Source organism: Gabonibacter massiliensis, assembly GCA_001487125.1.
Classification (GTDB): domain Bacteria; phylum Bacteroidota; class Bacteroidia; order Bacteroidales; family Marinifilaceae; genus Gabonibacter; species Gabonibacter massiliensis.
This window is the reverse complement of sequence record LN913013.1, coordinates 1,919,824-2,150,509: the sequence shown is the minus strand read 5'-3', so window position 1 is coordinate 2,150,509 and position 230,686 is coordinate 1,919,824. Positions and strand designations below refer to the sequence as shown.

General features: G+C 41.2%; 200 protein-coding genes, 4 tRNA genes and 1 riboswitch (2 of these 205 running past the window's edge). Of the genes, 105 read left to right on the top strand and 99 right to left on the bottom strand.

The features are described from left to right. The 5 genes from ileS to BN3283_RS13425 form a co-directional block, all read left to right on the top strand. On the top strand, positions 1-2,227 hold the 3' portion of the coding sequence (gene ileS, locus BN3283_RS13445; protein ID WP_059026985.1) for an isoleucine--tRNA ligase. Its footprint begins 1,202 nt before the window's first position; only the last 2,227 of its 3,429 coding nucleotides appear in the window; its start codon lies off the left edge, out of view; its stop codon occupies positions 2,225-2,227. A 94-nt stretch (positions 2,228-2,321) separates the two neighbouring features. Beyond that, positions 2,322-2,702 (top strand): TraR/DksA family transcriptional regulator, encoded by a 381-nt coding sequence (locus BN3283_RS13440; protein ID WP_041503329.1) that lies wholly within the window; start codon positions 2,322-2,324, stop codon positions 2,700-2,702. Positions 2,703-2,796: 94 nt separating this feature from the next. Beyond that, a complete protein-coding gene (locus BN3283_RS13435) occupies positions 2,797-3,405 on the top strand; it encodes a lipoprotein signal peptidase (RefSeq protein WP_041503328.1) in 609 nt (202 codons plus the stop codon). A gap of 199 nt (positions 3,406-3,604) precedes the next feature. Further along, positions 3,605-5,977: a type I DNA topoisomerase gene (gene topA, locus BN3283_RS13430; RefSeq protein ID WP_041503327.1), complete on the top strand. Its 2,373-nt coding sequence runs from the start codon at positions 3,605-3,607 to the stop codon at positions 5,975-5,977. Positions 5,978-6,090: 113 nt separating this feature from the next. Further along, a complete protein-coding gene (locus tag BN3283_RS13425) occupies positions 6,091-8,223 on the top strand; it encodes a peptidylprolyl isomerase (RefSeq protein WP_059026983.1) in 2,133 nt (710 codons plus the stop codon). Between the two features lie 108 nt (positions 8,224-8,331). On the opposite strand, the gene BN3283_RS13420 is transcribed toward BN3283_RS13425, so the two are convergent. Next, entirely contained in the window at positions 8,332-10,017 is a 1,686-nt protein-coding gene (locus BN3283_RS13420) for a phosphoethanolamine transferase (RefSeq protein WP_059026981.1), read from the bottom strand. 102 nt (positions 10,018-10,119) lie between these two features. On the opposite strand from BN3283_RS13420, the gene BN3283_RS13415 reads away from it, so the two are divergent. From BN3283_RS13415 to BN3283_RS13395, 5 genes are all read left to right on the top strand, one after another. Then, complete coding sequence (locus BN3283_RS13415) at positions 10,120-11,406, top strand: glycosyltransferase (protein WP_286137678.1); 1,287 nt, start codon at positions 10,120-10,122, stop codon at positions 11,404-11,406. Positions 11,407-11,431: 25 nt separating this feature from the next. Continuing rightward, entirely contained in the window at positions 11,432-12,412 is a 981-nt protein-coding gene (locus BN3283_RS13410) for a D-glucuronyl C5-epimerase family protein (protein WP_059026977.1), read from the top strand. A 116-nt stretch (positions 12,413-12,528) separates the two neighbouring features. Further along, a complete protein-coding gene (gene asnB, locus BN3283_RS13405; protein ID WP_059026975.1) occupies positions 12,529-14,457 on the top strand; it encodes an asparagine synthase (glutamine-hydrolyzing) in 1,929 nt (642 codons plus the stop codon). 25 nt (positions 14,458-14,482) lie between these two features. After that, complete coding sequence (locus BN3283_RS13400; RefSeq protein ID WP_059026973.1) at positions 14,483-15,532, top strand: glycosyltransferase family 2 protein; 1,050 nt, start codon at positions 14,483-14,485, stop codon at positions 15,530-15,532. 3 nt (positions 15,533-15,535) lie between these two features. Next, positions 15,536-16,735, top strand: coding sequence for a glycosyltransferase (locus tag BN3283_RS13395; protein ID WP_041503321.1), 1,200 nt, complete (start codon positions 15,536-15,538; stop codon positions 16,733-16,735). Here the strand turns inward: BN3283_RS13395 and BN3283_RS13390 are convergent. The 3 genes from BN3283_RS13390 to BN3283_RS13380 are packed head-to-tail and all read right to left on the bottom strand — an operon-like array spanning position 16,702 to position 20,182. Further along, a complete protein-coding gene (locus BN3283_RS13390) occupies positions 16,702-17,811 on the bottom strand; it encodes a glycosyltransferase family 4 protein (RefSeq protein WP_059026971.1) in 1,110 nt (369 codons plus the stop codon). The genes BN3283_RS13395 and BN3283_RS13390 overlap by 34 nt on opposite strands. Beyond that, positions 17,808-18,692, bottom strand: coding sequence for a glycosyltransferase family 2 protein (locus BN3283_RS13385; RefSeq protein WP_070807481.1), 885 nt, complete (start codon positions 18,690-18,692; stop codon positions 17,808-17,810). The genes BN3283_RS13390 and BN3283_RS13385 overlap by 4 nt, the downstream gene beginning before the upstream one ends. Then, complete coding sequence (locus BN3283_RS13380; RefSeq protein ID WP_059026969.1) at positions 18,689-20,182, bottom strand: lipopolysaccharide biosynthesis protein; 1,494 nt, start codon at positions 20,180-20,182, stop codon at positions 18,689-18,691. The genes BN3283_RS13385 and BN3283_RS13380 overlap by 4 nt, the downstream gene beginning before the upstream one ends. 130 nt (positions 20,183-20,312) lie before the next feature. Between BN3283_RS13380 and BN3283_RS13375 the strand changes: the two genes are divergently transcribed. The 3 genes from BN3283_RS13375 to BN3283_RS13365 all read left to right on the top strand — a co-directional run bounded on the left by BN3283_RS13375 (position 20,313) and on the right by BN3283_RS13365 (position 25,122). After that, positions 20,313-22,796 carry a YfhO family protein gene (locus BN3283_RS13375; RefSeq protein ID WP_052634565.1) on the top strand — a complete coding sequence of 828 codons (2,484 nt, stop codon included), beginning with the start codon at positions 20,313-20,315 and terminating at the stop codon, positions 22,794-22,796. 133 nt (positions 22,797-22,929) lie between these two features. After that, entirely contained in the window at positions 22,930-24,285 is a 1,356-nt protein-coding gene (locus BN3283_RS13370) for a PCMD domain-containing protein (RefSeq protein ID WP_059026967.1), read from the top strand. Positions 24,286-24,291: 6 nt separating this feature from the next. Further along, the gene (locus BN3283_RS13365; RefSeq protein ID WP_041503317.1) at positions 24,292-25,122 is read left to right on the top strand and encodes an outer membrane beta-barrel protein; all 831 of its coding nucleotides are present in this window, start codon (positions 24,292-24,294) and stop codon (positions 25,120-25,122) included. Between the two features lie 166 nt (positions 25,123-25,288). On the opposite strand, the gene BN3283_RS13360 is transcribed toward BN3283_RS13365, so the two are convergent. The 3 genes from BN3283_RS13360 to BN3283_RS13355 are packed head-to-tail and all read right to left on the bottom strand — an operon-like array spanning position 25,289 to position 26,441. Then, positions 25,289-25,726: a response regulator gene (locus BN3283_RS13360; protein WP_059026965.1), complete on the bottom strand. Its 438-nt coding sequence runs from the start codon at positions 25,724-25,726 to the stop codon at positions 25,289-25,291. Positions 25,727-25,731: 5 nt separating this feature from the next. Further along, positions 25,732-25,941 carry an ATP-binding protein gene (locus BN3283_RS14795; protein WP_350308238.1) on the bottom strand — a complete coding sequence of 70 codons (210 nt, stop codon included), beginning with the start codon at positions 25,939-25,941 and terminating at the stop codon, positions 25,732-25,734. Then, positions 25,938-26,441 carry a histidine kinase gene (locus BN3283_RS13355; protein WP_059026963.1) on the bottom strand — a complete coding sequence of 168 codons (504 nt, stop codon included), beginning with the start codon at positions 26,439-26,441 and terminating at the stop codon, positions 25,938-25,940. The genes BN3283_RS14795 and BN3283_RS13355 overlap by 4 nt, the downstream gene beginning before the upstream one ends. Positions 26,442-27,068: 627 nt before the next feature. Here BN3283_RS13355 and BN3283_RS13345 point away from each other — a divergent pair. From BN3283_RS13345 to BN3283_RS13325, 5 genes are all read left to right on the top strand, one after another. Continuing rightward, positions 27,069-27,392, top strand: a complete 324-nt coding sequence (locus tag BN3283_RS13345; protein WP_059026959.1) for a hypothetical protein — start codon at positions 27,069-27,071, stop codon at positions 27,390-27,392. After that, positions 27,370-27,648 (top strand): hypothetical protein, encoded by a 279-nt coding sequence (locus tag BN3283_RS13340; protein ID WP_059026957.1) that lies wholly within the window; start codon positions 27,370-27,372, stop codon positions 27,646-27,648. The genes BN3283_RS13345 and BN3283_RS13340 overlap by 23 nt, the downstream gene beginning before the upstream one ends. A 26-nt stretch (positions 27,649-27,674) precedes the next feature. Next, complete coding sequence (locus tag BN3283_RS13335) at positions 27,675-28,961, top strand: hypothetical protein (protein ID WP_059026955.1); 1,287 nt, start codon at positions 27,675-27,677, stop codon at positions 28,959-28,961. 21 nt (positions 28,962-28,982) lie between these two features. After that, a complete protein-coding gene (locus BN3283_RS13330; protein ID WP_059026952.1) occupies positions 28,983-29,567 on the top strand; it encodes a hypothetical protein in 585 nt (194 codons plus the stop codon). A gap of 106 nt (positions 29,568-29,673) precedes the next feature. Further along, entirely contained in the window at positions 29,674-30,258 is a 585-nt protein-coding gene (locus BN3283_RS13325) for a hypothetical protein (RefSeq protein WP_059026950.1), read from the top strand. A 415-nt stretch (positions 30,259-30,673) separates the two neighbouring features. On the opposite strand, the gene BN3283_RS13320 is transcribed toward BN3283_RS13325, so the two are convergent. Then, positions 30,674-31,915 (bottom strand): peptidase U32 family protein, encoded by a 1,242-nt coding sequence (locus BN3283_RS13320; RefSeq protein WP_041503316.1) that lies wholly within the window; start codon positions 31,913-31,915, stop codon positions 30,674-30,676. A 142-nt stretch (positions 31,916-32,057) separates the two neighbouring features. On the opposite strand from BN3283_RS13320, the gene nhaC reads away from it, so the two are divergent. From nhaC to BN3283_RS13295, 5 genes are all read left to right on the top strand, one after another. Next, positions 32,058-33,488, top strand: coding sequence for a Na+/H+ antiporter NhaC (gene nhaC, locus BN3283_RS13315; RefSeq protein ID WP_059026946.1), 1,431 nt, complete (start codon positions 32,058-32,060; stop codon positions 33,486-33,488). Between the two features lie 121 nt (positions 33,489-33,609). Then, entirely contained in the window at positions 33,610-33,987 is a 378-nt protein-coding gene (locus BN3283_RS13310) for a BlaI/MecI/CopY family transcriptional regulator (RefSeq protein ID WP_041503314.1), read from the top strand. Between the two features lie 4 nt (positions 33,988-33,991). Further along, positions 33,992-35,230 (top strand): M56 family metallopeptidase, encoded by a 1,239-nt coding sequence (locus BN3283_RS13305; RefSeq protein WP_041503313.1) that lies wholly within the window; start codon positions 33,992-33,994, stop codon positions 35,228-35,230. 153 nt (positions 35,231-35,383) lie between these two features. Next, positions 35,384-35,947: a ribosome recycling factor gene (gene frr / locus BN3283_RS13300; protein WP_041503312.1), complete on the top strand. Its 564-nt coding sequence runs from the start codon at positions 35,384-35,386 to the stop codon at positions 35,945-35,947. A gap of 135 nt (positions 35,948-36,082) precedes the next feature. Then, complete coding sequence (locus tag BN3283_RS13295) at positions 36,083-36,868, top strand: DUF5672 family protein (protein ID WP_041503495.1); 786 nt, start codon at positions 36,083-36,085, stop codon at positions 36,866-36,868. On the opposite strand, the gene BN3283_RS13290 is transcribed toward BN3283_RS13295, so the two are convergent. The 17 genes from BN3283_RS13290 to rsgA all read right to left on the bottom strand — a co-directional run bounded on the left by BN3283_RS13290 (position 36,852) and on the right by rsgA (position 53,537). Continuing rightward, positions 36,852-37,808 carry a glycosyltransferase family 9 protein gene (locus BN3283_RS13290; protein ID WP_082027537.1) on the bottom strand — a complete coding sequence of 319 codons (957 nt, stop codon included), beginning with the start codon at positions 37,806-37,808 and terminating at the stop codon, positions 36,852-36,854. The two genes, BN3283_RS13295 and BN3283_RS13290, sit on opposite strands and share 17 nt — an antisense overlap. A 10-nt stretch (positions 37,809-37,818) precedes the next feature. Beyond that, positions 37,819-38,757: a glycosyltransferase family 2 protein gene (locus BN3283_RS13285; protein WP_059026944.1), complete on the bottom strand. Its 939-nt coding sequence runs from the start codon at positions 38,755-38,757 to the stop codon at positions 37,819-37,821. Positions 38,758-38,769: 12 nt separating this feature from the next. Further along, complete coding sequence (locus BN3283_RS13280; protein ID WP_059026943.1) at positions 38,770-39,561, bottom strand: HAD-IIA family hydrolase; 792 nt, start codon at positions 39,559-39,561, stop codon at positions 38,770-38,772. After that, complete coding sequence (locus BN3283_RS13275; protein ID WP_041505221.1) at positions 39,548-40,360, bottom strand: aldolase/citrate lyase family protein; 813 nt, start codon at positions 40,358-40,360, stop codon at positions 39,548-39,550. Before BN3283_RS13275 ends, BN3283_RS13280 begins: the two co-directional genes overlap by 14 nt. Before the next feature lie 2 nt (positions 40,361-40,362). Then, complete coding sequence (locus BN3283_RS13270; protein ID WP_286137677.1) at positions 40,363-42,147, bottom strand: thiamine pyrophosphate-binding protein; 1,785 nt, start codon at positions 42,145-42,147, stop codon at positions 40,363-40,365. After that, a complete protein-coding gene (locus BN3283_RS13265; RefSeq protein WP_286137676.1) occupies positions 42,147-43,040 on the bottom strand; it encodes an NAD-dependent epimerase/dehydratase family protein in 894 nt (297 codons plus the stop codon). Before BN3283_RS13265 ends, BN3283_RS13270 begins: the two co-directional genes overlap by 1 nt. Then, entirely contained in the window at positions 43,027-44,364 is a 1,338-nt protein-coding gene (gene rfbH, locus BN3283_RS13260; RefSeq protein ID WP_059026936.1) for a lipopolysaccharide biosynthesis protein RfbH, read from the bottom strand. The genes BN3283_RS13265 and rfbH overlap by 14 nt, the downstream gene beginning before the upstream one ends. Continuing rightward, positions 44,361-45,440, bottom strand: a complete 1,080-nt coding sequence (rfbG, locus tag BN3283_RS13255; protein ID WP_059026934.1) for a CDP-glucose 4,6-dehydratase — start codon at positions 45,438-45,440, stop codon at positions 44,361-44,363. Before rfbG ends, rfbH begins: the two co-directional genes overlap by 4 nt. A 15-nt stretch (positions 45,441-45,455) precedes the next feature. After that, positions 45,456-46,226: a glucose-1-phosphate cytidylyltransferase gene (gene rfbF / locus BN3283_RS13250; RefSeq protein WP_041503304.1), complete on the bottom strand. Its 771-nt coding sequence runs from the start codon at positions 46,224-46,226 to the stop codon at positions 45,456-45,458. A gap of 181 nt (positions 46,227-46,407) precedes the next feature. Continuing rightward, positions 46,408-47,157 carry a 3-deoxy-manno-octulosonate cytidylyltransferase gene (gene kdsB / locus BN3283_RS13245; RefSeq protein ID WP_041503303.1) on the bottom strand — a complete coding sequence of 250 codons (750 nt, stop codon included), beginning with the start codon at positions 47,155-47,157 and terminating at the stop codon, positions 46,408-46,410. 4 nt (positions 47,158-47,161) lie between these two features. Further along, positions 47,162-49,690 (bottom strand): M1 family metallopeptidase, encoded by a 2,529-nt coding sequence (locus BN3283_RS13240; RefSeq protein ID WP_059026932.1) that lies wholly within the window; start codon positions 49,688-49,690, stop codon positions 47,162-47,164. A gap of 8 nt (positions 49,691-49,698) precedes the next feature. Continuing rightward, positions 49,699-50,052, bottom strand: coding sequence for a bactofilin family protein (locus BN3283_RS13235; RefSeq protein ID WP_041503302.1), 354 nt, complete (start codon positions 50,050-50,052; stop codon positions 49,699-49,701). Positions 50,053-50,066: 14 nt separating this feature from the next. Beyond that, the gene (locus BN3283_RS13230) at positions 50,067-50,408 is read right to left on the bottom strand and encodes a bactofilin family protein (protein ID WP_041503301.1); all 342 of its coding nucleotides are present in this window, start codon (positions 50,406-50,408) and stop codon (positions 50,067-50,069) included. 236 nt (positions 50,409-50,644) lie between these two features. Beyond that, positions 50,645-51,664 (bottom strand): beta-ketoacyl-ACP synthase III, encoded by a 1,020-nt coding sequence (locus BN3283_RS13225; protein ID WP_059026930.1) that lies wholly within the window; start codon positions 51,662-51,664, stop codon positions 50,645-50,647. 111 nt (positions 51,665-51,775) lie between these two features. Further along, on the bottom strand, positions 51,776-51,961 hold the full coding sequence (gene rpmF, locus BN3283_RS14365; protein ID WP_041505225.1) for a 50S ribosomal protein L32: 186 nt from the start codon (positions 51,959-51,961) through the stop codon (positions 51,776-51,778). A gap of 17 nt (positions 51,962-51,978) precedes the next feature. Beyond that, complete coding sequence (locus BN3283_RS13220) at positions 51,979-52,503, bottom strand: YceD family protein (protein WP_286137675.1); 525 nt, start codon at positions 52,501-52,503, stop codon at positions 51,979-51,981. Between the two features lie 110 nt (positions 52,504-52,613). After that, complete coding sequence (gene rsgA, locus BN3283_RS13215; RefSeq protein WP_059026926.1) at positions 52,614-53,537, bottom strand: ribosome small subunit-dependent GTPase A; 924 nt, start codon at positions 53,535-53,537, stop codon at positions 52,614-52,616. A gap of 222 nt (positions 53,538-53,759) precedes the next feature. On the opposite strand from rsgA, the gene BN3283_RS13210 reads away from it, so the two are divergent. From BN3283_RS13210 to BN3283_RS13165, 10 genes are all read left to right on the top strand, one after another. Continuing rightward, positions 53,760-54,356 carry a non-canonical purine NTP diphosphatase gene (locus BN3283_RS13210; RefSeq protein WP_041503298.1) on the top strand — a complete coding sequence of 199 codons (597 nt, stop codon included), beginning with the start codon at positions 53,760-53,762 and terminating at the stop codon, positions 54,354-54,356. Next, positions 54,343-55,059, top strand: a complete 717-nt coding sequence (gene recO / locus BN3283_RS13205) for a DNA repair protein RecO (protein ID WP_041503297.1) — start codon at positions 54,343-54,345, stop codon at positions 55,057-55,059. Before BN3283_RS13210 ends, recO begins: the two co-directional genes overlap by 14 nt. A gap of 156 nt (positions 55,060-55,215) precedes the next feature. Continuing rightward, positions 55,216-55,608 carry a hypothetical protein gene (locus BN3283_RS13200; protein WP_041505227.1) on the top strand — a complete coding sequence of 131 codons (393 nt, stop codon included), beginning with the start codon at positions 55,216-55,218 and terminating at the stop codon, positions 55,606-55,608. Between the two features lie 20 nt (positions 55,609-55,628). Then, positions 55,629-58,979 (top strand): golvesin C-terminal-like domain-containing protein, encoded by a 3,351-nt coding sequence (locus BN3283_RS13195; RefSeq protein ID WP_059026924.1) that lies wholly within the window; start codon positions 55,629-55,631, stop codon positions 58,977-58,979. A gap of 19 nt (positions 58,980-58,998) precedes the next feature. Next, on the top strand, positions 58,999-60,477 hold the full coding sequence (locus BN3283_RS13190; RefSeq protein ID WP_041505229.1) for a TolC family protein: 1,479 nt from the start codon (positions 58,999-59,001) through the stop codon (positions 60,475-60,477). Positions 60,478-60,503: 26 nt separating this feature from the next. Next, a complete protein-coding gene (locus BN3283_RS13185; RefSeq protein WP_059026922.1) occupies positions 60,504-61,562 on the top strand; it encodes an efflux RND transporter periplasmic adaptor subunit in 1,059 nt (352 codons plus the stop codon). 81 nt (positions 61,563-61,643) lie between these two features. Beyond that, positions 61,644-64,745 carry an efflux RND transporter permease subunit gene (locus tag BN3283_RS13180; RefSeq protein WP_059026920.1) on the top strand — a complete coding sequence of 1,034 codons (3,102 nt, stop codon included), beginning with the start codon at positions 61,644-61,646 and terminating at the stop codon, positions 64,743-64,745. After that, positions 64,742-69,481 carry an efflux RND transporter permease subunit gene (locus BN3283_RS13175; protein ID WP_059026918.1) on the top strand — a complete coding sequence of 1,580 codons (4,740 nt, stop codon included), beginning with the start codon at positions 64,742-64,744 and terminating at the stop codon, positions 69,479-69,481. Before BN3283_RS13180 ends, BN3283_RS13175 begins: the two co-directional genes overlap by 4 nt. Positions 69,482-69,553: 72 nt before the next feature. Next, positions 69,554-70,285: a hypothetical protein gene (locus tag BN3283_RS13170; protein ID WP_059026916.1), complete on the top strand. Its 732-nt coding sequence runs from the start codon at positions 69,554-69,556 to the stop codon at positions 70,283-70,285. Positions 70,286-70,533: 248 nt separating this feature from the next. Then, positions 70,534-72,354: a hypothetical protein gene (locus tag BN3283_RS13165; protein ID WP_147625621.1), complete on the top strand. Its 1,821-nt coding sequence runs from the start codon at positions 70,534-70,536 to the stop codon at positions 72,352-72,354. Positions 72,355-72,999: 645 nt separating this feature from the next. On the opposite strand, the gene BN3283_RS13155 is transcribed toward BN3283_RS13165, so the two are convergent. The 7 genes from BN3283_RS13155 to BN3283_RS13125 all read right to left on the bottom strand — a co-directional run bounded on the left by BN3283_RS13155 (position 73,000) and on the right by BN3283_RS13125 (position 77,607). Further along, positions 73,000-73,299 (bottom strand): hypothetical protein, encoded by a 300-nt coding sequence (locus BN3283_RS13155; RefSeq protein ID WP_059026909.1) that lies wholly within the window; start codon positions 73,297-73,299, stop codon positions 73,000-73,002. A gap of 90 nt (positions 73,300-73,389) precedes the next feature. Next, positions 73,390-73,833, bottom strand: a complete 444-nt coding sequence (locus tag BN3283_RS13150; RefSeq protein ID WP_147625619.1) for a hypothetical protein — start codon at positions 73,831-73,833, stop codon at positions 73,390-73,392. 111 nt (positions 73,834-73,944) lie between these two features. Next, complete coding sequence (locus BN3283_RS13145; protein WP_286137674.1) at positions 73,945-75,453, bottom strand: hypothetical protein; 1,509 nt, start codon at positions 75,451-75,453, stop codon at positions 73,945-73,947. Positions 75,454-75,565: 112 nt separating this feature from the next. After that, a complete protein-coding gene (locus BN3283_RS13140; RefSeq protein WP_147625615.1) occupies positions 75,566-76,000 on the bottom strand; it encodes a hypothetical protein in 435 nt (144 codons plus the stop codon). A 104-nt stretch (positions 76,001-76,104) separates the two neighbouring features. Continuing rightward, a complete protein-coding gene (locus BN3283_RS13135; RefSeq protein ID WP_147625613.1) occupies positions 76,105-76,542 on the bottom strand; it encodes a hypothetical protein in 438 nt (145 codons plus the stop codon). Between the two features lie 103 nt (positions 76,543-76,645). Further along, complete coding sequence (locus BN3283_RS13130; RefSeq protein WP_147625611.1) at positions 76,646-77,083, bottom strand: hypothetical protein; 438 nt, start codon at positions 77,081-77,083, stop codon at positions 76,646-76,648. Positions 77,084-77,094: 11 nt separating this feature from the next. After that, on the bottom strand, positions 77,095-77,607 hold the full coding sequence (locus tag BN3283_RS13125; RefSeq protein ID WP_059026898.1) for a bacteriocin fulvocin C-related protein: 513 nt from the start codon (positions 77,605-77,607) through the stop codon (positions 77,095-77,097). 111 nt (positions 77,608-77,718) lie between these two features. On the opposite strand from BN3283_RS13125, the gene BN3283_RS13120 reads away from it, so the two are divergent. The 8 genes from BN3283_RS13120 to BN3283_RS13085 all read left to right on the top strand — a co-directional run bounded on the left by BN3283_RS13120 (position 77,719) and on the right by BN3283_RS13085 (position 88,813). Continuing rightward, positions 77,719-79,098 (top strand): sensor histidine kinase, encoded by a 1,380-nt coding sequence (locus BN3283_RS13120; RefSeq protein WP_082667109.1) that lies wholly within the window; start codon positions 77,719-77,721, stop codon positions 79,096-79,098. Beyond that, on the top strand, positions 79,088-79,777 hold the full coding sequence (locus BN3283_RS13115; protein WP_059026893.1) for a response regulator transcription factor: 690 nt from the start codon (positions 79,088-79,090) through the stop codon (positions 79,775-79,777). The genes BN3283_RS13120 and BN3283_RS13115 overlap by 11 nt, the downstream gene beginning before the upstream one ends. A 193-nt stretch (positions 79,778-79,970) precedes the next feature. Beyond that, positions 79,971-81,902 carry a DNA primase gene (gene dnaG, locus BN3283_RS13110; RefSeq protein ID WP_059027268.1) on the top strand — a complete coding sequence of 644 codons (1,932 nt, stop codon included), beginning with the start codon at positions 79,971-79,973 and terminating at the stop codon, positions 81,900-81,902. A gap of 210 nt (positions 81,903-82,112) precedes the next feature. Continuing rightward, a complete protein-coding gene (locus BN3283_RS13105) occupies positions 82,113-82,733 on the top strand; it encodes a TetR/AcrR family transcriptional regulator (protein WP_041503282.1) in 621 nt (206 codons plus the stop codon). A gap of 108 nt (positions 82,734-82,841) precedes the next feature. After that, entirely contained in the window at positions 82,842-84,128 is a 1,287-nt protein-coding gene (locus BN3283_RS13100; protein WP_041503281.1) for a TolC family protein, read from the top strand. 28 nt (positions 84,129-84,156) lie between these two features. After that, positions 84,157-85,200, top strand: a complete 1,044-nt coding sequence (locus BN3283_RS13095) for an efflux RND transporter periplasmic adaptor subunit (RefSeq protein ID WP_041503280.1) — start codon at positions 84,157-84,159, stop codon at positions 85,198-85,200. A gap of 93 nt (positions 85,201-85,293) precedes the next feature. After that, complete coding sequence (locus BN3283_RS13090; protein WP_041503279.1) at positions 85,294-88,458, top strand: efflux RND transporter permease subunit; 3,165 nt, start codon at positions 85,294-85,296, stop codon at positions 88,456-88,458. 61 nt (positions 88,459-88,519) lie between these two features. After that, positions 88,520-88,813 carry a PG0541 family transporter-associated protein gene (locus tag BN3283_RS13085; protein ID WP_041503278.1) on the top strand — a complete coding sequence of 98 codons (294 nt, stop codon included), beginning with the start codon at positions 88,520-88,522 and terminating at the stop codon, positions 88,811-88,813. 263 nt (positions 88,814-89,076) lie between these two features. Here BN3283_RS13085 and BN3283_RS13080 read toward each other — a convergent pair whose 3' ends face one another. The 6 genes from BN3283_RS13080 to BN3283_RS13055 all read right to left on the bottom strand — a co-directional run bounded on the left by BN3283_RS13080 (position 89,077) and on the right by BN3283_RS13055 (position 94,385). Beyond that, positions 89,077-89,988 (bottom strand): YitT family protein, encoded by a 912-nt coding sequence (locus tag BN3283_RS13080; protein ID WP_041503277.1) that lies wholly within the window; start codon positions 89,986-89,988, stop codon positions 89,077-89,079. 273 nt (positions 89,989-90,261) lie between these two features. Beyond that, positions 90,262-90,452: riboswitch (cobalamin riboswitch) on the top strand. 159 nt (positions 90,453-90,611) lie between these two features. After that, positions 90,612-91,214, bottom strand: coding sequence for a nicotinate (nicotinamide) nucleotide adenylyltransferase (gene nadD / locus BN3283_RS13075; protein WP_059026891.1), 603 nt, complete (start codon positions 91,212-91,214; stop codon positions 90,612-90,614). Between the two features lie 173 nt (positions 91,215-91,387). Further along, positions 91,388-92,266: a YicC/YloC family endoribonuclease gene (locus BN3283_RS13070; RefSeq protein ID WP_059026889.1), complete on the bottom strand. Its 879-nt coding sequence runs from the start codon at positions 92,264-92,266 to the stop codon at positions 91,388-91,390. A 106-nt stretch (positions 92,267-92,372) separates the two neighbouring features. Continuing rightward, positions 92,373-93,134 (bottom strand): hypothetical protein, encoded by a 762-nt coding sequence (locus BN3283_RS13065; protein ID WP_059026887.1) that lies wholly within the window; start codon positions 93,132-93,134, stop codon positions 92,373-92,375. Between the two features lie 151 nt (positions 93,135-93,285). Further along, entirely contained in the window at positions 93,286-93,888 is a 603-nt protein-coding gene (locus BN3283_RS13060; protein ID WP_059026885.1) for a hypothetical protein, read from the bottom strand. Between the two features lie 11 nt (positions 93,889-93,899). Next, complete coding sequence (locus BN3283_RS13055) at positions 93,900-94,385, bottom strand: RNA polymerase sigma factor (RefSeq protein WP_059026884.1); 486 nt, start codon at positions 94,383-94,385, stop codon at positions 93,900-93,902. Between the two features lie 168 nt (positions 94,386-94,553). Here BN3283_RS13055 and lepA point away from each other — a divergent pair, with 168 nt between their 5' ends. The 5 genes from lepA (at position 94,554) to dinB (ending at position 101,204) form a co-directional block, all read left to right on the top strand. Further along, the gene (gene lepA / locus BN3283_RS13050) at positions 94,554-96,341 is read left to right on the top strand and encodes a translation elongation factor 4 (protein WP_041503271.1); all 1,788 of its coding nucleotides are present in this window, start codon (positions 94,554-94,556) and stop codon (positions 96,339-96,341) included. Positions 96,342-96,367: 26 nt separating this feature from the next. Then, positions 96,368-97,675: an amidohydrolase family protein gene (locus tag BN3283_RS13045; RefSeq protein ID WP_059026882.1), complete on the top strand. Its 1,308-nt coding sequence runs from the start codon at positions 96,368-96,370 to the stop codon at positions 97,673-97,675. A gap of 179 nt (positions 97,676-97,854) precedes the next feature. Further along, on the top strand, positions 97,855-98,718 hold the full coding sequence (gene speB / locus BN3283_RS13035) for an agmatinase (RefSeq protein ID WP_059026878.1): 864 nt from the start codon (positions 97,855-97,857) through the stop codon (positions 98,716-98,718). A gap of 133 nt (positions 98,719-98,851) precedes the next feature. Further along, positions 98,852-99,874, top strand: coding sequence for a 1,9-bis(guanidino)-5-aza-nonane synthase (locus BN3283_RS13030; protein WP_041503267.1), 1,023 nt, complete (start codon positions 98,852-98,854; stop codon positions 99,872-99,874). Positions 99,875-100,127: 253 nt separating this feature from the next. Further along, entirely contained in the window at positions 100,128-101,204 is a 1,077-nt protein-coding gene (gene dinB / locus BN3283_RS13025; protein ID WP_041503266.1) for a DNA polymerase IV, read from the top strand. 214 nt (positions 101,205-101,418) lie between these two features. Here dinB and speA read toward each other — a convergent pair whose 3' ends face one another. Together speA and BN3283_RS13015 are read right to left on the bottom strand one after the other, a co-directional pair. Continuing rightward, entirely contained in the window at positions 101,419-103,311 is a 1,893-nt protein-coding gene (speA, locus tag BN3283_RS13020) for a biosynthetic arginine decarboxylase (protein WP_041503265.1), read from the bottom strand. Between the two features lie 269 nt (positions 103,312-103,580). Continuing rightward, positions 103,581-103,653 (bottom strand) — tRNA-Pro (locus tag BN3283_RS13015). 91 nt (positions 103,654-103,744) lie between these two features. Here BN3283_RS13015 and rbfA point away from each other — a divergent pair. From rbfA to BN3283_RS12965, 10 genes are all read left to right on the top strand, one after another. Continuing rightward, on the top strand, positions 103,745-104,080 hold the full coding sequence (gene rbfA, locus BN3283_RS13010; RefSeq protein WP_041503264.1) for a 30S ribosome-binding factor RbfA: 336 nt from the start codon (positions 103,745-103,747) through the stop codon (positions 104,078-104,080). A gap of 60 nt (positions 104,081-104,140) precedes the next feature. Next, positions 104,141-105,349 (top strand): ABC transporter permease, encoded by a 1,209-nt coding sequence (locus BN3283_RS13005; RefSeq protein WP_059026874.1) that lies wholly within the window; start codon positions 104,141-104,143, stop codon positions 105,347-105,349. A 4-nt stretch (positions 105,350-105,353) separates the two neighbouring features. Beyond that, positions 105,354-106,178 carry a peptidylprolyl isomerase gene (locus BN3283_RS13000; RefSeq protein ID WP_059026872.1) on the top strand — a complete coding sequence of 275 codons (825 nt, stop codon included), beginning with the start codon at positions 105,354-105,356 and terminating at the stop codon, positions 106,176-106,178. Next, on the top strand, positions 106,178-106,585 hold the full coding sequence (locus BN3283_RS12995) for a VanZ family protein (protein ID WP_059026870.1): 408 nt from the start codon (positions 106,178-106,180) through the stop codon (positions 106,583-106,585). Before BN3283_RS13000 ends, BN3283_RS12995 begins: the two co-directional genes overlap by 1 nt. Positions 106,586-106,663: 78 nt before the next feature. Continuing rightward, the gene (locus BN3283_RS12990; protein ID WP_059027267.1) at positions 106,664-106,978 is read left to right on the top strand and encodes an MGMT family protein; all 315 of its coding nucleotides are present in this window, start codon (positions 106,664-106,666) and stop codon (positions 106,976-106,978) included. Between the two features lie 11 nt (positions 106,979-106,989). Continuing rightward, positions 106,990-107,574 (top strand): sugar O-acetyltransferase, encoded by a 585-nt coding sequence (locus BN3283_RS12985; RefSeq protein ID WP_059026868.1) that lies wholly within the window; start codon positions 106,990-106,992, stop codon positions 107,572-107,574. A gap of 96 nt (positions 107,575-107,670) precedes the next feature. Further along, positions 107,671-108,693, top strand: a complete 1,023-nt coding sequence (gene pheS / locus BN3283_RS12980; protein ID WP_059026867.1) for a phenylalanine--tRNA ligase subunit alpha — start codon at positions 107,671-107,673, stop codon at positions 108,691-108,693. An 87-nt stretch (positions 108,694-108,780) separates the two neighbouring features. After that, positions 108,781-109,629, top strand: a complete 849-nt coding sequence (locus tag BN3283_RS12975) for an N-acetylmuramoyl-L-alanine amidase-like domain-containing protein (protein ID WP_059026866.1) — start codon at positions 108,781-108,783, stop codon at positions 109,627-109,629. Between the two features lie 150 nt (positions 109,630-109,779). Beyond that, positions 109,780-110,376, top strand: coding sequence for a penicillin-binding protein activator LpoB (locus BN3283_RS12970; RefSeq protein WP_041503258.1), 597 nt, complete (start codon positions 109,780-109,782; stop codon positions 110,374-110,376). Positions 110,377-110,407: 31 nt separating this feature from the next. Continuing rightward, positions 110,408-111,865 (top strand): COG3014 family protein, encoded by a 1,458-nt coding sequence (locus BN3283_RS12965; RefSeq protein WP_286137673.1) that lies wholly within the window; start codon positions 110,408-110,410, stop codon positions 111,863-111,865. 173 nt (positions 111,866-112,038) lie between these two features. Here BN3283_RS12965 and BN3283_RS12960 read toward each other — a convergent pair whose 3' ends face one another. Continuing rightward, positions 112,039-113,412, bottom strand: a complete 1,374-nt coding sequence (locus BN3283_RS12960; RefSeq protein WP_059026865.1) for a dipeptidase — start codon at positions 113,410-113,412, stop codon at positions 112,039-112,041. Between the two features lie 163 nt (positions 113,413-113,575). On the opposite strand from BN3283_RS12960, the gene BN3283_RS12955 reads away from it, so the two are divergent. Continuing rightward, positions 113,576-114,514 carry a ribose-phosphate pyrophosphokinase gene (locus BN3283_RS12955; RefSeq protein WP_041503250.1) on the top strand — a complete coding sequence of 313 codons (939 nt, stop codon included), beginning with the start codon at positions 113,576-113,578 and terminating at the stop codon, positions 114,512-114,514. 72 nt (positions 114,515-114,586) lie between these two features. On the opposite strand, the gene BN3283_RS12950 is transcribed toward BN3283_RS12955, so the two are convergent. The 3 genes from BN3283_RS12950 to BN3283_RS12940 form a co-directional block, all read right to left on the bottom strand. Continuing rightward, positions 114,587-115,594, bottom strand: a complete 1,008-nt coding sequence (locus BN3283_RS12950; RefSeq protein ID WP_147625609.1) for a Kelch repeat-containing protein — start codon at positions 115,592-115,594, stop codon at positions 114,587-114,589. A gap of 9 nt (positions 115,595-115,603) precedes the next feature. Then, a complete protein-coding gene (locus BN3283_RS12945) occupies positions 115,604-116,770 on the bottom strand; it encodes a hypothetical protein (RefSeq protein WP_059026863.1) in 1,167 nt (388 codons plus the stop codon). Positions 116,771-116,998: 228 nt separating this feature from the next. Continuing rightward, positions 116,999-117,640 (bottom strand): SanA/YdcF family protein, encoded by a 642-nt coding sequence (locus tag BN3283_RS12940; RefSeq protein ID WP_394341850.1) that lies wholly within the window; start codon positions 117,638-117,640, stop codon positions 116,999-117,001. A 124-nt stretch (positions 117,641-117,764) separates the two neighbouring features. Here BN3283_RS12940 and BN3283_RS12935 point away from each other — a divergent pair, with 124 nt between their 5' ends. Beyond that, positions 117,765-118,484, top strand: coding sequence for a pirin family protein (locus BN3283_RS12935; protein ID WP_059026862.1), 720 nt, complete (start codon positions 117,765-117,767; stop codon positions 118,482-118,484). 199 nt (positions 118,485-118,683) lie between these two features. Then, entirely contained in the window at positions 118,684-119,547 is an 864-nt protein-coding gene (locus BN3283_RS12930; RefSeq protein WP_041503247.1) for a VIT1/CCC1 transporter family protein, read from the top strand. Here BN3283_RS12930 and BN3283_RS12925 read toward each other — a convergent pair. Further along, the gene (locus tag BN3283_RS12925) at positions 119,511-120,977 is read right to left on the bottom strand and encodes a sodium:solute symporter (RefSeq protein WP_286137672.1); all 1,467 of its coding nucleotides are present in this window, start codon (positions 120,975-120,977) and stop codon (positions 119,511-119,513) included. The two genes, BN3283_RS12930 and BN3283_RS12925, sit on opposite strands and share 37 nt — an antisense overlap. Before the next feature lie 148 nt (positions 120,978-121,125). Between BN3283_RS12925 and leuS the strand changes: the two genes are divergently transcribed. Beyond that, a complete protein-coding gene (leuS, locus tag BN3283_RS12920; protein ID WP_041503245.1) occupies positions 121,126-123,897 on the top strand; it encodes a leucine--tRNA ligase in 2,772 nt (923 codons plus the stop codon). A gap of 143 nt (positions 123,898-124,040) precedes the next feature. On the opposite strand, the gene BN3283_RS12915 is transcribed toward leuS, so the two are convergent. Both BN3283_RS12915 and BN3283_RS12910 read right to left on the bottom strand, forming a co-directional pair. Beyond that, on the bottom strand, positions 124,041-124,418 hold the full coding sequence (locus tag BN3283_RS12915) for a YbaN family protein (RefSeq protein WP_070807480.1): 378 nt from the start codon (positions 124,416-124,418) through the stop codon (positions 124,041-124,043). Positions 124,419-124,420: 2 nt separating this feature from the next. Further along, complete coding sequence (locus tag BN3283_RS12910) at positions 124,421-125,365, bottom strand: tRNA-dihydrouridine synthase family protein (protein ID WP_041505327.1); 945 nt, start codon at positions 125,363-125,365, stop codon at positions 124,421-124,423. A gap of 99 nt (positions 125,366-125,464) precedes the next feature. On the opposite strand from BN3283_RS12910, the gene BN3283_RS12905 reads away from it, so the two are divergent. Beyond that, positions 125,465-125,671: a hypothetical protein gene (locus BN3283_RS12905; protein WP_041503244.1), complete on the top strand. Its 207-nt coding sequence runs from the start codon at positions 125,465-125,467 to the stop codon at positions 125,669-125,671. A gap of 23 nt (positions 125,672-125,694) precedes the next feature. Next, on the top strand, positions 125,695-126,243 hold the full coding sequence (locus BN3283_RS12900) for a TlpA family protein disulfide reductase (RefSeq protein WP_041503243.1): 549 nt from the start codon (positions 125,695-125,697) through the stop codon (positions 126,241-126,243). 165 nt (positions 126,244-126,408) lie between these two features. On the opposite strand, the gene BN3283_RS12895 is transcribed toward BN3283_RS12900, so the two are convergent. The 5 genes from BN3283_RS12895 to BN3283_RS12875 form a co-directional block, all read right to left on the bottom strand. After that, positions 126,409-127,281: a DNA/RNA non-specific endonuclease gene (locus tag BN3283_RS12895; RefSeq protein WP_286137671.1), complete on the bottom strand. Its 873-nt coding sequence runs from the start codon at positions 127,279-127,281 to the stop codon at positions 126,409-126,411. Between the two features lie 10 nt (positions 127,282-127,291). Continuing rightward, entirely contained in the window at positions 127,292-128,890 is a 1,599-nt protein-coding gene (locus BN3283_RS12890) for a S41 family peptidase (RefSeq protein ID WP_041505254.1), read from the bottom strand. A 15-nt stretch (positions 128,891-128,905) separates the two neighbouring features. After that, positions 128,906-129,331 carry a deoxycytidylate deaminase gene (locus tag BN3283_RS12885; RefSeq protein ID WP_041505329.1) on the bottom strand — a complete coding sequence of 142 codons (426 nt, stop codon included), beginning with the start codon at positions 129,329-129,331 and terminating at the stop codon, positions 128,906-128,908. A 4-nt stretch (positions 129,332-129,335) separates the two neighbouring features. After that, entirely contained in the window at positions 129,336-130,310 is a 975-nt protein-coding gene (locus tag BN3283_RS12880) for a polyprenyl synthetase family protein (protein ID WP_041503240.1), read from the bottom strand. A gap of 330 nt (positions 130,311-130,640) precedes the next feature. Further along, positions 130,641-130,712 (bottom strand) — tRNA-Arg (locus BN3283_RS12875). A gap of 364 nt (positions 130,713-131,076) precedes the next feature. Here BN3283_RS12875 and BN3283_RS12870 point away from each other — a divergent pair. The 4 genes from BN3283_RS12870 (at position 131,077) to BN3283_RS12855 (ending at position 135,702) form a co-directional block, all read left to right on the top strand. Next, positions 131,077-132,297, top strand: coding sequence for an aminotransferase-like domain-containing protein (locus BN3283_RS12870; protein ID WP_041505255.1), 1,221 nt, complete (start codon positions 131,077-131,079; stop codon positions 132,295-132,297). Positions 132,298-132,393: 96 nt separating this feature from the next. Continuing rightward, positions 132,394-132,846, top strand: a complete 453-nt coding sequence (gene dtd, locus BN3283_RS12865) for a D-aminoacyl-tRNA deacylase (protein WP_041503238.1) — start codon at positions 132,394-132,396, stop codon at positions 132,844-132,846. A 110-nt stretch (positions 132,847-132,956) separates the two neighbouring features. After that, positions 132,957-133,286 carry a nucleotide pyrophosphohydrolase gene (locus BN3283_RS12860; RefSeq protein WP_041503237.1) on the top strand — a complete coding sequence of 110 codons (330 nt, stop codon included), beginning with the start codon at positions 132,957-132,959 and terminating at the stop codon, positions 133,284-133,286. A 49-nt stretch (positions 133,287-133,335) separates the two neighbouring features. Beyond that, a complete protein-coding gene (locus tag BN3283_RS12855) occupies positions 133,336-135,702 on the top strand; it encodes an efflux RND transporter permease subunit (protein WP_059026859.1) in 2,367 nt (788 codons plus the stop codon). An 81-nt stretch (positions 135,703-135,783) separates the two neighbouring features. Here the strand turns inward: BN3283_RS12855 and deoC are convergent, their stop codons facing one another. Then, the gene (deoC, locus tag BN3283_RS12850; RefSeq protein WP_059027265.1) at positions 135,784-136,644 is read right to left on the bottom strand and encodes a deoxyribose-phosphate aldolase; all 861 of its coding nucleotides are present in this window, start codon (positions 136,642-136,644) and stop codon (positions 135,784-135,786) included. A gap of 227 nt (positions 136,645-136,871) precedes the next feature. On the opposite strand from deoC, the gene mutS reads away from it, so the two are divergent. Continuing rightward, positions 136,872-139,487, top strand: coding sequence for a DNA mismatch repair protein MutS (mutS, locus tag BN3283_RS12845; RefSeq protein ID WP_059026858.1), 2,616 nt, complete (start codon positions 136,872-136,874; stop codon positions 139,485-139,487). A gap of 54 nt (positions 139,488-139,541) precedes the next feature. Here the strand turns inward: mutS and BN3283_RS12840 are convergent, their stop codons facing one another. Beyond that, a complete protein-coding gene (locus BN3283_RS12840; RefSeq protein WP_041505257.1) occupies positions 139,542-140,345 on the bottom strand; it encodes a peptidylprolyl isomerase in 804 nt (267 codons plus the stop codon). A gap of 111 nt (positions 140,346-140,456) precedes the next feature. Between BN3283_RS12840 and BN3283_RS12835 the strand changes: the two genes are divergently transcribed. Further along, a complete protein-coding gene (locus tag BN3283_RS12835; RefSeq protein WP_041505258.1) occupies positions 140,457-140,864 on the top strand; it encodes an SPOR domain-containing protein in 408 nt (135 codons plus the stop codon). 10 nt (positions 140,865-140,874) lie between these two features. After that, a complete protein-coding gene (locus BN3283_RS12830) occupies positions 140,875-141,336 on the top strand; it encodes an SPOR domain-containing protein (RefSeq protein ID WP_059026857.1) in 462 nt (153 codons plus the stop codon). Here BN3283_RS12830 and BN3283_RS12825 read toward each other — a convergent pair. From BN3283_RS12825 to hemW, 4 genes are all read right to left on the bottom strand, one after another. After that, the gene (locus BN3283_RS12825) at positions 141,333-141,932 is read right to left on the bottom strand and encodes a hypothetical protein (protein WP_070807478.1); all 600 of its coding nucleotides are present in this window, start codon (positions 141,930-141,932) and stop codon (positions 141,333-141,335) included. The two genes, BN3283_RS12830 and BN3283_RS12825, sit on opposite strands and share 4 nt — an antisense overlap. Before the next feature lie 18 nt (positions 141,933-141,950). Beyond that, positions 141,951-143,441 (bottom strand): RNA polymerase factor sigma-54, encoded by a 1,491-nt coding sequence (gene rpoN / locus BN3283_RS12820; protein WP_059026856.1) that lies wholly within the window; start codon positions 143,439-143,441, stop codon positions 141,951-141,953. Between the two features lie 59 nt (positions 143,442-143,500). Beyond that, positions 143,501-144,949 carry an asparagine--tRNA ligase gene (asnS, locus tag BN3283_RS12815; protein WP_059026855.1) on the bottom strand — a complete coding sequence of 483 codons (1,449 nt, stop codon included), beginning with the start codon at positions 144,947-144,949 and terminating at the stop codon, positions 143,501-143,503. Positions 144,950-145,135: 186 nt separating this feature from the next. Next, positions 145,136-146,254: a radical SAM family heme chaperone HemW gene (gene hemW / locus BN3283_RS12810; RefSeq protein ID WP_059026854.1), complete on the bottom strand. Its 1,119-nt coding sequence runs from the start codon at positions 146,252-146,254 to the stop codon at positions 145,136-145,138. A gap of 120 nt (positions 146,255-146,374) precedes the next feature. Between hemW and BN3283_RS12805 the strand changes: the two genes are divergently transcribed. From BN3283_RS12805 to BN3283_RS12770, 8 genes are all read left to right on the top strand, one after another. Next, positions 146,375-148,612 carry a TonB-dependent receptor gene (locus tag BN3283_RS12805; RefSeq protein WP_059026853.1) on the top strand — a complete coding sequence of 746 codons (2,238 nt, stop codon included), beginning with the start codon at positions 146,375-146,377 and terminating at the stop codon, positions 148,610-148,612. A 1-nt stretch (position 148,613) separates the two neighbouring features. Then, positions 148,614-149,405: a DUF4249 family protein gene (locus BN3283_RS12800; RefSeq protein ID WP_059026852.1), complete on the top strand. Its 792-nt coding sequence runs from the start codon at positions 148,614-148,616 to the stop codon at positions 149,403-149,405. A 260-nt stretch (positions 149,406-149,665) separates the two neighbouring features. Then, entirely contained in the window at positions 149,666-150,121 is a 456-nt protein-coding gene (gene rplM, locus BN3283_RS12795) for a 50S ribosomal protein L13 (RefSeq protein WP_041503224.1), read from the top strand. Between the two features lie 6 nt (positions 150,122-150,127). Then, complete coding sequence (gene rpsI / locus BN3283_RS12790; protein WP_041503223.1) at positions 150,128-150,514, top strand: 30S ribosomal protein S9; 387 nt, start codon at positions 150,128-150,130, stop codon at positions 150,512-150,514. 93 nt (positions 150,515-150,607) lie between these two features. Beyond that, complete coding sequence (gene rpsB, locus BN3283_RS12785; protein WP_041503222.1) at positions 150,608-151,408, top strand: 30S ribosomal protein S2; 801 nt, start codon at positions 150,608-150,610, stop codon at positions 151,406-151,408. Between the two features lie 79 nt (positions 151,409-151,487). Continuing rightward, on the top strand, positions 151,488-152,306 hold the full coding sequence (gene tsf / locus BN3283_RS12780) for a translation elongation factor Ts (protein WP_041503481.1): 819 nt from the start codon (positions 151,488-151,490) through the stop codon (positions 152,304-152,306). A gap of 65 nt (positions 152,307-152,371) precedes the next feature. Next, complete coding sequence (locus BN3283_RS12775) at positions 152,372-153,037, top strand: HAD family hydrolase (RefSeq protein WP_262509255.1); 666 nt, start codon at positions 152,372-152,374, stop codon at positions 153,035-153,037. A gap of 86 nt (positions 153,038-153,123) precedes the next feature. Continuing rightward, complete coding sequence (locus BN3283_RS12770; RefSeq protein WP_052634551.1) at positions 153,124-153,744, top strand: HAD family hydrolase; 621 nt, start codon at positions 153,124-153,126, stop codon at positions 153,742-153,744. 2 nt (positions 153,745-153,746) lie between these two features. Here the strand turns inward: BN3283_RS12770 and BN3283_RS12765 are convergent, their stop codons facing one another. Further along, positions 153,747-155,384: an ArnT family glycosyltransferase gene (locus tag BN3283_RS12765; RefSeq protein WP_041505261.1), complete on the bottom strand. Its 1,638-nt coding sequence runs from the start codon at positions 155,382-155,384 to the stop codon at positions 153,747-153,749. A 185-nt stretch (positions 155,385-155,569) separates the two neighbouring features. Between BN3283_RS12765 and BN3283_RS12760 the strand changes: the two genes are divergently transcribed. Beyond that, positions 155,570-157,111, top strand: a complete 1,542-nt coding sequence (locus BN3283_RS12760; RefSeq protein WP_041503219.1) for an ArnT family glycosyltransferase — start codon at positions 155,570-155,572, stop codon at positions 157,109-157,111. A gap of 4 nt (positions 157,112-157,115) precedes the next feature. On the opposite strand, the gene BN3283_RS12755 is transcribed toward BN3283_RS12760, so the two are convergent. Both BN3283_RS12755 and BN3283_RS12750 read right to left on the bottom strand, forming a co-directional pair. Next, a complete protein-coding gene (locus tag BN3283_RS12755) occupies positions 157,116-157,730 on the bottom strand; it encodes a lipid-A-disaccharide synthase N-terminal domain-containing protein (protein ID WP_041503218.1) in 615 nt (204 codons plus the stop codon). Positions 157,731-157,765: 35 nt separating this feature from the next. Continuing rightward, positions 157,766-158,497: a glycosyltransferase gene (locus tag BN3283_RS12750; RefSeq protein ID WP_041503217.1), complete on the bottom strand. Its 732-nt coding sequence runs from the start codon at positions 158,495-158,497 to the stop codon at positions 157,766-157,768. A 144-nt stretch (positions 158,498-158,641) separates the two neighbouring features. Here BN3283_RS12750 and pyrH point away from each other — a divergent pair, with 144 nt between their 5' ends. The 8 genes from pyrH (at position 158,642) to gltX (ending at position 166,744) form a co-directional block, all read left to right on the top strand. Next, positions 158,642-159,346, top strand: coding sequence for a UMP kinase (pyrH, locus tag BN3283_RS12745; RefSeq protein ID WP_041503216.1), 705 nt, complete (start codon positions 158,642-158,644; stop codon positions 159,344-159,346). Positions 159,347-159,405: 59 nt separating this feature from the next. Beyond that, positions 159,406-161,283 carry a 1-deoxy-D-xylulose-5-phosphate synthase gene (gene dxs / locus BN3283_RS12740; RefSeq protein ID WP_394341849.1) on the top strand — a complete coding sequence of 626 codons (1,878 nt, stop codon included), beginning with the start codon at positions 159,406-159,408 and terminating at the stop codon, positions 161,281-161,283. Positions 161,284-161,301: 18 nt separating this feature from the next. Next, on the top strand, positions 161,302-162,000 hold the full coding sequence (locus BN3283_RS12735) for a Crp/Fnr family transcriptional regulator (RefSeq protein ID WP_041505263.1): 699 nt from the start codon (positions 161,302-161,304) through the stop codon (positions 161,998-162,000). 221 nt (positions 162,001-162,221) lie between these two features. Further along, positions 162,222-163,421 (top strand): pyridoxal phosphate-dependent aminotransferase, encoded by a 1,200-nt coding sequence (locus tag BN3283_RS12730; protein ID WP_041503213.1) that lies wholly within the window; start codon positions 162,222-162,224, stop codon positions 163,419-163,421. 179 nt (positions 163,422-163,600) lie between these two features. Beyond that, the gene (locus BN3283_RS12725; protein WP_059026851.1) at positions 163,601-164,740 is read left to right on the top strand and encodes a 1-acyl-sn-glycerol-3-phosphate acyltransferase; all 1,140 of its coding nucleotides are present in this window, start codon (positions 163,601-163,603) and stop codon (positions 164,738-164,740) included. Positions 164,741-164,795: 55 nt separating this feature from the next. Then, positions 164,796-164,930: a hypothetical protein gene (locus BN3283_RS14360; protein ID WP_262509239.1), complete on the top strand. Its 135-nt coding sequence runs from the start codon at positions 164,796-164,798 to the stop codon at positions 164,928-164,930. Beyond that, entirely contained in the window at positions 164,930-165,211 is a 282-nt protein-coding gene (locus tag BN3283_RS12720; RefSeq protein ID WP_041503210.1) for a hypothetical protein, read from the top strand. The genes BN3283_RS14360 and BN3283_RS12720 overlap by 1 nt, the downstream gene beginning before the upstream one ends. A 12-nt stretch (positions 165,212-165,223) precedes the next feature. After that, positions 165,224-166,744, top strand: coding sequence for a glutamate--tRNA ligase (gene gltX, locus BN3283_RS12715; protein ID WP_059026850.1), 1,521 nt, complete (start codon positions 165,224-165,226; stop codon positions 166,742-166,744). 54 nt (positions 166,745-166,798) lie between these two features. Here the strand turns inward: gltX and BN3283_RS12710 are convergent, their stop codons facing one another. Then, positions 166,799-167,407, bottom strand: a complete 609-nt coding sequence (locus BN3283_RS12710; protein WP_041503208.1) for a nitroreductase family protein — start codon at positions 167,405-167,407, stop codon at positions 166,799-166,801. 155 nt (positions 167,408-167,562) lie between these two features. Between BN3283_RS12710 and glpK the strand changes: the two genes are divergently transcribed. Then, positions 167,563-169,059 (top strand): glycerol kinase GlpK, encoded by a 1,497-nt coding sequence (glpK, locus tag BN3283_RS12705; protein ID WP_059026849.1) that lies wholly within the window; start codon positions 167,563-167,565, stop codon positions 169,057-169,059. Between the two features lie 135 nt (positions 169,060-169,194). Next, a complete protein-coding gene (locus BN3283_RS12700; RefSeq protein ID WP_059026848.1) occupies positions 169,195-169,935 on the top strand; it encodes an MIP/aquaporin family protein in 741 nt (246 codons plus the stop codon). On the opposite strand, the gene dusB is transcribed toward BN3283_RS12700, so the two are convergent. Beyond that, entirely contained in the window at positions 169,885-170,916 is a 1,032-nt protein-coding gene (dusB, locus tag BN3283_RS12695; protein ID WP_059026847.1) for a tRNA dihydrouridine synthase DusB, read from the bottom strand. The two genes, BN3283_RS12700 and dusB, sit on opposite strands and share 51 nt — an antisense overlap. A 92-nt stretch (positions 170,917-171,008) precedes the next feature. Here dusB and BN3283_RS12690 point away from each other — a divergent pair, with 92 nt between their 5' ends. The 5 genes from BN3283_RS12690 to BN3283_RS12665 all read left to right on the top strand — a co-directional run bounded on the left by BN3283_RS12690 (position 171,009) and on the right by BN3283_RS12665 (position 176,245). Beyond that, positions 171,009-171,527, top strand: a complete 519-nt coding sequence (locus BN3283_RS12690) for a hypothetical protein (RefSeq protein WP_059027263.1) — start codon at positions 171,009-171,011, stop codon at positions 171,525-171,527. A gap of 53 nt (positions 171,528-171,580) precedes the next feature. Further along, positions 171,581-172,405 (top strand): outer membrane beta-barrel protein, encoded by an 825-nt coding sequence (locus tag BN3283_RS12685; RefSeq protein WP_059026846.1) that lies wholly within the window; start codon positions 171,581-171,583, stop codon positions 172,403-172,405. 246 nt (positions 172,406-172,651) lie between these two features. Next, positions 172,652-174,283, top strand: a complete 1,632-nt coding sequence (locus BN3283_RS12675) for a DUF8614 domain-containing protein (RefSeq protein WP_059026844.1) — start codon at positions 172,652-172,654, stop codon at positions 174,281-174,283. Between the two features lie 211 nt (positions 174,284-174,494). Next, positions 174,495-175,799 (top strand): C10 family peptidase, encoded by a 1,305-nt coding sequence (locus BN3283_RS12670; protein WP_059026843.1) that lies wholly within the window; start codon positions 174,495-174,497, stop codon positions 175,797-175,799. A 17-nt stretch (positions 175,800-175,816) separates the two neighbouring features. Continuing rightward, positions 175,817-176,245: a hypothetical protein gene (locus tag BN3283_RS12665; RefSeq protein WP_059026842.1), complete on the top strand. Its 429-nt coding sequence runs from the start codon at positions 175,817-175,819 to the stop codon at positions 176,243-176,245. Between the two features lie 73 nt (positions 176,246-176,318). Here the strand turns inward: BN3283_RS12665 and BN3283_RS12660 are convergent. The 7 genes from BN3283_RS12660 to polA all read right to left on the bottom strand — a co-directional run bounded on the left by BN3283_RS12660 (position 176,319) and on the right by polA (position 183,131). Further along, positions 176,319-176,389: transfer RNA gene (locus BN3283_RS12660), tRNA-Gln, on the bottom strand. 52 nt (positions 176,390-176,441) lie between these two features. Next, positions 176,442-178,091 (bottom strand): S41 family peptidase, encoded by a 1,650-nt coding sequence (locus BN3283_RS12655; RefSeq protein ID WP_059026841.1) that lies wholly within the window; start codon positions 178,089-178,091, stop codon positions 176,442-176,444. 56 nt (positions 178,092-178,147) lie between these two features. Beyond that, positions 178,148-178,372, bottom strand: coding sequence for a membrane protein insertion efficiency factor YidD (gene yidD / locus BN3283_RS14355; RefSeq protein ID WP_082667138.1), 225 nt, complete (start codon positions 178,370-178,372; stop codon positions 178,148-178,150). Beyond that, positions 178,329-178,784, bottom strand: a complete 456-nt coding sequence (gene rnpA, locus BN3283_RS12650) for a ribonuclease P protein component (protein ID WP_059026840.1) — start codon at positions 178,782-178,784, stop codon at positions 178,329-178,331. Before rnpA ends, yidD begins: the two co-directional genes overlap by 44 nt. An 18-nt stretch (positions 178,785-178,802) precedes the next feature. Then, the gene (locus tag BN3283_RS12645; RefSeq protein ID WP_041503201.1) at positions 178,803-179,564 is read right to left on the bottom strand and encodes a uroporphyrinogen-III synthase; all 762 of its coding nucleotides are present in this window, start codon (positions 179,562-179,564) and stop codon (positions 178,803-178,805) included. Positions 179,565-179,576: 12 nt separating this feature from the next. Beyond that, positions 179,577-180,407, bottom strand: a complete 831-nt coding sequence (locus BN3283_RS12640) for a DUF4271 domain-containing protein (RefSeq protein WP_059026839.1) — start codon at positions 180,405-180,407, stop codon at positions 179,577-179,579. A gap of 24 nt (positions 180,408-180,431) precedes the next feature. Next, on the bottom strand, positions 180,432-183,131 hold the full coding sequence (gene polA, locus BN3283_RS12635; RefSeq protein ID WP_059026838.1) for a DNA polymerase I: 2,700 nt from the start codon (positions 183,129-183,131) through the stop codon (positions 180,432-180,434). Between the two features lie 156 nt (positions 183,132-183,287). Between polA and BN3283_RS12630 the strand changes: the two genes are divergently transcribed. Further along, positions 183,288-184,379: a bifunctional 3-deoxy-7-phosphoheptulonate synthase/chorismate mutase type II gene (locus tag BN3283_RS12630; protein WP_059026837.1), complete on the top strand. Its 1,092-nt coding sequence runs from the start codon at positions 183,288-183,290 to the stop codon at positions 184,377-184,379. Between the two features lie 18 nt (positions 184,380-184,397). After that, complete coding sequence (locus tag BN3283_RS12625) at positions 184,398-185,045, top strand: response regulator transcription factor (RefSeq protein ID WP_041503199.1); 648 nt, start codon at positions 184,398-184,400, stop codon at positions 185,043-185,045. Here BN3283_RS12625 and BN3283_RS12620 read toward each other — a convergent pair. From BN3283_RS12620 to argR, 15 genes are all read right to left on the bottom strand, one after another. Further along, positions 185,042-185,947 (bottom strand): serine O-acetyltransferase, encoded by a 906-nt coding sequence (locus BN3283_RS12620; RefSeq protein ID WP_059026836.1) that lies wholly within the window; start codon positions 185,945-185,947, stop codon positions 185,042-185,044. The two genes, BN3283_RS12625 and BN3283_RS12620, sit on opposite strands and share 4 nt — an antisense overlap. A 2-nt stretch (positions 185,948-185,949) precedes the next feature. Next, the gene (gene cysK, locus BN3283_RS12615; protein WP_059026835.1) at positions 185,950-186,885 is read right to left on the bottom strand and encodes a cysteine synthase A; all 936 of its coding nucleotides are present in this window, start codon (positions 186,883-186,885) and stop codon (positions 185,950-185,952) included. A 170-nt stretch (positions 186,886-187,055) separates the two neighbouring features. After that, positions 187,056-188,855: an excinuclease ABC subunit UvrC gene (gene uvrC / locus BN3283_RS12610; protein ID WP_059027262.1), complete on the bottom strand. Its 1,800-nt coding sequence runs from the start codon at positions 188,853-188,855 to the stop codon at positions 187,056-187,058. A gap of 5 nt (positions 188,856-188,860) precedes the next feature. After that, entirely contained in the window at positions 188,861-190,471 is a 1,611-nt protein-coding gene (gene ade, locus BN3283_RS12605; protein ID WP_059026834.1) for an adenine deaminase, read from the bottom strand. 71 nt (positions 190,472-190,542) lie between these two features. Further along, positions 190,543-192,429 (bottom strand): tRNA uridine-5-carboxymethylaminomethyl(34) synthesis enzyme MnmG, encoded by a 1,887-nt coding sequence (gene mnmG, locus BN3283_RS12600; protein ID WP_059026833.1) that lies wholly within the window; start codon positions 192,427-192,429, stop codon positions 190,543-190,545. Between the two features lies 1 nt (position 192,430). Continuing rightward, positions 192,431-192,859, bottom strand: coding sequence for an rRNA maturation RNase YbeY (ybeY, locus tag BN3283_RS12595; protein ID WP_059026832.1), 429 nt, complete (start codon positions 192,857-192,859; stop codon positions 192,431-192,433). A 6-nt stretch (positions 192,860-192,865) separates the two neighbouring features. Further along, positions 192,866-193,264 carry an ATP-binding protein gene (locus tag BN3283_RS12590; RefSeq protein WP_041503192.1) on the bottom strand — a complete coding sequence of 133 codons (399 nt, stop codon included), beginning with the start codon at positions 193,262-193,264 and terminating at the stop codon, positions 192,866-192,868. Positions 193,265-193,443: 179 nt separating this feature from the next. Beyond that, positions 193,444-194,634: a murein hydrolase activator EnvC family protein gene (locus tag BN3283_RS12585; RefSeq protein ID WP_041503191.1), complete on the bottom strand. Its 1,191-nt coding sequence runs from the start codon at positions 194,632-194,634 to the stop codon at positions 193,444-193,446. Next, complete coding sequence (lolB1, locus tag BN3283_RS12580) at positions 194,634-195,488, bottom strand: lipoprotein insertase outer membrane protein LolB1 (protein WP_059026831.1); 855 nt, start codon at positions 195,486-195,488, stop codon at positions 194,634-194,636. The genes BN3283_RS12585 and lolB1 overlap by 1 nt, the downstream gene beginning before the upstream one ends. After that, positions 195,478-197,019, bottom strand: a complete 1,542-nt coding sequence (locus tag BN3283_RS12575; RefSeq protein ID WP_286137670.1) for a tetratricopeptide repeat protein — start codon at positions 197,017-197,019, stop codon at positions 195,478-195,480. The genes lolB1 and BN3283_RS12575 overlap by 11 nt, the downstream gene beginning before the upstream one ends. Positions 197,020-197,225: 206 nt before the next feature. Next, positions 197,226-197,660 carry a dUTP diphosphatase gene (dut, locus tag BN3283_RS12570; protein ID WP_041503188.1) on the bottom strand — a complete coding sequence of 145 codons (435 nt, stop codon included), beginning with the start codon at positions 197,658-197,660 and terminating at the stop codon, positions 197,226-197,228. Between the two features lie 612 nt (positions 197,661-198,272). Beyond that, on the bottom strand, positions 198,273-198,758 hold the full coding sequence (gene rfaE2 / locus BN3283_RS12565; RefSeq protein ID WP_059026829.1) for a D-glycero-beta-D-manno-heptose 1-phosphate adenylyltransferase: 486 nt from the start codon (positions 198,756-198,758) through the stop codon (positions 198,273-198,275). A 4-nt stretch (positions 198,759-198,762) separates the two neighbouring features. Continuing rightward, positions 198,763-199,113, bottom strand: a complete 351-nt coding sequence (gene panD / locus BN3283_RS12560; protein ID WP_041503186.1) for an aspartate 1-decarboxylase — start codon at positions 199,111-199,113, stop codon at positions 198,763-198,765. 24 nt (positions 199,114-199,137) lie between these two features. Then, a complete protein-coding gene (gene panC / locus BN3283_RS12555; RefSeq protein WP_059026828.1) occupies positions 199,138-199,977 on the bottom strand; it encodes a pantoate--beta-alanine ligase in 840 nt (279 codons plus the stop codon). A 139-nt stretch (positions 199,978-200,116) separates the two neighbouring features. Then, the gene (argR, locus tag BN3283_RS12550; protein WP_041503184.1) at positions 200,117-200,596 is read right to left on the bottom strand and encodes an arginine repressor; all 480 of its coding nucleotides are present in this window, start codon (positions 200,594-200,596) and stop codon (positions 200,117-200,119) included. A gap of 172 nt (positions 200,597-200,768) precedes the next feature. Here argR and carA point away from each other — a divergent pair, with 172 nt between their 5' ends. The 5 genes from carA (at position 200,769) to radA (ending at position 209,576) form a co-directional block, all read left to right on the top strand. Further along, positions 200,769-201,851, top strand: coding sequence for a glutamine-hydrolyzing carbamoyl-phosphate synthase small subunit (gene carA / locus BN3283_RS12545; protein WP_041503183.1), 1,083 nt, complete (start codon positions 200,769-200,771; stop codon positions 201,849-201,851). A 28-nt stretch (positions 201,852-201,879) separates the two neighbouring features. Further along, positions 201,880-205,095 carry a carbamoyl-phosphate synthase (glutamine-hydrolyzing) large subunit gene (gene carB / locus BN3283_RS12540; RefSeq protein ID WP_059027261.1) on the top strand — a complete coding sequence of 1,072 codons (3,216 nt, stop codon included), beginning with the start codon at positions 201,880-201,882 and terminating at the stop codon, positions 205,093-205,095. A gap of 166 nt (positions 205,096-205,261) precedes the next feature. Further along, positions 205,262-205,660 (top strand): hypothetical protein, encoded by a 399-nt coding sequence (locus BN3283_RS12535; protein ID WP_059026827.1) that lies wholly within the window; start codon positions 205,262-205,264, stop codon positions 205,658-205,660. Between the two features lie 110 nt (positions 205,661-205,770). Beyond that, positions 205,771-208,101 (top strand): transglycosylase domain-containing protein, encoded by a 2,331-nt coding sequence (locus tag BN3283_RS12530; protein ID WP_059026826.1) that lies wholly within the window; start codon positions 205,771-205,773, stop codon positions 208,099-208,101. A 110-nt stretch (positions 208,102-208,211) separates the two neighbouring features. Then, complete coding sequence (gene radA / locus BN3283_RS12525) at positions 208,212-209,576, top strand: DNA repair protein RadA (protein ID WP_041503180.1); 1,365 nt, start codon at positions 208,212-208,214, stop codon at positions 209,574-209,576. A gap of 44 nt (positions 209,577-209,620) precedes the next feature. On the opposite strand, the gene BN3283_RS12520 is transcribed toward radA, so the two are convergent. Both BN3283_RS12520 and BN3283_RS12515 read right to left on the bottom strand, forming a co-directional pair. After that, positions 209,621-212,296 (bottom strand): S9 family peptidase, encoded by a 2,676-nt coding sequence (locus BN3283_RS12520; RefSeq protein WP_059026825.1) that lies wholly within the window; start codon positions 212,294-212,296, stop codon positions 209,621-209,623. Positions 212,297-212,385: 89 nt separating this feature from the next. After that, positions 212,386-212,835 carry a lipocalin family protein gene (locus BN3283_RS12515; RefSeq protein WP_059026824.1) on the bottom strand — a complete coding sequence of 150 codons (450 nt, stop codon included), beginning with the start codon at positions 212,833-212,835 and terminating at the stop codon, positions 212,386-212,388. A gap of 412 nt (positions 212,836-213,247) precedes the next feature. On the opposite strand from BN3283_RS12515, the gene BN3283_RS12505 reads away from it, so the two are divergent. From BN3283_RS12505 to BN3283_RS14790, 4 genes are all read left to right on the top strand, one after another. Beyond that, entirely contained in the window at positions 213,248-214,186 is a 939-nt protein-coding gene (locus tag BN3283_RS12505) for a DMT family transporter (protein WP_041503472.1), read from the top strand. 178 nt (positions 214,187-214,364) lie between these two features. Further along, a complete protein-coding gene (locus tag BN3283_RS12500) occupies positions 214,365-215,519 on the top strand; it encodes an AAA family ATPase (RefSeq protein WP_059026822.1) in 1,155 nt (384 codons plus the stop codon). Positions 215,520-215,611: 92 nt separating this feature from the next. Next, complete coding sequence (locus tag BN3283_RS12495; RefSeq protein ID WP_059026821.1) at positions 215,612-216,073, top strand: GNAT family N-acetyltransferase; 462 nt, start codon at positions 215,612-215,614, stop codon at positions 216,071-216,073. 176 nt (positions 216,074-216,249) lie between these two features. Continuing rightward, positions 216,250-216,594: a fibronectin type III domain-containing protein gene (locus BN3283_RS14790; RefSeq protein WP_350308237.1), complete on the top strand. Its 345-nt coding sequence runs from the start codon at positions 216,250-216,252 to the stop codon at positions 216,592-216,594. Between the two features lie 77 nt (positions 216,595-216,671). Here BN3283_RS14790 and BN3283_RS12485 read toward each other — a convergent pair whose 3' ends face one another. The 9 genes from BN3283_RS12485 to BN3283_RS12440 form a co-directional block, all read right to left on the bottom strand. Beyond that, complete coding sequence (locus BN3283_RS12485) at positions 216,672-219,905, bottom strand: golvesin C-terminal-like domain-containing protein (RefSeq protein WP_286137668.1); 3,234 nt, start codon at positions 219,903-219,905, stop codon at positions 216,672-216,674. Between the two features lie 313 nt (positions 219,906-220,218). After that, positions 220,219-220,326, bottom strand: a tRNA-Lys gene (locus BN3283_RS12480). 383 nt (positions 220,327-220,709) lie between these two features. Continuing rightward, positions 220,710-221,057, bottom strand: a complete 348-nt coding sequence (locus BN3283_RS12475; protein ID WP_059026818.1) for a HepT-like ribonuclease domain-containing protein — start codon at positions 221,055-221,057, stop codon at positions 220,710-220,712. Continuing rightward, positions 221,041-221,337, bottom strand: a complete 297-nt coding sequence (locus BN3283_RS12470; RefSeq protein WP_059026817.1) for a nucleotidyltransferase family protein — start codon at positions 221,335-221,337, stop codon at positions 221,041-221,043. Before BN3283_RS12470 ends, BN3283_RS12475 begins: the two co-directional genes overlap by 17 nt. Positions 221,338-222,051: 714 nt before the next feature. After that, entirely contained in the window at positions 222,052-222,687 is a 636-nt protein-coding gene (locus BN3283_RS12460) for a hypothetical protein (protein WP_059026815.1), read from the bottom strand. 28 nt (positions 222,688-222,715) lie between these two features. Then, positions 222,716-223,417, bottom strand: a complete 702-nt coding sequence (locus tag BN3283_RS12455; protein ID WP_059026814.1) for a hypothetical protein — start codon at positions 223,415-223,417, stop codon at positions 222,716-222,718. Positions 223,418-224,138: 721 nt separating this feature from the next. Then, positions 224,139-225,194 carry a DUF3871 family protein gene (locus BN3283_RS12450; RefSeq protein WP_147625607.1) on the bottom strand — a complete coding sequence of 352 codons (1,056 nt, stop codon included), beginning with the start codon at positions 225,192-225,194 and terminating at the stop codon, positions 224,139-224,141. Between the two features lie 251 nt (positions 225,195-225,445). Then, positions 225,446-225,898 (bottom strand): JAB domain-containing protein, encoded by a 453-nt coding sequence (locus tag BN3283_RS12445; protein ID WP_059026813.1) that lies wholly within the window; start codon positions 225,896-225,898, stop codon positions 225,446-225,448. Between the two features lie 253 nt (positions 225,899-226,151). Beyond that, complete coding sequence (locus tag BN3283_RS12440) at positions 226,152-226,622, bottom strand: hypothetical protein (RefSeq protein WP_059026812.1); 471 nt, start codon at positions 226,620-226,622, stop codon at positions 226,152-226,154. 247 nt (positions 226,623-226,869) lie between these two features. Between BN3283_RS12440 and BN3283_RS12435 the strand changes: the two genes are divergently transcribed. Further along, complete coding sequence (locus tag BN3283_RS12435) at positions 226,870-227,400, top strand: hypothetical protein (protein ID WP_059026811.1); 531 nt, start codon at positions 226,870-226,872, stop codon at positions 227,398-227,400. A 120-nt stretch (positions 227,401-227,520) separates the two neighbouring features. On the opposite strand, the gene BN3283_RS12430 is transcribed toward BN3283_RS12435, so the two are convergent. The 3 genes from BN3283_RS12430 to BN3283_RS12415 form a co-directional block, all read right to left on the bottom strand. After that, on the bottom strand, positions 227,521-228,459 hold the full coding sequence (locus tag BN3283_RS12430) for a response regulator transcription factor (protein ID WP_059026810.1): 939 nt from the start codon (positions 228,457-228,459) through the stop codon (positions 227,521-227,523). Between the two features lie 777 nt (positions 228,460-229,236). Continuing rightward, on the bottom strand, positions 229,237-230,241 hold the full coding sequence (locus BN3283_RS12420) for a GNAT family N-acetyltransferase (RefSeq protein WP_059026808.1): 1,005 nt from the start codon (positions 230,239-230,241) through the stop codon (positions 229,237-229,239). A gap of 112 nt (positions 230,242-230,353) precedes the next feature. Next, positions 230,354-230,686, bottom strand: the 3' portion of a protein-coding gene (locus BN3283_RS12415) for a hypothetical protein (RefSeq protein WP_059026807.1). It continues 1,455 nt past the right edge of the window; 333 of the gene's 1,788 nt are visible here — the last part of the coding sequence; its start codon lies beyond the right edge, outside the window; the stop codon is at positions 230,354-230,356.

The following is a 230,686-nucleotide window of genomic DNA, read 5'->3' as shown; positions in this document are numbered from 1 at the left end:
TCCTGACTTTATCAAAAATAACATTGATGTTACATCATACAGCAATTACGCCGGACGTTTTGTAAAAAATGCCTATGATCCCAATCTTTCGGAAGACGATACCACATTAGACATCGATCTATCCGTCATGCTCAAACGGGAGAACAAAGCATTTAAAGTTGAAAAGCACGAGCATAATTATCCGCACTGCTGGCGTACGGATAAACCGGTACTCTACTATCCTTTGGATTCATGGTTTATCAAAACGACAGCTGTAAAAGAACGGATGATCGAATTGAATAAAACCATCAATTGGAAACCCGCCAGCACAGGAGAAGGAAGATTCGGGAAATGGTTGGAGAACCTCGTAGACTGGAATTTATCCAGATCTCGTTATTGGGGAACTCCCCTTCCCATATGGATTAGCGAAGACGGAACAGAGCAGATATGCATCGGCTCCGTGAAAGAGTTAATAGAGGAGATCGAACGCGCTATCCAAGCCGGTTTTATGAAAGAAAATCCATTTAAGGATTTTATTCCCGGTGATTACTCCGATGCTAATTACGATAAAATTGATCTTCATCGTCCTTACGTAGATGAGATTATACTGGTTTCTCCGACAGGACAACGAATGTTCCGGGAAAAAGACCTGATCGACGTCTGGTTTGATTCCGGAGCCATGCCTTATGCCCAATTGCATTACCCTTTTGAAAATCGGGAGGCCATCGATAACCGCTATCGGTTTCCGGCAGATTTTATTGCCGAAGGGGTAGATCAAACGCGGGGCTGGTTTTTCACATTACATGCCATTGCCACGATGGTATTTGACTCCGTGGCCTTTAAGAATATCATTTCAAACGGACTGGTACTGGATGCCAAGGGCAACAAGATGTCCAAACGTTTGGGCAACGCAGTCGACCCGTTCGCAACCATTGAAAAACAGGGATCAGATGCTTTACGTTGGTATATGATCACCAACTCCCAGCCGTGGGATAATCTGAAATTCGATATTACCGGAGTAGAGGAAGTGAAACGGAAATTCTTCGGGACTTTATACAACACGTACAGCTTTTTTGCCTTGTACGCCAACATTGATGAATTCACTTACGCGGAAACGGATATAGATCTTAACGAACGTCCCGAAATCGATCGCTGGATTTTATCTCTATTGAACACGTTAATCCAGGAGGTGACGGAGGCATACGAGAAATACGAGCCGACGCGAGCCGGACGGGCCATACAGGATTTTGTGATTGAAAATCTTTCCAATTGGTATGTCCGTTTATCCCGGAAACGCTATTGGGGAGGCGATTATACGAAAGATAAGATTTCCGCTTACCAGACGCTTTATACCTGTCTCGAAACGGTAGCCTTGCTGTCGGCCCCGATAGCTCCATTTTACATGGACCGTCTTTTTGCCGATCTGAATCAAGCTACAGGCCGTTATCAAACGAACGTACATTTGGCAACCTTCCCGATCGCTGATCCGAGTATGATCGACAAACAACTGGAAGAGCGAATGGAGATGGCACAGCAAATTTCCTCCATGGTCTTGGGTTTAAGAAGAAAAGTCCAAATCCGGGTAAGACAACCGTTAGGTAAATTATTGATTCCCATCTTAAATGGAGAGATGACAACCCAGCTGGAGGCCGTAAAAAATATCATACTCTCGGAAGTGAACGTAAAAGAGATCGAATACATCACGGATACGGCCGGTATCTTAATCAAGAAAATCAAACCGAATTTTAAAACCCTGGGACCGAAATACGGGAAGTACATGAAACAAATTTCGGCTTTAGTAGGGGCCATGACACAAAGTGACATCTACAATTTCGAAAAACAGGGCTCTTTTTCTTTACAAGTGGGAGAAACAGCCGTTGAATTAACATTGGAAGATGTAGAAATTCTTTCAGAAGATATTCCGGGATGGTTAGTAGCCAACGAGGGTCGTCTGACTGTTGCTTTGGACGTAAATCTGACGCAAGAGCTGAAGGAAGAGGGAATTGCCCGCGAACTGATCAACCGGATTCAAAACCTCCGGAAAGACAGTAATTTTAATGTAACAGACAAAATCGACTTGCAAATCGGGAAACACGAACAAATCAACGATGCCGTATTGCATTTCAAAGATTATATTTCCAGTCAGGTACTGGCAGAAAACATAACATTAACGGAATCAGCCGGAGAAGACGTTCAGGCAATCGAAATTGACGATATCCGTACATTCATAAAAATTCAACGGATGTAACCTCTCGCTCGTAAATAGAGTAAAAGTGGATATTTTACCGCAATGGAGAGCCATCAGGGAATTTTTTATTAACTTAGACAAAAACTTTATTACTATGTCAGAAAAGACAAGATATTCGGATGAAGAGTTACAGGAATTTAAAGAATTAATTCTCGAGAAACTCGAAAAGGCTAAAAAAGATTACGACGTTCTAAAGGCCGTAATCTCTGGCAGCGATGGAAACGATATAGCCGATACCTCTCCGACCTTCAAGGTTTTGGAAGAAGGGGCCTCCGTACTCTCCAAGGAGGAAGCCGGGCGTTTAGCTCAAAGACAAGCAAAATTTATTGCTCATCTGGAGGCTGCATTGGTACGCATAGAAAATAAAACTTACGGTATCTGCCGGGTAACAGGAAAGTTGATTTCAAAGGAAAGATTACGCGCTGTTCCTCATGCGACACTTAGTATGGATGCGAAAATGGGACAAGACTCCTAAGCACACCGGAAATTCATATTGAAAAATAAAAAGTGAAGGGACCTGGTTTCTTCACTTGGTTTTTTCAATTTCAATATCAAATTCAAATGAAAAAATGACAAGTCAGAAGAAATTAATACTGTTTATTATCCTATTGCTGATCATCGATCAAGTTGTCAAAATCTGGGTTAAAACACATATGCAGCTCGGTGACTCGTTCAACGTTTTCGGAAACTGGTTCAAGATTCTTTTCGTCGAGAACAATGGGATGGCTTTCGGAATGGAGTTGGGAGGAGGTAAATGGGGAAAAACCGTATTAAGTATCTTTCGTATCGTTGCCGTAATCGGTATCGGTTGGTATATTCGTCATCTAATGAAACAAAAAGCCCCTCAAGGGGTCGTTTTTTCTTTTGCTTTGATCTTTTGCGGAGCCATAGGCAACATCATCGACAGCATGTTTTACGGTATGATCTTTAATGAAAGTTTTTCCCAAGTGGCAACCCTTTTCCCGAGCGAAGGAGGCTACTCCTCTTTCCTGCACGGACGAGTGGTAGACATGTTGTACTTCCCTCTGTATCGCGGTTGGTTACCCGAGTGGATTCCCTTCTGGGGCAACACCTATTTTGAATTTTTCCGCCCGGTTTTCAATCTGGCCGATTCTTACATTACGATCGGCGTACTTATATTAATTATTTTTTACCGCAAATTTTTCTCGACGAAATAAGAAACGGCTTGAATAAAACCGGTTAAAACAGAGCGTTAAGATCAGGCATTCAATCTCTTCAGGGGATTTTCACGGAAAATATTCATTTTCATTTTTCAACTTTCAATTGTTTTACGTAAGTTTGCAGCCTAAATTCAGAGTGAACCGCTTGAGAAAGCGATAATTCTGTGCCTCAAGGCCAGAGATAAAGGAATCATCTATGATTGAAAATTTAGTAATAGTGGAGTCTCCGGCGAAAGCCAAGACCATCGAACGTTTTTTAGGAAATAATTATATAGTAAAATCCAGTTTCGGCCACATTCGAGATTTGGAAAAAAAAGATTTAGGTATCGATATTGAAAACAATTTTCAGCCTAAATACGAGATATCCGCAGACAAAAAAGCTATTGTTAAAGAATTAAAGCAATTAGCAAAAGAAGCCAAAACTGTATGGTTAGCTTCCGATGAGGACCGGGAAGGAGAAGCCATCGCCTGGCATTTGTTTGAAGTATTAGATCTAAAAAGCGAAAACACGAAACGCATCGTTTTTCATGAGATTACCAAAGATGCCATTTTACATGCTATCGAAAATCCAAGAAACATAGATAAAAACTTAGTCGATGCTCAACAAGCTCGTCGGGTATTGGATCGGCTTGTGGGGTTCGAAGTTTCCCCCGTACTTTGGAAAAAGGTTAAACCTTCGCTCTCTGCCGGACGCGTTCAATCCGTCGCCGTAAAACTTATCGTGGAGAGAGAACGAGAAATCAATCATTTTACCGAACAAAAATACTATAAGGTTTCCGGACAGTTTAACACGAAAGACTCCGAAGGTAAACAGATTTCTCTAAAAGCCGAATTATCCGAACGTTTTTCAACGGAAGAAACTACCCTTCGATTTTTAGAAGCTTGTAAATCTTCTGATTTTACCGTAGGAGAAGTAGAAACCAAACCGACAACCCGGAAACCGGCTCCTCCTTTTACAACCTCCACCCTGCAACAGGAGGCTTCCCGGAAATTAGGTTTTTCCGTTTCACAAACGATGGCCGTCGCTCAAAAATTATACGAACACGGACATATCACCTATATGAGAACAGATTCCGTGAATCTTTCCCAATTGGCTATTCATTCAGCTAAAAGCGTCATTATAAGCTCTCTGGGCGAAAAATATTCAAAGCCCAGAAATTACGCGACAAAAACCAAAGGCGCACAAGAGGCACATGAAGCCATCCGGCCGACTTACATTGACAAAGAAGAAATTGACGGAGATCGTAACGAACAGCAACTCTATACTCTGATTCGCAAACGCATGCTGGCTTCCCAAATGGCAGATGCCGAATTGGAAAAAACGACCATCCCCATTCATATCTCTTCGCTCCCGCAAATCTTTACTGCAACGGGAGAAGTCATTCAATTCGACGGATTTTTAAAAGTATACATGGAGTCGCAAGATGACGAGAAAGAAGACGAGAAAAACGATTTGCTTCCGCCGCTTCACAAAGGAGACCGCTTAGAAAGAACAAAAATAGAAGCCATAGAACAATACACGATGCACCCGCCCCGTTATACGGAAGCCAGCCTCGTTAAAAAGATGGAAACTCTGGGAATCGGACGTCCTTCCACTTATGCCCCGACTATTACGACTATCCAAAACCGGGGTTATATCATTAAAGAGAGCAGGGAAGGTATCGAACGTCAAATTCAAAACTTCGAATTAAAAGGTAACGACATAAAGAAGCATACGTTAACCCGTCTTTTCGGTAGCGAAAAGAAAAAATTATTTCCTTCGGATATCGGGATGGTTGTCACCGACTTCCTATCCAATTATTTTACCAACATCATGGACTACAATTTCACGGCTAAAGCAGAGGAGGCACTTGACCATATTGCAGAGGGAGAAGTGGGATGGCAATCTATGATCGGGACATTTTACACACCTTTCCACACGAACGTGGAAAAGACATTGAAAGAATCGGAGCGTAATACCGGAGCCCGTACGCTCGGGACAGATCCTCAAACAGGAGAAAACGTATCGGTTCGTATCGGCCGCTTCGGGCCGGTGGCACAAATCGGAGAGGGTGAACATGTGCGTTATGCCAGTCTATTAAAAGGGCAGCTCATGGAGACCATTACGTTAGAAGAAGCATTAGCTCTTTTCAAATTTCCGAGAATACTCGGCACCTATGAAGAGAAACCCGTTTCCGTTGCCATGGGTCGTTTTGGTCCTTACATCAAACATGACCAACTATTCGTATCTCTGAAAAAGAGTATTGACGATCCCGGAACCATCACGTTGGATACAGCCATCGAACGCATTAACGAGAAAAGAGAGGTTGAAAAAAATCGGCAAATCAACGTGTTTGAAAACGGAGTACAGATTTTAAACGGCCGCTTCGGACCCTATATCGCTTACAACAAAATCAATTACAAAATACCCAAAGGGAAAGACGCAGCTCTACTGACGCAGGAGGAGTGTATGGAAATCATCGAAAAGAGCGGAGATTCCAAAAAGAAGACAACAAAAAAAGCAACGACGAAAACTAATAGTAAAGCAGCGTCAAAAACACCTAAAAAATCAACAAAAAAGAAGGAATAGCAATAGACGAGCGACAACATAAAATTTATTTGCAAAAAAGCGATCCATTTTATATATTCGTACGCTCGAAAAAATAGATTAATCGTGTGTAAAAACATTAAAATTTAATATAAATGGCAACGTTACAAAAAATTAGAAATCGCGGTGGAATACTTGTTAGTATCGTGATTGGTTTAGCCCTCGTGGCTTTCATTGTTGGAGATGCTTTAAGCTCTGGTGCCAGCATTATGAATCGCTCCAGAAACAAGGTAGGAGAAATAGCGGGAGAATCCATCAGCATTCAGGAATACCAGCAAAAAATCACTAAAAATGAGGAAATGGTAAAATCCATGAATGGCATTTCCGCCTTATCGGAAGACCAACAACAGATGATCCGTGAAAATACGTGGCAACAGATTGTTACCAACGCCATCATGGAAAAAGAATATGAAAATATCGGGATGGGCCTGAGCGGAGACGAACTATACGACCTTCTTCTCGGAGACAATATGAACCCGGCCGTCCAACAATTATTTGCAGATCCTCAAACAGGACAGGTAGATAAAGATCGGGCTCGCTTGGTTATCAAACAATTGATCGAAGCTCCGGCGGGTACTCCACAAAAAGCCTACTGGTTGAATATGGAAGAGCAGATAGCAACCGCCAGAAAACAAAGTAAATACAATATATTATTAACAAGAGGGTTATACGTTACAGACGCTTTTGCTAAAAACTTTTTGGAGAATGCGGCAACGACGGTCGATATCAGCTACATTTTGAAAAGCTACAATACCATCAGTGATTCTTCCATAACCGTTACTTCCAACGAAATCAAAGATTATTACAACTCGCATCAATACCTGTTCCAAGTACCGGAAAGCAGACGAATCGCGTATGTCAGCTTCGATATTACCGCCTCGCCTGAAGACATCAAAGAGACAGAAGAGTGGGTAAACTCATTAAAAGACGAATTTGCTTCGGCTCCAAACGTTATTGAATTCGCCACTCTCTCTTCCGAAAAAAGATTTCCGACCGCTTACCTGAAAAAAGGAGAGCTCGGATACAGTGAATTGGATGATTTTATCTTTGTCGAAAAAAACAACGGCGTATTCGGTCCTTATCTAAAAGATCAAGCCTATAACATCGCACGGGTAGCCGATCGCAGAATGTTACCGGATTCGGTTAAAGCCCGTCATATCCTGATCGTACCGGAGAACGGAAGATCTGTTCAGGCAGCTGAGAAATTAGCAGATAGCTTAGCCGGAGCTTTACGTAAAGGAGCCGATTTCGAAGCTATTGCCAAACGCTACTCGGCAGATCAAAATTCCGCCATCAATGGTGGGGATTTGGGATGGTTCACCCAAAATGCCATGATCCAACCGTTTAGTGATACCGTGTTCTTTGCCAATAAAAACGAAATCAAAACAGTTAAAACACAATATGGTTACCATATCGTACAAGTAACCGACAGATCAAAACCGGAAGAAAAGGTATTAGTAGGAATTATAAGCAAAGAAATCACTCCGTCTCAGCAGACCATCAATAACATCTATAACGATGCCCGCGTATTCGTTAATAATGTAACCACGATAACAGACTTCGAAACTGCCGTTACCGATCACAAACAAACAAAAAGGATTGCCAATCTGGGTAAAAACGATAAAACAATCCCGGGTATGGATAATGCCAGAGAGATTATCCGCGAGGCTTATCTAACGGATAAAACCGGTAACGTATTGCTGACAAAAGAAAAATCACCGATCTTCGAAAGTGGCAATAAGTTTACGGTAGCCGTTTTGACAGAGATACAAAAAGAAGGCATCGCCCCGCTGAATAGCGTTGCAAGCCTCATTAAAAGAGAGTTGATTCGCCAAAAGAAAGGTGAAATCATCGCTAAAGAATTGGAAAAAGACATGAGCGGAAGCCAAAGCTTACTCTCCATAGCCCAAAAAGCTAAAGCCGAAGTAGTAGACGCAAACGATGTTAACTTCAATTCCGTTCAATTACCGGGAGCCGGAATCGAACCCAAGGTCATTGCCGAAGCTGTAGCTATGAACGAGGGGGAAATATCCAAACCGATCATCGGCAATCAGGGGGTCTATATTGTCACGGTTAATACAAAACATGTAAACGAAGTGACTCCTGAACAGATTGCTCAGGCTAAAGCAAGTATGTTACAAACTAATTTCTATCGGGTAAATTATCAATTACTTCCTTCATTAGTGAAAAAGGCTGGAGTTGTTGATTCAAGATACAAATTCTATTAGTAACCCAAACAAACAAACTTAAAGTGAAAAAAACTGCCTGAAACCAGGCAGTTTTTTTTATAGCATGTCTCTCGGAAGATCTTGAATCGGCCAACCATTCACCCGGAACTACTCTCTTACCGCTTTTAACCTATCATAATCAATCCGACTGACTATTCGCTTCCTTTTTATATTAAAAGCCGGATTAACTACGCTTCTGGTACTATCGAAATCCGTGGTCCCGATATTCGCCAAATCCAAAATCGTATGAATCAAATCATCTGTCATATAAGGTCTTTTAACCGAAGCGGCGATCTGTCCTACTTTTTGAGATTCCATCTCCTTATAAAGGGGAGAACACCAAATCAAAAAAGGAATCTCAACCATATATCTGCTCGGATCAGTCTCTGTATGCCCCGAAAAATCCCGACGTTCAAATAACTCTTCTCCATGATCGGAAAGGTAAACGATCACCGCTTTTCTCTCCCTGAAACGCTCTAATATTTCGTAAACGACATGGTCATTATAAAGAATCGTGTTCAAATAGGACGCCAATACCTCTTTCTTTTCTTCTTCTTCTAACCAAGTCACATCGTCGGCTTTAAACCGGGCATACTCTTCCGGATAACGATGCCGATAATTACCATGAGACCCCATCAGGTGGATAACCCAAAAATTCCGATTCGGGTTTTTCTGCAATTGATCGTCTATAATAGGCAGCAGCTCTTCGTCAAAATCCCCGTAACAATGTTCAAAGGAACTCCTGGTATGATTAAAAATAGTCACATCGCTACGCTTAGCTATCACCGCAGGCAAATTTCCATAAGCACCAAAAGATTCCTGATTGGATATCCATATGGTTTCATACCCTGCTTTTTTCATTACATCGACCAACAGATTATATTTATTCCATGCTTTAACAGATTCGTAATGATAGAAAGAAAACAAAGACTGAATACATAAAATCGTTGAGACATAAGGACTGATCACGTCCCGGTACAAATAAATCTCACCCCGTTCCTTCAATTCTCGCAACAAAGGTGTCGTCGGATATATAGAATCATAAACTCCCATGTATTTTCTTCCTAAAGATTCTCCTAAAATAAGAACGATATCTTCTATATCGGGTTCGTTTCGGGTAATTACCGGATTACTACTTACCTGTTTCATTAAACTGTTACAAACCTTCATCTCGTCACGTACCATTCGCTGAGAAACCCATAAACGCTGAATCGGAACCATTGTCTTAAACAACGGGGTCTTGTTCTGACGATATATCATCGCCAGAATGCCCGCCAATAAAAGTAATGCAACGAATTTACCTATCCGGGAAAGAGAACGGGAAGAGATGCTTTTCAAAGAAAACGTCGATATCCAACAGGCCATGACAAGAACAATACTCCCACCAGCCAGCCACTTCACACCCCCATACATTTGAAAAAACTCGTTCGCCTCTTCCGGGTTCGTGGCTAATAACGGTAAAACGATTGAAGGAACAAATCCACTTTTATAATAATAAAGCGTAAAGCACTCGCACACGAACAATAGGCCGGATAAAAAAATTACGACACCCGTATATACTCTCTTTAACCAAACAGAAGAGACGAATTCCCGAAAAGCACCCAATAGATAACAAACAAGAAAGGCATTGATAAATCCATGCACCCATTTGGTATATATGGATATTCCTATCTCCCGTTCCGCATTCATCCAAGCCCCTGTAGAAAAATTAAACAACAGAAGTACTACTATAAAATAGAAATTACGAACAAAAATTCCCCCTATTGGTTTCCACGCAAAACCGAATCTTTTCATTATTTCTCATTTTTCAAATCTCTATTGCCGTCTTATCTTCTCTCCAATTCACTCTGTTTCCGAAAAAACACTATTTTTGTAAAAAAGTTAATGCAGATCCTCATGACGCAACAGCATACAAAAATAAAAAAAGTATTGGTAATTACTTACTATTGGCCTCCCGCGGGAGGGCCCGGCGTTCAACGCTGGCTGAAATTTGCAAAATATCTGCCGACTTCGGAAGTCATACCCGTCATCTTAACTGTTGATCCGCACAAAGCAGAATACCCCATACAAGACCCTACTTTACAGAAAGATGTTGATCCTAACATATTGGTATACAAGACAACGGCAAAAGGATTATATTCATTATACAAAAAAATCACACGCGCTAAAACAGCTCCTTACAGCGGTTTTGTCAACGAGGGGAAACCGCGTTTTAGACAAAAAGTAGCCCGCTTTATCAGAGGAAATTTTTTTTTACCCGACGCCCGAAAGGGGTGGAATAAATATGCCTATGCTAAAGCCGTAGAGCTGATCGAAAAATACAACATCCAAACGGTCATCACAACCGGTCCCCCGATGTCCACCCACCTGATCGGCCTGAAATTAAAGAAAAACAAAAACATAAAATGGATAGCCGACTTCAGGGATCCATGGACAGATATCTACTACTATCATGACCTATACCCCACCCGTATAGCACAAGCCATTGACAAGGCTTACGAAAGGGAGGTATTAGAAAAAAGCGATATTGTATTAACCGCCAATTTCATCAAAGAGAAACTCGTCTGTAAAAGCTCTAAAATCATTCCCGAAAAGATACACGTATTAACCAACGGCTTTGACGAAGAAGATTTTAAAACAGAGGGAGCCAATAAAAAAGAGGAGTTCACGATTACTTATGCCGGAACATTGGCTTCCTCTTATCCAGTTCAACCCTTTATCGATGCCGTTGCGGAACTCTATCCGGAAAAAAAAATCGTTTTACAATTCGTAGGTAAAGTAAGTGAAGAACACAAGGCATACATTACTTCAAAAAAGAATATAAAAGCCGTATTTACCGGATTTATACCCCACGAAAGAGCCGTAAGAGAGTTGATCGAATCACAACTTCTATTATTAATCTTCCATCATACGAATCAAAACGAGGGACATATGCCGGGAAAACTGTTTGAATACCTGGCGGCCCGAACGCCGATTCTCTGTATAGAAGATAGGGAGAGTATGGCGGGCAAGATCATCCGGGATTGTCGTTCCGGAATAACCCTCTCTTTCCATGATAAAGAAGGTATCAAAAAATTCATATCGACGGCATACACACAACCGGAATTCCAAGGAGACTCGGAAAAAATCTCTCGATATTCAAGACAAACATTAACCGCCCGACTAAGCCAATTCATTGATTAATATGCAACTAAAGAAAATTACATTCATGTTTCGCAAATTCCTTCGGGACCTGAACGGTAACAAACACCTGAAGATAAACCAAGAGAATACTACCCCTTTGTTGTCCGGTTACTATTTCAAATTCGAAGAGAATCTCTCCAGACTGAATCGGCTCATTCACTCGTTCGATGAAAAAGGAGTACCCATCAATACCAGTTATATCGATGTCGAAAAACGACAACTGCATTATTACCCGATTACCATCGGACAATACGGATTAGCCGTCTTCCACTCGTGGCTTTCGACCCGGCAAGAAGTGAAGAAACAACTGTTCCTGAATATTGCCGATTGGTTTCAAACTCACGCCGTAACGGACAACGACCTCGGTACCTATTGGCTGACCGAGGTTCCCAAACCGGAATTTCAAGTATTCAAACCCTGGAAATCGGCTTTTGCCCAAAGCCGGGGCATCTCCATCCTCCTGAGAGCATGGCAAATCACCGGAGAAGAAAAATACCTCGCAACCGCCTCCAAAGCATTGATACCTTTCACGAAAGATATTTCAGAGGGAGGCGTGGCGGTAGACCGGAATATACAAGAGACATTTTATGAAGAGTACGTGGCGGCCCGTCCTACCCGGGTACTGGACGGGCACGGCTTTTCATTGTTCGGTTTATACGACTTCGTCCGGGCGACGGGCGACGGGCGGTTGGCGGAATACAACCGTTTAGCTCTTCGCCTTTTTAACGAGGGAGTAGAGGGATTAATTCGTCAACTTCCCTCGTTTGACATGGGATTTTGGTTGCGTTTCAATCGTTGCGAAGTACCCGGTTATCCGAAAGACGACCCCTGCACCATCAGTTATCTTCGCTTAGTCCTTTTGCAAATAGAAGTGCTCTACCGGATCACGAAACGAGAAGAGCTGTTGGAATACCGGAAAAAATTCGAAAAATACGACGCTCTCTTTCCTATTTTGAAGATGTACCGGTTTAAATTCAGAGCCCTGAAAAAATTAAACCGACTCTAATTTTAGTATCCGCCAATATTTACCGCAAAAGGGATGAACAATTTGTACAAGCTCCCGAAAAATAGTAACTTTGTAAACGAAGATCATAACATCGTTTTATCGGAATAAGGGTAATTATGTGCGGGATAGCCGGGATATTTGAAAAAGAAAAAGACAATCGGCCGTTGATGTCGAAAATGTTGGACGCAATCGCCCATAGAGGTCCGGATGCCAAATCCATCTATACCCATCAAAATTTCACCTTAGGTCATCGCCGTCTCTCCATCATCGATTTATGCACGGGAGATCAACCCGTGTTTAACGAAGATCAGTCCGTTTGCGTTATCTTCAACGGAGAGATATATAATTTCGAAGAGCTAAAGGAGGAACTGCAAACCAAAGGACACCGATTTCGTACCCATACAGATACCGAGGTGCTGGTACACCTTTACGAAGAGTACGGGACAAATTTTTTTAACCGGTTAAACGGAATATTCGCTTTCGCGTTATTAGACAAGAACCGCGACCGGCTCCTTCTCGCCAGGGATCATTTCGGAGTAAAGCCCCTTCATTATTACCTGAAGGACGGAATCCTATTATTCGGATCGGAACAAAAATCCATCATCCTCCACCCGAAATACGAACGGGAACTCAATCTAAAGGCACTGCATATTCATTTGAATCTAAGATATACCCAAGGAAACGAAACATTGTTCAAAGGGATAAAACGGCTTCCGGCTGCCCATTTCGCCTTATTCGAAAACGGACTTTTTACGGTCAGGCGATATTGGGAGATGCCCGTGGGCACAGACCGCTCCATCACGGAAAAAGAGGCCAAAGAGAGAATCAATGTTTTGATCAAAGCCGCCGTAAAGCGACAGCTGATCAGCGACGTCCCGGTGGGAGTCTACTTGTCCGGAGGATTGGATTCTTCCGCAATCGTACAAAAAATGCACGAATTGGGAGTCGCGGAGATAAACACGTTTACCCTCGGCTTCAACGAACCCACAGATGAATTTCCGGATGCTCAACAGATAGCGGATTACTTCCACACGAAACACCATACCCTGAGCCTCTCGATGAACCCCATGCAACAGATGCCCAAAGTCATCTGGCATGCCGAAGAGCCCAAGATCAATTTGTTACAAGGTTACAATATGTCCGCTTTCGTACATCCGAAAGTAAAAGTAATTTTAGGAGGACTGGGAGGCGACGAACTCTTTGCCGGATACGATATTCATAAATTCATCTATCCGTTCAATCGCTGGCATCATTATACCCCGTACTGGATGCAACGTCTGTTACGCTGGAAATCTGACTTTATCTTTAAGCTCCAAAATAATTCTCATGCTCTGCGTTACGACGAATACCGGCGAGGAGTGCAAATGTTGCTTGCCATCGGAAACATAGAACGTTTCTACCTGATTATTCGAAATGTTTGGGATTACGATACTCCATTTTATAAAAACATATATAACGAATCGTTTCTGAAGCAACGACGCATGGAGAGTATTCGGGTTCACAGGGAGTTCGACAGCCTATTTCACCGTGTCCGGCACGAAAAAGCCCTGGATCAGGTTCTTTATGCCGAATTTCAAACCAAAATGGTCAATGACTATCTATTGACCGACGACCGGATGTCCATGGCCCACTCGGTAGAAGAACGAGTTCCTTTACTCGACAAAGAGTTAGTTGAATTCGCTTTCCGATTGCCGGTGGAATTAAAAATAAAGAATAACCAGACAAAATATCTTTTCCGAAAAGCGTTAGAACCCTATCTGCCGCCCAAAATCATCACGAAGAAAAAATGGGGATTTACCGTTAACCCGTACCTCCAGTTCAAAAAAGATTTAAAGGAGACCGCGGAAAAGATATTGACCCAAAAATACATCGATCGACAAGGCATATTCAATTACGATTACATCAAACGCATATTGGACTATCCGGCCCATCCGAAACTCCGGTGGCACTACAATTACATCTGGATTTTAGTCGGATTAGCCATATGGGAAGATCAATTCATTCACCACAGAACGGACGACCGTATTGAATCTTATTATAAATAGAATAAAAAACGATATCAGGATAAGCATGGGAGAAAAAAACACCAGTACGACATATTCCATCATCATAGCCGTTTACAACCGGTTGGAGGAGGTCAAAGAACTGCTTGTCAGTGCCGAGGCCTTAGAAGGAGATCGCTCCCTTTTCGAACTTCTGTTCGTGGACGACGGTTCAAAAGACGGTTTTAAAGATTTCATCCGACACTATTCTTCTCCCAGCGGCCTGCAGATACGAGCTGTTTTCCAACAAAATCAAGGCCCTGGAGCAGCCCGCAATTTCGGCATGAGTCAAGCCAAAGGGGATTATTTCATTTTCGTAGACTCGGACTGCATGTTTCCCCCGCACTGGCTAACGGAAATCGAAAAAACACAACAAATACGCTCTTACGATGCTTTCGGCGGTCCGGACACCTGCCATCCCTCATTTTCCCCTTTGCTGAAAGCCATCAATTATTCGATGACCTCCTTCATCGGTACGGGAGGAACCCGCGGCAGCAAAAGACATATCGGAAGATTCTACCCCCGCAGTTTTAACATGGGCATATCCCGGATAATTTATGAAACGATCGGAGGCATGGGAGGTTTACGTCACGGACAGGACATGGATTACTCCATGAGAATATACAACGCAGGCTTTAAGGTGGGATTGATTCCCGGAGCTTACGTGTATCACAAACGGCGTACCAGTATCCCTAAATTCTTCCGACAGATCTTCAACTGGGGTGTCGCCCGGATTAACCTGACCCGAAGACATCCGCATACATTAAAAGCGGTACATCTACTACCGGCATTATTACTTTTGGGATTAATCCTTGTCGGGATACTTTCTTTTCTATTACCCGCCCATGCCCCTCTGATTTGGATCGTCATCGGGTGCGGATTCATCGGTATCTGCTTGTTTGCTTTCGTGCAATCCTATTGTAAATACAAAAGCGGCCAAACGGCTTTACTCTCTATACTGACACTGAATATTCAAGTATTCGCCTACGGGGCAGGATTGCTTTGGGGAGCATGGAATACCCTGAAAGGAAAAGAAGTAAAAGGTTTCTCCAAAAATTACTACGGTAAAAACAAATAACCCATGAAACGACTGTTATTTTTCACCCAGAGTTTTCCTTACAGTTACAAAGAACCTTTTATCGAAAACGAAATCGGTTACCTGTCAAAAGCTTTCGATGAGATCACGATTCTTCCCTGGATAGGCGAAGGGGAGATCACCCGAAAGGTTCCGGCCAACTGCAAGGTACTAAAACCCATGCTTAGAAACGACCGGGATACGATTCTGTCGGGAATCTTTTGCCGTGCCCCCTTTTTTTATTTCATCCGCCGATTCTTTTCGGATAAAGCTTATACCGGCCTAAGCAAAATTATAAAATACATTTCGGTATCTACCTTCTGTCGGGCCATCCTCTCTAATAAAGATTTTAAAAAAGTCAACGACGAATTTAAGAATGATACCGTTTATTTTTATTGGGGTATCGGTACGGCCTACGTACTCCCCTTCATTAAAAACAAGCGCAAAAAAATCGTCCGTTTCCACGGGGCCGACCTATACCTGGAAAGAAGAGCCAATCGATATATTCCATTCCGCAAAGAAGTTTACACTCACCTGACGCAAGCCGTCTATATCTCCAAACAAGGTTTGGAGTACGCCTCGGAACGATACGGAAGTTACCGTTTCAATGCCTGTTGCAGTTACCTGGGTACACTGGACCATGGGGTTAAAAAAAACTTCCCTCCAGATGGTATCATCCGTCTCCTGAGCTGCTCCAACGTGATTCCCGTCAAACGGGTAGCTTTAATTTTAGAAACCTTACAAACCATCCGCGATCAAAAAATCGAATGGACCCACATCGGAGACGGTAACCTATGGGAGGAATTAAAAGAGAAAAGTCTGCTTCTTCCCGATAACATAAAGGTAAACTTTACCGGCAGGCGGAGTAACAAACAAGTCATCGAATACTATCAATCACAACCGATCGACATCTTTATCAATGTCAGTTCCAGCGAGGGATTACCCGTGGCGATTATGGAAGCGATCTCTTTCGACATTCCGATTATCGCGACAAATGTAGGAGGGACAAGTGAAATCGTCACACCGGAAACCGGTATTCTGATCGCTCCCGATTCTTCTCCCGAATTGATCGCTGCCCGAATCCGGGAACTATACAAAGTCAAAGAGACTCTCCATCCCCGTAAATTATGGCTGGAAAAATTCTCCGCGGAGAAGAACTATCCCGATTTCATTCAACACGTTTTATTGCCAACGCCTGATAAATGAGTATACAGCCTGTTCAAGGCCTCCATATGCTTTTCTATCCCGTATTTTTCTTTAATATAGAAGGCCGCTTTCCGCGCTTTCTCTCTATATTTTTCGGGATGAGCATAAAAATCTAAAAAAGAGGATAGCAATTGTTCCACCTCTTTTGTTTTATACATCACGGCCAACCGGCCCTCTTCCGTCACCTCCCGCATCACCTCCCAATCGTTCACAAAAACAGGAATACCGGCAGCGATCGCTTCTATAACCGCAATACCGAAAGAATCATGTTCCGTAGAATAGATAAAAGCATCCCATTGGGTCAAAAGAGAGGGTACATCCGATCTTGTTCCCAAAAAACATACCTCATCCTGTAAACCCGCAGTCTCACAGAAACGAACACATTCGTCATACAAGCGAGGGTAACGGGAATCTTTCCTGCCGACAAATAAAAATCGAAATGGGATACCCGCTTTTTTCAATAAAACCAGAAATCGGCAAATGGTTATCTGATCTCTTCCGGGAACAAAATTACCGACGCTCCCCATCAGCAATCCGGGCGATTCAAAAGACTCTCCTTTCTCCCGTTGTTCGAATTTGGCGAAATCGATCCCGTTGTAAACGACCCGGCTCCGGTTCCGGGGGAAACGATACTTTTTCTCGTAATAGGACTTTTGTACCTCACTCACGAAAATATTCAAATCCGCATGCCGGATCATCCATTTCATAAAAAAACGCCCCTTTGCCGTCTGATGATAATCATAACCATGAAACGTTTGAACGATCTTTATCCCGCACCCCCTCGTTGCCAACCAGGCGTAACAAGCCTCTAACGAATGCTGGGCATGAACGATATTTACTTTTTCCCTGCAGAGCAATTTCCTCAAACGAAAAACGTAAGATAAGTCCATTCCTTTCCGGGGTGTCATCTTAAACATGGGAACCCCCGTGGCTTTAAATAGATCCGAAATAACTCCCTCTTCCCGATAAATACATATGATTTGATAAGAAGTCAGGTCTGCTCGGGATAAAATATCCAATAAAAGAGTCTCCATGCCTCCCCGATTCAATGCTCCAAGGAAATAAGCCACTTTCATACTTTCTTATTTTTATATCTCCGCTTTAAAAATAAAAGATATCCCAATGGATAACAGCAGAAGGTCCTTACCTTATCCGATGAATCTTCCAGAAGACGCCTCTTTTTACCGGCCAAGGCATAGCTGACATAATTAATCGTATTCTTCCACCTCTCTTTAAAGGATTCGGCATACATCGCTTTTTGATCGCAGTATAAAGCATATCCTATCGGGTTATCTTTTCTTAATTTCGCTTGATTACGCGTATATCCATCTTCCAAATAATTGCACACGATGATAATCCGAGGCAAAACCAACAGTTGAAATTGCCGATCTATCTGATTATACACATAGGCCTCGGTAATAAACTTCTCCCCTTCAATTTCGGGAAATAAAAACGAACGAAGCACCTCCGTTCTGTATACCAAGGTCGAATCTCCCCGGAAACCGTTTTTATACAACTCTTTCAAGGTCGAATTACGTTCATAAGGAAACTTGCCGTCCGACAAAGTCTCTTCGGTATTTTTCCCCCGGTATCCCACGAGTCCGGCAATCGCCGCATCTCCCCCCTTCTCTTTCCAAAAAGATAAAATTTTCTCTATCCCGTCGTCTACCAAGTAATCATCCGAATCCACACATACGAACAATTCGGTCTCCGTACTTTTTACTCCCCGGTTATGAGCCCTCATCTTTCCGCCGTTTTCCTGATAAATATATCTTATGGAAATTTTTTCTTCCGATTGCCAGCTTTTTATAAGCTCTTCCGTTCCATCCTTCGAGCCGTCATCCACGACCAACCATTCGAAATTTTTATTACTCTGCCGGCATAAACTTTCGTAAAGGCGTCCCAATGTATAAGCCCGGTTATAGGTCGGGGTAAATACAGTTAATTCTTTCATCATCTTCTCCATTTTAGCCACTTAAAAATCAGATCATCCGCCAATTGATTTACCTCGACCGAAAGATGCAGGAAATAAGTGAGTACACTTCCCGCGATACACATAATGGAACTCCGGAAAATCCCATCCAACCAAGGGTTGTCCATATCCGGTAAAATGGCATTCAAACCGTATAACAACAAGAAGATACCTAACAACTTAAGTGTATTCCATGTATAGGGATTTCCTTTCACTTTTGCAAATACAAGCCATTGTTGAACGGTATGGGAAAGGATACAGGTCAGCAACGTCGCCACGGCAGCCCCGGTCATCCCCAATATGGGAATCAACCAACTGTTCGTAAGAATGGTAATAGCCGTAATAAAAAAGGTAAAATAAAGACCCCAATAATAGTATCTGGAAAAACTAATCAATGTATATCCAAAACCCAAAAACATCACGATCAAACGAGAAAGACCGATGAAAAAAACGACCCATTTACCAGCCCGATAATCCGCTCCGTTAGGAATAATATCGAATATATTGTCTATGTTTATCCATAAAAGCAGGAACAGAAATCCTCCGATCAACAATTGATGCAAAGATACTTTTTTATACAAGGCATTTGCCTTCTCGAAATCGCCGGCTCTCAAGGCTTCCGCCGCTACCGGGGAAGAAATGGCGGTGATCGAACGGGAAGGGATATCGATAATGGCAACCATATAAAAGGCGATGGTATAGATTCCACCGTAATTCAATCCCATCTCCGCACTTACCATAAAAAGATCCAATTTACTCGTGATACTTCCCCCGATAACCCCCACCATTAAAAAAGCGGTATACTTCAAAATATCTTTACGAAGATCTTTGTTTATAAAAGAGAAATCATGTTTTAAAGAGACGGAACCGATCCGGGAAGCATACCATAGATTTAAAAACATCGCAATACCATACACGGCAATGTAAGTAGCAACCAAACCGGTCATTCCCGTCACGTGAACGGCATACAAAATGTAAACCCCGATCAACAACAACCGGATCACTACTTCCCGTATCAATTTTGGGACAGCGATTCTCATCAGCAAATTGGAATACGTTTCGAATACTCCGAGGTAAACGATAAAAAACATCAAAGGAAACAACCAATTATAGTAATCCACGAAAAGAGCCGAGTTCTGCTCGAAATAAGCACATACAGGCTGCTTCAGCAACCAGGCCACAGGAATAAAAAGACAGCACCCGACTAAAGGCAAAGCGACAAGATAAAAAAAGAAACCGTTATTACGGCCGTCTTTACTTTTAAAAAAAGGGAAAAAACGAATAGCGGAAGAGGTCGTCCCCAACTGAACAAAGGTTCCTAATAACGTGGCAGCCTCAAATAATACCCGAGTTAAACCGATCTCCTCTGAAGTTAAAAAACGAGTCACGATAAACATCGTGGAAAGGAAACCGATAAAAGCCCCCACGTAATTCACAACAGTGCCCTTTATGCTTTGCCGGATAATAACCCCCATGAACCTTTGTACTTATAGATTTATCGCGCAAATAGTAAACAAAAATAGGAATTATTTATCGATAATGGGGGTTTGACGATTATATTTTTTATTTTTGTCCCTGTTTGATCATAAGTTAAAGAATTTATCCATGAAAAAAATCAACTTCAAACCGTTATATCCGCATTTCATTGCACTAATTCTTTTTATTATCATTTCATATGCTTATTTCCCCGCCCTTTTCGAAGGCAAAATCGTGCACCAGTCGGATATCTCTTCCTGGAGAGGAGCCGCCAACGAGATTCTTGAATTTCAAAAGAAGACCGGAGAGGAGACACTATGGACTAACTCCATGTTCAGCGGTATGCCCACCACTATGATCCTCACGAAATATAAAGGGAATTACTTGGAATATATATATAAACAATTATTTATCGGCTCTCGTCCGGCAAGCTACCTTATTATCGCACTCTTCAGCTTTTATTTGCTGATGTTAGCGTTTGGCGTAAATACCTGGTTAGCGATTGCAGGCGCTTTAGCTTTCGGCTTTTGTTCCTACAACTTCCAGATCCTGTTAGTGGGACACAATGCTAAAATGATGGCTATCGCTTTTATGCCGCTTGTCCTGGCAGGAGTCGTCTACGCCTTCCGAAAAAAACGGTTGTTAGGCGCTCTGTTATTCGGTTTGGCCCTTTCGTTCGAGATCACGGCAAATCATCCTCAGATTACCTTCTACCTGGCATTTATCATTATTGCCTATGGTATAGGACAACTCTATACAGCCATTAAAAACAAAACATTACCCGCTTTCCTTAAAACGGCACTTCTATTAGTGGTTGCGGCCGGATTGGCAGCCGGAACCAATGTCAATCATCTATGGCCCACCTGGGAATACGGGAAATATACCATGCGGGGAGGTTCCGAATTAACCTCCGACGATCCATCCGCCAAAACGAAAGGCTTGGACAAAGAGTACGCCACCGCTTGGAGCTACGGGATAGACGAAACATTGAATTTATTGATACCCAATTTCAAAGGAGGCAGCTCTCAAGGAGGATTGGGCACCGGCTCGGAAACTTACAAATATTTGAAACAACAAGGAGTAAAAGAAGTCGATCAAGTGATCCGACAGTTAGGAACCTATTGGGGACAACAACCCTTTACGGCCGGTCCGATGTATATGGGGGCCATTGCCGTCTTTCTTTTCGTATTGGGGATCGTTCTGATCAAGGGGCCGATGAAATGGTGGATCGTAGGAGTCTCTTTATTAGCTCTATTCTTGGGTTGGGGACGACATTTCATGTTCTTCTCCAATATCTTTTACGATTATGTACCTCTATACAATAAATTCAGGGTACCTTCCATGATCCTGATCATTCTGCAACTAACGATTCCCTTGTTGGGCATTTATACCTTAAACCAAATATTCAATCAAAAATTCGACAAAAAAACCTTAGTCAAAGGATTAAAAATTGCTATTGGTATTACCGGAGGTATTTGTGCCGTCTTCGCCCTGATTCCCGGTCTGGCCGGTAATTTTACCGCTCCCGTAGATCAACAGTACTATGACTGGTTACGGGCATTGGTGATTCAGGACAGAATATCCATGTTACGGGCCGACGCATTCCGCTCTTTAATCTTTATTCTTTTAGCAGGAACCGTTATCTGGGCGGGAGTGATCCAAAAATTAAAATTCTCTCAAATGGCCATTATCCTCAGTCTTCTGATATTGACGGACATGTGGACCATCGACAAACGTTACCTGAACAACAGTCATTTCGTTACTCAAAAAGAATTTAATAATCAATTCCGGGCTCGCCCGGTCGATCTGGAAATCTTAAAAGACAATGACCCGAATTACCGGGTACTGGATTTAGCCGTAAACGTGTTCAACGATTCCCATTCCAGCTATTTCCACAAAACCATCGGCGGTTATAGTGCGGCAAAATTACAACGCTATCAGGATATCATCGATTACTTTATTATTCCCGAGATTCAATCTTTCCAAAAAGACGCAAACGCAACTCAGACCCTCACGGGAATGGAGGAGAGCTTGAAGAGGCAAAAAGTGTTGAATATGCTTAACACGAAATACATTATATTGAATACCAATGCCTCTATTGAAAACAGATCCGCCCTTGGGAATGCTTGGTTTGTACAAGATTATAAATTAGTGAACACGCCGAAAGAGGAGTTGGTCACCTTACAGGCGATAGATCCGGCTGAAATAGCCGTTATCAACGAAGAATTCAAACCGATTATTCAAGACAAAGGTTTCAACTACGACGAAAACGGAGAGATCGTGTTAACCGAATATGCACCCAACCGACTGGAGTACAAGAGTAAAGCCAACAATGAACAACTGGCCTTATTCAGTGAGGTCTACTACCCTAAAGGGTGGAAAGCGTATATCGACGGAGAGGAAACCGACCTTTTCAGAGCCAATTACATCCTAAGAGGAATGATTATTCCGGCAGGAGAACATACTATCGTATTCGAATATAAACCGGAATCTTATTATACGGGAGCCAAAATTTCAGCTATATGTTCCGGCATATTATTACTGTTACTGCTCGGGTATATCATCGTAGGTATAAAAAAGATTCTAATATCTCCTAAAACCACTATGAATTAAAGAGACAAAATACAAATAAGAAAATTCTGGTACGTTTTTTGCTCGAAAATGTCCCATAATGTTAATACATCTATAAATAATTTACTTTACATTTTCAAATACGTAAAGTATGGTTTAACCAGAAAAATAAACTATGAGAAATTACTTTATCCTTCTTTTTTTAACAGGCATACTGATATTAAATGCCTGTACTAAAGTAGATAAACTTAGTGACGAGGCCAATATTACTTCACTTGCCGTTACCGGAATAACTCCTCAAGGCATCAACATCGATCAGAACAATATAACCATCGAGAACAATATTGTTTCCATACCTTTGAACTACGGAAGAAAATTATTCCCGTTAACTTTATCTACTGAAATAAAATTTTCATCAACAACTGACGGAACAATGAGCACGAACGCCCAGCCGTTAAATCTGAAAGAATTTACATTCAACGATGTGTATACACCGCAAACTTTTTACCTGATTTCCGAAAGCGGTGTTCCTCATTTAGCCCAAATCATACTCATAGATCAACCGAACGCTGAAATTTCCGACTTTAAAATTACCAATTTCCCGGAAGATAAGGTAAGTACAAGAATCCGTGACAATTACGTTAGAATCGTCTTTAAGGACGCCATTGAAAAATGGCCTATCGATATCGAAGCACAAATCACCCGCATCGGAGAGTGGAAGGAGGGTTCCGATATTACTTCTTTCCATTTCACCCAACCGGGAGAAACTAAACACCTGACCCTGGTAGCCGACAACGGAGACGAAAGGGTATGGAACATCCAGATCGTACCTCCCATTGAAAATTCGGACTTCGAATTATGGATCAACGAGGGAACGATAGACGTAAATATTAATCCCATTCCGGGTAAAGGATTCGGCTGGGCGACCGCTAATAACATGTTCGTACAAGGGACTTTGCCCGTATCGAATAACGGGGGCAAAGCCGCCCAGATATCCACGGACATCCAAAGTATAGGTTTTATCGGAGACCTCGTTACAGCCGGAACCCTGTTCACCGGTTACTTCAAGATGAATATATCCAAATTAGACGATCCGAGAGCCATGACCTACTTCGGTATTCCTTTTATCAATAGACCGGCTTCTCTCTCCATAGATGCAAAATATAAACCGGGAAACACGTTACAGCAATCCGTTAAAAATAAAGACGGAAAATATGTTTTGACAGAAGCAAAAGGAGTAGACGAGGGACGTATATGGGTTAAATTATTACACTGGAACGGGGAAGGTGAATTGGAGTATCACGATAGAGACATACCGGATCTGACCGTCATTGGAGAAGGAGATTATGTTCTTAAAGGATCGGATCTCTCCCTACGCGACTGGAAGAATATAGTCATTCCTATCAAATATACTTCCGATCTGGAACCCACTCACATCAGTATTGTCATGACTTCCAGCAACAAAGGAGACCTTTTTATCGGTGCCAAAGGAAGTACATTAACTGTTGATAACCTTACATTCAAATACTAATCTACCATGATGAAATATATATTTTTACCCGTTTTATTCATTTTTTGCTCCGTTACCCTTTTCGCGCGAAAAACGGAACAAACGCTCCCATCCGCTAAACAGGATAGTATCGATCGTAAAAATGTCGAATACAGGTTTGCCTTAGGAGTCCAATTGGGAACCGATATCGGGGGAGCCATCCCTTTTCCCTTCAGTAATGTTCCCGAACCATTCAATCCTTATCCGAAACTTTCTCCCTCTTTAGGTGCGAAATTCACCTTCCCCGTAGATCGTTACTGGACCGTCGGAGCTGAAATAACCTACAAAAAAGTTGCCATCGATGCGGACGCAAGAATAGAAAACCAACGTTTCAACGATGCCAAAAACGATGTTATCGCCCGTTTCACGGGATCGGCTGAAATGAATATGGACTTTACCATGATGGAAGTACCTCTCTACTTCAAATACACGTTCCGGAATCAAAAAGACCGCATCCTTGCAGGAGGTTATTTTGCCTGGGTCATTAAAGGTAAGTTCAATGTAACGGTAAACAAAGGTTTTATGATGGACGACAACGGAGTCTACACGGGAGCCATCGACGACGAACCGCTAAAAATTAACTTTAGCGACATTCTGGATACTTGGGATGCGGGACTGATTGCAGGATACGAGCGCAAATTATTTTCCAGAGTAGAGATCGGATTACGTGTATCCTGGGGATTCAAGGATATTTTCAAACCGAGCAATCAATATTTCGATTACAAAATGCTCCAGATACGAGGAGCTTTAGTCGTAAGTTATAACCTGTTCGATATAAAACCTCCCCGTCTCAATCCTTTCCGGCATAAAAACATATAATAACCCACGGGGACGGGTACAATGCTATTTTAATTGTAGATTTTAGATCGACGATTGTAAATTAAAAAACAACGAAATCAGGGGATTAAGTGTGATTAAAAGATTCTGTGATTGGGGATTGACGATTTAAAGAGAGCGGAACCAAGAACTTAATCTAAACCGCAAACTATAAATCGAAAATGAAGTTATGATCCGGGGAGAGTCGGTAGACATGAGAAAAAACCATATTTTTCATGATTTTTTCACCGATCCGGTTCAAGTGGGCGATGAGGACTTCCAAAGGACGCTCCTTACAAATGAACTCGTCTGCTCCCGCATCGAGAATTGCAATCTCTCTCTCCGCCTCTCCGTGTGAGGTATACACGATAATGTGGGTTTGCTTATCCTGTTCCCGGATCAACCGGGTCACCTCGAGCCCGTTTTTCTGAGGCATATCAAGGTCGAGCAAAAGTATATCCGGCTTTTTTCTTTTATAGCTTTCCCACGCCTTTTCCCCGTCGGAGGCGATGTCGACGAGAAAATGGTTCCGTTCGAGAATTGCTTTTATCAATTCGGCTCCCAAGGCATCATCCTCCGCATAAAGTATACTGAGCTTGTTTTCCATCTCGTTTAACCGTGATAATATGTCTTTTTGACTTTAGCTTTCCGGGGTAAAACGATGATGACAGAGCTCCCTTCTCCTTCGGTACTCTTCATATTGATCTTTCCCCCGTGTGCCGAAACAACCATTCGGGCATAATACAATCCTTGTCCGTGTCCCCTGACATCCCTGTTTTTCTGATGATCTCCCCGGTAATAGCGTTCAAATACCTGTTTCAGATTCCGGGAAGAGATACCGAAACCGTTGTCTGCAATTTCAGTCGTAACCCGTGTTCGTCAGTAAATTGGAGTAACATGCGGTGAATGGTTTGTGACATTTCGTTTAATTGTTGCTCACCCCGATCAAGAAGGGGTATTTGTTCCGAAGGGAGCGAACCACGAAACAGATAACAAAGTTTAAGCTGATTGGCAACCGGAAGCTTCAGATCGTGCACGATATTGTCGATAAACAGTTCCCGGTATTTACCGCTCCTTTTCTCCTTGCGAGCGGTTTGATAGAGAGCAATGATACACAAAACAAGCAATACGGTAACAAAAAGAACGAGCGTGATTTGCCACGAGGACGATTGCAGAAAAAGCCCGACCGGATAATAATACGTGACAAATAAAATATTTTTGGAGAGAAAACCAAGCGTGTCTTTGTACTCGTACGACAAGGGAAATTCCACCTCTTTTCCCGGGTAGGAGTCTATTCTTTTCCCGTATCGTCCAAAATACAAAATTGTATCGAAAGATTTTCTATTGTCATGGAGTCCCGCTTTTCCAGCAAATAGGCATAAAAGTGTTCCAACGTCCAAAGTTCAGGATCCCGAATATCGTAAAAACATCGTTCTATGGTCCGTTTGATATTATCTTTAACATGTAACCGGTAGTTGATTTTCGATCGTCGATCCTGTATGCCAAATTATTGCTTTTCGCGTCAAAGCCAACCAAGCAACCTGATTTTTCAAATTGGCGGATTTCATGTTGAACTCGTGAACACCACCTTTGATAAACTCATTCTGGTAATGTATATACGAATTCCTTTCCAATTTATATAAATGATACAAATGAATGAATTGACTACACAGGAGAATGCATCCCGAGAAAATTGTAACACACCAAATAAAACGCATCTTCTGATCCATTTTTATCATATTTTACGTCAAAATTACAAAAAAGCAACCTATTCGCAACCTTTTTGGTTGATTGGAAAGAAATATATACGGATTTTTACTGCAATGAAGAAATATCGCGTGTTACTCTATAATTTTTCTCCAACGGGGATAGGGGAAAAGTAGGTACAGAAAAGAAACATAGGATTTATTCCTTTATCATTATCGATCTAAAATGAGATGAAAATATTAATGAGAAAGATAGGCTTAAGCGATCCCGGAGTTATTCTCGGGGGAATAATCGTATTTTCTCCTCTGGTCGGAAATTGTTTTCGAGGATTAGACGGTACGATACCCATCTTTTTAGCCACGATTCTTTGTTGTGGCTTATTGATTAACGACACGATAAAAAGGAAGGATATCCATGTCAGTAACATGGATCTTTGTTTTGCTTTGTATATCGGTTATGTTTTTTTCCGGCAATGGCTTGTAAAGGATTTACCTTATTGGAATATACAGATAGTCGATTACTTTAATTTAAATGACGCAATGTATGAGAAAAGGATTATTACTTAGTTTCGTTTTGGCCATTTCTTTTATGATGTTTTTTTGGGTCGGTTGTGTACACGACGAAATCGACTTGGTTAATCACACGGAAGAATTTATGAAAGAAGCCAGATTTTATTTTGAAGAGAACGCACCGGGAATACAACTTGTCCGGTTAGGAGAGGATAAAAAGGAAGGAGCCAAAAGCACCAGCTTTTCCTCCCGCATCATTATTCCGGACTGGGAAAAGCAGGAGGTTTCAAGTTCGGAGCTATTTCAACCTTAGAGATCCCTTTAACGGGAGATGTCTTTATGAAAAGTTCTTATTCCCGGAGACTCGGGAATGGGATATTCCGGCATTCGTTGGCGGACGTAAGTACGAAGTTGATCATTCAGAAGCATGACGAACTGAAAGCGTTACGTTTTTTTATTGTGACGATCATCGGGGAAGAGACGGAAGAGTATATCGATGCTTCCCGGGAGTACGGTTATGTGCAAAGTCGGGATTTCTCGGGTTTAATGATTTTTTCGGATCTGGAAGGGAACTATTTTGAAGCATATCAGTTTGACCGGGGAGAAAAGAAACGTGTCCGTTTGGCAAAAACAGGAGAGGATTCCAAGGTACAGCCGGAAGATATTGTCAATAGTTTTAACCTTATGGACAACGGCAGCGCGGGAGTTTATTCCAGATCGGGAGAGTCGGGAGGTGGCGGCAGCGGTGGTGTTTATTGCGCCTTATGTAATAAATTGAATTGTAACGGTAGTTGCGAGGTTACGGTTATTTATTGCAGGAACTGCAACAGACCCGCCGACAATTGTATTTGTTGTCCTATCTGCCGGGACTATCCCTGTCGTTGTTACACTCCACCCTCACCGCCTCCCCAATGGCCTTGCTCCTATTGCGGAAGTACGGTATGTCCGGGAAATTGTCAGACTGGCGGCGGTGGTGGTGGCACAACTCCTCCCTCTCCTCAAGATCCGTGTCCTTACGCCACGCCCGGTTGTCCCGGGGGAAGTAGCTGTAGTTGCTGTTCCACGTGTAGGGGTGTATGTAAATGCACGGGATGCCACGCAACTCCCTGTGAATGTATCCGGGAGGTACGTTCGGTGATAACAAGTACGACGACAGGAGAACAGGCCGTGGTAACAATAGGGATGACATCAGAAGAATACTATGTACCTTTATATAGAATAATGTTTTCTGGTACAGATTCAACGGGAGCGGCTGTAACAGCAAACTATGACGCAATTAGGTTTGGAGTAAAATTTGAAAATGGAGAAGCTGTGGCAAAAGGTTTACAGGATGAAGCGACTTATACAGTAAGTCAGTTTATTCCGGGTTATTGCGGTGCAAGTCCTTCAGGAGATGCTTGGCGAGTTTATGGAGGCCATTTATTACATGCTGGTCCCAAAGATTTGGAGAGAGGATGTAATATGTACGGGTGTATTGGAATTTGTAAGAATAAAATGACAGAACTAAATCAAAAATTACTACAATATTCCAATGCCAAAACAGAACAAGCATTAGCCAATTCAGGAAAATTTAAAGTACACGTGCAGGCGGCGACCAAACCTCCCTTAGTACCGAAAACTAATTAAATAACTATAAAATAAGATATTATGAAAAAAATTATTTATAATCTATTATTGCTTAACGTGCTGTTTATATTTAGTCTGCGTGTTTTGGCACAAGAGCAAAGATACGTGACGGCCGAGTATTCAATTCCTAAAGAGCAATGCGAGATCTACGCCTACGATTTGGAAGATTTTCTAAAATCAAAAGGTTTATACGGGGGACAAAAAACAAATTACAAAGGGGTAGGTAAAATCAAATGGATGAAGAAAAAGGTATATATCGGGGGAATTGACTTTACAAAAGATTGTACTTTTATTTTGGAGCTTTTAGGAGATAGGCTTCCCAAGGATGAAGATCCATACGAATTCCATGGAAATTTCGGCATTATCGAGATCGGTTTTAAAACCGAGAGTAAAGCAAAAGAAATTTACGAGAAGGCAAAATTAGCAAGTAAAAAATATCCTATGAATATATCCCTTTATTATCCTATATTTCGATGTAAAATGATAGGAAGAAATGTAATTTTTGTTTACTCCATGTACAGAAATGATGATAAGTATCGTGATATGATCAAGACTTGGTCTCCGAAGAAAAAAGAGGAAGATAAGGAAAAGAAAAAAGAGGAATAATTTGAACTGTTCGTTGCCGGAAATACAAATCCGGCAACGAACTAAACAGTACAAGTAACGGAAAATAGTATTGTCTGATAAATAAATTACTATAAAATAAGATATTATGAAAAAAAATATTTATAAACTATTATTGCTTAACGTGTTGTTGATATTTAGTCTGCCTGCTTTGGCACAAGAACAAAAATACGTGACGGCCGAGTATTCGATTCCCAAGGAGCAATGCGAGATCTACGCCTACGATTTGGAAGATTTCTTAAAATCAAAGGGTTTATACGGGGGACAAAAGACAAATTACAAGGGAGTTGGTAAAATCAAATGGATGAAGAAAAAGGTATATATCGGGGGAATTGACTTTACAAAAGATTGTACTTTTATTTTGGAACTTTTAGGAGATAGGCTTCCCAAGGATGAAGATCCTTACGAGTTTTTAGGAAGTTTCGGTATTATCGAGATCGGTTTTAAAACCGAGAGTAAAGCAAAAGAGGTTTACGAAAAGGCAAATTTAGCAAGTAAAAAATATCCCATGAATATTCCTATTTATCATTCTATTTTTCGATGTGTGCAAGTGAGGAAAAGTGTTATTTTTGTTTATGCAATCAATACGAAAATGTATAAATATCGTGATATGATCGAAACTTGGTCCCCAAAGAAAAAAGAGGAAGATAAGGAAAAGAAAAACGAGGAATAATAGTGAACGGCGAGTGTTGTATGCGATTTTCGGAACGACCGGACAACGGATTGTCCGAGCGAAACGGGTCCCGGAGGACACTGAACGAAAAGCGTTACACGACCGATGGGAAGGTCCCTGCCCCCGAGGATTAGTCGTAACGATTGTAGATCGACGATTGTAAATTAAAAAACAACGAAATCAGGGGATTAAGTGTGATTAAAAGAATTTGCGATTTATGATTTAAAGACAGGAAAATTGGAATTGAAGCAAGTATCAATTTACAATCTACAATTTAAAATCTACAATTAGACGGATTTCGTCATTGAGATTTCGAATTGTAGATTGACGATTCAAAGAGGGCAGGAGCAAAAATTCAATCGCAAATCAAAATCTTTCAGACTCGTACACTACCCTATTCATCTACCATGGCCCATTAATCAGCTTCTATCAGTTTATATAACTTATCACCTCTGCGCAAAAACGGTTCGACAGGCATAGAAAAAAGAGAACCTTTACCGACTTGTCGAACCGGTTGTAAATCAACCCGAATTTCCGGGACATGCATTTGCACGACTCCTGTTGTCGGTCCCATAATCAAAATTTCATCCCCGACTCTCAGATCATAAGACTCTAACTTAAATTCACCCACGTGCAGCTTCGTAAAATAATTGGTCACTTTCCCGATACACACCTTTTTTTTCGTGGCTTTCGAACCGTATACCTCACTCCACTCACCCAAACGTTGCCCCAGATAATATCCATTCCAGAATCCCCGGTTAAACACGGTTGAAAGCCGTTCTTTCCAATGTTCGATCTTTTCGGCGGAATAACTACCGTCCGCATAAGCATCTATTGCTTCGTTGTAACACTCGCAAACCGTTTTCACGTATTCGGCGGAGCGGGCCCGTCCCTCAATTTTAAATACCCGTACTCCGGCATCTATCAGTTTATTAATAAAACCTATCGTACACAAATCTTTAGGCGACATGATGTACTTTCCGTCTACTTCCAATTCCACCTCGCTATCCGTATCTTTCACCGTATACGAACGGCGGCATATCTGATAGCAGGCTCCCCGGTTGGCAGAAGCATTCATCTCATGCAAACTCAAATAACACTTGCCGGAAACGGCCATACACAATGCCCCATGCGCAAACATTTCGATTTGCATGAGCTCTCCTTTGGGACCTCTTAAATCCTGTGCCACAATCTGGCGATGAATCGTCATGACCTGATCCAAATCCAATTCCCGGGCCAATACAACCACATCCGCAAATTGAGAATAAAATTTAACCGCCTCAAAATTAGTAATATTGCACTGCGTGCTGATATGCACCTCCACACCGATGGAACGGGCGTAAAGAATAGCTGCCATATCCGAAGCAATGATAGCCGTCAAACCGGACTCTTTCACGCAATCGATAATCCGGCGCATCTTCTCCAATTCATTATTATAGATAATCGTATTAACGGTCAGATAAGTCTTCACTCCCTTTTCCCTGCATTTTTCAACGATACACTTTAGATCCTCCAACGTGAAATTGGCCGAAGAACGGGAACGCATATTCAATCCCTCCACGCCGAAATAAACGGAATTCGCTCCTGCCTGCAAGGCAGCCTCCAAAGATTCATAAGAGCCAACGGGAGCCATTATCTCAAAATCTGTTCTTTTCATACGCAACATTTAGAACGACAAAAGTACATTTGTTCATCGAAAATAAAAACTGAAATTGAAAATTAGTGTATTGGAGAAGCCAAACCATTGAATCTATCTCTTGAAGAAATCGTATATCTCAATAAAACGAAAGAACACGCTTATGACACATCCGCAACCTCCCACACTCGTTCAAGCCGTTATCCCCATCCTCTTTTTAATTGGATTACTGTTTTTAAACGTCCTTTATTTTGAAGATCCATTGGGAGGAGCCAACCAAATCGCACTTATGATCACCGCGACTCTCAGCGGCCTGATCGCTTGGCATAATCACGTGGACTGGAATCACCTGCAAGGTAAAATTCTCAGTACCATTCATTCAGCCATGCCGGCTATTCTGATCCTCCTCCTGATAGGAGCCTTAAGTGGAACTTGGATGTTAAGCGGAGTTATTCCCACGATGATCTACTACGGAATAGACCTGATGTCCCCCTCTTATTTTCTTGTTGCTTCCGTGGTCATATCCGGGATTGTTTCCCTGGCAACCGGAAGCTCTTGGTCCACGATTGCCACCGTGGGGGTCGCAATCATCGGAATAGGACACGCTTTCGATATGAATTCGGGGATTGTTGCCGGCGCAATCATTTCCGGTGCTTATTTCGGCGATAAAATGTCTCCCCTTTCCGACACGACCAATCTGGCCCCGGCAATTGCCGGCACCGATCTGTTTACCCACATTCGCTACATGATTTACACGACAGTACCGACTTTAATCATTACTTTGATCATTTTTGTCATCATCGGATTAACCCACACCAATGAAATAAATTTAACCAGTACAGACGACATCAAAACCGGCATCGCCGAAACTTTCCGGATTACTCCCTGGCTACTGTCCGTCCCCCTCCTATTAGCGTTCATTATCATCAAAAAAATTCCTCCCATCCCGGCAATGTTAATTGGTATTGCTTTAGGCGTTCTATTTGCTTTGCTTTTTCAAACCGAATTACTCGAGAACTTAATAAAAGGAGAAACGTTCACCAACAAATATCAACTTATCCTGCAAGTGATTTCCAGTAAAATGGAGTTATCAACGGGCTCTCCCGGCATCGACCGTTTACTCTCTACCCGAGGAATGGAAGGAATGCTCAGTACGGTATGGTTGATCCTGATGGCGATGATTTTCAGCGGAGTGATGGAAGCCGGAGGATCCCTGAAAAGAATAAGCGAAGCCATGGTTAACTATATTAAGAACGACACTTCGCTCGTGGCGACAACCATCGGTTCTTGTATCCTTTTCAATATCTCAGCTTGCGATCAATATCTGTCTATTGTCGTACCGGGAAAAATGATGCAAAAGATTTATAAAGAACATAGGCTTAAACCTGAAGTTCTAAGCCGGGCGTTGGAAGACTCGGCCACCGTTACCTCTGTCTTAATCCCGTGGAACACTTGCGGAGCAACCCAATCACGCGTATTAGGGGTCGCTACTTTCGATTATCTTCCCTATTGCTTCTTCAATTTAATCAGCCCGTTTATGAATATCTTTATTACCGCTATCCACTATAAAATCCGAAAAATATCGAAACGATAAACCACGAATACACATCATATTAATAATTAAAAAACTATCCATACGATAAAATAACTATATTTTTAGTTTGGAAACTAAAATATTAGTTCTATATTCGTTTGCACATACAAAATATAAAACAATGAGAGAATTAACAAGAGCAGAAGAACAAGTCATGCAGATCCTTTGGGATCTGGACAAAGCCTTTGTCAAAGAGATCGTAGAGAAATTTGCCGACCCTAAACCGGCCTATAATACGGTCTCTACTATTATCCGAATTTTGCAGGAAAAAGGATTCGTAGACCATGAAACTTTTGGAAAAAGTCACCGATATTTCCCTCTTGTGGACAAAGAGACATACACCCGAAAATTCCTGAGGAATTTTGTAGGGAACTATTTTGAAAACTCTTATTCGCAAATGGTTTCTTTTCTCACCCGCTCGGAAAATATCGATTTGAAGGAGTTGGAAGACATCCTGCAAAAAGTAAAAGAAGCTCAACAGGCCGAACGAAAAAAATAGAGTCATGATACCCTTCTTACCTTATATCGTTAAGTCGACAATCATATTGATTGTTTTATTGGGATACTATCAACTGGTGTTGCAAAAACAAACTTTTTACAATACCAACCGTTTTTACCTACTCGGCATCCTGCTAATGGCTCAACTTATTCCGTTCATTCAAATAACAACTCCTTTCCGCTCCTTTATGGAGAGTCAGGGAATCATAGACAATCCGTTCGCTGCCATTTTCTTAACCGATACAAATGTTGAAGCTTCTGTTTCGACTCCCAATTACTGGATTTGGATCTATTTTTCCGGAGTAATCGTCGTATCCGTTAAATTCGCTTTAGCCATTTTGCAATTAAGGCATTTAGTAAATACAAATCCATCTAAAAAAATACGAGGGATACGAATCGTTTTTCTTCCCCGATCCTATCCGAATTTTTCGTTTTTCCATTTACTCTTTGTCAATCAATCCGTAGAAGACGCTGAAACCCGGCAAAATACTTTCGCCCACGAAAAAATACACATACGCCAACTACACAGCTTGGATTTACTATTCATCCATCTTTTCTGCCTGATCAATTGGTTCAATCCTTTTGCATGGCTACTGAAAAGAGCCATAATCCAAAATCACGAATTCATCGCCGATCACCGGGTGATCCAAAAATATCAAACGGAAAGTTATCTTCGACTCATACTGAGCCAATCATTTAAAACCCATTTTTCTTTCACGAATCACTTTGCATGTTCCAACCTAAAGAAAAGAATAATTATGATGACAAAACAACAAACCCAAAAGTACAAAGTATGGAATTACGTACCAGCCACATTACTCTGTGGATTTCTCTTTATTACTTTTTCCTGTCAAACGGAAGAATCAAACTCCCAGGAGCAGAATGTCACACAAACACTTAATTTAAGTAACGTTACCGCAGATACGACAGATACTTTCGTTGCGGTACAAGATATGCCCGTTTTTCCTGAAGGGGATATCGTCAAATGGATCAATCAAAAGACCAAATACCCGGCCGAAGCCCAGAGAAAAGGAGTAGAAGGCAAAGTAGCTATCCAATTTATAGTAGCGAAAGACGGTAGTGTTAAGGATATAAAAATTGTTAGAGGAGTAGAAGAAACATTAGATGCAGAGGCCGTTAGAGTTATCCAGTCCATGCCAAAATGGAAACCGGGGAAAGTAAACGGAAAAGCGGTGAACGTCTCTTTCACCGTGCCGATTAATTTCCAAATTAAGGATTTATAAACACGACAAAAAACAAAATTCCGGACGGAGAGCCTCCTTCTTTATCGACTACTAAAAATATATCGTAAAGGAAAACTCGAAAAGAATAGATTGAAATAAAGTTTTTTATACCTTTGTAATCAATAGGCAAAATAACATTAAATCACAATTTATATGAACGAGGAAGTACAATTTTATCTTGACGAAGCCAAAGAAAGAATGGAAGCTGCTCTGAATCATTTAGAAACAGAATTAAGTAAAATCAGAGCGGGAAGAGCTAACCCGAAAATCTTACAAGATGTCATGGTAGATTATTACGGAAGTCTTACCCCGTTAAATCAAGTTGCCAACATTTCCAGTCCGGACCCTCGGACGATCTCCGTACAACCGTGGGAAAAAAGCATGATTGCTCCCATCGAAAGAGCCATCATGGCAGCCAACTTGGGATTAAACCCGGATAACAACGGAGAAACCATACGAATCAATATTCCGTCTTTAACGGAAGAGCGTCGTCGTGATTTGGTAAAGCAAAGTAAGGGAGAAACAGAAACCGCCAAAGTCAGTATACGGAATGCACGGCGCGATGCCATAGAACAGGTAAAGAAAATGGTTAAAGACGGACTTCCCGAGGATGAGGCCAAAGATGCCGAAGCTGTCGCTCAGAAGCTAACCGACGAATACGGTAAAAAAGTAGACGAGTATTTCGCTAAAAAAGAGAAAGACATTATGACTATCTAACTCGGCTATCCCCGACAGGCTTTACGTTCCAATGGGAATATTTTGCTCGAATGAATAACGCCGTCCGTCATTTGCCGGGCGGCCCCTTTAGTTTATAATACGATACATATTGCCCCACCTTCAATTATCGTGAAGATGAATCAACTCGTAAAAATCATAATACCTGTCTATAAAACGGATCTGAATCGTACGGATATTATTTCATTAAATCAAGCAGTTAAGGTATTAAACCATTATCCTAAAGTCATCATCAAACCGAACAGCTTAGATGTGACGGAAGTGTTAGACTTGTATCCCGATACTTTCGAAATTGAAAGTTTCGACGATCACTATTTTGCCAATATTGCAGGCTATAACCGTTTAATGCTTTCAGCTGAATTTTACGAACGATTTCTTCACGTGAAATACATTTTGATTTATCAATTGGATGCTTTTGTTTTCCGAGATGAGCTCACCCAATGGTGTCAACGGGGTTACGATTATATCGGAGCCCCCTGGTTATGTAAATTGAAGTACCGGAGGTTCCCCTTGAACTTTTTTCTAAAACTTCGGGGAGCAGTCTATTCCCTTACGGGAATAAAACACAGGCAGCAATGTTTTTTCAAAGTCGGGAACGGTGGATTCTCTTTACGCAAGGTTGATACGTGTTATCGCAAAACAATAGAGATGCAATCACGCATTCACACCTATCTTTCCCGTGTCGGCGAAAGCAGCCAATTCAATGAAGATGTCTTTTGGGCTTTGGAAGCAACGAAAAACAACGACTTCTCCATACCGACCTGGCAGGAAGCAATACATTTCTCATTCGACCTATTCCCGAAAATCTGTTTTCAATTCGCTCAAAAGCAACTCCCTTTCGGTTGCCACCGCTGGAACAAAGAGTTGAATTTTTGGAAAGACTATATCAATCTCCCCGATTAAGTAATAACTCGACATGATCCACAATCATTCGCGGTGTTATATTCCGAATATAATCCTCCTCATTGATCATATTGTTCTCCACTTTCAAGGCGATACCGAAATCGACCTTGGGAAGGATCGTAGAGGTCGGACTCGTGGAGAGTCCCAAAAGAGCCACAAATTTCGTGTGAACCGCTGCAGCGATATGCATGGCAGAAGAATCGATGGTAATCAACGCATCTAAATTGGCTATCGTCGTTACAAATTCCCCCACGGAAGTTTTTCCGGTCAGGTTGATAACACTATCCAATTTCACCCGTTTCAAATAGGAAGCATGAATCCCCGCATCGTTACGGTCTCCTATCAAAACAAGATTATAGCCGTTTAACAATTTCAACAATTCAAGCGACAAACTTTCCGGATATCTTCTATATTTCTTATTTATACCTCCCAAATACAAACCGATTACCTGTTTATTATCCGGGAAATAAAACGTCTTCTCTTGTTTATAGAATAATCTCAAAGGCGGAAGGTAAATATATTTATTATTGAAATACTTATTCACGAGCATAGCATACCGATTGATATAATGCACGTTACGATTTAATGGCATCTTAAAATCCAATAAAAAACCCCTTCCTTCATTTTTGTATCCGATAAGGCATTTTACCAAAGCCAGTTTAAATATAAAAACAGAAATAAATGTATTCGTAAATAGGATACCCAAATCGTATTTACCCTGATAAATCCGTTTGACGAAAGTAAGGTAATTTTTTCTTCCTTTCTCAAAACAAATAAAATCATCGATTCGAGGATCATGTTCAAATATATCTTTTATAAAAGAAAGGCCCAACAAGGTTATCCTCGAATCCGGATACTCCTGTTTTAATAAGTCTATCGCAGGAAGTGTATTTATTGAATCACCAATAAAATTAGGCATTCTAATAATAATGTTTTTCATATACAATTCTTTATCCCTTCTTTTTCACAAACATCCTTTTAAAAGGATATACTAATCCATATAGAAATAGTTTCACAAAGTTAATATATAAATAAGGGCAACTCCAATAATGTTTAAAAATAATGCGAAAAGTTCCTTCCGTTTCGAAACAATACATCTCTCTATCTTTGATATAGATACGTTTAAGCCAAAGATAAAGATGCCCTTTAAAAAGTTTGCGCTTCTCCTGTTTAAACACATTGAAAGAGAGGGCGCCGCTCCGGAGATACTCCTGATAGATACCTATATAGTTCTCTACAAATATTTTAAAAAAATTATATCCTCCTTTCTTACTGGGTGGAAGCGTTTCATAAAGATCTTCCCGGTAGACTACGGTAGGGCTCTTTTCATTCACGATTCTCAGCGTCCAATCCATTTGGCTCAACTGTAAAGATCGGCAACGTTCCTTATCGGGTAGGGCCTCAAAACATTCTCTCCATGTACCGAAATGCCCAATCCAAGTAGACCAGAAAGAGACTTTCTCCACAAAATCGTCCAATGAATAACATACGGCCTCGTTAAACTCCGGTTTTGATACCCTCGTATAAAAGAACAAATTCTCACCGGACTCCTTATGCTTTTCTATCCTCTCCAACAAATAACCGAGTGTACCTGCTTTCAATATGGAATAGTCATTCAATAACTTCACGTACCTACCCGTCCCTAAAGACAAAACCAACTCGAAATTGGCATCGCGAATATTCTCCGGGTTCCTGTGATACACAACATTCGGGTAAGACGAGGAGTATTTTTTTACCACTTCAGGCGTTGCGTCCGTAGAACAATTATCCGAAACGACTACCTCAACCCGCTCGTCGAACTCCTTATCGCACACAATGCGAGAGAGTACCGCATCCAAGATCTCACACCTGTTATAAGTAGGAATACAAAGAGATAATAATTTTTCCATCTCTATCCGTGTCTAAAAAAACAATAACAACTCTTCTATATTCGCCAATACATTCGTACGACTCTTCTCTAAATCGGTCGAAAGCAAGAAAGAGGAACAACCGAAATTTTGAGCCATCCGGATATCAGATTCATACGAATCTCCTATCAAAGCAATCTCCCGAGGGTTTAATCGAAATCTATCGGACACCATAGATAACATATAGGTATTAGGTTTGCCTATCACCACGTCCACCTCCCGTTCACAAGCCACCTCCATCGCACGTACAATAGCCCCGCACCCCGGATACCTTATGCCTCCGCCGACAGGATAATTCTTATCCAAATTACAAGCTATTAGCTTAGCTTCCGGATACCTGTCTATCATTTTCAATGCCTCCGCGAGCCTGTTATAATCGATACTCGTATCGAGTCCCAGCACGATGGCCTCTACCTTGCAATTTTCCTTCTCGGAGTACTCGACCACGTTACACGCTTTTCCTATCTCGCGTTTCAACCCGGCCGTTCCCAAGCAATAGACATTCTTATATCCTTCTCTACATACAAAATCTACGGTTACCGTCAAAGAGGAGAAAATCTCCTCTTCTTCAGCCTCATATCCCAACCGTACTAATTTATTTTTTAACTCGATTTCGTTCTTGGAAGAATTATTGGTAAGATATAATAACCGATATCCTTTGTTCTTCAACTGTTTCAAAACCTCCGGTGCCCCGTCAACAGCCTTATCACCATTGTATAAGGTGCCATCCAGATCAAAAGCGAGTGTTGTTACCTTCAATTCATTTTCTCTTTTAATAATTTCCACCGGCTTCTTCGATTAATTTTTTGTAACGAGCCTCAAGCATCACGATGCGATTAGCATCTTCCTCGTATATACTTTGGTAGAAATGACGTTTATTTTTCAACCACATCAATTCAAAGCCCACGGCTTTCAATATTCCTTTATCCGACTCTTTTCCCAAGGCTTCGGGACAAGCAAAAATAACCTTACGGGTTTCATATCCATGAAGAGTCCCTTGGGGTAAACGATTGAAGAACGGTATGGATGCCGCAGAAACTCCTCCGCCTATAACACACTCCAATCCAGCTTTTTCAGCCCTTTTACACAGATCATCGGCAATTTTAAAAATCTCTTCCGAATTGATATCTTCCCGGGTCATCCCCATAGATCCTGTCATGTCTACCCGTCCCAATACAATACCTTTCAAATCCCCGATACAAGGCAATTCCAACATCCTATCAAAATTCCTATACCCATCGATCGTTTCGATATTTACCAAAAAATCCACATCGTTCCACTCCTCGTCGGGGAATACCAAGCGAGTAGCATGAAGAAATTTCTTCAAGGCATAAGGGGTCTCGATCATAGGCGCCACAATACGCTTTACTCCGATAGAACGCGCATCATACATATCCTTAATGGCCTCTCCTCCTCCAATCTTTATCGTCAGGTCCAATCCGGCCTTCGTTACCACTTCTTTCAATCGCAGAGCCTCTTCCATACGCGTCCCTTCAGCCTCAAACTCTGCCTTAATGCCAATCACATGATAATTTTCTTTTAAGTCGATCAAAGTTTCGACCATCTTATGTTCAAGAGCATTCATAACTATTCATTTAATGGTTTTATAATCATATTTTCTAAAAATTCTTCCCGGGAAAGAAAAGGATACAGGTCTTCCAACGGTTTGGAAACCATCCGGCCGTCCTCTTTCCTCACGGATGAGGTTTTCGGTATAAACTTGTAATCATCCAACAGATCAACGACACACACCATCGGCGTATTGTCCCGCAATAATTCGGGTAACACCCGCTCCATCTCCTCGTGAGAAGAAATGGAAAGTGTTTTAATACCGAAAGCCGTTCCGAGTTTGACAAAATCAGGAAAACCGACTCCACTATCCTCATTGCAACCGATATATTGTCCCGCAAAAAAATTATCCTGAGTCTGTTTAATAGAGATATACCCGTGATTATCCAATACAATCAGCTTAATAGGTAATTTATAATAGGCCATCGTCGCCATCTCCTGTAAGTTCATCATCAGACTGCCGTCCCCTGCCAGACAGATGATCTGCCGTTCGGGATGAGCAACGGCAGCCCCTATGGCGGCAGGCAAATCATATCCCATGGAAGCGCAGCCGGAATTCCATATATATTGCTGCCCTTTCTTCACTTCTCCAGCCTGAAAAAGCACCACGCACGCGGTTCCGTTTCCGGCGACAACAGTCGATTTATCAGATAAGCGACGGGTTAATTCCCTCATGAAATAATAAGGTTGAACTCTCTCCTTTGTATACTTATACTCTTCCGATACCGTAGGGTAACGTTGTTTCCTTACCTGACACCAGGCTAACCAGTCCGGCCAGGACCGCCTGGGAGTATAGGCTCGCAGGCGGTCAATAAACCACCCGGCATCGGCGCATATACCCATATCCACCCGAACCGTCGGTTTTCGAAGCTCTTCAGGATCGATATCCACGACCACGTGCTTACCCGCGCGTACATAGTATTCCCAATTATAACTTACCTGACGTATATTGTTTCTGGAACCTATCGTGATAACCAAATCAGCATTTTGAAGGGCAAAATTACCGGCTCTCGAACCTAATGTTCCTATTCGACCGATATAATTAGGATTCTCCTCTTCCAGAATATCCATTCCGTTAAACGTCGTAAGGACGGGTATATGAAATTTCTCCGCCAAAGCCCGAAAACGATCCGCAGCCTTAGCTATTTTTATTCCGTGTCCGGCCACAAATACGGGACGTTCGGCCTTTTCCAGCCACTCGAAAAAAAGAGTAAGATCCGGCTCCTCTTTTTTTATCGAAGAAGGACTATACTCTTTTTGAATCTTTTCATCCATAATCATCCCCTGAATATCCATGGGCACATCTATCCACACCGGACCGGGACGACCAGAGAGAGCCCGATCCACGGCTTCGTCCAAAACACTCTTCACCTCATCCAACGAGGTTATCTGTTTGGCAAACTTGGTGAGCGGTTTTACCACCTCGATAATATCCACCTCCTGATCTCCCAATTGACGAAGTCTGAGCCGAGGGTAACGGGTAACAGTCGTCTGTTGTTTTACCTGACCGGAAATATATAAAACGGGTACGGAATCCGTCCACTGCCCCATAAGTCCGGTCAACGTATTTAATCCGCCAGGACCAGTCGTCACATTAACCACCGCCAACCTGCCCGTCGAACGGGCATAAGCTTCAGCCGCAATAGCACAAGCCTGTTCATGATGATTACAGGTATATTGTAATCCTGCACAACGTCCGATAGCGTCGTTCAGGTGCATCGCACCACCCCCCGTAATCATAAATACATGTTCAACACGGTATTTCTCAACCAATCGCTTAAAAATATAATCACTTACTCTCATTATTTATCCACTAACAATAAATCTCTGTTTATATGAGCCTTATTATCGACATACCAACGGTATAACCGTGCAACGGCTTGTTCCAAAGGTGTGAATTTCAATCCGGGCATCTCTTCCGACAACCGGGTATTGGAACCACTATACTCTAACCCCTTTCCCTCTTTAGCGATAATGACAGGCAAATCTTTTCCGGATATACGCCTCACCATCAAAGCCAATTCATATAGAGAAACCGAAGAGGCCGGGGTAATATTATAAGCCTTGTATTTAGGCCGGGCTTCGATAAAATACTCTAACACCGTCATCAAATCCTCTACAAAAATATAATCAAAATTCCGGTCCTGCTTTATCGTAATCGGCAAATCAAACAACGTCTTACAAATCGCATTCGAAATAAAACGAATCGCATAATCTTCATATTTTCCGAAAATTCCGAAGATTCGTAAATCGTATATATTCGAACTTTTTTCAATACACTTTTCACAGACATACTTGGAAAAACCGTGCTCATCTGCCGGAATATTTTGTCCATACTCCTCTTCCTTCATCTTGGGATGATAGTACCTCATATCATAAATCGCACCGGAGCCCAATACAATCATTTTTTCATACTCCTTCACGTGTCGTTCCAGATTAAAAAACATCCGGGTATTGTTATAAAACAATCCTTCACACGAAGCCGCATTCCGATGTCCCGGCTGACCGGCAGCATGTATCACCACATCCACCGAATGACGATGGAAATAGTCGTCAACCTCCTTCTCGTTGACAAGATTCAATTCCTTACTCGAAGGAGTCAACAGACGATACCGTTCGGAAAGGAAACTCTCCTTTATATTCTTACCGATAAAACCATTCGAACCTGTTAATAAAATCGTTTTATTCATGCTCATGGCAGAACGCTTTAATTTCTTTTATCATATAGTCGAGCATAGGTTTCTTCATGCCGGGATAAACACCTATCCACAAAGAGTTCGTCATCACCAGATCCGTATTTTTCAACTCTCCGACCACACGGAAACCTTCTCCGCTTTTACGCATCTCATCGAAACAAGGATGTTTGATCAAATTCCCGGCAAACAACATTCGGGTTTGAATATGATGTCTCTCAAGATGGTGAACCAGATCATTACGGGTAAAACCGGCATTTTCTTTTACAAAGATTAAAAATCCGAACCAACTGGGATCAGCATTTCCGGTAGGCTCTGCAAAAATCAACCGATCCTCCAAACCTCTTAACCCCTCCCTCAAATAAGTCCAGTTTTGTTTTCTGGCCTCCACGATAGCCGGAATTTTTCTCAACTGCGCACATCCTATTGCAGCCTGCATATCCGTGACCTTCAGGTTATATCCGAAATGCGAATAGACGTATTTATGGTCATAACCGAGAGGAAGTTCTCCGAATTGCTGGGTAAAACGTATTCCGCAGGTATTATCTTTTCCTGAATCGCACCAACAATCCCTTCCCCAATCCCGGAACGAATTTACTATCCGGTGCAGTAACAAATTATTGGTATAAACGGCTCCGCCCTCCCCCATCGTGATATGATGAGGCGGATAAAAGCTGGAAGTACCTATATCACCTATGGTCCCCGTGTATTTCCACTCTCCGTCCAGTCGGTATTTGGAACCCAATGCATCGCAATTATCCTCGATTAGCCACAATTGATGGCGATCACAAAAATCTCTTACCGCCTTTAAATCAAAGGGATTACCCAACGTATGAGCTACCATCACCGCTTTCGTCCTCGGCGAATAAGCCCGCTCCAACAAGGTCACGTCAATATTATACGTGGGTAACATGATATCCACGAAAACAGGCACGGCCCCATAAATGATAAAAGGGGTCACCGTTGTCGGAAAACCGGCCGCAACCGTTATCACCTCATCCCCTCTTTTTACTTGTCTCTCCTTTAACTTCGGAGAGGTCAAGGTCATAAAAGCCAACAAATTGGCAGACGATCCGGAATTGGTTAAAGAACAAAATTTCACACCTAAAAACTTGGCAAATTCCCGCTCGAATTCCGAAGCATAACGTCCGGTCGTCAACCAGAAATCCAAAGAAGCATTCACTAAATTTTCCAATTCATCCTGATCGAAAAAACGTCCCCCGTAACCGATCCTGTCTCCTTCCTTAAATTCAGTCTCTTTCTCCTTAAATTCCTCTATGTAATACTCCCTTACGAGCTTCAAGATTTGTTCTCTTTTCGTATTCATGATCTTTCAAAAAAATTTTTTATCTGCTTTTCCGTGTACTCCCGTATATTTCCGGGATCCTCATTATAGTTTTTATACCATTCCAAGGTCCATTTCAACGCTTCGGAAGCATTCAACCGGGGATACCATTTCAATTCTTTATTAGCCAACGATATATCCAATCTCAACATATTCGCCTCATGCAACACTCGCGTATCCTGCCGTACGACATACTCCCCTTCTCCCCAAATTTCAATGGCCGACTTTGTCATCTCCTCTACCGTCAACGTGTCGTGAGACCAAGGCCCGAAATTATAGGCGTTGGACATTTCCCCGTACCTCTCGGATGCCATGGCCCCCAATAACAAATAGCCATATAACGGTTCCAAGACATGTTGCCACGGACGAACAGCTCCCGGGTTTCTCAGAACAATCTCTTTCTTTTCCCGGAGAGCCCGGATGATATCCGGAACCAAACGATCCTTGGCCCAATCTCCTCCGCCGATAACATTACCCGCCCGGGCTACGACCAAAGCTTTATGATGTTCCCCGTAACTTTCGGTATTAAAAAACGAATTCCGATAAGAATCGATTACCAACTCGGCACAAGCCTTACTCGCGCTATACGGATCATACCCTCCCAACCTGTCATTCTCCCGGTAGGCATAGGGCCATTCGTAATTATAATACACTTTATCCGTGGTAATCAACACGACGGTACACTTGTGTTGCCATCTCCTTAAGACATCCAACAAATGAGCCGTCCCGATACTGTTTACGGCAAAAGTCTCCACCGGGAATTCATAAGACAAACGAACAATAGGCTGAGCCGCCAGATGAAAGATAAAATCAGGTTCAAACGTTGTAATTTCCCGGGACAGACGCTTAGCATCCATCAAATCCCCGATCACGGAGGTAGCTATCTCCTCTACCTTTAAAACGTCGTATAAGTTGGGAGATGTTTCCGGAGCCAAAGCATATCCCTTTACCCGAGCTCCTAACATTGAGAGTATCTTGATCAACCATGCGCCTTTAAAGCCGGTATGGCCCGTCACCAAAACCTTTTTCCCGTTATAAGGGTTCTCTTTCCAATCCATACGTCAACAATTACGTTACCAAACTTTCCAAACAGCCTCTCCCGATTCCCACATCTTATTCAAATCTTCCTTATCTTTCAACGTATCCATAGGTTTCCAAAAACCGGCATGTTTGAAAGCCATCATCTGATGTTGTTGTGCAATTCGCTCCATGGGCTCTCTCTCCCAGGTAATATGATCTCCTTCGATAAAATCAAACACTCCCGGCTCGCACACAAAATACCCCCCGTTAATCCAGGCTCCGTCTCCCTTAGGCTTTTCAATAAAAGATTTAACACTATTCTCCTTCTCTATCGTGATAGCACCGAAACGACCAGTCGGCTGAATGGTCGTTACCGTGCATAACTTCTTATGGTTTTTATGAAAACGGAGCAGTTCCCCGATATTTACGTCTGATACACCATCTCCATAAGTCAGCATGAAGGTCTCGTCACCTATGTATTTTTGAATCCGTTTGATACGACCTCCCGTCATCGTGTTCAACCCCGTATCGATCAACGTTACCTTCCACGGTTCCACATCCGTATCCAATATCTCCAAAGAATTCCGTTGCAGATCGATCATCAGATTGGAACGATACATACAATAATTTGCAAAAAACTCCTTGATTATATGACCTTTATAACCTAAACAAATAATAAATTCATTCACTCCGTAGTGAGAATAAGTCTTCATGATATGCCACAAAATAGGCATTCCTCCGATCTCAACCATAGGTTTCGGTTTGATTCCCGTCTCTTCACTCAACCGGGTTCCTAATCCCCCTGCCAATATAACTGCTTTCATCTATTAATAAATTTAGAACACCAAATTTTGTTCAAAGATAACGCTTAATAATCAGAATTACCTTCATTCCGTTAAACAAAAAAATGACAATTGACGATTGTAGATTAAGAACTTCGGCGCTTGAATGACGAAACGATCCATTTCCAATCACCGAATTATCAAATCATAGCATATAAATCCCTTAATCTTGGAGGATTTTCTTCAAATCTTCCGGCGTATCGATTCCGATAGATTCATGATGAGTGATGCTCACGGCTATCTTATAACCGTTCTCCAACCAACGTAATTGCTCTAAAGATTCGGCTTTCTCCAGTATCCCCTGCGGAATTCGGGTGATACTTTCCAATACTACCGGACGATAGGCATACATTCCCACGTGTTTATAATAAGGAGTGCGCGTCAGCCATTCACCTTGGTCTACTCCTCGACAAAACGGAATAGGGCAGCGACTAAAATAAAGGGCCATATGTTGTTGGGAAAAAACGATCTTCACCTTATTGGGATCAAATATTTCTTCATTCTTTTCAAAAGGTTTGGCCAAAGTCGCAATCTGAATGTCTGGCTCCTCGAACCTCGATATCAAGGCCTCTATCTGTTCCGGCAGAATAAAAGGTTCATCTCCCTGAACATTTACAATAACCTCGAAATCCTGTTGCAAAAGTTCTTTCACTTTTTGATAGGCCTCATAACAACGATCGGTCCCGCTTTTATGAGTAGTTGCCGTCATCACGGCTCGACCTCCGAACCGGATCACGGTATCGTAAATCCGTTCATCGTCCGTAGCCACATAAACATGTTCCGACACGGCCGTCGCTTTTTCATACACATGCTGTATCATCGGCTTCCCCGCTATTTCGACCAAAGGTTTCCCCGGAAATCGGGTAGAAGCATACCTGGCTGGAATTAATATTAAATTAGATTTGAGAATCATTATGCTATTCTAATTTGAGATTATTACTCTCGGCATGAAGTCGTCGTAAATGATCGGAATTGGACAATATTTTTAATTTCAGATTGTGCGGATAGTTGGGATGTTTCTCCAAAAAATGAGTAACGACGGAATAAACATACTTGCTCGTGTGGCCGGATAAACCGGCATTCAACCAGTCGGAAGGGAAAAAGATATCCCCCGTCTCCTGTATTTCCTGCAATTTCTCCAACACTTGAGGTATGTATTCTTCGGACTCTTGACGGCGCAAGGGATGATTCAACCACCTCAGACTCTCTCCCGCCCAAACCTCATTTACTCTATTCTTTTCCAACAACAAAGCGTTAAAAACGCTATCCCGGACCTGTTTTTTTCCGGATACGGAAGGCAATACATAGGCAAAACGATTCAACAAGTCCTTATTCTTTACCGTTCTGAGGATGTATTTCTTCATATTCTGATATTGATTGGAATCTCTCAATATCATATTATAAGCTATCAGTATCCTGTCGTCATCCGCGATCGTCATCCCGCCCGTCTCTTCCGTACCGTATAATATTTTCGCTATATATCCTTTGGCTTCCGACGAGGTATATATACCCAACAATGTTTTAAAATAGGTTTTCTTGTTCACTCCCGTCTGTTCTTTTGACAACATATCCATGCAGAAACGCTCCAGATCCTCCTGCAATAACTGACGGCTCCCCTCATCCAGGTAAGTATTATATACGGTAGTTAAAAACGAAAGCGTCCGATTAATAACCAAATTATTCGTTTCCGCGGGCAGATGCTTGATACAAAAACGAACAAACAGCTCCCCCTTTAACTTTTTATTCAAAACTCCTTCATATAGCAATTGCCAGCTGACTGCCCGGTACAAAGGTTCAGGCAATTCACTCAAATACTCGTTCAAGGCACGAACAGAATACTCCGTAGGTAAGAAACAACCGTATCCCAAAACATCTCCGTCCGGCAACACCACCTTAGCATTACGGTAGCGCGTTAACGTATCTTTCAAAAAGAGAATATTTTCCCGCAAACGTCTGTTGCTTTCCCAAATAACCGATATCCGTTGAGGCCATACCCGGTTTTTTCCGGACTCATCGACCATTTCGACTCCATTTTCACCGAATTCGATCAATGGGGCTCCCGCCTCTTTCACCCATATTTCGTTCCACGCCTGTAAACCGACTCCGGATGTCTCTTCGAGCAGGGTGATCAAATCATTCCAATCCGCATTGGAATAAGCCCATCTCCTCAGGTAATGACGCAATCCTCTACGCAACTCCCCTTCCGTAATCAAATTCTCCAACATATTCATCACAATAGGCGCTTTATGATAAATAATATCCCCGTACAAAGTTCCCGCATCTTTCAGGTTATCCAATTGTTGCAAGATCGGATGAGTACCCTCGGTTCGATCCGTACGTAAAGCAGCTTCATAGTGACTTAAATAAAAATTCAACTTATGATCGACCGTCGGATACAGGCCGGCTAAAATTTTACCTGCCATAAAATTTGCAAAAACCTCCTTCAGCCATACATCGTCAAACCACTTCATCGTCACCAGATCTCCAAACCACATATGGGCTGTTTCATGAGCGATAACCTCACTTCGTCTCAAGCGTGCCGTCATATCGGCATCCGGATCGAGAAATAACCGTGAAGCATGGTAATACGTTGCCCCCGGATGTTCCATTCCTCCGAATTGAAAAGCCGGAATAGCAACCACATTGTATACATCGAAGGGATAAGGCCTTCCCGTGTATTTCTCCATCCAATTTAACGAATAGGCCACCTCCCGGGCTATTTCGGATAGGCTGCCATTAATTTTAGAGGTATCTGTCTCCCGGTAATAAATACCGATCCAACGCCTGTCTACATACCATTCCGCGTAATCAAAAACTCCCGCCACAAATGAAAATAAATAAGTACTCAACGGCTTCGTCTCCTCAAATTCATACAGTTTATAGTCATCGAACTGCTCCATTCGTAACAAATCCCCGTTGGCAACGGCTCTCCATGTCGAAGGAATTTTCAATCTCAATTTAAAACGCCCTTTGATATCCGGTTGGTCGAAACAAGGCATCAACGTCCGGCAACGGTCCGGAACCAATAAGGTGTAAAGAAAATCATCATTCCGATTCAAAGAGGTCTCTCCGGCTCGAAATTTAATATTCAGCGAATTCCGCCCCTCTTTTAAATTTTTTTCTTCAATAATAATATGTTCATTCTTAAATATATACGGGACTCTTTCTCCATCGGAAGTAATCGAGATAATACTTTCTTCGTCCGCCTTAAAATCCAAAACGACCGGAGCCAACTGTAACAACTCGAAAGAGATTTCCGAATCGGCAATGATGGCAGCCCCTTTATCGGAGGGAATCGCAAAGTACAAGCTATAACTTACTCCCCCGATATTCGATTTCCGCTCTTGTGCCAGTTCTTTTGAAACCCCTTTTTCAATACCACCATTTCCCCTCTCGCAAGCGGCAAATAATAAACAGAATTGTATAACGGCTAAAAAACAACGCACGTCCTGATTTATTTCTGGTGAACTTCTCTTTCTATACGGCACTCCCCATTAAAAACAGCTCCTGATTCTATCATTATATAAGCGGCCTTTATCGTACCCACGAAGGTCGATTTAGCTCTCAAGGAAACCGTTCCAAGCGAAAGTATATTACCCTGAACATTGCCTAAGATATCTACACTCGGTGAATTTATCTCTCCTTCTACCTTTGCCGTCGGTCCAATAACCAAACGCCCCGTAGTATTAATCTTACCTTTAATGGTTCCATCGACACGTATATCATTTTTCGCATGAAGATCCCCTTCGATAGAAGTCCCCTCACTTAATAAATTTAACGCTACCTGTTGTTGTACTTCTTTTCCCATAAAAGTCCTTTAGATTATATTTTTACCAAACACAACTCGTTAATACCTATTCTATTCCCCACAATCCGCAAACGGCAGGTTTCAACACGTCCTCCGACACGCCCTTCTTCACGTATAGTCAAATCCCCCGTATTCACGCTCCCCTTTACCAGGCCATCCACATCCAACACCTTGCAATTCACATTACCTTCCACAACTGCACCTCTTTTAATCACCAACACTCCGCCACAATCCACATTACCCGCAACAATACCTCCCAGGAACAAATCATTCGGCACTCTTATATCCCCTTGAATAACGGATGTACTAAGAATAACTGTTCTCTTCGCATTAGGTTGATGTACATTTTTCGTCATATTGCAAGAAAATAAGTGACCAAATATACAACAAGTAATCTAAAATAAAAAATCAAATCTAACGAAATCTGAGCATCTGTCCTCCAATATTTCTTGCGACAAAACGGGATAACAGACGTAACGCCATAAACAACAAAAAAAATGCTATCCTACCAGATAGCATTTTATAATATCGTAAATTGCAGATTAACCACCGAACCCTTCGATTACCGGACACCTGATCTCATTCCGCTTTTTTATCCACGACTGCCAATTGCATTTTTCCCGTCATACCCCCATTTGAGGTAGATCGCTCCCCAGGTAAACCCGGCCCCGAAAGCAGCTAAAATCAGATTATCCCCTTTCTTAAGCTGATCTTCCCACTCGTAAAGACAAAGAGGAATCGTCGCAGAAGTCGTATTTCCGTATTTATGAATATTTACCATAACTTTGGACCGATCCAGTCCCATACGGTCTCCCGTTGCGGCAATGATTCGCAAATTAGCCTGATGAGGCACAAGCCAAGCCACATCTTCGGAAGTCAGATTGTTTTTTTTCATGATCTCTACCGATACGTCGGCCATATTAGAAACGGCATGTTTAAATACAGGCTGCCCCTCCTGATATATGTAATGCTCCCGGGCCATGACCGTCTCCATGGCAGGAGGTTTTAACGAACCACCGGCTTTCATATGCAAATGCACCCTTCCCATTCCGTCAGAACGCAAAATATGATCCATCACCCCTATGTTCTCAAAGGTAGGCTCTAATAATACGGCAGCAGCACCATCACCGAAAATCGGACAAGTGGCACGATCCGTGTAATCGGCAATAGCAGACATCTTTTCCGCTCCCACCAAAACGACTTTCTTGTAACGTCCGCTCTCGACGAATTGTGTAGCCGTCGTTAATCCATACAGGAATCCGGAACACCCGGCATTCAGATCAAAACTAAACGCCTTTTTTATTCCTACCATATCGGAAATTACATTTCCATTGGCCGGAAAATGCATATCCGCCGTAACGGTACAACAAATCAAAAGGTCGACCTCTTCAGGTGTAAGTCCCGTCTTGCGAAAAAGATCCTCAACAGCTTTCGCTCCAAGGTATGCACTTCCTTTATCCTTATCCCGTAAAATACGTCTCTCTTTGATACCAATCCGGGTCATAATCCACTCATCCGTGGTGTCCACCATACGACTCAACTCTTCGTTTGTCAAAATATAGTCGGGACAATATGCACCGACCCCCGTAATTACAGCCTTTGGCCTTTCCATAAAGTTTTTTTTGATAATTTTCGTTCACTCGAAATAAATACCCCTATACAACCATAGCCCCCTTATTACAGGGGGCTGTATTATTTAAGGCAACTTATCGTCACATCAAAATTATGCGACAACAGCTTTCTCAATAGCCAATTTACCCCTGTAATATCCGCATTCCGGACATACAGTATGATACTGTACTGCAGCACCACAATTTGAACACTTTGCTATTGCAGGAACTGTCGCCTTGTCATGTGTTCTTCTCTTATTCCTTCTCTGCTTAGAGGTTCGGTGTTTAGGATGTGCCATTTTTTTCTATTTTTAATTTAGTTATTAATTAATTTCTTCAATTCATCCCATCGGGGATCACTTTTTTTATTCTCGTTTATTACCAAATTGTCCAGCACTTTTTCCATCTCCTCATTACACTCTCCATCCGGATGTACAACCCGAAGAGGGTAATTCAACATATACATTTCATATAGCGGTGCACTCAAATCTAAAAAATCTTCCTCTTGCGACAACACGATAAAATCATCCTCGTTCCCCTCTTCACGTTCTCCGTATTTCACATAAAGATTCCACTCTCCGCAAACAGGTAATTCCATCTCTTCCAGACAACGATCACATACAGCTTTCACCACTCCCGTAATCTTCATCCTCACCTCCATCAAAAGAGAAGACTTCACGATATCCACACAAGCCCTGACTTCTCCTTTCGTCCCTTTTGTCGTCTCAAAGCAATCGAAAAAAGAGTCGTCCAACATGAATTCGAAGGAGTGTTTCCCCTCTCCCAAGCCCCTGTGAGCAATCTTATATTCTTTCAACCTATCCACTACTATACGAAACAAAAACGGCGCAAATGTACAAAAAATAATTCATCTGCGACAACTATTTCTCTCTTTTTTATTTTCATCCCTCTCCAAAACGAATATTACAATTTTGTACCCCGATCGTACACTTACCCCTTTCTATATTTTTCTGTCTCTTCTTCAAACATACTGACATAACTGAAATAACGGGTCTCACTGATCTTACCCTCTTTAACAGCCTCCAATACCGCACAACCGGGTTCATGAATATGAGTACAGTTATAATAGCGGCAATCTTCGGCATACTTAAATATTTCCGGGAAATAATGAGATATTTCGTTTTTTTCCATATGGACAAGTCCAAAAGCCCGAATCCCCGGTGTATCCACGATATACCCTCCGAAACTCAATTCGAACATCTCGGCAAAAGTAGTCGTATGCTTACCGGTATCGTGCATTTCGGATATTTTTGCCGTTTTCAGAGTCAGCTCCGGCTCTATCCGGTTGATCAAAGAGGATTTTCCCACACCCGATTGTCCTGAAAACACGGAAACTTTATCTTGCAACAATTGTTTTACTTCCTCTACACCCTCTCCCGTTTCCGCGGAAACGGCCAAACAGGTATACCCCACGTTCTGATAAACATCCACCAACGCCCGCAAAAGCCATCGATCTTCCTCGTCGCACAAATCTATCTTATTAAAAATCAAGACAGCAGGAATATTATATGCTTCCACGGAGACTAAAAAACGATCGATAAAGACGGTAGAAACTTCAGGATGTTTCAAAGTCGTGACCAGTATCGCCTGATCTACATTCGCGGCAATAATATGGGCTTGCCTGGAGAGATTGGTAGACTTCCGTATAATGTAATTTTTACGGTCTAATATATCATAAATAACTCCTTCTCCCGCTTGTCGTTCAACCGCCACTCTATCACCGACCGCCACCGGATTAGTGGTCTTTATGCCTTTCGTCCTAAATTTTCCTTTTATCCGGCACGACCAGATCTCCCCGTCTTCCATCCGTACGGAATACCAACTCCCGGTCGACTTTACAACAACACCCCTCATCTTAGATTAGCCATTTAAATTAAAAATCGGTTCGCGACGAAAACTCATTCCCAAACAAGTACATCAAACTGATATCGAACATTCAAGAAGATACCCCAATGGACATTTTGAGACCTTTATTCTCAATTTCTATCTTTTCTTTTCGTTTTTAACTTCACAAAGATAATCTATTTCACTAATTTTGTCGCATGCAATACGCATAAAAACCGAAATCTCATTAAGATGAAATTAGTTTTTGCCACCAATAACGTTCACAAGTTAGAAGAAATCAAACAAATGTTAGGAGACCCCTACACGCTTGTTTCTTTGAAAGAAATCCAATGTTTTGACGATATCCCGGAAGAGCAGGACACTCTCGAAGGCAACGCGTTACAAAAAGCTCGCTACATTCACGAAAGGTATGGGATCGACTGTTTTGCCGATGACACGGGACTCGAAATCGAAGCCCTTGACATGGCCCCCGGGGTTTATTCCGCCCGCTATGCCGGAACAGATCATAATTCCGAAGCCAATATGAAAAAAGTACTGTCTCAAATGAACGGCGTAACCAACCGGAAAGCTCGATTCAGAACTGTTATCGCCCTCATAATAAACCGGAAGGAATATCTTTTCGAAGGGATAGTGAACGGCCATATCCTGCCCTCGCCCAAAGGAGACAGCGGCTTTGGTTATGATCCCATCTTTCAACCGGAAGGCTTCGCCCAAAGTTTTGCCGAAATGAATCTTGCGGACAAGAACAAAATCAGCCACAGGGGACGAGCCGTCGAAAAGCTCTGCATCTTCCTAAAAAATCGAGAAGATAAACATGGAAGTAACTAACGCCATCGTATTAAAAAACATACCTTACACGGAAAATCAACGCATACTCTCCGTTTTCTCCGCAGAACGGGGATTTCTTTCGCTGATCACTCCCGTCAATACGATCAAGCGCCGGAACAATCACGCTACTCAATGCATGCAGATTGTCGAAATAGAGTACATTTTCAATGAAAAAAACAACATCCACAAACTAACGACAATCGTCAATACCCGTAACACCACGGCAATCTATCTTGATGTATATAAAATGAATATCGCTTTACTATGGGGCGAGATCTTAAACCTGACTTTACGAAACGAAGGCAAAAACGAAACCCTGTACGAATACATAGAAAACTCCATCGAGTATTTAAATTCGGCACAACGGGACATCGCTAACTTTAATTTATTTTTTCTGTTCCATTTAGCCTCCCTGCTTGGATTCGACATCAATTCATCGACCTACCGCCCCGGTTATATACTTAATCTCAATGACGGGAATTTCTATCCGACAGCCGGGAACGACTCCTACTCGACAGGCCCGCACGCGGCACAAGCCATATACAAGCTATGCAACTCTCCTTTAGCAGACATTGGAAATATCCCGTTAAACCGCCAAAGCAGAAGCATTATTTTAGATATACTTCTTCTCTTCCTCAGCTTCCACCTGAACATCAATTTCAACATCAAAAGCATTAAAGTCATTCGTGAAATCTTCTCTTAAAATTTGACATCATTCATCTTTAGTTAATATTTTCTTAAAAAATAAACTTTTCAAGCAGGAAAATGTCATATAACAAATGGTATTTTTCACTTTTTATTAACACACTTTGTGAATTACAAAAAATAAATTTAACCAATCAATTAAACCGCTAAGATTATGCGTATAAAAATTGACGACCTCAATAGAATCTATTCAGGTGACAAAAGGGTTTTTAGTGATTTGAATGTAAACATTGAACCGGGTTTTTTTTGCTTTTCAGTATTTCGTAATATTGAAAACGTTATCTTTGCGTGCATGCAATCTCCGCTTCAAGGTCATTCTTTCGAAAAGATTTTTTTTGACAATGACACCGTTGCCAAAGGAGATAAAACGATATGTTTTTTTGAAGAAGATCCTCTCGGGGAAACTCAAAAAACGGGTTTTCAACAAATGACGGAAAAAAGAGAAGCAGCAATCCGTCCCGATTTGAAACATACCCCTGTTTATCACATCGACAACCTGCCCGAGAAGCAGCATCGAAGTAATAGTAAATACGAATTATTTCACTAAAAACACAAAATTAAAAAACGATGAATCTACATAATATACATACCGTTTCCCGTTACGAAGCCAAACTCTTACGAAGAAGTTGGTTGTTTCGTATTTTCGCCATCCTCTCCTTATTAGTAATCACGTTTTTCCATTTGACTACTCAAGCCAATCTTTTTTGGTACCAATGGAATATGGTGGCGATGTCCTCCTCTATCCCTTTCGTCAATATTTATATTTTCAATATCGCACAATCGGTCATTGCCATTTTTTTAGCCGGTAGTTTTTTAAAAAGAGACCAAAAATTAGACACGGCGGAAGTCATCTATGTCCGCCCGATGAGCAACGCGGATTACGTTATCGGGAAAAGCTGGGGAATCATTAAAGTCTTCATCTCTCTAAACATTCTCGCTTTACTGGTTGCAGCATTCATCAACCTCTATGTAAGTGAATCTCCGTTCAATTTACTTCCTTACGTCTTCTACCTTTTAACGCTGTCCATTCCGTCTCTCGTATTCATCCTGGGACTCTCGTTCATGGTCATGTGTTTCGTAAAGAATCAGGCGGTAACTTTCGTCATTCTGTTAGGCTATATCGGAGTAACCCTGTTCTATTTAGGAAATATCGAACACGGTGCATTCGATTTCTTCGCACTCACGCTGCCCAATATTTTTTCCGACATTTCGGGACATCCCGTTCTATCGGATTATTTGTTGCAAAGAAGTTCTTTCCTGCTTTTAGGCATTAGCCTGCTCTCTTTCACCATCGCTTTGGTAAAACGTCTTCCCCATCATCCCAAAAAGAGAATCTTATTAAACACACTGGGGATCATTATCCTATTATTAGGTATAGGAGCGAACTTGTCCTATCTATGGCAATTCCGTCATAACGACACGTTAAGAAGCCGTTATATCGAAAAATACCAGGCTTACAACTCCCACGACAAAGTAAACCTTCTGTCCGAAGAGCTGATTTATTCCCAAAAAGGTAATCAAATCTTCGTCGACGCTCATCTAACCGTTCAAAACAGAAACCACCGGAAAATCAATTCTGTCCTGATCTATCTGAATCCTACCCTGCAGGTGACGGAGGTCTCTCACGAGGGTACCAAACTACCGTTTAAAAGAGACGAGCAGATACTCGTTATAGACAAGGAATTAACCCCTTATCAAATAGTAGATTTACAAATCCGGTACGAGGGCAAGGTGAGTGAAAACATTGGTTACTTAGAAGTACAAGACGAGGAATACTACGATACACAAACCGGTAGCAGCATCCTGCGGTTCGGGAAGAGATACGCTTTCGTTCAAAACGACTTTACCCTATTGACCCCCGAAGTTTTATGGTATCCGGTCACATTCCCGCCAATGAACCCGGAAGCTCCTTATAATATTCAAAAGAATTTTACCCATTTTTCATTGAAAGTCATCCCCACCGAAAAACAAACGATACTTTCTCAGGGAACGTCCTCCCAATCAGGAGATACCATCATTTTCCATAATACACATAGACTACCTTCCATCAGTCTGGCTATCGGAAATTACGAAAAAAAGTCCATCACGGTGGATTCCGTCCTATTTGAATTATATCATTTTAAAGGGCATGACTACTTCTCGAAAGAATTTACGAATTTGAAAGATACCTTAGGCAGTATTATCTCAGACATCAAAAATCAATACGAAAGCCGGAAAAACAGGGTCTATCCGTTCGAAAAACTGATTCTGGCAGAAACTCCGGTGTCATTCGCTTCATACGTTCGAAATTGGAAAGGTTACAGTGAATTCATCCAACCGGAGATAGCTTTTATTCCCGAAAGAGGAACAACTCTTCCCAGCGGGAACTTCAAGCTTGCCAAAAAAATGCAAAGACAACGGGGAGGAGGGCCGAACCGGGGAACGATAGACGAAACGGAAATAGAAACCAGAGTTCTCAGAGATTTCATTACCTGGTGTTTTTTGAATGAAAGTAAATATGAAGAGACAGGAAATCTATTTGTAAATAGCATCTTCTCGTCCGGCTGGAACGGGACATCCAAATTAAATCCTTTTGATTTTTCCGGATTCTATTTCAATCATGCTAATTTTATCTATTCACACAACTTCCCTGTCATGGATATTCTTTTGAATACGATGTTCAAGCAAGAAGAAAATGATCCGTGGTCAAGGTGGAGAAGGAGATTTTCCGGTATGAGCGATGCTCAGAAAGCATCCGCATTCTTAAAGGAAAAGAGTTTCGAACAAGCTGTTCTGGACCGTTCGCTCTCCCCGGAAGTATTTTACGAGATGCTTAAGCTCAAAGGAAATTACCTGCGTAATTACCTCACCTCTCAAATACCTTTGGCAGATTATAATAAGTTCATGACACAATTCATGAAAGATTACCAGTTTAAAGAGATCAATTTCACGGTATTGAATAACTCTTTTATGAGAAAATTCAATATCAATCTGATGGATTTTATCCCCCAATGGTATACGATCAACCAAACCCCTTTATTCATTGTGAAAGGAATCAATGCGGATAAAGTCGTGGTCGACGACTACACGAAATACGTTGTTCAATTTAAGATTCACAATCCGACGGAAGTAGAAGGTATCGTTTCCGTAAATATTGAAGAAGGAGAATGGGGCAGAAGAGGGAGAGGCCGACAACAGGAAAAACCGTTACAGCATTATATTATTCCGGCTAAATCCTATAAAGAGATTAAAACGCTGTGTGACGAGCGACCCCGTAATATCGACATTAACACCAATATCGCCCAAAACATACCAAGCGATATCGTCTATAATTTTTCCAAAATAAACACGGAGACCAAAGAGATGACCACCGGTATGTTTAACACGGATGCAACCCTTTTTGAATACAATCCCAAAGATATTATCGTGGACAACGAGGATCAAAATTTCCATTTGATCGAGTCCAACCAGAAGACAACCCTCCAATCCATATTTAAGAAACCGCAAGAAGACAAATACAAAAACCTGACGACTTGGATGCCTCCTACCCGTTGGACGGCTACCGTGGGTACCAATTTCTACGGGGAATATATCAACAGCGGCTATTATAAAAAAACCGGAAACGGGAACAATAAAGCCGAATGGGTAGCCCAGATAGAGACTCCCGGTTTTTACGAGGTTTTTGTCTATAACGCAAGAATCGTGTGGGGATGGAGACGCGAAGAATCAAACATGCAATATTATACCGTAAAACATGATGACGGGGAGGAAGAGGTTTCTATCGAGACCAATGAAAATACCCAGGATTGGGTTTCATTAGGCAGCTTCCATTTCTCTCCCGGAGAGGCTAAAGTTATTCTGAGCGACAAAGGATCGAATCCCAATCAAGTGATTTACGCGGATGCTGTTCGGTGGGTATTTCAAAACAAAGAAAAATAACAAATAAACCAGCACTTTTATGAAAAAAATCACAGCACTACTTTTATTAACCATCGGCTTAACCGGATGGCTTTCCCAACGTGTTTCCGCACAGGAAGTTCAGGTCCTGACTTTGGAAAAAGCGCTCGAGATTGCCTACAAAAACAGTCCGACCTTAATTAAAAGCAAAATCAAATTACAACAAGACGAATTAAGTCTTGTCCGACAGAAAGCCATGCTCAAATCAAAATTCAGTCTGAATCTATCCCCTTTTAGTTATAGTCGGCAAAACCTTTATGACAATTACAATTCCTCATATTATACACAGAAAACGATGAGCTCCAATGGTAGTTTTAGCATAGATCAACCCATCATATGGACAGGTGGTACCATCTCGTTGACTGAAAGATTGAACTGGCAAGATGCAAATAACCAATCACGAGGAGGGAAAAATACCTCGTTCAACAATGACCTTTCCCTTACTCTTACACAACCCATTTTTAAATACAATGAATTGAAAATGCAACTGAAAGAAATAGAATATCAACTCGAAGAGTCTAAAATTTCTGATGCAATAACACAATTAAATATTGAAACATCCGTTACTAACGACTTTTATAGTGTATATAAAAGTTATAAAAGCTTGCTCAATCAACAGGAAAGCTACAAAAAGGTAAAAGAAAGTTATGAATTAACGAAAGCATTAGTAGAACAGGACAATCGTCCCAAGGTCGAATTATTAGAAGCTGAAACCGCTTTAGATGAAGCCGAAATAAATTTGGCGAATGCTGAAATTGATTACGCCAATACAAAAGACAATTTTAAAAAACTATTAGGCCTGCCTTTGGACGAAGATATCTCCGTTCTTCCTAAAACAGAATTCGACTCCGTACACGTAAACACGGATTTAGCCATAAAATATGCCTTGGACCAACGAATGGAAATACGTCAACGTAATATCGCAATTGAAAAAGGTTTACTTAATCTTATAAAAATAAAAGCAGAAGATAAATTCAGCGGAGAGATTTCCGCCACTGTCGGATTATGGAATAACAGCAGTAATTTCACGGGAGCTTTCCAAAACCTTCAGGATAAGCAAGATATTAATCTCAATGTTTCCATACCTATTTTCGATTGGGGAGCCCGTAAAGCAAGTATCAGGAGTACGGAGTTGTCTAACGAAAGTAGCGAAATAGAGCTTGATGAAGAGAAAAAAGGAATTATCATTCAAATTCGTCAAATTTGCAGAAGCCTTCCTCAATTATACAAAGAAATTTCCATTGCTAAAAAAAGAGCAGACAATGCTGCAATCATTTATGATATTAATTATGAGAAATATCAATCTGGACAGATTAGCAATAAAGACCTCCAAGATTATCAAAATAAATTGACAAGTGCTAAAGAATCGTATACGAATACGATTATACAATACAAACAAAAATTGTTGGAGTTAAAAATAAATACCCTATGGGATTTTGAAAACAACTCCTCTTATTTACCCGTGGATCTGCTAAAATAATCTACTAATCTTAAAAAATAGAAATCATGATCAATAAAAATATGAAATACATCGGCTTTATACTATTAGCATTTGCTTTAAACGGATGTAATAGTCCGAGAATGGGTTCGGGAAACGAAAACCCCACTCCGGTATGGTTATCGGAAGTAGGCAAACGTACGATCCGGCAACTGACCACCACCACCGGAACGGCCAAGGCAAGCCAAAAGGCAGAAGTCAAAGCCGAAGTCACGGGAAAATATATCTTACAAACCAATCCCAAAACCGGGCGTCCCTATAAATTAGGCGATATCGTCGAAAAAGGAGCCGTTATCATCCGTCTCGAAAATAAGGAACAGGAAAATACCGTTTCTTTGGAAACCAAAGAGATGGATCTCGGAATCGCTGAAAAGGATGTAAAAGCGAAAGAGATCTTATTAGGAAAAGGAGGAGCTACGGAGACAGAATTATTAAATGCAAAAAAAAGTCTGCTTTCCGCTCAATTAGGATTGGAAAAAGCCAAGATGGACCTCGATAAATTGAATATCAGAGCCCCCTTTAAAGGAGTCATTGTCAATCTTCCCTATTATACGCCCAATGTAGACGTTGCTTCCAATGAGGTACTATTAGGTATTATGGATTACAGCAAGATGTATATGGAGATCGAACTTCCGGAAAATGCCATCGAAAAGGTAAAGGTAGGCCAAAATGTTTTGGTTACCAATTACAATATCAAATCGGACACCCTATCGGGACATGTAACCCAACTCTCTCCGGCCATCAACGAAGAGACTCGGACCTTTTCCGGTTTTATTACCATCGATAATCCCAATTTAAAACTCCGTCCGGGAATGTTTGCCAAAGGAGACATCATCACCCTGCAAAAAGACTCGGTAGTCGCCATTCCGAAAGAGCTGATCAGCTCGCGGAGAATGATCTCCGTCTTTACCGTGGAACGAAACATGGCCGAAGAAAAAATGGTTAAAACCGGAATCAGCGACGATCGGTTCATTGAAATCGAAAGCGGTTTGAATGCCGGAGACAAGATCGTCACCAAAGGATATGAGTACCTGAGAAACAGAAGCAGAGTTAAAATCATGAAATAATTTTTAGAGTTTAGCATTTTAAGCATGCAAAGACCATGACACAGTATGTAATCTAAAATCTAAAATCTAAAATTCATATATATGAACAGCATTACAAAATTTGCAGTCAAATACCCGGTAAGCGTACTCATGCTTACCTTAGCGGTGTGTCTGCTCGGAACAATATCCTATAATAAATTGGGAACGGACTTGTTTCCGGATTTAAAAAATCCGTCCCTATACGTTGAGATAAAATGCGGTCAGCGTCCGCCGGAAGAAGTTGAAAAACTATTCGCTTCCAAAGCCGAATCCCAGATCGCCCGCTCGGAAGGAGTTAGCAGCGTGTACAGTGTTTCCAAAGTCGGAAACGCCAAAATCACCGTCGAATACGCCTGGGACCAAGACATGGATGCCGCCTTCCTGGATCTGCAACGGAACCTGTCTCAGATGTCTCAAGAAGACGGTGTCGATGAGTTGAATGTTACGCGCTACGATGCCAACGCTACTCCCATATTGACCATCGCTTTGACGCATAATGAAATCAATGACATGAACGAGCTCCGTAAGATAGCGGAGAACTATATGCGCAACGAATTAGTGAGAGTGGAAGGCATTGCCGATATCCAGCTCAACGGACAGGAAACGGCCATCGTAGAGATCAATACCGACAGCTATATGTTGGATGCTTTCAATCTGGATGCCAATACTATCGCCAGTAAAATCGAAGGTTTAAACACCAATGTTTCGGGCGGGACCATCGAAGAGGGAGATATTACCTATACCGTAAAAGGGGTTAACCTCATCAAAACCGTCGAGGATATTGAAAATATCATCGTTGCTTTCAAAGAAACAACATCTTCCGGCAATAGCGGAGAAAGCTCTGGGGCAACAAGCAGCTCTTCCAGTAAAGCCAAAGCCCCGATCTTCCTGAAAGACGTGGCCACCGTTACGATCCGGAACCAGGAGCCGGAAAATATAGTCCGGTATAACGGGGAACGTTGCCTCGGTATCAGTATTTTCAAAGAGAATAAATACAATACCGTCAATGCCGTCGATAATCTTTTAACCAAATTACAGGAATTTCAAAAAAGCATGCCGGCTTATAATTTCCATATCATCAGCAATCAAGGAGATTTTATCGGAAGTTCCATTAACGAAGTGAAAGACTCCGCTCTTTTGGGAATTTTATTGGCGGTTATAATTTTGTATGTCTTCTTAAGACGTATAAACATGACCTTAATCGTAAGTGTCTCTATTCCTATCTCCATTATCGCCACATTCAACCTGATGTACTTTAACGGATTATCCATCAATATCATGACATTGGGGGGGCTTGCCTTGGGAGCCGGAATGCTGGTAGACAATGCCATCGTGGTCATGGAAAATATTTTCCGGAACTTAGATGAAAACAAACTCTCTCCGGCGCAGGCCGCCGTCACGGGAACCTCCGAAGTTGCCGGAGCCATCACGGCCTCTACTTTGACAACAATCGTGGTATTTCTACCTATCGTCTATTTACAGGGAGCCGCGGGAGAACTTTTTAAAGAACAGGCTTGGACCGTTAGCTTTTCGCTTCTCTCCTCGCTATTCGTTTCCATCCTATTTATTCCCATGCTGGCTTCCCGATTCGTGAAAAAAAATCAGGACGTAAAAAGCCGTGCTATCTCCATCAAAGGATTCGGTAATTTCGTGGGACGAGTATTAAAAAGAAAATACGCGGTCATTTTAGTTGCCTTTATCCTTATGGTTGTCTCTTACCTTATGTTACCCTTTATCGGGATGGAATTTATGCCGAAAGCCGATTCCAAGGAATTTGCCATCACCCTTTCCATGGAACCCGGATTGCGCCTTAGAAGTACGGATGCAGCAGCAGGAGGAATCGAAGAAACGATAAAAGCCTTGGGAGGAGATGACATCGAATGGATTTACTCCATCATAGGCCCATCGAATATCAACGATCCCAACGGAGAAAAATTAGAGGGAGAACATCAAGCCCAAATAAAGGTAAAGTTAAAAAAAGAGTCTAAATTGAATGCCGACTACTTTATTTCCAACATCAGTGAAACTTATCCGCTCCAGAATGGCATGGAAATCTCCTATCAACAGGGAGAATCAACGTTACAAAGTATCCTGGGTACGGAGGGTGCACCCTTAGTTGTAGAGGTAAAGGGCGAAGAGCTGGAAACCATTGACGAACTGTGTAAGGAAATCAAACAAAAAATAACGGGTATTGCCGGTTTATACGATATCAAAACCTCCATGGAAAACGGAGCTCCTGAGGTCAATATACAAATAGACCGCATAAAAAGCGGTATATACGGGATCAATATCAGTGATGTCACCGGTCAGATAAAAAACAAACTACAAGGAAAAGAGGCCGGGACTTTCGATAACAAAGGAGAAAGCATCGACATCAATATTAAGGTTCCTGAAGTCTCCTTAGCCGAATTAGGAAGTATCGAAATCAGCCAAAGCGATAAAAAATACCGCTTGGACGAGATTGCCGATATTTCGATCGTGACGGCTCCCAAGGAGATCACCCGGAATAACCAGAGCCGGATCGGAAGAGTAACGGCCATGTTGGAAAAAGGATACACGTTAGGCCACATCGCCCCACAAGTAAAAAAACAAATAGCGGAGGTAGAGTTCCCTGCAAAATACACGGCAAAGATTACCGGAGAGGAGGAGATGCGTCAGGAATCATTCGGAGGATTGGGATTTGCCCTGTTCCTCTCCATTCTTCTGGTCTATATGGTGATGGCTGCCCAATTCGAATCGTTACGACATCCGTTCACCATCCTGCTTACCATTCCTTTAGCGGGAGTAGGATGTATTTGGGCTTTCCTGCTCACAGGAGATACTCTCAATATGATGGCTTTTATCGGTATCATCATGTTAGCGGGTATAGCCGTAAACAGTTCCATCATTTTAGTGGATGCCATCAACCGCCTGAAGGCCGAAGGCCACCCGCTGGAAGAGGCGATCATGATGGCGGCTCAATTCAGAATACGCCCAATCATTATGACCAGTGCCACTACTATTTTGGCCTTACTGCCCATGTGTTTCGGTTTCGGGGAGGGAGCTTCCCTGCGTTCCCCGATGGCTCTCGCGGTAATCGGTGGATTGGCGACCTCCACCGTCATGACACTGATTGTCATCCCGTGCGTGTATTATATTATTGATAAGAAAAAGAAAGTGGAATGAACACGATCATAAAAAGAAGGGTTCTTATATCGATGTTATTCATCGGATTAGTTCTCATGGGCGTATTTTCCTACAAATACATTCCCATGGAATTATATCCCAATGCCGATCTTCCGGTATTGTACGTGAGTATCAACGCCCAAAATGAACTCGATTTGGATTACGTTGAAAAATATGCGGTTATTCCGGTGGAAGGAGCTATCCGCTCCCAGCAAGGGATTGAAAAAATCGAATCGCAATACTACTCGAGAGGTGCCGATATTAAGGTTTCTTTAAACCAAGATGTGGACCTAAAATATGCTTTCCTGCAAATGGAGCAAAAAATAAAATCCACCCAGTCCTCCGTTCCGGAAATCTTCAAACTATCCGTCAGTAAAGGTTACTCGGGGTCTTCCAACGACCAATTTATGCACTTACTGATTCTCGGGGAAGGCGATATCGATTATGTACGCAATATCACGGACGAGGATATCGTCCCCTACCTGAACAGCGTGGAGGGAATGGCCTCCGTAAAAGCAAGGGGAGGACGGCAAAAAACCATCGAGATTATCGTCGATCCGGATAAATGCAAGGCTTTAAATATTACCAAATCCACCATCAGTAACCTGATTTCAAATAATCAAACAGGAAAAAACTTTATCGGTCTTACCTACGATGGAAACAAACGCTATTTTGCCAATATAACGGCAGAATATCTTAACACGGAAGACCTCGGCAACATCGTTGTGGCCAAAGGACCGATTTTATTGAAAGACATCGCGGAGATCCGATTCGGGGTAAAAGAAGAGGAAACTTATTCCAGAACCAAAGGAAAAGAGGTGGTCTCTTGTGTTCTTTCCAAATCCCCGACAGTTAATGTTATCGAACTCTCCAAAAGAACTCGTGCGGAAATCGACCGCCTGAACGAGGAACTTAAATCCAAGGGAATTTCCATTGAGATCGACTCCGATACGGCCGAAATCATGAATAAAAATATCAATTCCATCATTGATTTGGCGATTAGCGGAGCATTTCTGGCAATCATCGTACTATTCCTGTTTTTACGGAAAATAAAAATCGTCAGCATCGTGGCCTTTGCCATCCCGATCTCCGTATTCTCCTCTTTCTATTTCTTCTACCTTTCGGGTATCACGATCAACACCCTGACGCTTACAGGACTTGCTCTTGCTGTCGGGATGTTATTGGACAATTCCATCGTGGTCATGGAAAACATCTATAGACTAAAAGCTACAGGTATGCCCACGGAAGAAGCTTGCGTACGAGGGACTACCGAGGTATGGAAAGCCATTCTGGCAGCCACGGTAACCACCGTTACCGTTTTTCTTCCCTTCCTGTTCACCAATGACTACATCATAAAAATGATCGGAGAGCATATCGGAATCTCCATTATTACGACTTTGATCATCTCCTTAGTCGTGGCGCTATTGCTTATTCCGATGGCAATCAACTACCTTTTAAGAAAAGAGACCGGCAATGTCAATTTCAGTAACATTTCCATACACAACCGTTTGGTTCAAATGTATATAGCTATTTTAAAAATGGCATTACGAAAACCCACGGAGGTTATTTTATTCTCCCTCGTCATTCTCTTCGTTACGGTAGTCCTCTCCCTCACGCTATCTCTGAATACCCTGAAAGAGATACAAAATGACAGTTTCCAGGTAGAGATCACCACCCCTTCCGGTTCGACGTTAGAAAAAACGGATGAACTGATCCGGCGTTTCGAAGAGGAATTGCCCGGCATTCCGGAAATAAAAACCTTCTCTTCCACCGTAGAGAAGGAAAAAGCCAACCTAATTATCAAGTTAGAAGACCAATTCGAAAAGATAAACGGTAAAAATCTCCAGAAACTCAAAGCCGATATCTTAGAGTTAGCTAAAAAAGTAAATATTACGGATATCAGTTTGGATGCCAGCGAGAGCCGCAATAATTTCAGTGGCGGTAGCAGTCTGCTCGGGAATAGCGACCTGCTCAGGTATATGGGAAGAGGAAGTCAATCCGAAAAAATTGTCATCAAAGGGGAGGATTTCGAAAAAATGACCAGCTATGCCAATCTGATCGACTATCAATTGAAAGAATTGGAGGATGTAATAGCCTACTCCAACATAAATGTCTTACCCGGAGATCCAGAGGCACGTATCTATTTCGATCCCTACCTGATGGAAGTAAATGAAGTCACTCCCTCCGAAGTAAGCCAAGAGCTCACCGGCCTACAACCGGAAAGTCCGGTATCGAATGCAAAATTCAAAACAAAAGATCAGGAATATGACATCACGATCCGGGATATCAACTACGACAAGGAAAAAGTGGAAAAACAACAATACCCCTCTTTGGAAGATCTGCGTAACTTAGATGTCACCACCAGCAAAAAAGCCCTGATACAATTGAATAACTTTAGCCGGATCCGGTTAGAACAGGGGCAGGGAAGAGTCAAACGAGTCAACCAGGAAAAGCAATTGGAGATAAACTACATGTTTAAATCCGATATCAACGAATCCAAGGATTTGCTGGAAGCCTCCCGTTTACAGATCGACGAATTGGTACAAGGAACAGACGTTCCGAGCGGCGTTTTCGTAGAGATCGTACACGAAGAAAAACAACCGGAAGACTATACCTTCCTGATCATTGCGGCTTTCGTCCTTATCTATATGATCCTTGCCGCCGTTTTCGAATCTCTCACCGCTCCCATCGTGTTGATGTTCACCATCCCGTTGGCAGCGATCGGTTCGTTGCTGTTTTTACTGTTTACCAATAATTCCGTGGCGAACAATGCCCAGGTATATGTCGGCTTTATCATCCTGATAGGTATCGTAGTGAATAACAGTATTATTCTGATCGATTACACGACCATGTTGCGGAAAAACGGTTTCCGCAAGCAACGGGCAATCATTACGGCAGGACTTTCCCGCCTGCGTCCGATACTGATCACCGCTATAACGACTATCGTCGCCATGATTCCGTTAGCTATGGGAAAAGACGAATCCGCTTCCGGATTGGGAGCTCCTTTTGCCATTACCGTTATCGGGGGATTGACCATGAGTACCCTATTGACTCTTGTGATCATCCCTACCCTTTATTCCGGATTGGAAGATGCTTTGAAGAGACTACGCACGCAAAGTCTCTTTATGAAAGTCCTGCAACTGTCGCTATTTGTTATCTGCGTCGTTTGTACCTTCATTTTCTCGTCGGAAATATTGAATCGTATTTTCTACCTGATTATCGCAGTCGTGTTGGTTCCGGGAATTACTTGGTTCCTCGAGAATAGTCTGCGCAGAGCAAAAAGCAATATTATTCCCCCGCACGAGGAGTTAGTGATTACGATCCGTAACTTAGTGAAGATATACGGACGGCCTTCGCGCTTCACCAGGGAATGGACCTCCGGACTAAAAGTCAAGGAACGTTTAGGATTAAAAACCTACTACTACTCTTGGAAAGATCTCCAAGCTTTAGTTTGGCTCGTTCCTATTACAGTCTTCCTGTTCTATTTTACTTTTATCTATCAGGTACTATTTTTCTGGGCTATCGTTTTCGCCCTATGTTCTTGGTTCATGACCCTGAATACTATAAAAATCTTCTATGAATTGAGTATCAACAGGGAATGGCATCTTGCAAAAAAGATACTGGAATATACGGTCATGGTCATCTACTATATCGGCCCGTTAATCATTCTGAACTGGGGAAGCAGCAAATTCAACAATAGCGGAGGAGCCGTTTTTATCGGGCTTTTCTGGTATTTGGCGATTGGAGCCCGCTTCCTTTCCAATAAAATCAATAACGAAAATATCAATATCGATCTGATTGACGGACGTTTCCGGATGCTGCGTAAAACCATCTTCCGGATGGCAGCTCAAACCCCGATTATCGGAGCAAAAAAGAAGCCTTTCAAAGCATTAAGCTCCGTCTCTCTTGAGATTCGTACCGGAATGTTCGGATTATTGGGACCGAACGGGGCCGGAAAAACCACGCTTATGCGTATCATCTGCGGTATTTTCGAGCAAAGTTACGGCAAGATTTTCATCAACGGTATCGACACTCAAAAGAAACGGGAAGAGTTACAGGGACTGATCGGTTATTTACCGCAGGAATTCGGAACATACGAAAACCTGACCGCCTGGGAATTCTTAGAGTATCAATCCCTTTTGAAGGGTATTTACGACAAACGAACCCGTTTCAATCGTATCAGCGAGGTCCTATCGGCCGTCCACATGTATGAAAACAAGGACAAAAAGATCGGAGGATTTTCGGGAGGAATGAAACAGCGTATCGGTATTGCCCAAACGCTTCTGAATTTACCGCGCATCCTCGTTGTTGACGAACCCACCGCGGGATTAGACCCCAGAGAGAGAATTCGTTTCCGTAACTTGCTGGTGGAGCTTTCCCGTAACCGGATCGTGATCTTCTCGACTCACATCATCGAGGATATCGCCAGTTCCTGTAACCAGGTAGGTGTTATCAACAAAGGAATACTGAAATACTTAGGAACCCCGAACGATATGGCAAATATAGCAAAAGACGTAACCTGGAGTTTCGAACTCCCGGCCCGCGACTTCACGAAGTTGCCGTCCGACTTGTTGATCGTACACCACATCAGGCAGGGAGACGTCATCCGGGTACGTTGCTTGAGCGAAGAAAAACCGGCAGAAAACGCGGAAAGAATACTTCCGGCATTGGAAGACTCTTACCTGTGGTTACTACGAACGGTTAAGATTCAAAACAAAGAAGAGATTATTACTTAACACGGGACCATACTTCGTCTTCAACCGAAGTTGAAGACGAAGTCATAGCCCTCTTAAAAGGAGGAATATACAATGAGCGTTATCAATTCAAAACCACACATCCTGATACAGATTTGGACAACGATTCAAAAACTGGTCCAATACAATATTAAAATTATTTTTGGAAATAAGTTTCTCTATTTCATGTTAGCCGCTCTGTTTTTTTTCATCATCATTGTTACCGTAAAACTTTTCGGAGATGACGAAATTACCCAAGCGACTGCCTATTCCATGCTGATGATGCCTTGTATTCTGCTCGTTTTCTATCCCATGTGTTTCGGGATTCAAAATGACCAGGATGCCAAAATCGTAGAGATCATATTCGGTATTCCGAATTACAGTTATAAGGTCTGGCTGTTCCGTCTGCTTATCGCTTATGTCATCTGCCTACTGATCACCCTTCTGTTATCCACTCTCACCTGGTGGGTAATCGTGGATGTTCCTGTATTCAAATTGACATTTCAAACGATGGTTCCCGCTCTTTTTATCGGAACTCTCTCCTTTATGCTGAGTACCGTGATTAAAAACGGAAACGGGACTTCCGTGGTAATTATTATCATCGGTCTCATTCTTAACTTAGTGGACGGACAGCTGGGAAACAGTCAATGGAACATATTTATCAATCCGTTCAATGTCCCGTTAGATAAAAATCCGGAGATCTTTTTCAACACGGTAGCCCACAATCGGGTTATCATGCTGGTAGCCTCTACCCTTTTTATCATCTTCGGCCTAAATAACACCCGCAACCGGGAAAAATTCATATAGAAACACCCGACAACGGATGCTATCTACCATCAAAAACAGGAGTTCGAGATTACATCGAACTCCTGTTTTTTTAATCTACGACCATCTCCTAATTGTAAATTGGACGCTGCATTTTGTAATTTACAATTTAAAATCTACAACCTACAATTAAACACCCTGCATTATCCCGCTATTCGCAACCCATTCGCAACCATTTCAGCATCGATCACTCTTTATATTTTGTATGTTTACATGCTAATTTTAGAACCATGAGAACGATGTACTTTTGTGTGATGTTGTGTATATTTTTTTCTTCCTGCGGACAAAAGAACGACAAATTGGAAAACGCTTTAAAACTGGCTAAGGAAAACCAGAAGGAGCTGGAAAAAGTGCTTGCACACTATGCCCAACATCCGGCAGACGCCCTCAAGCTGAAAGCCGCCGAATTTCTAATCGAAAATATGCCGGGCCATTACACCATACAAGGAACGTTAATCAACGAGTACCGGGAAAAGATTTACGCGGACACAACAGCCTCCTATTTTGCCAAAAAAGCCTTGGATATCTCTTTAAGCAAAATCGACTGGCTACGAGATGCATCCCGAAAAGAGGAAGACATCGAACACATTAAAGCAGATTTTCTGATTCGGCACATCGATCTTTCGTTCGAACGGCTAAATCAATACCCTTGGCTCGAAGATTATCCCTTCGACCTATTTTTGGAATACCTTCTGCCCTACCGCTTTGAAAACGAACGATTGGATTTATGGATCGATTCGCTCCACATCTCTTCTGAAGATTTAAAAGCTTATTCTCTTGGAAACGGCATCCAATACATGATGAATTTCACAGAACCGCAAACATCGTTCGTGCCTTTTTTTATACAAAAACTTTTCCGTTATCATATCTACGTGGAGTGTTCTCATTCGACTCTTGAAGAAAATTTCAGATCTAGAGCTTTAGGTTTACCCTCGGCTGTCAAACACATTTTTCATTATGTCAACCGGAACGGTTTTCACCACTGGAACGAACTTGTCTCTGCCGAATTCAAAGACGATGAAAAAGTCCATGTCTCAGGTAAAAAAATGGCAAGAGTATATCTAAAAACCTATTCCCACAACCCAATTTACTCTCCTCATAAAAATGAATACATCCCTGAGTTATTCCGAAACCCTTTTATCAAAGACATCAGTAACCGCTATTTACACACAACAAATATCCGAATTCGAATAAACGATAAGTTAACGAATACCCCTCATCACGCCTACTTGGGTATATTCAATAACTTAAACTGGCAACCCGCAATCATAGGAAAGGTAAAACGAAAAAAAATCGAATTTAAGAATATCGCCAAAAATCTCGTTTATCTACCTCTTTGTTTCGAGAACAAAGAAGCAACGAGTATAAACTATCCATTCATATTAAACTTGAAAGGAGAAGTAGAATACCTTATCCCAGATACATCTACACGTCAAGTCATTCGTATAAAACGAAAATATCCTCTCAACGAAAATTTACTCTCCTATGCCCGAGAACTCGAACGTATCACTTTTGAAGGAAGCAATGACCCTGAACTCCAAGAATCAGATACACTCCTGACAAATTTAGAAACATCCGAGATCACTTATTTGTTCGGAGAAATTAAAACCCGCAAATTATACCGACACTACCGAATCACATCACCCATTTCGACAAATATCGGTGAGATCATATTGATCAGTTCCAGAGGAGAACGATTAAAAGGAACCACAGATTCAATCTTTACTAAAGGTTTCGATCACAATCCTCTTACAAATACACGAGTAAAAAAAGACGAAGCAGTTAACATCCGTTTTGATTCTCCCGTCGAAATAGCTAAAATAATATGCCTCCCCCGAAGCGACGGGAACGGAATATACCCTGAAAACGAATACGAACTTTTCTACCACGATCTGAACGGCTGGCAATCTTTAGGTCGGAAAACAGCCACGGATTACTACCTCGAGTACGACAACATTCCCAAAGACGCACTTCTCTGGCTCCGTAACCGTACGACCGACATCGAAGAACGAATCTTTACCTACCAAGACCAGAAAATTAAGTTTTGGTAATACAACCAATAGTAATTGGGATACACTTCAAACAGGGCTAACGCGCGATTTTAAACACCTACCTATAAATCTAAAATCCGAAATCATAAATCATTAAATCACCTATCTTTTAATCCCAGAATCCTTTACCTCCGTTCCCAAATGCTACCGATAGTCGAACAACAGATCATTTTACAAGAAAATTACGACCGATTCACAAATATATCGACTAAAATAACATCAATGGAATACAATATAGATATAAAGAATATCGGTATAGTCCCATCTTGATCAATAAATCGATTTGATATAAAAGGCAATACCGTAAATAATCCCCCGAGCATAAACAGGGATATGTTATCAAAAATAGTATTAGGTTTCATTTAAAAAGTACTTAGAGATTTCAATAAATACACGGGGAAATATGCTAATTTTAGATTTATTCTAAATCTTATAATATTAGTATATTTTAAATTCTTTATTTTACGATCCCTCCGAATAATTTCAATTTTAGTAACTTTTTTAATTTGGTTTCCAGTTGAAATAATCTGTCCGAATCCAACTTTGATAAAACAGTACTTTCTACAAAAATGACAAACCCCAATTCCAGGGCATTCCTCGCTTTGTCAGCAACAACTTTTACCTGAAAAAAACTTCTTACCCCTTTCAATGGTTTAATTCTTCCGTGGTGAGTACGTCTTTGAATACTTGCACGAATTCTTTAAACTCAAAATTATACTTTGAACCTGACATCCAATCCGGTGGTACAATTTCACCATTGTCAAAATACATCTTTTCAAATGTATGGACGTTTTGCGTGTTTTTTACTTTGATTGTAAAATCGGTTTGTTTAGAACAATAATAACTCAGGTTTTTTCTTTTACCGTATCTCTCGGGGTATAGAGTACTTGTGCCTTCATGTTTGTCATCCCAAGTAGCGATACGAGTAATAGCACAAATTTTCATAACATTTAATTTTTATCAGTTGCAATTTACTGTTACTTGTGATAAAGTGCTATTCATAGCGGTTAGCGGAGAAACGTGCCAAATTTAAAGTCACTTTAAATCTCTTCTATAACTTACAGCAACAATATATTTTATGTTCTTTATTTTGCGGTCATCATCCGATAATTTTAATTTCAATAATTTTTTTAACTTGGTTTCCAGTTGAAATAACCTGTCCGGATCCAATTTTGATAAAACGGGGTCATCTGTAAAGAATATAAACTCCAGTTCTATAGCATTCCCCGCTTTATCTGCGATAACATTTACTTGGAAAATTCCTCTCTTTCCTTTTAATTGGTTTAATTCTTCTGCTGTAAGGGCGTCTTTGAATACTTGCACGAATTCTTTAAACTCAAAATTATAGCTCACACCAAATCCCCAACGTGGAGGTACAACTTCACCGTTATCAAAATACATCTTTTCAAATGGATGCACGTTTCGTGTATTTTTCACTTTCGTTGTAAATTTAGTTTGCTTTATACAGCAATAGTTCATGTTTTTTCCTTTTACCGTGTCTCCCGGCGTGTATAGAACTTGTGCCTTCACGTCTGTCATCCCGAGTACCGATACGAATAGTATTACTAATAATTTCATGACGTTTAGTTTTTACTGTTCACAATCTATTGATAGTTCTTTTACCGTGGAAAAATTTCTTGCCGATGAAGATTCCGGGTAAGTGCTGTAATTACCGATTTTTTTAATATCACCAATAACAGACTCATAAACATCGTTAAAACCATCTTCTATAACATTATATTGAGGATCTAAAAATTCATTTAATGTAATTATGTTCTGATATTCATCGCCAACAAGTGCAATACTTGCGTTTCTTAAAGCATATCTATATACTGCAAAAAAGGCCTCTATCTCTAAATTTAGTTTTGCGTTGGGATTATGAGTTTGTCGACCATGTATAAGTTCATGCAAGAGAGTCGCTTCTACCGTACCTATTTGACGGGGATCGTCAAACCTCTTTATCCGGAGTTGTTTCGTCTGGTGGTTATAACTTCCGGAACCACTCAATCCCCCATCGTGGATAAGTTGAATATTCTTACCTGCCAAGCTACCTAAAAGATTTCCTCCCATACAATCATTATTTATATTATTCAATATATCTTCAACTTGTTGCCATTGTTCGCTTGTCAATCGGGAGTAATTAGAAAAAAGGGTTTTGGAAAGCATTCCTTGCGGAGAAACTGACGGTATTTCCCCGCTACCACCTCCGCCTCCGCCACCACCCGTCTGACAATTTCCAGGGCAAAAGGACATGCTGCAATAGGGGCATCTCCAATCCGGTGGCGGCGGAGTGAAGCATACACACGGATATTTTTTGCATGACCAACAACACGCGCATCTTTCGGCGGGCCTGTTACACTCTCCGCAGTAAGTCACCACGACCTCACACTCCCCGTCGCAATTCTGGCTATGGCATATAGCGCAGTAAGAGGGTGACGTACCCCCGCCGCCCTCTCCTCCCCGCAAGTACACCCCTGGGCCGTTTTCATCAATAAGGTTAAAACTGCTTACAACGTGTTCCGGACGGATGTTCTTCTCTCCCGTTGTCCTGGCCAGGCGTACCCTTTGCTTGTTACCGCCCGTGAATTGGTAACAGTCGAGGTAATTTCCTTCTACGTCCGAGAATATCATCAGCCCGCTGAAATTCCGGCTATTCAAATAACCGTGTTTCCGGGAAGATCGTCCGTTGTCGTCACGGCCGATGAGGGTCACGATGAAATAGCGAAATTCATTTATTTTATCATGTTTTTGAATAATCAACTTTATTTCCACGTTCGTGAGCGTATTTTCAAACCCTCGATCAGCTACTTTTCGGGTATACCAACTCTTCGAGTAAACCTCTCCATTTAACGGTACTTCCAGCGTCGAAACAGCTCCATGTTTAACGGATATTGACTTTTTCCAATCGGGACGTATAACTCGAGACCTTATATTTATACTTTTTGCCAAATGTTCTTTTGCCTTTCCGATTTGGACAACTTGTATATCCGATGCGTTTTGTTCAAAATAAAGTCTGGCTTCTTTTTCAAAGTCCGCTATACCTCTATCAACTTCAAGGAATTCCTTAGAACAACTATCCATTAAAGTTAATATAGACATAATAATTAAACCAAGTAATAATTTATTTATCATGGGCATTTATTATAAAAATTTCATTTTTAAAGTCCAATAGATTATTAATAGCACTTTATCCTTTCACCTCAAATTTCTTTTAGAGTTGAAACCAATAAATATTTCCCCATAAAGCCAAAAAAATTACCAGTATACCGCAAAACAAAAGGAAAATCTTCTGCTGTTTCTTTTCCACCCGACAATAGATTAATCCCCCAATGATACCGATCCAACGAAGAAGAAGTTGCGGAGGAGAAGCTGATATATCACCGTAACGTATATATAAAAAAATACTATCAGGCAGCTCCAGAATACAACTTCCAATTAGCAAAAAAAGAACCGTGTAAAAAGGTTTCGTCTGCCCCTTGTACTTTCGTAACATGTATATCGTTAACAGGAAAAATAGAATAGCTCCCACGAACAGACAGACCTGATGTCCTAAATAGGGACAAGTCGGTAAATACAACCCCCTTAAAGGGAAAATTAGAGTCTCCAATAAGGCGGCACTAATAAAAATCCATATATATTTCTTCATAACCTTAATCCAATAACACTTTTGTTTTCTTACCCAAAAATTACCATCAAAATCACATAATCTCCGAATCACGGAATCACTTGATTTTTTAATAAAAATATCTTTCACAGTAGTTTTAACCAATAAGGATTTCCCCATAAAGCCAAAAAAATTACGAGTATACCACAAAACAAAAGAAGTATTTTCCGCTGTTTCTTTTCCATCCTGCAATAGATTAATCCCCCAATGATGCCGATCCAGCGAAGAAGAAGTTGCGGAGGAGAAGCTGTTAGATAACCGTAACGTATATAAAGATAAATATCATCAGGCAGTTCCAGAATACAACTTCCAATTAGCAAAAAAAGAACCGTGTAAAAAGGTTTCGTCTGCCCCTTGTACTTTCGTAACATGTATATCGTTAACAGGAAAAATAGAATAGCTCCCACGAACAGACAGACCTGATGTCCTAAATAGGGACAAGTCGGTAAATACAACCCCCTTAAAGGGAAAATTAGAGTCTCCAATAAGGCGGCACTAATAAAAATCCATATATATTTCTTCATAACCTTAATCCAATAACACTTTTGTTTTCTTACCCAAAAATTACCATCAAAATCACATAATCTCCGAATCACGGAATCACTTTATTTTTTAATAAAATATCTTTCACAGTAGTTTTAACCAATAAGGATTTCCCCATAAAGCCAAAAAAATTACGAGTATGCCGCAAGACAAAAGAAGAATTTTCCGCTGTTTCTTTTCCATCCTGCAATAGATTAATCCCCCAATGATGCCGATCCAGCGAAGAAGAAGTTGCGGAGGAGAAGCTGTTAGATAACCGTAACGTATATAAAGATAAATATCGTTAGGCAGCTCCAGAATACAACTTCCGATAAGCAAAAGAATAATTACATAAGAAGGCTTTATCCTATTCTTATACTTTTGTAACATATACACTGTTAATAGAAAAAATAGAATAGCTCCCACGAACAGACAGACCTGATGTCCTAAATAGGGATAAGTCGGTAAATACAACCCCCTTAAAGGGAAAATTAGAGTCTCCAATAAGGCGGCACTGGTAAAAATCCATATATATTTCTTCATAAAATTGTTAATTAAGCCCATAAATGACGACAATTACCATCACATGCTTGTGTCCTAAACCATCCACAATCGATAAAATCTAATTTACATCCTGCGTCCTCTCTACATCTTTGTTGAAATTCTCCGGTCAAATCACAAAAATCCTGTTTCGTCGAGCAACTACAATTCTTCCAACCGGAGCCGGAACCGGATTCAGATCGGGATTTAACTAAAGGGTGATCCGAATCGGAAGCAGATGCAATATCACCTGCTTTATTTAACATTTTGTTCCCTGTTGCGGCTATCGCGTATAGCATCTTCTTGTTCCAACCCAACTTTTCTTTCTTAATGGTTCCAAAATCATATTGTTTCTTAACAAATTTCAGATATGCTTTATTCCCTTGTTTCTTTGTTAATGTATCATATGCCTCAGGTAATACAAGATCTTTTTTCGGAAAATTACTTTTTGTGTCCGATGTTTTAGATCCATTACATCCTATAATTACTATCCAAAATATAAGAATCAATATAGCTCCACTTTTCATAGTTTTATATTTTTTATTTTTACAAAAATACACACTACGAATCACCTAAAATTAAAAAAAGGTTGCGAGAGGGTTGCGAATTTTATAACTTTGAAGCAAAATAAATGAAAAATGGATCAAAGAATGCGTTTTGTTTGGAATATTACAATTTTTGCGGGATCTATTCTTTTGTGCAACCAATTGATTCACGTGAATAATTTATACAGGCTGAGAAAAAATGCACACATATATCAACAAAATGAAATGATCAAAGGAGCTATCCACGAGTTCAACATGAAGTCTACCAATCTGAAAAAATCGGGTTACTCGATCAGTTTCAACGCGAGAAATAACGAATTAAGATACATCATTAATAATCAGAAATTTAAACACCAACTATACCCGCAAGACGACATTAAACATGTCATGGAACAATGTACTTACGATATTCGGGATCCGGAACTTTGGACCTTAGAGCATTTTTACAGCTATTTACAGGAAAAACAGGATTCTGTAATGTTGAAAAAACTTTCCATGCGTTTCCTTGTTTCAGACAAGACCGGAAAAAATATCGATACTTACCCGAAAAAACAGGTCGATCTTCCCGCATCTTATGAATATAAGGATACCCTCGGATTTATCTCCAAAGATATTTTGCTTGTCGCTTATGACTACCCGACCGCACTTTTCCTGCAATCGACCTCCGGACAGGTCATTCTTGTTATTTTCATGACCGCTTTACTTATCCTGTGTATCGTGAACCTTAATCGAACCGTTCGAAAGGAAAAAATAAACGGTAAACACCGGGAACTGTTTATCAACAATATAGTACACGACCTGAAACGTCCCGTCGTAAATCAAATCAAAATCTGCCACCTATTACACGACACGATATCCCCGGAACAACATTCCTTTCTTAAACAAAGCGAAAAACAATTGAACGAGATGTTACACACCATCCATCAGATGTTACTTCAATCCACTGATGAACACGGGTTGCGACTAAAATTACGGGATTTCGATCTGGCGGAAATGTTGCAAGCCCTAACAGAAAAAAAACAATGGAACGTAAAAGAAGAAAAAGAATTTACGATTCTGGTCGATTTTTTACCGACCGATAACATCATCTCGGGAGACTATCATTTCTTAAGTGCCGTTTTCCAGAATCTCGTGGACAATGCTTTAAAGTATTCCGGAGACCGGGTAGCCATAAAAATCACGTGTGAAGAGATAGATGTCCAATTTATCCGAATCACGATTCAGGATAACGGCTTCGGAATTTCTTCCAAAAACCAAAAACAAGTATTCGAACGCTACAATCGCGGAGATCACCAAAACAATCACGAAATAAAGGGACATGGGCAAGGTTTACATTACGTTCGCACGGTAATTTCCGCTCACGGGGGAAAAATCGATCTGACGAGTACCGAAGGAGAAGGAACCTCGATCACCATTACATTACCCCGAAAAAATCGCCGGAAAAAAAATAACATCGCTAAAAATGGAAAATAAGATCAATATACTCTACGCCGAAGACGATCTACTGGGAGCAGCACTGACTCGAGCAATTCTAGAAAAGCATAATTTTCTGGTCGAGATCGCCCCTGACGGCGAAGAAGCCTGGAAAGCTTACAAAAGAAAAAAGCCGGATATTCTCTTGCTCGATCTCGATATGCCGGGTATTAACGGACTTCAATTGACTCAACTCGTCCGGAAGCAAGATCTCCAAACTTTTATCATCGTTTACTCTTTGCACGGAGAGGCAGAAAAAGAAATAGCGATCCTGGATGCCGGAGCAGACGAATTCATCTGTAAAGAGCGTCCGCCGGAAATACTCGTGGCCTACCTGAAACGTATCAGCCAAAAAATCATGACAAACCTGAATACCCCTCATCTGTACCAACTTTCACCCCGTACAACTTACAATAGCAGTGCGCGAACACTGACAATCGATGGCGAAAGTACATCCTTAAAAACCATCGATGCCCGTTTCCTGCAATTATTGTGCGCAAAGAATCAGGAAGTGGCCTCACGTGAATACCTTATCGAGGGAGTATGGGGCCAAGCTAACCTCGGCAAAGCATCCGAGCTCAAAAAATACGCCAGCCGGGTCCGTAAACTATTAAAAGTCGACTCCTCCCTAAAAATCGAGTACCGGGAAAACGGATATATTCTCATCACGGAATTATGAATGCCTTTCGCTCATTGTAAATTGCAAACCAAGAGAATTCTGAGATTAGAGATTTAGTGATTCAAATTCTCATCACGGAATCATTGAATCACCCAATCGTTCAATTGCCAATCTTTTAATCGATTGATTCGTCATTGAATTTTTGTCCTCCGGAATGGAGTTAATTCTGCTTATTAAGCATTATCTTTGCCTTATGATTGATCAGGCTACCATACAAAAGATTTTTGATGCTGCAGACATATTGGAGGTTGTTTCCGACTTTGTAAGTTTAAAAAAGCGGGGGGTAAACTACCTTGGATTGTGTCCGTTTCATAACGAAAAGACGGGTTCGTTCACGGTATCCCCGGCCAAAGGCATATACAAATGTTTTGGTTGTGGAAAAGGGGGCAACGCGGTGAATTTTATCATGGAACACGAGCAGTTATCTTACGTGGAAGCATTGAAATATTTAGCCGCTAAATACCATATTCCCATCGAGGAAAAGGAGTTGACCGAAGAGCAAAAGAAGGAGAAGACGGAGAGGGAGAGTATGTTGGTGGTTACGGCCTATGCTCAGGAATATTTTAAGTACCAGTTACACCATACGGATGAAGGCCGCTCTGTCGGACTCGGCTATTTGAAGCAGCGGGGGATCAGTGACGAGATGATCGAAAAATTCGGGTTAGGTTATAATCCTGAAGATTGGGGTGCTTTTTCCAATACGGCAATCGGCAAAGGATACAAAAAAGAATTTCTGGTAAAGACAGGATTATCGATCGAAAATGAACGGGGTATATTCGACCGTTTTCGGGCAAGGGTGATGTTTCCGGTATTGGATTTAGCCGGAAAAGTGATTGCCTTTGGCGGGCGAACCATGTCGACCGATAAAAAAGTATCGAAATACCTGAATTCCCCCGAATCCGAAATTTATCACAAGAGTAAAACGTTGTACGGTATCTATTTTGCGAAAAAGAGTATCGTACAACAAGACCGTTGCATTTTGGTCGAAGGTTACACGGATGTTATCTCTTTTCACGCGAAAGGGATCGAAAACGTCGTGGCTTCTTCGGGTACATCATTGACGATAGAGCAGATTCGTTTGATCCGTCGATTGACACCTAATGTCACGATTATATATGACGGAGATGCTGCCGGAATTAAGGCCTCTTTACGAGGAATAGATTTGGTTTTGGAAGAGGGATTGAATGTACGGGTACTTTTGCTGCCGGACGGAGAAGACCCGGATTCGTTTGCCAGAAGTCACTCTTCGCATGAGCTGACAGAGTATATCGCCCATAATGAAACCGATTTTATAAGTTTTAAAACCAAATTGTTGCTTGGAAGTGCCGGAGATGACCCGGTTGAAAAGGCGAGGTTAATCAGTGACATTGTACGTAGCATTTCAAAAATTCCCGATAATATTACCCGCTCCGTATACGTTCGGGAGACGGCACACCAGTTGGAGGTAGAAGAACGCATCTTGTACACGGAAATAGCCAAAATCCGGAAGAAAGGTGAGGAAGAGGCAGGTAAGAAAGGCGTGCAACAGGAACCGGATTTGAACGGGGGAGAGAAAATGATGAGGAGTGTCACTCCTTGTGATCTGGAAGAGACCGTACTAATTCGCTATCTTATTTTGTACGGAACAAACGATTTGTATGAAGAAAAGGTGAATGGGATTGAACGTATGGTTTCCGTGGGAGAGTTTATTATCCGGGAATTGGCCGAAGATGATTTGGAATTACTAAATCCGGTATTCAACACGATTCAAAATGAATACAAACGGGAATACCAATCAGGAACATTTATTCCAGCCCGTCATTTCATTGCCCATCCCGATCTAAAAGTAAGTACGATCGTTGCAACGATCTTAAGCGAACCTTACGAATTGAGCAAGATATGGAATAGAATGGAAAGTTTTATTCAGACCGAACAAATGAAGTTGATCGAGTTACTACCTAAGATTCTGGATAACTACAAAATGCGAAGAATAGAAATGCTTGCCCGCGAAGCCGACAATCGCATATTGGAACTACAAAACAGCGGAGATTTGTCGCAAGTGTTGGAATGGATTAAACGCAAAAATGCAATCAACACCATTCGTCGTAAACTAAACGATAAGCTGGGACGTACGGGAATACATTAAAGAATTCTGAGATTAGGGAATTGCCGATTCAGTGATTTAGTGATTCAAATTTAATCTCCTAATCACAGAATCCAAAAGTTTTTCTCTCTTTGCAAATTAACAGAAAATTAACTACACAGCATTCGTATAATTTCAATTATTATATACCTTTGCCCACGGAAACGTTTTAAAGGTGTTTCGTTTCCTCGTACAACATTAATACAAGAAACGATGGATTACAACAACCCGCAACAAAAAGAGGAATTATTGGAGAATATTTCCGAATTATTTCTGAAATACGGTCTCCGGAGTACTTCCATGGATGATATAGCCAATCATCTGAAGATCTCGAAAAAGACTCTTTACCAATTGTTTAATAACAAAGACGATGTCGTTGAACAAGTTTTAGTCCATCGAAGATTAGCCAGAAGCAAACAAGCCGATATGGAAGGCGTTCAGAAAATGAATCCGATTGAAATCATGAATAAAATTAAGACATACATGATTCATGACCTCTCTCGAAGGGTCCCGGCAAATTATTTCGATATTAAAAAATACCATCCGGCGGTATATCAAAAAATCATGAAAAATGATGAAAATTTTACAAAAAATTTCCTAACCGATTTAATAAAAACAGGCATCAACCAAAAATACTTCAGATCGGAAATCGATGCGGAACTACAAGTCTACCTGCTGGGGAAACAATTGAGTTTCTTACGGGAACCCGAGGTATTTAGCCAAATCGCCTATCCGATAGAAACCGTAGTAGAAACCATCATCAATAATTTTTTAATGGCAATATGCACGGAGAAAGGTATCAAAGAGATTGAAAAACAAAGCAACGCAAAATAAAGTAAATAAATTATAATAAATAAACACGATGAAATAAGCGGTATTGTTTTTGTAAAGCGTATTGTATTTAAAATTCCCCAAGAATAATAACAATTTAATCTATAAATCATGAAAAAAGGAGTTCCATTCTTTCTTATTTTTCTACTCGTGCCTTGGCTACTTCGTTCACAGGAAGTTCCTCAAACACTCTCCTTAAGACAGGCTATCGAGTATGCTATCAAGCACAACAAAGAATTACAATCTTCACAACTGGAAATAGACCTGTATAAACAAAAAGTACGGGAATCTGTTTCACAGGGGTTGCCGCAAATCAACGGTACTTTGGATTATAATACCAATTTCGGTTACAAAATGGATTTTGGAGGTAATTCCATGAAGATGAAAGATCAATCCAATGTAAAAGCAAGTTTACAACAATTAATTTTTAGCGGACAATGGATTTTAGGGATACAAACCAGCAAGATCGCCGAACGTTTGACCGAGCAACAGGTGGAGATTACCGAACTGGATATCGTCGAAAACATCTGTAATTCTTATTACACGATTTTGGTAAGCGAACGAATGTTGGACATTCTGCGCCAGAATCTCGAAAACATGAATAAGATTTATCAACACACCGATAATATGTATAAAGCAGGAACCGTAGAGGTTACGGATGTCGATCAAATCCGAATTACCGTCGGTCAACTGAAAAACAGTTTACTTTCCATGGAAAGGACCGTGGAGGTTAATTACAATTTGTTACGCCTTCAATTGGGATTAGTGGCCGGTACGACCGTCAAGCTGACGGATAACTTAACCGTTTTTCTTGACGAGAACAAAGCCCGCCAATTGTCGGAAACGACATTCGATATCCAGAAAAATCCCGAATTTCAGATTATGCAGACCCAAACGGAACTAAACAAAAAAATGCTGGGATTGGAGAAATGGAGTTATGCTCCGACAATTTCCGGTTCCTATACCTTTAACCACAAACTGTTAAAGCCGGAATTCGACATGAGTGCCAAACACTCGGCAAGTTTGACGATGACCATTCCTATCTTCTCAGGATTCGAAAGGAAGTCAAAGGTTGCACAGGCAAAAATTCAATTGGATCAAACTAATATAAACAAAAGCCTGTTGGAAGATCAGTTGAACTTACAGGATGAACAATTGAAGTTCGAATTGAGAAACGCAATTGAAAACTACAACCTCCAAAAGGAAAATATCGACGTAGCCGGACGCGTATTAGCCAATTATCAACGGAAATATGAATTCGGAGCCGTTTCCAGCTTGGATCTGACTCAGGCTAATAACAATTACCTGCAAGCTGAAAACAATTATACGAATGCCGTTTTGACCTTATTGCAAGCTCAATTGAATATTGAAAGATTGTATAATCAACTTCCTCATTAATACTTGGAATAACAAAAAAAGAAATACAATGGTAAAGAATCTCATTTTATCGATTATAGCGTTAGCTATACTTACCGGCTGCTCTAACAAGAAAGACAAGGCAGCAGACACATCGAACGCAACCGTTCAAGCCGTACCCGTGAAGGTTATGAAACTTGAAAAGAAAAAGATTGCTAAAACGATAGATTACACGGCCAATTTGGAAGCCGAGGAGCAAGTCTATTACGCTCCTTCCTCCACCGGAAGAATTGAAAAGATTCACGTGGAGGTAGGCGATCCGATTAAAAAAGGACAACTCTTAGTCGAAATGGACCGGACCCAATTACATCAGGCCGAAGTCCAATTGAAAAACTTAGAAACGGAATACAACCGGGCCGTCATGTTGAAAAAGACGGAAAGTATTTCACAACAAGCTTATGATGCAGCCGTTACCCAGTACGAGGTAGCTAAATCCAACGTGGAATTTCTACGGGAAAACACGAAACTTTTAGCCCCGTTCAATGGAGTGGTAACCGGAAAGTTCTACGAGAACGGTGAAATGTATTCCGGTTCCCCTGCCGGAGGTGCCGCCAAAGCCTCTGTGATCTCCATCGAGCAGATCAATCCGCTAAAGGCTAAGGTAAACATGACGGAACAATATTTTCCGCTTATCAAACAAGGGACTCCCGTTGAATTAAAGAGCGCCATCTATCCCGACCGGACATTCCCCGGAAAAGTAAGTATCGTATATCCGACGATAGACAAGGACTCCCGTACTTTCACCGTCGAGGTAAAGATTCCGAACAATGACCTGACGCTACGTCCGGGTATGTTCGGTTCGATTACCTTCTTTATCGGAGAAACGGAAACGATGGTTGTTCCCGCCTTGGCAGTTTTGAAATTACAAGGAGCCAATAACCGGTACGTGTTCTTAAACGATAACGGCAAAGCTAAACGGGTTGAAGTTATCTTAGGAAAACGTTTCGACGATCAGGTGGAATTGATTTCCGATGAGATCAAGGAAGGAGACGAATTGATCACCGTAGGTCAAGCCCGGTTGGTGGACGGAGCACCCATCCAAATCACAAAATAATAGTAACATGCAGGATTTAAGCATCATCATGCGAAGAGAGGGGGACCACAAGTAACCGTCATAAATCCGAATCATAAATCTAAAACAAAAAAGATGAGTATATTTAATACAGCCGTAGAAAAACCGATTACGACATTGATGATTTTCGTCGGTATCATCGTGCTGGGAGTCTTCTCGCTGGTCCAACTCCCCGTTGACCAGTATCCTAAGATGGACCCTCCCTATCTATCGGTAATGACAAGTTATCCGGGAGCAAACGCCGCGGATATAGAAACCAATATCACAAAAATATTAGAGGATCAGTTGAATTCCGTGGAAGATTTGAAAGAGCTGACCTCTACCTCATACGATAATCTTTCCGTTATCCAGTTGGAGTTCGAATGGGAAGCCAACTTAGACGAGGCCGCAAATGACGTTCGTGACGCTATCGACAAGGCCATGGATAATCTTCCGGACGATATCGATCGCCCCTCCTTGTTCAAGTTCAATACGTCCATGATGCCGGTAATCATTTACTCTTTGACGGCAGACGCTTCTTATCCCGGAATCGAAAAGATCGTCGACGACAAGGTGATCAACCGGTTAAACCGGGTAGACGGGGTCGCTTCCGTGACCATCGCGGGTTCTCCCAAACGGGTTATCTACGTGGATCTCGATCCGAACAAACTGGATGCCTACAACATGACCGTGGAGAGCCTTGGAAATCTGATCGCTGCCGAGAATAAGAATCTTCCGGCCGGTAATTTGAAAATGGGTATCATGGATTATCAGGTCCGCGTGGAAGGAGAGTTCGACGACAGCGAAAAAATCAAGAATATCGTAGTCGCAACGAATAACGGCAAATCCATACTGCTCAAAGATATCGCTATCGTTAAAGATACGATCAAGGATATCACCTTAGAGCAGTTGATCAACCGGCAACAGGGAGCGATTTTGTTAGTAACCAAACAATCCGATGCCAACACGGTAGCCATCGCTAAAACCGTCAAAAAAGAGATGGCTCAGATCATGAAAGAGTTGCCTCCCGACATTAAAATCGACGTATTGGTCGACTCGTCCGACTTCATCGTTCAATCCATCAACAACCTGTCGGAAACATTGATGTACGCTTTGATCTTCGTAGTCTTGGTCGTATTACTATTCCTCGGACGATGGAGGGCGACGTTTATCATCGCACTGACCATCCCGATCTCGTTGATCGTGGCATTTATCTATCTTTTTATCACGAACGAATCGCTAAATGTCATTTCCCTGTCCTCCCTTTCGATTGCTATCGGTATGGTTGTGGACGACGCTATCGTGGTTTTGGAAAACATCACGAAACACATCGAACGGGGAAGTGCTCCGCGCGAAGCGGCTAAATACGGGACAAACGAGGTATGGTTGTCGGTTATCGTAACCACCTTGGTTACCGTGGCCGTATTCTTCCCGTTGACCTTGGTTACGGGTATGACCGGAATCCTGTTCAAACAATTGGGTTATATCGTATGTATTACCGTTTGTACCTCTACCGTAACGGCTATCAGTTTGACCCCTATGCTCTCTTCCCAGCTACTGCGCCTACAAGATAAGGATACGCAGAAAAAAGAAAGCAAATTCAGTTATAACAGTACCGTTATGCGATTATTGGATAAGTTGGATGCCTGGTATGAAAGATTAATCCGTTGGTCCTTGTATCACAAAACAACCATCACACTGACAGCCGTGGTTATTTTCGTGGCTTCCATGTTCTTGGCCAAATACATCAGTACGGACTTTATGCCCCAGAACGACCAGGGTTCCATGAACGTATACGTGAAGATGCAGACCGGACAAAGAGTAGAGGAGACCAAACGGGTTGCCCTGCAAATCGACTCGATTATGAGAGCGAATTACCCGGAGATCAGACAGATCAATCTCTCTTACGGTAGTGAAGACGAGGATGCGGGATTCTCCTCCCTATTCAATAAAACCGGTAGTAATATTTTGAATATCCGAGCCAGATTAGTAGATCTGAAAGATAGAAATCGCAGTGTATTTACCATCGCCGACGACCTTCGTTCCCGATTGAAAGAGCTGCCTGATGTTTTGGTATATACGGTTAGTACCTCCAGCGGAGGTTCCATGTCGAGCAATAACGTAGACATCGAAATTTCCGGATTTGATTTCGAACAAACCAATAAACTGGCCGCAACCATCAAACAAAAGATGGAAGACGTACCCGGTGCCGAGGATATCAACATCAGCCGGGACGACGACAAGCCGGAACTCCAGCTATTCTTGAACCAAGATAAACTTTCAAGACACGGTTTGACCACCACGGAAGTAGCCAACGCCCTACGTAACCGAGTATACGGATATAAGCCCACGAAATACAAGGAAGACGGAGAAGAGTATGACGTGATCGTCCGCTTGCAGGAAAAATACCGGAGTTCTATCACCGAAATAGAAAATATCCTGATTACGAATGCCGCGGGAGAAAAGATCCGGTTAAAAGAGTTAGGTGAAATCAAAGAGTATTGGTCTCCGCCAAACATCGAACGTAAAAGTAAACAACGTTTGGTAAAAGTATCCATTACCCCTTCCAGGGGAGTCTCATTGGGAGACATTGCTGTCGCCGCCCAGAAAGTGATCGACGACATGAAAAACGAAATCCCGCAAGAGATCTCCGTATACGTGGGAGGTAGCTACGAAGACCAACAGGAGTCATTCAGTTCGTTAGCCATGTTGATGGTATTAGCCATGTTATTGGTATACATTGTTATGGCCTCCGAGTTCGAATCATTCAAAATGCCGTTCATCATCATGTTGTCTATCCCGTTCGCCTTCTCCGGGGTGATCCTGGCCCTGCTGCTGACAAATACGACCATGAGTGTGATCGCGGCATTAGGCGCCGTCATGCTGGTCGGTATCGTAACGAAGAACGGTATCGTATTGATCGACTTCATCAATCTGATGCGGGAAAGAGGTATCCGGTTATACGATGCCATCGCACAAGCCTGCCGGTCCCGTCTTCGTCCGGTATTGATGACAGCATTAACGACTATCTTGGGTATGTTGCCGATGGCACTGAGCACGGGAGAGGGTTCCGAAACATGGCGCCCGATGGGTGTAGCCGTAATCGGAGGTTTGGTATTCTCTACCATCATCACCATGATTATCGTCCCCGTCATCTATGCTGCTATGGATAAGAGCGGTAGCCGTGACAAGAAAAAGGCGTTAAGTAAACAATTCAAGTTTATGCGGGACTTTGATCCGAAAGAGTTAGAACAAAAATAAATTTACAACCCGGGATTCGGAAGAGTAAACTTTCGGATCCCGGGTTATAAAACAAATTCATATGAAAGCTGTATTTATATCCTATAACCAAGCCTTAACAGAACGGGTGGACTATTTACTCGACCAGTTGCAAGTACGAGGCTGGACTCAGTTCCCTTTAGTAAACGGTAGGGGAACGAACACGGGCGAACCCCGCATGGGGACACACACCTGGCCCGAAATGAACTCGGCCATTCTTACCATCGTGGAAGACCACAAGGTTCCTTTGATCCTCAAATACGTGGAAAAATTAGACAACGTGAACAGAGAAAACGGTATCAGAGCCTTTGTCTGGGACATCACGCAAACCTATTGATAATCAGCGATTGCAGATGAATAGATTCTTGGATTCAGTGATTCAAATTCAATCTCTGAATTCAAGAATTCTTTTGATTTATAATCTACATCTTTCGAATATCTAACAACAGATTCTCCACATCATAACGAAAGTTTTTCTTTCAGGTAGGAGCCGGAAGAGGCAAACCAAGTAACATAAAAACATAGTTAAAAAAAGATGCCCTGAAATAAGGCATCTTAACTGTTTTTATAAAAATAATCCTGTTCGAATTAATCCTGATCCTAATCCTCCTTTAAAGATTTGAATCCTCTACCCAATATCTCACGGGAGTCGATGACGTTGATAAAGGCTTCCGGATCTATCTCCCGGATACGATGACGCAATATCATCATCTCCCGACGGGTAAGAATCGTATAAATAATCTCACGGGATTCTCCCTTATAGGCTCCGACGGCCGGCAACAGGGTCGCTCCCCGGTTAATGTCTTTCAATATGATACTCTTTACCGACTCGACCTCTTTCGTTACAATCATCAAGGTCTTATGTACGGAAGCTCCTTCCACGATCAAATCGATCACTTTACCTTCGATAAACACGATAATCCAGGAATACATCGGTAATTTCCAATCCCCGAAAGCCAAAACAGTCGTCAACGTGATCGTACAATCTACGATAATTACCAATGTGCCTAAAGAAATATGCGTATATTTGTTCAGAATCATCGCAATGATATCCGACCCACCCGAAGTAGCCCTGGATTTAAAAATCATACCGATCCCTATACCGTATACAATACCCCCGAAAATTGAGGACAACAGTTGTTCTTGCAAATCAGCCCGATTTTCAACCCCCGGTTCCAACAAAGCATCAAAACCATAAGATTGGTGAATCAACCACATAAAACCCGGAATAGCAAAAGTACAGATTACCGTTTTAATACCGAACTTGGCTCCTAAGAAATAGATACCGAGCAACAACAGGGGCACATCCATACATAAAGCCGTTGCTTCTGTTCTCCAACCGAACAAATGATGGAAAACCATAGAGAGACCATATGTTCCTCCCGGTGCAAATCCATAGGGTTCGGCAAACATCACGGCTCCCAACGCAAACACAAAACAACCACCTATCAACCAAGAATAGGTAATAAAGAAATCCTTGGAGAATAATTTCTCCTTCGTTACAAATCCCATGTTTAAACTTATTTATTGAGTTATTAATTCCACTTTTTCAGACGCACAAAAGTACAACTTGTTTTCGATTTCCCACAACGTTTTCTATGTAATTACAAATCATGTAAAATATTGATAATCTTAGATTTAATCTTTGGATATCATGCATATTTATACAAGAGACCACATATTTATACAAAAAACAAAAAAAGCCGTATCAACTCATCTCACCCTCAATCAAAAGAAAATAGGTCTTTCAAAATTATTATTTATCCCATCCTTATTTTCATTTATTTGTTTATATTTGTCTTTGCTTTGGATAGTGAATGTTCTTCGAACGCTCCGAGGGAATCATGTGAAAATCGTGAACTGTACCCGCAGCTGTAAGCTTCGTTAACTTTAGTCTCTACTGCCACTGTTTATAAAAATGGGAAGGCGACAAAAAGGAAGCAAGTCAGAAAACCTGCCAAACATTAGTTTTTACTGTAGCTTTCGGGAAAAGAAGCTGGTAAGATGTCTATTGTGCTTGCCACAATTTTCTTCTTCCCCATTTTCCAACAAGCGTTGTTCTGCTGAATAGGTGAGTAGGTATTTTTTATAGAATTTCTCTGCCAACTTAATTCTATAATAAAATAGAAGCTCACTTATTCTTTTTTAGACCCTTCGTATTTCTTTTTAACCAGAGACCGTAAGCAGGAAGGAACCCAGTCGGAAATATCGCCTCCCGAACGAACCCGGTCTCTTATCTCAGTCGACGAATAAGGAAACAAAGGAGCATCGACAAAAGATATATCCGGATACTCCTCCCCGGAACACTCAAACCCTTTACGGGGATAAACGAGCAGAGGGTAATGCGTTCGAATCCATTGATCGTCTTTCCATAAATGAAAATTACACAGGTTATCTTCTCCTATGATTAATTTAAACAGGCAATCCGGATAGCGGGATGAAAGTAATCTTAAGGTATCTACCGTATAAGAAGGTTTAGGCATGGAAAACTCGATATCGCAAGCCGACATTCTTTCGTCTCCGGCTATGGCTGTTTTTACCATCTCCAACCGATCTTGTTCAGGCAATAATGCCTGATTAACTTTAAAAGGATTACAAGGACTAATAACAAACCACAACTTATCACAATATCCATTATCGAGAAGATAACGGGCAATTCCGATATGACCGTTATGAACTGGATTAAAAGAACCGAAAAACAATCCTATCCGCAAAGGTATTTGATTATCATTATTCATTTTCAAAAATTAGTCGCTATCTATTCATTCCGTAATCAACAATCAGGTGACTTTACCAAGCTCTTCCTACCCTCCGAGGCCTCCCGTTTTTAAACGTGCCATCTAAAAACGACAATTAAATAACCCATCTCATCCGTCCCCGCGTGCCATTTAAATTCCGGTTCGTTTTCGATCTACAAAACATTAAGGCTTTGCTCCTTAATTTTCTCCAATTCATCTTTCATTTGCACTACTAATTTCTGAATGTCATGGTCGTTTGCCTTCGACCCCATCGTGTTGATTTCACGACCGATCTCCTGGGCGATAAAACCCAATTTACGTCCCGGAGCCTCTTCTTTTTCAGCCGTTTCTATAAAATATTTGCAATGATTGGCTAAACGCACTTTTTCTTCCGTGATATCCAATTTCTCCAAGTAATAGATGATCTCCTGCTCCAAACGGTTTTCATCTATATTCTTGATTTCCCCCCACTCCTTCATTTTCTCCTGCAAACGCTGTTTTATCGCCACGACACGTTGAGCTTCAAACCGAGGAACCTCTGCCGATAAACTTTTAATCAGTTCTATACGATTCAATATATCCTTTATCAATACGGCTCCCTCTTGTACTCTGAACTTATTAACCTCTTCCAGGGCTTTCAGGATTCCGGCCTTCAAATGAAGCCACTCCTCTTCATCCAACTCTTCTGATTTTACCTGAAGTGTATCCGGAAAACGCATGATTGTCTGTAACAACTCCCCTTTATCCGGTTCTACCCCCAAGGAAGAAGCAACATCAAGCATTTGTTGGTAATACTGGGAAACGACGGATTTATTTACAGCCACTTCTTTATCCGCATCCGTACCGTCAAAATAAATGAACATGTCTACTTTACCTCGTTCCAGGTAACTTTTTATTGTATTCCGAATCTCTATGTCTTTCTCTTTATATAAATTCGGAGTCTTCAAATTAACATCCAATTGTTTTGAGTTCAGGCTTTTTACCTCAATCACAATCTTCTTATCACCACTTTCAACAGTTGCTTTCCCGAAACCGGTCATTGATTTTACCATAATTTTCACTTTTGTTAGGTTACAATTCCTTGCAAAAGTAGGGCTTTTATTTTAGAAACAAGGTTACAAAATATCGAAAAAGTTCAGGAAAGCACCCGGGAAAATATTACTCTCCCAACATTTTCTGACGGTACTCTGACAAAATCTTATCTATCTCCTCCTGAATACGGTTCAGCTCCTCGTCCCGGAGTAAAGGATTTTCCAACCAGATCAACATCTGGGAACACTCTTGAAGCCGCAACTCCACATATTTTTTCAGATAGGTAAGCTCCAAACGATTTTCCTTTCCCAAATCCTTCGAACGCTCTACCGTCCGCAACGCATCCTGATATTTTTTCCAACAAACGAGAGAGACCGTATCCACGTAAGCACGAACAATTTCCGGGTCCTCTTCCCGCTCAATCATCTCGTAAACCTTCAACGCTTTTTCTTCATATAGATCCAGTTCCTCCGGCCATACATTCCCTATATCCGTAAAAAACAGAGTGGCGACCAGCAACAAGAGCAAAACCGAAAGACCCACGAGGCTAACACCCAAAGCCCGCCAGGCGGAATAGAAGGTACCGCCCTCCCGGGCGTGTTCATCCAAACGTCTTTTTTGGGTCTTATAAACAACAAAACCGATAATGATCACGCTCAAACCCGGTATCAAAAATCGAGGAACCCGATCTGCCTGCTCATCCGGCAAAGAACATAAAACAAGTACGATCACAAGGGTTAAAAGTAAAGATATCAACAAGGTAAACCAAGCCGCCTTTCTACGGCCCATGTGAAAAAAATTTATACTCATCAACAATCCTCCCGAAAAAGGACCGAACAACAAAGTCATAAGGTCGATAATCTTCTCTTTATAAAATTTTGCCTCCACGTTTTCAAATAATAAAATTTCCGGTCTGATGCTTTTTCAAACGCACAAACTTAAAAAATTATTCGAACATATTACCCTGTAACTACTTTCTGAACAGATTATCATTCATAAAATGAAAGGATTTACAAATCCGCCGATTGTAAAGCTCCTATCAATCCTTCTCGACTTCTTCCCACTCTTCAATACTCTCTTGTATCTCCTGAATGTTTTTCAGCGTAAAACGCCGATAGATAATCCAACTTAATAAAACGGCAAATAAAAGACCTATTGCAACAAAAATAAGAATGAAATAGTACGCGATATCGCTAAAAGCTTTAAGAGAACTAATGAACAAAACAGCATACATGATACCGAGAAAAGGAGTAAACAATAATTCTGTCTGAGAACTCCTTTTATAACGATGAATGGACAAGGAAAGCTCTTTCATGTTTTTCTTTATCGCATCCATCCGGTGTAACGATCGTAGACCTCTCCACACGTATAAGACCATAAAAAACAATACCAAAAGATTAACCCACAAGAACCAATCCTGCATATGTTTCTTCCCAACCGGCCCACTCCACACGATAGTACAACAAATGATACTTATACAAGCACATATTCCCGACCAAATCTCAGCATTGATTAATTTATCGATAGCCTGATTCCGTTTCCCTTCTATCATTTTTCTAATCATCCGTTCATCGAGAATCTCTTTTCTTTTGAGGGATTCTTCCCAGGAATTCCAATTATCTTTCATTTTATCCAATTCCATAACACAATAATTTAACCATTAGACATGTTTTTCAATTTTTCTTTGATCCTGCTGAGTTTTGTCGCAACATTCGTTACCGACAATCCCGTAATCATCGCTATTTCCTGGTACGACTTTTCTTCCAGATAAAGCAACACCAATGCCCTTTCCAGCTGCCCCAGCCGATCGATCAAAACATACATCTCTTTTATCTCTCCCGCTACATCCCTGTCATCGTCCGACAAATCCGACGCGACATCAATCGGTAGTATCTTCGACCTTTTTATAAACCGTCTGAAATAGGAGATGGAGGTATTCAAAGCAATCCGATACACCCACGTAGAAGGCTTTGCATCCCGGCGAAAATCGGGAAACCCCTTCCACAAATTGATTACCGTCTCCTGATACAAATCGTTTAAATGGCCTGCATCCCGGGAATATAAATAGCAGACCTTATAAATGATCCGTTGGTGCTCCTGAATAAAAGCAATAAACTCTTTTTCTAACTCCTGATCCATCGATTTTTTTTCTCATAAGACGCACGCAAGAAACAAAAATCACAGCAGACTAAAAAATATTTTATACGATTCTGTCGTTTAGCCCGTTTCATTTTCAAAACTCGACACTTCATATTCACGGAAAATCACTATCTTTGCACTCCAAATCATTAATTGCAAATTTCATACATGGAGCACATTAGGAATTTCTGTATTATCGCACATATTGATCACGGAAAAAGTACATTGGCAGACAGGCTGCTGGAATACACGGGAACAGTGACAGGCAAAGCCTTACAGGCTCAGGTTCTCGATGACATGGACCTGGAGAGAGAGCGGGGAATCACCATTAAAAGCCATGCCATTCAGATGGATTACAATTACAAGGGAGAAAAATACGTGCTAAACCTGATCGATACGCCGGGACATGTGGATTTTTCCTATGAAGTATCCCGTTCCATCGCGGCCTGCGAAGGGGCTCTACTGATCGTGGACGCGACACAAGGTATTCAGGCCCAAACGATATCCAACCTTTATTTGGCAATAGACAATAATTTGGAGGTCATTCCGGTGTTGAACAAAATGGATATGCCCAACGCCATGCCCGAAGAGGTAAAAGACCAGATCGAAGAACTTTTAGGTTGTAAAAGAGAAGATATATTGGAAGCCAGCGGTAAAACCGGAATGGGTGTCGACCGGATATTGGAAGCCGTCGTTGAACGGATTCCAGCTCCCACGGGAGATCCTGAAGCTCCGTTGCAAGCTTTGATTTTCGATTCCGAATTCAACTCCTTCCGCGGGATTATCACTTATTGTCGCATCGTGAACGGTTCTTTAAAAAGCGGAGATAAGGTCAAATTTGTAAACACGGGAAAGGAGTATACCGCGGACGAAATCGGTGTTTTACGCCTGAATCAGGAACCCCGCGCCGAATTGCCGACGGGGGATGTCGGCTACATTATTTCCGGCATCAAGACCTCTTCGGAGGTGAAGGTCGGCGATACGATCACTCATATCAACCGCCCTTGCGACAAAGCTATCGAGGGTTTCGAAGAGGTTAAGCCCATGGTATTCGCGGGAATATACCCCATCGATTCGGAAGATTACGAAGATTTACGAACTTCCATAGAGAAACTGCAACTTAACGATGCTTCCCTGACTTTTGAACCGGAATCTTCAGCAGCTTTAGGCTTCGGTTTTCGCTGCGGATTTTTGGGGATGTTGCATATGGAGATCATTCAGGAACGGTTAGACCGCGAATTCGACATGAATGTGATCACGACGGTTCCTAACGTAATGTATATCGCTCACACGACCAAAGGAGAGGTATACGAGATGCACAACCCGTCGGACATGCCCTCTCCGACCACGTTGGATTACATCGAAGAACCTTATATAAAAGCACAGATCATCACCCCGACCGAATACATCGGTCCGATCATGACCCTCTGCCTCGGAAAGCGGGGAACTTTGATCAAACAACACTACCTGACCGGTAACCGCATCGAGTTAAACTATGAAATGCCGCTTGCCGAGATCGTGTTCGATTTCTACGATAAACTGAAGAGCATCACCAAAGGATACGCCTCTTTCGACTATTTCCAAATCGGTTACAGGCAAGCCAACCTGGTTAAACTGGACATCCTGCTGAACGGGGAGTCCGTGGATGCCCTTTCCGCACTTATTCATTTCGATAACGCCTATTCGTTCGGAAAACGGATTTGTGAGAAACTCAAGGAACTCATTCCCCGACAACAATTCGATATTGCCATCCAAGCTGCCATCGGAGCCAAAATCATCTCCCGGGAAACCATAAAGGCCGTCCGGAAAGACGTTACGGCCAAATGTTACGGGGGTGATATCTCCCGGAAACGCAAATTGCTGGAAAAACAGAAAAAAGGGAAGAAACGAATGAAACAGATCGGGAACGTGGAAGTACCGCAAAAAGCATTCCTTGCCGTTTTGAAGTTAGATTAAAGTAACCTGTTCATAAACAAACGGACATGAAAAAACAGATCATCAATGCCTGCATCGTTACGATGAATTCCCAAATGGAGGTGGTAAAAAACGGCTTCATCGATATCGAAGGAGATGAAATCCTCCGTATAGGATCTATGAATGAACGCCAAACAAACAGCCCCGAAATAGAGATCACGGATGCGGCAGGAATGATTGTTATGCCCGGTTTCGTTAACACTCATACCCATGTTCCCATGACCCTTTTGCGCGGATTTGCTGATGATCTTCCCTTGCACGAGTGGCTGACGGAACACATTTTTCCGGCAGAAGCTCGTCTCGTCACGCCCGAAAATGTTCGGATTGCCAGCCGGTTGGCTTTTATCGAGATGATCAAATCGGGTACGACCTGTTTCAACGACATGTACTTTTTTGAAGATATCATCGCGGAAGAGGCTAAAAAAGCAGGCATTCGGGGGGTAGTGGGAGAATCGCTTATCGATTTCCCGACGGCCAGCTTTAAAACAGTAGAAGAAGGACTCTCTCTTTGCGAACAATTGATACAAAAGTGGCAAAACGATAGTTTGATTCATCCTTCCGTTTGCGCTCACTCTCCTTATACCTGTTCCGAAAAGACACTGAAAAGCGGTAAGCGATTAGCAGACAAATACAATACGCTCTTACAGATTCATGTTTCGGAAACACGAAAAGAGGTGGAAGATATTAAAATCCGTACCGGAAAAACTCCGGGAGAATATCTCCATTCCATCGGATTATTGGACAAAAACGTCATTGCGGCCCACGGCGTGTGGCTGACCCCGAAAGAAACAGAATTATTCGCAAGCACACGTACTTCTATCGGGCATTGTCCCAAAAGCAACCTGAAATTAGCCAGCGGAATTGCCGATACGGACTCCTACCGGAAAGCAGGTATCACGGTCGGAATCGGAACCGACGGCACCGCAAGTAACAACACCTTGGATATGGTGGAGGAGATGCGCTTCGCCGCCCTATTGCCTAAAGTAGTCCACTACAACCCGGAGGCAATCCAGGCCCGTACGGCCTTACAAATGGCAACCCTCAACGGGGCAAAGGCTTTGGGGTTAGACGGAATCACCGGTTCCATAGAGACAGGGAAAAAAGCGGATCTGATACTCGTGCATGCTAATGCCAGCAATATGATTCCCGTTTACGACGAATACTCCGCGATCGTCTATGCCATGAACAGCAAAAATATCCGTTATTCCATGGTAAACGGGGAATGGATCATGAAAAATCGGGAGGTATTGCATATCGATAAAGAAGAGACCTTAAAGGCAGTGAAACGAATTGCCTGCTCGTTTCGTCTTTCGTAAAAGGATTTGTATTTAAAAAATCCCTATCCTTTGAACCTATTTTTTCCGATTCGTAAAAAGATTAGGACGGAAGCAAGTTATTTTCAATTTTCATCTTTCAATTTTCAATTAAATAGTTTAGCTTTGCAATCCTTATTTATAAAAGAAAAAGTTTATAAACAATATAAACACAAGAAGATATGGAAAATTTAAATTATGGCGGACTGGAAGAAGAGTATACAGCATACGATAAAGCCGAAATCGTAGTATTACCCGTTCCCTATGACGGGACAAGTACTTGGATAAAAGGTGCCGATAAAGGTCCGGATGCACTTTTAGAAGCTTCTGCCAATATGGAGCTTTATGATATTGAAACAGATTCTGAAGTATATAGAAAAGGCATTGCAACCGTAGAGCCTGTCTCGGAAGCATCTTCTCCCGAAGCCATGTCTCAGGAAGTTGAACGCCGGGTAGATGCGATACTAAAAGACAAGAAGTTTCCTGTCATCTTAGGAGGAGAACACTCCGTAAGTATCGGAGCTTTCCGGGCTTTTGCCAAACATTTCGATAAATTCTCGGTTTTACAACTCGACGCCCACTCGGACATGCGTAGCGAATACGAAGGTTCCACCCATAACCACGCCTGTGTTATGGCCAGGGCAAAAGAAGTCGCAACCATAGCCCAGGTTGGAATCAGAAGTTCTGCCATCGAAGAGAAAGAGAATATCATGCCGGACCGCATCTTCTATGCCCATGACTTACATGATGCCAAGGAAGGTAGTAACTGGATGTACATGGTTTCTCAAAAATTACACGACAACGTGTATATCACCATCGATCTCGACGTGTTCGACCCGGCCATCATGCCCTCTACCGGAACTCCAGAACCGGACGGACTTTATTACCGGGAAGTTCTGAATTTCCTGAAACTGATCAACGAGAGACATAATATCATCGGTATGGATGTTGTGGAACTATGCCCGAACGGGTCGAATAAAGCTCCCGATTTCTTGGCCAGCAAGCTGATTTATCAGATATTGAGCATGAAATACAACAACCAATAAAAGATTTATGATTAAGCGATTCCGTGATTTTACGACTAAAAAATCACCCGATCGTTCAATCAACTTCCAATTAAAAATATTGAGTCTATAAGGTCCTCATAATTGCACCTTTATATTTTTAAGATTAACAAAAATGGAAAAGAAAGATTTATTAAAAGACACCATCAAACACATCGACATCAAATCGTATGACTCAACGCAATTAATCGACGCGATGCGCGATATGTCATTCACCTCTCGCGATACCGCTCGTGCCGCCGATATCTTGATGAAAATGGTGAAAGAGAAAGAGTGTACTAATATTCTTACCATTGCCGGTAGCACCAGTGCCGCCGGATGTATGCAGGTATACGTGGACATGGTTCGCAACAAAATGGTCGACGTCGTGGTTTCTACCGGGGCCTCCATTATCGACATGGACCTTTTCGAGGCTCTTGGTTTCAAACACTATAAAGGTAGCCAGGACGTGCCGGATATGCAATTACGCGAACTTTACATTGACCGTATCTACGATACGTTCATCGATGAAGAAGAACTCCAGGCTTGCGACCATACGACTTACGAAATCGCCAACAATTTAGAGCCTCGTCCTTACTCTTCCCGAGAGTTCATCTGGGAAATCGGAAAATGGTTACACGAGGGACATGCCGTGAAAAAAGACAGCTTGATTCAAACATGCTACGAATGCGGAGTACCTATCTTCTGTCCTGCTTTTTCCGATTGTAGCGCCGGATTCGGCATCGGAAAACATCAATGGGAACACCCGGATAAACATGTTTCTATCGACTCCGTGAAAGATTTTATCGAATTGACCAAAATTAAAATCGAAGCAGGAACCACCGGTTTGTTTATGGTAGGCGGAGGTACTCCGAAAAATTTTGCACAGGACACGGTTGTATGTGCTGAAATCTTAGGTTATGAAGTACCCATGCATAAATACGCCATACAAATCACCGTAGCCGATGTTCGGGACGGAGCCTGCTCTTCATCCACATTAAAAGAAGCTTGCTCCTGGGGTAAGGTGGATGTCACCTACGAACAAATGGTATATGCAGAAGGAACCACTGTCATTCCATTGATCGCCAGCTATATATATCACAGCAATGCATGGAAGGCAAGAGAATACAAAAACTGGAATAAACTATTCGTAAAATAAGTCATTAGCGATTTTTTACCATATAAAACTGTCCCTAATTTATTTTCGGGACAGTTTTTATTTCATCAAGTATTTCCCTTTTTAAGGAGAATCGATGGTTAACAACAAAAAAGAGTGACATCACTTTCATTTATCTTCCTCACTTCCGCATTATTTCTGTGCTGCTATTATTAAAAAGAATCGAATAAAAAAAAGAAATACCCGTCTCTTCTTCCGGAATAACATATAATCGGTTACCTTCGTAACGACCAACATGTACAACCGAAAAATTATCCATATCGATATGGACGCCTTTTATGCATCCATCGAACAACGCGACCATCCGGAATACAGGGGAAAACCCGTTGTGGTAGGACGTCCGGAAGCCCGGGGAGTCATTGCTGCCGCCAGCTACGAAGCACGTCGGTACGGTATCCATTCGGCCATGTCCTCCATGAAGGCCCTAAAGCTTTGTCCGGACTTGATCTTTATCTCCTCCCGCATGGAGGTATATAAGGCCGTTTCCCGGGAAATCCATCAGATTTTCAGAAAATACACGGACCTGATCGAATCGCTTTCCATTGATGAAGCTTTTTTAGATGTAACCGAAAATAAAAAAGGTATCTTTCTGGCAGTCGACGTTGCCAAAGCAATCAAAAAAGAGATCAAAGAAAAATTAGGATTGATCGCATCGGCCGGAATCTCTTACAATAAATTTCTGGCAAAAATCGCCTCCGATTACCGGAAACCGGACGGTCTCTACACGATTCATCCGGACAGGGCACTCTCGTTTATCGCAAAGCTCCCAATTGAAGCTTTCTGGGGTATCGGAAAAGTCACAGCCCGAAAAATGCATGAGCTCGGAGTACATACGGGACAGGATTTACAATACTGTTCCCCGGAATTTCTGACACGCAATTTCGGAAAAGCGGGAACGCTCTACTACGATTTCGCTCACGGCATCGATCCCCGTCCCGTGGAACCGCTCAGAATCCGTAAATCGGTAGGATGCGAACAAACTTACGATAAAGACCTGACAACCCATACCGCTCTTATCATAGAGCTCTATCACATCACGAAAGAGCTCATCCGCCGATTGGAAAAAAATAACTTCAAAGGGCATACACTAACCTTAAAAGTGAAATTTCACGATTTTACACAGAAAACCCGCAGCATCAGTTTAAGCAACGAATTGACTACTTTACAAGAGATTCTCCCTTTGGCGAAGAATTTATTGAACGAGTTGAAATTGGAGGACTACCGCATCCGCCTGTTAGGTTTATCCGTTTCCAATCCTTTTGACGGTTCATCCCCTCACCAACCTACACAACTTAGCTTTAATTTTAAATAATTACGAAAACATTTAGAGCGAATCTCCGTAAAAGAACACGAGAAACAACTACTCATTAACCGAAATGTAATAGAGTTGTCTTATTTATAAAAACAGAATCCACTACACTTGTAGTGGATTTCAAACTGAACTTAGACGTTTTTTTTCATAAATTTGTTATTGATACTGTAAGGTCCCTGCTGCGACAGCACGGACCTTTTTCTATTCGCCTAAATTATTCCAAATAAGTATATCCATACAGGCCGGAACGGTAATTAGATAAAAATTCCCGTCCTTCTTCCGCCGATATAATTCCTTTTTTTACGGAACTGGTAACCCAAACCTCTACAGTCCGCGCCATTCGTTTCGGCATAAATTGTACATATTCAAGCACGTCGGCTACCGTCTCTCCCTCGATGATCTTATCGATCACGTATTCGTCTCCCTTCACTTTAATATGTACGGCATTGGTATCCCCGAAAAGATTATGCAGGTCTCCCAATATCTCCTGATAAGCTCCCACGAGGAAGACGCCAAAATAATAGGGTTCTTTCCCGTTCAACTCGTGCACGGGTAAATGATAGGAGAAATTACGGGTAGAGATAAAATTATCTATCTTGCCATCCGAATCACAAGTAATATCCTGTATCGTAGCCGATTTGGTCGGTTGCTCGTTCAACCGGGTAATCGGAATGATCGGGAATATCTGATCGATGGCCCAAGAGTCCGGCAAAGACTGGAACAGTGAAAAGTTACAAAAATATTTATCCGGCAAAAGTTTGGAAATCTTCTTCAATTCATCCGGAGCATGTTTCGTATTGACGGCCATGTCATACACGTCACGGGCTACCGACCAGAAAAGACGCTCCACCTGTGCTCTCGTCCGCAAATCTATCAGTCCTAAATTAAAGAGTCCCAAGGCATCCTCCCGGATCTGCATGGCATCGTGCCAGGTTTCAATCAAACGCGGCTGATTCAGGTTTTCCCACAAGTCGTAAAGTTCTTTTACCAATTCATGGGCATCCTCTGTTATCTCCTCGTTTTCGTCAAATTCGGGCAAGCTGGTACTGGCCAATGCTTCAAAGACCAATACCGAATGATGAGCCGTTAAAGAACGACCGGATTCCGTGATAACATTGGGTTGTTTCAATTCATTCTTCTCGCAGGCATCGACAATCGCTGAAACCGCATCGTTTACATACTCTTGAATCGAATAGTTCATACTATTCCCACTCGTAGCCGAACGCGTCCCGTCATAGTCCACTCCCAAACCTCCGCCGATATCCACGAAATCGATATCGTATCCCATGGACTGCAATTGCACGTAAAACTGAGAAGCCTCCTTTAAAGCTGTCTTTATCCGGCGGATATTGGTTACCTGACTACCGATATGGAAATGGATCAGCTTAAGACAATCCATCAGTTTGTTCTTTTCCAAGATATCCAGGGCTTCGAGCAATTCACTCGAATTTACGCCGAACTTGCTGACATCGCCCCCGGACTCTTCCCATTTTCCACTTCCAGAACTTGCCAATTTAATCCGGATCCCGATATTGGGACGTATCTTCAATCGTTTGGCAATAGAGGCAATATTCCGAAGTTCGTTTAACTTTTCGACCACCAGGAATATATTCCGTCCCATCTTTTGGGCCAAAAGAGCCAATTCGATATAATTCTCATCCTTATAGCCATTACAAATGATCATGGCGTCATCATCGATATCAATAGACAATACCGCGTGTAATTCCGGTTTCGAACCGGCCTCCAATCCGATATTATACTTGGTCCCGTGACTTACAATCTCCTCCACCACCGGACGCATCTGATTCACCTTTATCGGGTAGATAATAAAATTCTTTCCCGTATAACCGTACTCTTTCGCCGCAGCCTCGAAACAATTCGAAATTTTCTCGATCCGGTTATCCAAAATATCCGGAAATCTTAATAATACAGGAGCCGACACGTCACGAACCTGAAGTTCTTCCATCAGTTCTTTCAAATCAATACGGGGCCCTCCCGTTTTAGGTGTCACCGTAACATGTCCTTTCTCGTTGATTGAAAAATAGTTCAGCCCCCAACCGTTGATATTGTACAGTTCGGCCGAATCGTCAATACTCCATTTTCTCATTTCTATGCAAGACCGTTTTAAGATTGATTGTTTGCGCAAATCTACAATATATTTTCAATATTAATATACTTTTCAGGCAGATTGTCAGCAGAATATTAGTTACAAATTTTAAATTGCAGATCGTATATTTAAAATTACAACTTAAGCCATCAGCAGCAAGAATAAAATAGTTGTAAAATACGACTATCCGTTTCTACAACAATCGGGGACGACACGACAGCCATCCAAAAGAAAAACACGCTGACTTACAGCGTGTTCATTTCTAACAGTCGGGATGACTGGACTCGAACCAGCGGCCTCCACGTCCCGAACGTGGCGCGCTACCAACTGCGCTACATCCCGTTTTCGTTTTGCGAGGGCAAAGATAATAAAAGTCTAAATTAAAATCACTATCTTTGTAGAAATTTTTACCGAATCATCAATTTTTCTTATAATGGACTCAATCAGACAAAATAAAGTAGGACGTTTAATTCAAAAAGACTTAAGCGAAATGTTTCAGAAGGAGTGTAAGGAGTATACCGTGGGAGCTATTTTATCCGTTACAGCCGTAAGAGTCAGTCCGGATTTATCCTACGCGAGGGTATACCTAAGCATCTTCCCTTCCGAACTGACGGAAAAGGTTCTGAACAGCTTAACGGAAAAAAATAAGAACATCCGTTTTATCCTCGGGAAAAAAATCGGTAAACAGATCCGCATCATTCCCGAACTGAGATTTTTCGTGGATGACAGTCTCGATTATATCGAAAAAATCGACGAACTTTTAAAATAATTTCGATACCTTCGAGTCAAATCAAACAGTCGGCGAGGCTGAAACCCAAAGCTCTTTTTCATGAATCTATCGGTATTCATCGCACGGCGATACCTGTTTTCAAAAAAGAAGCAGAATGCCATCAATATAATCTCGATTATCAGCATGATCGGGGTAGCTATCGGTACGGCCGCCCTGATTGTCGTCCTCTCCGTTTTCAACGGGATCGACTTGCTTCTGACCGACGCTACCGACAGTTTTACCCCTGACATCACCGTGTCCCCGGTAAAAGGAAAATTTTTCAAAACGGACTCTTTACTGATAGAGACGTTGAAACACACGGAAGGAATTCGGTCCTACGATCCCGTCGTAGAAGAAAAGGCTTTGGTAAAGTACGGGAAAAAACTTATGCCCGTAACGGTGAAAGGAGTCGATAAAAATTACAACGAGCACACCGGGATAGACCACACGATCTCTACCGGGAAATACTCCTTAAAAGAAGGAGACAAATACACCGCCGTCCTCGGATATTCGATTGCCGCAACACTCAAGCTCAGAATCGGGCTAACGACACCCATGACCTTTTATTATCCGGACAAAAACTCCTCTTCGGCGGCATCGGCCCTGAACAGCGAGAATATTTTTCCGATAGCCCTGTTCTCCGCTCAACAGGACATTGACGGCAAATACGTCATCACGGACATCGATTTCGCCCGTAGGCTTTTTATGGTACCGGGAGAGATCTCTCAAATCGAAATCAAACTAAACGATCCGGACCGGATCTCTAACATCAAAGCCGAACTCAAGAACGCCATTAACCAACAACAATACAAGGTCGAAGACAAATACGATACCAACCGTTCTTTCTACGCCATGATGAAATCGGAAAAGTTAGCCATCTTCCTGATCCTGCTCTTTATTCTATTAATCGCCTCTTTCAATATCATCGGGTCCGTATCCATGCTGATCATCGACAAAAAAGAGGATATCGGCATATATCAAGCCCTTGGAATGAGCAGGGAAAAAATCATCTCCATATTCAAATTGGAAGGAAACCTGATTACCGGTATCGGAGCCCTTTTCGGACTTATCGTTGGTTCCTTACTCTGTTTGGGGCAGGAATATTTCGGATGGATTACCTTGGGTGAAGGAAATTACATGATCGATGCCTATCCCGTTAAACTGATAGGTCACGATATATTGATTATCCTGATCTCGGTTATTGCTATCGGTTACCTGGCATCACATTTTCCCGTAAAATACCTTATTCGTAAAATCGTTAAAAACTAATTCCATGAGACCTTATTTCTTTATCGGTTCGCTCTGTTTCCTATTCATCACAGCTTCCGTCCGTGGTTTAGGACAAACAAAAGAGACTCTTGTCCTGATCGAAACCAATATGGGGACTATGAAAGCCAAATTATACAACGACACGCCCATTCACCGGGATCATTTTATCAGACTGGCTAAAGCCGGGCATTATGACGGGACCCTTTTTTACAGAACGATCAAAAACTTTATCATTCAAGGAGGTTCTTCCGACAGCAGGAACGCCGTTCCCGGACAAGTTATCGGATTCGGGAAAGGAGTTATTATCGATGCGGAGATAAAACCGAACCATTACCATAAAAAAGGGGCTTTAGCAGCACCCCGTCAACCGGACCGGGTCAATTTCTTCAAAGAATCGGATATCTCCCAATTTTATATCGTACAAGGGAAAAAATATACTCCCGAGGAGTTAAAGAAAATAGAAAATGCCGTGAACGTTCCGATTAAAAAAGCCATCCAACAGAAATATTTCACGAAAGAAAAAAAAGCTATTTTAGACACGTTGCGCGCACAGAAAAAAGTGGCGGAATTTCGGGAAATCGCTGAAAAAATAAAAACGGACATTGCTTTCGAGTGGAATCTGAATACCGACAAAATCCACATGCCGGAAGATAAGATCGAGGCATACACGACCTTGGGCGGTGTACATCATTTGGATAAAGAGTATACGGTATTCGGAGAGGTTATCGAAGGCTTGGATGTCATCGATCGTATTGCCGCCTTAAAGACGGACAAGCAAGACCGTCCGCTTACAGATGTAAAAATCATCCGAGTAAAAATCATCGAGTAATGATACCACGTAAACAAACCCTGCTATTTAGAAATATCATTTGGGCTCTCGTCATATTTATTCTATGTGCCATGCCCTCCGAGTCGGTTCCCGATCCGCATTTAAACATCCCGCATTTAGACAAGGTCGTACATTTCGGTATGTTTTTTATCATGGCCATTTTTTTATGCAGTGAACTGCATTATCAAACCAGAATACGTACCCATACTATCTTTTGGATAACCGTGATATTCAGCTTTATCTACGGCGGACTGATCGAGATTTTACAGATGACTTATTTCCAACGCGGAGGAGAGTGGGGCGATCTGCTGGCAGACGTATTGGGTGCTGTTGCCGGTTGTTTGCTTTATCCCGCGGTTAAAAGACAAAAAGACAAATTATTATCCCGAATCAAAAACATGTTCTGATTGTACCCCTCGACAATAGAGCATTTGGAATTCTCCCCCCATTCGAATAAATTTGTTCCTTGTTTTGAATTTATACCCGTGAAAAAGACCGGAACAAAAGAAGAGTTTTATTCGGATGTATATCAAATCGTAAAAGAGATACCTCCTGGCTTTGTAAGTACTTACGGACAGATTGCCCGCCTGGCCGGACAACCGCAATATTCCAGGCTGGTAGGACGGGCAATGTCTCATGCCCCTGCCTACTTAAATTTACCCTGTCACCGGGTTGTAAACAGCCAAGGGCGCACAGTTCCGGGATGGACGGAACAAAGGGAATTGCTTCTATCGGAAAATATCACCTTCAAATCGAACGGATGTGTCGATTTAAAAAGACATCTTTGGAGATTATTTTAAGAACACGAACCATGACAGAAAAAGAAAAAATGCTGACCGGAAAGATGTATATCGCCTCCGGGAAAGAGTTGACGGCCGAACGATTACACGCGAGAGAACTTTTGCTCGAATTCAATACTACGCCTCCCCGCGAACTGGAAAAACGGAGCGTTATCCTGAAGCGATTATTAGGAAAGACCGGAACGCAATATTACATAGAACCTCCCTTCCGGTGCGACTACGGCTACAACATTACCATCGGAGAAAACTTTTATGCCAATTATAACTGTACTATTTTGGATTGTGCCGAGGTAAAAATAGGAGATCATGTCCTTTTGGGCCCCAACGTATCCCTTTTTACAGCCGGACACCCGTTAGAAGCAACCGAAAGAAGCAAAGGTCTGGAATACGCTTATCCCATCACGATCGGTAATAACGTATGGATCGGAGGAGGAACGATTATCAATCCGGGTATTACGATCGGGGACAACAGCATCATCGGATCAGGCAGTATCGTCACTAAAAATATTCCGGCAAATGTCGTCGCCGCAGGTAATCCTTGCAGGATCATCCGGCAACTCGGTGAAAACGACGAGGATAAAACGCAAACACGTTAAAAGCGGAGATTCCTCATAAAAATAACCCGCGATAGTGGAAAATAGAAAACTCTTTTTTTTTAACTTTGTCCTCCAAGGATTTCAAAATTAGAGAAGATGTTAGACAAGATTAAACAACTCTGCGCCGAAATCGGCAGTTTTAGAGCAAGCCACCTTGAAGAAGTGGAACAATTCAGGATTAAACATTTAAGCAAGAAGGGAACGATTGCCGCTCTTTTTGATGACTTCAAAAATGTACCTGTAGAGCAAAAGAAAGAGATAGGACAGGCTTTGAATGAGCTAAAAACGACCGCCATAGCCAAGGTGAACGAGTTGAAGGAGACGCTCTCCAACGTTCAGGAGGGCAAAAGCGACATCGATCTGACCATGCCGGGAGATCCTCTTAAATTAGGAACCCGCCATCCGCTCTCTATCGTAAAAAACGAGATTCTGTCTATCTTTAATAAATTAGGTTTTACCATATCCGAAGGACCGGAGATCGAAGACGATTGGCACAATTTTTCAGCCCTGAACTTCCCGGAAGAACATCCGGCCCGCGATATGCAAGATACCTTTTTCATCCAGAAGAATCCGGATTTGGTATTGCATACCCATACCTCGTCCGTTCAAGTACGGGACATGGAAACCCATGAATTACCGATTCGTTTGGTGACGCCGGGTCGCGTGTTCCGTAACGAAGCGATCTCTGCGCGGGCTCACTGCATCTTTCACCAGATTGAGGCCCTTTATATCGATGAAAACGTATCGTTTGCCGATCTGAAACAGACTCTAACCTATTTCGCAAAGGAGTTGTTCGGACCGGAGACCCAAATCCGTCTGAGGCCCTCCTACTTCCCTTTCACGGAACCCTCTGCCGAGATGGATGTATCTTGTACCCTATGTCACGGAAAAGGATGTAACGTGTGTAAAGGAACAGGATGGTTAGAAATATTAGGCTGCGGGATGGTTGATCCCAATGTATTGGAATTAAACGGGATAGACAAAGACAAATATACCGGATTCGCTTTAGGAATGGGTATCGAACGTATCTCCATGTTAAAGTACGGTATCAAAGACCTGCGTCTTTTCTTTGAAAACGATATCCGGTTTTTAGAACAATTTTCCGCCGCGGGAATCTAACTCGATTCCATGATGTTGTGATTAAGGGATTCTGTGATTGAAACTTCTACAATCGCCGAATCGCTTAATTCTTTAATCGTAAAATATATGAACATACTTTTTTGTATCATTTTTTTCTTTTGCTGTCAGCCATGTAATCCGTTGCAACCGGAGGATCAGGCCGTACTGGATCGTTTCTTTGAATACGCGGGAAAACATCAACTCTCGCGTCTCTCATTTCAGGAACGAATCGTAAAAACAGGTGAATTTTTTTTGAATACCCCTTACCGGGGAGGCACTCTCGAAGGAAAAGAAAAAGAGCAATTGGTGGTGAATCTGCGGCAGTTGGACTGCGTCACCTTCGTAGACAACGTCATGGCCCTCGCCCTGTTAAAACAATACGATGCAGAAGCTTGTAAGGAATTCTTATCCAATCTGCAAAAGATCAGGTACAGAGACCGTAAGATATTGAACTACACTTCCCGTTTGCACTACTCTACGGACTGGCTTTACGAAATGCAACGGATCGGACTCGTCTCGGACGTAACGAAATCGAACGGGGGGATTCCGTTTCCGAACAAAGTCGGCTTTATCTCCCTGAATTACCGGAAATATCCGGCATTGACGAAAGACACCGTCTTACTCCCCGAAATTTCACGAATCGAAAAAAACATCAATGCAAGAAACTATTTTTATATCCCTACAAATCAAGTAAATGAAAAAGCCGGACAAATTCAAAACGGAGATATTATACTGATCACGACGAATAAAAAAGGACTTGATACTTCACACGTGGGAATCGCCGTTGAAAAGGACGGAAATATCTATCTTTTACACGCCTCTCTTACCTCCCGGAAAGTAATCCTTTCCGATATTCCCCTCTCCCACTATTTAAGTCAGATTCCTTCTCATACGGGCATTATGATCGCTCGTCCTTTAAATGTTAACTTAAATTAACACCGATACGCCCGAACAAATTCTATTTTTGGTCAAATTTTTGTAATAAAATTCTCAAAGAGTCAACCAAATGATCGGTTTTCACGTAATTATCCCATATTACTAAAACCGAGAGGTTCTCCCAACATGTATAACCTAAAAAGAGAAAATATGAAAAAACTAATTATCGGAACATTTCTTTTAATAACGTTTGCTTTCTTAAGCGGATGCGGAAGCAGAAACATTACCCGTGTAAATTCAAACGAAACCATCGATTTAAGCGGAAGATGGAATGACACGGATTCCCGGTTAGTATCGGAAGAAATGGTTGCCGATCTACTTACCGCCCCCTGGCCTGCCAAATACACGAAAGATACGGGAAAACGCCCTGTTATTGTTGTCGGATTGATCGAAAACAAGAGTCACGAACACATCAATTCCGAAACATTTATCAAAGACATTGAAAAAGCCGTTATCCGGGACGGGAACATCCGTCTTGTGGTTGCCGGAGAGAAACGAAACGAACTCCGGAAAGAACGGGCCGAACAACAAGATTATTCAGCTCCCGAGACCATCAAAAAATGGGGTCGCGAATTAGGAGCCGACTTTATTCTTCAGGGAACCATCAACAGCATCGTTGATTCCTATAAAAAACAAAAGGTAGTGATGTATCAAATAGACCTGCAACTGACCAATATCGAAACCAATGAAGTGGTTTGGATGGGTGATAAGAAAATAAAGAAGCAGATCAAAGACCGGGTACTTTAAAGACTGAAATTATACTCGTTAGGGTTTATTCATGCAAAAGACAGCAGAATACGCGAAAGAGATTAAAAAGCGAAAGTTGGGGTACGTGTTACGCCAACTTGGCTTTTATACGTGTATCTCCCTCTTTTTGCTACCCGCAGGTTGTGCGACCTGGTACCAGCGGACAGCAGAATTTCAATCTGCCGTTACAAGCGGTAATTTTGAAAAAGCGAACAAACTGTTGGCAAAAGACAAAAAGCAAGCCAACGGTAAAAACCGCATACTCTATTACCTGAACAAAGGCTATACGGAATTTATGCTGGGAAACCACGAAGCCAGCAATCAAGCTTTCGAAACCGCAGAGATCCTTACCGACGAACAAACTAAAAATCTATTGAACGAAGCGGCCGTTTTAGTCACCAATCCGGAAGCCAGGCCTTATCATCCCGAAGATTTCGAAGTAATCATGATCAACTATTACAAAGCGTTGAATTACCTCGAGATGAATGACATGGAGGGAGCTTTGGTGGAAGTCCGGAAAATCAATATCAAACTCAATCAATTAAACGACAAATATCCGGACAATAAAAATCGCTACCAACAAGATGCTTTTGCCCACCTGTTGATGGGACTGATTTACGATGCCGCGGGAGATATCAACAATGCCTTTATCGCTTACCGGAATGCTTATGAAGTATATCAAACCGATTACGTGAAAAATTTCGGGGTATATCCTCCCGAACAGTTGAAAAAGGATCTGCTCCGGACAGCTTACAAATGCGGCTTTACGGACGAACTGCGGAAATACGAGAAGGTATTCGGTATAACCTACGCGCCTTCGGCGGACCCTACTCACGGAGAGTTGGTCTTTTTCTGGTTAAACGGATTCGGTCCGGTAAAATCCGAATGGAGTCTTAATTTTGCCAAGCAAAAACGAGGCGACGGAGCTATTGTCTTTTACAACCAGGAACTCGGACTTGCATTTCCCTTTTTTATCGGCAACCTGAACGACAACGAAAAACAATCTTTAGCCGACCTTCAAGTTTTGCGGGTCGTATTTCCCAAATACATGAAGCGCAATCCGCTCTACTCCAAAGGTTCGATTACCCTGTCGGGACAAGTTTACCCCTTTGAGTTAGCAGAAGACATCAATGAAATCGCTTTTAAAACTTTACACGATCGTATGGTGCGGGAACTCTCCAACTCCCTGTTGCGGGTAGCGACCAAAAAAGGAATCGAGTATGCGGCACGGAAACAAAACGAGTGGTTAGGCTTCGCCGTCGGATTAGCCAATGCGATCACGGAGAAAGCAGACACCCGGAACTGGCAAACTCTTCCCTACTCCGTATATTACGCCCGTATCTCTCTCTCTTCGGGAGAAAACCGGATCGATCTCCGCTTCTCCTCCGACAAAGCAGCTCCCCTTATCCAGCCGATAACCGTCGAAAGCCACTCCCGTAAAACCCATTTCCGCGTATTCCAAACCATGGATATTCAAAACAATCATTAAAACTCCTGTCGCCATCGATCGAAAGAGTACGGAGTTTGACTATTCACGCCATAGGGAAATCACCACGATACATATAAACACGACAACAATATGTGCATTTTTGATTACTATTCAAATAAAAACGGGATAAAGCAAAAATTGGCTTTACCCCGTTTTTATATAAATTCGAGAAATTATTTTTTCATAATCTCTACAAAATAGTCGTAGAACAAAGGAATCGTGGTGATACCGTTGAAGAACTGCTCCAAAGGATAGTTTTCATTCGGAGAGTGAATCGCATCAGAACCCAATCCGAATCCCATTAAAACGGACTTGATGCCCAATACCTCTTCAAAAGTAGCAATGATCGGAATACTACCGCCCGAACGTACCGGAACCGGCATTTTACCGTATACCTGTTCATAGGCTTTTTCGGCAGCCTTATAAGCCGGAAGGTCGATCGGACATACGTAAGAAGGTCCTCCATGCAAATATTCCACCTTCACGGTCACATAATCCGGAGCGATCGATTCGAAATACTCTTTGAAAAGTTCGGCAATCTTCTCGTGCTTTTGATTGGGAACCAAACGACAACTGATTTTAGCATAAGCTTTGGAAGGCAAAACCGTTTTGGCTCCCTCTCCCGTGTAACCGCCCCAGATTCCGCACACGTCGAAAGTCGGACGAATTCCCGTGCGTTCGTTGGTCGTGAATCCCTCTTCGCCTTTCACCTCCTTGATCCCTAACGACTCTTTATATTTTTCGAGGTCGAACGGAGCTTTAGCCATCTTGGCCCTCTCCTCGGCACTCACCTCCAACACGTCGTCATAGAATCCCGGAATCGTAATATGCCCTTTCTCATCCTGCATATCGGCTATCATCTTACAAAGCACGTTAATCGGATTGGCCACGGCTCCGCCGAAAATTCCGGAATGCAAATCGGCATTCGGTCCGGTAACTTCCACCTGCCAATAAGCCAATCCCCGCAACCCGGTCGTGATAGAAGGGATATCCCGGGCAATCATACTGGTATCGGAAACCAAAATAACATCGGCTTTCAACATATCCTTATGATCCCGGCAAAATTTAGGTAAACTCGGGGAACCGATCTCCTCCTCCCCTTCGATCATAAACTTCACGTTACATTTCAACTTTCCGGTCTTCACCATATATTCGAACGCTTTGGCGTGCATAAAGGATTGTCCTTTATCGTCATCCGATCCGCGAGCCCAAATCTTCCCGTCCTTAATCACCGGTTCAAAAGGTTTCGTATGCCATAAATCCACAGGATCTACCGGCATCACGTCCATATGTCCGTACACCAATACAGTAGGAAGAGAGGGATCTATGATCTTTTCGCCGTACGCTACCGGATTTCCTTCGGTTTCATAAACTTCCGCCCGGTCAGCCCCGGCTGCCAGCATCAGTTTTGTCCATTGTTCGGCACAACGGTACATATCCGGTTTGTGTTCCGCCAACGAAGAGATCGACGGGATACGAATCAATTCAAAAAGTTCATTTAAAAAGCGCTCTTTGTTTTCCTCGATGTAATTTTTGACAGCTTCCATTTAATTTACATATTATATTAATAATTGATTGATTTACGACTTTACGGTGGTAAATATAACAAAAACAAATGAAAAGAAAGGAATGAATAATTTCCAAAATCAATACTTAGTTTTCGATTAATTTCATACTTTTGCCAAGTGTTTCAACTAAGAATTAAAATCTATGCCAAATTTTCCCGAAATCAAAGTTTTCGCCGGAGAACAGAGTACCTATCTCGCCGATAGCATCGCTCATTCTTTAGGGCTTGAACTTGGTAAAAAGAGTTTTACGAAATTCAGTGACGGAGAATTCGTCACTTCTTTCGATGAAACGGTGAGAGGAGAGCATGTCTATCTTGTTCAATCTACCTTCCCGCCAAGTGATAATCTCATGGAGTTACTTTTAATGATCGATGCGGCCAAGAGAGCATCAGCTTATAAGGTTATCGCGGTAATTCCTTACTTCGGTTTTGCCCGCCAAGACCGGAAAGACAAACCGCGCGTGGCGATCGGAGCTAAATTGGTTGCCAACATGCTTCAGGCAGCCGGTGTAGATCGAATCATCACGATGGATCTCCATGCGGATCAGATTCAAGGTTTTTTCGACATTCCGGTAGATCACCTCTACGGTTCCACTGTTTTGGTTCCATATATCAAATCATTGGGACTGAAAGATCTATCCATTGCTTCTCCTGATATCGGGGGAGCCAAAAGAGCCAACTCCTGGGCAAAACATTTTGATTCGGGGCTGATCATCTGCCACAAAACCCGAATCAGAGCCAACGAAGTGGCCGATATGAAGGTGATAGGAGACGTGGAAGGTAAAAATATTATCGTGGTCGACGACATGATCGATACGGCAGGTACTATTTGTAAGGCCGCCGACATGTTGGTTGACAAAGGTGCTGCCAGCGTACGCGCTGTCGCAACCCACGCCGTACTTTCCGGTAAAGCATACGAAAATATTGAAAAATCCAAATTGACGGAGATCATCTTCACGGATTCCATTCCGCAGAAACAACCCTGCTCCAAAATCAAGGTTTTACCGATTGCCCCGATGTTTGCCGACACGATCCGTAACATTTACGAACATAAATCCATCAGCGACAGTTTTATCATGTAAGCTGTCCGGAACAAAAATAGAGACAGCCCGGTAGAAACCGGGCTGTCTCGTTATTTTACAATGCCTTATTTCCTATTGTGGATTAAAAATATAGATTACTTCTCCTAATATATATCCTCTCCCTCCAAGAGAAACTCCAATTCCATTTGCAATAGATTCTGGCAAATCCGTTATCTTTTGCCAAGTATCCTTTCTTGGATCATATCCCCAACAAGAAAAAAGTTCTTTTCCAAACACATCGACACCCGACACGAGGTAGGCATAATCTTTACCTTTCACGTTTAATACAAAAGCCGAAGCATATTTCCGGGAAACTTCCGCCGCTTCCCCCTCTAAAGGACTCATAAAGGACCACTTTTTCGCACCAGAAGAAAATTTATATATACCTCGAAACAGCCAAGGAGCCCATTCTCCAGCCCTTCCTCCTGTACAAATATAGGCATTCCCATCCGCAACAAAAGCTACAGCTCCAGTCATAGGAGTTTTTAAAGACTCAAATGGTTTCCACCCCACGCCTGATTCAAACGTATACACATCAAAAAAAATATTTTTCCCGTTATCTCCGGTACCTACATATCCCTTTCCGTCTAAAGTAAATGCCACAGCACCTCTACGAGCGATCCCAGGAAATTTAAACACCAAAGGCTCCGGTTCCCAACGTTCTGTCTTTATGTCGAATACCCAAAAATCATCATAATAAACCTCTTCCTTTTTTTCATTTTCCGCATAGCCCAACCCTACATAAGCTTTTGATCCAAGGACAAAAGCAACTGCTCCTTTCCGCGGCTTTCCAGGAAAAACAGCGACTAATCTCCATTCCTCTTCCTCGCCGTTAAGAGTATAGCGCAAAAAATAAGGACTTGTCGTTTTATCCCAATTAGCCATTCCGAATCCAACATAAAGCGTATCCTTAACTGTAAAAGAGACCCCTTCTTTAAAACAAATTGGAAACTGGGGATCCATAAATTTCTGTTGCCATACTCCTTTAGGCACCACACCCGCATCATTATCTTTATTACAAGAAATTTGAGCGAACAACAAAATACCGATAAATATGAAAAAAGAATAGATTTTCATCATATTAAAATATCATGGAATAAGCTCTTCCAATATCCCACCATCCACAGGAGGAACCGAACTTCCGTTAACAAACGTGTAAAAAAACGGTCCACTTGTTGGTGTTTGTCGTTCTCCTCTAAATGCAACTCGAAGTTGAAAAGTAGAAGATTCGTCTACTCGTGTTATTCTATATATAATACACTCAAACCAAGATAAATAAGGAAATTCATCTGTTGATTCCAATATTGTTTTACCGGCAACAACCATTTTATAGGGTAAATAAACCGTATAATAATCATCATAGCCCAATGCATCTCCCCTTTGTTGAAAAGAATCATTAACTCCTGCTGTTTGAGTACCAAACATAAAATTATAACTATAATTTATTACCTTAAAACTATATGAATTTGTTCCTGGTATTGGTTCTTGCCCTATTGCACGACAATATGTTTCTCTTGTATATCCATGTTGAGCTATTAAAAGATTTGTTTTATCATAAAAGATCACAACAACCCTCTCATTATAAGGACTAATCCCATAAACACCTTTAGTTATATTATAAAAAGTTATCGGATAAGTAGTACGAGCTAATGGCTCTTCAATAGACGTATCTTTTTGACTATAATCTGTAACAAAAATTCTGCGAGATTCGTCTGAACTCGTATAATTATTCAACTCGGTATATCTATTTATGTCACCACCAATCCATATTTTCAAATATTTAGGAGTTACTTGATAGATCGTATCTCCAACAGCAAAATACCATTTTTCATTCAAAACTTTAGCGTAGTAAGGAGTAGCTAAATTAAGATCATAAGAGGTTGAGCCGTCATTATAAAATACTTCTTTGATAAAATCTTCTTTTAAATACTTATAATAAAGCTTACTATGCTTAATAGCTTTTTCCAAATCTACCTCATTAAGAGTTCTTAAATAATCAATTTGACCACTTTCCGCTTCAATAATTTCATCCATGACATCACGCTGAGATCTAAACGTCATAATAAATGGATCGTAGTTAATTGATTGCTTTCCATTTATAATTGCCTCTAAAACTTTATAGTTAGAAATAATCAACATTCCGTTTTTTAATTGTACTTCGTTTTGAGCCTTATTATCTTGTGGCTTTATTTCATTAATATTGTCCGAACAAGATAAAATACAAAATAAGATACTATATAAGCAAATAAGAATCACTCTTTTAATATTTTCATAACTTGTTAATTTTATAAGTTAATAATGAAATCCTACCGTTTGCATTTTTCTCCTTTCCTATAAAAACGGCTTTTATATTATTTAACAATACCCACAATGCAAATATAGTATAATATTATTACAATATATGCAATGATGTTACATTAATTAAAATATTAATATATCGTGGATCAATATAGAATCTAATATGATTATATTAATTTTGAAGTATCAGGAAATCGTTATAGGTTCTCCCAAATGGCGGGGTCCTTTACCGAACAAAAGGTCGACAAACACTTTTACCCGGGCTAAAAGTTCACGCGTATTGGTTTTTAATCCGCTATAGGCATCCACGTCCGTAGCGTTAAACCCGACAGCCTCTATACCGTTATATTTGGCTATATACAGAGCCCGCTCGTTATGAAAACGTTGGGAAATAATTGTAAAACGATCTTGTCCGAATACTTTTTTAGCCCTTACGACGGAGTCCAACGTACGTATCCCCGCAAAATCCATCACGATGACACTGTCCGGAACTCCTTTTGCCAACAAGGCTTTCCGCATCTCTACCGGTTCATTGTAATTCCGTTGCCTATTGTCTCCGCTTACCAAAATACGTTCGATCTTCCCGCTACGATACAAAAAAACGGCCGCTTCGATACGATAATCAAAATACCGGTTTGCCTTTCCTCCCTTAAGTTTCGGGGAAGTCCCCAATAACAACCCCACTCGATTCGCCGGAATCTCTATGACATTCCCGTATACCCGACCTTCCGCCGACTTTTCGATGATCCAATTACACGCAAGAATAATTCCCGTAATCATCAACAGCAATATCAAAAAACAAAATCCCAATCGTTTCATCCAGTTCATGATACAGAGTTTAGAAACAAGAATCGGTATATTCCGAGCAAAATTAAATATATATTTTCACGAAACAAAGGTTCATAAAACTTATATTCTTCTTTTTCCGTATAAACAATAATAATTATAAATTATGAAAACAATATTACACAAAGCAGCAACAAGAGGTTTTTTCGACCATGGTTGGTTGAAAACTCATCATACATTCAGTTTTGCAGATTACTACGATCCGGAAAGAATTAATTTCGGAGCTCTGCGGGTATTGAATGACGATAAAATCGCGGGAGGGACCGGTTTCGGTCTACATCCACACCAGAATATGGAAGTTGTCTCCATTCCTTTGAAAGGAGCCTTAGAACACAAAGACAGTTTAGGACACGCCTCCGTTATAAAGGAAGGGGAGATACAAGCGATGAGTGCCGGAACCGGTATCCGCCATAGCGAATACAATAAAAACAATAATACCCCTGCTGAATTTTTACAAATATGGGTTATACCCGATCGTATGAATGTATCTCCAAGATATGAAAATGCCGTTATTGCCGATTTACTCAAGAAAAACGAGATTACGGAAATCGTTTCTCCTTATCCCGGAGACGGCAAAGGATTATGGATATACCAACAAGCCTGGTTCTCTATCGGAGAGTTGGAAAAAAACACATTACAGGGCTATAAATTAAAATCGCCCAACAGTTTAGGCGTTTACGCCTTCCTCATCGAAGGGAAAGCCACGGTCGCCGGAAAAGAGCTGGAAAAACGGGACGGATTAGGTATATACGATACAGAAAGTTTTGAAATCAAAGCAAACGAATATACCAAAATCCTACTCATCGAAGTTCCACCATACAACTAAACAAGCTACAAATTGTAAATTTATTTTAGATCGACGATTAAGCCTCGGATTCTGTGATTAAGCGATTGATCTTAATCACAGAATCAAAAAATTCTTGTGCCGCACAAGACCATTGCGATTCAAAAAAGAACCGGATCATTACCTTCATTTTTAAACTAAACATCCTGCTTTCCCAATTGAACATATAAAGTTATCCGGCATGACTACGAAAGAAATAAAACAATTAATCGCCTTTCAGGTCAATGAAGCGACTGAAAATATCATCTACCGGCGTTTAGCAAAAATACAGAAGAAAGAACATAACCGGCATGTACTGGAAGGCCTTTCTCGAGAGGAGTTAAGGCATTACCACACCCTCCAAAAGTTCACCGGAAAAACTCCCGGACCCAATCGTTGGCGAATTTTCTGGTACGTTACCATTGCTCGCCTGTTTGGTTTAATTTTCGGTATCAAGTTAATGGAAAAAGGAGAAATCCGCACCCGACTTACTTATCGCCAATGGGAAGAGACCGAAGAATTACAAGTTATGGCAAAAGAGGAAGAAGAACATGAAAACAAACTGATTTCCTTAATCGATGAGGAGGGATTAAATTACATGAGTGCCGTTGTTTTAGGTTTAAATGACGCCCTGGTGGAATTCACGGGAGCATTAGCCGGTTACACCTTTGCCTTACAACATCCCAAATTAGTCGCCCTCACCGGAGGGATCACGGGTATTGCCGCAGCTCTCTCCATGGCTGCCTCGGAGTATCTCTCTACCCGGGCCGACAACGACGGGAAAAACGCAGTTAAAGCTTCCGTTTATACCGGCATCGCTTACCTCATTACAGTCATTGCGTTGATCCTTCCTTTCGTACTTATGCAGAATGTCTACTGGGCATTAGGCATCTGTTTGCTCAGCGCCCTATCAATCATTGCCATTTTCAATTATTATTACTCTATTGTTCGCTCCGAAAGATTTGGACATCGATTTGCAGAAATGGCAATCATCAGTCTTGGAATAGCTGCCGTCAGCTTTGGAATCGGTTACGCCTTACGAATATTTACAGGCATCGAACTATAGACTCCGGATCTTCTCTTTCGAATCAGCCACAACCCGCCAAAGCACAACAAACCGTTAAGCAAAAGTATTTCAAACCCGAAACGATACCCGAAAAGAAGCTGTTCCGAATAACAATTGATTCCAAAAGAGAGCAGCGGAGAGAGCAGGCATACCCAGGGCAAATAGGTCTCTTTTACAGCATATTTCGTTGTTAATCCGAATGTAAAAAGTCCCAGTATAGGACCGTAAGTATATCCCACGGCTTTCAATACCGCCGAAACCACGCTGCTGTTATTCAACTCCCTGAAAAGGATCACGACCAAACACATCAGCAAGGAAAAAAACACGTGTACCATCATCCGTTTACGCCGTTGAGTTACATCCCGAGGTGTCAGTTTTAAAAAATCGATACAAAAAGAAGTGGTCAGCGCCGTTAATGAAGAATCGACAGAGGAGTAGGCAGCAGCCGTGATTCCCAGCAAAAAAAACAAAGAGGCAACAGCCCCGAAATAATTCAAGGACAAAAACGGGAAAAGATCATCCGATTTTTCGGGAAGGTCGATTCCGTTAGCTCCCGCGTACAAGTAAAGCAAAGCTCCCAAAAAGAGAAAAAGAAGATTCGTGACCAAAAACAAAAAGGAAAAAGAAAACATATTTATCTTACAGTCCCTTAATGTTTTGCACGTCAAACTCTTTTGCATCATATTCTGATCCAACCCGTTAATTGATACGGTAATGGCGACTCCTGCCAAGAACTGTTTCCAGACATTATGGCCCGACCTCCAATCCCAGTCGAAAACCCGGGAAAAAGAACTCTCCTTCACTTTTTCAATAGCAGTCAAAAAGCTAAAGTCCAACGCCCGGTTAATGACACAAATGGTCAACACCACGGACACCAGCATAAAAACAGTCTGTAACGTATCCGTCCAGACAATCGTCTTTATCCCCCCACGCACCGTGTATATCCATACCAATCCGACCGTAATGAATACCGTCACCCAAAAGGGAATTCCCATCGCGTTAAAAAGTGCCAACTGCAATACCCCAACCACAAGGAACAAACGAAAGGAAGACCCCAAAAGCTGGGACACGATAAAGAAAAAAGATCCCGTCAACCGGGCTTTCTCCCCGAAACGATCTCCCAGCCAGGAATAAATAGAGATCAGGTTTAACCGATAAAACAGAGGTAAAAGCACGATGCCGATAATGATATACCCCACACAATTACCCATCACTAAGGTCAAATAAGTCCAATCGCTACTACCCACCTCTCCCGGAATGGAAATAAACGTGACACCGGATAAAGAGGTTCCGACCATACCGAAAGCGACCAAGTACCAGGGAGAATTCCGGTTTGCCGTAAAAAAAGATTCGCTATTCAGTTTACGAGTCGTAAAAAAACCGACAATGATCAACAAAACGAAATAGGACAAGAGAATTGTCAATACCACACCCGACGTCATTTGAAATAAATTTGTATTTGGACAAAACTACGAAATAATTAAAAATTGAAAGTTGAAAATTGAAAATTTATTCTTGTAAGTTTTATATCTTTGCCTGCTAATCAAAAATCGTAAATCTTAAATCATTCATACAGATATGGAATATAATTTTAAAGAGGTAGAAAAAAAGTGGCAAAACTATTGGCGAGAGCATAAGACATATCGGGTCGAAGTGGATCACTCCAAGCCCAAATACTACGTGTTGGATATGTTTCCTTACCCTTCCGGGGCAGGTTTGCATGTGGGACATCCTCTTGGTTATATTGCATCCGATATCTTTTCCCGTTACAAACACTTGAAAGGATTCAATGTCCTGCATCCTATGGGATATGATGCTTACGGACTTCCGGCGGAACAATACGCTATCCAAACAGGACAGCACCCGGCAATCACAACGGAAAAAAACATCAACCGTTACCGGGAACAAATGGATAAAATCGGTTTTTCTTATGATTGGGACCGGGAAATACGTACCTGTGATCCAGGATATTATAAATGGACTCAATGGACCTTCATTCAGATGTTCAATAGCTTTTATTGCTATGACGAACAAAAAGCCATGCCGATCGGTGAATTGGTGAAAGCATTCGAGACCTCCGGGACGGAAGGACTGAACGTGGCATGCAGCGAGGATTTACACTTTTCGGCAGAAGAGTGGAAAAGGAAACCGGAAAGAGAACAACAGGAGATTTTGTTGAATTACCGCCTTGCCTATCTCGCGGATACGATGGTCAACTGGTGTCCTCAACTCGGAACGGTTTTGGCAAACGACGAAGTTAAAGAAGGTCTATCCCTCCGGGGAGGTTACCCTGTCGTACAGAAAAAAATGAGACAATGGTCTTTAAGGGTATCCGCTTACGCACAAAGATTATTGGACGGATTGGACACGATCGCATGGTCCGATTCTTTAAAAGACATACAACGTAACTGGATCGGACGTTCACAGGGTGCGGACGTGCGGTTCGACGTGAAAGATTCCGATATAAAATTAGAGATTTTCACCACCCGTCCCGATACGATATTCGGCGTCAGCTTTATGGTGCTGGCTCCGGAATCGGATTACGTCCAACAACTTACGACTCCCGAACAGGCTCAGGCCGTTAAAGAGTATCTGGATTATGTTGCCAAAAGGACGGAACGGGAACGCCAGACGGAAATCAAAAAAGTAACGGGAGTTTTCACGGGCTCCTACGCCATCAATCCGTTCACGAACAATGCCATTCCTGTTTGGATCAGCGAATACGTTTTATCCGGCTATGGAACTGGAGCGATTATGGCTGTTCCGGGCCACGATAGCCGGGACTATGCCTTTGCAAAACATTTTAATCTGCCTGTTATTCCAGTAGTCGACGATGGAGAAGGCCACGACATGAGCGAAGGTTCATACGATGCCAAAGCCGGAAAAATGATCAATAGCGGTATTATCAACGGGATGGAAGTTAAAGACGCCATCCGTTACATTGCCGAAGAGATTGAAAAACGGGGTATCGGCAAAAGCAAAATAAACTACCGTTTGAGAGATGCCATTTTCAGTCGCCAACGTTATTGGGGAGAACCGTTCCCGGTATATTACAAAGAAGGTATGCCTTATATGCTGGACGAATCTAAACTGCCCTTGGAATTACCGGAAATAGACAAATACCTCCCGACGGAAACGGGAGAGCCTCCTCTCGGACGAGCTCGGAATTGGAAAACCGAGGAGGGATATCCGTTGGAACTGAACACGATGCCCGGATTTGCTGGATCATCGGCTTATTACCTTCGCTATATGGATCCCCGCAACGATCAGGCTTTAGTAAGCGAAGAGGCGGACAAGTATTGGCGTAACGTAGACCTGTACTTGGGAGGTTCCGAACATGCTACCGGACACCTCATCTATTCCCGTTTCTGGAATATGTTCCTATACGATTTGGGAGTGGTATGCGAGCCGGAACCCTTTAAGAAACTGATCAATCAGGGAATGATACAAGGACGTTCCAATTTCGTGTATCGCATTCAGGGAACAAATACGTTCGTCTCTGTCGGACTGAAAGACCGGTATGAAACGACTGAAATCCACGTGGATGTCAATATCGTGAAAAACGACATTTTGGATATCGAAGCTTTCAAACGATGGATGCCGGAGTATGCCAGTGCCGAATTTATTCTCGAGAACGGGAAATATGTCTGCGGCTGGGCCATCGAAAAGATGTCGAAATCCATGTTCAACGTGGTAAATCCTGACACCATAATCGAAGAATACGGTGCTGATACATTGCGTTTGTACGAAATGTTCCTCGGACCGCTTGAAGCCAGTAAACCTTGGGATACCCAAGGAATCGACGGGGTATACAAATTCTTGCGTAAATTCTGGCGTCTGTTCCAAAACGGAGAGGCATTTCAGGTCAGTGAGGACAAACCTTCTCCCGAAGAATTAAAAATTTTACACAAAACCATTAAAAAGATCGAGTTCGACGTGGAGAATTTTTCATTCAATACTTCTATCCCGGCTTTTATGATATGCGTGAACGAGTTGACAGCCCTAAAATGCAATAAAAGAGAGATTCTGGAACCCCTGGTTATTACTATCGCTCCCTACGCCCCGCATATAGCTGAAGAGTTATGGCACTTACTGGGGCATACGGACAGCGTAACCGAGGAAAGATTCCCGCAATGGGAAGAGAAGTATTTAGTGGAAAACGAATTCGAATATCCCGTATCTTTTAACGGAAAAGTAAGATTCAAATTATCCATGCCCTTATCTGCCAGCCATCCGGAGATAGAGGCTGCCGTAAAAGCCACTCCGGAATTTGCCAAATGGGCAGACGGAAAAGAGATAAAAAAATTAATTATCGTACCCAAAAAGATTATCAACGTCGTCTTGGGGTAAAATATTTAAATGCCATTATCAGCGACAAGATAAATTCATTTCATTTTGGTATTCTGTGATTAGGAAACCGTTTCAATTATAAATTTTCTAATCACAGAATTTTTTACTCTATGGCGATAGCACTTTTACCCCGTCCCAAAGTGCTATTTTTTCTCATTCGGGACGATGAATAAAACGCTACAAGTTCCGATCACCCCTAATCCCAGTAATAACAAGCGAAGGTGCATATGCTCTATAAAGCCAAAAGCCGAAATGGAGATCATCGTCCACATGCAAGCAATAGAAAACCATTTCGTTTTCCAACTGACGCCTCGACGCTCTTGAAAACGCCTCAGGTAGGGGCCGAGCCATCGGGAACGATGCAACGCATCGTGCATTCGTTTGGAACTTTTATAAAAAAGCCAGGAACTTAATAATAGGAACGGAGTCGTGGGCAACCCCGGGACAAAAATGCCGATAACCCCTAAGACAATGGAAATACAACCCACCAGAATATATATAGCTTTTCGGATCTGTCCCATATCTACTCTTTAAAAGCCTCTGCCACGGCATCGTTATATTGAGTCACCTTATTGGCTTTTTTGATCTTTTTCAAAACCTTCCGATCGGTTTCGGGTAAAAAATATTCCCAAAAAGTTTTCATCTTCATCAACAGCTGATGATCTCCCTGTAAACGCTCCCCGTTTTGTTCAAACAACTCATCATGAAATTCCCTGAACTTTCTCAAACGATTTTCCCGGCACAGTTCCCGGTTTTCCCGATATTCCATCGCCAAAGCCGGATTCGCCAATAGTCCTCTCCCTATCATTACTCCCTCCAATAGAGGAAAGCATGTTACGACTTCCCGTATATCTTCAAGGGTACGAATATCGCCATTATAATAAAGCGGATGACGAGAGCCTTCGTAAAAAGCCCGAAAGGCCTCCCGGTTCACCTCTCCTCCATACTCCTGAACTCCCACCCTCGCATGTAAAATAACAGCCTTCAACGGGGCCTCGTTTAACACGGGTAAGAGTTTCATTCCCTCTTCCGGACTCTCCCATCCCAATCGCATTTTCACGGAGCAGTGCAAAACGGGAAAAGCGCCGATTACGTCCATAAGAGCCGCAACCTTCTCCGGATAGGATAAAATTCCCGCACCCTTTCCTTTTCGCGCGATCATTGAAAAAGGACATCCCAAGTTCAAATCGACCCGACCGTATCCCTTATCCGCCAGCATGGCAAGCATTACCCGCAACTCGTCGGGATCTCCACCGAGTACCTGAGGTATCAATTCCCCGACTCGATTTATTTCCGGCGTAATATCTCTCAAATCTTTCGTCCGGAACCCATTTCCCTTTTCAACACGGATAAAAGGCGTATAATAAGCATCTATGCCTCCAAAATGTTTTTCGTGCAAATTGCGGTAAATCCAATCGGTATGGCCCTGTACCGGAGCAAAATGTATTTTGTAATCTTTCAATTCCATAATTAATCCCATTACTGTTGCAAAAGTATGATTTTACCCCGAATAGGCTTCTGTTTTCAACTGAAAGTTTCTTATCTTTGAAAACAAAAACGAAGATAGATGAGATTTTTACTTTGCCCGCAGTGCGGAATCCGGCGTTTTTACGTGAAAGACAGCGACGGCAATCAATGTCTTGTTCAGGTTACCGCAACATACGAAGTTGTACCCGTGAATGAAGGAGATTCATTGGAAGGTTTCAACACGGAAATTGTTTATTGCTTAGGCTGCTCCTGGAGCGGGAGCGTCAAACGTCTGAAAAAATATTAGTCAGAAACAGATAAAAAGATAAAATGAAAAAGTGTATAGGGTTATTACTTGTTATACTCGCTTGCTCTTTTACTCAAGCGCAGTCAGAGGATAGAGGTTATATTGTTAAAGTAGGGGACGAAGCTCCCGATATAGAACTTCTTTTCCCCGACGGGACCAAAAAACAATTGAAAGATTTACGGGGGAAGATCGTTATGTTACAGTTCACCGCCAGCTGGTGCGGAGTATGTCGCAAGGAAATGCCTTTTATAGAAAAAGATATATGGCTAAAGCTGAAGGGTAACTCTAAGTTCATCCTTTTCGGAATCGACTTGAAAGAGTCCAAAGAGACTGTTGAAAAATTCGCCAAAGAAACAAAAATCACCTATCCTCTTTTACTCGATCCGGAAGGTAAAGCGTTTTATGCTTTTGCCGCCCAAGGAGCAGGAGTTACCCGGAATGTCATTATCGACGATAACGGAAAGATCGTTTTTATGACCCGCCTTTATGACAAAAAAGAATTCGATGAAATGGTAAAGGTTATCAACCAATTGCTAAAAAAGAAGCAGACGGACACGACAAAAGATCGATAACCGAACGACAGAAAAGGCGTCCATCTACCGCCGGCCTCATTTTAGACCCTCCTCTGTACGGGAAATATACTCCCACGAAAAACATCGACACCCCCGTAAATGAAACGGGAGTGAATTAGTCTTTTCCATACCCTTTGTACCATCGCAAACGAAAAAACTCGAGAACTACCTCTTTTTCTTCTTTCTTCTGCCTTTTCTTTTCCGGCCCTTTTTTCGGATAAAAAACTGCAAGGCAACAAAAAGAACAACGGTCACAACCACCAATACAGCCTGTTCCCGTTTTCCCGGTTTACCCCCCCTTTTCAAACCGGACACCAGTTCGGGATGTGCAGCGGTATCAGCCTCCAGCAGCTTTTCTATCTCATCCGGTAGTTGCGGAAAAAAATCAATCCCCGTTAAGGCTTCTATCCGGTCCACCGATACGGCAAAATCTTTTAAAGGCTGGTCACTCCCCGCGTTGGGAAGCAGATAGGCGATCATCTGTTGTGAGGCGGGAGCATAAAACAATTTATAGTAATACCCCGGAACCGTAACCTTATTTTTGCCTATATGACCTTTGTTTTCTTTAAAAACAGGACCGGTAACCACGTAAAGTAACTCTTTCCTTCCCCGTTTTCGCAGCAAATCTTCCAATCGTTTCCAGATTCCGCGGTTAAAAGCAGGAACTTGAGGAGACATATTCGACATATAAAACGTTTCACTCATCGCTTTTTTATCAAAAGCCATATCGGCTGCCGGACATAAATGTCCCCGGTCGTAACCGCTGCGTTTGTAGTCATCGGGAGTTGCCGAAAACAAGTTCAATTGGGGGTCTACCCGAAAATCATTCTCGCGGCCAACGGCTCTATTCCCCCTGCTTTTTAGTTCGTAATACACCCAGTTGGCCTGCCTGTGAATCGTATCGAAACCCAAGGAATAAAACGCGTGTTTCACTTTTATCCCTGCCCCGGAAGGAATATATTCTTGCGAACGGATATGCCCCGTACCGGTCAAAAATAGAAATAGGAGGCATAACAGCCTCCCGTATCCTAATTTCATTAAAAACATATTATTCCTCTATTGCCTTCTGTATCGTTATATCTTTTTCACCCAGAATAGGATAAAAACCCTCATCGTCGATCAGGTGGCGGGCTATAAACGCTTCCAAACGCACCCGAAGTATTTCGTACGAATCTTTTATTCCCCTTTTATCCTTTTTCAATCCTCGCTTTGCCGCATAATCAGCCATATCGCCTACCAAATCGAAGCGCTTCAAATACTTCTGAATCGATTTATAATCCTTGAGATCTTTCATTTCGGCCCGGTGATGCTCCATAAAATCAAACGTATAATCATACAACAATTGAGATTCAGACAATGCGACTAAATATCTCGAAGCTCCCGTCGTATCCGCGGGTACGAAAATATCCGGCATTACGCCTCCTCCCCCGTAAACCGTACGCCCGCCAACCGTCTGGAATTTCAATTTCTCATCGAATACAATACTGTCTTTCTGAGAAAATTCACCATGCTTCAATCGGTTGTATATATCATTATAATATTTTTCTTTCCCCTCATTATAGGGCTTTTGTATCGACCTGCCGGAAGGAATGTAGTAACGGGCCACCGTCAAACGAAGGGCCGAACCATCCGGCAACATCCGTTGTTCCTGCACCAATCCTTTTCCAAAAGACCGGCGACCGATGATTGTTCCCCGGTCATTATCCTGGATCGCCCCCGCAAAAATCTCACTCGCCGATGCGCTGAATTCGTTAATCAACACATCCAATTTCAAATCCTTGTAATTTCCCTTTCCATTCGCATTAAAATCGCTACGAGGAGAAGCTTGCCCCTGGGTATATAAAATCAATTGACCCTCCTCCAAAAATTCATTAATCATCTGGATGGCTATCGGAAGAACCCCTCCTTCATTATCCCTCAAATCCACTACCACCTTCTTCATTCCTTTTTGAGTCAGTTCTGCCAATGCCCGCATAAATTCCCCGTAAGTATGCATCCCGAATGTTCTTATCTTTACATACCCCGTTGTGTCATTCAGCATATAAGCGATATCTATACTTTTTATCGGAATACTTCCCCGCGTAACGTTTTTGATCAACAATTGAGGCTCTCCTTTACGAAGAATAGTCAATTTCACATCCGTTCCCATCTCCCCCCTCAACATACTCATGATCTGTTTCGAATCCATATTTTTCCCGGCAATGAGCGAATCATTTACCCGAATGATGCGATCCCCGTCCTGTACTCCGGCCTTCTCCGAAGGACCCCCCGGAACGACCTTAACCACTAATGCCGTATCTAAATAATTGTAAAACTGTACTCCGATACCTCCGAAATTTCCCACGATACTTTCATTGGCTCTTTGCATATCCTCAGCCGGGATATAGACCGTATGGGGATCCAAATCTTTCAACAATATCGAAATGGCTTTTTCCACCAATTCATTCGAGTTAACCGTATCCACGTACGAATGCTGGATCATGTTGATAATAACGTCCAATTTACTACCATTAACCGGCAGAAATATTTTAGAAGCGGCCGCATTGTTCCTTTTTGTCGGTATAAAATGATTAATCATCATCCCAAATACAACCGCCAACGCCAGCACGATCGGTGTTAAAACGGCCCTTAAATTTTCTCTGTTCATTTTCATCTGTTTTATTTACTCTATCTCTATCAATTCCACCTCGATATCGGCTTTCCGCAGCAATTCCACTCCATCCGCCGAACGGTAATCTTCAGAATACACCACACGCTTAATTCCTGCCTGTATGATCAATTTAGCACACTCGATACAAGGAGACGCGGTCACGTATAACGTGGCCCCCAAGCTACTGTTATTCGACTTTGCAACTTTTGTAATAGCATTCGCCTCTGCATGCAAAACATAAGGCTTCGTCTTATTCCTATCATCTTCACAGATGTTTTCAAACCCGGACGGAGTCCCGTTATATCCATCAGAAATAATAGCATTCCCTCTCACGATCAATGCTCCGACCTGACGACGTACACAATAAGAATTTTCCGCCCATATGCGGGCCATCCTCAGGTAACGTTCATCCAATAATCGCTGTTTAGATTTTTCCATCGTATTACTTCTTACGGTCACACAACGCATCTATTTCCTCATAAAGCACCTGTTTGCGCTCTTCCGGAACCTCTATTTGAGACAGTATCTCCCGACTTTTCTTCAAATATTTGTTAATGGCATCCAATGTGACCTGTTTGATTCCTAATCGGTTGTATATTTCCGTTATGGCTTTAATCTTTTCTTCCGGACAGAAATCCTTCATCTCAATCCAGCTCGTCAACTCTTTTTTAGTCGCCTCATCAGCCAACTCGAAAGCCCGGATCAACATATAAGTCTTTTTATTGGAAACAATATCCCCTCCTATGTTCTTCCCGAATTCCGAAACATCCCCGTAAACATCCAGGTAATCGTCTTGAAGTTGAAAAGCCAATCCCAAGAATCCGCCGAAATCATACAAAGCTTTATACTCATGTTCCGGAGCTCCTGCTATCAAGGCTCCATGTCGCAAACTTCCCGCAATAAGAACAGAAGTTTTCAAATAAATCATATGAAGGTACTCTTCCTCCGTTACATCATTTCTGGTCTCAAACTCCATGTCATACTGTTGTCCCTTGCAAACATCCATCGCCACCTGATTAAAACCGTCGATAGCCCGCCTCAGGTAGCGGTCTTCACAATGCTCAATATATTTATAAGCCGTGATAGCAGCAGCATCACCGCTCAAAATAGCCACATTGTTATTCCATTTTTTATGTACGGTTTGCCTCCCCCGTCTCAACTCCGCATCATCCATCACATCATCGTGCAACAACGTATAGTTATGAAAGATTTCTATGCCGATGGCAGATTTCAGAACCCTTTCTATATCTTCCCGGTATAAGTTATAGGCCAACAAGGTTAAAATCGGTCTCAACCGTTTTCCTCCGTCTTCCAAAATATATTTAATCGGTTCGAACAGCGAGTAAGGCTTTTCTATATACTCCTGTTTCGCCATTTCTTTCTTTACAATTTCACGAAGTTCGTCTATCGTATACATAGTCCCAAATTTTACACATTATAATTCGGCTAAAGTATAAAAAAAACTATATATCGACAATCGTAGATTAAAAGAATTAAAGAGTGAGAAGATTACAGGGATTAGGAGATTGAAAGATTAGAGGATTAAGAGATCGGGAGATTAGCGGATTGAAAGATTGAGGGACAGGGAGAAAAGACTATTCAATTCCCCGCACCCGGGAAAAGGGTGAAAATACTATTAAAAAAGATCGACGATCGTTTTCAGATTGACGACTTAAAAAGGAAATATCAAAATTCCATCTTAAAACGTAAACCGGAAACTAATCCATTGACTATCAATTAAAAAATGTGATCCCACCAAGAATCGAACTTGGATTTAAAGTTTAGGAAACTTCCGTTCTATCCGTTGAACTATGGGACCTTTACGGTTTGCAAAAGTAATTGAAAAAAATGGCAGTTCCAAATATTATTTAAACGGCAACAAACGGAAAAGAAAATTTGCTATTATTTCATTGGTAACATCTGCAAGGGAATACGATCCCTTTTTTAATCATCTTGTATTTTCTTTCGACAGGCTTTTAAATCCTTAAAAAACACGGTGTACGCGTTATCTATCATGATCACGGAAACAAAATTATTACTAAAAAAGTCTTTAAACATAAAAAATGAAAGCGGGAATACCCGCATTAATAAAAAATTGATACGAAAAATTTTATTTCAAAAAGTTATTATTAACTTCGCAACACAAATAGCATTAAGCGTCTATTCATTTAATTAAGATAAACATGGTTAGCGACTACAAAGAAATTTTATCAGACAGCGCCAAAGGGATGAAGCGCTCTGCAATCAGAGAGTTATTGAAATTGACTCAGAAACCGGAAATCATTTCATTTGCCGGAGGTCTTCCCGCGAAAGAATCCTTCCCATTAGAACAATTGCAAGAAATATGTGCAGAGGTAATCGCCACTGACGGAGCAGCGGCTTGCCAATACGGTTCTACCGAAGGAGTTCCCGAATTATTGGAGATTCTGGCCCAACGCTACCGGGATCAAGGATTAAGTTATGTTACAAAAGAGAACATCACCATCATCACCTCTTCTCAACAAGGGCTGGATACTGTAGGTAAAATTTTCCTTAATCGGGGTGACAAATATATTTGCGAATTACCCTCCTACTTAGGGGCTCTCGGTGCTTTTAACTCTTATGGCGGGGTCGCTGTCGGAATTCCTCAGGACGAACAGGGAATGAGCGCCATCGAGCTGGAGAAAACATTGGCCGACATGAAAGCCAAAGGCGAAAAACCCAAATTTATCTATTTGATCCCCGACTTCCAGAATCCTGCCGGAATGACCATGCCGGATGCCAGAAGAAAAGAGATCTTGGCTATCGCTAAAAAATACGAGATCTTAATTATTGAAGACAGTCCTTACCGGGAATTACGCTTTTCCGGCAAGCCACAACATATGTTATACGAATTAGATAACGGCGAAGGCAATGTCATCACGCTGGGAACTTTCTCTAAAATATTCATGCCGGGATTCCGTATGGGATGGGTATTGGCACACCCGATGATCATCGACAACTTCGTAAAGGCAAAACAAAGCACGGACCTTTGTACCTCTGCATTTTTACAGAAGATTACCGTGAAATTCTTCCAAAAGAACTATTTCGACGCCAACGTGAAAAAGATTGTCGAACTCTATCGCGGTAAATTGAATGCAATGATAGGAGCATTTGAAAAGTACATGCCGGAAGGTGTTAGCTGGACTCACCCGGAAGGAGGTCTTTTCTTGTTCTTAACCTTACCGGAGCAATACGATGCAGAAGATCTTTTCAAAATTGCAATCGAAAAGAACGTGGCATTTGTATTAGGTACCGTTTTCTTCTGTAACGGAAAAGGTAAAAACACCATGCGTATCAACTTCTCTTACATGAGCGAGGAACAAAATATCGAGGGAGTGAAGAGATTGGCCGAAGCGATCAAAGAGTTGTATGCAAAAAAATAAAACGATACACGATGAACTTTAAGCTAAAAGTTGGAGGAAACTCCGACTTTTAGTTTTTATAACAAATCCCTTGCGTGATTTTAAACCTTATTCATCATGAAAGTAGTCATTCAACGAGTTTCCCGCGCCAGCGTCACTATAAACCGACACCTCTTTTCAAGCATAAATAAAGGCATGTTGGTACTTGTCGGGATACAATCGGACGACTCGGAAGAGGATATCAATTGGTTAGTATCAAAAATCATCCATCTCCGCATCTTCGACGACGAAAACGGAGTAATGAATAAATCCATATTAGAAACCGGAGGAGAGATTTTAGCCGTGAGTCAATTCACCTTAATGGCCCGTACCAAAAAAGGGAATCGCCCTTCCTATATCGATGCGGCACCACCTTCCATTTCAATTCCCCTTTACGAACAATTTGTCTCCACATTGCAAAAAGAGATTAAAAATGAGATTAAAACCGGGCAATTCGGTGCAGAAATGGAAGTAGAACTCCTCAACGACGGACCGGTAACCATCCTCATGGACAGTAAGAACAAGTTATAAAATAGCCGATCCTTAAACGCTGATTACTCCAACAGGAGATTACAACGAATGAATAACATGGCTTTTTAAGAGCAACAAAAGGACGACGACGAATTTTAAATTATTATAGTATGGACTTGACAGAATTACAAACGGCTGTTGATGCCTGGATCAAAACTTACGGGGTAAAATATTTTGGAGAACTCACCAATATGGCCATTCTGACAGAAGAAGTAGGAGAATTGGCAAGAGTCATGGCCAGGAAATACGGGGACCAATCTTTCAAAGAAGGAGAAAAAGATAATTTAGCCGATGAAATGGCCGACGTTCTCTGGGTTTTAGTATGTTTAGCCAATCAAACGGGGGTAGATTTAAATTCCGCCATAAGTAATAATTTTGCAAAAAAAACAGCAAGAGATGTGAATCGACATAAAAAAAATCCGAAACTGTTTAAAGATTAAATGCATTTATCCTACTTTTGCGACAATATATAAAATTAACATGTGAAATATGTGGATTAAGATTGCCGGAATTCTTCTTAGAAACCGGATAGGTTTTATTATTGCCATTTCGATTATTACCCTCTTTCTGGCCTCTCAAATCAGAAAGGTCGAAATGTCATATGAATACGCCAATCTTCTCCCATCAACAGACAGTGCTTTTCTCGATTACATCGATTTCCATGAAAAATTCGGTCAAGAGGGGAATGTCATGGTATTTGCCATTCAGGACACCTCCTTTTACGAAGTGAACAAACTCAACGATTGGATACAAATGTGCGATAGCTTAAAAACTTTACGCGGAGTTATCGCCTTAGTGGACATCACTCACTCTTTCAATCTCTGTAAAGATACGGCCAATCGCAGATTCGACATAAAACCCATATTTCCACATCACATCAAAAACCAGCGGGAAGCCGATAGTTTGTCTCAAATCGTGGAGAATCTCCCTTTTTACGACGGAACACTTTTTAACAAGAAAAAAGCGATTTACGGCATGATGGTTTCCGTTTCGGCTGATGTCATGAACTCTCCGGCACGCGTAGGACTGGTCAAGGATATCTTAAAAATCACGGAAGCATTTTCTGCCAAACACGAGCTTAAAATGCATTATTCCGGCTTACCCTACATTCGGGTCGTAAATGCCGAAAATATCAAGGGAGAGATGTATATGTTCATTATTCTCTCCCTGCTGATCTCGACTTTTATCCTTTACCTCTTCTTCCGCTCTTTCCGAATCATCGGGTTTTGTTTATTAATCGTTCTTACATGCGTTTGCTGGACCGTAGGTGTCATGGCTATGCTCGGAATTAAAATCACGCTTTTAACAGCTATGTTACCCCCATTATTAATCGTGATCTGTATTCCCAACATGGTCTTCATGATTAATAAATTTCACGCCGAATACGATCGCCACGGGAACAAGATCAAGGCTTTACAGAGAATGATTCAAAAGATAGGAAACGCCTCTTTCCTTAGCAACCTGACTACAGCTGCCGGTTTTGCCACATTTATCGTTACCTCCAGTCAGATTCTCGTTGAATTCGGTATCACCGCTTTCATCGGTATCAGCTTTGTCTATTTGGTTTGCCTAATCATGATTCCCTGCGTATTTAGCTTTCTTCCGTCTCCGGACAGCAAGCAAATCAAGCATCTACATAATAAATTTGTAAACGACACTTTAAATAAGGTTATTGAAATTATTATTAATCACCGGAATAAAGTTTATATTACTGCTTCCATTGTAGTCGTTTTAGGGTTTATCGGTATCTCTTTGATGAAATCTACAGGGTACATGGTTGACGATCTGAAAGAGAGCGACCCGATCCGACAGGATCTCATGTTTTTCGAGGATAATTTCGACGGTTTAATGCCTTTGGAAATCACGATTGATTTCAAAAAACCGAATCAAGTCATCAAGTTATCCAACTTGGAGAAATTAGATTTATTAGCCCAAGAACTCTCCCAAGACGAAGACATTTCAAAACCCATTTCCATCGTTGAGGTGATTAAATTTGCCAATCAGGCTTTTTATAACGGGAAACCGACCTATTACAAATTGCCGAGCAATCAAACGAAAAATTTTATTTTAAAATACGCTTCCCAATCCGCAGGAAGTATCGGGGGAAAAGCAAATTCATTTGTTGACTCCACCCTAAGAAATGTCCGGATGAGCTACCGTATAAAGGATATCGGTACCAAAAAAATGCAGGAAAAAGAGAATAAATTATACGGGATCATTGGAAAATATTTCCCCGGAGACCGAAATGTTGTAAAGGTAACCGGATCAAGTATCATCTTTTTTAAAGGGACCCAGTATTTAGTCACCAATCTATTCACGTCCCTGCTATTAGCCATTATCCTTATCGCCATTTTCATGGCATGGATGTTCCGGAGTAAACGCATGGTTATCGTTGCCCTCCTGCCAAACCTCATCCCGCAAATTATTACAGCCGCCATTATGGGATACTGTGGAATCCCGATCAAAGCATCGACCATATTAGTATTCAGTATCGCTTTTGGTATTTCAGTCGACGGGACCATTCACTATTTAGCAAAATACAGGCAAGAGTTACAAGGGACAAACTGGAGTATTCGGTCGTCTGCCGTTCTGGCGTTGAAAGAGACAGGGCAAAGCATGATTTATAACGCCATTATCCTTTTCTTCGGTTTCGGAATCTTTGCTTTGTCGGACTTCGGCGGAACCGTTGCTTTAGGCATCCTCGTTTCCATTACCCTATTGGCAGCGATGCTTTCCAACCTCATTATATTACCCTCGCTTTTGTTAACCTTGGATAAGCATACGACAAACAAGACTTTTAAAGAACCGGTCATTCAAATTTTCGATGAAGAAGACGAAAGGGAGAAACACAGATAAATATATTCGTGGTCCCTTATCTCAACAACCGTTATCCCTAACGGATTTTTAATAAAAAAACCGGCTTATGCCGGTCTTTCATTATTTCTTCATCTCTTTCAAGATATCATCCATTAACTGGGATGTCCCGATTCGAAAATAGCGAGGAGTCACCCATTCTTTTCCCAAAACATGGTTGACAATGGTTAGGTAACGAATGGCATTTTGTACTTTGGAAACACCTCCTGCCACTTTTATTCCCACCATTTTACCCGTTTGGGCATGATACTGACGGACGGCTTCACACATCACATAAACAGATTCGGGAGTAGCATTCACAGGCACTTTTCCCGTGGATGTTTTCACAAAATCCGCTCCCGCGTATGCACTGATCAACGCGGCATTAAATATGCTCTCGATATCCTTCAGCTCCCCGGTTTCCAATATCACTTTCAATAAAACGCCTTTACAAGCTTCCCGGATAGCTGCAAGCTCCTCGTATACCCTCTCGTAATTTCTCTCCAGGATATCCCCCACGGAGATAACCACATCGATTTCATCCGCCCCGGCGGCAATGGCCGCTTTACATTCTGCAATTTTTACTTCCATAAAAGATTGAGAAGAGGGAAAACAAGCTCCCACGACAGTCGTTTTAATGGATGTTTCACTCAATCCGTTTTTTACAATCGAAGCATATTTCGGGAATACACATACCGAAGCGACCTCAGGCAAGGCATTCTTCTTGATTTTCTTAAGCAGTTCCGCAACAAATTCCGTCACGGACCTATCCGTATCTGTCACCTTCAATGTCGTATAATCCATACAGGTTATACATAGCTCGAAGTTCTCCGGACAGTAGGCCAAAGCAATCTCTTTCTCGATAACTCCATCCAACTCGAACTCTATCCGATCTTCTAAATTCGAAAAATTATAAGTAGCTAATATTCCCGATATATTTTCCATAAACATTCAATTTATTTCTCCATAAAGCAACTGGAAATATCTATACGCAATTTCCTCGTGTCAAGTTTATTCTTCCCTAATTTTTATTAACAAACTTATGCTTGCTTGTTTTCAGTTCGACAAAATTACATAATACTTCTGAGATTTTTAAACAAATATCATGCAAAATATTTATTTTTGGGATGCGTAAACACTCGCACGATCTATAAATTCATAAGCAAAACTAAATGGCTACAAAATCAGAAATACAAACACCTTTGATGCAACAATACTATGCAGCTAAGGCTCAATATCCTGATGCACTACTTCTTTACAGAATGGGAGATTTCTATGAGACCTTCGGGGAAGATGCCATCACTACCTCAAAGATTTTAGGGATTACCCTCACAAAGCGATCTCACGGCTCTCCCGGAGACGTAGAGCTCGCCGGTTTCCCCTATCATGCCATAGATACCTATCTTCCTAAATTAGTCCGTGCCGGTCAGAGAGTAGCCATCTGTGAACAATTGGAAGATCCTAAGAAAACCAAGAAGTTAGTCAAACGGGGAGTCATAGAATTAGTAACTCCCGGTGTTTCGTACAACGAAAATACCATTGACAATAAAAATAACGTATTTCTGGCCTCCGTCTATTTTACCAAAAGCAAAGCCGGAATCTCGTTATTGGATCTTTCCACGGGCGAATTTTTAACGACGGAAGGAACTCCTTCCACGGTAGACAAATTATTGAATAGTTTTCAACCCAAGGAGGTGTTATATCCTAAAGGCTCTGAAGCCTTATTCCATGAACTTTTCGGAAATAAATACTATACTTACCCGGTAGAAGCCTGGTTTTTCGAACCGGACTCTTCGGAAGATCGGCTGAAGAAACATTTCGACGTCTCTTCTCTGAAAGGTTTTGGAATTGATAAGTTAGAATGCGGTATCGCCGCTTCCGGGGCCATTCTCTATTATTTAGACATGACCAAGCACGAGCTGGTAGGGCATATCACCTCTATTGGACGAATCGATGAATCCACTTGTGTATTATTAGACCGCTTCACGCTACGAAACCTGGAAATATTGGAATCGCTCCACGAAGGAGGTTGTTCGTTAACCGATATTATTGACAGAACAATTACTCCCATGGGCAGTCGGATGCTTCGCCGTTGGATTTGCATGCCGTTGAAATCTCCGGAAGAGATCAACCAACGGTTGGATATCGTAGAAAGTTTCATTCAACACGAAACCGAACGTCTCGAGCTGGAACAACTATTACGGATCATCGGGGATCTGGAACGGTTAGCTTCTAAAATTGCCGTATGCCGGATCTCGCCGCGAGAGATGGTACAATTGAAAGTAGCTTTGCAAACGTTGATTCCGCTAAAAAAACATTGCCGGAACATCAACAATCCCCAATTAACCCAATGGATCGAGCAATTAAACGAATGCGAGGCTCTTCATCAAAAGATAGCGCAACAAATACAGGAAGAAGCACCCGCTCAGCTGAACAAAGGAAATGTCATTGCCCCCGGGGTTAACGCGGAGTTAGACGAGTTGAGAGAAATCTCCTCCCATGGAAAAGAACTCCTGCTTCAAATGCAACAACGGGAAATAGAAAAAACCGGTATCCCTTCATTAAAAATAGGTTTTAATAATGTATACGGCTATTACATCGAGGTGACTAAAACTCACAACAGTAAAGCCCCCGATACCTGGATCAGGAAGCAGACATTAGTGAATGCAGAACGCTACATCACACCCGAATTAAAGGAGTATGAAGAAAAGATCTTAGGAGCAGAAGATCGTATTCAGGAGTTGGAGAGTACGATTTACAACGAATTGTTACTCGTTGCCTCATCCTATATCAAAGCCATACAAACTAATGCCCATATCATTTCCCGGATCGATGCTTTAATTTCGTTTTCTAACGTATCCATCACGAACCAATACCACCGTCCTGAAATCAATGAATCCTATTCCATCGATATAAAAGCCGGGCGTCATCCGGTCATCGAAAAGCAGCTTCCTCCCGGAGAAAGCTATATCCACAACGATTTGTTTTTAGATAACGAAAAACAACAAATCATTATTATCACGGGACCTAACATGGCCGGAAAATCGGCTTTATTACGTCAGACAGCACTTATCGTCATTATGGCACAAGCCGGTTGTTTCGTTCCGGCAACCTCCGCATCAATCGGGTATGTCGATAAGGTTTTCACAAGAGTCGGGGCCTCAGACAACATCTCCTTGGGAGAATCTACTTTCATGGTAGAAATGAACGAAGCCGCCAATATATTAAACAATATATCCGATCGGAGCCTCGTTTTGTTCGACGAGTTGGGAAGAGGGACCTCTACTTACGACGGAATCTCCATTGCCTGGGCCATCGTGGAATTTTTACACGAGCATGTCAAATACCGTACGAAGACTCTGTTTGCCACCCATTATCACGAATTGAACGAAATGGAACGTTCGTTCCCGAAAATCAAAAACTACAATGTTTCGGTAAAGGAAGTGAATAATAAAATTGTCTTTTTGCGTAAATTGGTAAAAGGAGGTTCAAATCACTCTTTCGGAATCCAAGTCGCTAAAATGGCAGGATTGCCGCAATCCGTCATATTACGGGCTTCTGAGATTCTGAAACAGCTGGAAAACGACAAGAACAAAAGCGGGACCTTACAAAAAAACGTGAGTCGGATTGCCAATGAAAGGGAAGGGGTCCAACTCAGCTTTTTCCAATTGGAAGATCCCGTTCTTCTCCAAATTAGAGACGAAATCGCCGGGTTGGACATCAACAGTCTAACCCCACTCGAGGCTTTGAATAAGCTAAACGAGATTAAAAAGATCACCGGAATCTAAAACCGTTTAAGTTACAAATTGACGATTGCAGAGGCCAATCGTCAATTCAAACGGTCATTTAATAATTTCCATGTGCAGGATTACGACGTTTTCCAAAGGACGATCGTTGGCATCGGTTCGTACGGCTGCTATTTTATCCATAACCTCCATCCCTTCGACTATCTCCCCGAATACGGTATATTGACCATCCAAATGAGGAGTTCCTCCCACCGTCGTATAAATCTTTTTCTGCTCCGGAGTTAACACCAACTCTTCTTGAACAAAAAGGCTGTCACAGGCATGAGCTATCTCTTCCGTCAACCGATCCATTCCCTCCTGATCTTCGGCTTTTTGCAAGCGAGCATATTCGGCTTCATAACCCGATTTGATACGGTTATACAAAGCGATCTTCCGGCGTTCATTAATCCGCTTCACCGTGTTATCCAGCTTCTCCGGCGAATAAACGACACCCTGCACCATATAGAAATGCGAGCCGCTGGACTTTCGCTGAGGATTCACCTCATCTCCCTCCCGGGCTGCCGCAAGTACACCTCTTTTATGAAAGTAACGAGGTTGAAACTCCGCATCGATGGTGTACCCGTTATCACCTTCTCCCAATAAAGTTCCCGATGCCGCTGTTTTCGATTCCGGGTCTCCAGCCTGTATCATAAAATTTTGAATAACACGATGAAATAAAACGCTATCATAAAATTGTTCCTTCACTAACTTCAAAAAATTATCCCGATGCTTAGGCGTCTCGTTATATAACTTAACTTTTATATCTCCCATCGTCGTAGACATACTCACTATTTGTTCTTTCTGATTACTACAAGAGATACCGCTGCAGAATAAGAGTATCAATAAAAAAAATTTATTCATAAACCTGATTTTAAAATTAAAACGAATAATTTCATCGACAAAAATAGAGGAATTTGTTTTATTTACAATATTTTTGTGTTCATCTTGGCTAACTTATAAAAAAAGACGATCATGAAAACTGTTTTAATTTTTACAACCGCTTTAATATTTGTTTTCTTTTCAGCTTGCAAAGAAAAACAAGCTCCGAAAAAAGAGACTCCCGTACAAGTCGTTAAAACGGAAAACACGACTCCGCCCAAGGTAGAGGCAGAAAAAACGAAAGATGTAAAACCGGTAGTAAAAGAGAAAAAAAACTACTTCCTGGTTGCTGGATGTTTTGAATATAAAAGCAACGCGGATAAACTGTGTCAAAGACTCCAAAAAGAAGGTTTCTCCGAAGCGGAAGTACTGAACTATTTTGAGAATCTCTATTTAGTCGTTTACGAGGGGTATGCTCAAAAAACGGATGCGCTCGTAGCCTTGAAGAATATACAAAAAGAGGCCAGTAAGCAAAAAACCTGGTTGTACCACGCCAAATAAGTAAAGAAGAATGATGAAAATCTTATTATTTCTGGCAATACTCTTTCTATTCGGTCATTGCCAGCATAATAAATTAGACTCCAAAAAATTGACGACGGCAAGTGTCACGAGAGATCTGACTGCCGTTTTAAAAGACAGTATAGTTACGCCGAAAGAGGACACGACGGCCATACGGCAAGAGCAAAAAACCGAACCCTTACAAACGGAAAGCCCATCGCAAAAAGATCGCATTGTCACTTCTCCTACGGAAAGCTATTACGTTATCGTAGCCAGTTATCCAGAACTATCATCCGCCGAAAAAAGATTGAATCGTCTGGTAGAACAAGGATACACGGAATCACGGATTATTACCAAAAATAATCGCTTCCGCGTGAGTGTCGCCCGGTATAGAGATAAAGAAGAGGCTATTCGTAAAACAAATGATTGGAAAAAACGTCTCGACCGGGATGATCTTTGGGTGATCCGGTATTAATAAAGCACGACAACGATAAAGGTAGCTCCGTATAAAAATCCGAAGTACACTTGGGCGGGTGTATGACATTTCAAATACAGCCTGCAACTACCGAGAACTCCAGATAACAGGATCAGGAAGGATAGCGTATACATTACATCCCCAAAATATTTTGTTCCCAAGATAAAAACGAAACCGCATAGAGCCCCTATCGCCATCATATGTATACTCATTTTCCAACAGATCGTGACAAACAGGAAACCGGACAATAAAATGATGATAAGCAGGTAAAACTGACGTACGATATGGGCATAAGGGAACTCCCGAAGCAAATAGACAACGACAAAAAAACAGACGATCGTTATCAGAATCGGGAAAATACGTTCCTGCTTGTTCCACATGGCATAGCTATCTATTAATCGCAAATATTTTAACAAAGGCAAACACGCCAGAGGAAGAAAAACAGGACCGGTAATCGTTAGCAAATAGGCCGTATATTGAGTCTGCAAAGGAATAAAAGAAAAAATAGTTCCCGAATGGAAGATAATAAACAAGGCATACAAAGGGATTACAACGGGATGTGCCAATAAAGACACAAGAAAAGCGACATTCTTCATAACACACACACTGTTAAGTTATACTTCCCGTCTTAAACGGGCAACCGGAATATCCAATAGCTGCCTGTACTTGGCAACCGTACGCCTGGCTATTTGATATCCCTTCTTATTCATTAATTCAACCAACTCGTCATCCGTAAACGGTTTACGTTTGTTTTCCTGGTCTACAATCTCCTTCAATACGTTTTTAATCTCTCCGGTACTCACCTCTTCCCCGCTATTGGTAGGCATACTCCCCGAAAAGAATTGTTTTAACGAATATATTCCAAACCATGTTTGTACATACTTCGAATTGGATACCCTGGAAATGGTCGAAACATCTAATCCCGTAATATCTGCAATATCCCGCAAAATCATAGGTTTCAAGCGACTTTCATCACCGGTCAAAAAGAATTGTTTCTGAAATTGAACAATAGCAGTCATTGTCAGCATGAGGGTATTATTACGCTGCTCTACGGCATCAATAAACGAACGAGCCGAATTCAATTTATACTTCACAAAAGAAACCACATCTTTTTTTTCTTTCGAAGTAGCACTTTTCTGATATTTCTCCAATAGATTCAGATAAGACTTGTTTAATCTCAATTCCGGAACATCTCCAGAATTAAGGCTCAGCTGCAACTCTCCATCTACAATATCCAAATTAAAATCCGGAATAATTTTTTCAGAACCGGCATTAACCGAATCCGACACCTGTCCTCCCGGCTTAGGATTCAACTTTAAAATCTCATCGATAGCCTCTCTCAACTCTTTATCCGAAAGCCGCATACGTTTGGTAATCTTTTCATAATGTTTTTTGGAAAACTCCTCAAAGAAATTTTCCAAAATCATCTGTGCATGACGTAACGAGGGAGTCGGATTCCCTGCCAAACGTCGTTTTATTTGCAGCAATAAACACTCCCGTAAATCTCGTGCCCCTACTCCTGCCGGTTCAAACTCCTGCACGATATGCAATAGACGTAGCACTTTTTCTTCATCAATCTCTATCCCGGCACCAAAGGCCAAATCATCCACGATATTTTCAATATCCCGTCGCAAATAACCATCCTCATCCATATTGCCGATGATGTATTCCGCAATCTTACGATCCATCTCGCTCAATGGCTTTACCCCCAGTTGAGCGATTAAGTTCTCTCGAAAAGAGATTCCTCCGGACAACACAAAATCCCGTCCGTCATCGTCTTTGGAAACATTGGAAGCAGACAGCTTATAATCGGGAATGTCATCATCGTCACTCAGGTAATCATCCAAAGAAAATTCATCCTCGACCGTATCGTGATCTTCCTCCTCCTCGGAAGCCTGATCATACTCCTCTTCGCTCTCTTCCCTATACTCCTCCTCGTGCTCCTGTTGCTCTTCTTCCCCCAGATCCAACAAGGGATTCGATTCCAATTCCTCCTTTATTCTTTGCTCCAATTGGTAAGTGGGAAGCTCCAGCAGTTTTATCAACTGAATCTGCAACGGATTTATTTTCAATCCCAATTTTTGTTGTAAATTCTGCTTTAGCATCTCTCTTCATCGTTGTTGTAATGAAAGAGATTCAAATAACGATTGAATCTCTTCCTGTATTAAAATTCTGCACTTTTCGGTGTCCGCGGGAAGGGTATCACGTCACGAATATTTCCCATTCCGGTCACAAAAAGTAATAGACGTTCGAATCCCAAGCCAAATCCGCTATGAACGGCAGAACCAAAGCGACGGGTATCCAGATACCAGCTCATACTTTCCACGGGAATCCCCACCTCTTTCATTCTTGTCACCAATTTATCGTAATCTTCTTCCCGTTGGGACCCACCAATAATCTCTCCGATCTGCGGGAAAAGCACATCCATTGCCGCCACGGTTTTTCCATCCGGGTTCTGCTTCATATAAAAAGCCTTTATCTCCTTCGGGTAGCCTGTCAAAATAACCGGACGTTTGAAGTGCTTCTCAACCAAATAACGTTCGTGTTCGCTTTGTAGATCCACTCCCCACCCCGTTATCGGGTATTGGAATTTACCACTCTTGTTTTGCTTGCTATTTTTCAAAATATCAATGGCTTCCGTATAAGTAACCCGTTCGAAATCATGATTCAGTACGAATTGCAATTTTTCAATCAACTCCATGGAACGATCCTCCGCTTTCTTGTCTTTCTCCTCGTCCTGAAGACGCTTACTCAAGAACTGAAGATCATCCATACAATGTTCCAAAGCGTAACGAATCAAATATTTTAAGAAATCTTCCGCCAGATCCATGTTATCTTTCAAATCATAGAAAGCAGCCTCCGGCTCGACCATCCAGAACTCTGCCAGATGACGAGTCGTATTGGAGTTTTCAGCACGAAACGTCGGTCCGAACGTGTATATTTTCCCCAAAGCCATAGCTCCTAATTCTCCCTCTAACTGCCCACTTACGGTTAAATTTGTCGATTTACCGAAAAAATCCTGTTTAAAATCGACCTCGCCCCCTTCGGTCAAAGGCGGGTTCTTCGGATCGAGGGTCGTTACCCGGAACATTTCACCAGCACCTTCACAATCTGATGCGGTAATCAAAGGCGTATGTAAATAATAAAAGCCATGATTATTAAAATATTGATGTATCGCAAAAGCCATAGCATGGCGAATGCGAAAAACAGCACCGAAAATATTGGTCCGGAAGCGCAAATGAGCAACCTCTCGCAAAAACTCCAACGAATGCTTTTTGGGTTGAATCGGAAATTTATCCGGATCCGCTTCTCCCAAAACAACTATCTCCTTTGCCTGTATTTCGTAAGATTGACCGCTTCCGGTACTCTCTACCAGCATTCCTTTTACATGAATAGCGGCTCCCGTTGTCACTTTTTTCACTAACTCCTCCGGGAAATTATTCATTTCCACGACAATCTGTATATTATTTATCGTAGAGCCGTCATTCAAGGCTATAAAATTAACCTGTTTATTACCGCGTTTGGTTCTAACCCAACCACTTACCTCGACCTCTTTGTCACAATCTTCAGACTGTAACAGCTCTTTGATTAATCGTTTTTTTGTGTCCATCATCTTACATTTACACCATTATCATTTTATCTACACCATGTTCCACCCGAAACACGGATGGGCAAAAATAATAAATAAAGCATCAATTCACAAATAGATACCTCTTAGATTCATATCCTAAAAAGTTCCGTCTCCAAACCCGTTATAAGTTTATAATATTCTCCACGAAAAGAAGGAATTTTTCTCGTTTCAAATAAACAGCTCGCTAAAAATTCCGTCAGAGACCAGCCATCCCCGGGGAGACAACCGAATTATATTATTCTCTATCTCTAAAAGTCCGCTTTCCCTCCAAACAGGTAACTTGTGTTTTACCCGGTTCCAATAATCGGCGTACTCCCGTTCAAGCCGCTTTATGTCCAACCCCCACATCGTACGCAAACGCGTCATTATACATTCATTGTACTTGTCCCTATCGCTTAACTCTTCCCGCTCGAAATACAACCGATTTTCCTGCAAAGCATCCATATATTTTTTCAAATGAGCCGCATTCCATTGCCTGGAATCCCCGTCATAAGAGTGGGCCGCCGCCCCCAATCCGAGGTAAGGACGTTGCATCCAGTAAGAAGTATTGTGTTTCGAATATTTACGTTCTTTAGCAAAATTAGATATTTCGTAATGCTCGAAACCGATATGCTTCAAGTAATCGGAAACCAAAAGATACTGTTCGGCCAAGCAGTCATCATCCAAAGGAACAAATTTACCGCGGGCCGCCAAGCGTTCGAAAACGGTATTGGAGTCGATACTCAACAGGTAAACCGAAACATGGGAAACCGGCAGATTTTCAAGTATTTTCAGATGATGCTCCACATCCGAAGAGGTACTTCCGGGCAGACCGATAATCAAATCAATTCCGATATTTTCAAATCCGCAATCAGCAGCCCGGCACACCGCCTCTTCCGCCCGGCGAGCCGAGTGAGTCCGGTTGATCTGTTTCAGAACCTTATCGTCGAAAGACTGCACACCTATACTTAGACGATTAAACCCCACCTCCTTCCAAAACCTCAGCTTTTCAACAGTAACATCTTCGGGATTAGCCTCCAATGTACGCTCGGAATCGGGAGAAAACGTCCAACAGGACTCTACCTCCCTCACGATTCTCTCCAATTCATTCACCTCTAAATAAGAGGGAGTACCCCCACCGAAGTAAAGCGTATCCGCCTGCCGAGACGGCAAATATTCCCTTCGTAATTCAACCTCCCGGCACAATGCCCGGACATACTCCTCTTTCCGTTGCATGGAAGCCACGGAGTAGAAACCACAATAAAAACATTTACTTCGGCAAAAAGGTATATGCACGTATATTCCCATGAACGAAACATTATTAAGCGACAAATTTAACAACAATTATCGCGTATCTCCCACATTGAATTATGAATTGTTTGCTACATTTGTAAAATTCAGCGGGAAGTGCAAGTTAAAATTAAAACCATGTTTAAGTTCATCACCTTCTTATTTTTATTCGGGCCTATCTGCCTTCAGGCGCAAACCGTAATCCTGGGAAGAGTGATATCCAACGCGGGAGAAGCCGTACAAGGGGTAAATATCTATTACGTGGAAGGAAAAACAGGAACGACAACAGATTCGACCGGACACTTCCGGCTGGAATGCGAACTTCCGTGTACCCTCGAATTATCGCACGTGAATTACCAAAAGGAGACCTATAAGCTATTGAATAATCGAACCTCCTTCGTGATTGTCTTACGAAATAAACACAATAACTTGAAAGAGGTTATCGTGACCGGTTTTCCGGCCAGCGGTAAGATCTTCGCCTCTTCGAACAATATCGAACGGATTCCGGCCATCCTCGGGGAACAGGATATTATGAAATACTTGGCTACTCTGCCGGGAATTATTACTACCAATGCCTTGAATTCAGGAATATACGTACGGGGAGGCAACAGCAATGAAAACGGATTTTTAATCAATGACATGCCTATCGCCAATCCAGATCACCTGACCGGTATTCTTTCCACCTTCGATCCTTACATCATCAGCAATTCGACCTTGTACAAAAGCGGATTTCCGGCCCAATACAACAGTTTCCTTTCGTCTTATATCAACATGCGCCCCGAACAAGGGAACAAACAAAATTACGAGGGAGAGATTACGTTAGGGTTAGTCTCCTCGTCGATAAAGGCACAAGGACCGATTATAAAAAATAAGACCTCCTTTGCCGTATCTCTCAGGACCTCTTATCTCGAACATATCGCAAGAATATATAACCAAACCATCAAGGATCAACAAGAACCGAACTACATGCCGGAATATGGTTTCAGCGACGTTACGGTTAGCTTAGATTCCAAAATCTCCGGCAAATGGCGCATGAACGCTTTCGGATTATTCACCATCGACAATTTAAAGATGAAGTTAAGCGACCATATCCAATACAAATTCAATTGGCACACGTTATCCGGTATCGTAAATACCACTTACACTCCATCTTCCGATCGGTTCTGGAGTTTACAGGTCGGAATGAACACTGCTTACAGCAAAGGAGATGCCACAGGCAGCATTCCGATGGGCGGGGGCAACCAACACTACTCGGTTCTTGCAAAACTCTCCTACTCCCGTTCCTTTTCGGAACGGATACAATTCAATACCGGAGGTAAATTCGAGTATGCCCGCTTTGAAACGGCAAACAAAATGGACGATTACCACAACTTTTTAATAAAAAGTTCAGATAAATCATTTAATCTATATGAATTATATGCAGATATAATCTATCAAATAAACCCTTACTTTAATATTAACGGAGGGGTCAATTATCAATTTTATCAAGGAGCAACCCTCCGACACACACTCTCTCCCCGCTTTAAAATCAGCTACACTCGAGGAGGCTTTACCCTTTGGATGGACTATGCCAAGACCGCCCAATACCTGAGTCTTTATCCCTATTTTACGGTAAAGACCCCCATCGACATCTGGTATCCGTTAGAAAAAAATTCGAAACCGGCTATCTGCCATCAATATTCCATCGGAATAAATCAGGCCGTCAGTCAAATTTTATCCGTCTACGCGGGAGTTTTCTATAAAGACATGCGTCACGTCAAAGATTTTGCATCCGATATAAAAACGGAATACACGGCATTAACCGAGAACCAAATCGAAGGAAAAGGCCACGCAAGAGGATTCGAAATAGATTTCACCTTGAATAACCGAGCCTTTTATGCGCACGCGAACTATACCCTATCGGAATCCAAAAGACAATTCAAGGAGATCAATAACGGCAAGTCCTTTTATCCCCCTTACGACGTCAAGCACAATATCATCATCAACTTTTCCTATAACCTCTCTTCACGCCTTACATGGAACGCACTCTGGTCGTTCTCCTCGGGAGTTTACACTACCTTCCCCGTCGGAGCGGTTATCGCACATAACATTACGGATATTCTGGATCATCCTGTTCTTATCCCGGTCTATACAGACCGTTACAACTACAAAATCCCTAACAATCATCGATTAGACGCAGATATCAACTATAAGTTCAATTTCCGGAATCTCTTTTTCAAATTGACAATAGGCGCGTACAACATATACAACCAGTCCAATCCCTCATTTATTTATTTCAGACCGGAACGTACGGGACAAACGGGGACGAAATTTGTACCCAAATCCAAGGTAATGCTGCCGTTTATTCCGTATCTTTCGCTACGTTTAAGATGGTGACATGAAGAAAAAAAGTGTATTGTTAGGTATTTTGCTTTCCGTTTACGCCTGCATTCCGGAAGAAGATCTTCCCATAAAAAACATGGGAACCGTTTCCGGCTACTTTATCGAGTGCTATTGCAAACCGGAAGAAACTTTCTCCTTGAGTGCTATTCCCGTTTTGCCCATCTCGGGCAATTTGGCTCCGGACTTTTCGACGGAATTCGATATCTCGATCCGAGCAAACGAACTGATCAAAATGGAACACGTCATCTTCACTCTTCCCGGTTCGGATTTCATTTACAATTACGGGAGCGAAAAAAAACTGGCACCCGGCAACGACACGCTCTATCTAAAAATAATAACGCCCGAAAAAAATCAGATAACAGCACAAACAGCCGTCCCGGAAGCGATCAAAATAGATTCATATCAAATCAAAAATAACGTTGCCAGCATCCATTTTTCCACTTCGGAAGATCCGACTCAAAATTACTATATTTACACGCTTCAGCTCTCAGCCAACGATTCGATATTCAGAAAAGAGGTTTCCTACCTGAATCTCAGTCACTACAAATCAGCTTCTACCATAACACGTCGTATCGTCTGTTCACAAATCGCAGAGGCAGATATAGCCTTTATCAGCCTGATGCGCATCACAAAAGATTGTTATAACTATCAGATATCCTTAAATGAAGCCAATAGCGCGAATCAGGGAAGTATCACGACTCCGGTGCCTTTAGAGGGAAATATCGAGGGAGCTTTGGGAATCTTCACTTGTTACACGGAAGACACGAAAAGCATCACCCTCAAATAAACAAACGCTTCATATTCAAACTTTTTACCGCAAACTTTTTGTATACCCGAAATTTTTCATAATTTTGCCCCTCATTTTGGAGTGGTTTATTCGAAAAAATGCAGGAGTGAACCTTAGCCATTTACCTTGCATCGCAGACCCGAGGATGAAAACGTTCAACAGTCGCCCGACTAACCTCGTTTGTTTTCACCGAAAAGGGATGCTAAAGTAAACCACGAAAAAAGACAAACAGAAGTATAATTTTTTAAATTAAAAAAGAAGTGGATCAAATTAGTTACAAAACAATTTCCGTCAATAAAGCCACCGCCAAAAAAGAGTGGGTTTTAATTGACGCAGAAAACGAGGTTTTGGGACGTCTTGCTTCAAAAGTTGCGAAACTCTTAAGAGGCAAATATAAACCCAGCTACACACCTCATGTTGATTGCGGAGACAACGTAATTATCATTAACGTGGAAAAAGTACAGTTAACCGGTAAGAAATTGACCGACAAGCAGTACATCAGACACACCCAGTATCCCGGTGGACAAAGAATTTCAACACCGCAACAGTTGTTGGCAAAACACCCGGAAAGAATTATCGAGCACGCTGTTAAAGGAATGCTTCCGAAAAATCGCCTTGGCAGAGCTGTCATGAAAAATCTTTACTTGTACGCCGGCACGGAGCACAAGCAAGAGGCTCAACAGCCAAAAGTAATTGATTTAAACTCACTTAAATAACAAGGTATGGAAGTAATTAATGCAATCGGTAGAAGAAAAACGGCAGTAGCACGTGTTTATCTCAGCGAGGGAAAAGGCAATATTACGATCAACAAAAGGAATTTGGAAGAGTATTTTACCTTGCCGACCCTTCAATATATTGTAAAACAACCGCTTGAATTGTTAGGAGTAACCGGACAATACGATATCAAAGTAAACCTTGGAGGAGGTGGCTTCAACGGTCAGGCAGAAGCATTACGTTTAGGAATTGCCAGAGCATTGGTAAAAATCAATGCCGAAGACAAACCAAAATTAAGAGCAGCAGGATTCATGACCAGAGATCCGCGTGAAGTGGAACGTAAAAAACCGGGTCGTCCGGGTGCTCGTAAGAGATTCCAGTTCTCTAAACGTTAATGGAGGTTTAGTATCTAAATTGACGGGACTTCTAATGAGAACTACCCGGCAATTGATTAAATGTAAGAATGTAAACTTTATAAAAAAACAAAAATGTCAAATACAAGTTTCGACGAATTATTAAATGCAGGTTGTCACTTTGGACACCTTACCCGTAAATGGAATCCCAAAATGGCTCCTTATATCTTTATGGAGCGTAATGATATCCACATCATCGACCTGAACAAAACAGCTATTATGTTGGACAAAGCAAGTGCCGCTTTAAGACAAATCGCTAAATCAGGTAGAAAAATTCTGTTTGTAGCAACAAAAAAACAGGCTAAGGACATTGTTGCCGAAAAAATTTCTAATATCAACATGCCGTATGTAACGGAAAGATGGCCGGGTGGTATGTTAACCAACTTCCCCACTATCCGGAAAGCCGTGAAGAAAATGACGACCATCGACAAAATGGAGAAAGACGGAACTTTCGATCATCTTTCAAAAAGAGAGAAACTCCAAATTTCCCGTCAAAGAGCCAAATTGGAGAAAAACTTGGGTAGTATCGCCGATTTGACCCGGCTCCCGGCTGCTCTTTTTGTTGTCGATGTTATGAAAGAATACATCGCTGTTAAAGAGGCAAATACCCTCGGAATCCCCGTATTTGCAATGGTTGACACGAACTCTAATCCGGACGGTATCGACTTCGTAATACCTTGTAATGACGATGCTTCGACTTCCATCTCATTGATCATTGAAAAAGTGGCTTCTGCTATTAAAGAAGGGCTAACCGAAAGAAAAGTGGAACGGGAAAAAGAGGGCGGAGACAAAAAAGCCGTAGTAGAAAAAGCAGAGAAAGTGGAAGATCAGGAGGAAGTAGAGGTAGAGGAATCAGCTTCAGAAGAAGAAAAATAATTTACGATCTTACAGACTTACGATTGATATCGTAAGTCTGCCACTGTAAATGATCATTTACAAATTAAAAAAAGAGAAAATGGAAATAAAAGCAGCAGACGTAATGAAGTTGCGTAAAGCAACAAACGCCGGAATGATGGATTGTAAACACGCTCTTCAGGAAGCTGAAGGTGATTTCGACAAAGCCGTAGACATCATCCGTAAAAAAGGTCTGGTTATTGCCAGCAAACGTGCTGACAGAGATGCTAAAGAAGGATGTGTATTAGCTAAAACCGACGGAAAAAAAGCCGTAATCGTTTCACTGAATTGTGAAACAGATTTCGTGGCTAAGAACGAAGGCTTCATCGCATTCACTACCCGTATTCTGGAAGCAGCTCTTGCTAATATGCCGGAAAACATAGAAGCTTTGTTAAACCTCCAATTGGATGGAAGAACTATTGCGGAACAGATTGCCGAACAAACAGGTGTTATCGGAGAAAAATTAGAGTTAAGTTATTACGGAAAATTAGAAGCTGAAGCTTCCGTTGTATATATTCACCCGGGAAACAAACTGGCTACCGTCGTAGGATTCAACAAAGAGGCCGACATGCAGGCAATGAAAAACATCGCCATGCAGGTAGCAGCAATGGCTCCTGTCGCATTGGATAAAGAAGATATTCCTCAGAGTGTCATCGATCACGAAGTGGAAATCGGTCGTGAAAAAGCACGGGAAGAAGGCAAACCAGAAGCCATGTTAGATAAAATCGCACAAGGACGTCTGAATAAATTCTTCCAAGAATCGACTCTATTAAATCAAGTTTACGAACAGGACGGAAAAATGTCCGTAAGAGAATACTTGAAGAGTATTGACAAAGATTTAACCGCCACCGGATTTTTACGCTTCACTCTGAACGCTTAATTGGTGGAATCAATTCATATAAAAACAGGCTTTACAGCCTGTTTTTTTTGCCTAAAACGATAACCGTGCCTCAGAAAAATTACACTTGCATATTATTGGATTTAGACGGAACCGTCACGGATTCCATGCCAGGCATCACCAGATCCGTACAATATGCCTTATCCTGTTTCGACATTCAAGTAACGGATATCAATACGTTACAAAAATTCGTAGGTCCACCTCTGAAAGAATCGTTCATGGAATACTATCAATTCGATGAAAAAATGGCAATGGAGGCTATCGAGGCTTACAGAAAACGATTTGAAAAAATCGGAATTTACGAAAATAACCTGTATCCGGGAATTGAATCTTTATTGAAGGAGTTGAACAAAGCAAAAAAGAAAGTGATGTTGGCCACTTCCAAACCAACAATCTACGCACGTCAGATAATCGATCACTATCATCTTACCCCCTATTTTTCTTATATAGGAGGAAGTAGTTTAGACGGTTCTATTTCGCATAAAGATGAAGTCATTCGTCTCGTAATGGAGCAAAACTCGATTGAAAATAAAGAAGACGTCGTAATGATCGGAGACCGCAAATATGACATCGAGGGCGCTCGAAAAACGGGAATAGACTCCATAGGAGTACTTTACGGATACGGCGATCAAAAAGAACTGAGTTTAGCCGGAGCCAACTACATCGTACGGGATGTCGAAGAACTTGCTCACTTTCTGTTAAACACAAGATAGACTATTCCCGGAAGAAAAATATTCTCTCTTCGTATCTGAAAAGAATATTCCTTCGTATAACTTTCATTCATACTAAAAGGGAAAAAATGATGAAAGGGATTACAACGATAATTTTCGACCTGGGAGGGGTATTGATGGATTTGGACAAAAATGCCTGCATACGGGCATTTCAAGCCATCGGCTTTAAAGATATTGATGAATATTTAGATATTTACCTCCCTAAAGAAGGAGTTTTCAAACAATTAGAACAAGGGCAAATCGGCACCGATGAGTTTCACGAGGGTGTCCGAAAACTTATCGGAAGGTCTGTAACGGACGAAAGTATAGATGATGCTTACCGGGAGATGTTGGCCGGTATTCCAGGGTACAAACTGGAAATGCTGAGACAATTAAAAGAGCATTATCAAATATTATTGTTAAGTAACACGAATCCGATCATGATGGATTACATCCGGAAGACCTACTTTATGGACGAAGGAGTAAGCTGGAAAAACTATTTCGACGAACTGTTTCTTTCTTACGAATTAAAAATGACCAAGCCGGATCCCGCTATTTTCAAAGAGGTAATCCGCCGCTCCGGAATTCATCCCGAAACCACCTTCTATCTGGACGATTCCCCACGAAATATAGAGACCGGTAAATCCTTCGGGCTTAAAACCTATACGGTACAACCACACGAAGATTTTCGGTTCCTATTCAATAAGTAGCTTTATCTCTTTTCGATGACCGTAACATAACGTACAAATTTCGGAGAGTGCCACTTCGTGTTTTTTTTCCTGGCGTTATTATCATATACGTCAACCAAACGAAGCTTCACCCGTTCCCGTACGGATTCGGGCAATACATCTTCGGCCGGTCGACCGGAAACAAGCACGATAGGCAGCGAATCCAGTATAGCCGTATCTTTACCCGTATCCCACGGCAAAATACGGCGACCGGCTTCATATACCAACTCCATCCGCAACTCTTCCTCTTGAGGATAATAAAAAGGCAACTTATTGATACTTTCAATCTCCCTGACCGCCCGTATACTTTTTATCTCCTCATTATTAAACATCGTCGCCACCGAATTCATCAACAAGGTCTCCACGAGAATCAACAAAATAACCATTCCCGTAAAAACTTTCAGAGGTTTTAGCCTTATGCCTCCTACAAAAATAGAATAAGAGACTAACCAAAAAAGGAAAGAGACTACGATATAGTAGACCCAACCGATTTGTCGGGTTTGAAAAAACAATACATACAACGCAACAGGCATTCCCAAGGCAATGATCGCGGGCAGAAAAGCATTTATCCGGAATACGATCTTATCGCCCTTCGTCAAACTCTTTTCTTTGACGGCTATAAAGATGTATAATACATAATGAGCAACCACCATAGCGGAAGGTATCAGCAACGGTAACAAATAACGCGTTTTCTTTTCCGGAAAGCAAGAAAGTAAAACCAAGGAAAGCAATGTCCAAACAATCGCCAGCCTATACTCTTTCTTTAAGGTTATTTTATGTTTTAACCAGGGCCAACATAGTCCCGTTAACAAAAACAAAGACCAAATACCCGACTCCGTAAAAAATTTCCAATAATAATACCATGGACGAACATTCCGCTCTATCCAGGCCGTGGACTCTTTAGCCATCACAAATAAAGCCATGTCTTTATGGAAAACATACAAATAGAGCGGCCACCAGAAACTGATCAGAATAAAAATCAAAACCATCAGTAACACAGGCCATAATTTATGTCCGAATTTCGGACGATAAATAAAGAAATAGGACATCAGAAAGGGTAAAAGAAGAGCATAAAACGAAACCGGCCCTTTTCCTAAAAAAGATAGTCCTAATAATATTCCGGCCACGCAAAAATCCCACCACCTCGTCCGCATCGCCGCCATCCCACGGTAAAAAAAGAATATGGCACCCAGCATAAAACTATGACAATAGATATCCCATGTTGCTACCCTCCCCTGCATGATCACATTAAACGACGTCGCAAGTACCAACGCCGACAATAATCCGAATAATTTATTTTGAGTCAACGCAGATGCAAAAAAATAAAGGAAAAATACCATTATCGTCGCCATAAGCCCGGCTGCCCCTCGCTGTAACGCGATATTATCCGGGCTTATCATATCAATACCTGCCGCTATCCACGTCGGTAAAGGAGGCTTCTCCAAACGAAGTTCCCCGTTCATGGTAGGCACCAACCAATTATCGTAAGTCTCCATCTCATGGGCTGTTACGAGGTTGCGCGACTCCATAATATCAACAAATATCGCATCGTTGTTCACGAAAAAAGCAAACCAACAAACAACAAGGATAAACAATATATGAATCCAATCTCTTTTTTGCATAACACCAAATAATTATTTGTTTGAGTCAGAGCGCAAATTTAAAATAAATTAATAGAGAAGCGATAGAATGGAGGAAGAAATGAACGTAAATATTTTTTGGCAAAAAAATCAATTCGCGTAACAAAAAAGAAACATTTTAGTATATAAATTTGTACGTCGTTTAAATCTGACTAAAAAGGGAAAATATGAAAATAGAACGGTATTTTCTTCTATTCATTTTGGTTTTACCGGCCTTAATATTACGAGATTTCACACCAAATAATGAATTAAAATATTTAAGCATTGCGGACGAAGCCATTCGCAATGGAGATTGGTTTACATTCTATAATCACGGAACGATCTACGCGGATAAGCCACCCTTATATTTCTGGATCATTATGCTTTGCAAGATCGTATGGGGCAGTCATTCCATGTTCCTTCTCTCCCTGTTCTCGGTCATTCCCGCTTTCATTACCATAGGGATAATGGATCGTTGGATCCGTGAGTGTTCCCTGTCTTCCCGCCGGAGCGTAGCATTACTACTGTTTACCAGCGGACTTTTTCTCGGCTCTGCCCTTGTATTGAGAATGGACATGATGATGTGTATGTTTATCACGTTATCCCTCTATATTTTTTACAAGCGGTACACGGAACAAGACCGGAAACCCGATCACTTTTGGTTACCCTTCTGCATATTTATGGCCCTCTTTTCAAAAGGTCCCATAGGCATTATTGTCCCTGTATGTTCCATTGCCGTTTTTTTAATCTTGAAAAAAGAGATCCGGAAATTCGGAAAATTCCTCGGATGGAAAGAATTTACCATATTATTGACACTATGCGTCATATGGTTCGGATGCGTATTCTGGGAAGGAGGGTATGATTACTTATACGACTTGCTGTTTCACCAAACCATAAACCGGGCAGTAGATTCTTTCCAACATAAAGAACCTTTCTGGTACTACGGAACAACCATTTGGTACGCTTTGGCTCCCTGGTCTCTTTTCTATATCCTGATTCTGGTCATAGGTATTTGGAAAAGACTTATTACAACGGATAAGGAAAAACTTTTCTTTTCAGTCATCGCCACAACATTCATTCTATTATCGTTATTCAGCTCGAAATTAGATATCTATTTACTGCCTATATATCCTTTTGTCGCCTATCTTTCCATACTGCTCCTGCCAAAAATTAAAGAGAAATGGATCCGTTTTACCCTGTACATCCCTATTGTCGTATTTATTCTTGCTTTTCCGATCTCCTTTTTCTTGGCCGACCGAATCGAATTCATCAGACTCTACTGTATCCGTACAGGCATCGGAATTCTTTTCGTCAGCGCCTTGTTTGCCTTCGTCAGCCTACGCCGGCATAACCTTCACCAGGCAATTCAAACGACAGCCTTAGGATTATTAATCTCTATCTTTGTCAGTTCCTTTGCTCTTCCGAAACTGAACCCGAATCTCGGCTTTTCCGCTTTATCTCAAAAAGCCTTAGAAATTATCGATAACAGTACGATTGAAAACCTCTACTTTTACCGTTTTCGAAGCGGAGAAAATATGGACGTTTATCTTCACCGTCCCCTTTTTAAAATAAAAGAAAAAGAGGAGATGCTCCGCATATACGAGAAAGGGGGAAACCTCATTTTTATTAAAGTATGGGATGTTCAAAAATCACCGGAATTAAGAGCGTGGCTGTCCCGAACGCGCTATACAGTCATCGGAAAATTTTACATCATCGAAAAACCGAACTGAGGAATCAATTCCCCTTGCAGGAAAAAGAGAGATAAATATTTCGGCTATAAGCGATAAAACCTGTTGATTGTCCCAAAATCAACACGGGATCACGCCGATAAATAGCATAAGCAACAATGATAAACGACCCTACCAAACTAATCACCCAAAAACCCAACGGGAGCAGAGATTCGTCTTTGTGTCTGGAATAAAACCATTGATAAACAAACCGTAGGGTAAAAACGATTTGCCCTAACGATCCGAAAATCAACAACCATAACGGGATAGAATCATTTCTGAAAAACTGTTCTGCAAACGCCCGGGCGTCTTTTAACAAATAAAGAACGACCACGACGGGCGTTACCAACAAAAGAATCCGGACTATTCTGGGCCATTTCTTCCATTGATCCTTTTTATCTAAATTCCAGATATAGATGTAATAGGCAATAAACTGCCCGAATATAATGGCGAAATCATCCCTGATCCATCCGTAAATAAACAAAAGATAGGAGCCTGCCAGACTAAGCTGCCAAAAAATAGTCGGAGAAATAACCCGTTTTGCCCTCTCTGATAAAATCCATTGCAGTAATATTCGGGCCGAAAAAAATAGCTGAGCCAAAAAACCGATGACATATACCATGCCGCTGAACTTTAAATTAAACCTTTGATTACTCCCTATTGTAAGTTATTTTCCGCTATTTGGTAATTGATATAACGCTTTTTCATCCAACGGTAAGCAAAACAATCTTTAAAAGGACCTACCAACCGATTCGTCAAATTGTATTTAGATTTACCTGCAATCCGGGGAAAGTGTTTTACAGGAACCTGTTTTACTTTTCCGTTCTGAAGCTGAATCAAAGCCGGAAGGAAACGGTGCATTCCCGTGAAAAAAGGAATCCGTTTGGCATAATCCGTACGTAAAATCTTCAGGGGACATCCGGTATCTTCCACTCCGTCATGAGTCATCATACGACGGAAACCATTCGCTATTTTAGAAGACATATTCTTTACCAAGCTATCTTTTCTTCCGGTCCGAATCCCCATGACCATCTCGTATTCGTCCACGTATTCCAATAAACGATTGAAATCAGCCGGCGTCGTTTGCAGATCGGCATCGATATAACCGACCCACGGTGAAAAGGAGTGATCGATTCCCGCTTTCATCGCCGCACTTAATCCTCCGTTACGGGCCAAATTCATAAAAAAGAATTTTTCGTTCCTGGAACATACTTCACGAATCAGCCGCTCGCTATCATCCTTCGAACCGTCATTAACAAATAAAACGCAAGAAGAGACTTCCGCCGATTTCAAAAAATCACCCAACTCTTTTTCCAATCGCAAAATATTTCCCTCTTCATTATATACCGGAACGATAATGGTAAACTGATAGTTTGCGGTCCTATTCATAAGTCAAAAAAATTTAAATGCATAAATTAAATTATAGTTACGACAAAATTGTTTAGCTTTGTTGTTCGTTTTACGGTCATGCAATATCGTAATTTATTACTATAATTCAGATTATTTTGTTTTCAAAACTAAACGGACAAAGATATGCAATATAACCGAATTTTATTAAAACTCAGTGGAGAATCTTTAATGGGAGAACAAAAATACGGTATAGACACCGCTTGTTTGGAGAGTTATGCACGCCAGATTCACGAAATAGCAAACTTGGGTATTCAGATCGGGATTGTCATCGGAGGAGGAAATATTTTTCGGGGGTTAAGCGGTACAAACAAAGGTTTTGACAGGGTAAAAGGAGACAGCATGGGAATGTTAGCCACCGTTATCAACAGCCTTGCCCTAAGTTCCGCCTTAGAAAACGAAGGTTGTAAGAATAAAGTACTTACGGCTATACGCATGGAGCCTATCGGAGAGTATTATTCAAAAGCAAAAGCCGTGGAATACCTGCAAGAAGGTTATGTAACGATTATCAGCGGCGGCACGGGCAATCCATATTTTACCACGGATACGGCAAGCAGTCTCAGGGCCATAGAAATCGAGGCCGAGGTCATGTTGAAAGGAACGCGGGTGGATGGTATCTATACTGCCGACCCGGAGAAAGATCCGACTGCCGTAAAATTCGATAAAATCTCATACGACGAAATTTATTCCCGAGGATTGAAGGTGATGGATTTAACGGCAACGACCATGTGCAAAGAGAATCACCTTCCTATTATCGTTTTCAACATGGATGTCCCCGGTAACCTCAAAAAGGTCATGACGGGTGAAAACATCGGGACCATCGTTTACTAAATTTAAGGAGTTAAACGGAAAAGAAAGCATCTCTTTTCCCGCTTTAGAGACTATTGATCGTGAATAAAAATATATTAGAAACTATCAACTCTCCTGCCGACTTAAAGAAAGTCCCAGAAGACGATTTAATTCAACTGTGTCAGGAACTCCGTCAAAAAATCATAGACGAATGTTCCGAACATCCCGGCCATTTCGGTGCAGGGTTAGGAGTCGTTGAACTTACGGTAGCTTTGCATTATGTTTTCGACACCCCTTACGACAATCTGATATGGGACGTCGGACACCAAGCTTATCCACATAAAATATTAACCGGACGAAGAGAAAATTTCGATACGAATCGTCAATACAAAGGAATTAGCGGATTCCCTAAACGAAGTGAAAGCGAATACGACTCTTTCGGAACCGGCCACTCTTCAACTTCTATTTCCGCGGCATTAGGCATGGCCGTAGCTGCCAAATTAAACGGAGAAAAAGACAGACTTTCCGTGGCCGTGATCGGCGACGGAGCCATGACCGGCGGAATGGCTTTCGAAGGATTGAATAACGCGGGAATAAATAATGCCAACCTCTTAGTTATCTTAAACGACAATAACATGGCCATCGACCCGAATGTCGGCGGCATGAATGAATATTTATTGGATATCTCCACTTCCAAAACTTACAATAAACTAAAAGAAGACGTTTGGCGAATCTTAGGACGATTGAATAAGATCAGCCCGGGAGCGCGCAATTTCATTCAAAAAGTAGACAATAGTGTCAAATCACTCCTGCTTAAACAAAGTAATCTGTTTGAAGCTTTGGGGTTCAGATACTTCGGTCCGGTGGACGGTCACGATGTAAATCACCTGATCAAGGTACTCCGGGATCTGAAAGCGATCCAGGGTCCCAAATTACTACATTGCATTACCGTTAAAGGCAAAGGGTTCAAGCAAGCCGAATTGGACCAGACCACCTGGCACGCCCCCGGAAAATTCAACAAGGAAACAGGTGAACTGATCAAAGAAAACAAGCCCGATACTCCCCCTAAATTTCAGGATGTATTCGGACATACTATTTTAGAACTGGCTCGGAATAATGAAAAAATAGTAGGCATTACACCTGCCATGCCTACGGGTTGTTCCCTCAACATTATGATGAAAGAGATGCCGGACCGTTGTTTCGATGTAGGTATTGCCGAGCAACATGCCGTAACTTTTTCCGCCGGACTCGCCGCACAGGGATATATCCCGTTTTGCAATATTTACTCCTCTTTTATGCAAAGAGCGTACGACCAGGTTATTCACGACGTGGCACTGCAAAAACTACAGGTGATTTTTTGCCTTGATAGGGGAGGCTTGGTCGGGGCTGACGGAGCTACACATCACGGGGCCTACGATTTGGCGTACTTCCGTTGCATACCGAATATGACGATTGCCGCTCCGTTCGACGAAGAAGAATTGCGTAATATGATGTATACGGCTCAGCTTCCCGATAAAGGTCCCTTTTCAATCCGTTATCCGCGCGGTAACGGTTCCGCGCTCCATTGGAGAACTCCGTTCAAAGAACTCGAAATCGGAAAAGGAAGATGCCTTATCGAAGGAGACGAGGTCGCCGTATTATCTATCGGTGCCATCGGGCGAGAGGCCATAAAGGCAATTGAAAAAAATCCCCCCCGCTCTGTTGCAATTTATGATATGCGTTTTCTTAAACCCTTAGATACGGAGTTACTGCACACGGTTTTTAAAAAATTCTCCAAAATCATTACGTTGGAAGATGGGACAACCATCGGCGGCTTGGGTAGTGCCGTTCTCGAATTCATGGCCGACCACGGGTATTCGGCCAAAGTCATTCGATTGGGCATCCCCGATCATTTTATAGAACACGGTAGTCAACAGCAATTATATCGAGAATGCGGATTTGATGCGGAAGCAATTTATAATTATATTTGTTCGATATAGCGTTTATTCAACCAGGCCATGAAAGCAGAAATCTTATTACCGGAAAACATCGAATGCATCGCCAGATTCAAGAAGACATTTAAGAATGTGCCCGATCAGGAAATCGAAAAGTTACTTGCAGATAACGTGATCAAACATTATAAAAAAGGAGAATTTATCTACAAAGAAGGCTCTCGAATAAAGGGGTGTTATTTCCTGTATTCCGGAATCGTAAAGATTTTCCAGACAGGTAACGAAGGAAAGGATCAGATTATTCGGTTCGGGAAAGAAGGTGATATTTTCGGTTTTCGTTCCGTTATCCGTAAAGAGTCTGCCTGTACTTCCGTAGAAACATTATCGGACTGCATTTTATGTTATATACCGGACGCCTCCCTGATGCATATGATCACCAATAGCCCTAACTTTGCCTACGAAATGATGCAAATCGCCTGCAAGGAATTAGGAGATGCCAATCGCTACATCAAAGATATTGCACAGAAATCAGTCAAATCAAGACTGTCAGAAATCTTACTACTAATTGCCGGGGATTTCGGCTTGGAGGAGGACGGAACATTAAAATTAAGCGTTACCCGGGAAGATTTGAGCAACTTTGTAGGAACGGCAACAGAAACCCTTATCCGGCTGCTGTCCGACCTGAAAAACGAAGGTCTTCTCGAATCCAAGGGACGGAAAATCAAACTACTGGACATCGACAAGCTAAAAAAATTAGCGGAATAACTCGTCACGAACAGTTGACAAGGAGGCGTACAATATGCTATCATTGCAGACAGACGGTTCGAATTACAGAATAAAAGAGCCGGTAATTGAATTTAACCTCCGTATCCCATCATCATTCAATCACCCCCAATCACTTCATTTAAAATCTCCGTTTTTTAGGATAATTCTAATTATTAAGCATTATATTTGTGCACAAAACTTAACATCTTAAACACGAATCTATGCCACAAATATCAGAAAAAGGGATGGCGATGCCCTCTTCGCCTATCCGAAAATTAGTTCCCTTTGCGGATAAAGCTAAAGAAAAAGGAATCAAAGTATATCACCTGAACATCGGACAACCGGATATTCAAACCCCGGATGTCGCGTTAGAAGCATTAAAACATTGCACGGAAAAAGTCATCGCTTACACGAATTCCGCCGGAAATCTCTCTTACCGGAAAAAATTAGCTAAATATTATCAAAATATTGGTATACAAATCGATGAAACCAATATCATGATTACAACAGGAGGTTCGGAAGCGATCACCATCGCTTTTATGTCTACCTTAAATCCCGGAGATGAAATTATCATTCCGGAACCATTCTATGCTAACTACACGGCTTTCGCCCTTATGTGCGGTGTAAAAGTAAAAGCCATCACATCCAGCATAGAGACCAACTTCGCCTTGCCTCCCGTCAGTGAATTTGAGAAGCTGATCACTCCCCGTACGAAAGGGATCGTTATCGTGAATCCGAATAACCCTACCGGTTACTTATACTCACAGGAAGAGTTGGAACAATTGGCTTCCATCGTGAAGAAATACGACCTCTACCTTTATTCGGACGAAGTATACAGGGAATTCTGTTACGACGGACACAAACATTTCTCCACGATGCAATTGAAAGGAATAGAGCAAAATGTCATATTGCTGGACTCTGTTTCCAAAAGATACAGCGAATGCGGATTGCGCGTAGGGGCTTTAATCACCCGGAACAAAGAAGTTCTGACAGCTGCACTTAAATTCGGCATGGCTCGTTTGTGCGCCCCCGCTATCGGTCAGATACTGGCGGAAGCCTCTTTAGATACCCCGGAAGAGTATTTTAAGGATGTTTACAACGAATATATCGAGAGAAGGGATTTCATGGTAGAAGCTTTAAATAAGATGCCCGGAGTTGTTTGTCCCAAACCGAAAGGAGCCTTTTACGCGGTAGTTAAACTTCCCGTAGACGATGCGGATAAGTTTGCTCAATGGTTGCTGGAAGACTTCGAGTACAACAAGCAAACCGTAATGGTTGCTCCTGCCAGCGGCTTCTATTCTACTCCCGGATTAGGTAAAGACGAGGTAAGAATAGCTTATGTCTTAAAAATTTCCGAATTGAAAGGAGCGATGGAAACATTAGCCAAGGCATTGGAAGTATACCCTGGAAGAGTAAAATAGTATTTTTCTACTTGATATAATCCTGGAAGACAGAAGTCTTTCAGGATTATTTTTTATTGTCTTTTTTTAGAAATCCGGTAAAACGAACGTTCATTTCGTTTAATATCGCAAACCAAATACTCGTTTATCAAACATTTTATCTATCTTTGTCCAAAGATTTCTAAATTTAAGATCAAGACATGACTTCAGATCCCCAATTTGATAGTATCAGGCCATATATAGGATCAGAGATTCCGGAAGCCGTTGAGCGTCTCAGTCAGGCAGAAGAATTTTTGCAACTTTTTTCTCATATGACCAAAATCGATAAAAACCTTATCGCGAAAAAACTTGAAGGCATCACAACCAGAGACGAATTCCAAGCCCGCTTCTTCGGACCGGTAATGGAAAGACTCATCGCCGGAACAACAGACGGCGTCACAGCGGTAGGTTTGGAACACATAGAAAAAGATAAATCCTATTTATTCGTGACCAATCACAGGGACATCATCCTCGACTCTGCCATCCTCAATGTGCTATTGAGGAAACGGGGGGATCATTACTGTGAAGCAGCCATCGGAAGTAACCTGTTAATAAATAAATGGGTTACGGACCTGGTAAAGTTGAATGCCTGTTTCATTATTGAACGGGGATTACCGGTCAGAGATATGATTTCAAGTGCTTCTTTACGTTCACATTATATCCGGGATATTATTCACGAAAATGAATACTCCGTGTGGATTGCCCAAAAAGAGGGAAGAACAAAGAATGGAGACGACCGGACGCAACACAGTCTGCTCAAAATGTTTAAGATGAGCGGTCCCAAAGAGTTTGTTGACAATTTTAAAGAACTACGTATTGTTCCGATTGCGATCTCGTATGAATGGGAACCCTGTGATGATTTAAAAACCGATGAGCTTTATCAAAAAAGTATCGGTGATTACGTGAAGACCCCGGCGGCAGATATGCGAAGCATGCAACAGGGACTTTCGGGTTACAAAGGAAGAGTACACTTTACGATCTCTTCTCCCATTCAACATGAACTCGACGAACTCGATGCCCAATCGAATAATGGAGATCGGATAGCGGAATTAGCGACCTATATCGATTCTAAAATTCATTCCGGATTCAAGTTATGGCCGAATAATTATATAGCTTACGATTTACTCCACGGGACAACCCGTTTTTCCTCGAAATATTCGAAGGAAGAAAAAGAGAAATTTATTCAGGTGATGACAGAAAAGATCGAACGTCTTAACGGAAACCGCTCTGTTTTAAATAATATTTTTCTGGAAATTTACGCCAATCCGGTAAAAAACGCCACGACAGGAAACAAACAATAACTTCGATCTTATGCGTATATCTCGATACCTACTGATACTTGCAGCATTTCTAATTATGATCTCAAGTGTTCTCTCGTTGTTTCATGGAGGAGACCGTACCGCCGTTTACGTTAACATCGCCGCAATGGCATCTATCGCTATTGCCGTTTCGATCACCAGTTTTAAAAACCCTAATAAACGTAACCTGTAATGTACAAATTCAGACGTCGAATCTATGCCGGAGGGAAAAGCATGGAGTTCTGGTTTGGATTAACCAGTAAAAGCCGGGATCATCATTCAAATTACACCTTGTTTCTTTTAACGGAGAGCCCGGATTCCCCGTTTAGTTACGCGGAACAAATCGGAAGCGGATTCCACGCGAAAGCCGACGCCGAACGTTTTGCCATTCAATACGCCAAAGATCTTTTTCGAAATCTATTGGACCGGGAAAAGGAGACCGAAGAAAAAGACGATAATAATCAATTACAATAAATAAACTGAAAAATGGACAGAAAAGTTAGAGTAAGATTTGCTCCCAGCCCCACGGGTGCACTCCATTTAGGAGGTGTCAGAACGGCCCTATTCAATTATTTATTCGCTCGCCACCACGGTGGTGATTTCCTTTTAAGAATAGAAGATACGGATCAAAACCGGTATGTACCCGGAGCCGAAGAATATATCATAGAATCATTAAAATGGTGCGGATTGACCGTGGACGAAGGTGTCGGTGTCGGAGGAGAATACGGTCCCTACCGTCAAAGTGAACGCAAATCCCTGTATAAGCAGTACGCGTTACAATTAGTAGAATCCGGAAATGCATACTACTCTTTCGATAGTGCCGAAGAACTAAACGCACAACGGACAGCAAGCGAGGCTAAAGGAGAGACATTCATGTATAACGCCGCTACCCGAAAAAATCTCAAAAATTCGTTGAATATGCAGGACGACGAGGTTAAGAATTTGTTGGAAAGCGGTATCCACTACGTGATTCGTTTTAAAATGCCTGAAAATGAAGACCTGTATTTACGCGATATCATCCGGGGAGAGGTACATTTCAATACTTCGCTTTTGGATGATAAGGTTTTATTCAAATCCGACGGTATGCCGACGTATCATTTAGCCAATATCGTCGACGATCATTTAATGAAAATATCGCACGTGATCCGGGGAGAAGAGTGGTTGCCTTCCCTGCCTCTACACGTACTTTTATACCGGGCTTTCGGTTGGGAAAACACCATGCCGGAATTCGCCCATCTTCCCCTAATCCTGAAACCGGTAGGAAACGGTAAATTAAGTAAACGAGACGGAAACAAAATGGGATTCCCCGTATTCCCTATGGAATTTACCGATCCGGAAACGGGAGAAAAATGGCATGGCTACAAGGAGGACGGCTACCTCCCGGAGGCTTTCATCAATATGTTAGCCCTATTGGGCTGGAACCCGGGAACGGATCAAGAGCTTTTCTCCCTACAAGAACTCTGCGATCAATTCTCCTTGGAACGGGTTAATAAATCAGGTGCCCGGTTTAACCCCGATAAGGCGAAATGGTTCAATCACAAATACCTGACCAGGAAAAGCGATAAAGAGCTTGCCCGCAATTTGAATGAAATACTCATCCAAAACGGGATATCCTATGAAAGGGAGAAACTGGAAAAGATCTGTCATTTATTAAAGGAGAGAGCTAATTTCGTATCCGATATCTATCATTCATCAGGATACTTCTACAAAGCGCCCGAAACTTACGACGAAAAAGGGGTGAAAAAATGTTGGAAAGAGGAGACTCCGGGCCTTGTTCAGGAGTTGATCGATATTCTGGAAGGAGTATCCGAATTCACTTCTGCCAATACCGAAGAAGCCGTAAAAGCATGGGTTTCCGGAAAAGAGATAGGGTTCGGTAAAGTCATGAATCCTTTCCGTTTAGCCATCATCGGGGCTGCGGACGGGCCTCACATGTTCGACATTATAGAAATATTGGGCAAGGAAGAGACCCTAAAACGGTTGAGAAAAGCATTAGCAACCCTATAAAAATTGGGCGATTCCGTGATTATTTTAATCGCCGGATCACCCAATCTCACTATCTTATTCTACTCTCGATATTTTATTCGGGTCATATTTGTCTTTTACTTTTTGCGGACCGTCGGGATAGCCGATCGGAATAACACAGAGCGGGACCAAATTTTCAGGCAATTGGCTATATCTGCGTACCACATCCATCCGGTCTTCGTACGGATAGGCTGCTGTCCAGACAGCCCCCAATTCCAATGCTTCGGCTGCCAATAGTATATTTTGGGTGGCTGCCGAACAATCCAAATACCAATAGGAGGATACCGAGGGATCCCCGCAAACCACGATAGCCAAAGGAGCTTGAATCAACATTTTCGCATAAGGCAATCCCGCGGCCATCGAATCCAACGCAGCCCGTTTTGTCACAACCACAAATGCCCAAGGACGGGTATCCTTTCCCGAAGGTGCAGCCATCCCCGCTTTCAACAAAGTCGTAATCTTCTCTTCCTCTACCGGTTTATTCAAATACTTCCGGACACTTTTGCGTCCCATAATCGTTTCTATCGCACCCTTCTCCAAAAGAGCCGACTTCTTTTCGTTTCTCTCTCCCATAACTGACGTCTTTAATATAACAATAAGTAATACTGCCGCTAATAAAACATAAAAAGCACTTCGTTTATTCATCTCTATATTCTTTTAAAACCGATTCTAAGATAGGACATTTTTTCCTCCCGTATGGCTTATGCTTTTGTTAAATACGCTTTTCAGAACAAAATTAGTAACAAAAAATCCTAAATCCCGTAGAAAAGATAAGCCCTAACGATAAAACAAACAGAATCATGAAAACCGAAAAATACGTACTGGCCTTGGATCAGGGAACAACTTCTTCCCGAGCAATGCTTTTCAATCATAACGGCAACGTGATTGCCATGTCGCAAAAACCGATAGAACAACATTTCCCCCGTCCCGGATGGGTGGAACACGATCCCTCGGAGATCTGGTACTCCCAATCTTCGGTTGCGGCCGAGGTGATCGCCAAAGGTAACCTGACAGGCTTGGATATTGCCTGTATCGGGATCACCAACCAACGGGAAACCACGATCATATGGGATCGCGAGACCTCCATTCCCGTTTACCGGGCCATCGTATGGCAAGACCGGCGGACGGCCGATATTTGCAAGGAATTGCAGGAAAACGGATACGGCGATATGATCCGGGAAAAAACAGGTTTAATCATAGACGCTTATTTTTCCGCAACAAAAATCAAATGGATATTAGACAATGTCGAAGGAGCACGGGAACGCGCAGAGAAAGGGAAACTTTGTTTCGGCACGGTCGACAGCTGGCTCGTCTGGAAATTTACCCAAGGGAAAGTCCATGTTACCGATGTCAGTAATGCTTCCCGGACCATGTTATTCAATATTCACACGCTACAATGGGATAAAGAGCTATTGGAGCTGTTTCATATTCCCGAATCCCTGTTACCGGAAGTAAAAGCCAGCAGCGAGATCTATTCCGAAACGGCAACGACCTTGTTCTCCACCAAAATACCGATTGCCGGAATTGCCGGAGATCAACAGGCTGCTCTTTTCGGCCAACTTTGTCTCTCCCCGGGAATGACGAAAACGACATACGGAACGGGATGCTTTATGGTAATGAACACAGGGAACAAAGTAGTCAAATCAAAAAATAATCTATTGAACACGATCGCCTGGAAAATTAAAGGAGAAGTTACCTATGCCCTTGAAGGCAGTGTTTTCGTGGGAGGTGCAGTCATCCAATGGCTGAGAGACGGAATTAAGCTCATCTCTACGGCCTCTGTCAGCGAGCCTATGGCAAGTTCACTATCCGATAACGGAGGCGTATATTTCGTTCCGGCCCTGACAGGCTTGGGAGCTCCTTACTGGGACCAATATGCCCGAGGGGGTATTATAGGCATTACCCGGGGAACCACGCCGGAACATATCGCAAGAGCTGCCTTGGAAGGAATTGCTTTCGAAGTATATGACGTGATCCAGGCCATGGAACACGACATGAAACAAGCCTCTCCGGAATTAAGAGTCGACGGAGGAGCCGTAGCCAACAACTTTCTTATGCAATTCCAAAGTAATATCTGCAAAGCTAAAGTCGTACGCCCGAAAGTATTGGAAACGACAGCCCTCGGAGCCGCCTATTTAGCAGGATTGGCAACCGGGTACTGGGAAAGTACGGAAGAGCTTCAGGAACAATGGAGCATCGACCGGGTTTTCGTACCTCAGGATACCGAAGAACATGTGAAACAACTTTTACACATGTGGCATAAAGCCGTGGAACGGGTACGTAACTGGGAAGAGTAACATAAAATCCGATCCGAGGTGATTACGTGATTTCACGATTGGGCGATTCAATTGAATCACCGAATTCTGAATTCTTTCGATATCCTTTACATCCAACACTTACAACCGTCATTTTCAATTTAAAATTATATCATCATGTCTCCTTTTACAGCTGAACTTATCGGAACAATGGTCATGATTCTCCTCGGGGATGGAGTGGTTGCCAACGTGGTATTGAATAAAACCAAAGGATTCGGTGCGGGATGGATCACGATTACCACGGCTTGGGCATTAGCCGTATTTGCCGGAGTAGTAATTGCAGGGCCGTATAGCGGGGCTCATCTGAATCCGGCCATCACAATCGGTTTCGCCATCACGGAAAAATTTCCATGGAGCGACGTACCGTTCTACATCATCGCCCAAATGATCGGAGCCGCCCTGGGAGCCCTGCTTGTCTGGATTATCTATTACGATCACTTTAACGCGACGGATAACCCGGGTACAAAATTAGGCGTATTCTGTACGGCTCCGGAAATACGACATAACATCATCAATCTTTCTTGTGAAATAATCGGAACTTTCGTCCTGATGTTTTCCGTCTTTTATATCACCGGGGCAGAACTCATTGCCGACGTGGATACGACCACTCCCATCGGCTTAGGCTCTATCGGTGCCATCCCCGTGGCTTTCATCGTATGGGCTATCGGCCTTTCGTTAGGAGGAGTCACCGGGTATGCAATCAATCCGGCACGGGATCTCGCTCCCAGAATCATGCATGCCGTCCTGCCCGTTTCCGGAAAAGGCAGCAGCCATTGGGACTACGCGTGGATTCCCGTTTTCGGACCTTTAATCGGGTGTGGAATCGCCGCCCTCGTTTACGGAATTCTCTCCATTTAATACTCCGGAGCCATATCTCTCGTTGATCCGGTCAAAAACCTCCCACAAAACTTTTATATTAGGGGCTTGTAGCATCTCTATCCTCAAATCTCTGAAATGAGACAAGCCCTTAAACATACAAGCCATGTGACGGCGCATGTGAAACAATCCGCGAACCTCATCCAGCCACTCCATAGATAAGAGTATCTGCTCCTTAATGATATCGATCTGTTCTGCTACCGTCAGTTCGGGTAGCACTTCACCAGTGGAGAGATAATGTTTTATCTGTTTGAAGATCCAAGGTTTTCCGATCGCAGCCCGACCAATCATCACGCCATCGACACCATATCGCTCAAAGGCCTCCTTTACCTTCCGAGGAGAATCTATATCCCCATTTCCAATAACGGGAATTCTTATCCGGGGATTACTTTTAACCCGGGCGATAGGTTCCCAGTCTGCCTCTCCCTTGTACATCTGGGAACGGGTTCTTCCGTGAATGGCCAAAGCACTGATTCCGACATCCTGCAACCGCTCTGCCACCTCATCGATCATAATATGATCGCAATCCCATCCCAAACGGGTTTTTACCGTCACCGGAATATTTACAGCCCGAACGATCTGCCGCGTCATTTCAACCATCAAGGGGATATCCCTGAGCATACCTGCTCCCGCACCCTTTGCAGCTACCCGTTTCACCGGACACCCAAAATTAATATCGATGAAATCCGGTCGCACGGTCTCTACGATCTTAGCCGCTTCTACCATCGATTCGATAAAGCGTCCGTAAATCTGTATGGTTACCGGTCGTTCACTATCCTCTATCGTCAACTTTTTCACGGTCTTATTCACGGAACGTACTAAAGCATCCGCAGAAACGAACTCGGAATACAGCCAGTCTGCACCATAACGCTTACAAAATTTACGGAAGGGAGGATTAGTAACCTCCTCCATCGGTGCCAATATCAATGGCCTTTCTCCCACGTTTTTTCCTCCAATAATCATAAGATATGCGTAATTTTAGAGATCTCTTATTTATAAGTTTGGCCACAAAAATAATAATTAATATCTTTAACTTTCAAAATAAAATGATTCATATGCATATACTTCACCTTGTTCTGGCAGGCCTGCTCACTTTTAGTTCACCAAGTGACGAATGGATACGGGTCAAAGGTCCGGATCACCTCTCGTTTCTATTTCCCAATCATGCCCAACGTTTAAAAAAAGAGATCGAAGGTGCTCAATCATGGATTTTCCAAACCAAAAATCTAACCTGTGTATTCGGCGTCGTATGTACGAAATTGAATACGGAAAAAGGGACATTCAAAGACCTTACCGTAGCGCAATTGTACCAACAAATGAAAAAAGAGACCCTGACAGTGGAATCGGCCGTCCTCAAAGAAGAAAAAAACATCCCGCATAAAGATATGGAGATAAAAGAAATCTGTTATACTATAACGAAAGACAAAGATAACATGATCTATTATAAACGGTTTATATTCAGAAATAATTGCATGTACCAAATCGTCATCGGGGGAAAATCGAAACTTTTGAATGAAATTCTCATACAAAAAGAAAAATTTTTCCATTCTGTCTCCTTCGATCCGAAACCGTAACCTTTATATAAGATAAAACGAAAAATACAGCAATATAAACTATCTTCATCGCCATGAAAACAATACTTCTTTTTACGATTCTCCTAATCGCTTGTCCCGTATGGGCTCAAAAAACAAAATCAGATACGACGAAAGGGGAATTCAAACAAATCTATTTACAGGAAAAAAGAGAAAAAAGAAAAGCCAACCCGACGGAAATATTAAGCGATCCGTTACACCGTCACTCTTATCAAAACAACAATTTCCTTTATTTTAAAGGTCATTGGAGCGGTTTCTTCTTCGGCTTCATCAATTTCGACAATACAAACTACATCCAACTCGGAGAAACCGCTTACATGGAATTGGACAAGGGGAATTCATGGGTCATGCAATTTAATTTAATCCAGAAAGGCATACGCCTGAATCCGTCCAACACCATCGGGTTGGTAACCGGACTCGGCCTGGAGTATCAACGTTTTCGTTTCAAACATAAAAATACGATCGTAAAGGATGAACACGGAGTAATTCATGACGATCCGTTAACCGATTTGCATGTGAAAAAAAGCTCTTTCAAAAACCTATATCTTACCATTCCTTTGCTGGTCGAAGTCCAATTCCCCGGTAAGAGTAGAACCAAAGCCTTTGTATCGGGAGGATTTACGGGAGGTCTGAGGCTACACACGAAAACAAAGGTCGTCTATAAAAAAGAGGACGGAAAAAAACGCCGTCTAAAAGATTCCGGGAATTTCAGTATGACCCCGGTCAAGGTCGATGCCACTCTTCGTGCCGGATACGGACATCTGGCCGTATGGGGAAATTATTCCCTGAACCGGATGTTTAAAACCAATAAAGGACCGGAACTACATCCATATAGCATAGGGATAGGCATCACATTCTGACCTGTTATTCTATCCGGTAATCGGCAACGACCGGAAACAACTCTGTTTTCCTACTCAGTTCGGTAGAACTCCCGCGTGAGATTCTATTCAAGCCCGAATGCGAATGAAAAAGAGAACAAATTAAAAAGGAGCCTTTTCGATAATCCTTTATTGTTCTTTTGCAAACAACAATTTTTTCTCGTTTTATAACAAATAATCCCCTCCTTTTTATAAATTCGCCGGCATAACTTAAAAACACTACCCAAAATGAGAAAACTATTCCTATTTTTACTTTTAGGTTCTTTTGCGTTCTCTTGTAAAGAGGCCAAAAAGGAGACCAAAGAAAGCCCTTATAAGCCGCTTGCCGACCAATACGCCGAGTTTACACTCACGACGGACATGAGTAAGCTAACCGAAAACGAGAAAAAAATGCTCCCCATCCTTATCGAGGTAGCGGACATCATGGAAGAGATTTTCTGGCAAAATGCTTATGGAGATAAAGAAGAATTACTCGCTCAAAACCCGGATCCCTATGCACAGAAATATATCAAAATCAACTACGGACCATGGGATCGATTAAACGACAATAAACCTTTTATCGAAGGCGTAGGCCCTAAACCTTTAGGAGCCAATTTCTACCCGGCCGACATGACCAAAGAGGAGTTCCAGGCATTGAAAGATCCACGGAAAACCGATTGGTACAGCGTTATCAGACGGGATACTTCCGGCCAGCTGATTGTCGTGCCGTTCCACGAGGCTTATCCCGAAGAGACGGCTAAAGCCGCAAAATTACTAAAACAAGCTGCGGAATTAGCAGAAGATCCGGGATTGAAAAAGTATTTGGAACTACGCTCCCAGGCCCTTTTGACAGACGATTATCTCGCCAGCGATTTAGCGTGGATGGATATGCAAAACAACACCTTAGATTTTGTAGTAGGTCCGATCGAAACCTATGAAGACCAACTTTTCGGTTACAAGGCTTCACATTCCGGTCAGATTTTAGTCAAAGACAAAGAGTGGAGTAAAAAGCTCTCCTTATACGCCCAATATTTACCCAAATTACAAGAAAATCTTCCGGTACCGTCCGCTTATAAACAGGAGAAGGCCAATGCCAACGCCGATTTAAACGCTTACGACGTAATCTATTATGCCGGAGATTGCAATGCCGGCAGTAAAAATATAGCCATCAACCTTCCGAACGATCCAAGAGTACACGCTGCCAAAGGAAGTCGCAAATTGCAGCTCAAGAACTCGATGGATGCCAAATTCCAGACCATGGTGGTTCCCATTTCCAAATTGGTGATCACCCCGGAACAACAAAAACACGTGAAAGGAGACGCTTTCTTCGAAAATACCATGTTCCATGAAGTGGCTCACGGTCTCGGTGTCAATTACACGATCAAAGACAAACAGGAGGTTCGGGCCGTCTTGCAGAACACCTATACCTCCATCGAAGAAGCCAAAGCCGATATCCTCGGACTATATTGCCTCACGCAATTAGCCGATTGGGGCATTCTGAAAGACAAAGATCTGATGGATAACTACGTTACTTTCGTGGCCGGCATTTTCCGTTCCGTGCGGTTCGGTGCTGCCAGCGCACACGGAAAGGCCAACATGCTTCAATTTAACCATTTCATGGAAAGCGGAGCCATCACGAAAGACGAAACTACCGGATATTACACCATCGATTTCGAAAAAATGAAGAAGGATATCGGGGTTATTGCCGGGGAATACATCACCTTGCAAGGTAACGGAGACATCGCCGGAGCACAAGCCTTGATTGCAGCCAAAGGAGTTATCCCTCCATCCCTCCAAAAAGATTTGGATAAAATCGCCGGAGCCGGAATACCGAAAGATATCTTCTTCAAACAAGGTAAAACCGTTTTGGGGTTGGAATAACAGTCGCTCTAAGACTACTTAACTTATAAAGCGCTGTCCGTCGGGATAGCGCTTTTATTTTTATACCCTCTTTTTTGTTTTATCACCGCCGAGTTAATACAATACGATAATTCAATAGATTAATATTGAATTAATAGCACCAAATATAGAATATTTATCTATATTTACATCCAATTATAAACAACAATAGTAGTCATTCAATCTTCATTTTATGAAAACATCTTATCTCATAGTATGCGTATTGCTTATTTTATCCGGTTGCAGTAATAACACGGATGAAATAATTTCCACAACCCAAAATGAAACTGAAAATAAAGTGGAAAAAGATTATCAAAAAGCTTTGGATTTGGTCAAAGAATTTGCAGAAAAAGTGAACCGTCCAAAATCCAAATCATTCGATTTTTCAGCGGTGGAAATTAAAAACGTGGAGAAATCATCCTTACCGATCAAATTTACAAAAGAGATGCCGACCGTCGCCAAAAGCAAAGGGATCGATATGAAAGAAAGCGTAGATATCTACACATTTCAATTCATTAAAGATGGCAAAGAGGGATTCGCAATCGCAACCGACGATCCGCGTCACCCTACCGTATTAGCTTATATTGAGGAGGGAAAACTTGCCGATACCGTTGAAAATAGTGCCCCGGCATTTGTATTCCGAAATATTAAAAACATTGTTTTATCGGATATAAACAGGTATTACGGAGAGAAATTATTACCCCAAGCAAAGACAAAAGTCATTTATCAAAATTGGCAGTTCCAACCAATATTGACAACTAAATGGACAACTAATTCTCCTTATAACAATAATTATCATAAACCCAGCGGAAGTTCCTGTACAAGTACTGAAAATGGTAAATACCCAGCCAGCTATACTGCCATTGCATTAGCACAATGTATTGCCGCCTACCCGATTGACCGGGTTTTTCAACTCGATTTGCCAACGCTTTTAACCAACAAATACAACGTAAGGGCATTTGCCTCTACACCGACCATAACCCCTACGTCCTCTCATGCCAGTAAAGTCGCTCAGTTTGTCAGAGAATTCGATTCTTCTCAAACAACAGGAGGATTTACAACATTTCAATGTGGAGGTTTCGGAACAAAAACAACACTTAACTGGGCCAATATAGGATTAAATAATGTAGGATTAAGCCGAGATTATTATAGATATAACGGCACAAGTACCAAACTCTCAAAATTTGTAGAATACATTGTTAAGGCTTGCAGGTTTGATTGCCCGACCATAATGGCCGGATACAATTCTTCTCTATCGGGTTATGCGGTCTGGATCATTGACGCAATGAACGGGCCGGTAGCCGAAAATTGGTCAGATTACGGAGATATTTTTGTCCATTGCAATTTTATGCGAGGAGGGCAATTTGACGGTTGGCTTAAAAATTTTCAGGCCCCCAAAGGTTATTACGGTAATTTTATTCTGGGAGCCGATTACAGCTATTACTTGGAAGCCATACACTTTAGACCCGTTTCACCATATATCGATCCCCAGTATTAAACCTTACTTATAAACATATGATAAAAAACATGTTTCTTTATACCATCTACCTACTTTGTATTATTTCTATTTATTCCTGTTCTGAAAAAGAATACTCCTGTTCTGAAAAAGAAGAAGAGTTTGCAAAAACCTTATTCGATGTAGAGGCATTAGTATTAAATTCGGCGAGTCACGAAATATCCGTAAAAATAAACAAGATTACGATGCCGTATTTTTTTTATCGTCTTTGTGATTATCCTATAGCTGATTCTATTACAATCTATGAAGTTAAGCATAATAATGATACAATAACGGGAGATTGGTTTAGCGTCTTTATAAAAGATAACAATATTCATATTAACACAGAAAAAAACAGTACGATCAAAAATAGAAGGATCAGACTTATATTCGGTTACGGACAAGCCAGTGAAGGGTTCGATGTTATTCAAAAGAAACGTATCGATTAAACTATTTATGAAAACACTACCCAAAAAAATATCCCTTGTAACTTTGACGTTACAAGGGATATTTTTCAGCTTGTTGCCCCACTAGGATTCGAACCCAGACAGACAGAACCAGAATCTGGAGTGCTACCGTTACACCATAGGGCAATTGCGCTGCAAATATAGTAGTTTTTTGAAAAACCAAAAACTACTACCCGTTTTATTTTAAAATTTTCCGGTACACCTCCTCGTCGGAGAGCACATCGACCGCTTTTGCCACATCGGAGTCATGCCGCATCCGGAACTCGACCACTCCCTCTTGCATGTAATAACGGCTCATCAACTGGTCGGAAAGGATTTCGCTGATCTCTTTCCGGAACAAATCCAGATCCCGGTCTACCGAATGACCCAATTCCAATTTTAAGCGATCGATCTGACCTTTTACCTGGTCATAATATTTCTCGGCTTTAGCCGTCTCCGCTAACTTCTCCAAAACGGCTTGAGAAGCGGTCTCATACTCGAATTGATGTTCCTTCAGGTACTTTTTAAAGTCATTATAGATATCATCCGTCAACTCAAAGGTCGCCGGAGCAGGAATAGAGGGATGTGTCAACGCATACTCATTGACAAAATCGAAAATCATATCCTTAATGACCAGCTCCTGCGTAATTTTAGCGTATTTTTCCGGTTCTATTTTTACATCCGGAGTAATTCCTCCCCCGTCATATACAGTTCGTCCCGCCTTTGTTTTAAAAGCCGTAATCAAAGAATCGGGTATGGTTCCCACGCTCCCGTCCGGATTCCGGTGAGCGTAATCCACGGCCTGTATGCAACGGCCGCTCGGGATATAATATTTCGCCGTGGTTACCTTTAATTTCGTATTATACACCAGATCTCGCGTCGTCTGAACCAATCCTTTACCGAAAGAACGTTCCCCGACAATCACCGCCCGGTCGTAATCCTGTAACGAACCCGAAAGGATCTCGGAGGCAGAAGCAGAAGAACGGTCGATCAAAACGGCCAGTTTCATATCGGGAACGATCGGATTATTGGAAGTAAAATACTCCTTATCCCATTGTTTGATCTTCCCTTTCGTGTTTACTACCAACGTGTTGCGAGGCAAGAAATAGTTAGCAATTTCAACGGCCTGATCCAATAAACCTCCTCCATTTCCGCGGAGATCCAAGACCAAAGATTCGGCACCCTTTTGCTTCAAATCCATAATAGCCCGGCGTACATCTTCTGCCGACTTGTCCGTAAAGCTGGTAAAATAGATATAACCGATCTTATCGTTAAACATACCGTAATAAGGAACACTCGGTAACTGAACATTCTCCCGAACCACCTTTAACTCCATGGGCTTTTCTACTCCCAAACGTTTGATCTTTATCGTAACCTCTTTCCCCGGCTGTCCTTTCAAGTGCTGACTAACAAATTCCGTATTCTTTCCCTTCATATCCATGCCGTCTATGGCAAGAATCAAATCTCCCGGTAATAACCCGGCCCTATCGGCCGGAGAGTTTCGATAAGGCTCCCGAATTACCACATAATCGTTTTTCATACTGATAATCGAACCGATACCCGCGTAAGCTCCTGTCGTCATCATCTTGAACTCATCCATTTTCGATTCCGGATAATAGACCGTATAAGGATCCAGAGACTTCAACATAGCATCAATTCCCGTCTGCACTAATTTTTCCGGTTCTATTTCATCGACATAGAAAAGATTCACATCCCGAAAAAGGGTCGCAAAAATATTCAAACCCTTACTAACCTCAAAACGTTTTTCATCTTCCTTTAAACTTAAAATCCCCAATGTCAAGATGAAAACACCGAGAATGCTCAGGACAATACGTGTATTTTTATTCATAACTTTATTTTATTACGTAAGAACGAAAATAATATATATTCCGGAATATTACAAATTCACGGGACAGGATCGTATCCCGAACCTCCCCAAGGATGACAGGAACATATCCGTTTGGTGGCCAACCATAACCCTTTTATAGGACCATGCTTTCGCAGGGCCTCTATCGCGTATTGGGAACAGGTGGGTGTATAACGACAAGTGGGAGGCTTCAACGGCGATAAACAATACTGATAAAACTTAATGGGTATCAACAATATTCCTATCACGATCCTTTTTAATATGAGTTTCCATTTTTTTAAAGGCACCTATTATTGCTTTTTCAATTTTATCGTATTTTACAATCGAATCATTCAGATAAATAAACAGCATATTCCATGTCTCGTTTTCCGGAATATTTTCATACAAACGAAACTTATTCAATCGATAGGCTTCCCGTACCAAACGTTTTACCCGATTCCGCTTCACCGCTCTTTTAAAACGTTTTTTAGAAACACTAACTGCCATCTGCGCGGGAAATTCCTCTTCTTGCCGTTCCGACACGTATACCACCACCCGCAAAGGATAAGAAACGAAACTAAAACCAGACGATAGGAGACGTTCGAAACGACTTCTACTACACAAGCGCTCGGCCTTGCAAAACGTATATCCTATAGTCTCTTGCTTCATCATCACAAACAGAATAAAAATGGACATCGTCCGATGTCCATTTTATCACTTCTTATTCTCTTTATTATAAGCCTTAATGAACTGTTCCAAAGCCATCGTCATGGATGGCGCCTTTTCCGTGGGCGCCTTAATATCCAACCTCAAACCCGCTTCTTCCACTGCTTCTGCTGTCGCCGGGCCGAAAGCGGCAATCACTGTCGTACCCTGTTCGAAATTCGGGTAGTTTTGAAATAAAGATTTTATTCCCGCCGGAGTGTAAAATACAATGATATCGAACTCCTTCAAATCAGGAATTTCATCCACGAGATCATTCGCTACCGTTTTATATAAAACAGCCTTCGTGTATTTTAAATGCAATTCGTCTAACAATCCCGGCACGTTTTCTTTATGCACATCGGAGAGAGGAACAAAAAAATGCTCTGTCTTATGCTTCAACAAAACTTTGGTCATATCCTCTACTTTCTTATCGCCATAGAAAATCTTTCTTTTCCGATATACGATATACTTCTGCAAGTAGAAAGCCACTGACTCGGAAATACAAAAATATTTCATCGTGTCCGGTACGACAACTCTCAACTCGTTACAAATCCTAAAAAAATGATCAATAGCCGTTCGACTTGTAAAAACAATGGCCGTATAGTCAAGTATATTGATTCGTTGTTGCCGAAATTCTTTCCCGGAGACACCCTCCACTTTAATAAAAGATTTGAACTCTAATTTCAAACCATACTCCTCAGCCAAATCAAAATAGGGAGATTTTTCTGTTGTTGGCTTAGGCTGCGAAACTAATATTTTCTTGATCCTCAATGCTGTATGTTTTTAATTAACACTTGCTTCAATTATCTCTTCCAACATCTTGTATATTACAAGAAATGGCAGTATTTCGAGCGCACAAAGGTACAAAATCATATATAAAATTGAAACTCTATATTCAAATAATATTTTAATCAATCTTATAAATCTAAAAATCAAATAGATAGAAAATATGGTAAAAATAAGATAAATCAACGGCTGAACGGAAGTCGGACGGACATAAAACAACGCGATAACAAAAGGAGAAATCATTAATCCAATCACCGTATTGTAAACCCACAAGTTTGTAACCATCTCTTTGGCACAAAAACGAGCATTAAACGTCCACCCCAAAAGACGAATAAAACCTATCAAGAGCAAATGATATCCCGCAAGGAAAGCAAAAACAAGAACAGAGTCGTCAAAAATAAAATCGCCATTGATCAGGTAAACCAAAAATATAGAAAGAACGGAAGCAGAAAGACAAAACGTTATAAACAGAAAAAAATAATTGGGACGAAGCCCTTCCGTGTATACTTTCTCCTGGTTTTTCTGTTTAAAAAAGAAACCGAATAAACCGGAGAACAGCCCTTTCCCTCTCAATCGGATAAACGCCAACAGTCCTAAAAAGATAATCGTATACAACAATACCCCGGACATAAAATCCACATCTTGTTGTCCTTTCAATGGAACATCCTTCCATGAACCGATAGGAGCTGTTGAGGATGCAATGGTGTCAAACAGAAATTCTTCCCTTACAGATACCTTTTTTTCAAAAAGAGAAACAGGCCGAATAACAGAATCTGCCGATGTTCCTGTTAATGGCAAATGCAACGTATCAACTTGTTCTCCACGCATGAATAAAATTATTTATACACAATATTAATGGGCTTCATACCAGTTTTTCCCGTATCCGGTACTTACGGTCAAGGGTACGGCAAGTTTAATCACATTTTCCATACAATCCACGACCAATCCTTTTAATTCTTCCAACTCTTCCCTATGACATTTAAAATTCAATTCGTCATGTACCTGCAATATCATTTTGGACTTTAACCCTCTCCTTGCGATCTCCTGATGGATACAGATCATCGCTTTTTTAATGATATCGGCAGCAGATCCTTGAATCGGAGCATTTACGGCGTTCCGTTCCGCTACCCCGCGAACAACAGCATTCCTGGAATTGATATCCCTTAAATAACGCCGCCTTCCCATGATGGTTTCCACATATCCTTGTTTCCTGGCCTTTTCGACGGATTTCTCCATATACTGTTTCACTCCGGGATAAAGATTAAAATAACCGTCTATCAACTCTTTCCCTTCTTTTCGCGGGATCTTCAATCGCTCGGCCAATCCCCAAGCCGAAATTCCGTAAATAATTCCGAAATTCGCCGTCTTAGCCCGACGCCTCATTTCCGGCGTAACCTCGTTCAAAGGTACATGATAAATTTTTGCGGCCGTTTCTGCATGCACATCTTCCCCGTTCAAAAAAGCATCTATCAACTCTTTCGTTCCGCTCAAATGAGCCATTAATCGAAGCTCCACCTGTGAATAATCGGCAGAAAAGAAGCAATAATCAGGATCCCCGGTAATAAAAGCTTTCCGGATATTCCTCCCCTCTTCTGTCCGAACGGGAATATTCTGCAAATTGGGATTCAAACTACTTAAGCGACCGGTAGCCGCTTCTGCCTGATTAAAACGCGTGTGAATTTTACCGGTACCCGGATCAACATAGGTAGGCAAAGCCTCCGCATAAGTGGTTAATAATTTCTTCAATCCACGGTAGATCAATATGTGTTCAATGATCGGATGTTCACCCTCCAACTTGGATAAAACCTGTTCGGAAGTGCTATACTGACCCGTCTTGGTCTTTTTATTCGTCCCCCCGATATTCATATCGTCGAACAACACCTCACCCAATTGTTTAGGCGAACTGATGTTAAACTCTTTTCCCGCCATTTTATAAATAACCTTTTCGGACTCTGCAATCTTTAATTTCAACTCCTCGGACAACTCTTTCAATGCCTCCTTGTCGATAGCAACACCTTCATACTCCATGTCCGCCAAAACAAAAACCAATGGCATCTCCAACTGCTCGAAAAGAGCATATAAGCCGACCTGTTCCAAGGCCTCTTTGAGTCTCCCTTTCAACCGGAAAAGAATATCGGTCCTCTCTTCAAAATCCTTATTCTTAATGGAATCATCTTCAAAAGACAACGTAAGCTGCTGACTATCGCCGCCATCTCCCTTAACCAACCGATAATTCAGTAACTCCAGGGCGATGCGTTCCAACTCGTGCGAGCTATCCGGCTGCAACACGTAATGCGCGATCTTTATATCAAAAATCCGATTCTTAATTTCAATTCCTGCCCGACGTAACCAGATGATATCATTTTTCACATCATTAGAAATCAATATTTTATCCGGATTTTCAAAGACGGATCTCAACCTTCCGACCATTTTCTCGGCAGCTTCTTTTTCTAAGGGCAATCGCAGATAACGCATCCGATTAGCCCGAACAGAAAAAGCGAGATAAGTCGGATAAGAGTTATAGAGGGTTCCATCCCCGAATACTGAATGCAAAACATATTCCGAGGACTCTTCCAATATCCCGATCATTTCATTCAACTCTCTTTCGCTTTGAATTTCCTGATAAGAAACCTCTTCCTCGTGCAAAGATTCAACCGCAACTTCAGTGTGCTCGATCGAAAATATCCGTTTAGACAAGGAAAAAAGCTCCAGCTCTTTAAATATCGGTTCCAACACTTCTTCTTTTATCTCCGTCCGAATTAAATCTTGTATAGAGATATTTACCGGAACCTCGCTATTGATCGTTACCAACTCTTTCGATAAAAATACCGTGGGCTGACAAGCCAATAAATTTTCTTTTTGTTTCCCTTTCAGCTCATCTATATGCTGGTATATACCTTCGATACTCCCGTATTTATAAATCAAAGAAGAAGCGCTTTTCGGTCCTACCCCGGAACATCCCGGAACGTTATCGGCAGAATCACCCATCAATCCCAAAATATCAATGACTTGTTCCACCCGCTCTATTCCAAAATGATCCAGAACTTCCGCAATCCCCCACACTTCCGACTTATTTCCAGCCCGTCCCGGCTTATACATAAACACCCGCTCGCTCACCAACTGGGCATAATCTTTATCCGGAGTGATCATGTAGACTTGAAAGTTTTCTTTCTCTCCGATTTTAGCCAAGGTTCCGATAACATCATCCGCCTCAAAACCGTCCACGGCAATCAAATTGATCCCTAATCCTTGAATTATTCTCTTTATATAGGGAACGGATTTCTTCAAATCTTCCGGCATGGGAGGACGCTGGGCCTTATATTGAGGATACATTTCATGCCGAAATGTGGGTCCTTCCGGATCAAAAACAACAGCCAAATGAGTCGGTTTTTCTTCTTCCAAAAGTTCCAGCAGAAAATTACAAAAACCAAAAGTTGCCGAAGTATTTATCCCCGTCGTTGTAATCCTCGGATTATTGATAAACGCGTAATACGAGCGGTAAATCAACGCGTAAGCATCCAACAAATACAACCTTTTTTCCTCATTTATCATCGTTTTTCCTTTTCAAATTAGTTTTCACAAAGTTAGAAATAATATGCAATTAGGCGTCTATTAAAAAAGAAAAGAATATCTTTGAAAGATTTCTTTCTAACGAATAAAATCAAATACATCTGATATACAAAACATTGATTACAAAATAATTATAGTATGTTGTCCAAACCGGATATATATCCATACACGGAATGGAATTTTTTCTCCGATACCCGTCGGCCATTGATCATCGCAGGTCCTTGCAGCGCGGAAAGCGAATTTCAACTATTCCAAACGGCACAAGAATTAAAAAATAACGGCATCGACACTTTACGGGCCGGCCTTTGGAAACCGCGTACGCGTCCCAATTCCTTCGAAGGAGTCGGAAGCAAAGGGCTCTCCTGGTTAAAACGCGTTCAGGAAGAGTTGAACATGAAGGTCTCGACGGAGGTTGCCAATGGCCACCACGTGGAGATGGCTCTCTCTGCCGGTATCGATTTGTTATGGATAGGAGCGCGAACGACGGCTAACCCTTTTGCCGTCCAGGAGATTGCAGAAGCATTAAAAGGAGTGGATATTCCCGTATTAATAAAAAATCCGATAAATCCGGACATCGAGTTATGGATCGGGGCTTTCGAACGTCTGAACCTATGTGGTTTAACTCGATTGGGAGCTATCCACCGGGGATTTTCCTCGTATAATAATTTAATCTACCGGAATCCTCCGCAATGGCAGATCCCGATCGAATTAAAACGAAGAATTAAAAATCTACCCCTATTTTGTGATCCCAGTCATATCGGCGGACATTCCGAATACCTCCAGGAAATAGCCCAAAAATCCATGGATCTCGGATTTGACGGCTTAATTATCGAATCTCATATTTGTCCCGCCTCAGCATTAAGTGATGCAGAACAACAAGTTACACCGCAAACGCTTAAACACATTTTATCGAAGCTAATTATCAGGACGGAACAATCCCTGGATTCCAACTGTCAACTTATGATCGAAGAACTTCGAGAAAAGATAGATAATTTAGATAACATGGTATTGGAGACATTAGCCAACCGAATGAAAATAATAGAAGATATCGGACAGTACAAAAAACAGAATAATATCACGATCTTACAACCCGACCGATGGGAAAAGATATTGAACCGGGTCACGGCAGAAGCTAAACAGCTCGGATTAAACAGGGAGTTGGTTGAAAAAGTATTTAAAGCCATCCATCAGGCATCCATAGATAGACAGACTGAGATCATGAATGAATAAACGGATTGAATTTTTTCCATGAGCGAATTAATCATAGCAGACTTACAAGATATTACCAAAGCAGGACTTCTCTTTTTATCACAAAAGCTGAAAGGATTTAAAACCATTTCAGAAGTAAAAAACAAAGAAGAATTGATTCAACGGCTTACCTCTGATCCAGAGGCCGTCGTAATTATAGACTATATGTTATTCGATTTCGTCGATATAAATGAACTGCTGAAAATAAAAGAACGCTTTCAACAAGCCAAATGGATCCTATTTTCAGAAAATTTAAGCGACGATATTTTGAATAAACTGCTTTTCAGCACCCACTCTTTCAGCGCTATTTTGAAAAGCTGTTCCAATGAAGAGATTACCTGTGCTTTAAAATGTTCAACATGCGGAGAACGTTTCATATGCAATCGTATATGCAACAAATTACTTACGATAAAGAGCTCAGGTCTCCAAATACAAAATAAACTTACTCCCACGGAAAAGGACATCCTTAAAGAAATTGCTTCCGGTAAGACAACGAAAGAGATTGCACATGGACGGAAACTGAGTTTTCACACGATTCTGACTCATCGGAAAAATATCTTCAGAAAAATAGGAGTACGCAATGCCTATGAAGCTACAAAATACGCGATACGTACTCGCCTTGTTAACCCCGACGACTACTTAAGTTAAATACCGAGACCATCGGAAAAAGTATTGGACAATGCTTTCTGTTGTAAAACATGAGAACCGGGCGGAACGCTAACCGTTAACCAAACGTTACCACCTATAACGGAATCTTTACCAATCGTCACTCTCCCTAAAATACTCGTGTTGGCATAAACCACCACGTTATCTTCCAAAATCGGATGACGGGGAACATCCATGGGACTTCCTTTTTCGTCCAATACAAAACGTTTGGCACCGAGAGTAACCCCCTGATACAAACGAACCCGGTCACCGATAATACAAGTTTCTCCGATAACAACTCCGGTTCCGTGATCGATGCTAAAAGATTCTCCGATTTTCGCACCGGGATGTATATCTATACCTGTCTCGGAATGAGCCATCTCAGAAATAATACGCGGCAATATCGGAACTCCCAACAGTAATAATTCGTGAGCCACCCGATGATTTAGCAAGGCTCGTACAGCCGGATAACAAAAGATAACCTCTCCGTAACTTTTAGCTGCCGGATCTCCTTCTAAAATCGCCCGGACATCCGTGTGCAATACACGTTTTATCTCCGGTATCCGATTAATGAACAACAAGGCCAAATCCTCGGCACACTCGGACGAAGCACTGCAATGCCCCTGAATATTAAAACAACTCCCATATAAAATCTGCTCGGACAACAAATGGTATAAACGCTCCATTTTCACTCCTATATGATATCGAATAGTCTCCGGATGTACACAGGGTTCACCGTAGTAACCGTAGAAAATGACAGAACGCAGCAAATCGACCACCTCTTTCAATTTTTCGATAGAAGGAAGCGGCATCTCGTGTTGCAATATATATTCGTCTTCTCCCGATGGAAGAGAAAGTTTTTCCACGCTTTTTTGCAAGATATCGAAAGTATCGGCTCGTTTCATATTTATTGATAATTATACAAAGGCGTCGAAAGATATCTTTCTCCGGTATCCGGTAATAATACCACTATATGTTTTCCTTGATTATCGGGATGTCTCGCAACCATAACAGCCGCATGCAAAGCCGCCCCGGAAGAGATTCCGGTCAATACGCCTTCCGTTTTAGCCAATTCCCGAGCCGTTTCAAAAGCCTTTTCCGTTTCAACCTGTACGATACTATCCACTACCTCATTTGAAAAAACTCCGGGAATAAATCCGGCACCGATTCCCTGGATTTGATGAGGACCGGCTACTCCTCCGGATAACACAGGGGAATCACTCGGCTCCACGGCAATAATTTTTATTCCGGGCTTCAATTGCTTCAAGCGACGACCGACCCCCGTGATAGTACCTCCGGTTCCCACTCCGGCAATAAAAATATCCACGCTACCATCCGTATCTTCCCAAATCTCTTCTGCCGTAGTCCGTTCATGAATGGCAGGATTTGCAGGATTTTCAAACTGCTGCAATATGGTAGAATTCGGATTTGCCTGCTGTAACTCCTCCGCCTTGGCAATAGCCCCCCGCATACCTTCAGAACCCGGAGTCAACACTAAATTCGCCCCTAAAGCCTTCAGTAAATTTCTCCGCTCCATACTCATCGTCTCCGGCATCGTCAAAGTAAGCCTATAACCTCTGGAGGCGGCAACCATGGCCAATCCGACTCCGGTATTTCCGCTCGTAGGCTCAATAATTTCCGAACCCGGTTTCAATAGGCCTGACCGTTCCGCATCCTCGATCATTGCCAAAGCTATACGATCTTTCACGCTCCCGGCGGGGTTAAAGTACTCCAACTTAGCTATAATTTTAGCTTTCAACTTTCTATTCCGATTGAAATTAGATAATTCCAACAAAGGAGTATGTCCCACCAAATCCGTTAATTGTTTTGCTATTTTTCCCATATTACCTGTCTAATTAAGTCGTATCAAAACTAAATGTTTATTTTACAAATAAAAATCACATAAACAAGGTATTTTCATACCCTGTTCATGGTATTCGTTTTTAACCGCAAAAAAGTTTCTCGAAAAATAGATTCTATTTAGATCATTGATAAACAGATGAAAGCACTATCTTATACCACAGAATTAAAATAATCTCGTACGATTTTAGCCTTTGCTTTCCCAATAACTTCAGAGAGTTTTTCCAAAGGAGCTTTAGCTATTGCATCTATCGTTTTGAAATGTTGAAACAAAGTAATCTCAGTTTTTTCTCCAATACCTTCAATTTCACTTAGAACACTATTAATCTGCCCTTTTTCCCTTAACCTTCGATGAAACGTGATACCAAAACGATGAGCCTCGTCACGAATATGCATTAAGGTTTTTAAGGCAAGTGAATTTTTAGCCAGCAGATAGGGGTCCGTATCCCCGGGATAATATATCTCTTCCATCCGTTTTGCCAACCCTACAATAGGAATTTGTCCCCGAAGACCTAATTTTTCCAAACTATTCAAAGCAGCGTGCAATTGTCCTTTACCTCCATCGATCACAATTAAATCCGGTAGCTCCTTCCCTTCGTCTAAAATCCTGTGATATCGCCGATAAATAATCTCCTCCATAGAAGCAAAGTCATCCGGTCCTTCTACCGTTTTCACGTGAAAATGCCGATACTCTCTTTTAGCGGGTTTACCGTCTATAAAAACGACACAGGAAGCCACAGGATTGGTTCCCTGTATGTTCGAATTATCGAAACATTCCATCCGATGCGGAATACGAGGTAATCTCAATTCCGTTTTAATCGTGTTCAGTATGGTAAATTTACTCTCCTCCTTTCGAAAAACCCCCCGTTGCCTCTCCCTGTCCATCTTAAAGAATTTGGCATTCCGTTCCGATAGTTCCAATAATTGCTTTTTCTCTCCCCGTTGCGGAATAAAATAAGTAATCCCATCCATTAAAACATCAGGATAAAAAGGAACTAAAACTTCCTTTGAATGGCTATTGACCAACTGTCTGATTTCCAGAATGGCAAAAGAAAGAAGAGATTCTTTCGATTCATCCAATTTACGTTCTAATTCAATGGTATGAACCTGATTAACAGCTCCATGTACGATACGCAAATAATTTACATAAGCATATTTATCTTCCTCTATATAAGAAAAAACATCCATGTCATGGATAGAAGTGCGCACAATCGTGGATTTCGCCTGATGAGTCTTCAGCGCTTCTATTGCCTCCTTCAACTCCTGGGCTTTTTCAAATTGCATGGAAATAGAAAATTCTTTCATTTTATCATTCATAGCCTCCAAAACAGTAGAGATATTTCCTTTCAGAATGGAACGAATTTGTGCTATGAAATCCAAATACTCCTCCTCCGAAACTTTTCCCACGCAAGGAGCTAAACAATTTCCTATATGATACTCCAAACAAACTTTATATTTTCCATCGTAAATATTTGATTTATTTATAGATAAATTGCACGTTCGCAATTTATAAAGTGATTTGATAAGCGAAATCAAGGTATGAGCGAATTTCGCTGATGTATAAGGACCAAAATATTCCGAACCGTTCCTTACGAATTTTCGAGTAATAAAAACCCGGGGAAAAGGCTCATTAGTTATACAAATCCACGGATAAGTTTTATCGTCCTTCAATAAAATATTATAACGGGGTTTGTATTTTTTGATCAAATTATTTTCTAATAGAAGTGCATCTTGTTCACTATCAACGACTACATACCTCAGATCGCGGATCTTTCTCACTAAAACCATGGTTTTAGATGATTGATTCGTTTTGATAAAGTAAGATGAAACCCTGTTCTTCAAATTTTTAGCTTTACCAATATATATAATAATTCCATTGGCATCTAAAAATTGATAAACCCCAGGGTTAGTAGGCAACTTACTCACTTTTTCTTTCAGAGGATTGTCTTCCATCATTCCTATACAAAATCGAACTTATTATAATCAAACATTCCTTTTTCTCCTATCTTAAAATAAGGAATCACGATCAACGACATAAAGGAAAGGGTCATAAACGGAGATTTCAAAACAGACCCCATCGTTTTTATCTCGTCATTCAATTTCAGGTATTGCCCGGCGACTTCTTCACAGGATAAATTACTGATAATTCCCCCTATGGGTAAAGGTAAAAGTAAAAGTTTATCGCCGTTTTTAATCGATAAACCTCCTTTTTGTTCAATCACGGCATTAATAGAAGCGACTAAATCTTCATCCGTACAACCGATTGCAATTATATTATGCGAATCATGAGAAATACAAGAAGCAAAAGCACCTCGTTTTATACCAAATCCGGAAACGAATCCGACCTGGGGCTTTCCGTTCAAATAACGATTCAAATAAACAATCTTCAAAACATCTGCCGATAGATCAGATTCAAATTTATCATTCATGTTATCAAGTGAAAAAATCATTTTACCAGTCACAAGTTCATCCGGCATAACTTTAATACACGCCACTTGATTCGATAATGTCGTTTCTATATCCGCAATAGTTAATCTATCGTGATGGAAAAGATTACATGAATTCCACTCCTCTTTTAAGCCGTAAAAAGATCTCTTTTCAAAAACATTTTCCCCATCGATAAAAGTAGAAATAATATTCATTCTCTCTAAATCATCCGTAATAATAAAATCTGCTTTATCTCCTACATTCAAAGTACCCACATCCAAACGGTAAAAACGAACCGGATTCAAACAAGCGACCTGCAAAACATCAAAAATACCAAATCCATCCGATAAAGCCTTTTTTACCATATAATTGATATGCCCGAACTGAAGAAGATCATCGGGATGGGCATCATCCGTACAAAACATAACATCATCCGTACGTGTTCCGATCAAAGATTTCAGTGCTTCATAATTTTTTGCAGCACTTCCTTCGCGAATAATAACCTTCATCCCTTTCATGATTTTTTCCTCCGCTTCATCCAAAGTCACACACTCATGGTCCGTCTCTATCCCATGCCCTATATATAAACTTAGTTTGTCCCCTCTCAATGCAGGTGCATGACCGTCTATTCTTAAATTATATTTTTTCGCAACAGCCAATTTAGCCATTACTTCAGGTTCATTATTCAAAACACCAGGTATATTCATCATTTCCGATAATGCCACAAATTTTCCGGTAGCAGCCATCTCCTCAGCATCTTCAGCATCTATTTTTCCTGCAGTCCGGTCAAAGGGTGTAGCAGGTACACAAGAAGGAATTCCATAATAAAATTTCAATGCAGCTTTTTCACTATTCTCCATCATTTTTTTCACTCCTTCCATCCCTAACACATTTGCTATTTCATGCGGATCATTGACAATAGCAACCGTACCGAGTCTGGTAACTATATTTGAAAACTCGACAGGTAAAAGCATAGAACTTTCAACATGTACATGGGCATCGACAAAACCAGGCATAATATACCTATCATAGGAATTAGAATTTCTTTCAATGGATACAATTTTTCGCTCAGAAATTTTTATAGTAGAAGGATAAATTTCTCTATTGACAACATCTACTAAATTCCCCTCTATTGTTTTCATAATGCATTTTTAAACGATTAGCCCTTATCAACCCTTCGCATCATTTTGAACGTTCCACGTGAAACATCCTTTTATCTTCCCATCAAAATGAGTAAAACATTAATATCGGAAGGAGATACTCCAGTAATACGAGAAGCCTGTCCAATTGTTTTGGGTTTAATCTTTGTAAGCTTTTCACGGGCTTCAATGGAAAGTGCAGCAATCTCCATATAATTAAATTTATCGGCAATAACCAAATTTTCCAAACGATTTAATTTGTCTGCCATCAATTTTTCTCTCTCTATATAACCTGAATACTTCACTAAAACTTCAGCAGCCTCAATGATCTCCTCTCTAATAAATTGTTCGGAAATTAATGATTTTAAAGAAGGTATAAAATCAATAATTTTCATTAAGTTGATTTGAGGTCGAGAAATCAAGTCAATCAACTTCATTTTTTGTTTAATCGGAGAAGAGTTCAGACTATCGAGAACTCCATTAATTTCATCAGGCGAAACACTATAATTTCGAATAAAATTTAACAAGAGATCTCTTTTTACTACTTTGTCCCGAAATACAAGATTTCGTTTTTCCGATACCAAACCTATGTCGTACCCTAAAGGAGTCAATCTTACATCGGCATCGTCCTGACGCAATAGAATACGATATTCAGCCCTGGAAGTAAACATACGATAAGGTTCATCCACTCCCTTCGTCACTAAATCATCGATTAAAACACCAATATAAGCCTGATCGCGATTCAACACGAAAGTTCTATTCTCATGAAGTGACAAATGAGCATTTATGCCGGCCATCAAACCTTGGGCGGCAGCCTCCTCATAACCGGTAGTACCGTTAATTTGTCCCGCGAAATAGAGTCCCGAAACCAATTTCGTCTCCAAGGTAGAAAAGAGTTGAGTCGGCGGAAAATAATCATATTCTATGGCATATCCCGGACGAAATATTTTCACATGCTCAAAACCTTTCACGGAACGCAAAGCTTTTAATTGTACCTCCAAAGGCAAAGAAGAAGAGAAACCATTCAAATAGTATTCAGTAGTCGTTTCTCCTTCCGGCTCCAAAAAAAGATGATGACTCTCTTTATCGAAAAAAGTATCCAATTTCGTTTCGATACTGGGGCAATAACGAGGACCTATACTCTTAATCGTACCGTTAAACAAGGGACTATCGTCAAAACCCGTACGCAAAATATCATGTACTTCCTTATTCGTGTAAGCGATATAACAGGGACGCTTATTCAATTCGTTTTCATAATCGAAATGAAGAAAAGAAAATCGATGAAAATCATTATCTCCATCCTGACGTGTCAACTTTGAGAAATCAACACTTCGGCCATCTATTCTTACAGGAGTTCCTGTTTTCATCCTCCCCACGGTAAAACCTAAACTTTTCAATTGCTCGGATAACCCGAAAGAGGCTTGTTCCGAAATTCTTCCACCGGGAAAATTCACTCTTCCCACGTGCATCAAACCGTTAAGAAAAGTTCCATTGGTCAAAATAACTTTTTCAGCGGAGAAGGAAACTCCTAAAACCGTCTTTACACCATTTACATTTCCTTTAGAATCCAACAACAACTCCTCTACGTGATCTTGCCAAATATCCAAATTAACCGTGTTTTCAACTATACTTCTCCAATTTTGAGAAAAAGACATTCGATCGCATTGAGCACGCGGACTCCACATGGCAGGACCTTTCGAAAGATTAAGCATCCTGAATTGAATCGAACTTCTGTCCGTTACTATACCCGTATATCCTCCTAATGCATCTATCTCCCTAACAATCTGTCCTTTAGCTATACCTCCGATGGCAGGATTACATGACATCTGAGCTATCTTATTCATATCCAATGTAATAAGTAGCGTCTTAGAACCCAAATTAGCCGCAGCACAAGCTGCCTCGCATCCGGCATGACCTGCCCCAACAACTATGACATCATATCGAGGAAATAAAGACGACATATTATAGCGTTTTAAGCAATCCTAAACAATGATCTTCGTTCTTCCTCATCAATTTAGCATCTTCATCCGTTTTATCCTTAAAACCTATTAAATGAAGAACCGAATGTACCATAACACGATTCAATTCGTTTTCAAAAGTCGTACTAAATTCCAAAGCATTGGATTGTACGGTATCCAAACTGATAAAAACGTCTCCTGAAAGGATATCATTTTCTCTATAATCAAAGGTGATTACGTCCGTATAATAGTCATGATTCAGATACTTTTTATTCACATCCAAAATATAAGAATCATCACAAAAAACAAAAGAAATGGTTCCTATACGGCAAGAGTAATCGGAAGCGACTAAATCCAACCATTTTCTTATCTTTTCCGGCAATAGAAAAAACGGCAATTCACACCCCTCATTAAAAAAGAAAATTTCACTCATTACAATTTATAAATTGAAAACCAATGTCACTTTAGAACCGTTGTCTTCAAAAATCAAATCATCTGACAAGGTTTTCATTAAATAAAGTCCGCGTCCGGCATCTTTCTCGATATTATCCGGCAAGGTCGGATCCGGAATATAATTGTAATCGAATCCGTCTCCTTCATCTTTTACCGTTACGCAAAGCTTACCGTCGTCTTCACGTACAAAAAACTTTACATACTTTGAAGGATCGAGCTTATTTCCATATAAAATAGCATTGTTGACCGCTTCAATAACACACAGACTGATTTTACCGAATACCTCAGGTTCAACATGATACACATCGACAAAGTAATCAATGAAATTTTCTACTTTAACGATGTTTCCAATCTCTGAAGTAATTGAAAATTCTAATTTGTCCATCACCAACTAAAATGAAATAGTTCATATTAAATTTACCAACACAATAACAATATCCACTCAAATCTCAATCACAATTAAAACCGCATATACACAGCTTAACGTATAGCGAATTTAAACAAAAAAAATTTAAATATCAATTCATCAAATAGATAAAAATTTTAAAAACCGTCTCTGCAAAGCTACCAGGGTGACAACCATAACTGAGGATCCAGTTTTTCCTTATCCCTCCATATCTGAAAATTCAAAGTACTACTACTTTCATTATCAGAGGCCAATTTACCTATTTTTTGCTTCAGTTTAATTACATCTCCCTTTCTGATATAAACTTTTATTATATTCGAATAAAGTGTCAAGTAATTACCGTGCCTAATCATGACTACGTTATTATACCCCGGTATAAACATGATTTCGACAACCGTTCCCGTAAAAACCGATCTGACATCCGCACCGGCTGACGTCGTAACGGTTATTCCGTCATTTGTCAACTTAACCTGTTTAAAAAGAGGATGAACGTTCACTCCAAATTTTTCCGATACGAATCCCTCCTCAACGGGCCAAGGCAATTTTCCCTTATTTTTAGCGAAATCATCCGAAATAAGTTTCTCTTCCGGTGTTAATTTATAGTTAGAATTCTTACTACCGGACTTTTTAGCCTGTGCGGCTATCAAAGACTTCAGTTTATTGGCCAAAACTTCCCTTTTTTTAATTTCGGCTTTCAACTTTTTATCTAACTCCCTCTCCTTTTTCTTCAATTCGTTTACATAACTGTTAGCCTGATTCTGCTCTCGTATTAATTCTGCATTCTTTGCAACAATAAGATTTTGTTTCCCGTTCTTTTCCGAAACCAAAAGATTCAGCTTATTATTGACAGTCGTCAAGGAATCGTTAGCTGCCTTTATAAGCTCTATTTGCCGTTTGGAATAATCTTGTACCTGATCGAAGTATTTATAACGCGCATAGGCTTGCATAAGAGTCGTCGAAGAAAAAATAAAAACCAATTTATCCGACTGATTTTTTTTCTTCCAGGTTTCGTAAACCATCTTCGCGTAAAAATCCATCATTTTTTGTCTGTTCGATTCCAAATGAGTCTTTATCCTTTCGTTATCCGTAATCAGTTTTTCAAGATAGGAGACTTCATCATTCAGCGATTGAATGATCTCCTTTCCCTTCACTATCTTTTGATTGATTATAGTCAGCTTTTGTAAAGTAGTCGAACGATTATTCCGAGTAGAATTCAACAATTTATTCAAATACGAGATTTCCTTTTCTGCCTGTTCTTTCTTTTTCTTTACCTCATCGATAGATTGAGAAAAGGAAAAAGCGGAAACATGCAGAAACAAAAAAATCAATATATAACGCACAACCACCATCAATAAATTCGTTTATACTTACTGGATATCTTAAAATTCGATTCTACTTTTACATCAAACTCCAATCTGTCAAAAACAATTTTAACTTCAACCGGATCCGATTCCATATAGAGATTGAAAAGAATCTTTCCAGGATACAGATATCCGCCGAAGTCTTTAAAATCATCATACTTTACATTCAACCCTATCTGCTCTTCTATATCTTTGATGGAGACGAAACAAGGTCTAAAATAATCCGGATCTATCTGAATCTCCTGCAAAATCAAAGAATATTCCTTGTTTTTCCTCCTTTTTTTATATAATTTCTTCAACTTTCTACCCAACGCTTTCTCCTCTAAGGTATAAAGTAAATAATTATTTCCCGACTTATCGAACTTATATCGTTTAGTTCTATCGTTCAAAGATGTACAGGATTCAAAATTAAAAAAGTAATTCGAAAGAATCCGTTGAAAACAATCGAAACTTAAATTTAAATCGAACCTATTGGAAAAATAACTATAATCCGATATAAAATATTCTTTATCATGAAAGTTAACGAACTTTATGCTGTCGGGAGTCAACAGTAAACGAGCCACATTAATACCAAGAGGCGATGCCGACATGGAGATACAAATAAAACTGTCTTTTTTCATCTGCATCGTGGCTTTCAGACTATTCGATTTTTTCTTCGTGCTCAAAGAAATATCCATTTTCTTCGAATACAAAGACTGGAAATCCAATTCATTTTCAACAATATTTTTAAATAATCTTCCCTCTGAAATGTTTTCAAGTTCCCTTTGCTTTGGCAATTTTTTTGTCGAATGACAAGAAATAAAAAGAACAACCAACGATAAAATAAATAAATTACTTCTCATTTTCAATCAATAATCCATGCTCAATTTTATTTTCTAATTCACTACTTAACTCTTCACCACCCAACTCTAACGCTTTTTTCCACATTTTCACAGCCTCTTCCTTCTCCCCGTTCATGTATAAAATGTCACCATAATGTTCATATAAAACAGCTGAAGGCGATTGACTTTTTTCAATCGCTATATTCATATAATATTTGGCTAACGAATAACTTTTCTGCTTAAACAACACCCAGGCATAAGTATCCAAAAAAGTAGGGTTATTCGGATCGGCAGAAACCGTTTTTGCACTCATACGTTCGGCATCGTTCAATCGTTCGTTCCGGATAGAGAGATAATAACTATAGTTATTTAAAGTCATAATGTCGTTCGGATTGATCTTCAAGACCTCGTCGAACATTTTGAAAGCGCGTTCGACACTATCCAAAACGTAAAAACTTTCGCCTAAATAAGCATAAAATTGAGCTTTCATAGGAGAATTCTCGGGAGATAATTCAAGACCTTTATTCAAATAAACCAAAGCATCTTCATATTTCTTTTGAATCATCAAAGGTAAACTGACCATTGCATAAGGCAAAGGTTGATTCGGAAAATACTCCATGCACTCTTTTCCTCTGTCATACATCAAAACAGTATCGCCCAACTGACTATACAACAGTAATAACTCTTCCCAAATCAAATAGTTATTTTTATCCTTAGACAATACAAATTCCAACTCGTTTGCACTCTCCTTCAGTTTGTTGTCTTTCCTCAATAAATCCGCATAAAGCGTTCTAACGGTTAAATCGTTATCGTATTTCTCCAGTAATAACCCCATGTATTCGTGTATCCTTCTATCCGACATAAACGAATCGGAAGAGTTAACGAGCAATTTCAAAAGATACTGTACCTTAAAATTATTATCGTTATTATCGTTCAATAAGGCCTTTCTCAAATAAATATCAGCATGTAACGTATCCTTCTTTTGCAAATAATAATCCGTCAGATAAAAAAGAACAAAACCATTGGAAGGATCCCTTTCCATTAATTTGTTCAATACCTGTAATCCCTTCTTCTCTTGATCATTTGACAAATAAAGTTCCGCCAATAATCCTAAATAATCGCTCTTGCCGGGATATTTCTTGATCAACTTCAAAATCTCTGAAGAAGCTTTTTTTATATTCTTAGCTTTGGCATACAGCTTTACCTTTTCCACGGAAGAAATTTCCGAAGGACCGAACTGTTTTTCGTACCGATCCAATACAGCTATAGCTTCCTCCCATTTTTCCACAGAGGTTAACAAATTAGTTTCAATCAGGTAAAAATCTTCCCGTTCCGGATATTGCTTTATTAACTCGTCATAAACGACACAAGCCTGATCTATCATCGATTTTTTTTCCAATATATTGGCCAACAAAATTTTAAACCAAATATTAGAAGATTCTAACTCTACGGCTTCCCGCATCAATTTCAAAGGAATATCCAAATTATCCGTCAATACTAAAATGGAAGCCAATTCATAACGTACTGCCGCACTTTTATGATCAATTTTCATACATTGATCAAAATAAGATAAGGCAGATTTAAAATCTCCTAATACTTTGTACCTTATCCCCTCCATAAAAGCGTAGTCAAACGCTACTTTTTTATCGTCGTCCAAAGTAACACTTACACTATTTTTTTTATCAGCAAAAGATAAAACAGTACATCCAATAAATAGAAATGTAAGTAATGATTTGATCATTATATTTTTATGTCGTTTTAATATTTACCTGTATGACCAAAACCCCCTTCGCCTCTCTCCGTTTCATTTAAAGCTTTTACCTTAACAAGTTCCACTTGTTCGAACTTTTGTATGACCATTTGACAAATTCTGTCTCCATCGTTAATTTGAACCATTTCGTGAGAAAGATTAACAAGAATAACACCTATTTCTCCTCTGTAATCAGGATCGATAGTTCCCGGCGCATTCAAAACAGTTATTCCTTCGTTTAGAGCCAAACCACTTCTCGGTCTGATTTGAGCTTCATATCCCTCTGGCAACTCTATAAAAAGTCCTGTCGGTATCAGCTTTCTCTCCAAAGGTTTTAACATGATGGATTGCTCTAAATTAGCACGAATGTCCATTCCGGCGGAAAAATTCGTTTTATATTCCGGAAGAGCGTGTTTCGATTTGTTGATTATATTCACTCTCATTTTTCTCTTTAAATAATACAGTATTACCCTATCATAATAAATCGTGCTAAGATAGGGAATTTTTACGAAAGAATCTGATAAAAATCCTTTCGCAAATAAAAATCTTATTTACAAAAATATTTATGCGAAAAATACCTTTGGAAAGGAAGTTATTCTTCTCTTATTCTTATTATATTTTCTCTTTATTTAAAAAGTAAATTGATTATGATAATAGCATGTGAGTATTTGTAGTAAAATATATATGTATCGCTTGTTTTATTCGTTATTAAAAAAAGGTCGTGAATTTACTCACAAGGTTTTTATAAATAATATATTGATTTATAGTGAAATTACTTAGTTATTCACAGTTGTTAATTGTATTTACGTTGAATAAATCTTTTGTAAATGAGTAAGACGTTCGTGTTAATAATTTGTATAAACAAATCAAATTAAAAATGGAAAACATTGTTGTATTTCCGGGTTTTATTATTACAAGAGTATCGGAATGAAAAATCAAAATGATTTTATTCTTTTTATTTCGGTTTTAATACACTTTTTTTTCACAAGGTATGGGGATAAAAAAAGAGTTGACCAAAAGTAATTGGTCAACTCTTTGAAATAATATCGTATCTGTTATATCTTGTTTAAAATGGAAGTGGTGGAATAACCTTCAACGAAGTCGATGGTGATGATTTTCCCGTTTTTTGCTTTAACTATATCATAACCTACTATCTCTTCCGGATTATAATCGCCGCCTTTTACCAACACATTGGGTTGAACATAGTCGATGAGATCATAGGGAGTATCGCTGTCGAAAAGAATAACCTCATCGACAAAGATGAGAGAAGCGAGAGCCAAAGCTCTGGCATTTTCATCGTTTACGGGTCTGTTTTCACCTTTCAGGCGTTTAACGGAAGCGTCCGAATTCAGTCCGATAATTAACTTGGTGCCGAGGTTGGCTGCTTGTGCCAAGTATTCGATATGTCCTCTGTGGAGAATATCGAAACAACCGTTCGTGAAGACGATTTTTTCGTCTTTGAATCTCCATAAACTTAAAGTACGTGACGCTTCTTCCTGCGTTCTTGCTATTTTATTTTTTATATACGGCAAATAATCCATAATGCTATATCAATTTATTCGTTGTTGTTTCAGGAAAGACCAGAGTAGGTTTATGCTTTTTAGCTTCTTCGAAATCCATCATGGCGTAAGATATAATTATGATTATATCTCCGACTGCACATTTTCGCGCGGCGGGTCCGTTTAAGCAGACAATGCCTGAATTACGTTCTCCTTTTATAATATAAGTATCCAATCTTTCTCCGTTATTCACATTTACGATTTGTACTTTCTCGTTTTCGATCAGATTGGCTGCTTCCATCAGAGTTTCGTCAATGGTGATGCTTCCCACGTACTGGAGATTTGCTTCGGTTACGGTCACCTTGTGAAGTTTGGATTTAACGACCTCTATGAACATATTCGTGGTATTTGTGATGAATGGTTAAAATACGATGTTATCAATTAATCTGATTTTGTCGGCATACACGGCAATACAACCGACTTTGTTTTTGTTTTCGTTCCAATCTTCGATAGGACGCAGATCCGTATCGTCTACGATTTCGAAATATTCCACTTCCAAATAGGGATTTTTGTTGATTTCGCCTATCACCCATTGTTTCAACTCCTCCACATTCATCTTGCCGGTTAATTCGGTTGCTTTTTGAAGTACCTTATGAATGTGAGGTGCGTTTTGCCTGTACAAAGGTTTAAGAAGCGTATTTCTTGAACTCATGGCTAAGCCGTCCGCTTCACGGACAATAGGGCATGGTATGATTTCCAAGTTATAATGCAATTGTTTTACCATATTTTTTATAACGGCGATTTGTTGGAAATCCTTCATTCCGAAATAAGCCCGGTGGGGTTTGACGATATCGAATAATTTACTGACAACTTGTCCTACTCCGTTAAAATGCCCCGGACGCTTTGCTCCTTCCATAACAGTCTCAACATATCCGAAATCGAATAAACGCGTATCTTCTTCAGGATAAATTTCTTCTACGTCAGGTACGAATGCATAATCACAACCGTTCTTTTCCAAAAGAACGGTATCTTTTTCAACGGTTCTCGGATATCTTTTCAGGTCTTCTTTATCGTTGAACTGTGTCGGATTTACAAATATACTGACGACCGTTATATCATTATCTCGTTTACAGGTTTTGACGAGTGATATATGTCCTTCGTGTAACGCACCCATCGTAGGTACAAATCCCACCTTTTTTCCCTCATTCTTCAATTTTTCAATTAAGGCGGTCAATTGTGATTTTTTATATATCGTTTCCATCTTATTTTTTTGAAAATTCGGGATGCAAGTTTACAAACTATTTTCGATATAATTCAAAATTGCCGATTGAAAATTGAAAATAGCTTTGTATAAAGGTAATATTATAGATATATTTACAGATATTATTAGTTTGTTAATGTTATTTATACAATGAATGGATATTGGGATGAATGGAAGATAGAGTATCCAGCAATTCGTTTCGATTTACTCCTTCCCGCATAACGACGAGGATCGTGTCGTCTCCTCCAATGGTGCCTAACACCTCAAAATAATTTCCGCTATCGATAAGGACGGTGACGGCTTTGGCATATCCGGGTAAAGTTTTAATAACGGCAATATTTTGGGAAAAATCAATGCTGAGAATAGCGTCGGTAACGATGGTAGATGCTTTTTCATCGGATGGTTCGCTTTGCATATTATCAGGAATGATATAAATGTAACCTTTGTCTTTATGCGGTATCTTGGCTACTCTCATAAATTTCAAATCGCGCGATAATGTACTTTGAGTAGCTTCCACTCCTTCCTGCTTTAATCTGTATAGAAGTTCTTCTTGCGAGCTGATCTGTTCGTTATCAATTAATTTACGGATGATCAACAAACGTTTTGTTTTGTTTCCCATATTATTCTGTGTATTGCACTATACAAAAGTAAATAAAATAGTTTGATTTTCAATAGGGAGAATAAAAATTGCATATTTATTTGTTGTAACACATAAATATGCTTTGAATCTTCAAAAATAACCCCTATTTTTGCCGAAAATTAATCATAATCTGTATTGAAATAGAATAAATATGCATGATTTAAAAAATGCTCGTCTGGTTTTGGAAGACGGGACTGTTTATGAAGGAACTTCCTTTGGTTACGAGAAATCGGTTTCCGGGGAAGTTGTTTTTTATACGGCAATGACGGGTTATCCCGAAAGTTTGACGGATCCTTCTTATAAGGGTCAGATTTTAGTACCTACTTATCCGATGATTGGGAATTACGGGGTTCCGGTGGATGATGAATGCGATGGTATTTCCAAATTTTTTGAATCGGACCGAATTCATTGTAGCGCTTTGGTGATTTCCGATTACTCTTTTCAATACAGTCATTGGAACTCGCGAAAAAATCTGGGAGATTGGTTAAAAGAACAAAAAGTTCCCGGAATTTTCGGTGTAGATACCCGTTCATTAACACAAAAATTGCGGGAAAATGGAGCCATGTTAGGGAAGATCGTATTTGATGGGAAAGAGGTTCCTTTCTATGATCCGAATAAGGATAATATTGTTGCGCAGGTTTCTACGGAGGGAATTATGGAGTATGGAGATGGAAAGTATAAAGTATTGCTTGTGGACTGTGGTGTGAAAAATAACATATTGCGTTGTTTGCTGAAACGGGATGTTGCGATAAAACGAGTTCCTTGGGATCACGATTTTACACGGGAAACATACGATGGCTTGTTTTTATCCAATGGTCCGGGAGATCCGGCCATGTGTGGTAAAACCATAGAAAACATAAAGATTATGTTGGAAAAGAGTATTCCTATAATGGGTGTTTGTTTGGGAAACCAATTGATGGCTCGGGCTGCGGGAGCACAAACCTACAAGATGAAATACGGGCATAGAGGCCATAATCAACCGGTCGTGCAACCGGGTAGCCAACGTTGCTATATTACATCGCAAAATCACGGTTTTGCTATAGATGAAAGAACTTTGCCGAAAGAGTGGGAACCTCTTTTCGTGAATGTAAATGATGGATCGAATGAAGGAATCCGGCATAAAACGAAACCCTTTTTTTCGACACAATTTCATCCCGAGGCTTCGAGTGGACCTGTAGACACGGAATTTCTATTCGACGATTTTATAAGAGCCATGGAGAGAACGGATAGATAATTAGAATTTGAACATTGTAAAATAGATGATGATGAGAGAGATAAAGAAAATATTACTTTTAGGTTCGGGAGCTTTAAAGATCGGGGAAGCGGGAGAATTTGATTATTCAGGTTCACAGGCTTTGAAAGCTTTACGGGAAGAAGGAATCTATTCCGTGTTGATTAATCCTAATATTGCTACGGTACAGACCTCGGAAGGAGTAGCGGATAAAATTTATTATTTGCCGGTGACTCCCGAATTTGTAGAAAAAGTAATAGAGAAGGAGCGTCCTGATGGTATTTTTCTCTCTTTCGGCGGACAAACGGCTTTAAATTGCGGGATTACTTTACATCGGATGGGAATTTTAAAAAAATATGATGTAGAGGTATTGGGAACTCCCGTGCAAGCGATTATTGATACGGAAGACCGAGAGATTTTTGTGCGTAAATTATCTGAAATTCAGGTGTGTACTCCTAAAAGTATTGCGGCAGGTACGATGGAAGAAGCTATCGCTGCGGTTCAAAAGGTAGGTTTCCCGGTGATTGTCAGAGCTGCTTATACGTTGGGAGGATTAGGGTCCGGTTTTTGTTCCTCTATGGACGAGTTTAAACGGCTGTTAGAGAGTGCTTTTTCTTATTCTCCTCAGGTTCTGGTGGAGGAGTCGTTGAAGGGATGGAAAGAGGTCGAATACGAGGTTGTCAGAGACCGATACGATAATTGCATTACTGTTTGTAATATGGAGAATTTTGATCCGTTAGGCATTCATACCGGCGAAAGTATCGTAGTCGCTCCTTCCCAAACGCTGAGTAATAGTGAGTACCATAAACTGAGAGCCATTGCTATCAAAATAATCCGGCATATAGGTATCGTCGGGGAGTGTAATGTACAATATGCATTGGATCCGAATTCGGAAAATTACCGGGTGATAGAGGTAAATGCCAGATTGTCCAGATCGAGTGCCTTGGCTTCAAAAGCTACCGGTTATCCCTTGGCTTTTGTTGCGGCAAAATTGGGATTGGGTTACGGATTACACGAAATAAAAAATTCGGTGACTAAAATAACAACGGCTTGTTTTGAACCTGCTTTAGATTATGTGGTTTGTAAAATTCCGCGTTGGGATTTAAATAAGTTTGGAGGTGTTTCCAAGCTGATAGGCTCTTCTATGAAAAGTGTGGGGGAGATTATGGCCATAGGGAGGTCTTTTGAGGAGGCGATTCAGAAAGGAATTCGAATGATCGGTCAAGGGATGCACGGTTTTGTCGGTAATGGGGTAAGGGTAAAGGATATCGATGAAGAGCTCATTCATCCTACGGATACTCGTATTTTTGCTATTGCGGCTGCTTTTGATAAAGGATATAGCGTGGAACAAATCCATGAAAAAACGCGTATTGACAGATGGTTCCTTCAGCGTTTGGAAAATATCCATTTGCTGAAAGAAGAGTTGGAATCTTTGGAGAAAGAGACAAGTATAGATAAATCATTTTTAAGAAAAGTCAAACGATACGGTTTTTCGGATTTCCAGATCGGTCGTTTGGTGATTCGGGACTCCTCTCTTTCACCTCATGAGAAGATGTTAAAAATCAGAAGTTATCGTAAGAAATTAGGTGTTTTGCCATGTGTAAAACAGATAGACACGTTGGCCGGCGAGTATCCGGCATTGACCAATTATCTTTATCTAACCTATGGCGGAGAAGCTAATGATATTGAATATGAGCACGATCACCGTTCTGTTATCGTGTTAGGGTCTGGAGCTTATCGTATCGGGAGTAGTGTCGAATTTGACTGGTGTGGGGTTAGTGCTTTGAATTCGATTCGTAAAGCGGGTTATCGTTCGGTAATGATTAATTACAATCCGGAGACGGTGAGTACGGATTACGATATTTGCGATCGACTCTATTTTGACGAACTTTCTTTTGAGCGGGTAATGGATATCGTAGAATTCGAAAGGCCTAAAGGAGTGATCGTTTCTACGGGAGGACAGATTCCCAATAATCTTGCTATGCGTTTGCACGGGCAACTGGTACCTATCCTGGGAACTTCTCCGGAGTCTATCGACCGGGCGGAAGATCGGCAAAAATTTTCTTTTATGTGTGATGAACTGGGTATAGACCAGCCGCGGTGGAGTGAATTGACAAGTATCGAGGATATCTATCAGTTTGTGGATAAGGTCGGTTTTCCTGTTTTAATACGTCCCTCTTACGTGCTCTCCGGAGCTGCTATGAACGTGGTATCGAATAAGGAGGAGTTGATATATTTTCTTGAACTGGCAGCTGAAGTTTCTAAGGATCATCCGGTGGTGGTTTCCGAATTTATAGAACAGGCGAAAGAGATCGAGATCGATGCAGTTGCTCAGGACGGTGAGATCAAAGCTTACGCTATCAGTGAACATATCGAATTTGCAGGGGTCCATTCGGGGGATGCGACCATTGTATTTCCGGCTCAAAAACTTTATATAGAAACTATACGGAGGATAAAAAAAATAGCTCGGTCGATCGCGAAGGAGTTGAATATTTCCGGTCCTTTCAATATGCAGTTTTTGGCGAAAGATAATGATATTAAAGTGATAGAATGTAATTTAAGAGCATCGCGAAGTTTTCCGTTTGTTTCAAAAGTATTGAAATATAATTTTATAGATATGGCTACCCGGATCATGTTGGGAGAAAAAGTGGAGTTTTTGAATAAATCGGTCTTTGACTTGGATTACGTGGGAGTCAAAGCTTCCCAATTTTCTTTTGCCCGGTTATTAAAGGCAGATCCGGTATTGGGGGTTGATATGGCATCTACCGGAGAGGTCGGTTGCATAGGGGAGAATTATTATGAAGCGGTATTGAAAAGTATGCTTTCTGTCGGACACCGGATTCCTTGTAAGAATATTTTAATCTCTTCAGGCCCTTCCCGTTCGAAAGTGGAGCTGCTAACTTCTGCCCGGATGTTACAGGAAAAAGGATATGCCATCTATGCTACGGAAGGTACGGCAAAATTCTTTGAAGAGAATGGAATAGAGGTTACTGTTCTGTATTGGCCGGATGAGGACAAGAAGCCGAATGTCATGGAATTTTTGAGAGAGAGAAAAGTGGATTTGGTGATCAATATACCTAAAAACCATACGAAAAGAGAACTTGATAATGGTTATAAAATTCGCCGGGCGGCGGTGGATTATAATATTCCGTTGATAACGAATGCCCGCTTGGCGAGTGCTTTTATTTACGCGGTTTGTAAAGTAGGGGCGGGTGAGATCGTGATTAAAAGTTGGGACGAATATTGATCGCCTGGCATTCGTCAATTGAAAATGTTATATCGTAAATGCTTCTATGTCATGACAGAGTTATAGCCCAATCTGTGGTTTGTTTGCTTTTTATTCAAAAACAAAATAAACCTGTGCCGGAAATAGGAGAAAATCATTTATTTTTACGGAATAATAATCTGAAATTATGAATAGGAGAAAAATAAATCGATTGGTTTATACAGGGGCTTTGTTGGTATTGTTTGTAATAGGTGTGATTTTATGGTATCAGCAAGTAGGAAGTTCGGAGATGAAGGTTTTTACCGTTATTCATCAAAAAGAGGCTTCTTTTGATTTTAAGTCCAAATTCAAGAAGCCGGAACGATTAAAAATCCGTTTCGAGGGAAAAGTGGATTGCGATGCTTTGCTTGTAGTAAAAAATACGGGACAATCGGTAAAATCCAGAGTAACATTTCCGATTAAAAAAGGCGATTTAAAAGAGAAGGTTTTGGATTGTCCGTGGACTTCTCCCGGTGTATTGCTTCAGATCCGATCTAACGAATGCGAGATAAATGATTTAAAAATTATTCTTGAGGTTTTGGAATAGTTTGTATACGTGAGTTTTATGGAGGAAGGTCAGGGAGTTAAGAATATATGATGAGGGGAAGATTCGGATTTATTTTCTAACTTTGCGTCTCAAAATTAATACGGATTAGGATGTTAAAAAGGTATTGGAAAAGCTTTACAATTTTTTGGAGTCTGTTTATTCTTTTCGTGGCAGGTATTTTTTTCTTTTTTTATTTGATATCTGACGGGAAGTTAGGTTTTATGCCTACTTTCGAAGAACTGGAGAATCCGAATAATCGTTTTGCCAGCGAGATTTATTCGGCAGATGGGAAAATTATTGGAAAATATTTTCGGGGAAGTGAAAACCGGCGTTACACGGATTATCACGATATTCCCCAGAGTGTGATAGACGCGTTGATTGCCACCGAGGATGTACGTTTCTATGAGCATAGCGGTATTGATATACGGGGTCTGTTCCGGGTGGCGAAAGGAATGGTCACGGGAAATAGTTCTTCCGGGGGAGGAAGTACGATCACACAACAATTGGCCAAGATGTTATTTCCGCGCTCGGCCAATCAGAATTTTATGGAATTGGCTTTGCGTAAATTTCGGGAATGGGTCATCGCAGTGAAGTTGGAAAAGAGTTACACGAAAGAGGAGATCATTACCATGTATCTTAATAAATTTGATTTTTTAAATCTGGCGGTCGGTATAAACTCGGCAGCTAATATTTATTTTGCGACAACTCCTGATTCTTTACGGGTAGAACAGGCTGCTATGTTGATCGGTATGGCTAAAAATCCTTCGTTGTTTAATCCTATCCGTCGTCCGGATAAGACCTTGGGACGCAGGAACGTGGTATTGGGACAAATGTATAAATACGGTAAAATCACTCAGGCGGAATACGATTCTTTGGTCCTTTTGCCTTTGGGTATCGATTTTAGAAAAGAGGATCATAAAGAGGGAATTGCTACTTATTTTAGAGAATATTTAAGGCAGTTTATGACGGCCAATAAACCGAAACGGGAGGATTACAAATGGAATAAGTCTCAATATGCTTTAGATTCCATCGCCTGGGAAACGAATCCGCTTTATGGTTGGTGTAATAAGAATATTAAATCTGACGGCTCACATTACGATATCTATTCCGACGGTTTAAAGATTTATACGACCTTGGATTCGCGTATGCAGAAATACGCGGAAGAGGCCGTTGCCGAACATTTGGGACAGACATTGCAGCCTACCTTTCATAAGGAAAGAGTACAAAAAAGAAATCCTCCTTTCTCGAACGATATGACAAAAGAGGAAATAGAAGATATTATGAATCAGGCTATCAAACGGTCCGATCGTTATAAATCTATGCTGGCGGAAGGTAAAACTTATAGAGAGATAAAAAAAGAGTTCTTGAAACCGGTCCAAATGTCTGTTTTTACTTGGAAAGGTGTTCGGGATACGCTTTTGTCTCCGATGGATTCGATAAAACATTATAAGTCGTTTTTCCGTGCTGGTTTTATGGCGCTGGATCCGAAGACAGGTAATATAAAAGCCTATGTGGGAGGACCGGACTACCGTTATTTTATGTACGATATGGTAAGTGTGGGAAAGCGTCAGGTAGGATCAACGATTAAGCCGATTCTATATACATTGGCCATGCAGGAAGGATTGGCTCCTTGTCAGAAAGTATTGAATGTCGCCCAAACGTTTGTGTTGCCTGACGGGACAACCTGGACTCCGCGGAACTCCACGGATAAAAGGGAAAACGAGTGGGTAACGTTGAAATGGGGATTAGCCAATTCCGTAAATAATATTTCTGGATGGGTAATGAAACAGTTTACTCCAGAAGCGGTGGCTCAAATGGCCCATAAAATGGGAATTACCAGTTTTATCGATCCCGTGCCCGCCCTGTTTTTAGGATCTTCCGAAATTTCCGTAAAAGAGATGGTGTCCGCTTTTTCCATATACTCTAATAAGGGAGTCTATAACTCTCCGATGATGGTAACGAAGATTGAAGACAAATACGGGAATGTGTTGGCCCGTCTTGAACCGGAATCGAGAGAGGTTATTACTGAAAACACGGCTTATCTGATGGCAAGTCTTTTGAAAGCGGTTGTCGATGAAGGAACGGGAAGGCGTATCCGCTTCCGGTATCATTTTACGAATCCGATTGGAGGCAAGACGGGTACGACGCAAAATCATTCCGACGGGTGGTTTATCGGTATCACTCCTGATTTGGCAGGAGGAGTCTGGGTAGGAGCTGAAGATCGTTCGATCCATTTCCAAAATTTGGCGAACGGACAAGGAGCCAGTATGGCTTTGCCGATTTGGGCTTTATTTATGCAAAAAGTATATGCGGATAAATCTATTGCCATGCCTCAACGGGATTTTGAAGCTCCTGTGGGCATGAGTAACGTGTTGGATTGTGGTGATGAGGAAAAAGACGGGAGAGCGGTCCGGCCGGAGGAGGAGGAGGAATTTTTTTAGTTGGGATTTGTATTCCGAATTTAACGATTGTAAAAAGGGTTTTTTGTTTGGTCTTTGCGTCCGGAAAACTTTCTATTACAGTATGATACATTACTAAATATGCGGAGGGTATGGTAAAATCAAAGAGCGTTTTTGTTTGTCAGAACTGCGGAGCCAAAGAGTCCAAGTGGGTTGGAAAATGTTCTACTTGCGGGGAGTGGAATAGTTTTGTCGAGGAGGTTGAAGTCATCACGAAAGGTAATCGGACAGCCTCCGGACTCGGAGGGAGTTCATTAAGACCTTTAAGATTGTCGGAAGTGAAGACCAATGCTGACGAAAGGATGGACACGAAGGACGATGAGTTGAACCGGGTTCTCGGGGGAGGTTTAGTCCCCGGTTCCATGATTTTATTGGGAGGAGAACCGGGGATCGGTAAATCTACTTTAGTCCTTCAATTTGCCCTTCATAATCGTTGCGGTAAGGTACTTTACGTCTCGGGGGAGGAGAGTGTTTCCCAGATTAAGATGCGGGCACAACGTTTAGGGGCGGAAAATGACGATTGCCTGTTTCTTTCCGGTAATTCTTTGGAGGCGGTGATGGAGCATGCCAAGGTTTTAGAGCCTAAGTTGTTGATTATTGATTCTATCCAGACTTTGGCAACAGAAAGCGTCGATGCTATTCCCGGTAGCCTTTCTCAGATTCGAGAGTGTACGAACGTGCTGTTACGATTTTCAAAGGAGAATACGATTACAACCATATTGATCGGTCATATTACCAAGGATGGCCAATTGGCCGGTCCCAAGATACTCGAACATATGGTGGATACCGTTTTGCAGTTTGAAGGAGACCAGCAATACATGTATCGGATTTTGCGTTCCATGAAAAATCGCTTCGGATCGACTTCCGAAATCGGAATTTATGAAATGTTGCAATCGGGATTACGTCAGGTGACGAATCCTTCCGAGTTGTTGTTGTCGAATCACGGGGAAGAGTTGAGCGGTATAGCCGTTTCGGCTACGGTAGAGGGTGTAAGGCCTATCTTATTGGAAGTACAGGCGTTGGTAAGCACGGCTGCTTATGGAACGCCTCAGCGTTCGGCTACCGGTTTTGATACGAGACGTTTGAATATGTTATTGGCGGTTTTGGAAAAACGAGTCGGTTTCCGTTTGGCGGCGAAAGATGTCTTTCTAAATATTGCCGGAGGTATTCGGGTGAGCGATCCCGCTCTTGATTTAGGGGTCGTTATGGCCGTATTATCTTCTAATATGGATGCGGCTCTTCCCAAAGATACGGTGTTTGCCGGAGAAGTCGGTTTATCCGGAGAGATCAGGGCCGTTAGTCGTATCGAACAGCGGATAGCCGAAGCGGAGAAATTAGGATTTAAGCGGATTTTTATTCCTACCGGAAACAAGAAGGCCTTGACCAAAAAAAACGAAAAAATTGATGTCCGTTCCTTTTCAAAAATTGCTGATATATGTCGGGAACTTTTTAAATGATAAAAGGCTGGTCGTATGACCAGCCTTTTGCCTTTTTGTAGAAGCTATTTTGTTAAATCGTATTTTTGATCATAACCTCTCTCTTTGATATTGATTCCCTCTTTCATCCACCGGGGTAGAGGAGTATCTTTTAAATAATGATCGAAAAACTGTTCCATCCTTATGGTCCAATCGACCTGTGCGGGACGGGATCTCAGGAAATGTCCCTCTCCCATATAATTTAATAACCATGCCGGTCGTTGTAGTCTTCGCAGGGCCAGGAACAGGTTGCGTCCGTCGTAAAATGCCACGGCTTCGTCTTTATCGCAATGAAAAATCAGGGCCGGAGTATGAATTTTGTCGGCAAATAAAAGAGGCGAATTTTCAATATATCCCGGTAGATCCTCCCATAATGTTTTACCCATACGGCATTGCCAATCTTCATACATAAGCATGCAAGCTATTCCTCCCTCGTCTCTTATCCCGGTGTATACGGATGTGATGTTGATCAATGCGGCCCCGATATTAACGCATTTGAATAGATCGGTTCGAGTAACGATATAAGCTACTTGAAAGCCCGACCAACTGTGTCCTTGCAGTCCGATTCGGTTTGAATCAAGGATCTGCCGGTCGATTAGGGCTTTTGTTCCGCTGACAACGGCATTGTATGAGCTTTTACCGGGTTCACCTATTTTAAAATAGACATCCGGCTGAAATACGATATATCCTTTGCTGACGTAAGTCGGAATATCGATCATGGCGTGACTCAATCCCGGGACGGGATGAATATGCATTTCCGGAGTATGTGTCTCGTAAAACGTGACGATGGAAGGATAACTTTTGTTCGGATCGTAGTTGTCCGGAAGATAGAGCAATCCTTGATTCTGTTTTCCGTCGTAATTGGTCCATTCAACTTGTTGAACGGATCCCCAAGCATACTCTTTTTGTTGCGGGTTCGCTGAGGTTATCTTTTTCATTCGTTTGAAAGAACGGTCACAGATCCATAAATCCCGTTCCTCTTCGTAGCTTTGTTTGAAACATACGACTGTTTTTCGGTCTTCACTCTCTTGAAGAATTTCGATATCGAATGCTCCCTCTATTTTGGGTGTTAATTTTCCATGGGGAGAAAGTTGGTATATTCCATGATCTTTGTTTTCCCAATTCATGGAATAGATTTCCTGGGTTTTGTTCAGGTCAATGAACAACTCGTTTCTTTCGGGATTGACAAACCTGAAGACAGTATGGTGTTTGCGACCGGCTCCCTTTGTCCAGCAATGGGTTTTTTCCTCGCCTTCCAAATCGACCACCCAGATATCGTATCGGTCGTAAACGAGTAATTTTTTCCCGTCATTACTCCACCCTGCAATACCGTACGGGGGTGCGGGGTTCGGTCTGTCGTATAATTCGTTTTGTAAAGGATAGGGAATTTCATCCGTTAGTTTTCTTCGGGTAAAGGTCTCCGGGTTCAATAGTATCCAGGATGAATTCGTGTTGTCGAAAAAGAGGATGTGATCTCCGTTCGGTGTCCATTGAACGGGTCGGGTTAATGCCTGGGCGATCATTTTACTCTCCCCGTCAGCTAAATTTACCAGATAAAGGTCATATCTGGTATCGTGTTGCCAATCTCTGAACTTTCGGTAAGGAATATTGTCTGTCTTGAAAGCGAATTTAGGATCTTTGCCGTTTTGGATGTATAAAGCGGAATAGTCGGAATCACAAATTTTGTAATGTTTCTTTCGTTGCAGATCGAAGATCCCTTTCGAGGGAGAGGGCATAGGGTTTAAGATACCTCCTTTTGCCTGTTGAGACGGGATCATCTCGTCATTCCAACTCCAAAGTTCCAATTGGAAAGTTTCGTCTTTTTCTCCCCGGGAGGGACGTGGTTTTCGGGGAGTAGGCAGATCGTATAGAAGAAATTTATTATCTCCTAAAATTTCTGCGGACTCGATATCCATTGATAGGGTGTCGATCTCGCTGTAATCTACTAATTTAATTGCCGAATTATTTTGCAAGGAAAAAATATAGAGATTTTTTGCCGTTTTATAATGGGTATCGGCGATAACGATAAAACTTCCTTTCTTTTCCCGTTCATCGAATCTGAAAAAAGAGAGGGATTTTGTCGAATCTCGATATAATGTTTTATGTTGTTGTGCAAACACATCACCATGACGGATAATGTTGCAGGAAGGAGTTTGCTCGATGTATATAATTTTGGAGTCCCGGTCGTACAATTGATAGTTCCCGATGTGTTCCAGAATGATGCTGTCGTTGGTTTCTATATTTTTTATTATTAAGGCTTGGTCGTCTTCCCGAAAATAGGAGAATTGAGGGGCATAAAGACTAAATTCGGCCCCCTCGGGACATACGGTCTCCTTTTGGTTTTTTAAAGATCTGGCTATTACGGGAGATTCTGAATTATTTTCGGAAGTGGCTCGACTGTAAGTAATCCATTCTCCCGAGGCGAAAAATTGATAGAAGTCGATTTGATTCAGTGTAATGGTTTTTCCGGTTTTTACTTCGTATAGGTAGTAGGTTTGACGCGCATCTTTATTTTTATCCTCGTTATCGTGATACAGGTAACGGTATTTAACCCATTTCCCGTTCATGGATAATTCATAGGAATTAACATATCTCCATTGCTTGTAAGCTTCTTCGTCCAATGCTTTTTTTTGGGCTATACCGGAGAGATGGAAAGAGAGAGAGAGAAACAGAAAAAGAAAGAGTGAGTGTAGATAATGCATATATTATAAAAATTTGAGCGGAGATACCTCAAAATTTTTAAGTCTTATCCTTTTAAAAAAGACTCTTGAGGTATCTCCGGAGAATGTTATTATTGAACATCGGTATTTACGGTAGAATCTTGCTCTACGGTCGTATTTACCTGAGGAGTAACTTTTTCCTTAATGATTTTGGTATTCAAATACAAAAAAGCAAGGCGAGGATTGGCTTCTTGTACGACTAAGGATAATGAATCGGCTGTCAGCTGTTCGATTTTTTCTTTTGTTTCGTAAGCCTCTTTTGAACCGTCTTCTTCAATGCTGGTTCCCTTAATGATCAGGTAACCGTCTTTGATTTCCCAGGTTTTCAAATCCAATGAAGGAATGTTGATGGCTTCGCATACTCCGTCTTTTTTGAAATTGAATCCTTTTAATTCTCCTGTAGACTGATAGGTATAAGGGTTACACCACTCCCCGATGAGTTTTTTTTCCATCTCTTTTTGAGGATTACTGCTACAGGCACAAAAAATTAAAATTAAACCAAAGTAAATTAAGTTTTTCATGTTTTTGTTTTTAAAAAATTAAGGTTTTACTATTATTACACTCTCCGGATCAAAAAGGATTAATCCGGTTTTCTTTTTGACTTTATCTTAACAATCTAAAGTAAGTAAGGGAGGTTTCTCGTTAGGTGCTGCAAAAGTATTCATTTTTGGATAACGGCCAAACATTTTTTTGTCACTTTTATCTCTATGTGACGTAACAGCACTTGGGGACGGGGCAAAAGTGCTATTTTAAAGTGAAATAATATTGGATAGGATTCAATAATAGTAAAACGGGGCAGGACGGCTTCCCTGATCCGTCCCGCATGAGTATTACGGAATCGCAGAATTCTTTCTTCTTTATGAAAACAAAATGGTATCTTTGCAGCCATTTTAATTTGCTGGCTTATAGTGGATATAAAAATTCTTACCAATGATGAATTTAAAGGCTAAAGGATATATTTTAGGGGTTATTGCGGCGGCGACTTACGGTATGAATCCCTTATTTGCACTTCCCCTATACAAGGCGGGAATGAATCCGGATTCGGTTCTGTTTCTAAGGTATTTGTTCGCTATCCCCGTGTTGGGAATCATGATTAAGGCGAGGGGACGTGATTTCAAGTTAAAACGGAAAGAGATCGTCCCGCTGATTATCATGGGATTGTTGATTTCTCTTTCTTCCCTTACTCTTTTCCAAAGCTATAATTACATGGAAGCCGGTATTGCGTCTACCTTATTGTTTGTCTATCCGATTATGGTGGCATTGATTATGGCTTTTGTATTTAAAGAGAGACTGACATTGCAGACCATCGTATGTATTTTATTGGCCTTGGGTGGAATAGGGTTGCTTTATAAAGGTGATGACGGTACGACGCTTAATTTGACAGGAGTTATTTTAGTCGTTATTTCAGCTCTTTCCTATGCCATTTATATTGTCGCTGTAAACCGTCCTCTGCTAAAAGATATCGCAACGCTAAAATTGACGTTCTACGTGTTGCTTTTCGGAATGACTTTATTTTTAGTACGGGTTGATTTCGGGATGAGTTTGCGGGTTGTCGATACCTGGTATTTGTGGGGTAATTTGATCGCCTTGGCTATTTTTCCGACAGCTGTTTCGTTTCTTTGTACTACTCAAGCCATCCAATACATCGGTTCGACGCCGACGGCCATTTTGGGGGCTTTGGAACCCCTGACTGCAGTTTTTTTTGGTGTAACCGTCTTCGGAGAATCTTTTACGATGAGATTGGCTTGCGGGATACTCATGATTGTTTCTGCCGTAACCCTTATTATTGCAGGAAGTAATGTTACCGTCTATTTGGTTCGTTTTAGAAAACTTTTTCCCAAGCTTCCGGTCAAAAAAAAGCGAATGCATTGAATTTTATCAGTGTTTTTGCCTTGTTATTAGAGACGATAGGAGATATATCCGGTCTCGATACGCTTGTATTGTGATAGGAATCATGATTGTGTATCGACGATAACGCTGTATAAGATATTGTTATTTAATTTATAATTATTATATTTGCAATAATTATATATCAAATAATAAGAGAAGAATGATTGCTAAAATTAAAAATCCTTTTGTTGTAAACGGGTATGTTTCGGAGGAGTATTTCTGCGACCGGGAGAGTGAAACGGCAGAGTTGACCGGAGCCTTGCGTAACGAGCGTAATATGGTCGTTGTATCGCCTCGGCGTATGGGAAAGACCGGCCTGATAGAGCATTGTTTCCATCAAAAGGAAATTGAAAGGGGGTACTATACTTTTTTTATCGATATTTATGCTACCGGTAGTTTAAAAGAGTTCGTTTTTATTCTCGGCAAACATATTTTTACGACCTTGAAATCCAAGGGGAGAAAGTTTGCGGAACATTTTTTCTCGGCGATCAGTTCTTTACGTCCTGCCTTCAAACTCGACCCGGTTAGCGGTCAACCTGTTTTTGATATCGGAATAGGTGAGATCCGGCAACCTCTGTTGTCATTGGAAGAAATTTTCAGATACCTCGAAACGGCCGATAAACGTTGTATTGTGGCGATAGACGAGTTTCAGCAAATAGTCAGATACCCGGAAAAAAATGTAGAGGCTGTTTTGCGTACATACATACAGCAATGCAAGAACACGACTTTTGTGTTTTGCGGGAGTCAACACCATATGTTACAGAATATTTTTTTCTCGGCATCGAGGCCTTTCTACCAGAGTGCGTCGTATATGAATCTCAAGCCGATAGGGCTTGAACCTTATAGAAAATTCGTGCAGAATCATTTCAATAAAGCGGGAAAGAATATTTCGGACGAATGTATAACACGAGTCTATAATCTGTTGGACGGGCATACCTGGTATATGCAGGCGGTTTTTAACCGGTTGTATGAACAATTGGATCGCGGAGAGGAGATGACTGTTGACATTGCCGATTTCGTCTTGCATATGACGGTGGAATCGAACCGAACGGTTTACCAGAATATGGTTTCGATGTTGTCCGAACGGCAAAAAGAGATCTTGTTTGCCATTGCCAAGGAAGGAAAAGCTTCAGGGATCACTTCGGCAGAATTTATAAGGAAGCATGGCCTATACTCTCCCAGTTCGGTACAATCGTCGGTGAAACAGTTATTAGAAAAAGAGTTTATAACTAAAGAGGAGAATAGCTACCAGATTTATGACCGCTTTTTCGGTCTTTGGCTTGCCAAAACATACGGAACCGGTTATACTCTTTAGTAGCACTCGGGGACGGGGTAAAAGTGCTATTGTTAGTCTATCGAACCGATCCGATTCCTGCGGGGTGATTATTAATGTTTTAATGTAGTAAAATGAACGATTTAATTGTAATTAGAGAATACGAGCTGACAGACAAGGAGGCTGTTATGAATTTAATCAGGTTAAATACGCCTGAATATTTTGCTCCGGCTGAGGAAGTTGATTTGTCCGATTACTTGGAGAACGATAGGGAACTTTATTATGTTCTGCTTTTTGATGGGAAAATTGTAGGGTGCGGAGGGATAAATTTTGCAAACGACGGGAAGATCGGGAAGCTAAGTTGGGATATATTTCACCCTGATTATCAGGGCAAATCATTGGGGATGCGATTGCTCAAATACAGAATGGATAAACTTAAATCAATTGACGGTATTCAAAAGATAACCGTTAGAACCTCACAAGTAGCCTATAAATTTTATGAGAAACAGGGTTTTGAACTGACTGAGATTAAAAAGGATTATTGGGCGAAAGGTTTTGATATGTATCGGATGGAATATAAAGACCCGGATCAATGAGATAGCACTTAGGGACGGGGTAAAAGTGCTAAGAATTATTGAAAACAATCTACGGGACCGGGTTTGCGGGTTATTTTTCGATATAGTAAAAATGAAGAATAGTGAATATGGACGTAAAGCCGGTAATATAAAAACAAGAGGGAGATGTGTCTGCTCTGGAGTTTTTTAAGCCATTCATGTTTATCTGTTTGTGCTTAATGACTGTAACACTTATAAGTGCAACAGTGTGTAGGCCTCCCGGACCTCCCGGAAAACCCGAGATTGTTGACGTTGGGAAAGATTGGTGTACAATTGAATATACTGCACCGAATGCTGACGGCGGTTGTGCTATAACGGGTTATCGCATTGGTTATAGATATGAAGGAGGATTATGGAATGTGGCGCCTTCTAAGGCAACATCGCTCAGAGTAAAGCTTAGTCCTCTTAAAAAAGGTGAGAAGGTTCAATTTCGTGTTAGTGCCATAAATGCTGAAGGAGAAGGTGAGCCATCCAAACCGAGTGAAATGGTCTTACTCCAATAGGTAATACTATTTCAAAAAGTATCATTTATAAAAAGCCAACTAATTCATTGTTGGCTTTTTATAATATTCTTTCCGACCTACTTTACTTTTACCCATTTTACCGCATCCGCCACGACCAACTGGGTATACTTTTCACCACTAATTGAAACTACTTCCCGGGTATACTCTTCATCATCATCAATTGGAGGACTCCCCCGGTCATCCAAAACAACGCGGGATTCCCCCGCCGGTAAAACAAACGTACCCAGAGATACCCAATCGGCATCTCCCTTTGCCACCTCCCGCACGACTTTTTCACTTCCTCCGGGGGTATCGACGGTATAATAATTCTTCATTCCCGGGTATTTCGATTCATAGGTATAAAGCGCGTCTCCGTCTCTAACATCAGGCAGGTAAACAAAAATCTCGTACCTGCCCGCTTCCGGAAGATTCGCTATCCATTCCGCCCTAAAACTTCCGTTCCCGGCAACTTTGGTAAAGGCGCTATGGACCTCTTCCCCGTAAAATTCAACTTCTATGCATGGCTTTCCCCACGTGTGCTTCTTAGCATTAATGCCATAATTATAATCTTTCATATTGTCTTCTGCCAACTGTTCCGCCAGTCGTTTCAACCTGTTTCCCGAAGAATCGATCAAATGAAAACCCTTGTCCTCGTTATCGACGATAATTTCACCGGGAGGATAAAACTGGTTCTTGTCAAGCGGAACGACACGCTCAGCGGGAATCTCTCCCTTCCATAACGAGGTGCCATAGAATCCAATACGTTCGGGGACGCGTCTCGAAAAATTGGTGGACAAGAAAAAAGAGTATCCATTAACCTCGTGGGCCACGATCCGCTTGTATTCTCCCGGCTTGACCGGGAAGCTCCGCCAATCGCCAATAATCCACTTCCCGTAATCATCAGAAAAAGCTTCAATTACCGAAACGACCCCGTCTACCTCTCCGGTATTGCCCACCTTAAAATCGACCGCTTGCACCTCCCCCGTTTGCCGGTATGTCAAGCCCTTTATCACCAACCGCGGCACCTCTCGCGTCGTGTACCAATCATCCACGAATGGCCTGATGTCCCGCCCGAAACGCTCGCGGAACCCCTCCATGAACAAATCAAAATCCACTTCCCGGAAACGGGCACGCTCGTAGAATTCCCGTGTGTAAGCGCACAACGAATTCCAAGTGGTAATCGTCGTCAGATAAGCCAGCAATTGCGAAACTTTCATGCTAATCAATTTATCGTATCCCCGCGAATACCCTCTCCGGATTAGTCCCCCCAATCCTCCTTTCGTGATACTATCCAGCATCGACGGGAATAAATTAAACTTATCAAGTGTCGGGTTTGCCATTTTACCGAACAACAGATCTATCCCCGCGTACCTGTCGGAAGCAACGCTCCAGTGGAAATCAGAGAAAAGCCGCTCTGCGTGTATATCGTCAAGGAAAAAAGGAAAATCATTGAGTAATAGGTATTCCTGTTTATTCATATCTCTTAATCTGTCAACGGAAGGGGCTCCAGGTTTATAAGATTCTTCCAACATCCGTTCCCCGAAAAACGCCATTTCCGGCTGGATGTTATTATGGAATGAATACTGGTAAAGAAAAGAGGAAGGAGCCTCCACTAATTTAAGAAACCTGAACGGGTACGGGTTAGGCATGCTTCCCTCTATGCGATTGCGGCACTTGTTCACCAACTCCTTCCGGTACTCCTTCGCGTTCGGGTATTTTGCGATTTCATCCATCCAACCGTCAAACGGCTTCAAGTAAAAATCATTGCCCGGGTACGTGTAGAACTCCACCGTGATAGAGTCCGCCGTCACCGACCGTTTCACGTAATCACCCATGCAAAGCGACAGGCCGGTCAACGACTGCAAATTACGGAATCTCACCTCGTCCTCTACTTCCTCCGGGATGCCCTGCGACAAGACTACCTGCCTGCCGGGATTCTTCACGCGCAGCGTGTAATCCGTGAAATTCGTTTCTCGTGACGGCTGCAACGCTACCGGGGCTACTGCCGCCGGGTACCACAACACCTCCGGGATGAGTAGCGTGTAATCCCCCGACACGAACGCGGAACGTTTCCCGTAGCGCTCCACCTTTATCAACGGCCGCTCGGGTGCAAAATAATCCTCTTCATCGATGTCCACCTGGTAAATATCCTCGTCGATACATCCGCCGTACTCTATCTCCAGCACCACGCTATCCCCGGGAGCCAGCGATCGTTCGACCACCACCACCTGTCGGTCTCGCCGAAAGGGCACCTCCTGTTCCCCCGACTTCAACCTGCCGATTTCCAACCCGGGATTCAAGAACAAGATCAACTGCTCCATCCTCTCTGCTTTCCGGTTCACCACCGTCATCCGGCTCGTGGCAGAAAAAGTCTCTCCTTTCGGCTTGTACGTGATATCATGTGTCGCGATTCGCATTTTGGGATACGCCTCGTAACGGGAGAAAGTCTCCCGGTACGCTTCCCGGTTCTCCCGGCGGGTCTGGAACTTATCGATATAAACGTATCCCGCCCCCACGGCTGACATCAGCAACAAACAACCTGCCGCGTGGTAAAACACTTTTCGTCCCGGCATATCGGACAACCGCCTCGTGAAAGGAACTGTCACGCACAACAATCCCAGCCCCAGCAACAAGAACATTCCCCGTTGCAACAGGCACACGTCGGAATGCATAAACCCCACGATCGAGGAAAAAGATTCCGGCAACAGGCTTCCCCGGAAATCCAGTATCCCGTGAAGTGGTTTTGTCAGGTAAGCATACGACACGCAAAGGAACACGGTCAGCACGAGCCAACTCAAGAATGGATGTCGCAGAATCCTATTCGCCAGCAACGCCAGCCCCGTCACGAAGACGAATGTCGGCAATACGTCTTTCAACAAGAAGGACAAGTACACCCACGGGTTCACCGGCGAATCTGGAATCATCAAATGAATGAACAGGCAAAATGCCATGAAAACGACATCTGCGATCAAAAAAGGGAGTGCCATACCCGCTAATTCCGCCCAAAAAAATTGGCTGTTGCTTAACGGCTTCACTGAAAGTATTTCCCGGCTTTCCGCTTTCTTCCTTTTTCTCTGCATATCACAAGTTAGGAGTACCACGACCAAAGACTGGAACAAGTTCAGGAAATAAACCCCTCTCGCCGGGAGAGAGGATGCGAACGCTATATTTCTCCATATTTCCCGCCGAATGTCCCACGGGACGAGAAGCGCCAAAATGTAGCCCAATACTCCTGCGATAAAAAGGCGGAACAACCAGTTCCTCTTTACCAGCTTACTCTCGTAAGTCACAACGGTTTGCCATGCTTTCATATTCATTATTTTTATATATTTACATTCTTATCCAGAATGTCGTTTCTTGTTATAAAGATAGAACTATATTGGCATATCTGCAATTTATTTTAGTATCTTTTTAAGAAAATACATTAAAGCATTTATTGTATCCATCCGTGACGACTTGAAAAATATCGCCCGGGTTGATCACTTTTCGGGACACTATCTTACCTTCTTTAGGATATTAAAACAAGATGGAGTATCTACTGTATAAGAAAAATTTAATTTGAATCGTATGCAAACACCAAAAAATAAGAGGTTATGATTTGTTCATAACCTCTTTATTTTCATTTGGTGACCTCGGTGGGACTCGAACCCACGGCCCATTGATTAAGAGTCAATTGCTCTTTAAAGCCTCAAAAGCTGTCGCTTTTGACGCAACCAGCTGAGCTACGAAGTCTTACAGAAAATGAACTCACTTCTTTTTGGTGTTAGCGAAGTGTTGGTTTAAACATAGTTTAAACAGATGCTCTTGCCATGTTGATTAATACTATTAATAAACTCTCTCTTATTGAATCTCAAATATAAGTAATAAACAACTTATATACAAGCAACTTACCACTAAATTATGGTAGTTGGGATATGATTTTTATACACATTCTTTCTGTTATTAATTGGTTACATATTAAATTACAACTTAATTCATATCTCTAATTAAAATATGTAAGTTGGTGAATAATATTTCTATTGGGTATATATGACTAAATCTGCTACAATTTTCCACCAAATAAAAAAGCAATAGAAATGAATCCATTGCCACTATATTTTATCTATGATGATATTTTATTCTAGTTCACGTTTGTATCGTTCAACCTTCTCCCTTAATGGTAGTAGTTCTGTTTGAATGGTAGCCCACACCATTTCATCACTGATTTGATAATAACCATGTACTAAAACATGACGCATTCCAATTATAACTTTCCATTCAACTTCTGGATGCTTTTCTTTAAATTCATTTGTCAGTAAATATGCTGCCTCTCCAATTATCTCTAAATTCTTGATAATGGCAAAACGAAGTATCTTATTTCCCTTGTACTCGTCAAAACTGATACCTTCAGTAAACTCGAACAAGTTATCAATAGCCTCTATTATATGGGATAAGCGGTTAATATCTTTAGGCTTCTCTCTCATAGATCAATATTTTATCTTGTTCTGCTGATTCTTTGGCGAAATCTTTCAACTGTCCTTCTTCCACTAAATCAACTTTCTTGTGCAAAAGAGATTGTAAAGCGTTCACGATACCGATATACTTGAAAAGAGTAACATTCGCATTTTTATCAAAGCGTACAAGTATATCAATATCACTCTCCCTTGATTCTTCTCCACGTGAATAAGAACCAAACACCCATGCTTTCTCAACTGGTTGTAGCGTGAAAAACTCTCTTAGTTTATTGATAATAGCTTGTTTCATATACTCTCTTTTTGCAAAAATAGTGAATGTTGATGAGAAAACCATGATGTTACGAGCAACTAATGGTTAAATATTTAAGTAGGTGACTTTTCTCCTGAATTGGCATATAATACCTAAAATGAAAGAAATTACTCACTAACTAAAATTCTGTTATGAGGAATATCTAAAATGCAATATTCTTTACCTTCAAAGCTGTCAACATAACAATAAATCAATATGTTGTTACATATATAAATATTTGACATTCTGGTATATTTACTTTGTCGTACCCAATTCAATAAGTACTTTTGCATATGTAAATGATTGGTCTGATGTTCTTGTCTGAACTAGATACTCTTTTGTTTGTTAGAAAAATTTATTCCTATGAAATTACGTAAGAAAGGAAAAACCTCCAATTCAGAATGGTTTGGTGTAGAACACTATCGAATTTTCCACGAAATGGATTTATTCAGGTATGTAAACATGGAGAGATTGAAAATGTTATATCCTGATATTTTTGGAAATCCCAAACCAAAGCTTGTCAAGAAAAGACAGCACAAATAAGCCAGTACCTCAAAAGTGCTGGCTTTTTGTTTGTATATAAAAAGGGATGACAAACCAAAGTCTATCATCCCTTCACACCATACCTAGCACACGCTAACTATTTTTTGATAATTTCAACCTATGATCCTTATTCTCGTGCAAGATTAAGCATGTAGGACTTAGCTTAAGGTTTTATTGTTTAAATTCGACTTCATCAACAATTAATTCTTGATTGCCGAATGAGTAGAAACCAAAACCACTATAAGAGAGAGGCATGTAGCGAATCTTTAAAATTGAAATGCCATCAACTTTAAATGTTAAAGTCTCTCCATCAGATATTAACACCCATTCCATGTCTGTTTTTCTTTTGCCTTTCCACTTCACTCCTTGTGAAACAGAACCAACTTCTTTACCATCAACGTAACGTACAAATTTCACAAAGTCATCATTGAAAGTAAATGCATAATAATTCCCATTGTCTTTATAATTAAAAACAATACCTACTAAACGATCCACCGCTAATTGTTTAACATTCACTTTTGCTCGGATTTCAAAAGGTTTGAGCACGTTTAATGGTGCATAGCAATGTGTTTCAAATACCGTATATTCACCAACAACGACTCCCGTTAATAAAGATAAGCCTTTCTTCACCCCTTTCGATTTGATTGTCATAACACCTTTATCAATGATTGCCGTGCCAATCTCATTCTTGTATCCACATTCTGTCCATTCCAATGAATTGGAATCAAAAGTTTCCTTATACGATTGAGCGTTCGTTACAGAAAGCATCGTGATAAACACACAAATTGATAAAATAATTTTTTTCATAATAAAGATAATTAAATTAATAAAATGGTTATAAACTATAAGCTTTGCCCAAACGAGTTTGCAATTCTTGCAACATTGGTTCAAATTCTTTGACTATCCGATCAATATTTGTAAACTCTCCGTGCCTTGCAGCCATTGCTCCCGCAACTTCAGAAGAAACTTTAATTTGAAAAGCAATTTTATCTGGATTTGAAATATCTCTCACGGTGACACGTGTGCGGATTTGTTTGTTAGAAAGTTGAAATGCCTTATAATGCCAAGGAGTTTGGAGATATCCGCCATGAACATCAGTCGTGGCAATCTCTTCAAAGTAATTTAATAAAATCTGATGCAATAATTTCCATGCTTTCGACACATCAATCTTTCCATTAGCATTTTTCACATATAGGGTAGAATCAATATCGATCGTCATAAATTTATTAACCAACCCTGAAGCTGCGGTTGTTCTATAAAAACCATCCTCCTGCATGGTAAAGGATAAGGCGTTACGAATATCTGAACCATAAAATTTGGTTTCTATGGGATTATACCCTTCACATTCGATTCGAATTGCGACCATTTCTTGCTTCTTGGGGCGTTGAAATTTTGCAAAACCATAATTGATGAATTGATTATTAACGAAAATTGATGCCTCTTTGGGTGCAACCGTAATTGCAACCATTTTCTTTTTAGGGCCAGCCACAAGTTGACTTGCTAGTAATAGCAACATAAATACAAGTAATTGTTTCATGATATTTGATTTTAATGTGTTGATATTGTATTGGGTGAAGAAGAGTATTTTTTATATTCTTCTAAATAAATATTGATTTCAGATTTTCTTTGGTTTATATAAAATCTACGACTTGTATATATTATACCACCTTCTCCACATGATACCATAATATATTTTTGATTTCGAGGCATTTTATAATAGACAATACCCTGTCCAACAAGCTGTTCATTAATATAAATATTTGCATTTTGTGGTTCACAATACACAATTACTTGTTTCGTTGCACACGATGATAACAAGAATCCTATAAATAGAAGCAAGTAGTTACGCAACAGTTTATTCATTTCTGATGTTGTAATTAATCTTTACTTCCAACCACCCAAGAAGTAATTAATATAAATAAGAAAGCGTGGTAGTTGTTAGCTTATCTTACGAAAGGTACGACCAAGTAACCCATGCAGAAATAAACAGCAACCCCACGCTAAACCATGTATATAGTAGGTATATATACGGCAAGCATGAGCGTTTGTATCGTTTATCCCTCTGCATAAAAATTGGTCGTTTTTTCGTAAAGGATGAAACTAAACGCTTCCATTAATTCAATATGTCCGCCATCCAGTAAACCGAATGACACCACAAAAGTAAATAAATTTCAGCATCTAACAAACGCAATTTAGGGTTGCTGTGTGGCAAAATTAGGCTAATCAGTGGAATAAAAAGAATTTATTCCCAACGGTTTTCATTCAATAAACCATTTATAGGTGTTATCTCCATGTAACGCCCTATCTATTCCTTCCGTTAATTGCGTGGCATTTAATGACCTATCGAGGAAATTATCTATGTAAGAAGATTTATTCGCACCTGTAAGCATGTTATAGAATTTCCACAAATTTATTTCATTCTCTCCATGCTCCCTCTTGAAATTGTCATCGTTGTAATATGCCTTCGCCACCATGTTAATCTGGCTATCCGTCAACTCCATGCATGGTAAATGTTTCTTCTCTCTGGCAGGTAAACATTGATACAACCTACTTTTACCCAAGAATTGTGCGAATTGATGTTCAGTGAGGTAAGAACCCGTGAAACTCTTCATCAACCTTAAATGTTTATCCGCATCATATTGTTGGAATAACTTCATCGCACCTCTAAATAAATCATGGTAACTCATCGCTCTTAAATCAGTCTGGAAACCATCCGTGAAAGTACACAGGTTACAACATACCTTGTTCTTGAATCCAATCGCTACACTGAACCTTTCTGATGTCTTCTTTGAATAGAGGTTCTCCCTGTTATACGCCCTAACACCAGTAATACATAGATTAACCCTGTTACCGTTTATAGATTCATAAATAGTGGGTATTTCAAAAGCGAACGCCATTCTTTCATAATAGATAGTCTTGTCACTTTCCAGTAATTCAGATACTGGTTTATGTATGGCTTCTGGAATCCTACCTTTTATAACATGGCTAACCATTATATCAGGTTCATCTATACTTTCCCCTCTAAACAATTCACTCGCCACCTTGTGCACCGTTTCAATAAATGCTGGATGAGATATTGTCATCTCGTTATCCTTGCTGAACACTGGCACGATACAATCATTCTTTAAATGTAGCATATCTACTGGTGAAGTGTTAGCCTCTATGAAATGTTTTCTCCTTTTATCTTTTTTAATTGGTTCATTTACCACTTCATAAGCAGTGTAGGTGGGTTCTTCTTGCTTGACGTTATTACTGCCAAATAAAACTGGCAACAATCCTTCATTCTGGCTTGGAATTAATATTGACGTGTTCATAATCTAGTCTATTTAACGGTGGTGGAAATATTTGAAATTTCAGTTTATATATACAATTCATAAATTCTCCACCAACCTTGATTTATAAAGTTCATTATCACTTTTACTTGTTTTATTTATTCTCTAGCGTTATGCCAGTTAAAAAATAACAATGGAAATATATTTATTGTTTACGTTCTATTGGTGGTGAGGATTATTGCTTTTATTGGCTATATATACCAATCCAGACAAAAATTCACCAACCTAAATTTTCATATCTTACCGTTAGCTGAATAACTGTAATACCCCTCTTCATAATAGAGAACGTAATCCAGTAACTCTACATCTATGTATGAAAGTGCAATCTTTACCTGTTGTACCAGTTCATCATCCTGTTTAGTTGGCTTTATATCACCAGAAGGTTGATTTATACAAACTATTAAACTCTTACAATTAGAGAGTGCCGCCAGTTGTACTATAAATCTAATATCAGTGATGTTGTAAGATAACGCACCTTCACTTACAGTAGATATTCCCAACACTTGATTCCTCCCATTTAACAGGATAACTCTAGTTGAGATATGGTGCTCTATGGTATCTTTAAACGGGGAAACCAGTAACTCGTGAACGTCTTTAGCGGTTACTATTTTATACCTTTTAGAAGGTTTAATATTATTCCTGTACACCAGTTCTACTACTGGTACTTTCATTAATTCTTCATTCATGATATTGTTTTACTTGATTTTTAATTTGAATACGTTAATGGTAATGAAATTTAGAGAGTTGTAAGTTTATCAGGTTTGGCAATGGAGAGGAAAGATTCTTGTTTATACTGCCTGTTTAGAAAGTCAATGTTCTCTTCACTTTGGTATAACAATATCTTCCCCCTATCCACTGCGCTCCCTGTCCCTGTTCCTTCTCCACTAAAGGATTATTTTAGTAGAATAATGCTTTTACAAAAAAAGTAGAGATTACTCTCTACTCTTCATCAAACAGTATGGCGAATTTCCATACCGTTAGCGTGTACTCGTTCCCGTTGTAACTGGCAGGCGTTTCCATGCTACCACAGCAAATAATAGTTTGCCCGTCTAGGATAGAAAACAAATCCTCGTAACTGGTATTTACTGCCAGAGGGTAAATGTATTGTAGCCTGTCTTTATACTGTTCCTCTATAACAGGGTCACACGGGACATCATCGGGTGTTATCCCTGTTTGCTTGGAACCTTTCACCATGTTACGGATTCTAATATCTACCCTTTCATCCCCTTTCATGCAGGAGAGGGAAATACTTGTTGGGTCTTCACCCTTGAATCCAATAACTTTTAGAATATCACCCACTTTTGGAGGTGCTGGTAACGTGACCAGTTTGCCAGCCAGTTTAGATTTACTAATGTCTGAAAAACATTTGGGCATCATAACCTTGTTCACTTCAAAATCTTTTTTTAACATGATAGTTTGCTTTTAATTAATTGATTTTTTTCCAGAGATGGGTGGGGGATGTAAATGGTACACTACTCTAGCGTGGAATACTCTATTATATATAATGCCAACCTGAAATTAAAGGGAGGGGGTGTTTTATAGAGGGTAGGTATATATATGGTTGTGATATTCTTCTGGGGTGTAAGGTAGTAATATAGATTGAATAGAAATTATATTAAATTTCTTATATTTGTAATGTAATTAAATTTCAAGTTATATGATTATATCATTTAATTTAGAGCAAATGTTTGTAGAAGAAACAACATTTAAGGCAGAGAAAATAGAGGGTGGTAACAATATAAATTGTTATGATCCCGTGATACTGGACATCGCAAACCAATTATTTATGAATCGTATTGATGACTATTATTTAAAACAAATAATAATAGAATGGGAGCCAGTGCTACGAACTACAACAAAAGACAGAGAAGAACTAGCTAAAATTTGTATAAGTAATTATTTTATTTCAAGCCAAGGTCCCTGTCAAGAATTATCTGATAAGAATTTGAATGATATTACGAATATTTGCAGGTTGTTGTTTAATAATCGTGATATTGTAGAGCAAAAGCAAACAGAAATTTATAATACAGCGATTAATATATATTTTTCTATAAATCCACATATTGATATAGATATTAATTTTGAATCTGTTATATCTATATCTGTACTGTTTTACTTCTTGGCAAGAAGATATTTTTCAACTTCATCAAGTAAGCGTAAAAGACATTCTAAACGTTATTATAGTTAAAATTAACGATAAAGGCTTGCCCTTTTATAATATAGTACAAACAGAAGAAAGCAGGATTCAGATTAAATATTTATATCTGGATTCTGTTTTTCTATTCACGTAAAATTATGAAGTTGCTTCTTAGAAATACAGTACTGTTTTTTCCACCTCTTTTTCTTGGCTAGAAGCCCTCTCTTTATAACATTTAGTATTTATCAATGAAGTAAGGAAATATTGTAAACTATGTATTTGAGGTGGCAGGTTAGGGCATAATTTAGGTAGGTTATATTTCAATGAATAATAGTTATAATGCTTTTGGGCATTTTTATTTCTATTCTTAATGGCAGCTTCCAGTTCCTCTTCTGGTTGATCGTACCTGTGAATACATAACACTTCCATTAGCTTGAAATCGTATGGAGGTGGGATAACATTCTTCTCTATACAATAGTTATATATAATGTCATACTTCTCTCTGGCTAACTTATCAAAAGTTCTCAGTCCAAAATTACTTTTAGAATGTGGAGTATCCAGTATGATGTTGTTATCCGTGATTAGGAAGAAATTATTAACTTCCACCAATTTATGATACTTTATTGCCAAATCTATATATTTCTTTACGGTTTTTGGAGATAAGTTTAATCGCCTAGATATTTCTGTTTTGTTATAGCAAGTGATATTGGTATTATTGATACATAAACATTTAAGTAGCACTAGGAAGGCTTTCAATTCATCAGGAATATCTTCCAGTAATAAATCTTTCTTGAACCTGACCCAGTTACTTTTTGGAATGTCTACATGATATGTAACGGGTGTGGTTAACTGTCCTTCATTATTCCTGTAATTATACTCTTTATGCAGGAAACCTAAAGCTTCAAATTTGGCAGTGTACTTGGAAATGGTATCGACATCTTTAATGCCAGTAACCTCACGAAGTGTTTCCCTCTGTACATGGGATTCACCTGTTTCATAATCTGATTTAAAAAGTAACCATGTAAATGTATAAGTTTCATCTAGGTTCAGTTTACCTGCAATATCTCTCGTTATGATTCTATAATCCTTCTTTTCTCCTTCATTCGCCATTATTAATTCCAGTTTGAAACAACCATCTAAAAATGATCTATGGATTCTCTGGTTCTGCTTTTATCTCGTGGGATAGGCTGGCAAGCCTGTAACACCAATACTAGTTATTAGTTTACTAGTTAATAGTATGTACCCTGTCAATTCCCCAAAAGCATACCCCGTCAAATCCCTAATTTTTAAATATCGATCTTTATGGTTGGATAATCTCTTTATTTCAAGTTGGAATCTCTGGTTACATGAAATACAGTTATATCATGTAGCTTTATAGATTAATCTTTACAAGGTGGTAGTATCTGGATTCTAGTATTCTCATCTGGGACGTAGTATATCTTCCTTACTTTATCTACCTGTTTTTTAATCTTTTTCAGCCCTTTAAACTTTATCCAGAATCCTATGGATACCTTGTTATCAGGGACGCCAGATTGTATGGCTAATCGCCTTAATCGCTCGTAAGTGTACATGATTTAATAGTTTGATTAGTTAGTATGGTGTATCTAGTTTAGTGCCATTTGAAGACCAAAAATTACTCCTTACAGGTGGACTTGCAAGGAGTAACAGGAATCTTTTATATAGTTGTTTCAAATGGTATGCTTTGATTATTAAGATGGTACAAAGATAATATATACAATTTTCACAGACAAACTCAACATAGACATTCTAGAAAGATAGAGTTAGGAAATGACTCAAACTATCTATTCTATAATAAACCTGACTGGATACTACCTACTCGTTCTTAAAAAAGCAATAAATTAAAATCCAACAATGCCATACTAGCAATCATAAACATATCCCATATCTAAACATATCTCGTTCTCCTGCATATGTATCGTGTGCATGTATAGTGGAAAAAGATGTTGAATAAGGAACACCTTTCAGTAACTTTTGACAAGGCGTATTAGACGTTTCACAAATCGCATACACTTTATCCAGTCCATTCACTCTAGCCCAATCCAATACACAACTTAATACATGCCCCATGTATCCTCTATTTTGATATTCCTTTTTTATCCCAAATTCAACATACCAATTATATGGATCGGAAGGATTGGTACAATACATTCGAATAAATCCAATGGCATAAAGATCGTGCTTGATAACCCATTCTAATCCTAAACGACGTCCATACGCCACGTTCATTGAAGCAATATGTCCTTTTATCTGTGTTTCTGTTCTTATTGGTACCTCGGTTGTTCCCCAAAATGATTTTCTAAAACTATCATCTTTAAGCATATCTAGATAAGCACTAGCGTCATTGGGAGAACATAAATCTAGGCTTAAGAAATTAATGGGCAATTTAGGAAACGAAACATGCTTATTGTACATCTCCAAGTTTTTGTATTTGTTGTGAGAAATAATCCATTCTCTATTCCAAGGAAATGTTAGCCCCCTAAGAGGGGCGTTATTTAATTCTGCGTTTATTTGAGCTAAATGTGGAGTTATCGCACGCACAGAATTTAATGTTTCGTCATAATATAACATTAAATAATTCTTTTGCTTGGCATATTCGTAAGCACATTCGTTGTCGCAGAACCATGTTTTAACATTAAGTGTTAGATCCTCTTGTGCAACAGAGTACATGTATATATTACCATATGGCTTTGTTTGATTAAATGTCGCAAATGGGAAAGGATATAACTGTTGGTAAGGCAGATAACTTCTAAATGATGTATCAGAAGTTATTACTTTGTGTCCCCTAACTCGAAGTAATATATAACAATTATGCCGCCCTGTATTTTCAAGTGGGGTGAAGCAATTATCACATGTAACTTGTTTGAACCACATACAATCTGTTTTAAATATCACTATATACTTGTGTGTTCAAAGATAAGAAAATAATAATACACATTTTTTATCTAGGGGCTATAAAACTATTTTTACCTGAAAAATGTGCATCCTATATTTTAGATTTAACAATGTATAAGGCTCTCTTCCTGTTACTGGCTTTCCCGATCCATATTTCCTCGGTATCAAAGAACTCGTCAAGGGTTCGTGCGGTTACTCTTTTTAAAGGGGCTATACCTAGTTTCTGGTATATAGAGATGATCGTTTCCTTTATTTCATCTAGCTTGTACTTGCCACCAGCTATAAAGGTATTCTTTATCAATTCTATAAATGCCGTGCTAGTGGTATTTTTCCTGTATCTTGCCAGAATTATAGCCTCTTTTATTTTCTGATTGGAATACCCTAGTTCTTCTATCGTTTCCTTGCCGAGTAATTCAAACGCTTC

Bases quoted from the DNA above. Each gene is read 5' to 3' on its own strand.
- BN3283_RS13440 (WP_041503329.1), top strand. From the start codon at position 2,322: ATGTCAGAAAAGACAAGATATTCGGATGAAGAGTTACAGGAATTTAAA.
- BN3283_RS13435 (WP_041503328.1), top strand. From the start codon at position 2,797: ATGACAAGTCAGAAGAAATTAATACTGTTTATTATCCTATTGCTGATC.
- topA (WP_041503327.1), top strand. From the start codon at position 3,605: ATGATTGAAAATTTAGTAATAGTGGAGTCTCCGGCGAAAGCCAAGACC.
- BN3283_RS13425 (WP_059026983.1), top strand. From the start codon at position 6,091: ATGGCAACGTTACAAAAAATTAGAAATCGCGGTGGAATACTTGTTAGT.
- BN3283_RS13420 (WP_059026981.1), bottom strand. From the start codon at position 10,017: ATGAAAAGATTCGGTTTTGCGTGGAAACCAATAGGGGGAATTTTTGTT.
- BN3283_RS13415 (WP_286137678.1), top strand. From the start codon at position 10,120: ATGACGCAACAGCATACAAAAATAAAAAAAGTATTGGTAATTACTTAC.
- BN3283_RS13410 (WP_059026977.1), top strand. From the start codon at position 11,432: ATGTTTCGCAAATTCCTTCGGGACCTGAACGGTAACAAACACCTGAAG.
- asnB (WP_059026975.1), top strand. From the start codon at position 12,529: ATGTGCGGGATAGCCGGGATATTTGAAAAAGAAAAAGACAATCGGCCG.
- BN3283_RS13400 (WP_059026973.1), top strand. From the start codon at position 14,483: ATGGGAGAAAAAAACACCAGTACGACATATTCCATCATCATAGCCGTT.
- BN3283_RS13395 (WP_041503321.1), top strand. From the start codon at position 15,536: ATGAAACGACTGTTATTTTTCACCCAGAGTTTTCCTTACAGTTACAAA.
- BN3283_RS13390 (WP_059026971.1), bottom strand. From the start codon at position 17,811: ATGAAAGTGGCTTATTTCCTTGGAGCATTGAATCGGGGAGGCATGGAG.
- BN3283_RS13385 (WP_070807481.1), bottom strand. From the start codon at position 18,692: ATGATGAAAGAATTAACTGTATTTACCCCGACCTATAACCGGGCTTAT.
- BN3283_RS13380 (WP_059026969.1), bottom strand. From the start codon at position 20,182: ATGGGGGTTATTATCCGGCAAAGCATAAAGGGCACTGTTGTGAATTAC.
- BN3283_RS13375 (WP_052634565.1), top strand. From the start codon at position 20,313: ATGAAAAAAATCAACTTCAAACCGTTATATCCGCATTTCATTGCACTA.
- BN3283_RS13370 (WP_059026967.1), top strand. From the start codon at position 22,930: ATGAGAAATTACTTTATCCTTCTTTTTTTAACAGGCATACTGATATTA.
- BN3283_RS13365 (WP_041503317.1), top strand. From the start codon at position 24,292: ATGATGAAATATATATTTTTACCCGTTTTATTCATTTTTTGCTCCGTT.
- BN3283_RS13360 (WP_059026965.1), bottom strand. From the start codon at position 25,726: ATGGAAAACAAGCTCAGTATACTTTATGCGGAGGATGATGCCTTGGGA.
- BN3283_RS13345 (WP_059026959.1), top strand. From the start codon at position 27,069: ATGAGAAAGATAGGCTTAAGCGATCCCGGAGTTATTCTCGGGGGAATA.
- BN3283_RS13340 (WP_059026957.1), top strand. From the start codon at position 27,370: ATGAGAAAAGGATTATTACTTAGTTTCGTTTTGGCCATTTCTTTTATG.
- BN3283_RS13335 (WP_059026955.1), top strand. From the start codon at position 27,675: ATGAAAAGTTCTTATTCCCGGAGACTCGGGAATGGGATATTCCGGCAT.
- BN3283_RS13330 (WP_059026952.1), top strand. From the start codon at position 28,983: ATGAAAAAAATTATTTATAATCTATTATTGCTTAACGTGCTGTTTATA.
- BN3283_RS13325 (WP_059026950.1), top strand. From the start codon at position 29,674: ATGAAAAAAAATATTTATAAACTATTATTGCTTAACGTGTTGTTGATA.
- BN3283_RS13320 (WP_041503316.1), bottom strand. From the start codon at position 31,915: ATGAAAAGAACAGATTTTGAGATAATGGCTCCCGTTGGCTCTTATGAA.
- nhaC (WP_059026946.1), top strand. From the start codon at position 32,058: ATGACACATCCGCAACCTCCCACACTCGTTCAAGCCGTTATCCCCATC.
- BN3283_RS13310 (WP_041503314.1), top strand. From the start codon at position 33,610: ATGAGAGAATTAACAAGAGCAGAAGAACAAGTCATGCAGATCCTTTGG.
- BN3283_RS13305 (WP_041503313.1), top strand. From the start codon at position 33,992: ATGATACCCTTCTTACCTTATATCGTTAAGTCGACAATCATATTGATT.
- frr (WP_041503312.1), top strand. From the start codon at position 35,384: ATGAACGAGGAAGTACAATTTTATCTTGACGAAGCCAAAGAAAGAATG.
- BN3283_RS13295 (WP_041503495.1), top strand. From the start codon at position 36,083: ATGAATCAACTCGTAAAAATCATAATACCTGTCTATAAAACGGATCTG.
- BN3283_RS13290 (WP_082027537.1), bottom strand. From the start codon at position 37,808: ATGAAAAACATTATTATTAGAATGCCTAATTTTATTGGTGATTCAATA.
- BN3283_RS13285 (WP_059026944.1), bottom strand. From the start codon at position 38,757: ATGGAAAAATTATTATCTCTTTGTATTCCTACTTATAACAGGTGTGAG.
- BN3283_RS13275 (WP_041505221.1), bottom strand. From the start codon at position 40,360: ATGAATGCTCTTGAACATAAGATGGTCGAAACTTTGATCGACTTAAAA.
- BN3283_RS13270 (WP_286137677.1), bottom strand. From the start codon at position 42,147: ATGAGAGTAAGTGATTATATTTTTAAGCGATTGGTTGAGAAATACCGT.
- BN3283_RS13265 (WP_286137676.1), bottom strand. From the start codon at position 43,040: ATGAGCATGAATAAAACGATTTTATTAACAGGTTCGAATGGTTTTATC.
- rfbH (WP_059026936.1), bottom strand. From the start codon at position 44,364: ATGAATACGAAAAGAGAACAAATCTTGAAGCTCGTAAGGGAGTATTAC.
- rfbG (WP_059026934.1), bottom strand. From the start codon at position 45,440: ATGGATTGGAAAGAGAACCCTTATAACGGGAAAAAGGTTTTGGTGACG.
- rfbF (WP_041503304.1), bottom strand. From the start codon at position 46,226: ATGAAAGCAGTTATATTGGCAGGGGGATTAGGAACCCGGTTGAGTGAA.
- kdsB (WP_041503303.1), bottom strand. From the start codon at position 47,157: ATGATTCTCAAATCTAATTTAATATTAATTCCAGCCAGGTATGCTTCT.
- BN3283_RS13235 (WP_041503302.1), bottom strand. From the start codon at position 50,052: ATGGGAAAAGAAGTACAACAACAGGTAGCGTTAAATTTATTAAGTGAG.
- BN3283_RS13230 (WP_041503301.1), bottom strand. From the start codon at position 50,408: ATGACGAAAAATGTACATCAACCTAATGCGAAGAGAACAGTTATTCTT.
- BN3283_RS13225 (WP_059026930.1), bottom strand. From the start codon at position 51,664: ATGGAAAGGCCAAAGGCTGTAATTACGGGGGTCGGTGCATATTGTCCC.
- rpmF (WP_041505225.1), bottom strand. From the start codon at position 51,961: ATGGCACATCCTAAACACCGAACCTCTAAGCAGAGAAGGAATAAGAGA.
- rsgA (WP_059026926.1), bottom strand. From the start codon at position 53,537: ATGAGGGGTGTTGTTGTAAAGTCGACCGGGAGTTGGTATTCCGTACGG.
- BN3283_RS13210 (WP_041503298.1), top strand. From the start codon at position 53,760: ATGAAATTAGTTTTTGCCACCAATAACGTTCACAAGTTAGAAGAAATC.
- recO (WP_041503297.1), top strand. From the start codon at position 54,343: ATGGAAGTAACTAACGCCATCGTATTAAAAAACATACCTTACACGGAA.
- BN3283_RS13200 (WP_041505227.1), top strand. From the start codon at position 55,216: ATGCGTATAAAAATTGACGACCTCAATAGAATCTATTCAGGTGACAAA.
- BN3283_RS13195 (WP_059026924.1), top strand. From the start codon at position 55,629: ATGAATCTACATAATATACATACCGTTTCCCGTTACGAAGCCAAACTC.
- BN3283_RS13190 (WP_041505229.1), top strand. From the start codon at position 58,999: ATGAAAAAAATCACAGCACTACTTTTATTAACCATCGGCTTAACCGGA.
- BN3283_RS13185 (WP_059026922.1), top strand. From the start codon at position 60,504: ATGATCAATAAAAATATGAAATACATCGGCTTTATACTATTAGCATTT.
- BN3283_RS13180 (WP_059026920.1), top strand. From the start codon at position 61,644: ATGAACAGCATTACAAAATTTGCAGTCAAATACCCGGTAAGCGTACTC.
- BN3283_RS13175 (WP_059026918.1), top strand. From the start codon at position 64,742: ATGAACACGATCATAAAAAGAAGGGTTCTTATATCGATGTTATTCATC.
- BN3283_RS13170 (WP_059026916.1), top strand. From the start codon at position 69,554: ATGAGCGTTATCAATTCAAAACCACACATCCTGATACAGATTTGGACA.
- BN3283_RS13165 (WP_147625621.1), top strand. From the start codon at position 70,534: ATGAGAACGATGTACTTTTGTGTGATGTTGTGTATATTTTTTTCTTCC.
- BN3283_RS13155 (WP_059026909.1), bottom strand. From the start codon at position 73,299: ATGAAAATTTGTGCTATTACTCGTATCGCTACTTGGGATGACAAACAT.
- BN3283_RS13150 (WP_147625619.1), bottom strand. From the start codon at position 73,833: ATGAACTATTGCTGTATAAAGCAAACTAAATTTACAACGAAAGTGAAA.
- BN3283_RS13145 (WP_286137674.1), bottom strand. From the start codon at position 75,453: ATGTCTATATTAACTTTAATGGATAGTTGTTCTAAGGAATTCCTTGAA.
- BN3283_RS13140 (WP_147625615.1), bottom strand. From the start codon at position 76,000: ATGAAGAAATATATATGGATTTTTATTAGTGCCGCCTTATTGGAGACT.
- BN3283_RS13135 (WP_147625613.1), bottom strand. From the start codon at position 76,542: ATGAAGAAATATATATGGATTTTTATTAGTGCCGCCTTATTGGAGACT.
- BN3283_RS13130 (WP_147625611.1), bottom strand. From the start codon at position 77,083: ATGAAGAAATATATATGGATTTTTACCAGTGCCGCCTTATTGGAGACT.
- BN3283_RS13125 (WP_059026898.1), bottom strand. From the start codon at position 77,607: ATGAAAAGTGGAGCTATATTGATTCTTATATTTTGGATAGTAATTATA.
- BN3283_RS13120 (WP_082667109.1), top strand. From the start codon at position 77,719: ATGGATCAAAGAATGCGTTTTGTTTGGAATATTACAATTTTTGCGGGA.
- BN3283_RS13115 (WP_059026893.1), top strand. From the start codon at position 79,088: ATGGAAAATAAGATCAATATACTCTACGCCGAAGACGATCTACTGGGA.
- dnaG (WP_059027268.1), top strand. From the start codon at position 79,971: ATGATTGATCAGGCTACCATACAAAAGATTTTTGATGCTGCAGACATA.
- BN3283_RS13105 (WP_041503282.1), top strand. From the start codon at position 82,113: ATGGATTACAACAACCCGCAACAAAAAGAGGAATTATTGGAGAATATT.
- BN3283_RS13100 (WP_041503281.1), top strand. From the start codon at position 82,842: ATGAAAAAAGGAGTTCCATTCTTTCTTATTTTTCTACTCGTGCCTTGG.
- BN3283_RS13095 (WP_041503280.1), top strand. From the start codon at position 84,157: ATGGTAAAGAATCTCATTTTATCGATTATAGCGTTAGCTATACTTACC.
- BN3283_RS13090 (WP_041503279.1), top strand. From the start codon at position 85,294: ATGAGTATATTTAATACAGCCGTAGAAAAACCGATTACGACATTGATG.
- BN3283_RS13085 (WP_041503278.1), top strand. From the start codon at position 88,520: ATGAAAGCTGTATTTATATCCTATAACCAAGCCTTAACAGAACGGGTG.
- BN3283_RS13080 (WP_041503277.1), bottom strand. From the start codon at position 89,988: ATGGGATTTGTAACGAAGGAGAAATTATTCTCCAAGGATTTCTTTATT.
- nadD (WP_059026891.1), bottom strand. From the start codon at position 91,214: ATGAATAATGATAATCAAATACCTTTGCGGATAGGATTGTTTTTCGGT.
- BN3283_RS13070 (WP_059026889.1), bottom strand. From the start codon at position 92,266: ATGGTAAAATCAATGACCGGTTTCGGGAAAGCAACTGTTGAAAGTGGT.
- BN3283_RS13060 (WP_059026885.1), bottom strand. From the start codon at position 93,888: ATGGAATTGGATAAAATGAAAGATAATTGGAATTCCTGGGAAGAATCC.
- BN3283_RS13055 (WP_059026884.1), bottom strand. From the start codon at position 94,385: ATGGATCAGGAGTTAGAAAAAGAGTTTATTGCTTTTATTCAGGAGCAC.
- lepA (WP_041503271.1), top strand. From the start codon at position 94,554: ATGGAGCACATTAGGAATTTCTGTATTATCGCACATATTGATCACGGA.
- BN3283_RS13045 (WP_059026882.1), top strand. From the start codon at position 96,368: ATGAAAAAACAGATCATCAATGCCTGCATCGTTACGATGAATTCCCAA.
- speB (WP_059026878.1), top strand. From the start codon at position 97,855: ATGGAAAATTTAAATTATGGCGGACTGGAAGAAGAGTATACAGCATAC.
- BN3283_RS13030 (WP_041503267.1), top strand. From the start codon at position 98,852: ATGGAAAAGAAAGATTTATTAAAAGACACCATCAAACACATCGACATC.
- dinB (WP_041503266.1), top strand. From the start codon at position 100,128: ATGTACAACCGAAAAATTATCCATATCGATATGGACGCCTTTTATGCA.
- speA (WP_041503265.1), bottom strand. From the start codon at position 103,311: ATGAGAAAATGGAGTATTGACGATTCGGCCGAACTGTACAATATCAAC.
- rbfA (WP_041503264.1), top strand. From the start codon at position 103,745: ATGGACTCAATCAGACAAAATAAAGTAGGACGTTTAATTCAAAAAGAC.
- BN3283_RS13005 (WP_059026874.1), top strand. From the start codon at position 104,141: ATGAATCTATCGGTATTCATCGCACGGCGATACCTGTTTTCAAAAAAG.
- BN3283_RS13000 (WP_059026872.1), top strand. From the start codon at position 105,354: ATGAGACCTTATTTCTTTATCGGTTCGCTCTGTTTCCTATTCATCACA.
- BN3283_RS12995 (WP_059026870.1), top strand. From the start codon at position 106,178: ATGATACCACGTAAACAAACCCTGCTATTTAGAAATATCATTTGGGCT.
- BN3283_RS12985 (WP_059026868.1), top strand. From the start codon at position 106,990: ATGACAGAAAAAGAAAAAATGCTGACCGGAAAGATGTATATCGCCTCC.
- pheS (WP_059026867.1), top strand. From the start codon at position 107,671: ATGTTAGACAAGATTAAACAACTCTGCGCCGAAATCGGCAGTTTTAGA.
- BN3283_RS12975 (WP_059026866.1), top strand. From the start codon at position 108,781: ATGAACATACTTTTTTGTATCATTTTTTTCTTTTGCTGTCAGCCATGT.
- BN3283_RS12970 (WP_041503258.1), top strand. From the start codon at position 109,780: ATGAAAAAACTAATTATCGGAACATTTCTTTTAATAACGTTTGCTTTC.
- BN3283_RS12965 (WP_286137673.1), top strand. From the start codon at position 110,408: ATGCAAAAGACAGCAGAATACGCGAAAGAGATTAAAAAGCGAAAGTTG.
- BN3283_RS12960 (WP_059026865.1), bottom strand. From the start codon at position 113,412: ATGGAAGCTGTCAAAAATTACATCGAGGAAAACAAAGAGCGCTTTTTA.
- BN3283_RS12955 (WP_041503250.1), top strand. From the start codon at position 113,576: ATGCCAAATTTTCCCGAAATCAAAGTTTTCGCCGGAGAACAGAGTACC.
- BN3283_RS12950 (WP_147625609.1), bottom strand. From the start codon at position 115,594: ATGATGAAAATCTATTCTTTTTTCATATTTATCGGTATTTTGTTGTTC.
- BN3283_RS12940 (WP_394341850.1), bottom strand. From the start codon at position 117,640: ATGAACTGGATGAAACGATTGGGATTTTGTTTTTTGATATTGCTGTTG.
- BN3283_RS12935 (WP_059026862.1), top strand. From the start codon at position 117,765: ATGAAAACAATATTACACAAAGCAGCAACAAGAGGTTTTTTCGACCAT.
- BN3283_RS12930 (WP_041503247.1), top strand. From the start codon at position 118,684: ATGACTACGAAAGAAATAAAACAATTAATCGCCTTTCAGGTCAATGAA.
- leuS (WP_041503245.1), top strand. From the start codon at position 121,126: ATGGAATATAATTTTAAAGAGGTAGAAAAAAAGTGGCAAAACTATTGG.
- BN3283_RS12915 (WP_070807480.1), bottom strand. From the start codon at position 124,418: ATGGGACAGATCCGAAAAGCTATATATATTCTGGTGGGTTGTATTTCC.
- BN3283_RS12910 (WP_041505327.1), bottom strand. From the start codon at position 125,365: ATGGAATTGAAAGATTACAAAATACATTTTGCTCCGGTACAGGGCCAT.
- BN3283_RS12905 (WP_041503244.1), top strand. From the start codon at position 125,465: ATGAGATTTTTACTTTGCCCGCAGTGCGGAATCCGGCGTTTTTACGTG.
- BN3283_RS12900 (WP_041503243.1), top strand. From the start codon at position 125,695: ATGAAAAAGTGTATAGGGTTATTACTTGTTATACTCGCTTGCTCTTTT.
- BN3283_RS12895 (WP_286137671.1), bottom strand. From the start codon at position 127,281: ATGAAATTAGGATACGGGAGGCTGTTATGCCTCCTATTTCTATTTTTG.
- BN3283_RS12890 (WP_041505254.1), bottom strand. From the start codon at position 128,890: ATGAACAGAGAAAATTTAAGGGCCGTTTTAACACCGATCGTGCTGGCG.
- BN3283_RS12885 (WP_041505329.1), bottom strand. From the start codon at position 129,331: ATGGAAAAATCTAAACAGCGATTATTGGATGAACGTTACCTGAGGATG.
- BN3283_RS12880 (WP_041503240.1), bottom strand. From the start codon at position 130,310: ATGTATACGATAGACGAACTTCGTGAAATTGTAAAGAAAGAAATGGCG.
- BN3283_RS12870 (WP_041505255.1), top strand. From the start codon at position 131,077: ATGGTTAGCGACTACAAAGAAATTTTATCAGACAGCGCCAAAGGGATG.
- dtd (WP_041503238.1), top strand. From the start codon at position 132,394: ATGAAAGTAGTCATTCAACGAGTTTCCCGCGCCAGCGTCACTATAAAC.
- BN3283_RS12860 (WP_041503237.1), top strand. From the start codon at position 132,957: ATGGACTTGACAGAATTACAAACGGCTGTTGATGCCTGGATCAAAACT.
- BN3283_RS12855 (WP_059026859.1), top strand. From the start codon at position 133,336: ATGTGGATTAAGATTGCCGGAATTCTTCTTAGAAACCGGATAGGTTTT.
- deoC (WP_059027265.1), bottom strand. From the start codon at position 136,644: ATGGAAAATATATCGGGAATATTAGCTACTTATAATTTTTCGAATTTA.
- mutS (WP_059026858.1), top strand. From the start codon at position 136,872: ATGGCTACAAAATCAGAAATACAAACACCTTTGATGCAACAATACTAT.
- BN3283_RS12840 (WP_041505257.1), bottom strand. From the start codon at position 140,345: ATGAATAAATTTTTTTTATTGATACTCTTATTCTGCAGCGGTATCTCT.
- BN3283_RS12835 (WP_041505258.1), top strand. From the start codon at position 140,457: ATGAAAACTGTTTTAATTTTTACAACCGCTTTAATATTTGTTTTCTTT.
- BN3283_RS12830 (WP_059026857.1), top strand. From the start codon at position 140,875: ATGATGAAAATCTTATTATTTCTGGCAATACTCTTTCTATTCGGTCAT.
- BN3283_RS12825 (WP_070807478.1), bottom strand. From the start codon at position 141,932: ATGAAGAATGTCGCTTTTCTTGTGTCTTTATTGGCACATCCCGTTGTA.
- rpoN (WP_059026856.1), bottom strand. From the start codon at position 143,441: ATGCTAAAGCAGAATTTACAACAAAAATTGGGATTGAAAATAAATCCG.
- asnS (WP_059026855.1), bottom strand. From the start codon at position 144,949: ATGATGGACACAAAAAAACGATTAATCAAAGAGCTGTTACAGTCTGAA.
- hemW (WP_059026854.1), bottom strand. From the start codon at position 146,254: ATGGGAATATACGTGCATATACCTTTTTGCCGAAGTAAATGTTTTTAT.
- BN3283_RS12805 (WP_059026853.1), top strand. From the start codon at position 146,375: ATGTTTAAGTTCATCACCTTCTTATTTTTATTCGGGCCTATCTGCCTT.
- BN3283_RS12800 (WP_059026852.1), top strand. From the start codon at position 148,614: ATGAAGAAAAAAAGTGTATTGTTAGGTATTTTGCTTTCCGTTTACGCC.
- rpsI (WP_041503223.1), top strand. From the start codon at position 150,128: ATGGAAGTAATTAATGCAATCGGTAGAAGAAAAACGGCAGTAGCACGT.
- rpsB (WP_041503222.1), top strand. From the start codon at position 150,608: ATGTCAAATACAAGTTTCGACGAATTATTAAATGCAGGTTGTCACTTT.
- tsf (WP_041503481.1), top strand. From the start codon at position 151,488: ATGGAAATAAAAGCAGCAGACGTAATGAAGTTGCGTAAAGCAACAAAC.
- BN3283_RS12770 (WP_052634551.1), top strand. From the start codon at position 153,124: ATGATGAAAGGGATTACAACGATAATTTTCGACCTGGGAGGGGTATTG.
- BN3283_RS12765 (WP_041505261.1), bottom strand. From the start codon at position 155,384: ATGCAAAAAAGAGATTGGATTCATATATTGTTTATCCTTGTTGTTTGT.
- BN3283_RS12760 (WP_041503219.1), top strand. From the start codon at position 155,570: ATGAAAATAGAACGGTATTTTCTTCTATTCATTTTGGTTTTACCGGCC.
- BN3283_RS12755 (WP_041503218.1), bottom strand. From the start codon at position 157,730: ATGGTATATGTCATCGGTTTTTTGGCTCAGCTATTTTTTTCGGCCCGA.
- BN3283_RS12750 (WP_041503217.1), bottom strand. From the start codon at position 158,497: ATGAATAGGACCGCAAACTATCAGTTTACCATTATCGTTCCGGTATAT.
- pyrH (WP_041503216.1), top strand. From the start codon at position 158,642: ATGCAATATAACCGAATTTTATTAAAACTCAGTGGAGAATCTTTAATG.
- BN3283_RS12735 (WP_041505263.1), top strand. From the start codon at position 161,302: ATGAAAGCAGAAATCTTATTACCGGAAAACATCGAATGCATCGCCAGA.
- BN3283_RS12730 (WP_041503213.1), top strand. From the start codon at position 162,222: ATGCCACAAATATCAGAAAAAGGGATGGCGATGCCCTCTTCGCCTATC.
- BN3283_RS12725 (WP_059026851.1), top strand. From the start codon at position 163,601: ATGACTTCAGATCCCCAATTTGATAGTATCAGGCCATATATAGGATCA.
- BN3283_RS14360 (WP_262509239.1), top strand. From the start codon at position 164,796: ATGATCTCAAGTGTTCTCTCGTTGTTTCATGGAGGAGACCGTACCGCC.
- BN3283_RS12720 (WP_041503210.1), top strand. From the start codon at position 164,930: ATGTACAAATTCAGACGTCGAATCTATGCCGGAGGGAAAAGCATGGAG.
- gltX (WP_059026850.1), top strand. From the start codon at position 165,224: ATGGACAGAAAAGTTAGAGTAAGATTTGCTCCCAGCCCCACGGGTGCA.
- BN3283_RS12710 (WP_041503208.1), bottom strand. From the start codon at position 167,407: ATGAATAAACGAAGTGCTTTTTATGTTTTATTAGCGGCAGTATTACTT.
- glpK (WP_059026849.1), top strand. From the start codon at position 167,563: ATGAAAACCGAAAAATACGTACTGGCCTTGGATCAGGGAACAACTTCT.
- BN3283_RS12700 (WP_059026848.1), top strand. From the start codon at position 169,195: ATGTCTCCTTTTACAGCTGAACTTATCGGAACAATGGTCATGATTCTC.
- dusB (WP_059026847.1), bottom strand. From the start codon at position 170,916: ATGATTATTGGAGGAAAAAACGTGGGAGAAAGGCCATTGATATTGGCA.
- BN3283_RS12690 (WP_059027263.1), top strand. From the start codon at position 171,009: ATGCATATACTTCACCTTGTTCTGGCAGGCCTGCTCACTTTTAGTTCA.
- BN3283_RS12685 (WP_059026846.1), top strand. From the start codon at position 171,581: ATGAAAACAATACTTCTTTTTACGATTCTCCTAATCGCTTGTCCCGTA.
- BN3283_RS12675 (WP_059026844.1), top strand. From the start codon at position 172,652: ATGAGAAAACTATTCCTATTTTTACTTTTAGGTTCTTTTGCGTTCTCT.
- BN3283_RS12670 (WP_059026843.1), top strand. From the start codon at position 174,495: ATGAAAACATCTTATCTCATAGTATGCGTATTGCTTATTTTATCCGGT.
- BN3283_RS12665 (WP_059026842.1), top strand. From the start codon at position 175,817: ATGATAAAAAACATGTTTCTTTATACCATCTACCTACTTTGTATTATT.
- BN3283_RS12655 (WP_059026841.1), bottom strand. From the start codon at position 178,091: ATGAATAAAAATACACGTATTGTCCTGAGCATTCTCGGTGTTTTCATC.
- rnpA (WP_059026840.1), bottom strand. From the start codon at position 178,784: ATGTCCATTTTTATTCTGTTTGTGATGATGAAGCAAGAGACTATAGGA.
- BN3283_RS12640 (WP_059026839.1), bottom strand. From the start codon at position 180,407: ATGCGTGGAGAACAAGTTGATACGTTGCATTTGCCATTAACAGGAACA.
- polA (WP_059026838.1), bottom strand. From the start codon at position 183,131: ATGATAAATGAGGAAAAAAGGTTGTATTTGTTGGATGCTTACGCGTTG.
- BN3283_RS12630 (WP_059026837.1), top strand. From the start codon at position 183,288: ATGTTGTCCAAACCGGATATATATCCATACACGGAATGGAATTTTTTC.
- BN3283_RS12625 (WP_041503199.1), top strand. From the start codon at position 184,398: ATGAGCGAATTAATCATAGCAGACTTACAAGATATTACCAAAGCAGGA.
- BN3283_RS12620 (WP_059026836.1), bottom strand. From the start codon at position 185,947: ATGAAACGAGCCGATACTTTCGATATCTTGCAAAAAAGCGTGGAAAAA.
- cysK (WP_059026835.1), bottom strand. From the start codon at position 186,885: ATGGGAAAAATAGCAAAACAATTAACGGATTTGGTGGGACATACTCCT.
- uvrC (WP_059027262.1), bottom strand. From the start codon at position 188,855: ATGGAAGACAATCCTCTGAAAGAAAAAGTGAGTAAGTTGCCTACTAAC.
- ade (WP_059026834.1), bottom strand. From the start codon at position 190,471: ATGAAAACAATAGAGGGGAATTTAGTAGATGTTGTCAATAGAGAAATT.
- mnmG (WP_059026833.1), bottom strand. From the start codon at position 192,429: ATGTCGTCTTTATTTCCTCGATATGATGTCATAGTTGTTGGGGCAGGT.
- ybeY (WP_059026832.1), bottom strand. From the start codon at position 192,859: ATGAGTGAAATTTTCTTTTTTAATGAGGGGTGTGAATTGCCGTTTTTT.
- BN3283_RS12590 (WP_041503192.1), bottom strand. From the start codon at position 193,264: ATGGACAAATTAGAATTTTCAATTACTTCAGAGATTGGAAACATCGTT.
- BN3283_RS12585 (WP_041503191.1), bottom strand. From the start codon at position 194,634: ATGGTGGTTGTGCGTTATATATTGATTTTTTTGTTTCTGCATGTTTCC.
- lolB1 (WP_059026831.1), bottom strand. From the start codon at position 195,488: ATGAGAAGTAATTTATTTATTTTATCGTTGGTTGTTCTTTTTATTTCT.
- BN3283_RS12575 (WP_286137670.1), bottom strand. From the start codon at position 197,019: ATGAAAATTGATCATAAAAGTGCGGCAGTACGTTATGAATTGGCTTCC.
- dut (WP_041503188.1), bottom strand. From the start codon at position 197,660: ATGAGAGTGAATATAATCAACAAATCGAAACACGCTCTTCCGGAATAT.
- rfaE2 (WP_059026829.1), bottom strand. From the start codon at position 198,758: ATGGATTATTTGCCGTATATAAAAAATAAAATAGCAAGAACGCAGGAA.
- panD (WP_041503186.1), bottom strand. From the start codon at position 199,113: ATGTTCATAGAGGTCGTTAAATCCAAACTTCACAAGGTGACCGTAACC.
- panC (WP_059026828.1), bottom strand. From the start codon at position 199,977: ATGGAAACGATATATAAAAAATCACAATTGACCGCCTTAATTGAAAAA.
- argR (WP_041503184.1), bottom strand. From the start codon at position 200,596: ATGGGAAACAAAACAAAACGTTTGTTGATCATCCGTAAATTAATTGAT.
- carA (WP_041503183.1), top strand. From the start codon at position 200,769: ATGCATGATTTAAAAAATGCTCGTCTGGTTTTGGAAGACGGGACTGTT.
- carB (WP_059027261.1), top strand. From the start codon at position 201,880: ATGATGAGAGAGATAAAGAAAATATTACTTTTAGGTTCGGGAGCTTTA.
- BN3283_RS12535 (WP_059026827.1), top strand. From the start codon at position 205,262: ATGAATAGGAGAAAAATAAATCGATTGGTTTATACAGGGGCTTTGTTG.
- BN3283_RS12530 (WP_059026826.1), top strand. From the start codon at position 205,771: ATGTTAAAAAGGTATTGGAAAAGCTTTACAATTTTTTGGAGTCTGTTT.
- radA (WP_041503180.1), top strand. From the start codon at position 208,212: ATGGTAAAATCAAAGAGCGTTTTTGTTTGTCAGAACTGCGGAGCCAAA.
- BN3283_RS12520 (WP_059026825.1), bottom strand. From the start codon at position 212,296: ATGCATTATCTACACTCACTCTTTCTTTTTCTGTTTCTCTCTCTCTCT.
- BN3283_RS12515 (WP_059026824.1), bottom strand. From the start codon at position 212,835: ATGAAAAACTTAATTTACTTTGGTTTAATTTTAATTTTTTGTGCCTGT.
- BN3283_RS12505 (WP_041503472.1), top strand. From the start codon at position 213,248: ATGAATTTAAAGGCTAAAGGATATATTTTAGGGGTTATTGCGGCGGCG.
- BN3283_RS12500 (WP_059026822.1), top strand. From the start codon at position 214,365: ATGATTGCTAAAATTAAAAATCCTTTTGTTGTAAACGGGTATGTTTCG.
- BN3283_RS12495 (WP_059026821.1), top strand. From the start codon at position 215,612: ATGAACGATTTAATTGTAATTAGAGAATACGAGCTGACAGACAAGGAG.
- BN3283_RS14790 (WP_350308237.1), top strand. From the start codon at position 216,250: ATGTTTATCTGTTTGTGCTTAATGACTGTAACACTTATAAGTGCAACA.
- BN3283_RS12485 (WP_286137668.1), bottom strand. From the start codon at position 219,905: ATGAAAGCATGGCAAACCGTTGTGACTTACGAGAGTAAGCTGGTAAAG.
- BN3283_RS12475 (WP_059026818.1), bottom strand. From the start codon at position 221,057: ATGAGAGAGAAGCCTAAAGATATTAACCGCTTATCCCATATAATAGAG.
- BN3283_RS12470 (WP_059026817.1), bottom strand. From the start codon at position 221,337: ATGAAACAAGCTATTATCAATAAACTAAGAGAGTTTTTCACGCTACAA.
- BN3283_RS12460 (WP_059026815.1), bottom strand. From the start codon at position 222,687: ATGAAAAAAATTATTTTATCAATTTGTGTGTTTATCACGATGCTTTCT.
- BN3283_RS12455 (WP_059026814.1), bottom strand. From the start codon at position 223,417: ATGAAACAATTACTTGTATTTATGTTGCTATTACTAGCAAGTCAACTT.
- BN3283_RS12450 (WP_147625607.1), bottom strand. From the start codon at position 225,194: ATGAACACGTCAATATTAATTCCAAGCCAGAATGAAGGATTGTTGCCA.
- BN3283_RS12445 (WP_059026813.1), bottom strand. From the start codon at position 225,898: ATGAATGAAGAATTAATGAAAGTACCAGTAGTAGAACTGGTGTACAGG.
- BN3283_RS12440 (WP_059026812.1), bottom strand. From the start codon at position 226,622: ATGTTAAAAAAAGATTTTGAAGTGAACAAGGTTATGATGCCCAAATGT.
- BN3283_RS12435 (WP_059026811.1), top strand. From the start codon at position 226,870: ATGATTATATCATTTAATTTAGAGCAAATGTTTGTAGAAGAAACAACA.
- BN3283_RS12430 (WP_059026810.1), bottom strand. From the start codon at position 228,459: ATGGCGAATGAAGGAGAAAAGAAGGATTATAGAATCATAACGAGAGAT.
- BN3283_RS12420 (WP_059026808.1), bottom strand. From the start codon at position 230,241: ATGTGGTTCAAACAAGTTACATGTGATAATTGCTTCACCCCACTTGAA.